Origin of the sequence: Acidovorax sp. LjRoot129, assembly GCF_964253765.1 — a bacterium.
Lineage (GTDB): Bacteria > Pseudomonadota > Gammaproteobacteria > Burkholderiales > Burkholderiaceae_C > Acidovorax.
Map to the genome: position 1 here is coordinate 4,748,283 of NZ_CAXUSE020000001.1, position 222,216 is coordinate 4,970,498.

Annotated in this window: 216 protein-coding genes, 1 tRNA gene, 1 pseudogene and 1 riboswitch (2 of these 219 running past the window's edge); of the genes and pseudogenes, 109 read left to right on the forward strand and 109 right to left on the reverse strand. The window is 66.5% G+C overall.

The genetic code is table 11. The features are described from left to right. The 5 genes from ACSQ3Q_RS21665 to ACSQ3Q_RS21685 form a co-directional block, all read left to right on the forward strand. Positions 1-246: the 3' end of a flagellar basal body P-ring protein FlgI gene (locus ACSQ3Q_RS21665; protein ID WP_436136383.1), read on the forward strand. 897 nt of this gene lie to the left of the window's left edge; only the last 246 of its 1,143 coding nucleotides appear in the window; its start codon lies off the left edge, out of view; it ends in the stop codon at positions 244-246. A 15-nt stretch (positions 247-261) separates the two neighbouring features. Next, positions 262-1,185, forward strand: coding sequence for a flagellar assembly peptidoglycan hydrolase FlgJ (gene flgJ / locus ACSQ3Q_RS21670; RefSeq protein ID WP_436136384.1), 924 nt, complete (start codon positions 262-264; stop codon positions 1,183-1,185). 178 nt (positions 1,186-1,363) lie between these two features. Continuing rightward, entirely contained in the window at positions 1,364-3,340 is a 1,977-nt protein-coding gene (gene flgK / locus ACSQ3Q_RS21675; protein WP_436136385.1) for a flagellar hook-associated protein FlgK, read from the forward strand. A 35-nt stretch (positions 3,341-3,375) separates the two neighbouring features. Then, positions 3,376-4,629, forward strand: a complete 1,254-nt coding sequence (flgL, locus tag ACSQ3Q_RS21680) for a flagellar hook-associated protein FlgL (protein ID WP_436136386.1) — start codon at positions 3,376-3,378, stop codon at positions 4,627-4,629. Between the two features lie 71 nt (positions 4,630-4,700). Beyond that, on the forward strand, positions 4,701-5,930 hold the full coding sequence (locus ACSQ3Q_RS21685) for an HDOD domain-containing protein (RefSeq protein WP_436136387.1): 1,230 nt from the start codon (positions 4,701-4,703) through the stop codon (positions 5,928-5,930). A gap of 191 nt (positions 5,931-6,121) precedes the next feature. On the opposite strand, the gene ACSQ3Q_RS21690 is transcribed toward ACSQ3Q_RS21685, so the two are convergent. Beyond that, positions 6,122-7,609: a PLP-dependent aminotransferase family protein gene (locus ACSQ3Q_RS21690; protein WP_436136388.1), complete on the reverse strand. Its 1,488-nt coding sequence runs from the start codon at positions 7,607-7,609 to the stop codon at positions 6,122-6,124. A gap of 160 nt (positions 7,610-7,769) precedes the next feature. Here ACSQ3Q_RS21690 and ACSQ3Q_RS21695 point away from each other — a divergent pair, with 160 nt between their 5' ends. The 13 genes from ACSQ3Q_RS21695 to ACSQ3Q_RS21755 all read left to right on the forward strand — a co-directional run bounded on the left by ACSQ3Q_RS21695 (position 7,770) and on the right by ACSQ3Q_RS21755 (position 17,380). Next, complete coding sequence (locus tag ACSQ3Q_RS21695; protein ID WP_436136389.1) at positions 7,770-8,384, forward strand: LysE family translocator; 615 nt, start codon at positions 7,770-7,772, stop codon at positions 8,382-8,384. Further along, positions 8,381-9,295, forward strand: a complete 915-nt coding sequence (locus tag ACSQ3Q_RS21700) for a DMT family transporter (RefSeq protein WP_436136390.1) — start codon at positions 8,381-8,383, stop codon at positions 9,293-9,295. The genes ACSQ3Q_RS21695 and ACSQ3Q_RS21700 overlap by 4 nt, the downstream gene beginning before the upstream one ends. Further along, positions 9,292-9,783 carry a RidA family protein gene (locus tag ACSQ3Q_RS21705; protein WP_436136391.1) on the forward strand — a complete coding sequence of 164 codons (492 nt, stop codon included), beginning with the start codon at positions 9,292-9,294 and terminating at the stop codon, positions 9,781-9,783. Before ACSQ3Q_RS21700 ends, ACSQ3Q_RS21705 begins: the two co-directional genes overlap by 4 nt. Positions 9,784-9,789: 6 nt before the next feature. Beyond that, on the forward strand, positions 9,790-10,119 hold the full coding sequence (locus ACSQ3Q_RS21710) for a DHCW motif cupin fold protein (protein ID WP_436136392.1): 330 nt from the start codon (positions 9,790-9,792) through the stop codon (positions 10,117-10,119). A 30-nt stretch (positions 10,120-10,149) separates the two neighbouring features. Then, positions 10,150-10,473: a cupin domain-containing protein gene (locus ACSQ3Q_RS21715; RefSeq protein WP_436136393.1), complete on the forward strand. Its 324-nt coding sequence runs from the start codon at positions 10,150-10,152 to the stop codon at positions 10,471-10,473. Further along, complete coding sequence (locus ACSQ3Q_RS21720; protein WP_436136394.1) at positions 10,470-11,690, forward strand: PLP-dependent aminotransferase family protein; 1,221 nt, start codon at positions 10,470-10,472, stop codon at positions 11,688-11,690. The genes ACSQ3Q_RS21715 and ACSQ3Q_RS21720 overlap by 4 nt, the downstream gene beginning before the upstream one ends. Before the next feature lie 3 nt (positions 11,691-11,693). After that, complete coding sequence (locus ACSQ3Q_RS21725; protein WP_436136395.1) at positions 11,694-12,323, forward strand: glutathione S-transferase; 630 nt, start codon at positions 11,694-11,696, stop codon at positions 12,321-12,323. A gap of 14 nt (positions 12,324-12,337) precedes the next feature. Further along, entirely contained in the window at positions 12,338-13,201 is an 864-nt protein-coding gene (locus ACSQ3Q_RS21730; protein WP_436136396.1) for a PhzF family phenazine biosynthesis protein, read from the forward strand. Positions 13,202-13,380: 179 nt separating this feature from the next. Next, positions 13,381-14,256, forward strand: coding sequence for a PhzF family phenazine biosynthesis protein (locus ACSQ3Q_RS21735; protein ID WP_436136397.1), 876 nt, complete (start codon positions 13,381-13,383; stop codon positions 14,254-14,256). Further along, on the forward strand, positions 14,253-14,981 hold the full coding sequence (locus ACSQ3Q_RS21740; protein ID WP_436136398.1) for a VOC family protein: 729 nt from the start codon (positions 14,253-14,255) through the stop codon (positions 14,979-14,981). The genes ACSQ3Q_RS21735 and ACSQ3Q_RS21740 overlap by 4 nt, the downstream gene beginning before the upstream one ends. A gap of 6 nt (positions 14,982-14,987) precedes the next feature. Further along, positions 14,988-15,629 carry a LysE family translocator gene (locus ACSQ3Q_RS21745; RefSeq protein ID WP_436136399.1) on the forward strand — a complete coding sequence of 214 codons (642 nt, stop codon included), beginning with the start codon at positions 14,988-14,990 and terminating at the stop codon, positions 15,627-15,629. Next, positions 15,626-16,612 carry a threonine dehydratase gene (locus ACSQ3Q_RS21750; protein WP_436136400.1) on the forward strand — a complete coding sequence of 329 codons (987 nt, stop codon included), beginning with the start codon at positions 15,626-15,628 and terminating at the stop codon, positions 16,610-16,612. Before ACSQ3Q_RS21745 ends, ACSQ3Q_RS21750 begins: the two co-directional genes overlap by 4 nt. A gap of 96 nt (positions 16,613-16,708) precedes the next feature. Then, positions 16,709-17,380, forward strand: coding sequence for a histidine phosphatase family protein (locus tag ACSQ3Q_RS21755; protein ID WP_436136401.1), 672 nt, complete (start codon positions 16,709-16,711; stop codon positions 17,378-17,380). 61 nt (positions 17,381-17,441) lie between these two features. On the opposite strand, the gene ACSQ3Q_RS21760 is transcribed toward ACSQ3Q_RS21755, so the two are convergent. Both ACSQ3Q_RS21760 and ACSQ3Q_RS21765 read right to left on the reverse strand, forming a co-directional pair. After that, positions 17,442-17,909 (reverse strand): GNAT family N-acetyltransferase, encoded by a 468-nt coding sequence (locus ACSQ3Q_RS21760; RefSeq protein WP_436137051.1) that lies wholly within the window; start codon positions 17,907-17,909, stop codon positions 17,442-17,444. 35 nt (positions 17,910-17,944) lie between these two features. After that, positions 17,945-18,802 carry a creatininase family protein gene (locus tag ACSQ3Q_RS21765; RefSeq protein WP_436136402.1) on the reverse strand — a complete coding sequence of 286 codons (858 nt, stop codon included), beginning with the start codon at positions 18,800-18,802 and terminating at the stop codon, positions 17,945-17,947. Positions 18,803-18,888: 86 nt separating this feature from the next. Between ACSQ3Q_RS21765 and ACSQ3Q_RS21770 the strand changes: the two genes are divergently transcribed. From ACSQ3Q_RS21770 to ACSQ3Q_RS21785, 4 genes are all read left to right on the forward strand, one after another. Beyond that, positions 18,889-19,644: an alanyl-tRNA editing protein gene (locus ACSQ3Q_RS21770; protein ID WP_436136403.1), complete on the forward strand. Its 756-nt coding sequence runs from the start codon at positions 18,889-18,891 to the stop codon at positions 19,642-19,644. Between the two features lie 216 nt (positions 19,645-19,860). Continuing rightward, entirely contained in the window at positions 19,861-23,712 is a 3,852-nt protein-coding gene (locus ACSQ3Q_RS21775; protein WP_436136404.1) for a DUF748 domain-containing protein, read from the forward strand. A 196-nt stretch (positions 23,713-23,908) separates the two neighbouring features. Further along, a complete protein-coding gene (locus tag ACSQ3Q_RS21780) occupies positions 23,909-26,188 on the forward strand; it encodes a protein-disulfide reductase DsbD family protein (RefSeq protein ID WP_436136405.1) in 2,280 nt (759 codons plus the stop codon). Positions 26,189-26,243: 55 nt separating this feature from the next. Beyond that, positions 26,244-26,864, forward strand: coding sequence for a thioredoxin family protein (locus tag ACSQ3Q_RS21785; RefSeq protein WP_436136406.1), 621 nt, complete (start codon positions 26,244-26,246; stop codon positions 26,862-26,864). 203 nt (positions 26,865-27,067) lie between these two features. On the opposite strand, the gene ACSQ3Q_RS21790 is transcribed toward ACSQ3Q_RS21785, so the two are convergent. The 3 genes from ACSQ3Q_RS21790 to ACSQ3Q_RS21800 all read right to left on the reverse strand — a co-directional run bounded on the left by ACSQ3Q_RS21790 (position 27,068) and on the right by ACSQ3Q_RS21800 (position 31,281). Then, complete coding sequence (locus ACSQ3Q_RS21790; protein WP_436136407.1) at positions 27,068-28,756, reverse strand: response regulator; 1,689 nt, start codon at positions 28,754-28,756, stop codon at positions 27,068-27,070. Positions 28,757-28,768: 12 nt separating this feature from the next. Then, positions 28,769-30,283 carry an ATPase domain-containing protein gene (locus ACSQ3Q_RS21795; RefSeq protein ID WP_436136408.1) on the reverse strand — a complete coding sequence of 505 codons (1,515 nt, stop codon included), beginning with the start codon at positions 30,281-30,283 and terminating at the stop codon, positions 28,769-28,771. A gap of 542 nt (positions 30,284-30,825) precedes the next feature. Beyond that, complete coding sequence (locus ACSQ3Q_RS21800) at positions 30,826-31,281, reverse strand: methyltransferase family protein (RefSeq protein ID WP_436136409.1); 456 nt, start codon at positions 31,279-31,281, stop codon at positions 30,826-30,828. A gap of 155 nt (positions 31,282-31,436) precedes the next feature. On the opposite strand from ACSQ3Q_RS21800, the gene ACSQ3Q_RS21805 reads away from it, so the two are divergent. Continuing rightward, positions 31,437-31,994: a Crp/Fnr family transcriptional regulator gene (locus ACSQ3Q_RS21805; RefSeq protein ID WP_436136410.1), complete on the forward strand. Its 558-nt coding sequence runs from the start codon at positions 31,437-31,439 to the stop codon at positions 31,992-31,994. Positions 31,995-32,015: 21 nt separating this feature from the next. On the opposite strand, the gene ACSQ3Q_RS21810 is transcribed toward ACSQ3Q_RS21805, so the two are convergent. Beyond that, positions 32,016-32,834, reverse strand: a complete 819-nt coding sequence (locus ACSQ3Q_RS21810) for an IclR family transcriptional regulator (protein WP_436136411.1) — start codon at positions 32,832-32,834, stop codon at positions 32,016-32,018. Positions 32,835-32,977: 143 nt separating this feature from the next. On the opposite strand from ACSQ3Q_RS21810, the gene ACSQ3Q_RS21815 reads away from it, so the two are divergent. The 5 genes from ACSQ3Q_RS21815 (at position 32,978) to ACSQ3Q_RS21835 (ending at position 37,599) form a co-directional block, all read left to right on the forward strand. Next, on the forward strand, positions 32,978-33,934 hold the full coding sequence (locus ACSQ3Q_RS21815) for an MBL fold metallo-hydrolase (protein WP_436136412.1): 957 nt from the start codon (positions 32,978-32,980) through the stop codon (positions 33,932-33,934). A 197-nt stretch (positions 33,935-34,131) separates the two neighbouring features. Next, positions 34,132-35,784, forward strand: a complete 1,653-nt coding sequence (locus ACSQ3Q_RS21820) for an FAD-dependent oxidoreductase (protein ID WP_436136413.1) — start codon at positions 34,132-34,134, stop codon at positions 35,782-35,784. A gap of 19 nt (positions 35,785-35,803) precedes the next feature. Next, positions 35,804-36,067 (forward strand): DUF2783 domain-containing protein, encoded by a 264-nt coding sequence (locus ACSQ3Q_RS21825; protein WP_436136414.1) that lies wholly within the window; start codon positions 35,804-35,806, stop codon positions 36,065-36,067. A 101-nt stretch (positions 36,068-36,168) separates the two neighbouring features. Further along, positions 36,169-37,137: a Bug family tripartite tricarboxylate transporter substrate binding protein gene (locus tag ACSQ3Q_RS21830; RefSeq protein WP_436136415.1), complete on the forward strand. Its 969-nt coding sequence runs from the start codon at positions 36,169-36,171 to the stop codon at positions 37,135-37,137. Between the two features lie 192 nt (positions 37,138-37,329). Then, positions 37,330-37,599 carry a hypothetical protein gene (locus ACSQ3Q_RS21835; RefSeq protein WP_436136416.1) on the forward strand — a complete coding sequence of 90 codons (270 nt, stop codon included), beginning with the start codon at positions 37,330-37,332 and terminating at the stop codon, positions 37,597-37,599. On the opposite strand, the gene ACSQ3Q_RS21840 is transcribed toward ACSQ3Q_RS21835, so the two are convergent. Genes ACSQ3Q_RS21840 through ACSQ3Q_RS21850 form a run of 3 tightly spaced genes read right to left on the reverse strand, consistent with a single transcriptional unit; the run spans position 37,596 to position 39,339 of the window. Next, positions 37,596-38,168, reverse strand: coding sequence for a DUF2062 domain-containing protein (locus tag ACSQ3Q_RS21840; protein WP_436136417.1), 573 nt, complete (start codon positions 38,166-38,168; stop codon positions 37,596-37,598). The two genes, ACSQ3Q_RS21835 and ACSQ3Q_RS21840, sit on opposite strands and share 4 nt — an antisense overlap. A gap of 7 nt (positions 38,169-38,175) precedes the next feature. After that, on the reverse strand, positions 38,176-38,337 hold the full coding sequence (locus tag ACSQ3Q_RS21845; protein WP_436136418.1) for a hypothetical protein: 162 nt from the start codon (positions 38,335-38,337) through the stop codon (positions 38,176-38,178). Between the two features lie 18 nt (positions 38,338-38,355). Further along, positions 38,356-39,339 (reverse strand): TerC family protein, encoded by a 984-nt coding sequence (locus ACSQ3Q_RS21850; protein WP_436136419.1) that lies wholly within the window; start codon positions 39,337-39,339, stop codon positions 38,356-38,358. Positions 39,340-39,504: 165 nt separating this feature from the next. On the opposite strand from ACSQ3Q_RS21850, the gene ACSQ3Q_RS21855 reads away from it, so the two are divergent. Continuing rightward, positions 39,505-40,407, forward strand: a complete 903-nt coding sequence (locus ACSQ3Q_RS21855; protein ID WP_436136420.1) for a LysR family transcriptional regulator — start codon at positions 39,505-39,507, stop codon at positions 40,405-40,407. A 169-nt stretch (positions 40,408-40,576) separates the two neighbouring features. Continuing rightward, entirely contained in the window at positions 40,577-42,154 is a 1,578-nt protein-coding gene (locus ACSQ3Q_RS21860; protein WP_436136421.1) for an MFS transporter, read from the forward strand. 42 nt (positions 42,155-42,196) lie between these two features. Here ACSQ3Q_RS21860 and ACSQ3Q_RS21865 read toward each other — a convergent pair whose 3' ends face one another. After that, positions 42,197-43,045 carry a helix-turn-helix domain-containing protein gene (locus ACSQ3Q_RS21865; protein WP_436136422.1) on the reverse strand — a complete coding sequence of 283 codons (849 nt, stop codon included), beginning with the start codon at positions 43,043-43,045 and terminating at the stop codon, positions 42,197-42,199. Positions 43,046-43,127: 82 nt separating this feature from the next. Here ACSQ3Q_RS21865 and ACSQ3Q_RS21870 point away from each other — a divergent pair, with 82 nt between their 5' ends. The 7 genes from ACSQ3Q_RS21870 to ACSQ3Q_RS21900 all read left to right on the forward strand — a co-directional run bounded on the left by ACSQ3Q_RS21870 (position 43,128) and on the right by ACSQ3Q_RS21900 (position 51,585). Continuing rightward, positions 43,128-44,123, forward strand: a complete 996-nt coding sequence (locus ACSQ3Q_RS21870) for an MBL fold metallo-hydrolase (protein WP_436136423.1) — start codon at positions 43,128-43,130, stop codon at positions 44,121-44,123. 54 nt (positions 44,124-44,177) lie between these two features. After that, entirely contained in the window at positions 44,178-45,290 is a 1,113-nt protein-coding gene (gene hemE / locus ACSQ3Q_RS21875) for a uroporphyrinogen decarboxylase (RefSeq protein ID WP_436136424.1), read from the forward strand. Between the two features lie 694 nt (positions 45,291-45,984). Continuing rightward, the gene (priA, locus tag ACSQ3Q_RS21880) at positions 45,985-48,114 is read left to right on the forward strand and encodes a replication restart helicase PriA (protein ID WP_436136425.1); all 2,130 of its coding nucleotides are present in this window, start codon (positions 45,985-45,987) and stop codon (positions 48,112-48,114) included. A gap of 108 nt (positions 48,115-48,222) precedes the next feature. Further along, the gene (locus ACSQ3Q_RS21885) at positions 48,223-49,263 is read left to right on the forward strand and encodes a type IV toxin-antitoxin system AbiEi family antitoxin (RefSeq protein ID WP_436136426.1); all 1,041 of its coding nucleotides are present in this window, start codon (positions 48,223-48,225) and stop codon (positions 49,261-49,263) included. Next, entirely contained in the window at positions 49,244-50,134 is an 891-nt protein-coding gene (locus tag ACSQ3Q_RS21890; protein WP_436136427.1) for a nucleotidyl transferase AbiEii/AbiGii toxin family protein, read from the forward strand. The genes ACSQ3Q_RS21885 and ACSQ3Q_RS21890 overlap by 20 nt, the downstream gene beginning before the upstream one ends. 221 nt (positions 50,135-50,355) lie before the next feature. After that, complete coding sequence (locus ACSQ3Q_RS21895) at positions 50,356-50,745, forward strand: hypothetical protein (RefSeq protein WP_436136428.1); 390 nt, start codon at positions 50,356-50,358, stop codon at positions 50,743-50,745. After that, positions 50,746-51,585 carry a hypothetical protein gene (locus ACSQ3Q_RS21900; protein WP_436136429.1) on the forward strand — a complete coding sequence of 280 codons (840 nt, stop codon included), beginning with the start codon at positions 50,746-50,748 and terminating at the stop codon, positions 51,583-51,585. It begins immediately after the preceding gene. A 110-nt stretch (positions 51,586-51,695) separates the two neighbouring features. On the opposite strand, the gene ACSQ3Q_RS21905 is transcribed toward ACSQ3Q_RS21900, so the two are convergent. Further along, complete coding sequence (locus ACSQ3Q_RS21905) at positions 51,696-52,649, reverse strand: AEC family transporter (protein WP_436136430.1); 954 nt, start codon at positions 52,647-52,649, stop codon at positions 51,696-51,698. A 225-nt stretch (positions 52,650-52,874) separates the two neighbouring features. Then, positions 52,875-54,149 carry an ABC transporter substrate-binding protein gene (locus ACSQ3Q_RS21910; RefSeq protein ID WP_436136431.1) on the reverse strand — a complete coding sequence of 425 codons (1,275 nt, stop codon included), beginning with the start codon at positions 54,147-54,149 and terminating at the stop codon, positions 52,875-52,877. A gap of 300 nt (positions 54,150-54,449) precedes the next feature. On the opposite strand from ACSQ3Q_RS21910, the gene ACSQ3Q_RS21915 reads away from it, so the two are divergent. From ACSQ3Q_RS21915 to ACSQ3Q_RS21925, 3 genes are all read left to right on the forward strand, one after another. Continuing rightward, a complete protein-coding gene (locus tag ACSQ3Q_RS21915) occupies positions 54,450-56,534 on the forward strand; it encodes an ATP-dependent helicase (RefSeq protein WP_436136432.1) in 2,085 nt (694 codons plus the stop codon). Between the two features lie 149 nt (positions 56,535-56,683). Continuing rightward, a complete protein-coding gene (locus ACSQ3Q_RS21920; protein WP_436136433.1) occupies positions 56,684-57,889 on the forward strand; it encodes a phospholipase A in 1,206 nt (401 codons plus the stop codon). A 402-nt stretch (positions 57,890-58,291) separates the two neighbouring features. Beyond that, positions 58,292-58,678 carry a hypothetical protein gene (locus ACSQ3Q_RS21925; RefSeq protein ID WP_436136434.1) on the forward strand — a complete coding sequence of 129 codons (387 nt, stop codon included), beginning with the start codon at positions 58,292-58,294 and terminating at the stop codon, positions 58,676-58,678. Positions 58,679-58,840: 162 nt separating this feature from the next. Here the strand turns inward: ACSQ3Q_RS21925 and ACSQ3Q_RS21930 are convergent, their stop codons facing one another. Continuing rightward, complete coding sequence (locus tag ACSQ3Q_RS21930) at positions 58,841-59,320, reverse strand: universal stress protein (RefSeq protein WP_436136435.1); 480 nt, start codon at positions 59,318-59,320, stop codon at positions 58,841-58,843. A gap of 125 nt (positions 59,321-59,445) precedes the next feature. Here ACSQ3Q_RS21930 and tgt point away from each other — a divergent pair, with 125 nt between their 5' ends. After that, a complete protein-coding gene (gene tgt / locus ACSQ3Q_RS21935) occupies positions 59,446-60,618 on the forward strand; it encodes a tRNA guanosine(34) transglycosylase Tgt (RefSeq protein ID WP_436136436.1) in 1,173 nt (390 codons plus the stop codon). Between the two features lie 26 nt (positions 60,619-60,644). Then, a complete protein-coding gene (locus ACSQ3Q_RS21940) occupies positions 60,645-61,487 on the forward strand; it encodes a distant relative of cell wall-associated hydrolase (protein WP_436136437.1) in 843 nt (280 codons plus the stop codon). A gap of 42 nt (positions 61,488-61,529) precedes the next feature. Here ACSQ3Q_RS21940 and ACSQ3Q_RS21945 read toward each other — a convergent pair whose 3' ends face one another. Continuing rightward, positions 61,530-61,985, reverse strand: a complete 456-nt coding sequence (locus ACSQ3Q_RS21945) for a hypothetical protein (RefSeq protein WP_436136438.1) — start codon at positions 61,983-61,985, stop codon at positions 61,530-61,532. A gap of 429 nt (positions 61,986-62,414) precedes the next feature. Here ACSQ3Q_RS21945 and ACSQ3Q_RS21950 point away from each other — a divergent pair, with 429 nt between their 5' ends. Then, complete coding sequence (locus tag ACSQ3Q_RS21950) at positions 62,415-62,879, forward strand: hypothetical protein (RefSeq protein WP_436136439.1); 465 nt, start codon at positions 62,415-62,417, stop codon at positions 62,877-62,879. 362 nt (positions 62,880-63,241) lie between these two features. Further along, positions 63,242-64,666 carry a diguanylate cyclase gene (locus ACSQ3Q_RS21955; RefSeq protein ID WP_436136440.1) on the forward strand — a complete coding sequence of 475 codons (1,425 nt, stop codon included), beginning with the start codon at positions 63,242-63,244 and terminating at the stop codon, positions 64,664-64,666. Between the two features lie 29 nt (positions 64,667-64,695). Here ACSQ3Q_RS21955 and ACSQ3Q_RS21960 read toward each other — a convergent pair whose 3' ends face one another. From ACSQ3Q_RS21960 to ACSQ3Q_RS21985, 6 genes are all read right to left on the reverse strand, one after another. Continuing rightward, positions 64,696-65,706, reverse strand: coding sequence for an FAD-binding oxidoreductase (locus tag ACSQ3Q_RS21960; RefSeq protein WP_436136441.1), 1,011 nt, complete (start codon positions 65,704-65,706; stop codon positions 64,696-64,698). 299 nt (positions 65,707-66,005) lie between these two features. After that, complete coding sequence (locus ACSQ3Q_RS21965; RefSeq protein ID WP_436136442.1) at positions 66,006-66,464, reverse strand: FAD-binding protein; 459 nt, start codon at positions 66,462-66,464, stop codon at positions 66,006-66,008. Then, positions 66,461-67,516, reverse strand: coding sequence for a serine endopeptidase (locus tag ACSQ3Q_RS21970; protein WP_436136443.1), 1,056 nt, complete (start codon positions 67,514-67,516; stop codon positions 66,461-66,463). Before ACSQ3Q_RS21970 ends, ACSQ3Q_RS21965 begins: the two co-directional genes overlap by 4 nt. A 91-nt stretch (positions 67,517-67,607) precedes the next feature. Beyond that, on the reverse strand, positions 67,608-68,405 hold the full coding sequence (locus tag ACSQ3Q_RS21975; protein WP_436137052.1) for a DUF2145 domain-containing protein: 798 nt from the start codon (positions 68,403-68,405) through the stop codon (positions 67,608-67,610). 76 nt (positions 68,406-68,481) lie between these two features. Then, entirely contained in the window at positions 68,482-68,937 is a 456-nt protein-coding gene (locus ACSQ3Q_RS21980) for a hypothetical protein (protein ID WP_436136444.1), read from the reverse strand. Positions 68,938-69,042: 105 nt separating this feature from the next. Next, entirely contained in the window at positions 69,043-69,540 is a 498-nt protein-coding gene (locus ACSQ3Q_RS21985) for a YiaA/YiaB family inner membrane protein (RefSeq protein ID WP_436136445.1), read from the reverse strand. 276 nt (positions 69,541-69,816) lie between these two features. Here ACSQ3Q_RS21985 and ACSQ3Q_RS21990 point away from each other — a divergent pair, with 276 nt between their 5' ends. Further along, the gene (locus ACSQ3Q_RS21990; protein ID WP_436136446.1) at positions 69,817-70,998 is read left to right on the forward strand and encodes a saccharopine dehydrogenase family protein; all 1,182 of its coding nucleotides are present in this window, start codon (positions 69,817-69,819) and stop codon (positions 70,996-70,998) included. 141 nt (positions 70,999-71,139) lie between these two features. Further along, the gene (locus ACSQ3Q_RS21995) at positions 71,140-72,042 is read left to right on the forward strand and encodes an EamA family transporter (RefSeq protein WP_436137053.1); all 903 of its coding nucleotides are present in this window, start codon (positions 71,140-71,142) and stop codon (positions 72,040-72,042) included. Between the two features lie 4 nt (positions 72,043-72,046). On the opposite strand, the gene ACSQ3Q_RS22000 is transcribed toward ACSQ3Q_RS21995, so the two are convergent. Further along, a complete protein-coding gene (locus ACSQ3Q_RS22000; protein ID WP_436136447.1) occupies positions 72,047-72,565 on the reverse strand; it encodes an Lrp/AsnC family transcriptional regulator in 519 nt (172 codons plus the stop codon). A gap of 160 nt (positions 72,566-72,725) precedes the next feature. Here ACSQ3Q_RS22000 and ACSQ3Q_RS22005 point away from each other — a divergent pair, with 160 nt between their 5' ends. Further along, positions 72,726-73,742, forward strand: a complete 1,017-nt coding sequence (locus ACSQ3Q_RS22005; protein WP_436136448.1) for a 1-aminocyclopropane-1-carboxylate deaminase — start codon at positions 72,726-72,728, stop codon at positions 73,740-73,742. Between the two features lie 289 nt (positions 73,743-74,031). Continuing rightward, on the forward strand, positions 74,032-75,033 hold the full coding sequence (locus tag ACSQ3Q_RS22010; RefSeq protein WP_436136449.1) for a Bug family tripartite tricarboxylate transporter substrate binding protein: 1,002 nt from the start codon (positions 74,032-74,034) through the stop codon (positions 75,031-75,033). Positions 75,034-75,082: 49 nt separating this feature from the next. Here ACSQ3Q_RS22010 and ACSQ3Q_RS22015 read toward each other — a convergent pair whose 3' ends face one another. Both ACSQ3Q_RS22015 and ACSQ3Q_RS22020 read right to left on the reverse strand, forming a co-directional pair. Then, on the reverse strand, positions 75,083-77,050 hold the full coding sequence (locus ACSQ3Q_RS22015) for an MFS transporter (protein ID WP_436136450.1): 1,968 nt from the start codon (positions 77,048-77,050) through the stop codon (positions 75,083-75,085). Next, entirely contained in the window at positions 77,047-78,000 is a 954-nt protein-coding gene (locus ACSQ3Q_RS22020) for a hypothetical protein (protein ID WP_436136451.1), read from the reverse strand. The genes ACSQ3Q_RS22015 and ACSQ3Q_RS22020 overlap by 4 nt, the downstream gene beginning before the upstream one ends. 127 nt (positions 78,001-78,127) lie before the next feature. Between ACSQ3Q_RS22020 and ACSQ3Q_RS22025 the strand changes: the two genes are divergently transcribed. From ACSQ3Q_RS22025 to ACSQ3Q_RS22075, 11 genes are all read left to right on the forward strand, one after another. After that, complete coding sequence (locus tag ACSQ3Q_RS22025) at positions 78,128-78,868, forward strand: helix-turn-helix domain-containing protein (protein WP_436136452.1); 741 nt, start codon at positions 78,128-78,130, stop codon at positions 78,866-78,868. Between the two features lie 276 nt (positions 78,869-79,144). After that, positions 79,145-79,537 carry a hypothetical protein gene (locus tag ACSQ3Q_RS22030; protein WP_436136453.1) on the forward strand — a complete coding sequence of 131 codons (393 nt, stop codon included), beginning with the start codon at positions 79,145-79,147 and terminating at the stop codon, positions 79,535-79,537. Between the two features lie 2 nt (positions 79,538-79,539). Next, the gene (locus ACSQ3Q_RS22035) at positions 79,540-80,583 is read left to right on the forward strand and encodes an NAD-dependent epimerase/dehydratase family protein (protein ID WP_436136454.1); all 1,044 of its coding nucleotides are present in this window, start codon (positions 79,540-79,542) and stop codon (positions 80,581-80,583) included. 10 nt (positions 80,584-80,593) lie between these two features. Then, positions 80,594-80,788: a helix-turn-helix transcriptional regulator gene (locus ACSQ3Q_RS22040; protein ID WP_436136455.1), complete on the forward strand. Its 195-nt coding sequence runs from the start codon at positions 80,594-80,596 to the stop codon at positions 80,786-80,788. Between the two features lie 129 nt (positions 80,789-80,917). After that, positions 80,918-81,799 carry a TetR family transcriptional regulator gene (locus ACSQ3Q_RS22045; RefSeq protein ID WP_436136456.1) on the forward strand — a complete coding sequence of 294 codons (882 nt, stop codon included), beginning with the start codon at positions 80,918-80,920 and terminating at the stop codon, positions 81,797-81,799. Continuing rightward, on the forward strand, positions 81,796-82,356 hold the full coding sequence (locus ACSQ3Q_RS22050) for a DUF2867 domain-containing protein (RefSeq protein WP_436136457.1): 561 nt from the start codon (positions 81,796-81,798) through the stop codon (positions 82,354-82,356). The genes ACSQ3Q_RS22045 and ACSQ3Q_RS22050 overlap by 4 nt, the downstream gene beginning before the upstream one ends. Continuing rightward, positions 82,343-83,674: an ABC1 kinase family protein gene (locus ACSQ3Q_RS22055; RefSeq protein ID WP_436136458.1), complete on the forward strand. Its 1,332-nt coding sequence runs from the start codon at positions 82,343-82,345 to the stop codon at positions 83,672-83,674. The genes ACSQ3Q_RS22050 and ACSQ3Q_RS22055 overlap by 14 nt, the downstream gene beginning before the upstream one ends. Further along, on the forward strand, positions 83,671-84,099 hold the full coding sequence (locus ACSQ3Q_RS22060; RefSeq protein WP_436136459.1) for a DUF6463 family protein: 429 nt from the start codon (positions 83,671-83,673) through the stop codon (positions 84,097-84,099). Before ACSQ3Q_RS22055 ends, ACSQ3Q_RS22060 begins: the two co-directional genes overlap by 4 nt. A gap of 17 nt (positions 84,100-84,116) precedes the next feature. Next, positions 84,117-84,500, forward strand: a complete 384-nt coding sequence (locus ACSQ3Q_RS22065; protein WP_436136460.1) for a hypothetical protein — start codon at positions 84,117-84,119, stop codon at positions 84,498-84,500. Between the two features lie 178 nt (positions 84,501-84,678). After that, entirely contained in the window at positions 84,679-85,227 is a 549-nt protein-coding gene (locus tag ACSQ3Q_RS22070; RefSeq protein ID WP_436136461.1) for a YXWGXW repeat-containing protein, read from the forward strand. Positions 85,228-85,359: 132 nt separating this feature from the next. Further along, a complete protein-coding gene (locus tag ACSQ3Q_RS22075; RefSeq protein ID WP_436136462.1) occupies positions 85,360-85,815 on the forward strand; it encodes a YXWGXW repeat-containing protein in 456 nt (151 codons plus the stop codon). A gap of 59 nt (positions 85,816-85,874) precedes the next feature. Here ACSQ3Q_RS22075 and ACSQ3Q_RS22080 read toward each other — a convergent pair whose 3' ends face one another. Then, positions 85,875-86,675, reverse strand: a complete 801-nt coding sequence (locus ACSQ3Q_RS22080) for a 2-keto-4-pentenoate hydratase (protein WP_436136463.1) — start codon at positions 86,673-86,675, stop codon at positions 85,875-85,877. 222 nt (positions 86,676-86,897) lie between these two features. Beyond that, positions 86,898-87,019: riboswitch (glycine riboswitch) on the forward strand. 90 nt (positions 87,020-87,109) lie between these two features. Between ACSQ3Q_RS22080 and ACSQ3Q_RS22085 the strand changes: the two genes are divergently transcribed. Continuing rightward, positions 87,110-88,429, forward strand: coding sequence for a D-amino acid dehydrogenase (locus tag ACSQ3Q_RS22085; protein WP_436136464.1), 1,320 nt, complete (start codon positions 87,110-87,112; stop codon positions 88,427-88,429). A gap of 27 nt (positions 88,430-88,456) precedes the next feature. On the opposite strand, the gene ACSQ3Q_RS22090 is transcribed toward ACSQ3Q_RS22085, so the two are convergent. Both ACSQ3Q_RS22090 and ACSQ3Q_RS22095 read right to left on the reverse strand, forming a co-directional pair. Further along, positions 88,457-88,834, reverse strand: coding sequence for a c-type cytochrome (locus ACSQ3Q_RS22090; RefSeq protein WP_436136465.1), 378 nt, complete (start codon positions 88,832-88,834; stop codon positions 88,457-88,459). After that, on the reverse strand, positions 88,834-90,039 hold the full coding sequence (locus ACSQ3Q_RS22095; RefSeq protein WP_436136466.1) for a sulfite oxidase: 1,206 nt from the start codon (positions 90,037-90,039) through the stop codon (positions 88,834-88,836). Before ACSQ3Q_RS22095 ends, ACSQ3Q_RS22090 begins: the two co-directional genes overlap by 1 nt. 235 nt (positions 90,040-90,274) lie before the next feature. Between ACSQ3Q_RS22095 and ACSQ3Q_RS22100 the strand changes: the two genes are divergently transcribed. Beyond that, complete coding sequence (locus tag ACSQ3Q_RS22100) at positions 90,275-91,450, forward strand: rhodanese-like domain-containing protein (protein ID WP_436136467.1); 1,176 nt, start codon at positions 90,275-90,277, stop codon at positions 91,448-91,450. A gap of 170 nt (positions 91,451-91,620) precedes the next feature. Next, the gene (locus ACSQ3Q_RS22105; protein ID WP_436136468.1) at positions 91,621-92,946 is read left to right on the forward strand and encodes a hemolysin family protein; all 1,326 of its coding nucleotides are present in this window, start codon (positions 91,621-91,623) and stop codon (positions 92,944-92,946) included. Between the two features lie 87 nt (positions 92,947-93,033). On the opposite strand, the gene ACSQ3Q_RS22110 is transcribed toward ACSQ3Q_RS22105, so the two are convergent. Further along, the gene (locus ACSQ3Q_RS22110) at positions 93,034-94,359 is read right to left on the reverse strand and encodes an FIST signal transduction protein (protein WP_436136469.1); all 1,326 of its coding nucleotides are present in this window, start codon (positions 94,357-94,359) and stop codon (positions 93,034-93,036) included. 62 nt (positions 94,360-94,421) lie between these two features. Further along, the gene (locus ACSQ3Q_RS22115) at positions 94,422-95,297 is read right to left on the reverse strand and encodes a PhaM family polyhydroxyalkanoate granule multifunctional regulatory protein (RefSeq protein ID WP_436136470.1); all 876 of its coding nucleotides are present in this window, start codon (positions 95,295-95,297) and stop codon (positions 94,422-94,424) included. Between the two features lie 180 nt (positions 95,298-95,477). Here ACSQ3Q_RS22115 and ACSQ3Q_RS22120 point away from each other — a divergent pair, with 180 nt between their 5' ends. Next, positions 95,478-96,881 carry an SMI1/KNR4 family protein gene (locus ACSQ3Q_RS22120; RefSeq protein ID WP_436136471.1) on the forward strand — a complete coding sequence of 468 codons (1,404 nt, stop codon included), beginning with the start codon at positions 95,478-95,480 and terminating at the stop codon, positions 96,879-96,881. A 98-nt stretch (positions 96,882-96,979) separates the two neighbouring features. On the opposite strand, the gene ACSQ3Q_RS22125 is transcribed toward ACSQ3Q_RS22120, so the two are convergent. The 4 genes from ACSQ3Q_RS22125 to ACSQ3Q_RS22140 form a co-directional block, all read right to left on the reverse strand. Beyond that, entirely contained in the window at positions 96,980-97,471 is a 492-nt protein-coding gene (locus ACSQ3Q_RS22125) for a copper chaperone PCu(A)C (RefSeq protein ID WP_436136472.1), read from the reverse strand. Positions 97,472-97,546: 75 nt separating this feature from the next. Then, entirely contained in the window at positions 97,547-98,041 is a 495-nt protein-coding gene (locus ACSQ3Q_RS22130) for a YcnI family copper-binding membrane protein (RefSeq protein WP_436136473.1), read from the reverse strand. A 192-nt stretch (positions 98,042-98,233) separates the two neighbouring features. After that, the gene (locus tag ACSQ3Q_RS22135) at positions 98,234-100,546 is read right to left on the reverse strand and encodes a TonB-dependent receptor (protein WP_436136474.1); all 2,313 of its coding nucleotides are present in this window, start codon (positions 100,544-100,546) and stop codon (positions 98,234-98,236) included. A gap of 77 nt (positions 100,547-100,623) precedes the next feature. Beyond that, positions 100,624-100,992: a DUF2946 family protein gene (locus ACSQ3Q_RS22140; RefSeq protein WP_436136475.1), complete on the reverse strand. Its 369-nt coding sequence runs from the start codon at positions 100,990-100,992 to the stop codon at positions 100,624-100,626. Between the two features lie 157 nt (positions 100,993-101,149). On the opposite strand from ACSQ3Q_RS22140, the gene ACSQ3Q_RS22145 reads away from it, so the two are divergent. From ACSQ3Q_RS22145 to ACSQ3Q_RS22155, 3 genes are all read left to right on the forward strand, one after another. Next, the gene (locus tag ACSQ3Q_RS22145) at positions 101,150-101,791 is read left to right on the forward strand and encodes a glutathione S-transferase (RefSeq protein ID WP_436136476.1); all 642 of its coding nucleotides are present in this window, start codon (positions 101,150-101,152) and stop codon (positions 101,789-101,791) included. 346 nt (positions 101,792-102,137) lie between these two features. Further along, positions 102,138-102,551, forward strand: coding sequence for a VOC family protein (locus tag ACSQ3Q_RS22150; protein WP_436137054.1), 414 nt, complete (start codon positions 102,138-102,140; stop codon positions 102,549-102,551). After that, positions 102,548-103,141: a MarC family protein gene (locus ACSQ3Q_RS22155; RefSeq protein WP_436136477.1), complete on the forward strand. Its 594-nt coding sequence runs from the start codon at positions 102,548-102,550 to the stop codon at positions 103,139-103,141. Before ACSQ3Q_RS22150 ends, ACSQ3Q_RS22155 begins: the two co-directional genes overlap by 4 nt. A gap of 184 nt (positions 103,142-103,325) precedes the next feature. Here the strand turns inward: ACSQ3Q_RS22155 and ACSQ3Q_RS22160 are convergent, their stop codons facing one another. Beyond that, entirely contained in the window at positions 103,326-103,874 is a 549-nt protein-coding gene (locus ACSQ3Q_RS22160; protein ID WP_436136478.1) for an Rrf2 family transcriptional regulator, read from the reverse strand. 147 nt (positions 103,875-104,021) lie between these two features. Here ACSQ3Q_RS22160 and nhaR point away from each other — a divergent pair, with 147 nt between their 5' ends. After that, positions 104,022-104,918 carry a transcriptional activator NhaR gene (gene nhaR, locus ACSQ3Q_RS22165; RefSeq protein WP_436136479.1) on the forward strand — a complete coding sequence of 299 codons (897 nt, stop codon included), beginning with the start codon at positions 104,022-104,024 and terminating at the stop codon, positions 104,916-104,918. Between the two features lie 464 nt (positions 104,919-105,382). Here nhaR and ACSQ3Q_RS22170 read toward each other — a convergent pair. The 25 genes from ACSQ3Q_RS22170 to ACSQ3Q_RS22290 all read right to left on the reverse strand — a co-directional run bounded on the left by ACSQ3Q_RS22170 (position 105,383) and on the right by ACSQ3Q_RS22290 (position 122,710). Then, positions 105,383-105,459: transfer RNA gene (locus tag ACSQ3Q_RS22170), tRNA-Met, on the reverse strand. Positions 105,460-105,481: 22 nt separating this feature from the next. Further along, a complete protein-coding gene (rplQ, locus tag ACSQ3Q_RS22175; RefSeq protein ID WP_029414313.1) occupies positions 105,482-105,874 on the reverse strand; it encodes a 50S ribosomal protein L17 in 393 nt (130 codons plus the stop codon). A 155-nt stretch (positions 105,875-106,029) separates the two neighbouring features. Then, positions 106,030-107,022 (reverse strand): DNA-directed RNA polymerase subunit alpha, encoded by a 993-nt coding sequence (locus tag ACSQ3Q_RS22180; protein WP_008906514.1) that lies wholly within the window; start codon positions 107,020-107,022, stop codon positions 106,030-106,032. A gap of 115 nt (positions 107,023-107,137) precedes the next feature. Further along, the gene (rpsD, locus tag ACSQ3Q_RS22185) at positions 107,138-107,761 is read right to left on the reverse strand and encodes a 30S ribosomal protein S4 (protein WP_436136480.1); all 624 of its coding nucleotides are present in this window, start codon (positions 107,759-107,761) and stop codon (positions 107,138-107,140) included. Between the two features lie 90 nt (positions 107,762-107,851). Then, positions 107,852-108,256, reverse strand: coding sequence for a 30S ribosomal protein S11 (rpsK, locus tag ACSQ3Q_RS22190; RefSeq protein WP_005793662.1), 405 nt, complete (start codon positions 108,254-108,256; stop codon positions 107,852-107,854). Positions 108,257-108,274: 18 nt separating this feature from the next. Further along, positions 108,275-108,640: a 30S ribosomal protein S13 gene (gene rpsM, locus ACSQ3Q_RS22195; protein WP_060987448.1), complete on the reverse strand. Its 366-nt coding sequence runs from the start codon at positions 108,638-108,640 to the stop codon at positions 108,275-108,277. Between the two features lie 23 nt (positions 108,641-108,663). Continuing rightward, complete coding sequence (gene rpmJ / locus ACSQ3Q_RS22200) at positions 108,664-108,777, reverse strand: 50S ribosomal protein L36 (protein ID WP_005793651.1); 114 nt, start codon at positions 108,775-108,777, stop codon at positions 108,664-108,666. 142 nt (positions 108,778-108,919) lie between these two features. Next, positions 108,920-110,239, reverse strand: coding sequence for a preprotein translocase subunit SecY (gene secY / locus ACSQ3Q_RS22205; protein WP_436136481.1), 1,320 nt, complete (start codon positions 110,237-110,239; stop codon positions 108,920-108,922). A 22-nt stretch (positions 110,240-110,261) separates the two neighbouring features. Next, the gene (gene rplO / locus ACSQ3Q_RS22210) at positions 110,262-110,693 is read right to left on the reverse strand and encodes a 50S ribosomal protein L15 (protein ID WP_436136482.1); all 432 of its coding nucleotides are present in this window, start codon (positions 110,691-110,693) and stop codon (positions 110,262-110,264) included. A gap of 10 nt (positions 110,694-110,703) precedes the next feature. Next, complete coding sequence (rpmD, locus tag ACSQ3Q_RS22215) at positions 110,704-110,886, reverse strand: 50S ribosomal protein L30 (protein WP_100133813.1); 183 nt, start codon at positions 110,884-110,886, stop codon at positions 110,704-110,706. 13 nt (positions 110,887-110,899) lie between these two features. Continuing rightward, positions 110,900-111,418, reverse strand: coding sequence for a 30S ribosomal protein S5 (gene rpsE, locus ACSQ3Q_RS22220; RefSeq protein ID WP_436136483.1), 519 nt, complete (start codon positions 111,416-111,418; stop codon positions 110,900-110,902). A 17-nt stretch (positions 111,419-111,435) separates the two neighbouring features. Continuing rightward, a complete protein-coding gene (gene rplR / locus ACSQ3Q_RS22225; RefSeq protein ID WP_436136484.1) occupies positions 111,436-111,801 on the reverse strand; it encodes a 50S ribosomal protein L18 in 366 nt (121 codons plus the stop codon). A gap of 11 nt (positions 111,802-111,812) precedes the next feature. After that, positions 111,813-112,346: a 50S ribosomal protein L6 gene (gene rplF, locus ACSQ3Q_RS22230; protein ID WP_436136485.1), complete on the reverse strand. Its 534-nt coding sequence runs from the start codon at positions 112,344-112,346 to the stop codon at positions 111,813-111,815. Positions 112,347-112,372: 26 nt separating this feature from the next. Further along, on the reverse strand, positions 112,373-112,768 hold the full coding sequence (gene rpsH, locus ACSQ3Q_RS22235) for a 30S ribosomal protein S8 (RefSeq protein WP_436136486.1): 396 nt from the start codon (positions 112,766-112,768) through the stop codon (positions 112,373-112,375). A gap of 20 nt (positions 112,769-112,788) precedes the next feature. Continuing rightward, positions 112,789-113,094 carry a 30S ribosomal protein S14 gene (rpsN, locus tag ACSQ3Q_RS22240; protein WP_007861712.1) on the reverse strand — a complete coding sequence of 102 codons (306 nt, stop codon included), beginning with the start codon at positions 113,092-113,094 and terminating at the stop codon, positions 112,789-112,791. Positions 113,095-113,102: 8 nt separating this feature from the next. Then, a complete protein-coding gene (gene rplE, locus ACSQ3Q_RS22245; protein WP_005793632.1) occupies positions 113,103-113,642 on the reverse strand; it encodes a 50S ribosomal protein L5 in 540 nt (179 codons plus the stop codon). 9 nt (positions 113,643-113,651) lie between these two features. Beyond that, a complete protein-coding gene (gene rplX / locus ACSQ3Q_RS22250) occupies positions 113,652-113,972 on the reverse strand; it encodes a 50S ribosomal protein L24 (protein ID WP_436136487.1) in 321 nt (106 codons plus the stop codon). A 9-nt stretch (positions 113,973-113,981) separates the two neighbouring features. Next, on the reverse strand, positions 113,982-114,350 hold the full coding sequence (gene rplN, locus ACSQ3Q_RS22255; RefSeq protein ID WP_007861702.1) for a 50S ribosomal protein L14: 369 nt from the start codon (positions 114,348-114,350) through the stop codon (positions 113,982-113,984). A 195-nt stretch (positions 114,351-114,545) separates the two neighbouring features. Beyond that, positions 114,546-116,138, reverse strand: a complete 1,593-nt coding sequence (locus tag ACSQ3Q_RS22260) for a glycerol-3-phosphate dehydrogenase/oxidase (RefSeq protein WP_436136488.1) — start codon at positions 116,136-116,138, stop codon at positions 114,546-114,548. A gap of 279 nt (positions 116,139-116,417) precedes the next feature. Continuing rightward, positions 116,418-118,148: an ABC transporter substrate-binding protein gene (locus tag ACSQ3Q_RS22265; RefSeq protein ID WP_436136489.1), complete on the reverse strand. Its 1,731-nt coding sequence runs from the start codon at positions 118,146-118,148 to the stop codon at positions 116,418-116,420. A 97-nt stretch (positions 118,149-118,245) separates the two neighbouring features. Continuing rightward, entirely contained in the window at positions 118,246-118,554 is a 309-nt protein-coding gene (locus tag ACSQ3Q_RS22270) for a DUF2160 domain-containing protein (protein ID WP_436136490.1), read from the reverse strand. 149 nt (positions 118,555-118,703) lie between these two features. Further along, the gene (locus tag ACSQ3Q_RS22275) at positions 118,704-119,516 is read right to left on the reverse strand and encodes a carbohydrate ABC transporter permease (RefSeq protein WP_436136491.1); all 813 of its coding nucleotides are present in this window, start codon (positions 119,514-119,516) and stop codon (positions 118,704-118,706) included. 63 nt (positions 119,517-119,579) lie between these two features. Next, entirely contained in the window at positions 119,580-120,470 is an 891-nt protein-coding gene (locus ACSQ3Q_RS22280; RefSeq protein WP_010466344.1) for a carbohydrate ABC transporter permease, read from the reverse strand. Positions 120,471-120,528: 58 nt separating this feature from the next. Beyond that, positions 120,529-121,620 carry an ABC transporter ATP-binding protein gene (locus ACSQ3Q_RS22285; RefSeq protein WP_436136492.1) on the reverse strand — a complete coding sequence of 364 codons (1,092 nt, stop codon included), beginning with the start codon at positions 121,618-121,620 and terminating at the stop codon, positions 120,529-120,531. 1 nt (position 121,621) lies between these two features. Further along, positions 121,622-122,710: an ABC transporter ATP-binding protein gene (locus ACSQ3Q_RS22290; RefSeq protein ID WP_436136493.1), complete on the reverse strand. Its 1,089-nt coding sequence runs from the start codon at positions 122,708-122,710 to the stop codon at positions 121,622-121,624. Between the two features lie 191 nt (positions 122,711-122,901). Here ACSQ3Q_RS22290 and ACSQ3Q_RS22295 point away from each other — a divergent pair, with 191 nt between their 5' ends. The 3 genes from ACSQ3Q_RS22295 to proC all read left to right on the forward strand — a co-directional run bounded on the left by ACSQ3Q_RS22295 (position 122,902) and on the right by proC (position 126,553). Next, positions 122,902-123,666, forward strand: coding sequence for a DeoR/GlpR family DNA-binding transcription regulator (locus ACSQ3Q_RS22295; protein WP_010466350.1), 765 nt, complete (start codon positions 122,902-122,904; stop codon positions 123,664-123,666). A 161-nt stretch (positions 123,667-123,827) separates the two neighbouring features. Next, on the forward strand, positions 123,828-125,321 hold the full coding sequence (gene glpK, locus ACSQ3Q_RS22300) for a glycerol kinase GlpK (RefSeq protein ID WP_436136494.1): 1,494 nt from the start codon (positions 123,828-123,830) through the stop codon (positions 125,319-125,321). Positions 125,322-125,716: 395 nt separating this feature from the next. Beyond that, positions 125,717-126,553, forward strand: coding sequence for a pyrroline-5-carboxylate reductase (proC, locus tag ACSQ3Q_RS22305; RefSeq protein WP_436136495.1), 837 nt, complete (start codon positions 125,717-125,719; stop codon positions 126,551-126,553). Positions 126,554-126,611: 58 nt separating this feature from the next. Here the strand turns inward: proC and ubiA are convergent, their stop codons facing one another. Beyond that, the gene (ubiA, locus tag ACSQ3Q_RS22310; RefSeq protein WP_436136496.1) at positions 126,612-127,499 is read right to left on the reverse strand and encodes a 4-hydroxybenzoate octaprenyltransferase; all 888 of its coding nucleotides are present in this window, start codon (positions 127,497-127,499) and stop codon (positions 126,612-126,614) included. Positions 127,500-127,654: 155 nt separating this feature from the next. On the opposite strand from ubiA, the gene ACSQ3Q_RS22315 reads away from it, so the two are divergent. From ACSQ3Q_RS22315 to ACSQ3Q_RS22330, 4 genes are read left to right on the forward strand one after another with little or no spacing between them, the layout of a single operon-like run. Further along, a complete protein-coding gene (locus ACSQ3Q_RS22315) occupies positions 127,655-131,191 on the forward strand; it encodes a response regulator (protein WP_436136497.1) in 3,537 nt (1,178 codons plus the stop codon). A gap of 32 nt (positions 131,192-131,223) precedes the next feature. Beyond that, positions 131,224-132,063 (forward strand): CheR family methyltransferase, encoded by an 840-nt coding sequence (locus tag ACSQ3Q_RS22320; protein WP_436136498.1) that lies wholly within the window; start codon positions 131,224-131,226, stop codon positions 132,061-132,063. Beyond that, complete coding sequence (locus ACSQ3Q_RS22325) at positions 132,060-132,665, forward strand: chemotaxis protein CheB (protein ID WP_436136499.1); 606 nt, start codon at positions 132,060-132,062, stop codon at positions 132,663-132,665. Before ACSQ3Q_RS22320 ends, ACSQ3Q_RS22325 begins: the two co-directional genes overlap by 4 nt. A 20-nt stretch (positions 132,666-132,685) precedes the next feature. After that, the gene (locus tag ACSQ3Q_RS22330; protein ID WP_436137055.1) at positions 132,686-133,852 is read left to right on the forward strand and encodes a hybrid sensor histidine kinase/response regulator; all 1,167 of its coding nucleotides are present in this window, start codon (positions 132,686-132,688) and stop codon (positions 133,850-133,852) included. A 61-nt stretch (positions 133,853-133,913) separates the two neighbouring features. On the opposite strand, the gene ACSQ3Q_RS22335 is transcribed toward ACSQ3Q_RS22330, so the two are convergent. From ACSQ3Q_RS22335 to recG, 5 genes are all read right to left on the reverse strand, one after another. Beyond that, positions 133,914-134,282, reverse strand: coding sequence for a response regulator (locus ACSQ3Q_RS22335; protein WP_436136500.1), 369 nt, complete (start codon positions 134,280-134,282; stop codon positions 133,914-133,916). A gap of 148 nt (positions 134,283-134,430) precedes the next feature. Beyond that, entirely contained in the window at positions 134,431-134,946 is a 516-nt protein-coding gene (locus ACSQ3Q_RS22340) for a Dps family protein (RefSeq protein WP_436136501.1), read from the reverse strand. A gap of 251 nt (positions 134,947-135,197) precedes the next feature. Beyond that, on the reverse strand, positions 135,198-136,952 hold the full coding sequence (locus tag ACSQ3Q_RS22345; protein WP_436136502.1) for a dipeptidase: 1,755 nt from the start codon (positions 136,950-136,952) through the stop codon (positions 135,198-135,200). Between the two features lie 144 nt (positions 136,953-137,096). Then, positions 137,097-138,062 carry a LysR substrate-binding domain-containing protein gene (locus ACSQ3Q_RS22350; RefSeq protein WP_436136503.1) on the reverse strand — a complete coding sequence of 322 codons (966 nt, stop codon included), beginning with the start codon at positions 138,060-138,062 and terminating at the stop codon, positions 137,097-137,099. A gap of 41 nt (positions 138,063-138,103) precedes the next feature. Next, positions 138,104-140,263 carry an ATP-dependent DNA helicase RecG gene (recG, locus tag ACSQ3Q_RS22355; protein ID WP_436136504.1) on the reverse strand — a complete coding sequence of 720 codons (2,160 nt, stop codon included), beginning with the start codon at positions 140,261-140,263 and terminating at the stop codon, positions 138,104-138,106. Positions 140,264-140,365: 102 nt separating this feature from the next. Here recG and ACSQ3Q_RS22360 point away from each other — a divergent pair, with 102 nt between their 5' ends. Both ACSQ3Q_RS22360 and queA read left to right on the forward strand, forming a co-directional pair. Further along, positions 140,366-141,646, forward strand: coding sequence for an HD-GYP domain-containing protein (locus ACSQ3Q_RS22360; RefSeq protein WP_436136505.1), 1,281 nt, complete (start codon positions 140,366-140,368; stop codon positions 141,644-141,646). A 149-nt stretch (positions 141,647-141,795) separates the two neighbouring features. Further along, on the forward strand, positions 141,796-142,920 hold the full coding sequence (queA, locus tag ACSQ3Q_RS22365; RefSeq protein ID WP_436136506.1) for a tRNA preQ1(34) S-adenosylmethionine ribosyltransferase-isomerase QueA: 1,125 nt from the start codon (positions 141,796-141,798) through the stop codon (positions 142,918-142,920). 23 nt (positions 142,921-142,943) lie between these two features. On the opposite strand, the gene ACSQ3Q_RS22370 is transcribed toward queA, so the two are convergent. The 3 genes from ACSQ3Q_RS22370 to ACSQ3Q_RS22380 are packed head-to-tail and all read right to left on the reverse strand — an operon-like array spanning position 142,944 to position 144,549. Further along, positions 142,944-143,663 carry a hypothetical protein gene (locus ACSQ3Q_RS22370; protein WP_436136507.1) on the reverse strand — a complete coding sequence of 240 codons (720 nt, stop codon included), beginning with the start codon at positions 143,661-143,663 and terminating at the stop codon, positions 142,944-142,946. 14 nt (positions 143,664-143,677) lie between these two features. Continuing rightward, complete coding sequence (locus ACSQ3Q_RS22375) at positions 143,678-143,932, reverse strand: helix-turn-helix domain-containing protein (protein ID WP_436136508.1); 255 nt, start codon at positions 143,930-143,932, stop codon at positions 143,678-143,680. A gap of 20 nt (positions 143,933-143,952) precedes the next feature. After that, positions 143,953-144,549 carry a DUF2975 domain-containing protein gene (locus ACSQ3Q_RS22380; protein ID WP_436136509.1) on the reverse strand — a complete coding sequence of 199 codons (597 nt, stop codon included), beginning with the start codon at positions 144,547-144,549 and terminating at the stop codon, positions 143,953-143,955. 64 nt (positions 144,550-144,613) lie between these two features. On the opposite strand from ACSQ3Q_RS22380, the gene ACSQ3Q_RS22385 reads away from it, so the two are divergent. Then, positions 144,614-145,303, forward strand: a complete 690-nt coding sequence (locus ACSQ3Q_RS22385) for a hypothetical protein (protein ID WP_436136510.1) — start codon at positions 144,614-144,616, stop codon at positions 145,301-145,303. An 89-nt stretch (positions 145,304-145,392) separates the two neighbouring features. Here ACSQ3Q_RS22385 and ACSQ3Q_RS22390 read toward each other — a convergent pair whose 3' ends face one another. Beyond that, the gene (locus tag ACSQ3Q_RS22390; RefSeq protein ID WP_436136511.1) at positions 145,393-146,994 is read right to left on the reverse strand and encodes a gamma-glutamyltransferase family protein; all 1,602 of its coding nucleotides are present in this window, start codon (positions 146,992-146,994) and stop codon (positions 145,393-145,395) included. A gap of 222 nt (positions 146,995-147,216) precedes the next feature. Beyond that, positions 147,217-148,200: a Bug family tripartite tricarboxylate transporter substrate binding protein gene (locus ACSQ3Q_RS22395; RefSeq protein WP_436136512.1), complete on the reverse strand. Its 984-nt coding sequence runs from the start codon at positions 148,198-148,200 to the stop codon at positions 147,217-147,219. Positions 148,201-148,455: 255 nt separating this feature from the next. Here ACSQ3Q_RS22395 and ACSQ3Q_RS22400 point away from each other — a divergent pair, with 255 nt between their 5' ends. Then, the gene (locus ACSQ3Q_RS22400) at positions 148,456-149,367 is read left to right on the forward strand and encodes a LysR family transcriptional regulator (RefSeq protein WP_436136513.1); all 912 of its coding nucleotides are present in this window, start codon (positions 148,456-148,458) and stop codon (positions 149,365-149,367) included. 124 nt (positions 149,368-149,491) lie between these two features. Here the strand turns inward: ACSQ3Q_RS22400 and ACSQ3Q_RS22405 are convergent, their stop codons facing one another. The 10 genes from ACSQ3Q_RS22405 to trpE all read right to left on the reverse strand — a co-directional run bounded on the left by ACSQ3Q_RS22405 (position 149,492) and on the right by trpE (position 156,883). Continuing rightward, positions 149,492-149,758, reverse strand: coding sequence for a DUF3253 domain-containing protein (locus ACSQ3Q_RS22405; protein ID WP_436136514.1), 267 nt, complete (start codon positions 149,756-149,758; stop codon positions 149,492-149,494). A 63-nt stretch (positions 149,759-149,821) separates the two neighbouring features. Further along, positions 149,822-150,538 carry a uracil-DNA glycosylase gene (locus ACSQ3Q_RS22410; protein ID WP_436136515.1) on the reverse strand — a complete coding sequence of 239 codons (717 nt, stop codon included), beginning with the start codon at positions 150,536-150,538 and terminating at the stop codon, positions 149,822-149,824. 68 nt (positions 150,539-150,606) lie between these two features. Next, positions 150,607-151,407 (reverse strand): indole-3-glycerol phosphate synthase TrpC, encoded by an 801-nt coding sequence (gene trpC, locus ACSQ3Q_RS22415; RefSeq protein WP_436136516.1) that lies wholly within the window; start codon positions 151,405-151,407, stop codon positions 150,607-150,609. A gap of 57 nt (positions 151,408-151,464) precedes the next feature. Then, on the reverse strand, positions 151,465-152,034 hold the full coding sequence (locus ACSQ3Q_RS22420; RefSeq protein ID WP_436136517.1) for a hypothetical protein: 570 nt from the start codon (positions 152,032-152,034) through the stop codon (positions 151,465-151,467). Between the two features lie 14 nt (positions 152,035-152,048). Beyond that, positions 152,049-153,080, reverse strand: coding sequence for an anthranilate phosphoribosyltransferase (gene trpD / locus ACSQ3Q_RS22425; protein ID WP_436136518.1), 1,032 nt, complete (start codon positions 153,078-153,080; stop codon positions 152,049-152,051). 160 nt (positions 153,081-153,240) lie between these two features. After that, positions 153,241-153,909: a LysE family translocator gene (locus ACSQ3Q_RS22430; RefSeq protein ID WP_436136519.1), complete on the reverse strand. Its 669-nt coding sequence runs from the start codon at positions 153,907-153,909 to the stop codon at positions 153,241-153,243. 4 nt (positions 153,910-153,913) lie between these two features. Then, a complete protein-coding gene (locus tag ACSQ3Q_RS22435; RefSeq protein WP_436136520.1) occupies positions 153,914-154,444 on the reverse strand; it encodes a DinB family protein in 531 nt (176 codons plus the stop codon). Further along, on the reverse strand, positions 154,441-155,013 hold the full coding sequence (locus tag ACSQ3Q_RS22440) for an aminodeoxychorismate/anthranilate synthase component II (RefSeq protein WP_436136521.1): 573 nt from the start codon (positions 155,011-155,013) through the stop codon (positions 154,441-154,443). Before ACSQ3Q_RS22440 ends, ACSQ3Q_RS22435 begins: the two co-directional genes overlap by 4 nt. Continuing rightward, the gene (locus tag ACSQ3Q_RS22445) at positions 155,010-155,387 is read right to left on the reverse strand and encodes a chorismate mutase (RefSeq protein WP_436136522.1); all 378 of its coding nucleotides are present in this window, start codon (positions 155,385-155,387) and stop codon (positions 155,010-155,012) included. Before ACSQ3Q_RS22445 ends, ACSQ3Q_RS22440 begins: the two co-directional genes overlap by 4 nt. Then, complete coding sequence (trpE, locus tag ACSQ3Q_RS22450) at positions 155,384-156,883, reverse strand: anthranilate synthase component I (RefSeq protein WP_436136523.1); 1,500 nt, start codon at positions 156,881-156,883, stop codon at positions 155,384-155,386. Before trpE ends, ACSQ3Q_RS22445 begins: the two co-directional genes overlap by 4 nt. Positions 156,884-157,245: 362 nt before the next feature. Between trpE and ACSQ3Q_RS22455 the strand changes: the two genes are divergently transcribed. Both ACSQ3Q_RS22455 and ACSQ3Q_RS22460 read left to right on the forward strand, forming a co-directional pair. Next, positions 157,246-157,836, forward strand: coding sequence for a chalcone isomerase family protein (locus tag ACSQ3Q_RS22455; RefSeq protein WP_436136524.1), 591 nt, complete (start codon positions 157,246-157,248; stop codon positions 157,834-157,836). A gap of 268 nt (positions 157,837-158,104) precedes the next feature. Continuing rightward, on the forward strand, positions 158,105-159,745 hold the full coding sequence (locus ACSQ3Q_RS22460) for a methyl-accepting chemotaxis protein (RefSeq protein ID WP_436136525.1): 1,641 nt from the start codon (positions 158,105-158,107) through the stop codon (positions 159,743-159,745). A 77-nt stretch (positions 159,746-159,822) separates the two neighbouring features. On the opposite strand, the gene gph is transcribed toward ACSQ3Q_RS22460, so the two are convergent. Then, a complete protein-coding gene (gph, locus tag ACSQ3Q_RS22465) occupies positions 159,823-160,518 on the reverse strand; it encodes a phosphoglycolate phosphatase (RefSeq protein ID WP_436136526.1) in 696 nt (231 codons plus the stop codon). 591 nt (positions 160,519-161,109) lie between these two features. Here gph and ACSQ3Q_RS22470 point away from each other — a divergent pair. Together ACSQ3Q_RS22470 and ACSQ3Q_RS22475 are read left to right on the forward strand one after the other, a co-directional pair. Continuing rightward, positions 161,110-161,841, forward strand: coding sequence for a helix-turn-helix transcriptional regulator (locus ACSQ3Q_RS22470; RefSeq protein WP_436136527.1), 732 nt, complete (start codon positions 161,110-161,112; stop codon positions 161,839-161,841). 90 nt (positions 161,842-161,931) lie between these two features. Continuing rightward, complete coding sequence (locus ACSQ3Q_RS22475; RefSeq protein WP_436136528.1) at positions 161,932-162,747, forward strand: hypothetical protein; 816 nt, start codon at positions 161,932-161,934, stop codon at positions 162,745-162,747. A gap of 79 nt (positions 162,748-162,826) precedes the next feature. Here the strand turns inward: ACSQ3Q_RS22475 and ACSQ3Q_RS22480 are convergent, their stop codons facing one another. Together ACSQ3Q_RS22480 and ACSQ3Q_RS22485 are read right to left on the reverse strand one after the other, a co-directional pair. Beyond that, positions 162,827-164,308, reverse strand: coding sequence for a hypothetical protein (locus ACSQ3Q_RS22480; protein WP_436137056.1), 1,482 nt, complete (start codon positions 164,306-164,308; stop codon positions 162,827-162,829). A gap of 56 nt (positions 164,309-164,364) precedes the next feature. Continuing rightward, a complete protein-coding gene (locus ACSQ3Q_RS22485; RefSeq protein ID WP_436136529.1) occupies positions 164,365-165,723 on the reverse strand; it encodes an SPFH domain-containing protein in 1,359 nt (452 codons plus the stop codon). Positions 165,724-165,958: 235 nt separating this feature from the next. Here ACSQ3Q_RS22485 and ACSQ3Q_RS22490 point away from each other — a divergent pair, with 235 nt between their 5' ends. The 3 genes from ACSQ3Q_RS22490 (at position 165,959) to ACSQ3Q_RS22500 (ending at position 169,568) form a co-directional block, all read left to right on the forward strand. Continuing rightward, complete coding sequence (locus ACSQ3Q_RS22490; RefSeq protein WP_436137057.1) at positions 165,959-166,657, forward strand: response regulator transcription factor; 699 nt, start codon at positions 165,959-165,961, stop codon at positions 166,655-166,657. A 193-nt stretch (positions 166,658-166,850) separates the two neighbouring features. Beyond that, positions 166,851-169,019: a sensor histidine kinase gene (locus ACSQ3Q_RS22495; protein ID WP_436136530.1), complete on the forward strand. Its 2,169-nt coding sequence runs from the start codon at positions 166,851-166,853 to the stop codon at positions 169,017-169,019. 156 nt (positions 169,020-169,175) lie between these two features. Continuing rightward, positions 169,176-169,568, forward strand: a complete 393-nt coding sequence (locus tag ACSQ3Q_RS22500) for a hypothetical protein (RefSeq protein ID WP_436136531.1) — start codon at positions 169,176-169,178, stop codon at positions 169,566-169,568. A gap of 184 nt (positions 169,569-169,752) precedes the next feature. Here ACSQ3Q_RS22500 and rpe read toward each other — a convergent pair whose 3' ends face one another. Beyond that, on the reverse strand, positions 169,753-170,439 hold the full coding sequence (gene rpe / locus ACSQ3Q_RS22505) for a ribulose-phosphate 3-epimerase (protein ID WP_436136532.1): 687 nt from the start codon (positions 170,437-170,439) through the stop codon (positions 169,753-169,755). A 108-nt stretch (positions 170,440-170,547) separates the two neighbouring features. Between rpe and apaG the strand changes: the two genes are divergently transcribed. The 4 genes from apaG to ACSQ3Q_RS22525 all read left to right on the forward strand — a co-directional run bounded on the left by apaG (position 170,548) and on the right by ACSQ3Q_RS22525 (position 175,571). Then, entirely contained in the window at positions 170,548-170,955 is a 408-nt protein-coding gene (gene apaG, locus ACSQ3Q_RS22510; RefSeq protein WP_436136533.1) for a Co2+/Mg2+ efflux protein ApaG, read from the forward strand. Between the two features lie 79 nt (positions 170,956-171,034). Continuing rightward, positions 171,035-173,050, forward strand: a complete 2,016-nt coding sequence (locus ACSQ3Q_RS22515) for a site-specific recombinase (RefSeq protein WP_436136534.1) — start codon at positions 171,035-171,037, stop codon at positions 173,048-173,050. A gap of 143 nt (positions 173,051-173,193) precedes the next feature. Continuing rightward, positions 173,194-174,450, forward strand: coding sequence for a cation:proton antiporter (locus ACSQ3Q_RS22520; protein WP_436136535.1), 1,257 nt, complete (start codon positions 173,194-173,196; stop codon positions 174,448-174,450). Next, the gene (locus tag ACSQ3Q_RS22525) at positions 174,447-175,571 is read left to right on the forward strand and encodes a YbdK family carboxylate-amine ligase (protein WP_436136536.1); all 1,125 of its coding nucleotides are present in this window, start codon (positions 174,447-174,449) and stop codon (positions 175,569-175,571) included. The genes ACSQ3Q_RS22520 and ACSQ3Q_RS22525 overlap by 4 nt, the downstream gene beginning before the upstream one ends. Positions 175,572-175,586: 15 nt before the next feature. Here ACSQ3Q_RS22525 and ACSQ3Q_RS22530 read toward each other — a convergent pair whose 3' ends face one another. Both ACSQ3Q_RS22530 and ACSQ3Q_RS22535 read right to left on the reverse strand, forming a co-directional pair. Next, entirely contained in the window at positions 175,587-175,910 is a 324-nt protein-coding gene (locus tag ACSQ3Q_RS22530; RefSeq protein ID WP_436136537.1) for a tautomerase family protein, read from the reverse strand. Between the two features lie 88 nt (positions 175,911-175,998). Next, entirely contained in the window at positions 175,999-176,211 is a 213-nt protein-coding gene (locus ACSQ3Q_RS22535; RefSeq protein ID WP_436136538.1) for a hypothetical protein, read from the reverse strand. Between the two features lie 191 nt (positions 176,212-176,402). Here ACSQ3Q_RS22535 and ACSQ3Q_RS22540 point away from each other — a divergent pair. From ACSQ3Q_RS22540 to ACSQ3Q_RS22560, 5 genes and pseudogenes are all read left to right on the forward strand, one after another. Next, positions 176,403-176,510: pseudogene (locus ACSQ3Q_RS22540) on the forward strand (LysR family transcriptional regulator); the annotation flags it as partial. A 239-nt stretch (positions 176,511-176,749) separates the two neighbouring features. Further along, the gene (locus ACSQ3Q_RS22545) at positions 176,750-177,286 is read left to right on the forward strand and encodes a substrate binding domain-containing protein (protein WP_436136539.1); all 537 of its coding nucleotides are present in this window, start codon (positions 176,750-176,752) and stop codon (positions 177,284-177,286) included. A gap of 48 nt (positions 177,287-177,334) precedes the next feature. Further along, positions 177,335-178,318 carry a thiamine-phosphate kinase gene (gene thiL / locus ACSQ3Q_RS22550; protein WP_436136540.1) on the forward strand — a complete coding sequence of 328 codons (984 nt, stop codon included), beginning with the start codon at positions 177,335-177,337 and terminating at the stop codon, positions 178,316-178,318. A 161-nt stretch (positions 178,319-178,479) separates the two neighbouring features. After that, positions 178,480-178,683 (forward strand): YgaP family membrane protein, encoded by a 204-nt coding sequence (locus ACSQ3Q_RS22555; RefSeq protein ID WP_436136541.1) that lies wholly within the window; start codon positions 178,480-178,482, stop codon positions 178,681-178,683. Positions 178,684-178,686: 3 nt separating this feature from the next. Then, positions 178,687-179,217 (forward strand): RNA polymerase sigma factor, encoded by a 531-nt coding sequence (locus tag ACSQ3Q_RS22560; protein WP_436136542.1) that lies wholly within the window; start codon positions 178,687-178,689, stop codon positions 179,215-179,217. Positions 179,218-179,319: 102 nt separating this feature from the next. Here the strand turns inward: ACSQ3Q_RS22560 and ACSQ3Q_RS22565 are convergent, their stop codons facing one another. Continuing rightward, entirely contained in the window at positions 179,320-180,294 is a 975-nt protein-coding gene (locus tag ACSQ3Q_RS22565; RefSeq protein WP_436136543.1) for a TRAP transporter substrate-binding protein, read from the reverse strand. A 24-nt stretch (positions 180,295-180,318) separates the two neighbouring features. Here ACSQ3Q_RS22565 and ACSQ3Q_RS22570 point away from each other — a divergent pair, with 24 nt between their 5' ends. Beyond that, complete coding sequence (locus ACSQ3Q_RS22570) at positions 180,319-180,552, forward strand: hypothetical protein (protein WP_436136544.1); 234 nt, start codon at positions 180,319-180,321, stop codon at positions 180,550-180,552. A 159-nt stretch (positions 180,553-180,711) separates the two neighbouring features. Further along, positions 180,712-182,508: a pectate lyase gene (locus tag ACSQ3Q_RS22575; RefSeq protein ID WP_436136545.1), complete on the forward strand. Its 1,797-nt coding sequence runs from the start codon at positions 180,712-180,714 to the stop codon at positions 182,506-182,508. 628 nt (positions 182,509-183,136) lie between these two features. Here ACSQ3Q_RS22575 and ACSQ3Q_RS22580 read toward each other — a convergent pair. Next, entirely contained in the window at positions 183,137-184,321 is a 1,185-nt protein-coding gene (locus tag ACSQ3Q_RS22580; protein ID WP_436136546.1) for an Acg family FMN-binding oxidoreductase, read from the reverse strand. 136 nt (positions 184,322-184,457) lie between these two features. Next, positions 184,458-185,519: an NAD-dependent epimerase/dehydratase family protein gene (locus ACSQ3Q_RS22585; protein WP_436136547.1), complete on the reverse strand. Its 1,062-nt coding sequence runs from the start codon at positions 185,517-185,519 to the stop codon at positions 184,458-184,460. A gap of 133 nt (positions 185,520-185,652) precedes the next feature. Here ACSQ3Q_RS22585 and ACSQ3Q_RS22590 point away from each other — a divergent pair, with 133 nt between their 5' ends. After that, positions 185,653-186,546, forward strand: a complete 894-nt coding sequence (locus tag ACSQ3Q_RS22590; RefSeq protein ID WP_436136548.1) for a LysR family transcriptional regulator — start codon at positions 185,653-185,655, stop codon at positions 186,544-186,546. A 191-nt stretch (positions 186,547-186,737) separates the two neighbouring features. Here the strand turns inward: ACSQ3Q_RS22590 and ACSQ3Q_RS22595 are convergent, their stop codons facing one another. From ACSQ3Q_RS22595 to ACSQ3Q_RS22615, 5 genes are all read right to left on the reverse strand, one after another. Then, positions 186,738-187,112: an immunoglobulin domain-containing protein gene (locus ACSQ3Q_RS22595; RefSeq protein ID WP_436136549.1), complete on the reverse strand. Its 375-nt coding sequence runs from the start codon at positions 187,110-187,112 to the stop codon at positions 186,738-186,740. A 134-nt stretch (positions 187,113-187,246) separates the two neighbouring features. Next, the gene (locus ACSQ3Q_RS22600; protein ID WP_436136550.1) at positions 187,247-188,077 is read right to left on the reverse strand and encodes a hypothetical protein; all 831 of its coding nucleotides are present in this window, start codon (positions 188,075-188,077) and stop codon (positions 187,247-187,249) included. A gap of 1,302 nt (positions 188,078-189,379) precedes the next feature. Then, positions 189,380-189,670, reverse strand: coding sequence for a hypothetical protein (locus tag ACSQ3Q_RS22605; protein WP_436136551.1), 291 nt, complete (start codon positions 189,668-189,670; stop codon positions 189,380-189,382). 236 nt (positions 189,671-189,906) lie between these two features. Then, positions 189,907-190,377 carry a hypothetical protein gene (locus tag ACSQ3Q_RS22610; protein WP_436136552.1) on the reverse strand — a complete coding sequence of 157 codons (471 nt, stop codon included), beginning with the start codon at positions 190,375-190,377 and terminating at the stop codon, positions 189,907-189,909. A gap of 13 nt (positions 190,378-190,390) precedes the next feature. Next, a complete protein-coding gene (locus ACSQ3Q_RS22615) occupies positions 190,391-191,104 on the reverse strand; it encodes a hypothetical protein (RefSeq protein ID WP_436136553.1) in 714 nt (237 codons plus the stop codon). A 266-nt stretch (positions 191,105-191,370) separates the two neighbouring features. Here ACSQ3Q_RS22615 and ACSQ3Q_RS22620 point away from each other — a divergent pair, with 266 nt between their 5' ends. The 4 genes from ACSQ3Q_RS22620 (at position 191,371) to ACSQ3Q_RS22635 (ending at position 196,415) form a co-directional block, all read left to right on the forward strand. Next, positions 191,371-193,062 (forward strand): DUF4139 domain-containing protein, encoded by a 1,692-nt coding sequence (locus ACSQ3Q_RS22620; protein ID WP_436136554.1) that lies wholly within the window; start codon positions 191,371-191,373, stop codon positions 193,060-193,062. 157 nt (positions 193,063-193,219) lie between these two features. After that, the gene (locus ACSQ3Q_RS22625) at positions 193,220-193,750 is read left to right on the forward strand and encodes a phosphatidylglycerophosphatase A family protein (protein ID WP_436136555.1); all 531 of its coding nucleotides are present in this window, start codon (positions 193,220-193,222) and stop codon (positions 193,748-193,750) included. Further along, positions 193,747-194,274: a CinA family protein gene (locus ACSQ3Q_RS22630; RefSeq protein WP_436136556.1), complete on the forward strand. Its 528-nt coding sequence runs from the start codon at positions 193,747-193,749 to the stop codon at positions 194,272-194,274. The genes ACSQ3Q_RS22625 and ACSQ3Q_RS22630 overlap by 4 nt, the downstream gene beginning before the upstream one ends. A 266-nt stretch (positions 194,275-194,540) precedes the next feature. Beyond that, positions 194,541-196,415 (forward strand): patatin-like phospholipase family protein, encoded by a 1,875-nt coding sequence (locus tag ACSQ3Q_RS22635; protein ID WP_436136557.1) that lies wholly within the window; start codon positions 194,541-194,543, stop codon positions 196,413-196,415. A 53-nt stretch (positions 196,416-196,468) separates the two neighbouring features. On the opposite strand, the gene ACSQ3Q_RS22640 is transcribed toward ACSQ3Q_RS22635, so the two are convergent. After that, positions 196,469-197,944: a SulP family inorganic anion transporter gene (locus ACSQ3Q_RS22640; RefSeq protein ID WP_436137058.1), complete on the reverse strand. Its 1,476-nt coding sequence runs from the start codon at positions 197,942-197,944 to the stop codon at positions 196,469-196,471. A gap of 126 nt (positions 197,945-198,070) precedes the next feature. Continuing rightward, positions 198,071-198,916, reverse strand: coding sequence for a UPF0149 family protein (locus ACSQ3Q_RS22645; protein WP_436136558.1), 846 nt, complete (start codon positions 198,914-198,916; stop codon positions 198,071-198,073). 152 nt (positions 198,917-199,068) lie between these two features. On the opposite strand from ACSQ3Q_RS22645, the gene ACSQ3Q_RS22650 reads away from it, so the two are divergent. From ACSQ3Q_RS22650 to ACSQ3Q_RS22660, 3 genes are all read left to right on the forward strand, one after another. Then, positions 199,069-200,811: an FMN-binding glutamate synthase family protein gene (locus tag ACSQ3Q_RS22650; RefSeq protein WP_436136559.1), complete on the forward strand. Its 1,743-nt coding sequence runs from the start codon at positions 199,069-199,071 to the stop codon at positions 200,809-200,811. Then, positions 200,808-201,629, forward strand: coding sequence for a hypothetical protein (locus tag ACSQ3Q_RS22655; protein WP_436136560.1), 822 nt, complete (start codon positions 200,808-200,810; stop codon positions 201,627-201,629). The genes ACSQ3Q_RS22650 and ACSQ3Q_RS22655 overlap by 4 nt, the downstream gene beginning before the upstream one ends. A gap of 365 nt (positions 201,630-201,994) precedes the next feature. After that, entirely contained in the window at positions 201,995-203,749 is a 1,755-nt protein-coding gene (locus ACSQ3Q_RS22660; RefSeq protein ID WP_436137059.1) for an ABC transporter ATP-binding protein/permease, read from the forward strand. Positions 203,750-203,776: 27 nt separating this feature from the next. Here the strand turns inward: ACSQ3Q_RS22660 and ACSQ3Q_RS22665 are convergent, their stop codons facing one another. The 4 genes from ACSQ3Q_RS22665 to ACSQ3Q_RS22680 all read right to left on the reverse strand — a co-directional run bounded on the left by ACSQ3Q_RS22665 (position 203,777) and on the right by ACSQ3Q_RS22680 (position 207,561). After that, positions 203,777-204,277 (reverse strand): putative toxin-antitoxin system toxin component, PIN family, encoded by a 501-nt coding sequence (locus tag ACSQ3Q_RS22665; RefSeq protein WP_436136561.1) that lies wholly within the window; start codon positions 204,275-204,277, stop codon positions 203,777-203,779. Further along, the gene (locus ACSQ3Q_RS22670) at positions 204,267-205,562 is read right to left on the reverse strand and encodes a THUMP domain-containing class I SAM-dependent RNA methyltransferase (protein ID WP_436136562.1); all 1,296 of its coding nucleotides are present in this window, start codon (positions 205,560-205,562) and stop codon (positions 204,267-204,269) included. The genes ACSQ3Q_RS22665 and ACSQ3Q_RS22670 overlap by 11 nt, the downstream gene beginning before the upstream one ends. Positions 205,563-205,825: 263 nt before the next feature. Further along, complete coding sequence (locus tag ACSQ3Q_RS22675) at positions 205,826-206,383, reverse strand: hypothetical protein (RefSeq protein ID WP_436136563.1); 558 nt, start codon at positions 206,381-206,383, stop codon at positions 205,826-205,828. Positions 206,384-206,409: 26 nt separating this feature from the next. Beyond that, positions 206,410-207,561, reverse strand: a complete 1,152-nt coding sequence (locus ACSQ3Q_RS22680) for a zinc-dependent alcohol dehydrogenase (RefSeq protein WP_436136564.1) — start codon at positions 207,559-207,561, stop codon at positions 206,410-206,412. Between the two features lie 352 nt (positions 207,562-207,913). Between ACSQ3Q_RS22680 and ACSQ3Q_RS22685 the strand changes: the two genes are divergently transcribed. Then, positions 207,914-208,138, forward strand: a complete 225-nt coding sequence (locus ACSQ3Q_RS22685) for a hypothetical protein (RefSeq protein ID WP_436136565.1) — start codon at positions 207,914-207,916, stop codon at positions 208,136-208,138. A gap of 103 nt (positions 208,139-208,241) precedes the next feature. Beyond that, positions 208,242-208,718 (forward strand): glutaredoxin domain-containing protein, encoded by a 477-nt coding sequence (locus tag ACSQ3Q_RS22690; protein ID WP_436136566.1) that lies wholly within the window; start codon positions 208,242-208,244, stop codon positions 208,716-208,718. 66 nt (positions 208,719-208,784) lie between these two features. On the opposite strand, the gene ACSQ3Q_RS22695 is transcribed toward ACSQ3Q_RS22690, so the two are convergent. The 6 genes from ACSQ3Q_RS22695 to argS form a co-directional block, all read right to left on the reverse strand. Then, on the reverse strand, positions 208,785-210,380 hold the full coding sequence (locus tag ACSQ3Q_RS22695; RefSeq protein WP_436136567.1) for an RNA polymerase factor sigma-54: 1,596 nt from the start codon (positions 210,378-210,380) through the stop codon (positions 208,785-208,787). A 99-nt stretch (positions 210,381-210,479) separates the two neighbouring features. Continuing rightward, complete coding sequence (gene lptB, locus ACSQ3Q_RS22700; protein ID WP_436136568.1) at positions 210,480-211,262, reverse strand: LPS export ABC transporter ATP-binding protein; 783 nt, start codon at positions 211,260-211,262, stop codon at positions 210,480-210,482. After that, complete coding sequence (gene lptA / locus ACSQ3Q_RS22705; protein WP_436136569.1) at positions 211,259-211,915, reverse strand: lipopolysaccharide transport periplasmic protein LptA; 657 nt, start codon at positions 211,913-211,915, stop codon at positions 211,259-211,261. Before lptA ends, lptB begins: the two co-directional genes overlap by 4 nt. A 121-nt stretch (positions 211,916-212,036) precedes the next feature. Further along, a complete protein-coding gene (locus ACSQ3Q_RS22710; RefSeq protein WP_436136570.1) occupies positions 212,037-212,693 on the reverse strand; it encodes a thiol:disulfide interchange protein DsbA/DsbL in 657 nt (218 codons plus the stop codon). A 76-nt stretch (positions 212,694-212,769) separates the two neighbouring features. Next, entirely contained in the window at positions 212,770-213,423 is a 654-nt protein-coding gene (locus ACSQ3Q_RS22715) for an SPOR domain-containing protein (RefSeq protein WP_436136571.1), read from the reverse strand. A 15-nt stretch (positions 213,424-213,438) separates the two neighbouring features. Next, complete coding sequence (gene argS, locus ACSQ3Q_RS22720) at positions 213,439-215,217, reverse strand: arginine--tRNA ligase (RefSeq protein ID WP_436136572.1); 1,779 nt, start codon at positions 215,215-215,217, stop codon at positions 213,439-213,441. A 121-nt stretch (positions 215,218-215,338) separates the two neighbouring features. Between argS and ACSQ3Q_RS22725 the strand changes: the two genes are divergently transcribed. Then, complete coding sequence (locus ACSQ3Q_RS22725; protein WP_436136573.1) at positions 215,339-215,863, forward strand: hypothetical protein; 525 nt, start codon at positions 215,339-215,341, stop codon at positions 215,861-215,863. Positions 215,864-215,964: 101 nt separating this feature from the next. Further along, positions 215,965-216,267 (forward strand): PsiF family protein, encoded by a 303-nt coding sequence (locus tag ACSQ3Q_RS22730; protein ID WP_436136574.1) that lies wholly within the window; start codon positions 215,965-215,967, stop codon positions 216,265-216,267. A 108-nt stretch (positions 216,268-216,375) separates the two neighbouring features. Here the strand turns inward: ACSQ3Q_RS22730 and ACSQ3Q_RS22735 are convergent, their stop codons facing one another. Both ACSQ3Q_RS22735 and ACSQ3Q_RS22740 read right to left on the reverse strand, forming a co-directional pair. Continuing rightward, entirely contained in the window at positions 216,376-216,822 is a 447-nt protein-coding gene (locus ACSQ3Q_RS22735) for a DUF2214 family protein (RefSeq protein WP_436136575.1), read from the reverse strand. A gap of 216 nt (positions 216,823-217,038) precedes the next feature. Further along, the gene (locus tag ACSQ3Q_RS22740) at positions 217,039-218,418 is read right to left on the reverse strand and encodes a dicarboxylate/amino acid:cation symporter (RefSeq protein WP_436136576.1); all 1,380 of its coding nucleotides are present in this window, start codon (positions 218,416-218,418) and stop codon (positions 217,039-217,041) included. 236 nt (positions 218,419-218,654) lie between these two features. Between ACSQ3Q_RS22740 and ACSQ3Q_RS22745 the strand changes: the two genes are divergently transcribed. Continuing rightward, complete coding sequence (locus ACSQ3Q_RS22745; RefSeq protein ID WP_436136577.1) at positions 218,655-221,363, forward strand: hybrid sensor histidine kinase/response regulator; 2,709 nt, start codon at positions 218,655-218,657, stop codon at positions 221,361-221,363. Between the two features lie 219 nt (positions 221,364-221,582). Here ACSQ3Q_RS22745 and ACSQ3Q_RS22750 read toward each other — a convergent pair whose 3' ends face one another. Further along, positions 221,583-222,216, reverse strand: partial view of a response regulator gene (locus ACSQ3Q_RS22750; RefSeq protein WP_436136578.1) — the 3' portion only. It continues 14 nt past the right edge of the window; only the last 634 of its 648 coding nucleotides appear in the window; its start codon lies beyond the right edge, outside the window; its stop codon occupies positions 221,583-221,585.

Below are 222,216 nucleotides of genomic sequence, written 5' to 3' on the forward strand. Positions count from 1 at the left end.
ATCAGTTCCACGCCCGTGATCAGCCAGCCCGCCCCGCTCTCGCAAGGGCAGACCGTCGTGGCGCAGCAAAGCGACATCCGCATCAACCAGGAGCCGGGCAACATCATCCAGATGCCGCCCTCGCCCCAGCTGGCCGACGTGGTGAAGGCGCTCAACTCGCTGGGCGCCACACCCGGCGACCTGCTGGCCATCCTGCAGGCCATCAAGGCCGCCGGCGCACTCAACGCCGAGCTGGAAGTGATCTGATTTCGAGGAGCGACCATGTCCCTCACCCTGCCTTCGTCCAGCCCCACCAGCAGCCCCTCGAATGCGCTGGCGGTCGACATCCGCTCGCTCAATGCGCTCAAGTACGACGCGGGCACGGCCAACAACGCCCAGACCACGCGCGAGGTCGCCAAGCAGTTCGAGTCGCTGTTCATGCGCGAGCTGATCAAGAGCATGCGCGACGCCACGATGAAATCCGGCCTGATGGAGGGCGAGCAGGCCAACCTGGGTCAGGACATGTTCGACCAGCAGCTGTCGGTGAACATGGCCGGCATGCAGGGCGGTCTCTCGGAGGCCATTGCACGCCAGCTCTCGCGCCAGATGGGCGGGGCCGATGCCAATTTTTCCGTGCCCTCAACGCTGAGCCTTCAGCAGCAATCGATGGTGCGCCCCAGCGCACCTGCCACCGCCGCATCGGCCGACGCCACCACCCAGGCCCCCAAGGGCCGCGAAGGTTTTGTACAGCACCTGTCGGGCACCGCTGAGCGCGTGGCCCAGGACAGCGGCATCCCTGCCAGCTTCATGCTGGGCCAGGCCGGCCACGAAACCGGCTGGGGCAAGAGCGAGATCCGCCACAAGGACGGCTCCAATTCGTTCAACCTGTTCGGCATCAAGGCCGGCAAGGGCTGGACGGGCAAGGTCGCCGAGATCACGACCACCGAATTCATCAATGGCAAGCCCCAGAAGGTGACGGCCAAGTTCCGCGCCTACGACTCGTACGAGGATTCGTTCCGCGACTACGCCCGGCTGATCAAGGAGAGCCCGCGCTACGAGAAGGCCGAATCCGTCGCCCAATCCGGCTCGGCCATGGACTATGCCTCGGCGCTGCAAAAGGCGGGCTACGCCACGGACCCCGAATACGCCAAAAAGCTCGGCGGCGCCATCAACAGCGTGGTGCGCACTCTGCGCGCGCAGGCATGATGGATATGAAACGCCCCCTGAGTCGCTTCGCGCCTTCCCCCTCTCTCGCTTCGCGGGAGGGGGACGCCCCCAGCGCGGCGGGGCGGCCCTTGCGCGGGGGCACTGGGCTGGGCCGCGCCAGTTTCACACAGTGGGGTCGGCTGGCCACGCTGCGGACACCACGGATGCGAGGTGAGTCATGAGCCTTCTCAACGTCGGCGCCCGCGCACTGCTGGCCAACCAGGTCGCCCTGCAAACGGCTGGCCACAACATTGCCAATGTCAACACGGCCGGGTATTCGCGCCAGACGGTGGTGCTGCAGACCGTGCAGGGCCAGTTCACCGGCGGCGGGTACATCGGCCAGGGCGTGGATGTGCAGACCATTCTGCGCAACCAGAGCGAGCTGCTCACGCGCCAATCAGCCACAGCCGGTGCGGTGCAGTCAGCCGACATCGTGCGCGCCGAGCGCTTGCGCCAGCTGCAAGAGGTCTTCAGCGGCGGCACAGCCGGCCTGGGCGCGGCCATCAACGACATGATGAACGCGTTCTCGGACGTGGTGAGCGCCCCCACCGACATCACCGCGCGCACCGTGGTGCTCACGCGCATGGACGAAACCGCGTCGCGCATGCGCTCGGCCGCCGACCGCATCAACGAGATCCAGTACACCGTCAAGGAACAGCTGCAAAGCAGCATCACCGCGGTGAACAGCCTGGCCGGGCAGATGGCGGCCGTGAACGAGCAGATCGCGCGTGCCAAAGGCAACGGCCAGACGCCCAACGATTTGCTGGACCAGCGCGACCAGATCATTCGCGACATCAACCAGTACGTGCAGACCACGCAGGTCGCAGCCGACGACGGCACCGTGGGCCTGTTTGTGGCGGGTAGCCAGCCGCTGGTGCTGGGCAACACGGCGACGAGCCTGTCGGTGGGCGACGCGACCGCGTTCCCCGGCAGCGGCCAGGTCAAGCTGTTCTTCAACCGGCCCGGTGCGCCGGCGGTGGAGATGGACGAGAACGTGCTGGGCGGCGGATCGATGTCGGGCCTGCTGCGCTTCAACAACACCGATCTGGCCGAAGGCCGCAATCTGCTGGGCCGCATGGCCATGGCCATCGGCATGACGATGAACGACCAGCACAACCTGGGCCTCACGCTCGACGGCGCCGTCGGCAAGGACCTGTTTGCGCTGCCTGCCAGCATGCCGGGCCACACCAACGGCGCGGGCGTGGGCACGGTGTCGTTCACGGGCCCCACGCAGTTCGCGGCGTCTGACTATGAAATCCGCTTTACCGCCGGCACAGCCGGGCAGGTGGTGCGGCTGTCGGACGGCAAGTCCACCCCCTTCACCGACGCGGCCAACCTGGCCACGCTGCAGATCGACGGCCTCAACTTCAACCTGACCACGCCCGGCAACCCCGGCGAGCGCATGTTGTTCAAGCCGTTCAGCACGGCCGCCACCAACATCCAGGCGCTGGTGTATTCGCCGCGCGACCTGGCCGTGGCCAACCCGATCAACGCGGCCATGGGCACGTCCAACGGCGGCACGATGCAGCTGGCAGGCCTCAAGGCCACCGGCCTGCCCAACCCGCCCGGCCTGGTGCTGCCAGCCAACGCCAATCCAGCCGCCATTCCACCGATCCTGGGTGGCATCCAGCTGCGGTTCACCGCCGGCCCGCCCACCACCTACGACGTGCTGGACCGCGGTACCGCGCCGCCGACCACGCTGGCGGCCGCGCAGCCCTACACCCCCGGCGCGGCCATTGCCATCAACGGCTGGGAGATCAAGCTGCAGGGCACGCCCAACACCGGTGACACCGTGGTCATCGGCAATGCGTCGGACCCGCAGTACGGCGACACCTTCACCCGCAACTCGGGCAACGCCAATGCGCTGATGGGCCTGCGCGACGTGAAGATGTTTGACGAATCCACGCTCTCCGACGGCTACGCCGGCGCCATGTCCCAGGTGGGCACGCGCACGCAAAGCTCGCTGTTCGCGGCCGAGCTGTCCACCACCATCGCGGCCAACCTGGAGCGGGACCGCACGGCAATTTCGGGCGTCAACCTGGACGAAGAGGCCGCCCGGCTGATCCAATACCAGCAGGCCTACCAGGCATCGTCGAAAATGATCCAGATCGCGCAGAACATCTTTGACTCGCTCATCCAGGGCATGGGCCGCTGATTGGCCGCCGCACCGCACAGAGCTAGGAGTTCGATATGAGCAACACCATCTACCGCCTCGGCACGGCGAACATGTACGACAACGCCCTGCGCAACCTGGGCGCGCGGCAGACGAGCCTGTCGGGCCTGCAGGAGAACCTGACCTCGGGCAAACGCGTGGTGCGTGCCAGCGACGACCCGGTGTCGGCCGCGCAGGCCGAGCGCGCCATCAACCGCCTGGCCCGCATCCAGACCGAGCAGCGCGCGCTGGAGACGCAACGCAACGCCATCGCGCAGGCCGAGTCGGCGCTGGGCGACGCTGTGGACCTGGTGCAGAACTTCCGGGAGCTGGTGGTCAACGCTGGCAGCGCCGCCCTCACCCCCAACGACCGCGCGACGATTGCCAACCAGCTGCAGGGCCTGCGCGAACAAATGGTGGAAGTGGCCAACCGCAAGGACACCAACGGCGTGCCCCTGCTGGGTGCCCTGGGCAGCGCGCTCGCACCCTTCCTCGGCCCCTTGAGCAGCGCCCCGGATTACAGCTTTGAAGGTTTGCCCGGCCAGGCGGCCAGCAGCGGCGTGACCATCCCCGGCGCGCTGGACGGCGAGGCAGCGTTCATGTTCGACCCACAACGCGACGGTGTGTACAACGCCGGCGTGAGCGCCATCCCGACGAGCCGCATGCTCAACACCACGGCCATCCGGCCCGTGGACCCGAGCCTGGTGACGGGCGACAACTACTCCATCACCTTCAGTGCCGTAGGGCCGGGCGCAACCCCCGGCACCACCACCGCCACCTACACGCTCACCAACACCACCACCGGCGCAGTCTCCCCCGCCGTGGTGGTGCCCGATTTCGCCTCGGACAAGCCGGTGACCATTGCGGTCAACGGCATCCCGGGCTTGGCGTTCGACATCAAGGGCAACCCGGCCAACGGCGACACCATCACGCTGCAGCCCAGCCCGAGCATGTTCAGCGCCATGGACAGCGCGATCAACGGCATCCGCAACGCCAGCGACAGCAATGCTGCATCGCAGGCCGTGGGGCAGGCGCTGGGTAACCTGGACATCGGCCTGGAGCGCCTGCACAACATGCGCGGCTATGCGGGCGAGCTGCTCAACCGCGCGGACCGCATCACGGGCGACCAGGAAAAGCGCTCCGTCCAGCTCGAAGGCGACCGCTCGCGGGCGGAGGACCTCGATATGATCCAGGGGATATCGGACTTCCAGAACCAGCAGGTGGGCTATGAGGCTGCGCTGAAGTCCTATGCCCAGGTCCAGAAACTGTCTCTGTTCAACTTCATTAGCTAGCAGGCCTGCTCAAGCGGTGGGGGCACGGCCCCACACCCGGAACAGGCCCCGTCACAATTGCCTGAGAGCACATGGTCCAATCTGTCCTTGGCAGCCTGATTCTGGGCTACCGCCCCCTCTGGAGCCGCGCCCGCAAGCTGGCCGGCATTCAGCTGTACGCCCACAACGAGCCCTCTGCGGTGGTCGATGGCGCCCACCTGCTGCGCACGCTGCAGGAGCTTTGGTCGGCCAGCTCCCCGCCCATCCTGCTCTCACCCCAAAACCACGCGCTGCTGTGCAACCTGCTCGACCATGCACCCCGCGGCGCGCCGTGGATCGAAGTGCGCAACGAGTGGCTGTCGGAGTCGGCGATCTACACCCGCGTCAAGGCGGCGCACCAGCGCGGCCTGCGGCTGGTGTGGCGCGGCGAGTTGGGCCAACTCCCCGAGCCCGATGTGGCGCAGTGTTTTGACAACAGCCTTCTGAGCCTGCGCCCGGAGGCTGCAGTGGCGGCGCTCAAGCCCGCGCCGGTGCGCACAGGTGCCGGTGCGCCCGCGCGGCCCGCCGCCCCGCCCATCCTGGCCGGGCAGATGTACGAAGGCATTGCCAGCCGCGCGCTCATGGAGCGGTGCCTGGACGAGCACAACGCCATGGCCCTGGCAGGCTGGCCGTCGGAAGACGTGCTCTACAGCCTGCGCCACCAGGCGCAACAGCCGTCGCACGCGGTGATCTTCAAGCTCATGAAGGCCATCGACGACGAGCAGTCGCTTGAAACCTTCGAGGCCATCATGGGCGAGGACCCGCTGCTCGCCTACCGCTTCATGGTCTACACCAACTCCGCCGCTTTGGGCCTGCGCACGGGCATCGATTCGCTGCGCCGGGGCCTGGTGATGATGGGCTATGGCTCCATCCAGCGCTGGCTGTCCGACCAGCTGCCCCACGCCAGCACCGACCCCAACATGCAGCCGGTGCGCGAGTCCATGGTGATGCGCGCCGAGCTCACCGCACACCTGCTCGATGCGGGTGTCGAGAACGACCTGCGCCGCGAGATCTATCTGTGTGGACTTCTGTCGCAACTGGATGACCTCATGGGCGAACCGCTGGGCGCCATCCTGCGTCGCCTGCCGCTGTCTGAACGCATCTACGACGCCACCGTGTTGCACACCGGCCCCTATGCGAGCGGGCTGCAGATGGCCTGCGCGCTGGAAACGGACGACGCAAGCGCCATCCGCCACCTGTGCGAGACCTACGAACTCGACCTCGAAGAAGTCAACCGCGCGCTGCTGCGCGTATTGGCCGACCTGGAAGTGGAGCGCAAGTAACCCCCCTGAGCCGCTGCGCGTCTTCCCCCGGAGGGGGACGCCAACAGCGGCCTGGCGGAGCCAGTTCCGCGGTGACGCTGGCGTGGGCCACGCCCTTGGCGCGGGCCAGTGAGTTTGCGGTGCGCTTTGGTCACCTGCACCTTGATGGCGGAACCCAGCTGAAGGAGTGACCAGCGGCCCACCCTGACCGCCTACCGCGCCTGCTCATCGCGCACCCGCGCAAACGTCTTCCAGAATGCGGCCTCCTGCGTAGTGGCAAAGTTGATGCGCATCAGCGTGCTGGGTTTGCGCTCCGCATGGAACAGCGCGCCGGGCGCCAGCAGGTAGCCCTCGTCCAGCATGCGCTGCGCCAGCGCATCGGTATCCACCCCGGTCTCGACCCAACCAAACAGCCCCACAGGCTCGGCCGCAAAAGTACAGCCGGCCCCCAGCGCAAGCTTGACGCTTCGCGCGCGCGCAGCGTCAAGCCGCGTGCGGATGCGTTCGGCGTGCCGGCGCAGCTGGCCTTGTTCGATGCACAGTGCGAGCGCTTTTTCCAGCAGCGCCGGGGTGGTCAACGTGGCGAGGAGCTTGGTGTCCAGCAGTTGCTCGATCAGCGACGGCGGCGCCGCAAGAAAACCGATGCGCCAGTTGGGCGCGAGGATCTTGGCAAACCCGCTCACGTAGATGGTGCGCTGCAGCCCATCAAGGGCCGTGAGCCGCGTGGCGTGCTCGGGCGCGATGTGGCTGTAGGTGTCGTCCTCGACGATGTGGAAGTTGTGCTGGTTGGCCAGCTGCAGGATGCGGTGCGCGCTGCCGGGCGACAGGCAGTAACCCGTGGGGTTGTGGAACACGCTCACGCTCACGTAGAGCTTGGGTTGGTGCACCTCGCAGTACTTGGCCATGACCTCCAGGTCGGGCCCGTCGGCGCGGCGCGGCACAGGCAGGATGTGCATGCCCAGGGCGGCCAGCCGCGCAAACTCCACGGCCCAGCCGGGCTCTTCCACCATCACCGGGTCGCCGGGGCGCAGCAGCGTGCGGCTCACGATGTCGAGCGCGTGGGTGGCGCCCACGGTGGTGATGATGTTCTCGGGCGTAGCATGCACGTTGAGCGTGGCCAGCTTTTTGGACAACACCCTGCGCAACCCCGTGTCACCCAGTGGCTCGCCGTACTGCAGCGAAAAGTCGTTCAGCGCCCGTGTGCTGGTCACCTTGCGCACCGCAGCGGGCATGAAGGTCGACTCGAGCCAGTCGGGCGGAAACACGCCCATGCCCGGCTGCGGCTTGTCGCTGATCTTGTGGAACATGCCGCGGATCAGCGCCGTGGCATTGACGGGCGGCGCCCCGCGCGCTGCACCGCGCCCAGCGCCCCGGGCGGCAAACCAGTGCGCGGTGCTCCAGTTGCCCATGCCGCGCTCGGCCTCGGGGGTGTCGCCTTCGTCCTCGGGCGCGCGCTCCGCCAGGCCCGTGGGCATCTCGCGCACAAAGAACCCACGGTTCTTGCGCGCCTCCACCAGGCCCTGCGCGAGCAACTGGTCATAGGCCGCCACCACGGTCGACGGGCTCACGCCGTGCTGCTGTGCACACTGCCGCACCGACGGAAGGCGTGCGCCCGGCGCCAGCAACCGGTTGCGGATGCGCTCGCCAAACCGCGCCGACAGCTGCTCGGTCAGCGACTGGGTGGAGGTTTTCATCAGCATGGCAGTGTCCTTATGGCGTCAGCGTGTACTGTTATCGCAGCCAATACAGATCGCGAACTGCGTTGTTGAACTGTATTGGTTGTGTACTGGCGCGCAAGATTACATTGAAGCCTCAGCGTTGACAAGTTCCCCTCCACCGAGCCCCGCACACCTTCGCACCATGAGCGCCCCCGAACTGACTGCCCTGCTGCTGTTCTGCACCGCGATGAGCTTTTCGCCGGGGCCCAACACCACGCTGTCCACGGCCCTGGCGGCCAATCTGGGCCTCAAGCGCGCCCTGCGCTTTTGTTTTGCGGTGCCCGCAGGTTGGACACTGCTCATGCTGGGCAGCGGCCTCGGCCTGGGCGCGCTGATCACCGGTGTGCCCGCCCTGCGCTGGGCCGTGACGCTGCTGGGCGTGGCCTACATGCTGTGGCTGGCCTACAAACTGAGCCGCGCCGGCAAACTGGCCGAAGTGGACAGCCACCGCCTGAACGTGACTTTCTGGCAAGGCGTGGGGCTGCAGTTTGTGAACATCAAGGCCTGGATGCTGGCGCTCACGCTCAGCGCGGGCTGGGTGGTCAACGCGGCCGGGCAGCCGGCATCCAACCCCGGTGAGCGCCTGGCGATCATCTGCGTGGTGATGATGCTGTTCGCCTTCACCAGCAATTTTGTGTACGCCCTCGTTGGCTCGCTGCTGCGCCAGTGGCTGGCCCAGGGCAGCCGCCTGCTGTGGTTCAACCGCGCGCTGGCCCTGGTGCTGGTGGTGACGGCCGTGTGGATGATCACGCTATGAACCGCGCCCAAGAACGCGAAGCGCTGATCTGGGGCCTGGTGGGCGTGGTGCTGTTCGCCGCCACGCTGCCCATGACACGCCTGGCCGTGGGCCCGGTGGACGCCCAACAGCTGTCGCCGTGGTTCGTCACCTTCGGTCGCGCAGCGGTGGCCGGGCTCTTGTCCGTCGCTTACCTCCTGTGGCAGCGCAGCCGCGGGCACCTCAACGTGCCATGCCGCGCAGAGTGGCCGCTGCTGGGCATCACCGCATTCGGTGTGATCGTCGGCTTTCCGCTGTTCCTGGCTCTCGCGTTGCGTCACGTGCCCAGCACACACGGCGCGGTGGTCACGGCGCTGCTGCCTTTGTCCACCGCGGTGCTGGGTGCGCTGTGGTACCGCCAGCGGCCCTCGGCAGGCTTCTGGGCCTGCGCGGTGCTGGGCAGCGGCCTGGTGCTGGGCTTCATGGCCTGGCGCGCGGGCGGCTTCTACCTGGGCGCGGCCAACATCTATCTCATCATCGCGATGACCACGGGCGCGTTTGGCTACATCGGCGGCGCGCGCCTCACGCCCAGTCTGGGCGCCGAGCAGGTGATCTGCTGGGTGCTGGCCTGCAGCCTGCCGCTCACCCTGCCGGTGGCCTGGTGGTTTGCGCCCGCCGCGCCCGGCGCCATCAGCGCGATGGCGTGGATGGGGTTCGCCTACGTGGCGCTGTTTTCGATGTGGATCGGTTTTTTTGCCTGGTACCGGGCACTGGCGCTGGGTGCCGTGCGGGTCAGCCAGATCCAGCTGGTGCAGCCTTTTCTGAGCCTGCTGTTCGCGGTGCCGCTGCTGGGCGAGCGCCTAGACCTCGTCACCGCAGGCTTTGCACTGGCCGTGATCGCCACCGTTTTTGTGGGCAAGAAGATGCCCGTTCACCAGAGAGCCGCCGCATGACCACCGCCACCGCTACCACGAACATCCCCACGCCCGAACAACGCCTGCAGCAGCTGGGCATCGTCCTGCCCACCGTCTCTGCGCCGCGCGGCAATTTCGATGCGTATGTGCTGGACGGAAACACGCTGTACCTGTCGGGCAAGGGCTCGCCCCAGCGCGAAGACATGGACACCGTGCCCAAGGTAGGCCGCGAGATCAGCGCCGCCGAGGCCCGCGACCACGCCCGCACCGTGGGCCTGCAGCTGATCGCCACGATGCAGGCCGCCCTCGGTGACCTGTCGCGCGTGCGCCGTGTGGTCAAGGTGCTGGGCATGGTCAACGCGGTGCCGGACTTCATGCAGCACACCGAGGTCGTCAACGGCTGCTCGGACCTGCTCGTCGAGGTGTTTGGCGATGCAGGTCGGCACGCACGCTCGGCCGTGGGCGTCGGCTCGCTGCCGCGCGGTTTTGCCGTCGAGATCGAAGCCATCGTTTCCGTGAAGGACTGAGCCACCATGCAGATGCACAACATCCCCTTTGCCACGACCGACTGGTCGGCCCTGCCCCGCGAAGAAAAAAGCGCGCAGGCCGGCCAAGCCTTCTGGCGCACCCAGCAGTTTGGCGACCTGCGCGTGCGCATGGTCGAGTACACGCCGGGCTATGTCTCGGACCACTGGTGCGTCAAAGGCCACGTGCTGCTGTGCCTGAGCGGAGAATTGCACACCGAGCTGGAAGACGGCCGCACATTCACTTTGACGCCGGGCATGAGCTACCAGGTGGCCGACAACGCGGAACCGCACCGTTCCACGGCCCCACAGGGCGCCACGTTGTTCGTCGTGGACTGACCGGGCCGCGCACCACCCCCACGAAGCCCTGTGAAATACTCCGTAGACCAAGGTTTGCAGCAACTGCCCGGCCCAGGGGGCGAGCGGTTTGCCGAGCTGCTGCGCCACGGCAGCATGCGCACCGAGCTGTACGCGCCGCGCGGCGAAGACCCGCAAACGCCCCATGCGCAGGATGAGCTGTATTTCATCCAGCGCGGGAGCGGAGAATTCGTGCAGGGCAGCACACGCCACCACTTTGCCCCTGGCGACGCTTTTTTTGTACCCGCGGGGCAGACGCACCGCTTTGAGAATTTTTCTGGCGACTTTGCAACATGGGTGGTCTTTTGGGGACCGCCCGGAGGAGAACGAGAATGAAACTGAACGACCTGCCACAGAACAGCACCTGGACCCTGGCGCGCCGCGCCGAGCGCATGAACCCCTCGGTCATCCGCGAAATCCTCAAGGTCACCGAGAAGCCCGGCATCATCAGCCTGGCGGGTGGACTGCCCTCGCCCAAGACCTTCCCGATCTCGGCGTTTGCCGAAGCCTCGGCCGCCGTGCTGGCCAACGACGGCCCGGCCGCGCTGCAATACGCCGCCAGCGAAGGCTATGCCCCGCTGCGCCAGGCCATCGCCGACTTTCTGCCCTGGGACGTGGATGCCGACCAGGTGCTGATCACCACCGGATCGCAGCAAGCGCTGGACCTGATCGCCAAGGTGCTGATCGACGAAGGCAGCCGCGTGCTGGTGGAAACTCCCACGTACCTGGGTGCCCTGCAGGCCTTTACGCCCATGGAACCCACGGTGGTGTCGGTGGCCAGCGACGATGAAGGCGTGCTGGTGGACGACCTCAAGGCCAAGGTGGGCACCGGTGCCGACAAGGCGCGCTTCTTGTACGTGCTGCCCAACTTCCAGAACCCCACGGGCCGCACCATGAGCGAAGCGCGCCGCGCCGAGCTGGTGAAGGCCGCCGCCGAGCTGAACCTGCCCTTGGTCGAAGACAACCCCTACGGCGACCTGTGGTTCGACAACCCACCACCCGCACCGCTCACGGCCCGCAACCCGGACGGCTGCATCTACATGGGCTCGTTCTCCAAGGTGCTGGCCCCGGGCCTGCGCCTGGGCTTCGTCGTGGCCCCCAAGGCGGTGTACCCCAAGCTGCTGCAGGCCAAGCAGGCCGCCGACCTGCACACCCCCGGCTACAACCAGCGCCTGGTGGCCGAGGTAATGAAGGGCAACTTCCTGGACCGCCACGTGCCTACCATCCGCGCGCTTTACAAGCAGCAATGCGAGGCCATGCTGACCGCACTCGACAAGGAAATGCAGGGCCTGGGTGTGCAATGGAACCGCCCGGACGGCGGCATGTTCCTGTGGGTGCGCCTGCCTGAAGGCATGAGCGCTGTGGAGCTGCTGCCCAAGGCCGTGGAGCGCAACGTGGCCTTCGTGCCCGGCGCCGCCTTTTATGCCGACAACGCCGACCCGCGCACGCTGCGCCTGTCGTTCGTGACCTCGAGCGTGGAGCAGATCGCCACCGGCATTGCGGCGCTGGCCGCTGCCGTTCGTGACCAGTTGGCCGCGCAGGCCAAGGGCTGACACATGCTAAGACTCTGGGGACGCATGTCGTCCATCAACGTCCGCAAGGTGGTGTGGGCCGTGCAGGAACTCGGCCTGCCGTCGGTGCAGCGCACCGATGCTGGCGGGCAGTTTGGCATCGTGCGCGAGGCGCGCTACCTGGCGTTGAACCCGAACGGCCTGGTGCCGCTGATCGAGGACGAGGACACGGGCGCGGTGCTGTGGGAGTCCAACACCATCGTGCGCTACCTGTGCGCGCGGCATTCGATGGGGGAGATGTACCCCGAGCCCCTGCCCGCACGTTTTGTGGCCGAGCAGTGGATGGACTGGCAGCAGACCACGCTGAACCCCGCGGGGCGCGACGCCTTCCTGCAGTGGATCCGCACGCCCGCCGCGCAGCGCAACGACGCGCTCATCGCCGCATCGGTGGCGGTGACCGAGCCACTGATGGCCATGCTGGATGCGCACTTGGCGCGCCACCCGTTCATCGCGGGCGAGCGCTTCACCATGGCCGACATCCCTGTGGCCTGCGAGATCCACCGCTGGTGGGGGCTGCCCCAGGATCGCCCCGCGCGGCCGCACCTGGAGCGCTGGTACCAGGCGGTGAGCAGCCGCACCGGCGCCATCGGCGTACTCGACCAGCCCCTGTCCTGAACGGACGCACTGCCATGCACCAGCGCCCCTTCAAGCAGATCGATGTGTTCAGCGACCGGCCGGGCTACGGCAACCCGGTCGCCGTGGTGCTGGATGCGCACGACCTGAGCGACAGCGACATGCGCCGTTTTGCGGCCTGGACCAACCTGTCGGAGACCACCTTTTTGCTGCCGCCCACCGACGCGGGCCGCGCGGCGGGCGCCGACTACCGGGTGCGCATCTTCAGCCCCAATGGCGAGTTGCCGTTTGCCGGCCACCCCACACTGGGCACCTGCCACGCCTGGCTGCAGGCGGGCAATGCGCCGCGCGTGGCCGGCATGGTGATCCAGGAATCCGCGCTGGGCCTGGTGCGCGTGGAGCACAGCGGCAGCACGCTGGCTTTTGCCGCGCCGCCGCTCAAGCGCAGCGCGCCCAGCCCCGCGCTCGTACCGCTGATCGCCAGCGCACTGGGCCTGCGCCCGCAGCAGATCCAGGGTGCGCAGCTGCTGGACAACGGCCCGGTGTGGCTGGGCCTGCTGCTCGACAGCGCCGAGACGGTGCTGGGCCTCAAGCCCGACCATGCGCGCCTCAAGGACCTGGGCCAGGACGTGGGCGTGATCCACGTCGGCCCTGCGGCCAGCGACATACGCCAACCCGGGGCCGTGGTGCGCGCCTTTGCCGCGCCCATGGGCAACCCCGAAGACCCCGTCACCGGCACCCTCAACGCCAGCCTGGCCGAATGGCTGATTGCCGATGGTCTGGCCCCGCGCAGCTACCTGGTGGCCCAAGGCGAGTGCCTGGGGCGCGCCGGCCGCGTGCATGTGCGCCAGGACGAGGCGCAGCAAATCTGGGTGGGCGGCCAGGCCGTCACCTGCGTGGAAGGCACAGTGTTGCTGTGAGCTGGATTCCCATCGCCCCGCCGCCGAGCGGCTGACCCACCGAGGGCTTCACGGCCCGCCAGCGCACTGCCAGACACGACCCCTGCGGAGCCTATGGAGGCACGCCCCCGGCGTGCGCCATGCCAGCCATTTGTTTCACTGCTTCACCGCCTCTTTTCGACACTAGGACTTTGAACACCATGCAACAGCGCCCTTTCAAGCAAGTCGACGTCTTTACCGATCAGCCCTACCGCGGCAACCCCCTGGCCGTGGTGCTGGATGGCACGGGACTTACCACCGAGGCCATGCAGGAGTTCACCAATTGGACCAACCTGTCCGAAGCCACGTTCTTGCTGCCCCCCAGCTCGCAAGGCCGCGCGGCCGGTGCCGACTACCGCGTGCGCATTTTCTGCCCCGGGCGTGAGCTTCCCTTTGCCGGCCATCCCACGCTGGGCAGCTGCCACGCCTGGCTACAGGCCGGGGGCCAGCCGCAGGTGGCGGGCAAGGTGGTGCAGGAATGTGGCGTGGGTCTGGTCGCGCTGCGGCAAGACGGCGCGCGCCTCGCGTTCGCGGCACCTGCGCTGATCAAGAGCGGGCCGCTGGCTGAAGACGACGTGGCCCTGATCGCGCGCGGCCTGGGCGTGGCGCGCAGCGACATACTGCACCACGCCTGGTGCGACAACGGCCCCAACTGGCGTGGCGTGATGCTGCGCTCGGCCGAGCAGGTGCTGGCGCTCAAGCCGGATGCAAGCATCCTGGGCAAGCTGGACGTGGGCGTGGTCGGGCCGCGTGGCAAGGTGGGCGTCATCGGCAGCACCGACAGCGAGGGCATCGCCTTCGAAGTGCGCGCCTTCTTCCCAGGCAACAACGGCCTGGCCGAAGACCCCGTGACAGGCAGTCTCAACGCCGCGCTGGCGCAGTGGCTCATCGGCGCCGGGCTGGCCCCCGCGCAGTACGTGGCAGCGCAGGGTACCTGCCTGGGCCGCGCGGGGCGGGTGTTTGTGGAACAGCAAGGCGACACCATCTGGGTCGGCGGCAGCTCGGTCACCTGCGTGTCGGGCGAGGTGCTGCTGTGACGGCCGCAAGCGCCACCCCCGGCACGGCGCAGCCGCCCGGCGTGGACCACCTGGTCGTGCTGGCCACCGACCTGGCCTCGGGCGTGGCGTGGTGCGAGCGCGCGCTGGGCATCACGCCCACGGCAGGCGGCGAGCATCCGCTGATGGGCACGCACAACCGCATCCTCAGCATTGCGAGCCCCGCACACCCACGGGCCTACCTGGAAGTAATTGCTATCAATTCAGGAGCAGAAAAGTCAATACCATCAAGCGCCAGGCGTTGGTTTGACATGGATGATGCAGCCTTGCAGCAGCAGGTGGCCGAACACGGACCGCAGCTCATCCACTGGGTGGCCTCCGTGCCCGATGTGGCCGCTGCCCACGCAGCGCTCTCGGCGCTGGACCTGGAGCGCGGCGCCATCGTCACGGCCAGCCGGCCCACGCCCAACGGCCTGCTGCAGTGGCAGATCACCGTGCGCGAGGACGGCCTGCGCCTCATGGACGGCTGCCTGCCCACGCTCATCCAGTGGGGCCCCGTGCACCCTTGCGACAGCCTGCCCGCCAGCGGTGTGCAGCTGCAGTCGCTGGCGCTGCAGCACCCGCAGTCGGCCACGCTGCAGGCCGCGTGCGACGCCATCGGCGTCACCGGCGCGGTGACCCTCTTGGCGGGCGGCGCACCCCGTCTCACAGCGCAGCTGACCACACCACGCGGCCCGGTTGCCTTGGTTTCATTCACACCGGAGTAATTCACCATGCTCTTCTCTGCCCAGGAACTGCTGATCTTTGCGCTGGCCGCGCTGGTGCTGGTGCTCACGCCCGGGCCCAACATGGTCTATTGCGTCTCGCGCAGCCTCACCCAGGGGCCGCGTGCCGGGCTGGTCTCGCTGGCGGGCGTGGTGCTGGGGTTCGTCGTGCACCTGCTGGCGGCGGCGCTGGGCCTGACTGCGCTGCTGGCCGCCGTGCCCGTGGCCTTCGACGCCATCCGCTACGCCGGTGCCGCCTACCTGCTGTGGATGGCCTGGCAGGCGGTCAAGCCGGGCGGCGCCGCCCCCTTCGAGGCCCGCAACCTGCCGCACGACGGCCCTCGCACGCTGTTCCTGATGGGCTTCATGACCAACCTGCTCAACCCCAAGGTGGCCATGTTCTACCTGTCGTTCTTCCCGCAGTTCCTGCACCCCGAGCGCGGCCAGTTGCTGCTGCAGAGCCTGACGCTCGGCAGCGTGCAGATTGCCACCAGCGCGGCCGTCAACGCACTGCTCATCCTGTGCGCAGCGCGCGTAGCCTTGTTCCTCAACCGCAACGCGGCCTGGATGCGGGCGCAACGCTACTTCATGGGCACGGTGCTCGGCCTGCTCGCTCTCAAACTGTTGACCGAAAAGAAAGCCGCCGCATGAACGCCCGCCTCGACCCCGCCACCGCCCTGCTGCCCACCCTGGCCGACATCGAAGCCGCCGCCAAGGTGGTGTACCGCGACTTCCCACCCACGCCCCAGTACCGCTGGGGTTTGCTGAGCGAACGCCTGGGCACCGACTGCTGGCTCAAGCACGAGAACCACACACCCGTCGGCGCCTTCAAGATCCGCGGCGGGCTGACCTACTTCGACCAGCTCGCGCAGCGCGGCGCCATGCCCCGGGAGGTGATCAGCGCCACGCGCGGCAACCACGGCCAGAGCATGGGCTGGGCCGCGCGCAGCCATGGCGTGGCCTGCACCATCGTCGTGCCGCAGGGCAACTCGGTCGAGAAAAACGCGGCCATGCGCGCCCTGGGCGTCACGCTCATCGAGCACGGCGCGGACTTTCAGGAAGCGCGCGAATTCGCCGTCGCGCTGGCCGCCGATCGCGGCGCGCACATGGTGCCCAGCTTTCACCCCGATCTGCTGCGCGGCGTGAGCACCTACTGGTGGGAATTCCTGCGCGCCGTGCCGCAGCTCGACGTGGTCTACGTGCCCATCGGCCAGGGCTCTGGCGCGTGCTCGGCCATCGCGGCCAAGCTGGCGCTGGGCCACAGCGTGCGCATCGTGGGCGTGGTCAGCAGCCATGCCACCACGTATGCGGACTCGCTGGCCGCCGGCCGCGTGGTCGAAGCCCCCGTGACCACCCGCCTGGCCGATGGCATGGCCTGCCGCGTGGCCGACGCCGACGCCCTGGCAATCATCACCCCGCACATCGACCACATCGTGCAGGTCAGCGACGACGAGGTGGCTGCGGCCATGCGCGCGATCTTTACGGACACCCACAACGTGGCGGAAGGGGCTGGCGCCGCGGCGCTGGCGGCTGCGCTGCAGGAACGCGCGCAGCTGAAAGGCCAAGTCGTGGGCTTGGCGTTGACAGGGGGCAACGTCGACGCACCGATGTTCAGCGGCGTGCTGGCGGGCTGAGATCCTTGCGGTCAAAAGGCCATTAGCTATAAATTCAATAGCATTGGTCGCTTGTGTGACAAGCGCCAGGGCCATATTTTGGCCACAATCCGCCGCATGGGAACCCTCTACCTCGTGCGCCATGGCCAGGCCTCGTTTGGCGCCGATGACTATGACCAGCTGAGCCCCCGCGGCCGCGAGCAGGCGGTGCGGCTGGGCGAATACTGGCGGGCGCGGGGCGTCACGTTCGACGCCGTCATCACCGGCACGCTGCGCCGCCACATGCAGACGCTGGAGGGCATTGCCGAGGGACTTCAGATCACGCCTGACGTGCTGCAGATGCCAGGCCTCAACGAATACGACAGCCACGCGCTGATCGCCGCCATCCACTCGCAGCCCCTGGGCCCGGCCGACACACCCGAGAAGTACCGCCAGCACTTTCGTATCCTGTGCGATGCGCTGGCGCAGTGGATGGCCGGCGTCATCAGCCCGCAGGGCATGCCGAGCTGGAACGAGTTTGCGGCCGGCATCCGCGCGACGCTGGACCATGTGCGCCACCACCATGTGGGCCACAACGTGCTGGTGGTGAGCAGCGGCGGCCCCATCTCGGCCGCCGTGGGCGAGGTGCTGGGCACGGCGCCGGAGGTGACGATTGCGCTGAACATGCGCATCCGCAACAGCGCAGTGACGGAGTTCTCGGTCGCGCCCAAGCGGCTGATGATGCAGACCTTCAACACCTTGCCGCACTTGAACGAAGGCGCGCATCTGGACTGGATCACGCACGCGTAATTGCGTGATTGATCCGTGGTCGATGCGTGGCGGGAGAGGCGCCTGCGCCTACCGGAGCCGGCTACAGGTCGAGCGCCAAAAATTTTGTACCCGGCACCGGGTTGAAGCTCACCGGCGCTGCGGGCATAAAACCCAACGAGGCATACAGCTTCTGCGCCGCAACAAACTCCGGGAGCACGTCCAGGCACATGCGCGTGTAGCCCGCTTCGCGCGCCAGCTGCAGCATCTTCTCCACCAGTTGCCGGCCCAGGTCCATCCCCCGGGCCGTAGGGCGCACGTACACGCGTTTGAGTTCACAGGTGCCGCCATCATCGACGCGGCGCAAGGCCGCGCATCCCACCACACCGCCGTCGATGACGGCCAGCAGGATGCACCCGTCCGGCTCCGCGTACTTGCCGGGCAGCTGCGCAAACTCCCGCTCGTAGTCCTGAAAATCCAGATTAACTGTGGGGCTCGCCACGTACTCGCGAAAGATGGCGGTCACCGCTGCGAGGTCGTCGGGGAAGGCCGCGCGGCGAATCGCGGTCATGCCGTGGCCCTGTGCGCTGTTCGCCACCACATCGCTCATTCGGTCTCGGGGCGCAGGGTCTGCAGCGGCAGCTGCGCCAACTCCTGCAGCAGCGCCACCAGTTGCCCTGCGGCGGCCTCGACCACCGCCAGCCCCTTGTCCGCTGTGGCTGCAGCGGCGTTGCCGACGGCACCGGCCGGGTGGTAGTCCTGCATCTGCCAGCCCAGCTTGGCGCTCTTGCCATTGCCCAGGATGGCGTACTGCTCCGACCGGTCCTGCGAGGTGGAGCGGAAGTCCCGCGCGTGCCCCATGTGCACGGTGCCCGGCGCCAGGTGCAGCATCATCGATGTCTCGATCTCGCCGGCGTGGATGCCGAATCGGTGCTCCTGCGCGCTGAATTGCCCGGCCACCGCGTCGGGCAGCGGCAAGCTGAACCAGCTGGCGCTGTAGACGATGAGGTCGCAGCGGGTGCGCAGCTCGCGCGCCACGATGTCCATCACGCTGACCTGGCCGCCGTGGCCGTTAAAGAGCAGCAGCTTCTTGATGCCCGCGCGGGCCACACATTCGCCAATCTCGGTCCACAGCGCAATCACCGTGGTGGGCGACAGCGTGAGCGTGCCGGGAAAACGGATGTGCTCGGGGCTCAGGCCCACGTTCTGCGGAGGCAGAAAAAGCACCGGCAGGTCAGCCGGCAGCTGCGGCAGCGCCGCGTCGATGACTCCCTGCAGCAGGGTGGCATCGACCGACAGCGGCAGGTGCGGCCCGTGCTGCTCAATGGCCGCGACGGGCAACACGGCGACCGTCTGTTCCGCCTGGCCTGAGGCTTTCATCTGCGCGAAATCGCGGGTCGAGAGATCGGCCCAGTAGCGCGAGGGCAAAGGCGACAGGGTGGTGGTGGCAGCAGCGGCAGTCATGCCTGCAATGGTAGCCGCGCGGTGGCGCAGGCGGCCGCGGTGCCGGCCGCAGGGTGCACAAGCGTTGCCCCGCTAATATGACCCGCATGACCCAAGACCTTTTCCGCCAAGACGCCTACCTGCGCGAATGCAGCGCGCAGATCACCGCCATCACCGACACCGGCATCGTGCTCGACCAGACCGTGTTCTACCCCCTGGGCGGCGGCCAAGCAGGGGACAGCGGTGTGCTCGTGCTGGCCGACGGCAGCGAGATCGCCATTGCCGACACCCGCAAAGGCAAGGATGCCGAAGGCCGGCCCACCAGCGACATCGTGCACGTGCCGGCGGCCGGCCAGGAAGAGCGCCTGGCGCAGCTGGCCACCGGCGCGGCTGTGACCGCACGCATCGACTGGGAGCGCCGCCACCGGATGATGCGGCTGCACACCACCTCGCACCTGCTGTGCCATCTGGTGCCGCAGCTTGTCAACGGCTGCTCGATCACGCCCGACTACGCACGCATCGACTTCGCCATGACCGACCCGCTCGACAAGGAACAACTCACCGCGGGCATCGCCGCCCTGGTGGCCGCCGCGCACCCGCTCACCGTGGCGTCGATCAGCGACGAAGAGCTGGACGCCAACCCCTCGCTCGTCAAGAGCATGAGCGTGCAGCCACCCCGCGGCACCGGCCGCATCCGCACCATCCGCATTGGCGGCACTACCGACAACGACCTGCCCGTGGACCTGCAGCCCTGCGGCGGCACCCACGTGGCCAACACCGCAGAAATCGGCGCCATCGCGGTCACAAAGATTGAGAAGAAAAGCGCTACCACTCGCAGGGTGGTGCTGGGCTTTGCCCAGTGAGCTAAAGCGGCGGATAGGAAGGGACGCCTGGCGGCACCGTCTGAACGAACCCAGGGCAGCGCGTGTCAACAATCGTCAACCACGCGCCTTGCCCCGTCACCCCGGCAGGCCACACCCGCCGAACAACAGGGACAATAGCCCCCGCGCGCGGCCCTGTTCTGTTGTCACCCCAGGCGTTCCCCGCCTGAGTCCGCAGCGCCCATCCTGTTTGCCGATATGCCGCCTGCCCTGCGCTCCATCTCTCTTGCCTCCATCCGCCAGCACCGCTGGTTTCGCCCCGCAGTGCGCGCGCTGGTGGGGCTTGTCGGCTTGTGGGTGGTGGCCTGGCTGGCTGTGCCGCTACTCCTCAAGGGGCCGCTGACGCGTGCGGCCAGCGAACAGCTAGGCCGCGCCGTGACGGTGGGCGCCATCGATTTCAAACCCTGGACCCTGGAGTTCGCCCTGCGCGATGTGGCCGTGGCGGGCCTGGATGGCGCACCGCCCCAGCTCACCATCGGCCGCATCTATGCCGATGGAGAACTGCAGTCGCTGCTGCGGCTGGCGCCGGTGGTGGACGCCTTCACGGTCGAGAACCCCGTGCTGAGGCTTACACACCGCGGCGATGGCCGCTACGACGTGGACGACATCATCGCCAAGGTCACGGCCCCCACCGGCAAGCCCGACACGGGGCCGGCGCGCCTGGCGCTCTACAACCTGTCGCTGACCGGCGGCAGTATTGACTTCACCGACAGCAGCGTGGGCAAGACGCACCAGGTGCGTGAGCTGGCGCTGCAGGTGCCGTTTGTGAGCACGCTCTCGAGCCAGCGCGACGTGAAGGTCGAGCCCCACCTGGCGTTTGTGCTGGGCGGCAGCCGGTTTGATTCGTCCGCCCAGGGCACGCCATTTACGCAGACCAGCCAGGCCGACGCGGCCATCCGCTGGCAGGGGCTCGATCTCGCGCCCTACCTCGGGTATCTGCCGGCGAGCCTGCCGGTGAAGGTGCAGGGCGCCACGCTGGATGTGGACGTGAAAGTCGCTTTTGAACAAAAACCCCGCCTGGCCGTGAAGCTGAGCGGCAGCGTGCAGGCCCGCGACGTGCGCCTGACCGACCGCACCGGCCAGGACCTGCTGGCCTACGAACGCCTGAAGATCGACATGGCGGATGTGCGGCCGCTGGAGCAGGTGGTGCGCCTGGCCCACGTGGAGCTGACCGCGCCGGTGGTCCACGCCACGCGCAACGCCGCGGGCGAGATCAACTGGGCGCAGCTGGCGCAGACGCCTGCGCCCGCCGCAACACCAGCCACCAAGACCGAGGCGGCCGCTTCCGCAGACCCCGCACCCCAGACCGCCAGTGGCGCAGCGTCAAGCCCCGCGCGCAACGCCGCCACGCCCCGCGCGCCCACGCCGTGGACGGTTGCCATCGCCAGCGCCGCCGTGCGCGGTGGCACCGTGCGCTGGGCCGACCAGGGCACGCGCCCCGCCGCCGCGCTGCAGGCCACCGGCCTCACCCTGGACGCCGCCGACATCGCTCTGCCCTTCACCGAATCGTCCAAGCCCTTCACCTTCAAGGGCGGCCTCAACGTGGAAGGCGGCGCGCTCGCGTTTGTGGGCGAAGCCACCGACCGGCGGGCGCAGACCACGGTGTCGCTCAACACCCTGGCCCTGCAGCTGGCCGCCCCGTACCTGGCGCAGGCGCTGGAGCCCCAGGTGTCCGGCCAACTGACGGGCGACCTGGCGGTGTTGTGGGAAGCCCCCACCGCCAAAGCCGCGCAGGCCGGCGCCACGGGCGTCACGCTGAGTGCCGGCCCGCTGGCGCTGGAGCAGTTTGCGGTCAAGCAGGGCAAGACCACGCTGGTTAGTCTGGCCAAGCTGGAGGTGCATGGCGCCCAGGTGCCGCTCGACACCCGGACAGTCACGCTGGAAAAACTCACGCTGACCCAGCCGCAGGCCACGGTGGACCGCGGTGCGGACGGGCGCTGGATGTTCGAGCGCTGGGCCAAGGGCGGCAGCCCGTCGGCCACACCTGCCGCGAATCCCCTGGCAGCTCCCGCAACCAGCTCCTCCACAGGCACCGCCGCTGCGGCGCCGTGGAAGCTGCGCGTGGCCGACTTTGCGGTGGAAGGCGGCGCAGTTGCGTTTGCCGACAACGCGCAGGCGCGGCCGGTGGCCCTGGACGTCACCGCCCTCAACATTAGCGCCAAGAACCTGGCCAGCGACGGCAGCAAGCCCGAGGCCTTCCAGCTGTCGGCGCGTGTGGCCACCCCCGGCCGCGGCGGCAGCAAGGGCGCCACCAAATCGGACGCCGGCAAGATCGACTACCAGGGCACGCTGGCGCTGCAGCCGCTGGCGGCGCAGGGCAAGCTCGACATGGCGCGGCTGCCGCTGCACGCGCTCGACGGTTACCTGGCCAGCCAGCTGTCGCTGGAATTGCTGCGCGCCGATGTGGGCTTCAAGGGCCAGATTGCGCTGGCGCAAAGCGACAAGGGCACCAGCCTGCGCCTGGCGGGCGACGCGGCCATCGACGAACTGAAGGCCAACAGCACCGCGGCCTCCACACCCAAAACCGAGGCCCAGGTGGGCGAGGAACTGCTGGCCTGGAAGAGCCTGAACCTGCGCGGCCTGACGGTGGCCACCGCGCCCGGCACTGCGCCGCGCGTGGAGGTCAAGGAAACCAGCCTGGTGGACTTTTTCGCCCGCATCACGGTGAACGAGGCGGGCCGCATCAACCTGACCGACATCGCCAAGACGCCCGCCGAGGCCCAGGCAGCGAACGCGGTCAGCGTGGCGACTGCAGCGGGTGGGGCTGCAAGCGGTGCAGCCGGCAGCCCGGGCGCGCCTGCAGCGTCGGCGTCGGCAGCCGCCCCAGCCGCCGGTGCCAGCGCCACCGTGGCCAAGGCCGACCCGCTGGCTCCGGTCGTGCAGTTCGGCCCCGTGAGCCTGGTCAACGGCAAGGTGCTGTTCTCGGACTTTTTCATCAAGCCCAACTACTCGGCCGACCTCTCGGAGCTGACTGGCAAGCTGAGCGCGTTTTCATCCGAGGCGCCGGGCGGCGAGCCCGTGCTGGCCGATCTGGAGCTGCGTGGCCGCGCCGAGGGTTCGGCGTCGCTGGAAGTCACGGGCAAGCTCAACCCGCTGGCCAAGCCCCTGGCGCTCGACATCGTGGGCAAGGTGCGCGACCTGGAGCTGCCCCCGCTCACGCCGTATTCGGTCAAGTACGCCGGGCACGGCATTGAGCGCGGCAAGCTCAGCATGGACGTGAACTACAAGGTGCTCCCGAGCGGCCAGCTCACCGCCAGCAACCGGCTGACGCTCAACCAGCTGACTTTTGGCGAGCCGGTGGAGGGCGCACCCAACAGCCTGCCGGTGAAGCTGGCCGTGGCCCTGCTGGCAGACCGCAATGGCGTGATCGACCTCGACCTGCCCCTGAGCGGCTCGCTCAACGACCCGCAGTTCAGCATCGGCCCGGTCATCGGGCGGATCATCGTCAACCTCATTGGCAAGGCGCTCACGGCACCCTTCAGCCTGCTGGCCAACGCCCTGGGCGGCGGCAGCAGCGAGATGAGCCATGTGGCGTTTGCGCCCGGCAGCGCCACGCTCACGCCCGAGGCCAAGGAGAACCTGGGCAAGGTGGTCAAGGCGCTGGCCGACCGGCCCACGCTCAAGATCACCGTGACCGGCATGGCGAGCCTCAAGGACGAGCGCGAAGGCCTGCAGCGCGAGCGCCTGCAGCAGCTGGTGCTGGCCGAAAAACGCCGCGCCAACGCCACCGACACCACCCCCGTGTCGGCCGCCGAGTACCCCGCCCTGCTCAAGGAGGTCTACCGCCGCGCCGACATGCCCAAGCCGCGCAATCTGGTGGGCCTGGCCAAGGAGCTCACGGTGCAAGAGATGGAAGCCCTGCTGCTGGCCAACCAGAGCGCCACGCAGGCCATGGCGGCCGAGCTGGCGCAGGACCGCGGCGAGGCGATCCGCGACTATCTGGTGTCGCAAAAGCTGTCGACCGACCGGCTTTTTGTGGCCGCGCCCAAGGCCGGCACCCAGGCCGACAAGTGGACGCCACAGGCAGAGCTGAGCCTGGGGACACAGTAGGCCCCCTGAGCTGCTGCGTAGGCCTTCCCAAGGGCGACGCGTTGGGCGGCCTCGCAGAGCCAGGTCGACGCAGCCACGGGCCTAGTACCGTGCCAGTGGTGAGGGTCGGGGCAGCCCGAGGACAATCGCGCATTCACCGGACTGGGCCGCCGGGCGCCGGAACCAACGGCGCGGCGCCCGCTCCCACACTGCAACCATGCCCCACCGCCTGCTCCATCGCCTTGCCGTCGCTCTGTTTTTTATAGCAGCCAGCGCTTTATGGACAAGCGCTAGCGCCCAATTTGGCCCTAAAACCGGCCACCAGGGCAGCAGCGTGGTCACCACGCCGTATGTGCGGGCCGAGCTGATCGCCCAGGCGCCCCAGGGCGTGGCGCCCGGCCAGCCGTTGTGGCTGGGGCTGCAGATCACCCACCAGCCCGAGTGGCACACCTACTGGAAAAACCCCGGCGATTCAGGCCTGCCGACCGACCTGGCCTGGACCCTGCCCGCAGGCCTTTCCGCAGGCGAGATCGCCTGGCCCCTGCCCAAGAAGATCCCCATCGGCACGCTGGCCAACTACGGCTACGAAGGCACGGTGCTGCTGCCCGTGCCCGTGACGGTGGCCAGCACCTTTGCCCCCGGCCCCCTGGCCAAGGACGCCACGATCAAGCTGCGCGCATCGTGGCTGGTCTGCCGCAAGGAATGCATTCCGGAAGAGGGCGAGTTCACGCTGCAACTGCCCATCCAGAGCACCACGGCGCTGAACGGCGCTGCCTTTGAGGCGGCGGCCAAGGCCCAGCCCAAGCCCGTGCTGGCAGGCACCAGCGGCATCGTGCCGGACAGCCAGGCGCAGATTGCCGATGGCAATGCGCTGCAGGTCAGCGTGCAGGGCCTGCCCGTGGCACTGCGCGGCAAGGTGCTGGACCTGTTCCCCGAGACCGGCGAGGTCATCGACAACGCCGCAGTGTGGACCCAGGCCTGGAACGGCAGCGTGTGGACGGCCAGGATCCCCCTGTCGCCCCAGCGCAGCAACAGCCCCACGCTGATGCCGGTGGTGCTGGCCGAGCAAGCCGCGGCCCACAGCACCGGCGCCGACACGCGCACGGGCTACCGCGCCGAGCTCAAGGTGCTGGGCACCTGGCCGCAGGGTGCGCAGGTGGCCAGCGTGTCCCCCGCACTGGAGGCCGCGCTCAAGGCCAACGCTGCGCAGGCGGCCGGTGGTGCGGCAGGCAGCGTTGGCACGGCGTCCGCCGCAGCCTCCGGCGCTTCGGCGCTCACGCTGTCGGCCGCGCTGCTGGGCGCCTTGCTCGGCGGGCTCATCCTCAACCTCATGCCCTGCGTGTTCCCGGTGCTGGCGATCAAGGTGGTGGGCTTTACCCAGCACGCGCAAGACCGCCGCGCGCACCGCGTGAGCGGGCTGGCGTACACGGCCGGCGTGGTGCTGTCGTTCATGGCGCTCGGGGCGATCATGCTCGGCCTGCGCGCGGCGGGCGAGGCGGTGGGCTGGGGCTTTCAGCTGCAGTCGCCGGCGGTGGTGGCGGCGCTGGCAGCGCTGTTCACCGTGATCGGGCTGAACCTGGCGGGCGTGTTTGAGTTCGGGCATTTCCTGCCGTCATCCGTGGCCAGCCTGCAGGCGAGCCATCCGGTGGCCGACAGCTTCTTGACCGGCGTGCTGGCCGTGGCCGTGGCCTCGCCGTGCACTGCGCCATTCATGGGAGCGTCGATGGGGCTCACCGCCACGCTGCCTGCGCCCCAGGCGCTGGCGGTGTTTGCGGTGCTGGGCCTGGGCCTGGCGCTGCCCTACCTGGCCGCGAGCTTTGTCCCCGCCGTGGCGCGCGCCCTGCCCCGCCCGGGCGCGTGGATGGACACCTTCCGCAAGTTCATGGCCTTCCCCATGTTTGCCGCCGTGGCGTGGCTGGTGTGGGTGCTGGGGCAACAAAGTGGCATTGACGGTGCGGGCTCGCTGCTGATCTTGCTGGTGGGCGTGGGCATGGTGGCGTGGTCGCTGTCGCTGGCCGGCCGTGCGCGGGTGTGGATGGCCACGGTGTCGGTCGCGGCGCTGGCGCTGCTGGTGTGGGCGTTTGCACCGCACGTCACCAATATGTCGGTGGCGCCCGTCGCGTCGCCTTCCTCGGCCACGTCCTCGGGTGCGGGCGGCGCGCAGTGGCAGGCCTGGGCGCCGGGCGCGGCCGATCAGATCGCCGCGGGCGGCCGCCCGGTGTTTGTGGACTTCACTGCCGCGTGGTGCGTGACCTGCCAGTACAACAAGAAAACCACGCTCGCCCACCCCGACGTCCTGGCCGATCTGGCCGCCAAAAATGTCGCCCTGCTGCGCGCCGACTGGACGCGCCGCGACCCCGCCATCACCGCCGCACTCGCCCAGTTGGGCCGCAACGGCGTGCCCGTGTATGTGTTCTACCGCGCGGGCAAGCCGCCCGTGGTGCTGACCGAGGTGCTGAGCGTGCAGGAGGTGCGCGCCACCATCGCCCAGCTGTAGAGGTTTTCGCCCCGTGTCCTTTTCATCGACCGCCAACCGTTCAGGAGAGTCCGCCATGAAATTGCTCCGCCGCACCTTGATCGCCACCGCTGCCACCCTGTTTGCCGTGGGCAGCGCGCACGCCGCCGCCACCGTGGGCCAGACCGCCCCGGACTTCACGCTCAAGGACGCCACCGGCAAAACCGTGCGCCTGTCGGACTTCAAGGGCAAACATGTGGTGCTGGAATGGACCAACCCCGGCTGCCCCTTTGTTCGCAAGCACTACGACAGCGGCAACATGCCCGCCACGCAAAAGGACGCCGCGTCCAAGAATGTGGTGTGGCTCGCGGTCAACTCCACCGAGAAAGCGAGCAGCGATTACCTTGAGCCCGCCAAGCTCACCGCCTGGCTCACCGAGCGCAAGGCGGCCCCCACCGCCGTGCTGATGGACGAGGAAGGCACCGTGGGTAAAAGCTACGGCGCGCGCACCACGCCGCACCTTTACATCGTCAACCCGCAAGGCCAGCTGATCTACGCAGGGGGCATCGACAGCATCCCCTCGGCCCGCCCGGCCGACATCGAGAAGGCCACCAACTATGTGAAGGTGGGGCTGTCGGAAGCACTGGCAGGCAAGCCGATCTCGGCCGCAACGACGCAGCCGTATGGCTGCAGCATCAAGTACAAATCGCCGGCTTGATCCGCCGCCGGGGTGGGCGGGGCGGGCCTTGCCGCTGTGTGCACGCAAGTTAAGGAGCCGGCGCGGCCCCACCGCGTTTTGCTATATTTTTGATGGCTACAAGTGCTTATATAACAAGCGCTAGCGGCCAATTATTCTCAAATTTTCACTTTCAAACGTGGTCGCACCCTTTGCAAGGCGACCACCACCCCACCACCCCACCACTACGCCCGAGCGCGAACGCGCCCGCGTGCAAGCTCCTGGCCCACCGCGGCGTTCAGGGTCTCCAGGTCAAACGGTTTCTTCAGGATGGACTGCGTGCCCACCAGTTTTTCCACCTCGGCCATGTCGGCGTAGCCCGTGGCGACCAGCACCGGGATCTGCGGATAAATCTCGCGTGCGGCGACGATGAACTCTGCGCCGTTCATGCCGGGCATGAGGTAGTCGGCCATCAGCAGATCGGGCATGTGCCGGCGCAGCTCGTGCAGGCCGCTTTCGCCATCGCAGGCCTCGCGCACGCTGTAGTTCAGCAGGCGCAAGCCTTCGGCAATACCCTGGCGCACGGCTTCGTCGTCTTCGACCACCAGGACCTCGGTGCGCGAATCGGTGTTTTGATCGCCGTTGTGGTTGGCGCCTGCCTCGGGCAGCGAAGCCTCGTCGCCCTGCCCCGAGTGCTCCGCCAGCGGAAATTGCAGCGTGACGGTCGTGCCCTGGCCCTCGCTGCTGTGCAGCTCGGCGCTGCCACCCGACTGCCGGGCAAAGCCGTATACCTGGCTCAGACCGAGCCCCGTGCCTTCGCCATCGGCCTTCGTGGTGAAAAACGGATCGAACACCTTGGCCTGGATTGCCTCAGGAATGCCGGAGCCGGTGTCCTGCACGCTGATCTGCAGCTGGTGCCGCCCGTTGGACGCATGGAGCAGCCGGGTGCGGATGATCAGGGTACCGCCATCGCGCATCGCATCGCGTGAATTGACCGCCATGTTGAGCAGCGCCATCTCCAGCTGCGCGCCGTCCAGCAGCGCATGCGCTTCGCCCTCGCAGAGGTCCATCTGCACCTGCACCTTGGAGCCCACCGACACCTCGATGAGCTCCTGCAAGTTGCGCACCATGGCGTTGACGTCGTGCATGCGCGGCAACAGGCTCTGCGCCCGCGCAAACGACAGCAGTTGCGCCGTGAGCCGCGCGCCGCGGTCCACCGAGTCCTTGGCGCGTCGCGCGTAGTCCCCCACCCGCTTGTCGGCGGCCATCCGCATGATGAGTTGCAGGTTCAGGCTCACGGCATGCAGCAGGTTGTTGAAGTCGTGCGCGATGCCTCCGGTGAGGCGGCCGATGGCTTCAAGCTTCTGGCTTTGCACTACCTTGGACTGGATGCGTTCGCGGTCGGCAATCTCGCGCGTGAGCCGGTCGTTTGCGCCCGCGAGATCGCTGGTGCGCGCGACGATGCGGCTTTCCAGTTCCGCATTGAGCTGCTCCACTGTCTGCTTGGCGGCTTCGATGTCCGTCAGGTGCCGCCGCGAGGCATATTGCCGCGTGCGGCCGCGCAGTGCCGAGCGTGCGGCGCTGACCAGGGTTTCAGGATTGACCGGGCGCTCCAGCAAGACAAGATTGCCCAGCTCCTGCAGCGATGCGGCTGCCCCCGCGGATCGGCGGCTGGACTGCCGCGTGGCCAGCACGACGAACGGGAAATCCGACCACGCGGGCTGCTGCGCAAGATACTCGCTCACGGATTCGGCCAAACCGTGGGCCAGTACCTCCTCCGTCAATATCACCGTACCCGCAGCCACCTTGAGCTCGGCCATCAGCGACGCTGCATCGGGACAGATCAGGCAATCAATCTTGTCGCTGCGCAGCACCGACTGGATCACCTGCGCGTCGCGGCCATGCGGCGCCAGGATCAGAACGCGGCTTTCCATGCATTTCTTCCGTCAGGTCCCAGCGGGATTTTTACCATCGCCCAGAAGGCGTTGACCGCCCGCGTAGTGGGCAGCGCCGGCGAGGATTCCGCGGAAATCGGTCAGCGGTTCGCCGATCTCGACGCCTTTCGCGCCGACCCGAAACTCGCGGATCGTCGTCTCATGCGCCCTGGTTCGGCTCTTGATGACTGAGATGGCCTTGAGGAGATTGCCCCCGGCCTCGAAAAAGCGGTAGTGCACCATGCCGTCGCTCAGGTAGCTCAGATCGACGTCGCTGCGTATTTCGCCCACCGTGCCATGCAGCGAGAGAATGATCATCGTGACCACGCCTCGCAGATTCAGATAGGACAGCAGTTCGTGCATCTGAAGCAAAAGGTACTGTCCCCCGGGCATGGCTTGCATGTACGAGTTGAGGCTATCGATCACCACCATCTGAACGCCGTCTTTTTCTACGGCGTCGCGTACCGCATTTGCGAACTGGCCGGGCGAAACCTCGGCCGGATCGAATGACCGGATCATCAGTTGGCCCGAGTCGATAAACGGGGCAATGTCCAAGCCCAATGCCTTGGAACGCTGGAGCAAGGTGCTCAGCCCTTCGTCAAAGAGGTAATAGGCTACTTTTTCTCCGCGCTGCATGGCCGCTACAGCACAACTCGTGGCCGTGGTGGACTTGCCGATACCGGCCGGTCCTGCAAGCAGCATGTTGCTGCCAGGCGAGAGACCGCCGCCCAACATAGAGTCCAGTACGGCCGTACCGGTGGAGACGGGCTCGGCCTTGAGGGTGCTTCGGTACTCACCAGCGGACAGCCGGGGGAACACCACGAGGCCGCCCCGGTCCAGGTCGAAGTCATGGTCGCCGCTGCGGAATTTGAGTCCGCGCAGCTTGACCACACGCAACCGGCGCTTGTCCGGCCCGTAATCGCTGGTGTTTTGGTTCAGGTGCACCACACCGTGCGCAATGCTGTGCAGTTGCTGGTCGCCCTCGCCGGCCGATTTGTCATCCAGCATAAGCACCGTGCAGCCCATCTGAGCAAAAAACCGCTTGAGCGCAAGGATCTGGCGCCGGTAGCGCAGAGGGCTTTGCGCCAAGAGGCGCAGCTCGGAGAGGCTGTCGAACACCACGCGGTGCGGCTTGAGTTCGCCCACCAGCCGCATCACGTCGCGCGTGGTTTCGCCCAGCTCGAACTCCGACGGGTGCAGGATGGTCTGCTCGGACTCCTCACTGAGGCCCTCGTCGCTCACGAGGTCATAGACCGAGATGCCGTCCAGCGTCCAGCCGTGCGATTGCGCGACCTTGGCCAGTTCCTCGGAGGTCTCAGACAGCGTGACGTACAGCCCCTGTTCGCCCTTCTCGCGTCCCGCCATCAGGAACTGGAGCGCCAGAGTGGTCTTACCCGTGCCGGGGCTGCCCTCCACCAGGTAAAGATGTTGTTCGGGGAAGCCACCGTTGAGCACGCTGTCGAGCCCAGGAATACCGGTGGATGCGACGCCTAGTTGGTAAGGCGGGAGGCTGGATTTGTTTGACAATCTTTGCCCTTTCGACGTTTTGACCCGTTAGCGCATGCGGCAGATGCTCCGCAGCAATATCACGATCAGCTTCCATGGCTTCCCCGCGATTCAAGTCCGTAGAGAGGGAGACCAGGAGTACTCTAAAAATTGTTGGCGAATGAATATTTTAGAAACACCAGCGCGGCCACCGGGTCAGCTTAATTCACGGAAAAAAGGGTGGCGAGTCCTACACGAGCGACGTCGTCACTGGCGCATGCGGTGATCGGCACACAGGGCCGGGATCCGGAGAATGGGTTCTGGCGCAGGATGACCAGCCCGCGCGAGGCGAGCCAGGGGGTGGCGCAGAGCCCGCAGGGCGGGAGGCTCCGCTAGGGGAGCGCAGGGTTCATTGGATGCCGGCCAGACGGGTGCGGCGGCGTCAGGCAGGGCTAATTTTCTGCGGCGAGATGCAGCAATTTCGATACGCGAGGGTCCGGCGAGCTGGGCAGGTTCAACGAAGTCCTGCGCCGAGTGCACCCGCCGCACCCCGGACACGGTCGTCCGGATCGCTCCCGGATAGATCAGATCCAGCGCCGCACATCCCGGCAGTAGTCTTGGTACTGGCTGCCGAATCGGGCGGACAAGTTGCGCTCTTCTGCCGGGATGTACCAAGCTTGGGCAAGGCCGAAGAACCACAGCACGGGAAGCCAGGCCGACAGCGCCCCGAGCGCCACCGCCACACCGACCAACGCCAGGAGCATGCCCAAATACATGGGGTTGCGCGTGTGCGCAAAGAGCCCTGCGGTGGTCAGCTTGTCGGGCTCGCCAAAGGTGTTGATGTTGGTGCCGATGCGCCGAAACAGGCGCGCGTGCCACTGCGCGATGGCCAGGCCCACCAGCCCGAGCGCCAGGCCCACGGGGCCCGTCCAGGCGCTGACAAGCTCCGGCACGCGCCACACAGGCCAAGCGCGCTGCAAAATCACCATGGCCACCACCGAAACCACCCAAGCGACGGGTGGCAGAAAAAACCGCTGCATCACGAAACACCTCCACAAGGAACAGGTCACGGGCGTCACGCCCACCGCACCGCAGTGTGGAGATGCTTCGGTCCTCTGGCGATAACCTGGGTTAACGGAGACACGCTTTGGCCCCCTCTTCTGCATCTACCCCGGCTTGTTCTGCGCGTGACGTCATGGAACAGCTCGCGCAAGGCCCGCTGCCCGAGTGGAAGACCTTTGAAGGGGCCGCCAACCGTCGCGGGCTGCGGGCCGGCGAAGCGCTGTTTCAAGCGGGTGAAGTGCTGCCCCGCGTGTTTGTGGTGACCCAAGGGCTCATCAAGATGGTCTACGAGACCCCGGCGGGGGATGCATGGGTCAAGGGTTTTGTGCCGGCCGGCATGTGCTTTGCGAGCCTGACCGCGCTTGAGCCCGGTGGGGTGACCAGCTACGCCGCCGTGGCCGAGGGCGGCCCCTGCAGCGTGGACCAGATAGACCACAGCGTGCTGGAAGCGCTGGCCGGGCGCCACATCGAATGGCAGCGCGCGCTCAGCAACGCGTACCGCCTCTACGGCCAGCGCAAGGAACAGCGCGAGATGGAGCTCCTGACGCTCTCGCCGCAGGAACGCTATCGCCGCTTTCTGCTGACCCAGGGCCCTGTCGCTGCACAGCTGCGCCAGCGCGACATCGCCAGCTATGTGCGCGTCACGCCCGTTGCGCTCAGCCGCATCAAGGCCCGCATGCAGCGCGGCTGACCCCCGGGGCCGGCCAGCAGGTCATGCACCGCCGGCCTGCGCTGCGCCCAGCCGCTGCGAGAGCCCCAGCGCTGCGGCCCGCAGATGCTGCGCAGGGGCTCCGTCCGGGCCGGTCTGCAATGTGGCGCTCGGTCCGATGGCGGCCAGGCACAGCACCAGCTGACCAAAGCCGTCGAACACCGGGGTGGCCAGGGCGCTGATACCGGGCAGGAGCTGGTCCGTGACCTCGCTGATGTGGTGGGTGCGCACGGCGGCCAGTTCGGCGGCAAACGCGGGCTCGTCCAGCGCGCCGGAAAAACCTTCGGCCGCCAGTGCTGCGGCCGCGCGCTCGCGCGGGCCAAAGGCGGCAAACACCTTGCCGGTGGCCGTGTGCCGCACCGATGCCGTGGTGCCATGGCGCATGGCCACGTACACGGCCGTCGGGCCTTCTTCGACGCGGATGATGGTGGGGCCGTTGTCGCCCCAGACCGATGCCGACACGGTGTAGCCGATGCGCTGGGCCAGCGCAGGCAGCTCGGCAATCGCCAGCCGCACCGGGTCGACCTGCTGCAGGCTGATGAGCCCAAGCTGCATGGCCAGGGGGCCCAGACCGTAGTGGCCGCTCACTGTGTCCTGTTCGATCAGGCCCAGTTTTCCAAAACTCACCAGATAGGGATGCGCCTTGGCCGCGGTCATGTCGGCCGCGCGGGCCAGGTCCTTGAGCGCCATGCGCCGCCCGGTGCGAGCCAACACCTTGAGCAGCTGACCGCCGACCTCCACGCTCTGGATGCCGCGCGGCGTGCGCGGGCTGCTGTCGTCTTCGTCATCGGGGCGGGGCGTGTCGGGTGCAGAGGTGGCCATGGCGTGATTGTCCACGGCGCACGGGCAGCCCACCCCCTTCGGGTTTTCACCTAAACAAATGCATTAGACATGAGCGAATTATTTGACTACGATCAAATCATTCTTTTTAGATAAATGCATTCACCTATAACGAATTCCCCGCCATGACCACCAAGACCTTCGCCTCCGCCGCCGACCTGGAAGTCAAGAAGGTGAGCTTCGACAAGCTCTCCGACCATGCCTATGCCTACACGGCCGAGGGCGACCCCAACACCGGGATCATCATTGGCGACGACGCCGTGATGGTCATCGACACCCAGGCGACGCCCGTCATGGCGCAGGACGTGATCCGCCGCATCCGCGAAGTGACGGACAAGCCCATCAAGTACGTGCTGCTGTCGCACTACCACGCGGTGCGCGTGCTGGGCGCCAGTGCCTATGGGGCCGAGCACATCATTGCCAGCGAGGACACGCGCGATTTGATCGTCGAGCGCGGCCAGTTCGACAAGGACAGCGAGATCGGCCGCTTCCCGCGCCTGTTCCAGAACGTGGAAAGCGTGCCCGACGGCCTGACCTGGCCGACCATGACCTTCAACAAGAAGATGACCCTGTGGCTGGGCACGCTGGAGGTGCAGATCCTGCAGTTGGGCCGCGGCCACACCAAGGGCGACACCGTGGCTTGGCTGCCGCAGGAAAAGATCCTCTTCAGCGGCGACCTGGTGGAGTTCGACGCCACGCCGTATGCGGGCGATGCGTACTTCCAGGACTGGCCACAGACCCTGGACAACCTGGCCGCCCTGAAGCCCGAGAAGCTGGTGCCCGGCCGCGGCGCCGCGCTGCAGACGCCCGAGCAGGTGCAGGCCGGCCTGGCCGGCACGCGCGCCTTCATCAGCGACCTGTACGAGAGCGTGAAGGCGAGCGCTGCGAAGGGCGAAGACCTGCGCAAGGTCTACGAGGCTACGTTCGCCCGGCTGCAACCCAAGTACGGCCACTGGGTGATCTTCAACCACTGCATGCCGTTCGACGTGACCCGCGCCTACGACGAGGCCACGCAGTACCCGGACCCGCGCATTTGGACGGCCGAGCGGGACGTGCAGATGTGGAAATCCCTGGAAGGTTGAATAGAGAACAACCCCCTGAGGCGCTGCGCGCCTTCCCCCTTCTCTCGCACCGCTGCGCGCTGCGGGAAGGGGGACGACGCCCTCGCTGCTGCGGGGCGGCCCTGGCTTGGCGTCCCTCGCTTGGGGCTGCGCCAGTTGCAAAGGTCCGTTCCCAGAGCAGCGCCCGGCTCGATCCAAGACACAAAGGCCATGACGCCATGAACCCCAGAGACATTCCCGCTAAGGCCTTTCGCGCCAGCGGTGCCGAGGTGCAGGCCCTCGAATTCGGCTACGTGCGCTCGCCCGACCAGGACAGCACGACGCCCGAAGCGCACCCCGTGGTCATCGTGGGTGCAGGGCCCGTGGGCCTGTCGCTGGCCATTGACCTGGCGCAGCGCGGGCAGCGTGTGGTGGTGCTGGACAACGACCACAAGCTCTCCACCGGCTCGCGCGCCATCTGCTTTGCCAAGCGCACGCTGGAGATCTGGGACCGCCTGGGCGTGGGCCAGCGCATGGTGGACAAGGGCGTGTCGTGGAACGTGGGCAGGGTGTTCCTGCAGGGCGAGCAGCTGTACGAGTTCAACCTGCTGCCCGAGACCGGCCACGAACGCCCGGCCTTCATCAACCTGCAGCAGTACTACGCCGAGGCCTACCTGGTGGAGCGCGCGCTGCAGTTGCCTGGCATCGACATCCGCTGGCACAACCAGGTGACTGGCGTGGAACAGCGCAACGACAGCGCACTGCTGACCATTGCCACGCCCGAGGGCGACTACCGCATCGATGCCCAGTGGGTGGCCGCGTGCGACGGATCACGTTCCCCGATGCGGCAGATGCTGGGCCTGGAGAGCAAAGGCCGCATCTTCAAGGACCGGTTCCTCATCGCCGACGTGAAGCTCGCCGGAGGTGCAGAGTTTCCGACCGAGCGCTGGTTCTGGTTCGACCCGCCGTTTCACCCCGGCCAAAGCGTGCTGCTGCACCGCCAGCCCGACAACGTGTGGCGCATCGACTTCCAGCTGGGGTGGGACGCCGACCCCGAGGAAGAAAAGAAGCCAGAGAACATCCTGCCCCGTGTGCAGGCGCTGCTGGGGCCCCACGCGCAGTTCGAGCTGGACTGGGCGAGCGTCTACACCTTTGCCTGCCTGCGCATGGACCGCTTTGTGCACGGCCGCGTGATTTTTGCCGGCGACAGCGCCCACGGTGTGTCGCCCTTCGGCGCACGCGGCGCCAACAGCGGCGTGCAGGATGCGGAGAACCTGGCCTGGAAGCTCGACTGGGTGCTGCAGGGTCACGCCAGCGCTGCGCTGGTGGCCACCTACGGCCCCGAGCGCGAATACGCCGCCGACGAGAACATTGCCAACTCCACGCGCGCCACCGACTTCATCACGCCCAAGAGCGAGATCAGCCGGCTGTTCCGCGACGCCGCACTGCACCTGGCCCGCGACCATGCGTTTGCGCGGCGCATCGTCAACAGCGGGCGCCTGTCGGTGCCGGCCACGCTGCATGCATCGCCTTTGAACACGCCCGACACCGACGCCTTTGCGGGCACGCAGGTGCCGGGCGCCGTGTTGCTGGATGCGCCACTCGCACGCCAGGACCAGCCCACTTGGCTGCTGCGCACGCTGGGGCCTGAGTTCACGCTGGTCGTCTTTGGCGCTGCACCGGCGTGGGCGTTTGGCATGCCGCAGGTGCAGGTGCTGCAGATCGGCGTGGACGTGCTGGACACCGAGGGTCTAGCCAACCAGCGGCTGGACGCCCTGCCCGGCACCGCCTACCTGGTGCGCCCCGACCAGCATGTCTGCGCCCGCTGGCGCGCGCCCACTCAAGCTGCCGTGCGCGCGGCCTTGGCCCGGGCCACTGCGGCCCACGCCTGAATCCAAGGAGCTCCCAAACATGCTCAATACCCAGCCCCATCTGCAGGCTTGCGATGACTTTTATGAAGCGCTGATCAACGCGCACCAGGGCCTGTCGACCGCCGAGAGCCATGCAATGAACGCGCGCCTGGTGCTGCTGCTGGCCAACCACATCGGCGAGCAGGCCACGCTGTGCGACGCGCTGCGGCTGGCGCGCGGCACGGTGGGCCTGAACACGGCCACCGCCAATGCTGCAGACCGCCAGGCCATCACACCGGTCCTGCCCTCGCACGCCATGGCCTGAACGCCGGCCCGGACCCTTTTCCCCCGGCCGCAGCAGCATCGCAAAGACGGTGCACTGCAGCCCCTGCCTCGACCGCATCACAACAACCCGGAGACAAAACCATGCTGCGCAAACATTTCCTCGCCACCCTCGGTGCCCTGGCACTCGCCCCACTGTCCCTGCCCGCCACCGCCCAAGACCAGAAGCCGCTCGAATGGGTGGTGGGCTACGCCGCCGGCGGCGGCTCCGACATCGTGGCGCGCACGATTGCCGAGTCGATGTCGGCGACGCTGGGTCGGCCCATCGTCATCAACAACAAGCCGGGCGCGGGCACCAACATCGCCGCCGAGTACAGCGCACGCAACAAGGACTACGGCAACCTCATCTTCTCGGCCGACTTCGCCACGCTGGCGGCCAATCCGTTTTTGTTCAGCAAGCTCAGCTACAACGCCGAGAAGGACTTCCAGCCCGTGGGGTTGCTGGTGCGCTTCCCGATGTTCCTCGTGGTGTCCAACAACGTGCCAGCCAAGAATCTCAAGGAGTTCATGGCCTGGGCCAAGGGGATGCCTGATGGCGTGAACTGGGCGTCGGCCGGGCCAGGTAGCCCGCACCATCTGGTGGGCGAGCTGTTTCGCGAGCAGAGCGGCCTCAAGCTCACCCACGTGCCCTACCGGGGCGCAGCCCCTGCGATCCAGGATGTGATCGGCGGCCAGGTGCCCGCGATGTGGATCGACAGCGCCACGGTGTACCCGTTCCTGGCCAGCGGCAAGGTCAAGGCCATTGGTGTGGCCAGCCCGCAGCGTGTGGGCACCATGCCCGATGTGCCCACCATTTCAGAGCAAGGCCTGCAGGGCTTTGAGGGCTATGCCTGGCAAGGTGTGGTGGCGCCCACCGGCACCCCGCCCGAGGCGGTGGCGAACTTCAGCAAGGCGCTGCAGACCGCCCTGGCCGACACGCGCACCAAGGCACGCCTGCAGGCCCTGGGCGTGGAGCCCATGCCCGGCACCGCGGCGCAGATGGGCAGCTTTGCGCGTGCCGAGCGGGAGAAGTGGGGCCGGGTGATCACCAAGGTGGGCGTGAAGCTGGACTGACGCCGCCCTCAGCACCGCCAACGTCAGCATTTTTTTTGGCGGCCTTGAATCCTTTTGCGACGGCGGCCGCTCTTTGCAGGGATGCCGCGTTTTGTACGGCAGCCAAGGAAGCCCCATGTCGTATCAAAAGAGTGTTGGAACCAGGGCGCGGGCAGCACGCAGCGTGACCGGCGCAGCGCAGGGGCCCGTGCGATGAAGCTGCTGGCCAAAAGCGCGACAGGCATTTTCGCGAGCCGCAGCCTGGCGGGGCACCTTCTGCGCGGCGGGGTCGCGTTCGGGTGCCTGTATGGGGCATGGCTCCACCAGCATCAGGCCCCGTGGCTGGCATTGCTTGCCGGGGCGATTGCGCTGGTGGCGATGCGCGGCTGCCCCATGTGTTGGACCATCGGCCTGGTGGAGACGCTGGCGCAGAAGTTCAGGAAGAAGGAGAACCGGCCTGATACCGGCCCGGCGAAGCCCTAAGACCGCAGCCCCGACGCCTGCCGAGAGCGCACCAGCCGGCGCTTGCGTTGCCATGCCGGTGCCAGCCACATCAGCTGCACCGCCGCATACCCCAGCGCCGCGAGCAGCAGCCCCAGCGTGGGCAGGCCGACCAGCAGCGGTGTGCCCAGCGCCTGGATCCAGGCGGCCATCGCCTGCACTGAAAAATCACCTCCCGGTGCCACGCTGCTCCACGGGGGCAGCGTCTGGGTACCAGGCATCACCAGCGCACCCAGGTAGAAGGCCAGCGCATACAGCGGCACGGTGGTGAAGGGGTTGGTGTAGAACGTCGCCACCCCGCCCGCCACGACGTTGCCCCGCAGCCAAGCGCACACCAGCAAGGTGCCGGGGATCTGCAGCGGGCCGGGGATGAGCCCGCAAAACATGCCAGCCGCCACACCGCGCGCCAGGGGCTGGCGCTGAAAGCGGAACAGCTCGCGCCGCTCCAGCCAGGGGCGCAGGCTGGCCAGCCAGCTGCGGTCCAGGTGCGTGCGCGCCCGGGGTTCCAGGCCGCGCAGCCAGCGGCGCAGGGTGCACAGCATGGACATCATGGCGCGGTCAGTTCCAGGCAAAGGCGGCAGCGGTGCCCGCGCCGCACAGCGCCGACAGCGCCATCAGCAGCCGCACATCGCGCTGCTCGTTGCCCGCCCGGTGGGCGATGACGGTGGCGGCGACGAGGCCGCCCAAGAGAAACAGCAGCACAGAGTCGAGCAGTTCCATGGCGTGTGTTCCTTGCGGTCAGTCCTTGGGGGGCAGGGCCTGTGCGGGCTGCTGGGTGTTGCCACCCGAGCTGCGCAGCGACAGGAAGATGGAGCCTGCAATCAGGCCGGCTGTCACCAGCAGGGCATAGCCGATCGGGATCTTGACCAGGTCGATGAGCAGCATCTTGCCACCGATGAAGATCAGCACCAGCGCCAGGCCATAGGCCAGCAGATGGAAGCGGTCGGCCAGGTCAGCCAGCAGGAAGTACAGCGCACGCAGGCCCAGGATGGCGAAGATGTTGGCCGTGAGCACGATGAACGGGTCGTTGGTGATCGCGAAGATGGCCGGGATGCTGTCGACCGCGAAGATGATGTCGGTGGTGCCGATGAGCACCAGCACCACGAACAGCGGGGTGTAGTGCTTCACGCCGTTGATCAGCGTGGAGAGCTTCTCGCCGTCGAACTGGTCGGTGATGCGGATGCGCTTCTTGAGCAGCTTAAGCACCGGGTTGGTGGCGATATCAGGCTCCTGGCCCGCAGCGAACCACATCTTGGCACCCGTGACCACCAGGAACGCGCCGAACACGTACAGCAGCCAGTGGAAGGTGGCCAGCAGCCAGGCGCCTGCCAGTATCAGCAGCGTGCGCAGCACGATGGCGCCGATGATGCCGATGATAAGCGCGCGCTTTTGGTACTGCGGCGGCACGGCAAAGTAGCTGAACAGCATCAGGAAGACGAAGATGTTGTCGATCGACAAGCTCTTTTCGACCAGGTAGCCGGTGATGAACTGCATCGACACCGTGTTGGCCACCTCGCGGCCCTGGCTGCTGTCGAGGTACCACCAGAGGATGGCGACGAACACGAACGCCAGCGAGAACCACAAGAGGCTCCAGCGCAGCGCCTCTTTCATCGTGACCTTGTGCGCGCCCTGGCGCTCCATCACCAACAGATCGACGCCGATCGCGACGACCACAAAGACGGCAAAACCCGCCCACATCCACCAGGTTCCTATGGTTTCCATGATTTATAGCTCCGAGGGGAAAAATGTTTCATCGGGCAAGACCTGCCGATGACTGGACGGACTGTAGGGGCGGAATCGATTCTTAAAAACCTGTCATATCAGTACCATTGGTTCGGTTTTTACGAACCAACGCCGCGGCACCGTGGTGCCGATTGCGAGGAAATCATGAGCCAGAGCTTCAACTACCGCCATCTTTTTTACTTCTGGGTCGTGGCCAAGGAAGGCGGCATCGCCCGCGCTGCCGAGCGGCTGGACATGGCCGTCCAGACCATCAGCGCCCAGGTGCGCGAGCTGGAAAAGGCCCTGGGCGTGAGCCTGCTGCGCACCGAGGGCCGCAACCTGGTGCTCACCGACGCCGGCGTGGCCGCGCTGCACGAGGCCGACCACATCTTTGCGCTGGGCGAGCTGCTGCCCGTGCGCGTGCGCGAGGCCGCCAGCGGCCAGACGCTGCGGCTGAACCTGGGCATCTCCGACGGCATTGCCAAGCTGGCGGTGCACCGGCTGCTGACCCCCGTGCTGGACGAGCCCCACCTGCGCCTGCTGTGCCACGAAGGCGAGTTCCAGCCGCTGCTGGGAGAGCTCGCGCTGCACAAGCTCGATGCGGTACTGGCCGACCGCGCCGCGCCGCCCAACCGCGCCCTGCGCACCACCAGCCAGCTGCTGGGCACCAGCGCCATCGCCTGGTACGCGCCGCGTTTGTGGGCCGATGCGGCAGCCCACAACTTCCCGCACAGCCTGGCAGTGGTACCCGTGCTGCTGCCCACCGACCACGCGGCCATGCGCGCCCGCATCGACCACTGGCTGGAGCGCGAACGCATCCGCCCACGCATCGCCGGCGAGTTTGAAGACAGCGCCCTCTTGAGCACCTTTGCGGCCACCGGCATGGGCGTGATGCCCGCGCCCGTGTCGCTGGGCGAGCACCTGGCGCACACGCATGGCCTGGTGCAGGTGGGCACCACACCGGACGTGCAGGAGCAGTTCCACCTGATCTACAGCGCGCGCAAGGTGATGCACCCGCTGCTCACGCGGCTGCTGGAGGCGGGGAAAAGCGGGACGCTATTAAATTAATAGCTATTAGCGCTTACACATCAAGCGCTAGAGTCCATTTTTGCTTGATTTTTTACCCCTCGGGGCACCCCGGCCAGAGAAGTCCACGCACTACGCGCCAAAGCGATATCCTGTGCATCCTTAGTAATTTGTCGGCCGCACCACCCGCCGCTGACCGGTGCCTCATCCCATGTCGACGTCCACCTCGCTCTGGAGCCCTCTGCGCCAACCCGCCTTTCGGGGCCTGTGGATTTGCGGTGGCGTGTTCTTCATCGGCAGCGGCATGCAGACCATGGCGGCCGCCTGGCTCATGGTGGAGCTCACCGGCTCGTCGTTCCTGGCGGCGCTGGTGCAGACGGCCGTGTTCATGCCGATGTTCCTGCTGGCACTGCCCGCCGGAGTGCTGGCCGACACCACGGACCGGCGCCGTTTGATCTCTGGCGCGCTGATGGCGCAGGTGGCAGCCTGTGCACTGCTCACGCTGCTGGTGCTGGGCGGATGGGGCGGGCCGGCTTCGGTGCTGTTCCTGGTGTTCATCTGCGGCTGCTGCACCGCCGTGCTGACGCCGGCCTGGAATTCCTCGGTCATCGACCCTGTCCCGCGCGAAGAATGGCCCCAGGCCATCACTGCGGTCAGCATTGCCTACAACGCAGCGCGCGCCATCGGGCCGACGCTGGCAGGGCTGGTGTTTGCCCAGCTGGGCGCGGGCTGGGTGTTCGCTGTCACGGTCACCACCACCCTGGTGATGTGGGGGTCCATCCGCCGCTGGCCGCCCAAGGCCCACCCGCCCTCCAAGCTGCCCGCCGAGCGCCTCTGGGGCGGCACTTTGAGCGGCCTGCGCTTTGCATGGCACTCGCGCATCATCCTGGCGCAACTGGTGCGGGTGATGGCGTTCAGCGCCGCGGGCTCCGCCCTGTGGGCCCTGCTCCCCGCCATCGCCCAGCGCCTGGGCACCGGGGCGCCGGGCTTTGGCCTGCTGATGGGCTGCCTGGGCACCGGCGCGGTGGCCGTGGGCCTGGTGCTGGGGCGGCTGCGCGCGCGGTTTGGCATGGAGATCATCGTGGGCGTGGGCGGCGTGGTGTTTGCCCTGGCCATGCTGGTGGCGGCGCTGACCAAGATCGCTTGGGTGGTCTACATCGCCATGCTGTTTGCGGGCGCGGCGTGGATGTCGGCCATGTCCACCTTCAACACGGCCACGCAGGCCAGCGCGCCGCAGTGGGTGCGATCGCGCGCGGTGGCCATGCACATGGTGGCGGCGCTGGGGGCGTTTGCGATGGGCTCGGCGTTCTGGGGCGCAGCGTCCGACATCGTCGGCCTGGCGCCCACGCTGTATGTGGCAGCCGCTCTGATGAGCGTGGGCCTGCTGCTGGCCAAACCCATGCCGCTGCGCATGGGCGCGCTGCACGAGGTGACGCAGGCCACGCCCTGGGACGAACTTTTTATCGAGGCCGAGCCCCTGCCTGAGGCCGGCCCTGTGGCGGTGGAGGTGGGTTACCGCATTGCGCCGGGCACCGACGCCGAGTTCCTGGACACCATCAGCCGCATGAAGGCGCCGCGCCGGCGCGACGGTGCGACCTTCTGGCGCGTGTACAAGGACCTGGGCGAGCCCTCACGTTATGTGGAGCGCTTCATCGTCGAATCCTGGGCCGACTACCTGCACCAGCGCGCCCGCGCCACCATGGCCGACCAGACGCTGGAGACCGAGGTGCGGGCGTTCCTCGCCCCCGGTGAAGTGGTGCGCATGTCGCACTACATCGCAGAGCGGTAGTTCGCTCGTACGCCGCCAGCCACCTCGCGACGCAAGCCTGGCTCAGCCGCGCCGAAAGTACCGCGCCGGCGTGTCGCCAAACGCTTGCTTGAACACGGTGATGAACCCCGACACGTCCAGATAGCCGACTTCGAGCGCCACCTCGGTCACGCTGCGGCCCTGGCTGAGCCATTGCATGCCTTTGAGCAGGCGCAGCTGCTGGCGCCACTGGGCAAAGGTCAGCCCCGTTTCCTTGGCAAACAACCGAGCGGCGGTGCGGGCGGTCATGCCGCAGACGGTGGCCAGTTCATCGAGCGTGCGTGCATCGGCGGGCTGCGCCCGCAGCGCGGTGGTCAGGCGCACCAACCGCGGGTCGGCCGGCGTGGGCAGGTACGACGGCACAGTCTCCAGGTTCGGCAGGCGGTCCAGGATGACCGCGATCAGGCGTTCCTCCCGCCCGCCCAGCGGGTAGTCGGTGCCAAATGTGGCGGCCTCGGCCAGCAGGGCGTCGAGCAACGGACCGACCGTAACGACGCCTGGCTCCGACGGGGTATCGGCAGCGCCGGGTTTCACGTACAGCGTGCGCAGCCACACCGGGCGGTCGGCGGCCACCTTGTGGACCATGCCGGGCGGCAACCAGACCGCGCGGTGCGGCGGCACGATCCAGGTACCGCGCTGCGTGTGGGTGGTCAGCATGCCTTCGCAGGCATAGACAAACTGGGCGCTCTGGTGGGCGTGCCAGTGGCCGTCAAAGGGCGGGTAGCGGTCGGACACCACACAGACTGCGCGCCCGGCGGTATCGGCATCGATCGGGTTGGCAAGCACCGACGAGGCCAGCGCCGCAGTGCGCGGCCTGCGGCGGCCCAACGCAGGCGCCTGGGCAGCGTTCGTTGCGTTTGTCTGTTTGGGCATATTTTTTGTCGTGGTGCGCCGAGACGGCCAAGCCTCGCGAATTTACCTTAGAGGCTCATTTCCACTTCATTGAGCCCACACCATGATTGCCTCGCAATTCGCCTGTTTTTCGAGCCCCTTCCGGCCCCTGCGCCGCCCCCGCGCTCTGCGCGCGCTGGCGGCCATCGCCCTCACCTTCGCTGGCGCCACCTCCTGGGCGGGCACCGTGCACGTCTTCACCTCCGACGCTGCCGGTTTCAACACCCACTCCGTCTGGTACGACGACGGCCAGGAAGTGACGGTGGTCGATGCCCAGTTCACCCCCGCCCATGCCGAGGCGCTGCTCGCATCCATCCGCAGCCAGACGAAATCACCTGTGACCCGCGTGGTCGTGACACACCCCAACCCCGACAAATTCAACGGCCTCTCGGTGTTCCACGCCCAGGGCATCGAGAGCATCGCGTCGGCCACGACCGCCGCCGCCGTGCCGGGCACCGACGCGTACAAGCGCCATTTCTGGGTGCACGTTGCCAAAGCGTTCACCGACGCAACCTACCCGCGCGCAGAGGCCATCAAGACCACGTATTCCGGCCAGCACCGCATCACGCTCCAATCGGGCGAAACGATCACGCTGTTTGAGCTGCCCCAGCCGGGCATCTCCAGCAACCAGACCGTGGTGCGCTTTGACCAGACCGGCGACCTGGCCGTGGGGGACCTGGTGCACACGCGCACCCACGCCTGGCTCGAAGGCGGCATCGTGAACGGCAAGCCCCTGCCCACGCTGGCCGGCTGGAAGGCCGGGCTGGCCGAACTGCCCCGCCTGGGCACCGGCAAGGTCTACGGCGGGCGCGGCAGCTTTGTGCCCGTGGCGCAGGCGGTGGCCGAGCAGACGGCCTACCTCGACAAGGCCGACGCAGTGGTGACGGGCTACATCCACCGCCTGGGCAGCCGCGCCAGCGAGCTGAGCGACCCCGCACGCCAGGGCGCGCACCACCAAGCCATCCAGGCAGAAATGGCCAAGGCCTTCCCCAGCTATGCAATGCCCGACCTGGTGGGCTACAGCGTCTACGGACTGGTGCAGTACAAGCTGGCGCATTGAAGGGTGGATGCGCGCCGGGCAGGGCAGCGGCGCGCCCCCTGCGACAATCGGGCCATGAGCTTTGCCCCCCTCTCCAACGACACCTTCCTGCGCGCCTGCCGCCGCCAGGCCACCGACTACACCCCCCTGTGGCTCATGCGCCAGGCGGGCCGCTATTTGCCTGAATACAAGGCCACGCGCGCCAAGGCCGGCAGCTTCATGGGCCTGGCCACCAACGTGGATTACGCGACCGAGGTGACGCTGCAGCCGCTCGAGCGCTTTCCGCTCGACGCGGCCATCCTGTTCAGCGACATCCTCACCGTGCCCGACGCCATGGGCCTGGGCCTGTCGTTTGCCGAAGGCGAGGGCCCGCGATTTGCCAAACAAGTGCGCGACGAGGCCGCGGTGGATCAGCTGGCCGTGCCCGACATGGACAAGCTGCGCTATGTGTTCGACGCCGTCACCAGCATCCGCAAGGCCTTGAACGGCCGTGTGCCGCTGATCGGCTTCTCAGGCAGCCCCTGGACCCTGGCCTGCTACATGGTCGAAGGCAAGGGATCGGACGACTACCGCCTGGTCAAGAGCCTGATGTACGCGCGCCCCGACCTGATGCACCGCATCCTGGCGATCAATGCCGATAGCGTGGCCGCCTACCTCAATGCGCAGATCGACGCGGGCGCACAGGCCGTGATGGTGTTTGACAGCTGGGGCGGCGTGCTGGCCGACGGCGCGTTCCAGGAGTTCAGCCTGGCGTACACCAAGCGGGTTCTGGCACAACTCAAGCGCACCGGCGTGGACGGCACCGACGTGCCGCGCATCGTGTTCACCAAGGGCGGTGGCATCTGGCTGCCCGACATGAATGAGCTGGACTGCGAAGTGCTGGGCCTGGACTGGACGGCCAACCTCGGCCAGGCCCGCGCCATCGTGGGCGGCCCAGTGGGCGGCCCCGGCAAGGCGCTGCAGGGCAACATCGACCCCAACGTGCTGTTTGCGCCCCCGGCGCAGATCGCCACCCAGGTGCGCCATGTGCTGGACAGCTTCGGCAAGCCCCACACCGACCGCAGCACGACCGGCCCCACGCACATCTTCAACCTGGGCCACGGCATCAGCCAGTTCACACCGCCCGAGCATGTGTCGGCGCTGGTCGAGGCCGTGCACAGCCACTCGCGAGCGCAGCGGCAGGGTTGAAGCGTGTTGGACTGGCCTGCCACCCCGCGGGCCAGCTGTGCGCCCGCAGCGCAGGACTTATGCACAAATCTGGAGCAGCGCAAGCAATCAATGCGCAGTCGTGCACACCCAGGGGACGGCCCCGAAAAGATTCTCAACCACTTCGTAAGTCGTTGATTTCAAAGGAAACGCGGGGCCTGCGTTTTTTGCAGGCATTCCAGCGAAAGCACGGTATTTCAAGGGCTGGCGCGGCAAACAATGGAGATATCAACAAAGTTATCCACAGAAACTCTGGATTTCTTGCAAAACCCCAGACAAATCAAGCACTTGCGGCTTACATCTCAGAACCAGTCGAACCCAGGTGATCCTGGCTAGCACAAATTTGGGGCTTTCTTGGGTCTTGACGGCGGACCGATGTTCGACTTATGCACACAAATCTTGATGCGGCGCAACATACTCCGGCCGCCGAGGCTTAGCACAGAATTTGCACGCAAAATCCTTCAGATGATTGATTCATAAGGATTTTTTGGCACTGCCAAATTTGTGGGCAATTTGTTCAGGCCCAGTATTCATGCGGGTCTGCGGGGCACGCGGGCAGGATGTCAACAAAGTTATCCACAGAAAATCGGGATTACTCACAGCGCCTATCAAATCAAGCACTTAGCCGCCAAAGCTCCACACCGCCTCCACAAGCACCTGTAACTCCCCATAGCCTGTGTCTATCTCTTTTGCCATCGTCCACGTTGCGCTGCACACGCCGTCCCACAGCGGCGTGGGGGATTTGCTCAGCTACGCCAGCGAGCAGCCCCTGCCCCCGGGCACCCTGGTGCGGGTGCCGCTGGGCAAGCGCGAGGTGCTGGGTGTGGTGTGGGATGCCGAAGACGCCACGGGCGAGCTGCCCGAGGGCGCGGCCATGCGCCCCATTGCGGGCGTGCTGGAGGGCGTGGAGCCACTCAGCCTGCCCTGGCGCCGGCTGGTGGCTTTTGCCGCGCGCTACTACCAGCGCGCACTGGGCGAGATCGCCCTAGCCGCCCTGCCCCCGCAGCTGCGCGACCTGCAACCCGAGCAGTTGGCCCGCCGGTTGCGGCGCCCGGCCAAAGGCATGGGGGCGGGAGCGGACGAAGTTGCTATACAAAACATAGCACTCACCCCAGAACAGGAAAGCGCCAGGGCCCGAATTTCCTCAGAATCCGGCCCCTTCCTGCTGTTTGGCAGCACCGGCAGCGGCAAGACCGAGGTCTACCTGCGCTGCGTGCAAGAGGCGCTGGAGTCTGACCCCACGGCCCAGGCGCTGGTGATGGTGCCCGAGATCAACCTCACGCCCCAGCTGGAGGAGCGCTTTACCTCCCGCTTCGCCCCGCGTTTTGGCAGCCAGGCCGTGGTCTCGCTGCACAGCGGCATGACCAACCCGCAGCGCCTCAAGAGTTGGCTGGCAGCGCACAGCGGCGTGGCGCGCATCGTGCTGGGCACGCGCATGGCGGTGTTCGCCAGCCTGCCGGGCCTGAAGATCATCGTGGTCGACGAGGAGCACGACCCCAGCTACAAGCAGCAGGAAGGCGCCCGCTACTCGGCGCGCGACCTGGCCATCTGGCGCGGGCGCGAGCAAGGCGCCAAGGTGTTGCTGGGCTCGGCTACGCCGTCGCTCGAGACCTGGCACGCCAGCCGCCCGGCCACGGCGGATGACCCCGAAGGCGGGCGCTACGTGCGCCTGGCCATGCCCAGCCGGATCGGCGCTGGCGCCCTGGCTCGGGTGCGCCGCGTGGACATGAACCAGCAGCCGCGCCGCGCCATCTTCAGCGCGCCGTTGCTGGCCGCCATCACCGAGCGCGTGGCGCGCGGCGAGCAGAGCATGGTGCTGCTCAACCGCCGGGGCTACGCCCCCGTGCTGCACTGCGCCGACTGCGGCTGGAAGAGCGACTGCCCGCACTGCAGCGCGCACCAGGTCTTCCACAAGGCCGACCGTACCCTGCGCTGCCACCACTGCGGCTACACGGTGCGCGTGCCCCGTGCCTGCCCCACCTGCGGCAGCCCGGACATCCATTCCATGGGCCGGGGCACCGAGCAGCTTGAAGAACAGCTCGGCGACCTGTTGTCCGAGGTGCTGCGGCCCGACCGCACCCCCGCCCGCATTGCCCGCATCGACGCCGACACCACCAAGGCCAAGGGATCGCTCGAGGCGCAGCTGGCGCAGGTGCATTCGGGCGAGGTGGATGTGCTGGTGGGTACGCAGATGATCGCCAAGGGCCACGACTTTCGGCGCATCACGCTGGTGGCCGCAGTGCAGCCCGACGGGGCGCTGTTTTCGAGCGACTTCCGGGCGCCCGAGCGGCTGTTTGCCCTTCTCATGCAGGCCGCCGGCCGCGCGGGGCGAGACGCCGCCTACATGGCCGCCCAGGGCACGCAGTGCGAGATGTGGGTGCAGAGTTTTCACCCCAAGCACCCGGTGTACGAGGCGCTGCGCACCCACGACTACCCGGCGTTTGCCGCCCAGCAGCTCCAGGAGCGCGAAGAAGCCGCCATGCCGCCCTTCGCCTTCCAGGCTTTGGTGCGCGCCGACGCCCGCACGCAGGAAGTCGCGCAGGGCTTCCTCACCGCCGCCACGGCTGCCGCGCACGCAGCCGCCCTGCCAGGGCTGGAGGCTGTGACGCTGTTCCCCCCAGTGCCGCTGACCATCCAGCGCGTGGCCAATGTGGAGCGCGCGCAAATGCTGATGGAAAGCAGCAGCCGCGCCGCGCTGCAGCGGTTTTTGGCGGCGTGGCAGCCGGTGATGCAAGCCACCCGCAGCGCGCCCGAGCACAAGGGGCTGGTGCGCTGGCTGGTGGATGTGGATCCGCTGGTGATTTGACCGTTCATATTAGTCTCATGTTCACTGCACGTGAACATAAAAATATATTGAACACAGTCAAGTGTTCAGCTATGCTCAAAGTTCACTGAACGTGAACAACTGAGAAATATGAACACAGCCAACACCCTGAGGAACGCCATTGCTGCACTCCAAACGGCAACCGGGGTGCGCGTGGAGCAGGCTGCCACCCGCGAAGTCATGGAAGGCGCCCCGGGCGACGCCGCGCCCGATGCCTGGCTGGACATCATTGCGCCCCAGACTTTGCCGGTGCGCTTTGCGGCCGAGGTCAAGGCTGTCGACCGCTTCCACGTGTTGGGCCCGCTCCACGCCAGGGCGCGCCACCGGCGCGAGCCGACCTTGCTGGTCGCGCCGTTCATCACCGCCGAGGCTGCCCGGCAGTGCCGCAGCCTCGGCCTGAACTTCATCGATGCAGCGGGCAACGCCTACCTCAACGTGCCGGGTTGTTTTGTGTACGTCACCGGCAACCCCCGCACCGAGCGCGCGCGGCCTGTGGGGCGCTTCAAATCGCTGACCCCTGCGGGGCTGCGCATCGCCTTTGCCCTGCTGACCCGCCCGGGCCTTGCAGCCGCGCCTTACCGCGAGATCGCCACCACCGCCGGCGTCGCACTGGGCAGTGTGGGCGACGTGCTCAGCGACCTGCAGGCACGCGGCCATCTGGCGCTGACGGAGCCGCGCCGCCTGCTGGCCCCCGCCGCCCTGCAGGAGGAATGGACCACCCACTTCCCCATCAGACTGCGGCCCCAGCTGCACGGCCGGCGATTCGCAGCCCCGGCCCGGGACTGGTGGAGGGGCCTGGACCTGCAACCCCTGCACGCAGCCTGGGGCGGCGAAGTCGCGGCCCACCACCTGACCGGGTATCTCGAACCCGAGCAGATGACCCTCTATGCGGCAGCGCCCGAAGCGTTGATCCTGAAACACCGGCTGCGCCCCGACCCCGAGGGCACCGTCGAAATACTCAGCGCCTTCTGGCCTCTGGCGGACGATGACGACGCCGGCAGCGCCACCGTGCCGCCGCTGCTCGTCTACGCGGACCTGATGGCCAGCACCGACCCGCGAAATATCGATACCGCCCAGCGCGTCCGCGCCCAATACCTGGACACCGGCCGCGATGCTCAAGACATCGCCTGACCGGCCAGTCGATCCGCTGCTGCGGGACATCCTGCAGCTGGCCAGCACCGCGGCCCGCAGCCTTCACATCGACTTCTTCGTGGGGGGCGCACTGGCGCGGGACCTGATGCTGTGGCATGTGCATGGGCAAAGCACGGGGCGCGCCACACGCGATGTGGACCTGGGCCTGCACTTGACCGACTGGGCCGCATTCAGCGCCCTCAAAGACCAGCTGTTGGCCGAAGGTAGCTTTCAAGATCAGCCCGGAGTCGCCCACCGCCTGTTGTACCGGCCCGCCGCGACCGTTCATGGCATTCCGCTGGACCTGCTGCCCTTTGGCGCGGTGGCAAGTCCGCATGCCACCATTGCCTGGCCGCCAGAGCATGCGGTGGTGATGAACGTTGCAGGCTTTGCCGAAGCGCACCGGGCCGCTGTTGAAGTGGATCTGGACGGCGCCCTGGCGGTGCGCGTGGCCTCACTGCCATCGCTGGCCGTGCTCAAGCTGATCGCCTGGGGCGACCGGCATTTGGACACATCCAAGGACGCCACCGACTTCCTGCTGATCGCGCGCCGCTATGCGGAGGCCGGCAACATCAACCGGCTGTACGAGACCGGCACCGCCCTGCTGCAGGCCTGCGACTACGACCCCGACCTGGCAGGCGCCATGCTGCTGGGCCAGGACGCCGCTGCGGCCACAACGCAGGCGACCACCGCGCAGGCCGTGGCCGACATCCTCGACCGACAAGGGCGCTGGCGACAACGGCTGGACGACCAGCTGCAAAGGGCCTTGCAACTGGCCGGTGCCCTCCCTGAGCGCGGTCAGCACCCACTGCGCCATGTCGACGCGTTCCTGCAGGGATTTCTGCAAGGCCAGCGCCCGGTGGCGGATTGAACAACGCGCCCAACGTGCCGACACCGCCCCTTCGAAGTCCTGCACTGTCCTGCCCGGGCGTATCGCCGTGCGCTACCGCGGGTGTCAGCCGGTGCCCTTGTGCCCAATTCAGCGCATGGGCCCCCGCAGATCCCGGTCAGGATGCGCTCTTTCTGGACCTCGACCGCACCAAATCCCTGTGACAGGGACAGCGCCCCTGCGCGCTGGCCATCTCCACCACCATGTACAAAGAACTGAACGACGGGCCCAAACTTCAGCCCCTGTGGGCCACCATCAACATCACCGTGGCGACGTTGTGCGCCAACTGGATCTGGGGGAACTGGTTCTCACAGGCGAAGGGCATGGCGGCGTTTTTGCTGATGCTCGGGTGCCTCATGGGGTGGCCGGTGACGGTGGGGCTTCTTTCGATAGTCCAAGGCCTCGTGCTCAAGCGCTGCGAAGACCAGCCGCTGTGGGGCATGGGCCTCATCCTGGGTGTGCTCGGAGCCGGTTTTGCCGCGTATGGCATTCCGGGTCCGTGGAACCTGCTGGGCTGCGCCGTCGTGGCCACCATCATCGGCGTCCAGGCCCGGCGCGCAGCGCAGGACGACGCTGACCTGGAGGACTTGTAAATGGCGGTCCGGGAAGCTCCACCCGCCGGGCTGCTCGCCAGTTTTTCTGCCCCGCTGTGGGAAAGGCTGGGCCTCACGGAACTCCAGCCTGAGTGGATCGTGAAGGGCGAGCACCGCGGTTACGACTGGATGGTGATCGAGCTGACGCACCAGGCCACGGGCCTGTTCACCAGCAGCGACCGGGCGTCCGACACCACCACCGTCTTCGTGCTGCAGCTGCCGCACCGGTCCAAAAACTGGCACCTGCCGGCCGACCGCATCACATCGTCACGTCAGCTGTGTGTGGACGACGGATGCGTCTATCTGGCGGCGCTGGGCCAGCAACCGCGCGTGCGCGACTGGCGCCGGTGGCTGGACATGGCGGCCGACACTGCCGACGAATTGGTGCAGAGCGAAGGGACACACCCGGCAAAGGTCACCACGGGCGCCTCTGCCCCCGGCGGCAACTCCGACGATGCGGAGCCCGAACCCAGCTGGAACCCGCACGACCGCCACTGGGTGATGTTCTGGCTGATGGTGGTGGTGCCCTTGGCTGGCGGGGTGCTGCTGTTCCTGGCCATGGACTACGCCGACTGGCAGCGCCACGGCGCTGTCACCCGATGCAGTGCCGAGGCCGCGATGGGCACGGCGCTGCGCGGCTGGACGGTGTGGCTGCACTTCGGCATCCTGGCCGTTCCGCTGCTGGGCATCGCCCGGCTGCTGCACACGATGGCCACCCGCATCCACCGGCCGGCCTTTGTGCTGCAGATCAATGTGGAGGGTGCGATCCTGGTGGCCGGCTCGTTCGTGCTGGCGCAGGCTTTGGAGGCACTGGCCCGGTCCGCACGCACGCTGTGCTGACAGGACGGCAATCTTGGCAGAGCGCAAGGCTGCGGGCACTGAAATTTAAATGATTTAGGGCCCCAGCGCTTGATTCATATGCGCCCATAGCTATCAAAACAATAGCAACCTCAGGTCAGCAACGCCACCGCCGCTGAAAAGCTCAGAAACGCCAGCGCGGTGGACACCAGGATGATCCGCGCGATGCGTCCGTTGTTGGCGCCGAACTTCTCGGCCAGGAGCGAGACGTTGCTGGCGCTGGGCAGGGCCGCCACCAGCACCAGCACGGTGAGCGCAAACGGCGTGAGCGGCGCGCCGAGCGCCATCGCCGCCGTGCCCACTACCCACACCAGCAGCGGGTGCACCAGCAGCTTGGCCAGTGCCACGGGCACATACATCCGGGGCGGTACCTGCTCGTGCTGGTTCATCTGCGAGCGCGCCAGCACCGCGCCGATGGTGAACAGCGCCACGGGCGAAGCCGCGTCGGCCAGCATGGCGACGGTTTTGTCGACCGGGCCGGGGAGTTTGAACTGCAGGGCCGAGGCCAGCGCACCGAGTGCAATGGCCCACGGCATGGGGTTGGTCGCCATGCCCTTGAAGGCATTGCGCAGCGCCACGCCCACGCCGTGGGTGCCGGCGCCGTCGAGGCGCGAGAGCGCAATGCACAGCGAGCTGGTGATGAGCATGTCGACCATGATGGCCGCGATGGCCGGGCCGGCGCTCTGCGCGCCGAGCAGGGCCACCAGCAGCGGCACGCCCATGAAGCCGGTGTTGGGGAAGGCGGCCACCAGCGCACCGAAGGCCGCGTCGTTCCAGCCGATGCTGCCACGCCGCGTGAGCGCCACGGTGCCGCCCACCATCACCAGCGCACACAACACGTACACGCCCGCCACGGCCGGGTCGAGCAGTTGCCCGATGGGTGTGCTGGCGCCAAAGCGGTACAGCATGCAGGGCAGCGCAAAGTACAGCACGAAGGCGTTGAGCCCCGGGATGGCCGGCTGGGGCAACACGCCGCGCCGGGCGGCGAGATAGCCGCAGAGCACCAGCGCGAAGAAGGGGAAGGTGATGAGAAGGATCGAAAGCACGGCGTTATTGTCCGTGCTGGCCGCGCGGGCTGACCGCCCGCGCGATGCGGCGGTCAGCGCAAAGTCAGGTGGGGGCCATCACACCCAACGAATGCTGCAGGAGCTCGTAAAACCGGCCCGCTGGCGGATTTGCGTTCAATTGCATAACCAGGCGGGGAGCCGCAGACAGTGCTGTAGCACGGCAAGGCGACCCAACGACGTTAGGCAATTGAACGCAAATCCGACTTACTGCTTGCGCTGGACGATCAGGTTGCGCTTGGCATCCTCGGGGTACGCAAAAGTGATGGCGCCGTTCTTGACCATGCCTATGACCAGCATGTTGCGCGTGATGGCGTCTTTGTCCTGCACGCTGAACGGCTTGTCATAGGTGGAGACCACGCCGTAGTAGGTCTTCATCTTGCCCTCCAGCGACTCCTTGACGGCCTTGCCCGCCAGGTTGCCGTCGCGGATGCCGAGGAAGGAGTACATCAGCAAATAGGTGGCGTCGTACGCGTTGGCGGCCGCCATGGGCACCGCGACCTTGCCCTGGTATTTGCGGGTGTAGCTCGACAGGAAGGACGCGCGGCGTTCGTTGCTGGGCTCGGCGATGAAGGTCTGCACCATGAGCGCACCCTCGGCGGCGTCCTTGGCGCCTTCCAGGAAAAACGGGAACGACAGCGGCCAGGCCCCCACCTGCGGCACCTTCCAGCCCATGGCCTTCTTGCCGTTGGCAATCGTCGCGTTCTCCGGCCCCACCGTGTAGCTGTAGACCACGTTGGCCCCCGCGGCGCGGGCGGCGGTGAGCTCGGCCGTGAGGTCCTTCACGCCCAGGTCGAACCGCGCCACATGCACGGGCTTGAGGTTCTTGGCGGCCAGCGCCGCCACCACGTCGTTGTAGCCACCTTCGCCATAGCCCGTCTTGTCGGCAAAGATGGCCACCTTGTCCCAGCCGCGCTTGACGATGTCGTCCACCATGAACGGCGCCTGCAGCGCGTCGCGGGCCTGCACACGGAAGATGTAGCTGTCGGGCGCGGGGTATTTGGTCGTTACCGCCGTGCCGGTGGAGCACGGCACGATGAGCGGGCTTTTGGCGTCCTGGAACAGGTCGATGGCCTTCATCGCCACGCCGGTGTTGCAAAAGCCAATGGTGGCGACGACCTTCTCGCTGAGCAGCTCTTGCGAGACCTTGCGGCCCTGGTCCGGGTTGGCGCCGTCGTCCTTGACCACCAGCTCCAGTGGGCGGCCCAGGTAGCCGCCCACGGCGTTGATCTCGTCCACCGCCAGCTTGATGCCGTTGAGCATGGGCACGCCAAAGTCGGCCGACGGGCCGGTGAAGGGGCCCACGACGCCAATGCGCACCGGTGCGGTGCTGCCCAGTTGCGCCCTGGCCGGCAGTGCCGCCGCTGCGCACACCAGCAAACCAGCGCACGCGGCCACCAAATAGCGCTGCCGGCGGCGTGCCGCCAGCGCGGAGATCGGCAGGGTGGTGGGCAAAGAGGAAGGCGGGCGGTGGTAGTTCATGGTGGGCGCATCCAGACAGGCCACGCAGCAAAGGCGTGGCTTTCCACGTAGTATCAAAGTGTGACAAGGTGCCCCCTAGGGGGATTTCCCGCAGAGCCAGGCCGTGCCGGGCAGTCTTCCTGGGCGGCTGCGGGCAGGTCGTCAGCCTCGGTCAGCTTTGCGCTCACCAGCCACCGTGTTTCAGCGGGCGCGGCCCGATTGGGGCCTGACCGGTATCATTGCGCGCTCCGGCGGCGGCCCCCGCGGCCGGTTGTCCCCCTCGGTTTCTTCTGGCCCTAGAGGCTTCCCCCACGCATCCCCATGTCCGCAGGCCTCAATCTCGCCCAGCTTCAGGCTGTCCACTACACCGACGGTGCCTGCCTGGTGCTCGCCGGCGCGGGCTCGGGCAAGACGCGGGTGATCACCCAGAAGATCGCCCACATGATCGAAAAGGGCATGGAGCCCAAGCGCATCGCGGCCATCACCTTCACCAACAAGGCTGCGTCCGAAATGCGCGAGCGTGCGCAGCACCTCATCGGCAAGCGCGCCAAGGACGTGCTGGTGTGCACCTTCCACGCCCTGGGGGTGCGCATGGTGCGCGAGGACGGCAGCGTGCTGGGCTTGAAGCCCCAGTTCAGCATCCTGGATGCCGACGATGTGACGGGCATCCTGAAGGAAGCCTCGGGCGGCACCACCGACATGGCCACGGCGCGGCAGTGGCAGTGGGTGATCAGCAAGTGGAAGAACATGGGCCTGACCTCCGAGCAGGCACTGGCCCAGGCGGCGGACGACAACGAGCGCATCATCGCCACGCTGATGGCGCGCTACGAGGAGCGCCTGGCGGCCTATCAAAGCGTGGATTTCGACGACCTGATCGGCATGCCGCTGCGCCTGCTGCGCGACTTCCCCGAAGTGCGCGCCAAGTGGCAGGCGCTGCTCAGCCACGTGCTGGTCGATGAGTACCAGGACACCAACGCCACGCAGTACGAATTGCTCAAGCTGCTGGTGGGCGAGCGCGGCCACTTCACGGCCGTGGGCGACGACGACCAGTCCATCTACGGCTGGCGCGGCGCGACGCTCGACAACCTGAAAAAGCTGCCGGTGGACTTCCCGCAGCTCAAGGTCATCAAGCTGGAGCAGAACTACCGCTCCACCAGCGCCATCTTGCGCGCGGCCAACAACGTGATCGGGCCCAACCCCAAGCTGTACCCCAAAACGCTGTTCAGCGAACTGGGCGAAGGCGAGCCCGTGCGCGTGGTGGACGCCGACAACGAGGAGCACGAAGCGGACCGCGCCGTGGCGCGCATCCAGAGCCTGCGCGCGGCCAGCAACCCGCCGCCCGACTGGAAGAACTTCGCCATCCTGTACCGCGCCAACCACCAGGCCAAGCCGTTTGAAAAAGCGCTGCGCAAGGCCAACATCCCGTACAAGGTGTCCGGTGGCACGAGCTTTTTTGACCGGGCGGAAATCAAGGACCTGTGCGCGTGGTTTCGCCTGTGGATCAACAACGACGATGACCCGGCGTTTCTGCGCTGCATCACCAGCCCCAAACGCGGCATTGGCCACACCACACTGGCGGCCTTGGGCGCCTTTGCCACGCAGCACAAACAAAGCATGTTCGGCGCGCTGTTCAACGGCATGCTGCCAGCCGCTATCCCCAAGCGCGCCATGGACGGCCTGCACGAGTTCGGCCGGTACATCAACTACCTGGAATACAGCGCGCGCCGCGTGCATGGTGCCGAAGACTCGCGCACCTTCCTGAACGAGTGGCTGAAAGAAATCGGCTACGAGCAGCACCTGTACGACAACGAAGACAGCGAGAAGGTGGCGGCCGCGCGCTGGAGCAACGTGATGGAGTTCTGCGACTGGATGGCGCAGCGCGCAGGCGGCCAGATCGACGACAGCTCAGGCGCCGTCGTGACCAAGGAAACCAAGAGCCTGCTGGAGGTGTCGCAGACCATCGCCCTGCTGTCCACCATCAGCGAGCGCGAGAAGGACCAGGACATGGTCACGCTGTCGACCCTGCACGCCAGCAAGGGGCTGGAGTGGCCGCACGTCATTCTGGTCGGCGTGACCGAAGGGATGCTGCCCTTCAAGCTCGACGACGACGAAGGCCGCCAGCAGAAGGTGAGCGACGACACCCTGCAGCGCCTGCAGGAAGAGCGCCGCCTGATGTACGTGGGCATCACCCGCGCCCAGCGCACCCTGGCCGTGAGCTGGACCAAGAAGCGCAAGAAGGGCCGTGAAATGGTCTCGGCCCAGCCCAGCCGCTTTATCGCCGAGATGGGGCTGGACAAGGCCACCGTGCGCGAAGACCCGCGCGAGAAACTCAAGGCGCTGCGCGCCGAGTTTGCCGCCAAGGCGCAGGCCAGCGCGGCGGCGGCTACCCCCGCAGGCATCTCTTAGACCCCCAAGAGGTCACTACCATATTGATAGCAACAAGCGCCTATCCTACAAGCGCTTGAGGCAATTTCTCCCTAGACACGTCCAGTTCCATCCCGCGCGTTGCCCCGAACTCCTGTAATACGCTGAAGCCTCGACACTCTCACACCACCATGCCACTACGCAACCACTTCCGTCCCCGCCCGCAAGGCCACATCCTTCCTGCCGCGCTCGCGCTGCTGGCCACCCTGGCGCCCGGCGGTGCCGCACTGGCACAAGGCAACAGCGCGGGGACTGCCGGGGTTTCGCCGTCCGCGGGCGACGCCTGGCGCCGCTGCGCCGCGCTGTCGCAAGACAACCAGGCCCGCTTGGCCTGCTTTGACCAGGCGGCCGCCGAGCAGACCTGGAAAGCGCCCGGCGCATCGGCCGGCACTGCCACGGACACGGCTGCAGTGCCGCCCCCCGTGGACTCCACCCTGCCGGCCACGCGCGTCATCGACGTCTCGCGCGTAGACGGTTGCCGGGACGCACAGTACAGCGACCTCTCGCGCTTCTGGGAGCTGGAGTCGGGCAGCGACTGCGGCACCTTCAGCTTCCGCGGCTACCGGCCGATCACGGTGTCGGTGGTAGGGGGCAGCAACGTCAACCGCCAGCCGACGTCCGACGCGGCCGACCATTCGGCTACCGAGTCCACGCCCTACCGCCGCGTCGAAAACCGCATTCAGCTGTCGGTGCGCACCAAGGTTGCCCAGGGCCTGCTCACGCAGGGCCACCCCACCCTCAAGGATTCGGTGTGGTTTGGCTACACCCAGCAGTCGTATTGGCAGCTGTTCACGCCCGAAATCTCGCGCCCCTTCCGCACCACCGACCACGAACCCGAGGTCATGTACGTCTACCCCACCACGGCCGAGCTGCCGTTTGGCTGGAAGTGGCGCTACAGCGGCGTGGGGCTGGTGCACCAGTCCAACGGCCAGAGCAAGCCCCTGTCGCGCAGCTGGAACCGCGCGTACCTGATGACCGGCATGGAGCTGGGCAACAGCGTGCGCGTGAACGCCCGCATCTGGAAGCGCATTCCCGAAGGCTCGGGCAGCGACGACAACCCCGGCATCAGCGACTATGTAGGCCGCGGCGAGCTGTCGGCGTTCTGGAACATCAACAAGGACAACACAGTGGGCGCGACGCTGCGGCATTCACTGTCGAGCAGCGAACGCGGCTCGGTGCGCGTGGAATGGCTGCAGGCCGTGGGCTCCAACCTGCTGGGCGGCAAGAGCAACCTGCGCTTGCACACCGCGCTGTTCAGCGGCTATGGCGACAGCATGATCGACTACAACAAGAAGCGCACGGTGTTCAGCGTGGGCGTGAGCCTGGTGGATTTTTAGGCAGGTACATCCTTTAGGCAGGCACATCCCGCTGAGGCGCTGGCGCGCCTTCACCCCGTCTCTCGAATTGCTGTGCAATTCGGGAAGGGGGACGACGCCCTCGCTGCGGGGCGGCCCTTGCTTGGCGTCCCTCGCGGGGGTAGTGCCAGTTGCAAACGCTGTGGCGAGGCGCGCGGAGGAGGGTCAACAACGGTGGCGCCCCATCGCGGCCTCACAACTCGTTACGACATCGCATTCAAGGTTCGCGATCAGGTGCCGATGCGCCGCCACAATGGCACGCGCACCCAGACGCCATGGCCCGCCGCAGGCCACGCTTTCGATAAGAGCGGTATTCCCCCCGTTTAAGCTGCCATTGCCCCTGTGTGCACCCCTCCAAAATGTGAGCAGAGAGAGGAACACCCCATGGACATGCAATACCAGCTCAAGGCCGGCAGCTACTACCTGTACGACATGCGCGATGCACCCAGCGCGGTGACGGGCGAGCGCAGGTTCAAGCTGAAGACCGATACCGTGGCCATTGCCTTTGACGTCCATACGGGCGAGGTGCACCAGCATGGCAGCCCCACCCGCATCCAGTCCTGGGCCAACAACACCCGCCGCCGCCTGCGTGCCGCCGGGGCGCAGGACGTGGCCAACGACATCGTGGTGGTGTCGGGCCCGCTGCCGGTGGACGAGCTCAACAAGTGTTTGTGGATCAGCGGTTATTGCCGCCGCATGTTCACGCGCCTGGCCACGCTGCCACACGGCAAGCTGCAACGGCCTTCGGAGCCGTTTCGCAAGGCGGCCTGAACGGCAACCGGGTTTTCTTCCGTTTCTTTTTCGCTCTATTCCGACGCCCAGGGCCGCTGAACATGCGGCCCTTGTCGTTTTGGGCGGCGCCGTGTTTGCCGCGCCTCCCCGAAGAGCCCCACCGCCGGGCCGATCATCCGGGTGACAAGGCCTGGTGCTTCTTCAAGCCTCCGCGTCTTCCACCGCATCCCCTTCCACAGCCTCCAGCACCTCGGCGTGCTTGACGATGGTCACGGGCACGGGGCTCGCGTGCGCCACCTCTTGCGATACCGAGCCCAGCAGCGCGGTGGTGATGGCGCCCTGCCCCTTCGCGCCGATGACCACCAGGTCGCAGCCCGAGCGCTCGATCATGTCCACCAGCGTGTGGGCCACGTCGCCCACGCCCACATCGGTCTCGTAAGCGATGCCAGCGGCATCGAGCAGCGCGCGCGCCGGGGCCATCAGATGCTCGCCCGCCTCCAGGCTGGCGGCGGCAATCAGGTCGGGGTCGCGGGTGGTGACCAGTTCGTACAGGGTGGCGGGCTCCTGCACATGGGCCAGCACGACGCTGGCCTGCAGGCCCTGGCGCACCAGCGCGAGCGCGTGGTGGACGCCGTCCAGGGAGAGTTCCGAGCCGTCCACGGCAATGAGGATCTTGAGCATGGGGGTCTCCTTCCGAAGTGTGATGCGCGGGTTGCGGGTCCAGTGTAGCCACGCTCGGTGCGGGCGCCAGCCCTTTTGCGGCCTGCGTCGCGGCGGCGGAACCGTCTGGGACAATACGGCCCATCATGCTGCAGTTTGACCTCCTCAAAACCGACCCCACCAGCCACGCACGCCGCGGCACGCTCACCCTCAACCACGGGGTGGTGCAGACCCCCATCTTCATGCCCGTGGGCACCTATGGCACCGTCAAGGGCGTGATGCCCAAGAGCCTGCACGACATGGGCGCGCAGATCATCCTGGGCAACACCTTCCACCTGTGGATGCGCCCCGGGCTCGACGTGATGCAAAGCTTTGGCGGCCTGCACGGCTTTGAAAAATGGGACAAGCCCATCCTCACCGACTCCGGCGGTTTCCAGGTCTGGAGCCTGGGCGCGATGCGCAAAATCACCGAAGAAGGCGTCACGTTTGCGAGCCCCGTCAACGGCGACAAGCTCTTCATGTCGCCCGAGGTGAGCATGCAGATCCAGACCACGCTCAACTCCGACATCGTGATGCAGCTCGACGAGTGCACGCCCTACGAGACCAAGGGGCACCTCACCACCGAGGCCGAGGCGCGCAAGAGCATGGAGATGAGCCTGCGCTGGGCCCAGCGCAGCAAGGACGAATTCCACCGCCTGAACAACCCCAACGCGCTGTTCGGCATCGTGCAGGGCGGCATGTACACCAACCTGCGCGCCGAATCGCTCGCAAAACTCGTCGAGATGGACTTCCCCGGCTACGCGATTGGCGGCGTGAGCGTGGGCGAACCCAAGGACGAGATGCTGGGGATCATGGCGCACACGCCCCACCTGCTGCCCGCGCACAAGCCGCGCTACCTGATGGGCGTGGGCACACCGGAAGACCTGGTCCAGGGCGTTGCCGATGGCGTGGACATGTTTGACTGCGTGATGCCCACACGCAATGCGCGCAACGGCACGCTGTTCACCCGTTTTGGCGACCTGAAAATCCGCAACGCGCGCCACAAGGCCGACCACCAGCCGCTCGATACCAGCTGCACGTGTTATGCGTGTGCGGGCAGCGCGGGCGTGTCGTGGGACAACGGCGGGCGCGAAGGCTTCAGCCGCGCGTATCTGCACCACCTGGACCGCTGCGGCGAAATGCTCGGGCCCATGCTGACCACCGTGCACAACCTGCACTACTACCTGAACCTGATGCGCGAGGTGCGCGAGTCGCTGGACGCAGGCGCCTTCGCGCAGTTCCGTGCGCAGTTCAAAAGCGACCGCGCCCGCGGCGTCTGAGCGTTCGCAGCACCTGATACCCCACCATGACCGGACTCACCATGCTTTCAGGATTTGTGCCCTCCATCGGCCGCAGCGCCCGCGCGGGGCTGTGCGCGGCCATCGGCGTGGTGCTGTTGGGCACCAGCGGTTGCGCCAGCCGCATCGACCGCGATCCGGACAATGGGCTGCCCACGCTGCAACTGCAAAACAGCGTACTGCTCACGCCCGCCAACGGCGGGCAAACCGTAGGCAGTCAGGACCTGCGCGCTGGCGACATCATCCTGTCGGCCACGCATGGCATCAACTCGCTGGGCATCCGTGTCTTCACGTTGTCGCCGGTGAGCCATGCGGCGCTCTATCTGGGCGACGACCGGATCATCGAGGCCGTGGGCTCCGGTGTGCGCACGCGCAGCACGGCCGAGTTCATGGCCGATGAAGCCACCATCGTGGCCTTTCGCCACCCCGGCATGACCGACGCGCACGCCACGGCGATGCGGGTTTTTGCACAGGCCCAGGACGGCAAGAAATACAACACCGCCGGCATCGTGCTGCAGGCGCCGTTCACCCTGCAGCGCAAGTTTTGCGAGATCCCGCTGGTGCCGGGCAGCGTGCGCGACGCCTGCCTGCGCGGCACGGCCGCTGTCCAGCTCGGCGCGGCCCGAAACGACCGGTTCTTCTGCTCGCAGCTGGTGCTTGAGGCCTACCGCGCCGCCCAACTGCCGCTGACCGACGCATCGGCGCTGATGGTGAGCCCCGCCGACCTGCTGCACATGCGCGAAGGCGATGTGCCGTCGGTGCAGATCAAGCAGGCGCTGCAGTACGTGGGTCACCTCAAGGGCGGTCACCTGGCGACGGATGTCGCAGTGACCGGGCAACCCAGCCCCTGAGTTGCCCCACCCCTTGCGCTACCCCTTGCGCTATCCGCGGAGTTATCCGCCCACGTGCATGGTGAACAACGCGCCGCTCGACAGGCGGCACGAGCCCATGCCCAGCGTGGCCGAGTTCATCGAGTACTGGCAGCTCAGGTAGCCGCCCCGTGTGCCGGAGCCGCTGGCCAGGCCCTCGCGCGACGAGCCTGCCTTGCGCGTGGCCTCGCCGACAAAGTTCTCGCCCAGGATCGAGGCCTGGAAGGTGCCCCGGCCGTGGAGGTCATTGGTGACCACCGCGTGCACCATGCCAAACGGGGTGGCTTGGTCGTTGGCGGGATAGAGGCGCACGGCCAGGGTGACGGGCGCTGGCGCCGCTGGTGCCTGCACCACGATGGGCGCCGGCACGGGATGGTGGATGGGCGCCACATAACAACCACTGAGGGCTGCCACGGCAGCAGACAAAACCACGCCCGCCACCACGCGGTGACGGATCGATGACGAAGACAACGGGGCCATAAGGCTCCTAGTGACCCAAGCACATGCTTGTGGCGCCGATGGTTCGCGCATTGGCTGCTACAAGTGCCGGATTTCGCGACCGGTGGCGTGGCAGCGCGCCTTAGGTATCGCCATGGGCTACTTCCGTCCAGCCTGCAAGGCCGTCTTGCTTTCGGGAAGGTCGCTATTTCGGGCCAAAGCACCCTTTCCGAGGAGTTCCAACCGCACAGGGATGGAGATGTGGGGATGGGGGGATCCGCCGACTGCGAGGCCTGGAGCCACAAGCCGATCTGCGCGCAGCGGTATGCTGCAGCGCGCGTGGGCTGGTGCCCAGCTTTCAGAGCCTAATTGCCACCAATTTAATAGCAATAAAACCTTATACAACCAGCGCTGGAGCCCAAAATCATTCAAAAAATCCTCCTCCAACTGCTGCACTGGCCCGCGCGGGTGATGGCCGGCATCGCCAGCGGGCTGCTGGCGGCCGTGATCCTGTTCGAGGAATGGGGCTGGGTCCCGCTGCAGCAGCTGCTGGCGCGCATCGGCCGTTGGCCCGGGCTGCGCTGGATCGAGGGCAAGGTGCGCAGCCTGCCGCCCTGGGCGGCGGTGGCGCTGTTTGCATTGCCCACCGCGCTGCTGCTGCCGGTCAAGCTGCTCGCGCTCTGGGCCATCGGGCGCGGGCATGTCGTGCTGGGCATGCTGGTGATCGCCCTGGCCAAGGTGGTGGGCACAGCCGTGGTGGCGCGGCTGTTCACGCTCACCCAGCCGGCCCTCATGCAGCTGCGCTGGTTTGCCTGGGCCTACACGCACTGGATGCGCTTCAAACACGCCGTGCTGGAGCGCGCCCGCGCCTCCTGGGCCTGGCGCGCCGCGCGGGTGCTGCGGCGGCAGTGGGTGCGGCGCTGGCGACGGCAGTAAGTCCGCCTGCGCGAAGCGGAGACCTGCGCACGCTGCGGATCAAACCGTGGCCATGCGCGAGGCCCCACCCCATCGACCTGCAAGGTTCCCAGCCTCGCCCACCGCATATCTGCAGCGACTGCGAGCGTTCACACCCACCGCACAGCCGGTGGCATTGATGGACGCGGCCAAGCGCTGCAGGCCTACGCCCTCAGCGCGCCAGCACCCAGGGCCCAAAGCCGTCGCCGTGACTGTTGGAGTTTGTCAACAGATGTATCAACGCGCCGCGGCCTGCGCCGTGCCTGCGCGGACAATCAGGGCGCATCCCGCAGCCCTGCCCGGCCACGGCCCCAAACTTCCCCCGCCTGACCCGCCTGCACCCCATGTTCCGCACCCTTGCCCCCACCCGGCCCCTTGCGCCGGCCCTTGTCTGGGCGGGCCTGGGGCTGCTGATTTTTGGCGCCTGCCTGGTGGGCATTTTTGCGCGGCCCATTGGTTTTCTTTCCGCCTTCTGGCCCGCCAACGCGCTGCTGCTGGGCCTCCTGGTGCGCTACCCCACGCTCGCGCGTCCCCACGCCTGGGTGGTCGCGGCGGCGGGCTACGTGGCGGCCGACCTGGTCACCGGCAGCCCCTGGGGCATGGCGCTGTGGCTCAACGCGGCCAACCTGCTGGGCGCCACGGCTGGCTGGCTGGTGCTGCGCCGCCTGGACGACGCCACATTGCGCCTGCAGCGCACCACGTCGGCGCTGTACCTGCTGCTGGCCGCGCTGGTGGCCAGTGCGGTGGGCGCCGCCGCAGGCTGTGGCGCGGCGCCGGTGTACTTTCATGCCCCGTGGACGGACCTGCTGTCGCTGTGGTTCAGCACCGAGCTCATGAACTACATGCTCATCGTGCCCGTGGTGCTGAGCGCGCCGCGCGCGGACGACCCGCTGCCGCCTGCGGCGCAGAGCACCGGCACATCGGTGTTCTGGCGCGTTGCCCCCGTAAGCTCATTGCTGCTGGCCGAAGGCGTGAGCACGCTGGTCGGCGGCCCGGGCATGCTGGCCTTTGTGGTGCCGGGGCTGCTGTGGTGTGCGCTGAGCTACAGCGCCTTTACCGCCAGCCTGCTGTCGCTGGTGGTGTGCCTGTGGACCATGGCGGGCGTGGCCACCGGGGTGCTCAACTTCACGCCGGAGCACGCGGGCGACGTGTTCTCGCTGCGCGTGGGCGTGACGCTGCTGGCGCTGGGCCCGCTGGCCGTGGCCTGCGCCAGCGCAGCCCGCGCCCACGCGCTGCGCCGCCTGGACCACGCAGTGCGCCACGACGATCTGACGGGCGTGCTGGGCCGCCGGACGCTGCTCCAGCAGGGCCAGGCGTTGCTGGAGCAGCACCAGTGTGGTTCTGCCGGGGCCGCGGTGATGGTGCTGGACGTGGACCATTTCAAGCAGGTGAACAACCAACACGGCCACGCGGCAGGCGACGCCTTGCTCATCGGCATCGCGCGCACCATCGCAGGCACGCTGCGCCGCCAGGACCTGCTCGGCCGCCTGGGCAGCAAGGAATTCGCCGCCGTGCTGCCGGGCGTATCCCCCGTCGAGGCCCATGCCATCGCAGAGCAGGTGCGCGCGGCGGTGGAGCGCCAACGCTTGGGTGTCCAGCAGCCTGCGCCGACGGCGCCCGAGGCCGCGCAGCACGCCACCGTCAGCATCGGCTTGGTGCACAGCGCCACCCTGGGGGGTGAGGCGGACATGGACGTGCTGCTGCTGGCTGCGGACGCCGCGCTCTACCGGGCGCAGGGCGAGGGGCGCAACCGGGTGATGGTGGGCTAAGGGCTGCGCCACCGGTATCGCTTCGCGCCCTACAGGTACTGCTGCCAAAGCATGTTGGTCATCCGCCCTTTCGGGTCCCATGTGGCCTTGGCCGTTCGAAATCGCTCTGCCTGCGGGTAGGCCGCCGCAAACTGCGCCGCGGTGGCGTGGCGCTGATAAGGCAAGTAGTAGGTGCCCCCGTGCTGCAAGGCCAGGTCGATCAGTGCACGCGTCCACACGCCCACCGCGGCCTGCGCGCTGGGTCGCGTGTCCTGCTTGTAGTACAGCACCCACGAGAAGACCTCTTCCCGCGCCCAGGCCATCACCGCATCCGGGTGGGCGGGCGAATGGCGCACCGAGACGTTGAGCACCTGCGCCCCGTGCTGCGCGAGGATGCGGGCCATGCCGCGGGTGAATGCAGCGAAACGGGCCACCGGCGCGAAGTACTCCTGCAGCACAAAGGTGGAAAGCACGCGGCTCGCGGGCTCCAGCGAGGCCGCGTCCAGGCTGGCCTCGTGGTTGCGCCACACCACTGGCTGGCCGCGCAGCAGCGCCGGGCGCACGACCTTGGCTTGCAGCTGGTCGCCACCGGGCAGCTCCATCACGGCCCAGATCAAACCCTTGTGCAGGTCGTAGCGCTGGCCGCGGGGAACTAGGCGCAGTTGCTCCGTCACAGGCTTGTCGGTGCGCGTCCAGGTCACCGCCGTCGCACGGTCGAAATGCGGCGGCAGCAGGTCTGCGTTGTGCATCACGGCCTGGGTATCGGCATCGGCATCGGCATTGGCATCGGCATTGGCATCGGCATTGGCATCGGCACGCACCTTTGCGGCAAAAAAACCGGGGTAGTCGTCGAGCGCCACATGGGCCACCGAGCGCTCCATGGCGGTGTTGGAATCCAGGTCCAGCTCCACTTCGGTGATCACCCCCAGGCCGCCATAACCACCCAAGGCGGCGCGAAACAGGTCGGGGTGTTGCTGGCGGCTGGCCTCGCGCACCTCGCCGCTGGCCAGCACGATCTGCAACGCCCGCACCGACGCGCCGATGGGCCCGTGCCCCCACATACCGGCCGTGCACGTTCACAGACACCGACCCGCCCACGGTGAAATTCGAATAGCTCTGCATGGTGCGCACCGCCAAGTCGTGCGGGTCGAGGGCCTGTTTACACTGTTTTTGCCAGATGCGTTGCGATGCAAAAGGGCCAGGCGCTAGGCGCCAAACGAAGCTGGGGTTCGGCCCCAGCGAGGTTTGGCAACGCTGCGGATGGCCCTTTTGCATCGCAACCCGCAGGGAAGGCGGCCCCAGTCACGCCACTCGTCGTTGCGTTCCTAGCCAAGGCCCCGGCCTTGGCGTCGTCACACGCCTAGATTGGCGTGGCTGGGGCGGCATTCGCACTGGCAAAAATAGTGTGAGCAGGCCCTGGGTCCTGCAGATCACGCCAGCGCATGCCGGCCTGCACACGCACGGTGTGGCGCGCCGCATTGAGCCAGACCAGCGCGTTCATCGCGCGCATGTCGATATGCAGGCCGCCAGGAGCGCCGGTCTGACCGCCCATGCTGTAGCGCGCGCCGCCCACTGCGACCGTTCCGGGCCAGCCGCGCATCACCTGCACCACCTCCTGCACACTGCTGGGCACCACGACCTTGGCCACCTGCACCGGATACAGACGCGAGACGTTCTCGATCAACACGCCAGGCGCGCTCTGCATGGCGGATGACTGGTACCCCAGCCCATTCGCCAGGCCCGCTGCGGCCAGCGCAACTAGCAGGTCCCGGCGGCGCAAGCCATGCGGGGCCCGCGGGGCTTCAGTACCCCGCGTCATTCTTCGCGCGCCAGCCTCACCCCCGCCCCGGTGCCGCAGGCGTGGCAGAACCGCGCAAACGCGCTCTTGCGCGCGCTGCAGGCGCCGCAATGGTCAAAGAGGCCGATACCGCAGTGCGGGCAAAAATCGATCTTCTCGTTTTTGAGGTCCACGGGCCGCTCGCAGCCGGGGCACACGCTTTTGGCCAGGCGGGCCAGGGCGACGTCGTAGCTCAGCTCCTTGCGGCGCTCCTGGTCGGGCAGCGCTTCAGCCAGCTTCTGGCGCTCGAGGTAGCGGTTGAGCGCCAGGATGGCGTAGCGCCCCACCAGCACCGTGATGCCGATGCCCACCACGTAGCGCACGTAGCCGCCGTAGCTGGGCAGGTAGGGCACCAGCTCGACAAAAAACGCGAACAGCGCGAAGAAGATGAAGCCCCATACGAAAGGCCAGTAGGTGCCCTTGCGCTTCCGGGCGAACAGCCAGCCCGCAACGGCGAGCAGCGGCAGCGTGAGGGCCAGGCGGTACAGAAACACCCGCAGCTCGACCTTGCGGCGCTCGGCCTCAAGCCTCACGTAGCCATCGGCCTCCAGCGTGTTCAGCCGCTCCTGCGTGGCCGCCGCGGCCTGGCGCGCATCCAGCGCAGCCTGCTGCTGCGCCTCCACGGCCTGCTGGGTCTTGCGCTCGGCGAGCTTGAGTCCATCGAGCGCCTGGGTGCGCGCGATGACCTCCGGGTCCTGGTCCGCGCGCTGCGTGGCCGAGCGGGTCGCCAGCCAGTTGTTGAAGGTCTCGCGCGTGGCCTGCGTCTCGCTGCGGGCCTTGCTGCGCTGCAGTTGCGCCTGCTCCAGCGCGGTCTGCGCGTCCTCCTCGGCCTGGTGCGATTCGCGCACCTGGGCGCGAAGTTTTTCGGCCGCCGGGCGGTCCAGGAAGTCGTCCAGCTGCAGCGGTGTCTCGACCTTGGGCAGGTCGCCCACGATGGTGCCGCCGAGTCCGATCAAGAAGCCTGCGAACACCAGCGCCACCAGCCACAGGCCGCGGCGAAACCATTTCTCGGACAGCCTCAGGGATTTGCTCATGGTTGTTGACTCCTCACGGGCGCCTCCGGCGCATGCTTCTGTTTTGATAGCTGCTAGCGCTTGACCATCAAGCGCTAGCGGCACTTTTCATTCAATTTTTGATGGTGACCGGGGCCGACGCCAGCTGCGCACGCTGCATCCACGCCAGCACCGAGTCCACGGTGACGGTCTCGATGAGGTCCGAAAACCGCTTGTCGCTGGGGTGGTCGTCGAACGCGATGTTGGCCGAGCCGACGCGTCCGCCCATGCGCGTGAGCGGCCCGAGCTTGAGTGTGGTCGGCTCGTAGCCCTTGAACTGCAGCCAGGCCTGCGCCTGCTCGCGGCTGCGCACCGTGGCGGGCTCCATGGCGGCAGCCAGCGTCTCCAGCGCCCATTGGTTGGACTGCTGGTATTTGTGGCCCCAGGCGTAGCTCACCATGCTGTAGGGCGGATGCTGCAGCGCCTTGGTGCGGCCCTTGTCCTGCAGCACGGCCAGCAGGCGCTGCTGCACCTCGGGCGTGGGCACGGCGTAGACGGCTTCGTAGCGCCACAGGTCGTCCAGGAAGAACTCGCCCAGGCCCTGGCGGTACAGATAACCCACGGCCGTGCCACATTCGTTGAGCTTGTGGGCCACGCGCCAGGGGCCCTCGGGCGTCTTATAAGCCCAGCCCAGGTGCGAATAGCGCAGGCCGTATTTGCTCAGGTCCTGCCCCGCGCGGCCCAGCACCACCACCTGCGCGCCGGACCTGGCGTGCTCGGCATCCAGCGCGGCCGAGGTCTGCTGCGCCAGCTGCATGCCGCGCTCGATCACTTTGGCAGGCACGGGCTTGGCCGCCTCGCAGGAGCGGCCCGCGTGGGCCGCGGGGGCAGCCAGCAAGGCCGCAGCCGCCACCAGGGCCAGGCCGAGCATGGCGAGATTGAATGAGCGCACACGGGCATGCGCCGGGGTTGTCACGGTCATCAGCTGCACATTCATGGCGGTGCCCTTACAGACGCTCGTTGTGCAGCAGCGCACGGCCGATGGCGTTGGGCACAAAGGCAATCGCCTCGCCCGCCACCGACAGCACTACGCCCGTGCCGATCACGCTGCAGGTCACTACCGTGCCCACGGCATGGGCCGATGCTCCCACGCCGCGGCCCGCCACTTCGACGCTGACCTGCGCGCCGTCCGAAGCACGCTCCAGCAGATACACCGTGCCCACGGCCGAGGCTTCGACTGTCTTCACAGTGAGCACCGCACCCGCCGTCGACAGCGCTACAGGCACCGTCACCAAGGCACCTGCAGCCGCCGATGCCACCGATGCCGTGCCCACCACCGAGGCGACCGGCAACAGCGAGAGCGCCGCCGAGGCCTCGCTCTGCGCCCGGGCGGGCAGCGCAGCCAAGGTGCACAGCAGGCCAGCGGCCAAGCCGAGGCCCAGGATTTTGTGGAATTTCTTCATGCTTTCACTCCTTACGGAAGGTACTGCGCAGCAAAGGCGCAGCACCGGATTTTTCAAAACAACCAGCGAGCATCCGCCATAGCGAGATGGCGGGCGACCGAATCTTTAGTTGGTGTTGTTACCAGACGTGGCGGCTGCGGCAGCTGCCGCTTCGCGGCGGCCTTGCATGCGCGCTTCCATCAGATCGGCCTCGTGGCGGTCGCGCAGCATCTTGGCCAGCGTGAAGGCGGTGGTGATCAGGTACAGCCAGCTCACGCCCAGGAAGGCCTTGTAGGTCACGTTGATTTCCATGCCGAACAGACCCCAGCCCGTGAGGCCCATGGCGACGGCAAAACCGCCCCACACCACCAGCTTCCACATCGGCGTATCACCAGCGCCGCGGCGCGCAGCGCTTTCGTTGTCGCGCACAAACTTGGCCAGCACGAACGCGGCTGAGAGACAGAACACATAGCCCATCACCATGAACGCCTGCTCCAAGTGCTCGCCCGGCAACCAGGCCAGTCCCACCGCGCACAGGAAGACGGCGATGCCGAACGAGACCCAGACCTGGAGCTGCCAGGCACGGGTGTCACGCTGAACGATGAGGGGGGCATTGGAGGACATAAGAGAGGTGGCCGTTTGGCGGCCTGGGTTGAACACGGAGCGAATGGTGCCCGCGGCGCGCGCTGGCGGCGCCAGTCGGTTGCGCCAGTGGCGGTTGTCCGGCTGCTCGGTATCGCCAGGCGATACTTCTTGCCGCGGACGAGCGGCACCTGGGTGACATGCCGGCACCGGCTTGTCTTTGACAATCGCACTCCATGCTGCGGGCGGGGCGCTTTTCTCGCGCCGCCCGCGGCCCCTCTTTCCATCCTGACCGCAGCCTTGCCCGGAGACCGCCCCATGACCAAACCTTTTGACCTCGTCGTCCACGGCGCCACCGGCTTCACGGGCCGCCTGGTCGTCGAATACCTGCTGCAGCGCTACCCCGCCGGCAGCGGCCTGCGCTGGGCCATGGGCGGGCGCAGCGCCGAGAAGCTGGCGGCCGTGCGCGACGAAGTGGGTGCGCCCGCCGACACGCCGCTCATCGTGACCGACAGCGCCGACCCCGCCAGCCTGCAGGCGCTGATGGCCCAGACCCGCCTGGTGCTGACCACCGTCGGGCCTTACCAGCTCTACGGCAATGAACTCGTGGCGGCCTGCGCCGCGGCGGGTGTGGACTACGTGGACCTGTGCGGCGAACCCGCCTGGATGCGCCACATGATCGACGCGCACGAGGCCACGGCCAAGGCCAGCGGAGCGCGCATCGTGTTCTCGTGCGGCTTCGACTCGATCCCGTTCGACCTGGGCGTGTTCCTGCTGCAAAAGGAATTCCGCCACCGCTTTGGCCACCCCGCACCGCGCGTGCGCGGCCGGGTGCGCAAGATGAAGGGCACGTTCTCGGGCGGCACCGCAGCCAGCCTGAAAGCCACCATGGCCGCCGCCGCCACCAACCCTGCGGTGCTCGACCTGCTCAAGAACCCGTTCTCGCTCACGCCCGGCTTCGAGGGCCCGCGCCAGCCCACAGGCCACAAGCCCATGGTGGACGAAGCCCTCGGTGACGGCGTGTGGGTTGCGCCCTTTGTGATGGCCGCCATCAACACCCGCAACGTGCACCGCTCCAACTTCTTGCTGCAGCACGCCTACGGCAGCGATTTTGTGTACGACGAGATGCTGATTACCGGCACGGGCGAAAAAGGCGAGGCCATCGCCAATGCGGTGGCCGGCGACAAATCGCTGGGCTCCGACAAGGGCCCCCAGCCCGGCGAAGGCCCCTCGCGCGAGGAACGCGATGCCGGCTTTTATGACGTGCTGTTTCTCGGCACCGACGCCGTAGGCAACACGTTGCGCGTGGGCGTGAAGGGCGACCGCGACCCGGGCTATGGCTCCACCTCAAAGATGATCGCCGAGGCCGCCGTGTGCCTGCTGCAGGACGCGTCGGACACCGCAGGCGGCATCTGGACCACGGCCCCGGCCATGGGCGATGCGCTGATAAAGCGGCTGCACGCGCATGCGGGCCTGAGCTTCGCCATTGAGGCAAGCTGATTGACCTTGCCACCGCAGCGGTGGCACACAGGCGTCCGTTTCTGATCGAAACCCGGCCGGGCGCGTCGGGCGCGGCCCCTCCGGCTGGTCGACAATCCCAGGGATTCCTGCTGCCGCCGTCGCCCTCCCATGAACACTCCCTTGCGCCCCCGAGACCTTTGCCTGGCGCTGCTCGTCATCGTGGTCTGGGGTTTGAATTTCGCCGTCATCAAGGTCGGCGTGGCGGACATCCCGCCCATGCTGCTGGGGGCGCTGCGCTACCTGCTGGCGGCGTTCCCGGCGCTGCTGTTCGTGCGCCCACCCAAGGTGCCGCTCAGGCTGTACCTGCTGTATGGCATGACCATGGCCGTGGGCCAGTTCGCGCTGCTGTTCACCGCCATCCACATCGGCATGCCCTCGGGCCTGGCGTCGCTGGTGCTGCAGGCACAGTCGTTCTTCACCTTGCTGATGGCCGCGTGGTGGCTGCGTGAGCCCTGGCACGGCAACCAGGTGGCGGGCTTGGCGCTGGCCGCTGTGGGGCTGGTGCTGATCGGCAGCGCACACGGCGCGTCGATGCCGCTGGCGGGGTTTGCGTTGACTGTGGCCGCCGCGGCGATGTGGGGCTGCGGCAATATCGTGACGCGCGCCGTGGGCCGCCATGGGCCCATGAACCAGTTCGCTTTTATCGTGTGGTCCAGCCTGGTCGCGCCGCTGCCTTTTGTGGCGCTGTCGCTGTGGATCGACGGGCCAAGCGCCGTGCTCGCTGCCGTGCAGAACCTGTCGCTGCGCTCCATGGCCGCGGTGGCGTACATCGCGTGGATCTCGACCTTGCTGGGCTTTGGCCTGTGGACCTTTCTGATGTCGCGCTACCCCGTCAACCGCGTGGCGCCGTTCACCCTGCTGGTGCCGGTGGTGGGCCTGACCACCGGATGGGTAGTGTTTGGCGAAGCGTTGCAGCTGGTGCACTTTGCCGGCGCGGGGCTGCTGATGGCCGGCCTGTTGGTGAATGTGTTGGGTGGCCCGGCCTGGGCGCGGCTCAAGGGTTGGCTGCGCCCCGCGGCTTGACGGGTCAGACCGCCAGCGGCAGCTCGGTGGTCGACAGCACATTGCGCAGCACCATGAACGACCGCACCTGGCGCACGCCCGGCAGGTAGAGCAACTGCTCGGCGTGCAGGCGGTTGAAGCTGTCGTTGTCGCGCGTGCGCACCAGCATGAAGTAGTCGAACTCGCCGGTGACCACATGGCACTCCATGCAGCCGGACACCTTGGCCGCGGCCTTCTCGAACGCTGCGAACGAGTCGGGCGTGGAGCGGTCCAGCACCACGCCGATCATCACCAGCATGCCGGCGCCCACCGCGCGCGGGCTGAGCAGCGCCACCACCTTGTCGATGAGCCCCAGGCGCTTGAGCCGCTCCACACGGCGCAGGCAGGCGGGCGGGCTCAGGTGCACCTTGGCGGCCAGCGCCACATTCGACAGCGATGCGTCGCGCTGCAGCAGCCGCAGGATAGCCTTGTCGGTGCGGTCCAGGGCCTCCAGCGTTTCGTCTGTGGCGTCCACATTCTTTGCACGAACTTTTGTTGCGCTCATTTGCTCATCACCAAAATTTCTATCTCTCATTATTCATTGATCGGCATCAAAACGCCAAATTTCACGCAAAGTTCACAAGCACGTTAAGTGCGTGTTTTTCTACGATGGATGCACGGCAGACGCCCCGGTCTGCGCCCCATCACCGCTTGAGGAAACCGCCATGAACCTGCAGAAATTCGCCCGCCACCCGCTCACCTTCGGGCCCTCGCCCATCACCGCGCTGCCGCGCTTGTCGGCCCACCTGGGCGGCAAGGTGCACCTGTATGCCAAGCGCGAGGACTGCAACTCGGGCCTGGCCTTCGGGGGCAACAAGACGCGCAAGCTCGAATACCTCATCCCCGAGGCGATTGCGGGCGGCTACGACACGCTGGTCTCCATCGGCGGCATCCAGTCCAACCAGACGCGCCAGGTGGCCGCCGTGGCAGCGCACTTGGGGCTCAAGTGCGTGCTCGTGCAGGAGAACTGGGTCAACTACTCCGACGCGGTATACGACCGCGTGGGCAACATCGAGATGAGCCGCATCATGGGCGCCGACGTGCGCCTGGACGCTGCGGGCTTCGACATCGGCATCCGCCCCAGCTGGGAGCAGGCCATGGACGACGTGAAGAAGGCGGGCGGCAAGCCCTTCCCCATCCCCGCGGGCTGCTCCGAGCACCCGTACGGCGGCCTGGGCTTCGTGGGCTTTGCCGAGGAAGTGCGCCAGCAGGAAAAAGAGCTGGGCTTTCAGTTCGACTACATCGTCGTGTGCTCGGTCACAGGCAGCACGCAGGCCGGCATGGTGGTGGGCTTTGCGGCCGACGGCCGGGCGCGCAAGGTGATTGGCATCGATGCATCGGCCAAGCCCGAAAAGACCCATGCCCAGGTGCTGCGCATCGCGCAGAACACGGCCAAGCTGGTGGAGCTGGGCCAGGAGATCACGGCCGAGGACGTCGTCCTGGACACGCGCTACGGCGGCCCCGAATACGGCCTGCCCAACGAAGGCACGCTCGAAGCCATCCGCCTATGCGCGCGCCAGGAAGGCATGCTCACCGACCCGGTGTACGAAGGCAAATCCATGCACGGCATGATCGACATGGTGCGCAAGGGCGAATTCCCCGAAGGCTCTCGCGTTCTGTACGCGCACCTGGGAGGGGTGCCGGCGCTCAACGCCTACAGCTTTCTTTTTCGCAACGGCTGATGCGCCGCGCGAGGAGACGGAGCAGCAGCGCCTGAGCCGGCTGGCCGGGCTGTCATTGATCTGACCCATCTCTCGTTTTCACTCCTTTGCATTCGTTAGCCCCGTGCACGCCGCCGGGTCCCACCGCCATGGCACCGGGCCTTCCCGGCTCCATGGCGGCTGACCGAACTTCCGTGGTAGCGACAGGCCCTGGCGGGCCGCCAGAGCGAAACGAAGACTGGCGCATCCTGGACCCTGTCCGCAGGTAGCAATGGCTGAACACAACAGCCCTCATCCGAAGGATCGCCGAATGAACCGCTTGCCTCTGACGCGACGCACTGGCGTCGCCCTGTCCATCGCTGCGATCGCAGCTACGGCAGGCCTGGGTTTATCGCCCCTGGCCCACGCCGACGGCTACCCCGCCAAACCCGTCCAGCTCATCGTGCCCTTCCCACCCGGCGGGGCGGTGGACATCGTGGGCCGGCTCATCAGCAAGAAGCTGGGCGAGCGCCTGGGCCAGGCGGTGGTCATCGAGAACAAGGCGGGCGCGGGCACCATCGTCGGCGCATCCTTCGTGGCCAACGCACCGGCGGACGGCTACACGCTGCTGATCAGCTCGGGCTCTACCTTCACCGTCAACCCGGCGCTGAACAACAAGCTGCCCTACGACCCGGTCAAGAGCTTCGAGCCCGTGGGCATGGTGGCGCGCGTGCCACTCATCTTGCTGGCCCACCGCGATGTGCCGGTGAGCAATCTGAAGCAGCTGATCGCCGCCGTGAACCGCGCGCCCGACAAGTTCTCGTACGGCTCGTTCGGCAGCGGCACCACCGGCCACTTCGCGGCCGAGCTGATGTGGTCGGCGACCGGCATCAAGCTGATGCACGTGCCGTACCGGGGCAGCGCACCCGCCATGAGCGACCTGATGGGTGGGCAGATCCCGCTCACCATCGACACGGTGGCCGCCGCGCTGCCTCAGCTCAAGGCCGGCAAGATCAAGGCCATCGTGGTCACGGGCGCCACGCGGGCCACGCAGCTGCCCGATGTGCCCACGGTGACCGAAAGCGGTTTTGCAGGCTTTGCCGCTGATTCGTGGCTGGCGGTGGTGGCGCCGCGCGGTCTGCCCGCCGATGCCAAAGCCAAGCTGGGCAAGGCACTGGCCGAGACCATGGCCGATGCCGAGATCCGCAGCAAGCTCATCGCCAGCGGGTTGGAGCAGGCCTACGCCAGCGGTGATGCCGTGGCGGCGCAGATCGAGGACGAGCTGCCGCGCATGCGGGCGATAGCCCAGCGCGCGAACATCAAGGCGGAATGACACTGACCGCGGCCCGCGTGCGCCTTCGCGGGCCGGGGGCGAAGCAGCTTCAGAGCAGGCGCGCCACGTGCTCGCGCAACACGGCAGGCTGCACGTCGCGCGCAGCGATGGACGCGCCCACGTTCAGGCCCACACGGCTGTAGAACCCGCGGCGAAACGGCCGCACCATGGCGCCGCCTTTTTCGATGCGGCTGAAGTACGAGCCCCACAGGTTGGTCAGCGCCATGGGGATCACGGGCGCCTCGACGCCCTCTTCGCGGGCACGCTCGATGATCTTCATGATGCCGCCCTTGAACTCCTGCAGCTGGCCGTCCTTGGTGATACCGCCTTCGGGGAAGATGGCCAGCAGGTCGCCCTCACGCAGCACCTGGGCCGCGCGCTCGAAGGCCGCGTCGTAGGTGGCGGGGTCTTCCTTGTACGGCGCGATCGGGATGGCCTTGGCCAGGCGGAACAGCCAGCCGAGCACCGGCACGCGGAAGATGCGATGGTCCATCACAAAGTAGATGGGCCGGGGGCTCGCGGCCATGAGTAGCACCGCGTCGATAAAGCTCACGTGGTTGCACGCCAGGATGGCCGCGCCGGTGGTGGGCAGGTTTTCGTCGCCGTGCACCTTGAAGCGGTACACGAAGCGCGACGACATCCAGGCCACAAAGCGCAGCAGGTATTCGGGCACCAGCATGAAGATGTAGAACGCCACCACCGCATTCGCCAGGCCTACGAACAAAAAGATCTGCGGCACCGTGAAGCCCGCGCCCAGCAGCGCACCAGCGATGAGCGAGCTGGCAATCATGAACAGCGCGTTCAGGATGTTGTTGGCCGCGATGATCCGCGCGCGGTGCGTGGGCTGGCTGCGCATCTGGATCAGTGCGTACATCGGCACGCTGTACAGGCCCGCGAACAGGCTGAGCAGCGCCAGGTCGAGCATCACGCGCCAGTGCTGGCTCTGCGCCAGGAAGGCGCCAAGGCCCATGATTTCCGACGGTGGCAGGCTGCGCGCCGCGAAGTACAGGTCGATGGAAAAGACGCTCATGCCAATGGCGCCCAGTGGCACCAGGCCGATCTCGACATGGCGGCGCGAGAGCACTTCGCACAGCAGCGAGCCAATGCCGATGCCGATGGAAAACACCACCAACAGCAGCGAAGCCACCTGCTCGTTGCCGTGCAGCACCTCCTTGGCCAGGCTCGGAAACTGACTCAGGAACACCGCACCGAAGAACCACATCCAGCTGATGCCCAGCAGCGAGCGGAACACCACGACGTTCTCGTGCGCGAGCTTGAGGTTGCGCCAGGTCTCGGTGAAGGGATTCCAGTTGATGGTGAGCCCCGGGTCGGTGGCCGGCACCGACGGGATGAATTGCGCCACCGCGCGCCCGATCAGCGCGGCCACCACACATGCCACAGCCACCGTGGTGTGGCCAATGCCAGGCAACGCCACCAGCAGCCCGCCCGCCACATTGCCCAGCAAGATGGCCACGAAGGTGCCCATCTCGACCATGCCGTTGCCGCCGGTGAGCTCGCGCTCGCTGAGCACCTGCGGCATGTACGCGAACTTCACCGGCCCGAACAGCGTGGAGTGCACGCCCATCAGGAAGGTGCACAGCAGCAGGATAGGCACATTGCCCGCGATGAACCCGCCCGCCGCCACCAGCATGATGGCGATCTCCAGGTTCTTCACGAAGCGGATCATCTTCGTCTTGTCGTACTTGTCGGTGAGCTGGCCCGAGGTGGCCGAGAACAGCAGAAACGGCAGGATGAACAGCGCGCCGATCACCAGCCCGGCCATGGCGGGCGGCAGCCACGACACGCTGAGCTGGTAGGTCACCATCACGGTGAAGGCGAACTTGAAGAGGTTGTCGTTGGCCGCGCCCGAGAACTGCGTCCAGAAGAACGGGGCAAAACGGCGCTGGCGCAGCAGGGCGAACTGGTTCGGGTCTTCATGCCCGTGGGCCGGCGCGCTGGCGGCATGTGGAGGCGCCGCGCGCTGCGCCACGCTGGTGGGGGTCGTCTCGGGGTTCATGCGTTTCTCCTCGTGTCCGATGGGTCTGCAGTGGCTGCTGCTATGTGTTGGTATGGCCCGGCGCGCGGCGAGGGGTTTGTGGGCCCTCCTCTTGTGGATCCGCGCGCGACTCCCACGGTGTGGGCGCCATTCTGCCCGGACACCGTGGCAAGGGTGGTGCCCGCCGTGGGGTTGTGGCGCAAAGCCTCCACGGCCATCAGCACGGGCCATGCGGCACCGGCGGCAAACACGTGCTTGAGGCTGTGGCCCGACACCCACTGCCCCGTCGCATCAAACACCGAATGGTCCGCGGCCTCGAACAGCTTGGCCAGCGCATACATCGCGATCACCGCGCCTAGGTGCACAGGCAACGCCCCGGCACGCTGCGGCAGCAGGGCCAGCACCAGCACGACGACCATGCCGCCCAGTTGCAACACCGCCCAGGGCAGCAGGTTGCCGGTGTGCGCCCACAGCAGCACCGCGGCTGCGCCCGCCAGCAACACCGCGCCGGCCGCGGCCCAGCCGGCCCTGCGGCTCACGCGACCCGCTGCGGCCAGGCCCAGCAGGCCCGCAAACGGCAGCACCATGCCCAACCGGTCCCACAGCAGGCCTGCATCGTTGGGCAACGCGTGGTACAGGCTGGAGCCGGCCGCGGTACAGACCAAGCCGGCAAAAAACAGTGTTGCGCAGGCCCGGGAGGCCGCATCCAGCACCCTGCGCTCGACCCCGCGCAGCCACACCAGACCCCACACGCCGGCCACCGCAAACGGCAGATTGCTCAGCACATCGAGCGCGCACGGAATGCCCCACACCGCGCGCTGGTCCGCAAACGCGTGCTGGTGCGGGCTGGCTGGCAGCGTCGGGCCCAGGCATGCGAGGGCCAACATCAGCAGGGCCAGCCAGAGCAGGGCGACCTCGGCGCGCGAGAGGCGGGCGGGGCGCTGGCGCAACGGTAATGGGACAAGGGTCATGGCGAGGAAGGAGCCCGTGGGCAGTGGTGAGGGATGCCGCGCAGTGTCTGCAGCGCCCGTCGCGCCCAGCGCAAAAAGTGATCCAAAGGGCCACCCGGAGCACTTCAGGTACTGATAATCGATACCCATGAGCACCACCGCCGACCTCGTTGCCGCCCTCAAGAAGGAACTCAAAAGCGCCCAGATGACCTATGCCGACTTGGCCGAGGCGCTGGGCATGGCCGAATCCAGCGTCAAGCGCATGCTGGCCAAGGGCGACATGCCGCTGTCGCGCATCGACGCGATCTGCCGCGCGCTGGCGCTGGACTTTGCCGACCTGGCGCGCCGTGTGGCCGACAGCCAGCCCCTGCTCAAAGAGCTGGCGCAGGAGCAGGAGCGCGCCGTGGTGGCCGACAAGAAGCTGCTGCTGATGGCGATTTGCGTGCTCAGCCAATGGACGCTGGAGCAGGTGACCACCACCTACCGGCTCTCCGAAGCGGAGGGCATCAAGTACCTGGCGCAGCTTGACCGCATCGGCATCATCGAGCTGCGGCCGCTGAACCGCTACCGATTGAAGCTCGCCAAGACCTTCCGCTGGCGGCCCCACGGCCCGGTGATGAACTACTTTCGCGAGCACGCGCTGCTCGACTACTTTTCCGGCGGTTTCGATGGTGCCGGCGAAGGCGTGCTGCTCGTGCACGGCACCATCAGCCGGGGCCTGGCACCCGCCTTCATGGAGCGCATGCAGCGCGTGGCGCAGGACTTTGCGCAACAGCACTTGGCCGACCAGAAGCTGCCGCCGCGGGAGCTGGAGGGCTACACCTTGCTGCTGGCGATGCGCAGTTGGGAATTCGAAGCGTTCACGGGGATGCGGAGGCTGCCCCTCTAAAAAGCCGCTGTGTGGCTCTCTCCCTGGGAGGGAACGACGCGGCGTTGGTGCGCTTGGCTTGTGTCGCTCGCTGGAGATCGGGCGATGCCATCGGGTTCTGAGTTATTGCTATTTTATTGATAGCAATAAATGCTTATCCAATAAGCGCTAGCGGCAAAAACACTGAATTTTTGATGTTCGTAGCCGATTCCACGGCGTCAGAAGTAAAAGAAACTTGACATCGGCATCGCTGCGGCACGACAATTTGTAAAGCAAACTTTACTTCTTGAGGCCCGCATGAACGAACTCCCCTCTCCCCTGGAACAAATCAGCTACCTGGCCAAGGTGCTCGCCGGCCTGCTCGTGGTGATCTTGCTGGGCCTCGCCAGCCTGGAGCTGGCGCACCTGCCGCTGGCGCCGGGCCGGTGGGCGGCGGGGCTGCTGGCGGCGGCGAGTGGTCTGTTGGCATGGCTGGGCTATCGCCGCTACCGCCAGCTGGACGAGCTGCAGCGCCAGATGCATGGCCGCGCCTGCCAATGGGCGGTGGGGCTGGCGCTGGCCATGCTGCTGGTGGTGTCCGCGGTACAGGCCTTGGGCATGGCCCCTGCCGTGCACCCGCTGGCCGTGGCCGCCGGGCTGATCGCCGCCTGGGGCCTGGGCCTGTGCATCACCCACCACCGGGTGAGCTGAACATGGCCCGCGTGTTGGTGACCGGCGCGGCCGGATACCTGGCGTCGTGGATCGTGAAGCTGCTGCTGGAGCAGGGCCACACGGTGCACGGCACGGTGCGCAGCCTGAAGGACGGGCGCAAGGTCGCGCACCTGCAGCGCCTGGCGCAGGCGCATCCCGGCCAGCTCATGTTGTTTGAGGCCGACCTGCTCGGCGCGCAGGGCTTTGACGCCGCCATGCAGGGTTGCAGCGCGGTGCTGCATACCGCTTCGCCCTACAAGCTGGGCCCTTCGGCCGACCCCGAACGCGAGCTCATCGCCCCCGCCGTGACGGGCACGCGCCATGTGCTGGATGCGGCCAATCGCGTGGCGAGCGTGGAGCGTGTGGTCATTACCAGCAGCATCGTGGCGATGTTCGGCGACAGCGACGAGCTGCAATCCCGCCCGGGGCATGTGCTCAACGAAAAGGACATAAACCGCACGTCGACCGCGCAAAGCAACCCGTACGCGCTCTCCAAGACGCGCGCCGAGGCCCTGGCCTGGGATCTGCTGGCACGGCAAAAACGCTGGTCGCTGGTGAGCGTGCACCCGGGCGCGATCTTTGGCCCTTCGCTGTCGCAGCGCGACGATGCCACCAGCGTGCAGCTGCTGCGCCAGTTTCTGGACGGGTCCTTCCGCCAGGGCGTGCCGCCGCTGTGGCTGGGCACGGTGGATGTGCGCGACGTGGCGCAGGCGCACGTCAGCGCCGCGCTGCAGCCGGCGGCATCGGGCCGCTATTTGGTGGTGGGCGAAAGCCTGCGCCTGCTGGAGATCGCGCAGCGCCTGCGCCAGAGCCACCCGGACCGCAGCGCCAAGCTGCCCACCAAAGAGGTTCCCCGATGGCTGATGTGGCTGATTGCGCCGATGGCCGGCATGACGCGCAGCTACGTGCGCCATAACGTGGGCCATCCGCTGCAGTTCGACACCACCCGCAGCCAGGCCGAGTTGGGCGTCCGCTACCGGCCGGCCAGCGCCACGCTGGGCGAGCACGTGGCGCAGCTGGTGGCCGATGGCCTGGCGCCGGACTGAGGCAACCCGCATGCACAACCACGTCAAGGCCCTGCGGCAAGACCGCGGGATGACCCAGCAAGCCCTGGCCGACGCGCTGGGTGTGAGCCGCCAGACGGTGCACTCGATCGAAGCGGGCAAATACGACCCCAGCCTGCCCCTGGCCTTCAAGATCGCCACCGTGCTCGGGCAGACCATCGAGCAGCTGTTTGTGCCCGAGGACTGAGCCGCAGCCGGGCACGCGGGGCGGAGGTGTCTGCACCTTCGCCGCGCCCATCCTTCGATACCCATTGACTCTTTAATGAAAATTCACTATTCTTTAAATCATTGATTCAACGATTTTAAAGATACCAAAGTGAAAACCACCCGCCAGCAGCAAGACGCCACCCGCCGCCAGATCGTGGCCAGCGCGGTGGACCTGATGACCCGCCAGGGCTTTGACGGCACGACGATGAAAGACATCGCGCGCGCCGCCGGCATTGGCGACGCCACGATCTACAAATACTTCCCGACCAAGGACCGCATCGTGCTGGGCTACCTGGACGACGTGGCCCACCAGGCGCTGGCCGACACGCTGCAGACGCCGGGATTTGCGGGCTATCAGCTGCAGGAGAAGCTCCAGCGCCTGACCGACGCCGTACTGGAGCGGCTGCTGGCCGACCGCGAATTTGTGGCCCAGGTGCGCACTCTGGCGCGGCGCTCGCCGCTGTCGATGCTGGCGGAACCCCTGGCGGCACGGCAAAGCCTGCGCGAGGCCGTCGCCAGCTTTCTCGAAGCCGCCGAGGCCAGCGGCGAGATCGAGCCCTGTGACTTCAAGGGCCTGGCGGGCGGGCTGTACACCGACTACCTGGCCGGTGTGGTGACGTACTGGCTGGCCGACACGTCGGATGAGTTTGCCGACACCACGCAGCTGGTGGACCTGTCGCTGGGGGTGCTGGTGCAGGCGCTGCGCGGCGGGCTCGTCAACCGCGTGCTGCAGCTGGGTGGCTTTGTGCTGCGCAGCCAGATGGCCCGCATGGTGCAGCACAGCAGTGGCCTGATGGGCATGCTGCAGCTGGCCAAACAGGCGATGGCCAGCGCGCCGCCCGGCCCTGCGCCCGCCTACAAGGCAGCCGCTGAAGCATCCCCCCCGCCGGAGCCTTCAGCACCGCCGCGCGCGCCGCGCAAACCCCGCGCTGCCAGCTCGGCAACCCCTGCAAAGCCAGCGGCCACGCCACGCAAGAGGAAGTCCGCATGACCAGCGCCCACACCGTGCGCGAGGTCCAGGTGCCCGCTGGCACGGTCATCCATGCCACCTTGCACAACGCGCATTTTTTTGACGCCTTCACAACGGCCGACCCTCGCCCCGCCACCAGCGCACTGCAGACCTGGCTGGACGTGGTGGCCCGGACACCTCGGTGGACGGAGCAACTTCTGGCAATCCGCAACAAGCTGGTGCGGCTGGTGGGCCTCAAGGGCGTGGGGCAGTTGCAGGATGTGCATCCCCCTGCCAGCGGAGCCTCTCCGGCCGATGCGCGCAGTTACCGCGTGGGAGATCAGGTGGGCATCTTCCTGATCCGCCATTTGAGCGACACCGAAGTGGTGATGGGGCAGGACGACAAACACCTGGATGTGCAGGTCTCGCTGACCAAACACGGGCAGCCGGGCAGCGTCCCCACGGTCGTCATCAGCACCGTGGTGCACATCCACAACACGCTGGGCCATGCCTACATGGCCGTCATCACGCCGTTTCACCGCCGCATCGTGCAGGTCATGCTGCGTCAGTTGGCCACGTCACACCATGGCGCGCGCTGACGCGCCGCGCACCGGCCGCCTGGCGCGCGGCACCATCACGGGCCTGGCCGCGGCGCGGATCGGCATGGCCCAGCTGGGGCACCGTGTGCGCACGCCGTCTGCCCAGGCGCAGGCCGACCACGAGGCCGCCCTGGGCCGCATCCTTTTTGGCGCCTTGGGCCAGCTGCGGGGCTCGGCGCTCAAGGTGTCGCAGCTGCTCAGCATGCACCCGGGCCTGCTGCCCGACGGCGTGCGGCAGGAGCTGGCGCGCGCCCACCACCAGGCACCGCCGCTCAACCGCGCGCTGGTGGGACGCGTGTTCCGCCAGGCTTTCGGGCAGGAGCCCGAGGCGCTGTTTGACCAGTTCGATCCCACAGCCTTCGCCGCCGCCAGCCTGGGCCAGGTGCACCGCGCTCAACTGGCGGGCCACGGCACGGTGGCCGTCAAGGTGCAGTACCCCGGCATCGCCGCCACCATTGCCAGCGACATGCAACTGATGCGCACTGCACTGCGCGCCCTGGCCCACACCGACATGCCCCTGCCCGCCAACACCGTGGTGGACAGCGTGATGACCGAGATCGAAGCCACACTGCTGCGCGAGGTGGACTACCTGCAGGAGGCCGAGCAACTGCAATGGTTTGCGCAGCACGCGGCTTTGCCCGGCGTGGTGCTCGCGCAGCCCATCCTGTCGCACACACGGGCCCAGGTGCTCACGCAGCAGTTTCTGCCGGGCCAGCACCTGCAGGCCTGGCTGGCCACGCAGCCCACACAGCAGCAACGCGACCTGGCCGGGCAGCACCTGTGGGACTGGTTCATGCACTGCATCTTTGTGCTGGGCCGGGTGCATGCCGATCCGCACCCTGGCAACTTTCTGTTTGCGCCCGATGGCACAGTGGGCGTGCTCGACTTTGGCTGCACCCGCAGCCTCTCCGCGGGGTTCCGGGCGCAGGTGACACGGGCGTGGTCCGCACTGCTGCGCCCGCCCACCGACCCACAGCGAGACGCGCTGGTGCTGCAGGCCTACCGGGCACTTGGACTCGTCAATGCCGGCCTCACCGTGCCGGCTTACACCGCCGAACTCGCGCCCGCACTGGCAGACATGCAGGCCTGGCAGATGGAGCCCTTCACGCAATCGGTGTTCGATTTCGGCGCCAAGACGCCGCCCCCTATCACCGCCGGCCGCCACCAACGCGTGCTGGGCGAGCACCTGGCGCAAGTGCCCGGCGAGATGCCCGCGTTCGAGCGCATGTGGATGGGCCTGATGCACCTGCTCACGGGGCTGGGCGCGCGGGTCCACACGCATTGCCCCGCCCTTCTTCATAGGAACCCATCCCCATGACCATCACCCTGACAAGCCTGCGCCCCTACCGCACTGCAACGCCACTTCGCAACCGCTGGAAGGGCCTGTGGATGCTGGCCGTGGCCGCGCTGCACACGTTGTATGCGGCCGTCGTGTTTCCGACCCAGCTGCAAGAGATCCTGCGGCGTGGCGTTTTCAACAGCGTGCAAAAAGACCCGGCCGTGGGCGCCGTGGTCTGGTTTGTACTGTTCGGCGTGTTGTTCGCGTTGCTGGGCTGGGCCATGCTGCTGATCGAACGCAACGCGGCGGTGGAGCCAGCCCCGCTGCGGGCGCTGGGCGCCGGGTTGTTGGCCCTCACGGTGCTGGGCATTGTGCTCATGCCTGCTTCGGGCTTCTGGCTGGCGCTGCCACCCGCGCTGGCGCTGTGCGCAGCGCGGTCGCTGGCGCCCGCCTCCCCCGTCTGATTGGAAAGGCCCGCTCCATGAACATCCTTTTCGTGAGTGCCGCCGGGGTGCTGGCGCTGGTCGCCCTGGCCCATTCGGTGCTGGGTGAAATTCTGGTCTTCCGCAGCCTGCGGGTGCAGGGTGTGGTGCCCACCGCGGGCCGCCCGGTGCTGCGCGAGCCGCAAGTGCGCATCTTGTGGGGCACATGGCATCTAACCACCGTGCTGGGCCTCGCTTTCAGCGCCCTGCTCTGGCGCCTGGGAACGACCCCGTGGAACGACGCCACGCTGGCTGCCTGGGTGGCCGATGTGGCGGGCATTGCGACACTGGCCAGCGGTCTGCTGGTGTTTTTTGCCACGCGCGGCCGGCATCCCGCCTGGGTGCCGCTGCTCGCGGTGGCGGCGCTCGTGTGGTGGCGTTAACGCGCGCACGGGGCCCTGCGTGCACAGGGAAACCCCGGTTTTTGCAGGTTCGTACGACCGCCCGTCGGCTCGGGCAACAACACTTCACAAGACTTCGCAAAGCGCCTACACCGTCTTGACACCAGAAGCGCACTATGAAGGCTCCGGTTCCGCAAGGAATCATCTTGAGGAGATCTTCATGGCTCGCAACGCACTCGCCGCTGTTTCCATCGCCCTGCTGTCGCTGGGCGCTGCCACGGCGGCCCAGGCCCAGATCAACGGCACCGTTGTCATCCAGTCGGGGCAGCCGCAGCAGTATTACCCGGCCACCCCGATGGTCGTGCAGTACGGCCCCCCGCCCGCACCCCGCTACGAAGTCGTTCCTGCACCACGCCGCGGCATGGTCTGGGTCCCAGGCCACTGGGAATGGAGCGGCAACCGCCACGTTTGGCTGCAGGGCCACTGGGTGAAGGCCCGCCCCGGCTACTACTACCGCGAACCCCGCTGGGAAGAGCATGGCGGCCGCTGGCAAATGCGCAGCGGTGGCTGGGACCGCGATGGCGACGGCATCCCCAACCGCTATGACCGCGACCGCGACGGTGATGGGGTTCCGAACCGCTACGACCGCGATCACCACGGCCGCGACCGTGACCACGACGGCGTGCGCAATCGCCACGACCGCGACCGCGATGGTGACGGCGTGCCCAACCGGTATGACAGCCGCCCGGACAACCCCCGTCGCAACTGATCGGCCGAGCTGACAGGGCAAGCCCGCAGGGGTTGAACCCTCGGGCGCACCTCCCAAGGCCAGGCCTTGGGGTGGCCCTGCCCATACCGATCACAGACCACTTTCCCCCCACCGAAAAAAGAGGAGATCACCATGATTCGAAACACACTCACCGCCGTATCCATTGCGACCCTGGCACTGTGCGCACTTGCGCCAGCGCAGGCCGCGACGCCGGGCACCGTTGTCGTCCAGTCCGACCGGGGCTACCAGCAGACGCAGACCTACCAGGTCATCCCCGCGCCGCCGCCTCCGCGCCGTGAAGCGACGCCCCGCGCACGCCGCGGCCAGGTGTGGGAAGAAGGCCATTGGCAATGGCGTGGCAACCGCTACCAATGGGTGCGCGGCCACTGGGTGCAGGCCCGCAATGGGCACCAGTACCGCCAACCCCACTGGGTGGAGCGTGACGGCCGCTGGGAATTCCAACGCGGTGGCTGGGACCGCAATGACCGCGATGGCGACGGCATCTCCAACCGCAATGACCGCGACCGTGACGGCGATGGCGTTTCCAACCGCCGCGACAGCCAGCCGAACAATCCACGCAGCAATTGATTGCTGATAGGTGTGTGCAACGGCCCTGGCCCTAGGTCAGGGCCGTTGCTCGTTCTACGTCAGGCGAGCTTCAACTCGGCGTGGCCCAGGCCCGGGAAATCGGCCACCACCGTGGTGCCCGGCGCCACCAAAATCGTGCCGGTGCACGACCCGGTCGTCACCCATTGGCCCGCCTGCAATCCGCCCAGGCTGTGTGCGCCTACATTGGCCAGCCAGGTGAGCAGGCGCAGCGGGTCGCCCGCCGGGTTGTTCCACCCTGCAGATTGCGCTGCCACCGCTCCATTGATCGTCAGCACCACGGACTGCGCCATCGCGTCCAGGGCCTCCACGTCCTCGGTGCCAGAGCCAACGATGAGCGCACCGTGGCATGCCTGGTCGGCCAGGCGGCTCCATTCGTCTTGTTGCCCCCAGGCCGCATAGCGGGTGTCGCACACCTCGATGCCCGCACGCACAGACCCGACAGCCGCCAGAACTTCGGCGGGGCTGTAGGGCGCGGCCCGCGGAGGGAGGTCTGCGCGCAGCCCGTACACCCACTCGGCTTCCACCCCCAGCACCGCGAACCCTGCCGTGGGCAAGCGCACTGCGCCGTCGCCCGCCGCCACCCAGACCGAATCGCGCGTGAGTGCTGCCCGCGCGGGCAGCGCCTGGTGCGAGGCCGCACCAACCTTCCAGCCCGCAATCTCCCCGCGCTCGCGCACCACCAGGTCCTGCACCGCATATGCCTGAACCACGTCGCGCGGGCGCAGCGCCGCGGGCAGGTCGAGCGGGCGGGGCATGCGCCCCTGGCGCGCCATTGTGATCACGGCGGCGCTGGCAAATGGGTCGAAGGGGTCGAAGGGATCGAGGGCGGTATCGGGCATGGGGAAACCACTTTTGCGGAGGGAGGGAACGGCAAATTATGGCCAACAGGCCGGTTCCACCATCAGCAACGATTGCGGCCCATTAGCGCTGCAGGCCCATGTTTTGCGCTGGGGCCGCTCCTAGAATGGCCCTCGCAGGAGAGCAGCGGCAGGCGCCACGCCCACCGCTGCACCGAAGGCGCAAACTCCCATACACGCTCAGGTCCCGTACTGCACCATTCATCAAAGCCGTCTGGAGAGCCGCCCCAACCCGCCATCGGCGTTGTGGCGCACCGAAGGAGCAAACCGCACGCCATGTGGGCGCGGCGGTGAATCTCTCAGGTACCAAGGACAGGGGGAGCGGCAGCTTGGCAGACGCGCGCCAGCTGCATTGCTATTATTTTCATAGCTGCTCACGCGTGTCTATCAAGCGCTAGCCCTCTATAAGGCTAAAAATGCGCGTGATTGTTCTCGGCGCCGGCTTGCTCGGCGTCACCTCGGCTTATTTCCTTTCGCAGCTCGGCCACGATGTGACCGTCATCGACCGCCAGGGCGCGCCCGGCGCCGAAACCAGTTTTGCCAACGGCGGGCAGATCTCGGTCAGCCACGCCGAACCCTGGGCCAACCCCAGCGCGCCGCTCAAGGTGCTGCAGTGGCTCGGCAAGGAAGACGCTCCGCTCTTGTTTCGCCTGCGCGCCGACATGCGCCAGTGGCTCTGGGGCCTGGCCTTTTTGCGCAATTGCACGCCGGCGCGCACGCGCCACAACATCGAGCAGATCGTGAGCCTGGGCACCTACAGCCGCAACGTGCTGCAGCAGCTGCGCGCCGCCACCGGCATAGAGTACGACCAGCGCACGCAAGGCATCCTGCACTTCTATACCAACGCCCAAGAGTTCGACGGCGCCCTGGCCCCGGCCGAGCAGATGCGCGCCCTGGGCTGCGAGCGCCAGGTCATCAGCGCCGACGAGGCCGTGCGCATTGAGCCAGCCCTCGCCCACATCCGTCCGCAGCTGGCGGGTGCCACGTACACGGCCGAAGATGAATCGGGCGATGCCAACCAGTTCACGCGCGAGCTGGTCCGGCTGTGCGAGGCCGCGGGCGTGCAGTTTCGCCTGGGTCACCACATCACCGCGCTGCGCGAGGCGGGCGGCACCATCGACCATGTGGAAGTGACCAATGCCGAGGGCCGTTTCGAGCGTGTGCAGGGTGATGCCTTCGTGCTGGCCATGGGCTCGTTCAGCCCGCTGTTGGCACAGCCGCTGGGCATCCGCCTGCCGATCTATCCCGCCAAGGGCTATTCGGTGACCATGCCGGTGAAGGATGCAGCCAAGGCGCACCAGGTGAGTCTCACGGACGATGAGTTCAAGCTCGTGTTCTCGCGCTACACCAGCGAACGCGGCGGCGACCGTTTGCGCATTGCCGGCACCGCGGAGCTCAACGGCTACGACCGGCACCTGAACCAGGTGCGCTGCGACGCCATCGTGCGCCGCGTGGAACAGCTCTTCCCTGGCGCGGGCGACGCGAGCCAAGCCCAGTTCTGGACCGGCCTGCGCCCCGCCACGCCCAGCAATGTGCCGCTGATCGGCAAGACGAAGGTGGCCAACCTGTTCCTCAACACCGGCCACGGCACGCTGGGCTGGACGCACGCCTGCGGTTCGGGCCAGGCGATCGCCGACATCGTGAGCGGGCGTGCGCCGCAGGTGGACTTTGACTTCCAGGGGATGGAGCGCAGCCCGCGCCCTGCGGCGCTGCTGCCATCGCGCACCGCGGCCTGAGCGCAGCTGCCAGGTCAGGGGGCCCGTCTACCTGGCGGCCCCCGTGGCCTGCGCCACGAAGCTCGCCACGGCGCGCATGTCCTTCTCGCTCATGCGCTCCGCATACGAGGGCATCACGCCGATGCCCGCCTTCAGCGCGCGCAGCACCCGCGCTGCGTCGGGCTTGAGCTCATCGAGCACCGGACCCACGTGGCCTTCGGCACCCGCGGCCTGCAGCGTGTGGCACACGGCACAGGCCGGCTGGATCTTGGTGAACAGCTCCTTGCCGCGGGCCAGCTCGGCGGCGTCGGCGGCCCAGCCGGCGCCCGTCCACAGCAGCAGACTCGACAGGACCGCCAGCGCAGGGATGCGCAAGTGCTTGGCACCGGCACGCCCCGATACCAGCGCCTCAGGGGGGAGCGTCATCACGCCACCGTGACGGTGACGGCGTGGTCGCGCCAGCTGGCGTTGTTGTAGCCGCCCAGGTTTTCCTCGCGCTGCTCGGCCTGCACCATGCCAGCGGTGTCGGTCGCGCGGCTGGCCAGCACATGGGTGCCCGCACCCAGTTGCACGGGCAGCACGAACTGGCGCCAGGCGAACTTGCCCAGGTCGGGGCCGATGAGACGCGCGGCCTGCCAGGTCTTGCCGCCGTCCACCGACACCTCCACGCCCTTGACGGCCTGCGTGCCACCAAAGGCCACGCCGTGCACCTGGACCAGGCCGGCCTTGAGGGTGCCCTTCTCGGGCAAGGGGCCGTTGATCCAGGATTTGACGCCCATCTCCCACACCGAGGGCTGATCGGGCGCGGCCTTGGAGCCCGGTGGCGACATGCGGTAGCCGTGCGACATGATGCGCGCCTGCGACTGGGCGCTGGTGAACGCCACGCGCTGGACGTACTTGATGTTGTTGACGCCCTGGTAGCCCGGCACCACCAGCCGCAGCGGGCCGCCATGCGCCAGCGAGATGGGCTCGCCGTTCATCTCCCAGGCCAGCAGCGCGTCGTCAGTGGCCTTGACGGGCACCGAGCGCTCCACCACCACCGACAGCGGGTCCACGCCCTCGGGCAGCTTCTCGCCGCCGGTGCCCGTCAGGTACACCGCGCCATCGGCCAAGCCGCCCAGGGCGGCCACCACGTTGCGCAACGGCACGCCGCTCCACACCACGCAGCCGGCAGCGCCCACGGCCCACGGCGTGCCGCTGGGCTTGCTGGGGAAAAAGCCGCGCCCGTTGCCCGAGCACTGCAGCACAGTGGCGACGGTCTCCACGCCCAGGGTCTTGAGCTCGGCGAGCGTGATGCTGCGCGGGTTCTTCACACCTTCGATGGCCACGGTCCAGGCGTCGCGGTTGTCCAGGATGGCCGCGTCGGGCGCGGGCAGGTTGTTGCGCACGTACAGCTGGTTCGATGGCGTGATCACGCTGGTGCCGAACGCGGAGCGCTTGGTCTCCAGCGTGCTGCTGCTGTGCACGATGAGCGCATCGGAAGACTTCCACACCGCGTAGGCGGGCAATGGCTTGGGCGCCACGGCCTGGGCTGCGGCACGCCCGCTCCAACCGGCAAGGCCCAGGGCACCCAGGGCGGCGGCGCTCCCGGCCAGCAGGTGTCGGCGCGGGAGGGTCATGGAATCTTTCATGGGTTCAGTCTCCGAGAAGTTGTAAGTCGCACCACACAAACAGCAACACGCCCGGCCTTGCGCCGACGCTTTCCAGGTCACCGATCTGCAGACGGAAGCCGCATTCTGTCGGCTATGGCGCACCGCAACCGGGCAGCGCATTGTCAACAGATGTAATAGTGATAAGCATATGGAAACATTCGTGCTGGGTCGCACTCGCTGGGGCATATTCGCTTTCCAAATAAGGGAGGGCGATATGTACCGCCAGGCGAGTCACATCGGGTTCAGGTTCTGCGCAGCGCTGCTGCTGGCCGGCGCAGCGTTGAGCGCCCAGGCACAGCTCACGGCCCTGGTGGCCGTAGAGCCCACTGCCAAAAAAGCTGCCAACACGATCCTGCGCAGCGCGGCGGAAGCGGGCCTGTCGAAGGCGGCAGGCCAGAGCGTCACGGTGGCCACGAGCGAAGACCTCTCCGATGTGATGCGCGCCACGCGCAGTGCAGGCTTTGACATCTTTATCGGCCCGCCGCAGGTGGCCGCCTCCGCGCTGCAGCGGGGGTACGAGCTGGTGGGCGCCACGCAAAAATCGGACAAGTACCTGTTGGTGGGCCTGCAGCAGGTGGACACCGTGGCCGCCATGAAAGGCCGCCGCCTGTACTTGCCGCAGCAGGATTCCGTCTACACCTACATGGCGCGCGGCATGCTCAACGAGGCAGGGCTGTCCTTTCAGGACCTGCGCTCCGTGCAGTACGAGAAATTCCCGCAGGCGGGCCTCACCGCGCTGACGCTGGGCTCTGCCGACGCCACGGTCGTGCGCGAGGACGAATGGGCCGAGTGGGCCGCCGCCCACCCCAAAACAGCGCGTGTGCTGGCTGCGTCGCAACCGGTGCCGGGCGGCTTCTCGGTGGCGGTGAAGAAGGACCTACCGGCCGAGACGCGCAGCAAGCTCGCCCAGTGGTTCGGCACGTCGTCCACCGGCGTGGGCTTGCCCACCGTGGCGGTGCGGCCTGAAAGCAGCGAATACCGGCGCCTGGCCGAGCTGGGCCTTTTCACACCCAGCAGCCTGCCGGGTGTGAACCGCGTCAGCGCCAAGGAGGCCCGCGACCTCCTGGCGCGCGGCGCGATGCTGGTGGATACGCGCACCGAAAAGGAATACAAGGCCAAGCGCATCCGCGGCGCCGTGTTTGCGGCCTATGTGGAAAAGAGCCTCAAGGACGTCGCCTTCAACGCCGCCCAGGACGACTTCCAGTCGCTCGACAAAGTGCCTCAGCTGGACAAGGCCAAGCCGGTGATCTTTGCCTGCAACGGTGCCGAATGCTGGAAGTCGTACAAGGCGGCCAAGGTCGCCACAGCGAAAGGCTTCACCTCGGTGTACTGGCTGCGCGGCGGCCTGCCCGAGTGGGACGAGAACGGCCTGCCCACTGAAGGCGGCTGAGGCCCGAGCGGCTGCGCGGCCGGGCGCGCGATCAACACAGCCTGCGGGCCCATCCGCAGCGCCAGCGCACGCGAAATTGGTGGCCCGGTCTGCGGCAGGGAAGCCCCGGCGCACGGGTCCCTACAATCACCAACTTCTCAACACCCAAGGGCGCGCAAGGCGCCCTTTGTATGGAAATAGCAATACTGTTCGCCCTCATCCTTCTCAACGGCCTGTTCGCCATGTCCGAGATCGCACTGGTCACGGCACGCAAGGCCCGGCTGCAGAAGCAGATCGATGAGGGCGATAGCGGCGCAGCCGCTGCGGTGAAACTGGGCGAAGACCCCACCCGATTCCTGTCCACCATCCAGATCGGCATCACGTCGATTGGTGTGCTCAACGGTATCGTGGGCGAGGCCGCATTGGCCGCGCCGCTGGCTGCCTGGCTGGGAACCCTGGGCATGCCGCTGCAGTACGCAGGCTACGCGGCCACGGGCCTCGTGGTGGTGGTGATCACATACTTCTCCATCGTGGTGGGCGAGTTGGTCCCCAAGCGCATCGGCCAGTCGTACCCCGAGACCTTTGCCCGCCTGGTGGCGCGGCCCATCAACTTTCTGGCCATCGCCACCAAGCCCTTCGTGCTGCTCTTGTCCACCTCCACGCGCACGCTGCTGCGCCTGTTGGGCGTGAAGGAAACCAGCGGCAGCCCCGTGACGGAAGAAGAGATCCACGCGATGCTGGTCGAAGGCACGACCGCCGGGGTGATCGAGTCGCACGAGCACACGATGGTGCGCAATGTGTTCCGGCTGGACGACCGCCAGATCGGCTCGCTGATGTTGCCGCGCGGCGACGTGGTGTGCCTCGACGTGGACGCACCGTTTGAAGAAAACCTGGCCCTCATCGAGGAGTCGGACCACGCGCGATTTCCGGTGGTGCGCGGCAGCATGGACAACATCCTGGGTGTGATCAACGCCCGTCAGTGGCTGGCACGCGCACTGCGCGACCGCGGCCAGACCTTGGCCGACCAGACGCTGCAGACCGTGCTGTACGTGCCCGAGACCATCACCGGCATGGAGCTCCTGGACAACTTCCGGCTGCAGGATGTTCACATGGCGTTCGTCATCGACGAGTACGGCGAGGTGCAGGGCATCGTCACGCTGCAGGACCTGATCGAAGCGATCACCGGCGAGTTCCAGCCGCGCGACCCCGAGACCTCGTGGGCGCTGCAGCGCGAGGACGGCAGCTGGCTGCTGGACGGCCACATCCCCGTGCCGGAGCTCAAGGACCGCCTGGAGCTGGACAGCGTGCCTGAAGAAGAACGCGGCCGCTACCACACGCTGAGCGGCATGATCATGCTGCTGACCGGCCGCCTGCCCAAGGTGACCGACACGGTGCAGTGGGAAAACTGGAAGCTGGAAGTGGTGGACATGGATGGCAAGACCATCGACAAGATCCTGGCCACGCGCCTCACGGCCAAAGAACGGGACGAAGCCGAGGGATACGAGCCGGGGGCTTGACGAAGCGCGCTGCGAGTCCTGCAAGACAGGACTCGCGGTATTTACGCGGTGGCGATGCGCATCTTTGCGCCGCCCTTCCGGCCGCGTCTACGAATCCACAAACACCGTCAGCACGCCGGTGTAACCATACAGGTGGTGGTGGGCGATCTCGCCGCCCGCAAAAAAGCCCACCAGCGGCACGTCGCCCAGCGCGTGGCGCACGATCTGCAGCTCGGCACTGGGCCCGCCAAAATGCGGACCGCCGCGGCCTGAGCAGCTCACGTAGATCGCCCCGCAGATGCGCTGCCCGGCCTTGGGCAACTCACCCTGCCGGTCCTTCCCGCTGCGTTCCGCCAGGGCCGCCGGCAGGGTGTCCTGGTCCGCGTCCGACACCACGTGCAGTGGCTCCAGCTCTTCTGGCTCCAGCTCCTCCCGGATTTCGGCGCAGATGCGCATGAGGTCAGCGCGCGCGGCGGCCACGTTGCGCTGGCAGAACGCCAGGTGCATGCCAACCTCCACGCGGTCGGCCAGGGCCACGCCCCGGCGCGAGCCGTCGAGCCCCACGATGTGGCGCACACGCGTGTCGGTGCCAAAGTGGCCAGTGCGGCGCTGGCCCTGGGGTTGCTCGCCCGCGTTGACCAGGCCGGCCAGCGTGGCGCGTACCTTGCGCAGTGCGGGTTGGGGATCGCCCTCCAGCGTCACGTCCAGGGTATCGAGCAGGACATCGAGCGCGGGCTCGCCGTCGAGCTCCAGCACCACGTTCTCTTGCGCAGCGGTGACCGAGCGCAGCGCGCCCACGGGCTGGCAGCCCTGTGTGACACGCGAAACGAGCGCCACGCCCGCGCCAAACGCCACGCCCGACAGGCCGCCATCGAACACACCGGTGGCCGCGCCGTGGCCGGCAATGTTGCCGTTGCCGCCGACGGCAAACTGCACGTTCGCGCTGCGGCTGGCAGTCAGGCCACCAAAGAGGTAGCCCGTGTCGGTGCGCGCCGCCATCTCGTGAATCAGCTCGGCCAGTTCCGGCGTTTGGCCGTCTGCGTGGACGAGTGCGGTGTGCGCCGCAAAACCGCCCGCGACATGCGGCGGGTGCGTGGGCAGGGGCGCGACGCCCGAGAACACGCGGTACTGGTCGGCCGGCACATCGAGCAGCATGACCGACAGCGCAGGCTCGTCGAAATACTCCGCGTTGTTGGCCGACACGCCCACACCCACGGTGCCGCTCCAGTCCGTGACCTCGGGCAGCTCACTGCTCAGGTAATCCAGCAGCGGCTGCGCCTCGTCGGCGTAGTGGTCAGTGATGTACAGCAGGCCCAGCGTGGGCGCAGAGGCATAGCCGGGCAGCGCCATCTGCGCGCGCAACTGGGCCAGCACCAGCGCGGCGGCCATGCGCCACTGTGGATGTGTGGCGTGGCCGGAAGGGAAAGTTTTCATCATGTTCTCTCACGGGCCGAGGCGGGCTGGCGTTGTGCAACACCCGCCACACAGGGGCCCTGTCAGCCCGCGCGTTTGCGCGGGGCGGTTTTCTTGGCGGCCGGCTTGGCGGCTGCTTTAGTGGGGGCCTTGCGCGCAGCGGGCTGCTTGGCGGGCGCGGCCTTTTTGGCTGCGCTGCGGGATGCGGCCGCGCGCTTACCCGCGCCCTGCACGCTCTGCATGCCCTTGGCAGCAAACTGGCTGGCCATGCCTGAGGCCGTCTTGAATGCCTCTTTGGCCAAGCCCGTGGCCATGTTCTTGGTGGTGTCGATGGCGGTCTGCTTGGCCGCATCTTTCATCGCGCTGGTGGCGATCTGCTGAAACTGGCTGGTGAGTGCGCCCCACCACTGCATCGGGTCGACCACATTGGGCGCGGCCGCGGTGGCGCTCTTGCCGGCCTTCGCGCCTTTGGACTTCGGGGTGGGTGCGGGGGCGTCGTCCTCGGCCTCTTCATCGTGGGCTTCGTCCTCCTGCGCTTCGGCGGCACCCCGGCCCGTCACGCGGGCTGCAGCGCTGGACACCGCACCCGCCGCGCCGCTCACGGTGTCGGCGGCTTTTTGCACACCGCTCATCACCGTGTCCGCGGTCTTGAGCTTGAACGCGTTGGCCACATCGCCCATGCTGAAGTTCATGCCCTTGAGCGTGGCCAGCGTCATCTTTTGCACTTCGAGTGCCTGGATGGTGGCGGCGAGCGCGCGCGAATTTTGTTCCAGCCAGAACTGCACGGCCTTGAGTTCGTCGATGCGCTTTTCGAGCTCTTCCACGCTGATGGTGGGTGCCACCCAGTTGGAGAGATTGGGCAGTTGCGGAATGCTGCTCGATGCGCCCTTGGCCAGACTCTGCAAGAAGTCAAAGCCGGGGACCAATTTGCCGAAACCGAAGTTGGATGAGTCGCTCATGGCCGCTCCGCAAAGGGTGGATGTGTGGGTGTCCGAATGGGGTGTACAGCTTACTCCAAGCCCCTTGGGTGCCATCAGTGCATACCCCGTGGTTTGCACTCTGTCACACGCTCGGGCGGTTGCCGCCATGCCAGCGGGTGTTCCAATGGCAGCGCCTTCGCAACCCCCCTCTTCTTCCCGATGACCCGCTACACAAGCCACTGGCTGCAAACTCCGGCCGACCAGAAATCCCCGTCCGCGCGGCCACTGGTGATCCAGATCGCGGTGACCCCGTACGGCTATGACGGAAAGGCGTACTGGCGGCGCCAGGAAGCCCAGGTGGGGGATGCCCAGTTCAAGGTCATTGAAGAACTGGAGCTTCCAGGCGAGCCCGGCGCGCGCGCCATGGTGGACCGCTTTCTGCGATTTCGCGAGGAACAGCGCCAGCATCCGGGCTCCGAAGAGATCTGGGTTCCCGGGCGCTCGATGGTTCTTTTTCCCGGGGATCTGGAGCCGTACCAGCGCAAGACGGACGATGAGTGCCTCATGGACCGGGCCGCGCTCTGCACCGAGTGTGGCGACGAGGCCGGTGCCCTGGCGGCCCTGCAGGCCAGCCTGGGCAGCGCCGACGGGTGGTATTGGAGAACGGTGGCCCGGCGCGCACATGCCAACCGGGCACGCGCGGCGACGGGCGACGGCGCGCGGCAGGACTGGGACAAAGCCGTGGAGCATGCGGCCTTCCTGCTGCACCTGGCACACGACCAGGACCTCTACAGGGTAGAGACCTACTGGTTCGGAGACAGCTTCAACAGTGCTTGCACGATGACAGCGCTGGCGGCCACGACCGCCGCGGAATTCTTTCTCAAGGTCGCCGAACAACCCGAGATGGCGCTGCAGGCTGCACAGATCGGCGACGCCACCCACCACGCGTCGCGCGATCTCCAGGAGCTCAAAGCAGAGGCGCTGCTGCGCCTGGGGCGGCTCCCCGAGGCCTACGAAACCCACCGCAAGCACGGTCTTGGCATGCCCCAGATCGAGGATTCCGAAGGCTACCGTAGCTATGTCTCGGCCCTGGAGGGGGCCGACCAGCAGGCTGAGCGCCAACGTGTGGGCCAGCTGCGTTTTGAATGGATTGACGGCGCGCCGGCATCGCAGGGCGACCTGGACACATTGCAAGAAAAATTCGGCGCGCTGCCCCCGGCCTATGTGCAGTGGATCACCAGCACAACCCACCACACGCTCAAGGTGGTCGACGGTGATGACGAGGAGGTCTACGCGCTGCTGTCAGCGTCCGAGGCACTGCAAAAACACGAGGAGTTCGTGGGGTGGATACATCTGCACGACGACAACGCGCCGGAGTTTGCGCAAGAAATCCATCAGCTGATTCGCGATGCCGGGATCGACCCGCTGCGCATGCTGCCCATCGTGGGCGGGTCGTGGACGCCCGACTGTTTCATGCTGCGCACGGACGGCCCGCACGCGGGCACGGTGTATTTCTGGGGGCATGAAGAGATCCCGACCTTCATACCCATCGTGGCCAGCGTGGACCAGCTCTTTGCGGGGCTGGTTGCGCAAGCCCAGGCCGGGCAGACGTTTGTGCTGTAGACGCAGCAACACGCGCATTGGCAGCACAGCACGGAAATCGACCCGACTGAGTGCCGCTGCGCTTGTCGCCAACTCAGCTCAGCCCCGCTGAGCCCAGTTCAGTGTTTGTGGCCCTGCGCTGCAGCTGCTGCGCCCGGCGCGGCCGTGCCCACGGGCACGCTGAGGTTCAGCTTGCTCTCGGTGCCCTTGGCGTCCTGGAACACCAGGGTGATCGGCACCGAGCTGTCTCTCATCAGCGGCGCCTTCAGGTCGAGCAGCATGACGTGGTAACCACCGGGCTTGAGCTCCACCGTCTTGCCCGCGGGCAGCTCCAGCATAGGGACGGCGCGCATCTTCATGACGTCGCCCTCCATCTTCATCTCGTGCACTTCGGTGACGCCTGCCGCGGGCGATTCGGCACGCACCAGGCGCGTGCTCTCCTGGGCCGTGATGCGCATGAAGGCACCGGTGCCCTTTTGGCCCTGCACGCTCGCGCGGGCCCAGGCGCCGTCGACCTTGACGGGGGCGGTCTGCGCCCAGGCGGTGGCGCCAGCCAGCGCGGCCAGGAGCACGGCGGCCCGGGCTGCGGTGTGAAGCAATGTGGATGTCATGGGTTCTTTCGTTGAAGAGAAGGTTGCGCGCCAGCGCCCAGGGGCGTGGCGCGCCGGTGAATGTCTGTGTTGCGGTCAGTGATTGTGGCCAGCGGCGCTGCCACCCGGAAGAATCTCCAGCGCCGCCGCGGGGGACTTGAGGTCCGACAGCTCCTGGCCGGGCTTGGGTATCTCGGCCCAGTCGCTGCGGCCTTCGGTGCAGACCTGGCGCACGGGCCAGTAGACGGTGCCCGCCTGCTCGGGCGTGGTGGCGACCAGCACGAACTCGTCGTAGTGCGCGCTCTGCAGCATGTCGTCCGGCGTCTTCGCAGTCCAGGTGATGCGCACTACGTCTTCGGTGATGCTGCGGCCGTGGCTGGTGTACGGCTGGGCAAGTTTTTCGCGCTGCACCTCCAGCGCCCAGCCCGGCTTGGGCATGGGCCGCGCGCCGCGGACCCCCGCCGGGATCTCCACCACGATCTGCCGCGTGGGCGCCGCGCCACAGCCGTGGCCCACCTTGAAGCTGGCCTTGTAGCTGCTGGCGGCGGGGGCCACCTGGTATTCGAGCACCACATGGGCAAATGCGGGCATAAATAGGCCGCTAGCGCTTATCCAACAAGCGCTGACAGCTATCTTTTTCATAGTATTGAGGTTCATAGTTCGACCTTTCGTTTCAACGATTCATTGCATTCAAAACTGGCGCGGCCCAAGGCCAGCGCCACCGCGGAACCGGCTTTGCCGGGCCGCTGTAGGCGTTCGTCTCGGGGGATGCGGCAAAGCCGCTCAGGGGGCTATCTTTAGCTCTGCCATATAGGTGCGCTGCGGATACGGGTGGAAGTTCCAGTACCGGTAGTTGTTGAGGTTGTCGATGCCCACGGCCACGCTGACTTGTTTGCTGGCCTGGTAGCGCACGCGCACGTCGGTGGTGAAGTAGCGGCTCGTGCCCTGGTAGGCAAAACCGTTGGTGTCGGTGTTGTCCAGCGTGCCGTACTGCTTGCCGCTGTAGCGCGCCCCCAGGGTGTACGACCAGATAGCGTCGGGCCGGTAGGTGGCCACCGCGCTGGCGCGCCACGCGGGGATGCGCGGCTGCCACTTGCCCACGCTGGCAGGGAACTTGTCGTTCTTGGTGATCTTGGAATCGGTCCAGGTCAGGCTGCTGCCGATGTCGAGCCCGCGCACGAAGACGTTGGCGGCTTGGTAGGACACCTCCAGGCCCTTGGTACGGATGGCGTCCACGTTCTGGACATTGGTCACGTTGGGGGTGACGAGCACGTTGGTCTGCGAGTACAGCGCGTCGCGCGTGCGCTCGAAGAAGGCGGTGAGTCGCAGCAGGCCGTCGCCGTCCCAGCCGGCCAGATCGCGCTCGGCGGTCAGCTCGGTGGTCCAGGATTTTTCGGGCTTGAGGTTCGGGTCGTTGTTGACCAGCACCCCGCTGCCGCTGATGCCGCCCTGGTAGAGCTCGGACACGGTGGGCAAGCGCACCGCGCGGCCGGTGGAGGCCTTGAGCACCCACTGCTCGCCGGCCTGGTAGGCGACGGCGGCCTTGGGCGAGAGGTAGTTCTCGCTGCGCTCGGGGTGGCCCAGCACCGTGCTCGCATTGGCCGTCTGCCCGTGGCTGGCGCTCCAGCGCTCGGCGCGCGCGCCCAACACGGCCTTCCACCTCGGCGCGATCTTCCAGGTGTCTTGCGCCCACAGGCCGGTCAGTTCGGTGTCGCCTTGGAACGCCTGGTTGCGCGCCCCTACGCTGCCGCTGATCCAGTTCGTGGTGGCGTTCTCGATGCTGCGCAACTGGTAGCTGTCGCGCTGCAGGCCAAAGTCCACGATGTGCGTGCCCTGCAGCCCATCGGGCCGCCAGGTGCCCTTGGCGGCCAGCGTGGTCCAGCCCGTGCCCTTGCCGTTGACGATGCGGCCGGCGCCGCCATTCAGTGCGGCGGGCAGGGCCACGGTGGCGGCGCGCAGCGTGTCCTGGTGGTAGTCGTAGCGGCTGGCTGCGACCTCCCAGTCGAACACGCCTTTGGTGTGGCTCTTGACCGAAAGACCATGCATGAAGTGGGTGAGCTCTTCGTTGGACACATTGAAGTCGGTCGGCATGAGCATGAACGAGCGGCCGTTGATGTTCACGCTGCCGCTGTAGACCGCATTGCCGCCCGCATCGCGCAGGTAACTGGTGGGCCGCCCCTCAGACTCGTTGTGCCACCAGCCAAAGGTGTAGGCCGCACGCACGGTGGGTGAGAAGTCGTAGGCGAACTTGGCCTTGATGTGGTCTTGCTGCGTGCGGTACTGCGTGGCGGTGCCCAGCAGGTACCACGGCTGGTTGCTGCGGTTGCTGCCCGCCACCGCGCCGGTGACCGGCGTGCCCGTGTTGCCCGGCGTGCCGGCAGCGACCAAGCGCGTGGGGAAGGTGAGCGGCTGGCCTTCGCTGTCGGTCTTGCTGAAGTTGAGGAACCACGACCAGTCGCCATTCTTGTTGCCCACCGAGGCGCTGGCCTGTTTGCCGCCGTAGCTGGCACTGGTGCTGTACAGGTCGAACGGCTGGTGCTGCACGCTGACCTTGCCGTGCGCTTCGAACTGCGTGGGCATGCGGGTGACGTAGTCCACCACCGCGCCCACCGAGTTACCCGCATATGCGGCCGAGAACGGGCCGTAGAGCACGTCCACCCGCTCGATCTCTTCGGGCGTGACCAGCATCCAGCGCGGCGCGTTGGTGGGGCCGTTGCCCAGATAGTTGCTGAGCAAAATGCCGTCGGCAAACACCATCGACCGCGCCGGGTTGCCCGTGCCCGAGGCGCGCGTGGACAGCACCGCGTGGTTGTAGTCGCCGATGTAGCGCTTGCGCACCAGCAGGCTGGGCAGGTACTTGAGCGCGTCTTCGCTGTCCGTGGCATTGATCGAGTGCTCGATCTGTTCGCGCGTCACGCCTTCGATGGTGGTGGGGATCTGCGTGGGCAGCGAGGTGGGCTGCCCACCGGTGATGGTGACGACGCCTAGCTCTTTGACGGGCACGCCGTCGGTCGTCTGCGCCAGCACGGGCGCGGCCCAGGTGAGGACCAGGGGGAAGGCGCTGGCCACGGCCAGCGCCATGCGGCTTTTGCGCATGGAAACTCCTGAAAAACAAGCCAAATAGGCCGCCAGCGCTTGATGCATAAGCGCCAACAGCTATCAAACAAATAGCATCAGGAGAAAGCAGGCGGCCCGCGCGGCGGCAGCGGCGCGGCGGTGCGCGCAGCAATGTGCGCGGCGGGTATGGGACGCAGGGCGTGCGCCAGGGGGTGGACCACAGGCACCTGGGCCTGCGAGGTGGGAGGCGGCGCACTGACCTGCGCGCACAGGGGACAGTCGAGCGTGTGGCCCGGGGCCTCTTGCACGCCGTCGTCAGTCTTGACCAAAAGCTTGATGGCGCCCGAGCCCGAACAGATCAGCTCCATCGACTGGGGACTGACCAGCGGCGACGCCACCGCCACGCTGATCGACAACACAAACCACGCCAGCACGGAGCGGGCGAGCCAGCGAAGGCTGCGAAGGGTTTGCAGGGAAGTCAGCATGAAGGTGCGATTGTAGGTGGGGGCACCGTTGAAGCCTTGATCAGGGTCATCTGTGCGACGGACGCGGCCCGGGGCCGCGCCTACGATGCGCAAAGGCGCCGGCCTTGGCACTGCCTTCCGCGCCCCCACCACAACCACAACGACGGAGACTTCCACCATGCTCACGCTCTGCGGCTTTTCGGCCAGCAACTACTACAACAAGGTCAAGCTCGCCCTGCTCGAAAAGGGCCTGCCGTTCACCGAGGAACTGGCCTGGGTCGGCGAAACCGACCGCAGCGCCTCGCCCTTGGGCAAGGTGCCCTACTTACGCACGCCCCAGGGCCCGCTGTGCGAATCAGCCGTGATCGCCGACTACATCGAAGCCATCCATCCGCAGCCCGCGCTGCTGCCGGCGGACCCGTACCAGGCCGCCAAGGTGCGCGAGCTCATCACGTTTTTGGAACTGCACCTGGAGCTGGTGGCGCGCAATCTGTACCCGCAGGCGTTTTTTGGCGGCACCGTGAGCGAGGCCGCCCGCGAAAAGGTGGGCGCGCAGCTGGAGAAGAACATCGCCGCCTTCGGCCAGCTGGCAAAGTTCAGCCCCTATGTGGGCGGGGACACCTTCACCATCGCCGACTGCGCGGCCATCGTGCACCTGCCGCTCGTGAGTTCGGCCACCAAGATCGTCTACGGCCGCGACTACCTGGCTGGCCTGCCGGTGCGCGAGTACCTCACCCGCATGGCCGAGCGCCCGCACGTGCAGCGCGTGAATGCGGACCGCAAGACGAATACGGCGGAAATGATGGCGAGGACGAAGTAGCCGCTGCCCCGGGGCCGCCGCGCGTTTGCGCCGCACCAGGCGCCAACCGGCCGGCTGGCAGAGGAACCCTTGCACGGCGGTGGAGGCGGCTTTGCTGCAGCGCCGGTTTTACATGCTGCGCGCGGCGGGTGACGGCAGCGCGAAACAGCTCCTGCATGGATGGCTGTACGGAACGGCTTCTGCGCTCTTATCGCTCCACAGGGCGCTGAACCGCCCTTGGCGGCGCCGTGCAGCGTGCAGTGCGCAACAGGCAGCCCTTGTTTGCAAGGCGCGCAACGATATCCCGAGTGCGCCCAAGCCCCTGGATCACTTCCGCAGCCCGTTTGCCGCTGCTATCCTGCCCGGCATGCGCAGCCTCTTTCACCTCGCCTTTCACGTCACCGACCTCAACGCCGCGCGCCGCTTCTACGGCGGCGTGCTGGGCTGCCAGGAAGGCCGAAGCACCGACACCTGGGTGGACTTCGATTTCTTCGGCCACCAGATCTCGTTGCATCTCGGTGAGCCATTTGCCAGCGCCCGCACCGGCCAGGTAGGCGATCACATGGTGCCCATGCCGCACTTCGGCGCCATCCTCGAGTTGCCCGACTGGCACGCACTGGCCGCGCGCCTCAAAGCGGCAAACACAGCCTTTGTGCTGGAGCCGCAGGTCCGTTTTGAAGGCCAGCCCGGCGAGCAATGGACCATGTTTTTCCACGACCCGAGCGGGAACCCGATCGAGATCAAGGGCTTCCGGTCACTGGATGCGGTGTACGCAGCGTGAGCTACACGTTCGCTTCGGCGACCATCCTGCTGTTGCTGATCACCGATCCGCTGGGCAACATCCCCATTTTTGCCAACGCCCTGCGCGGCGTCGCCCCCGAGCGCCGGGCGCGGGTGATCCTGCGCGAGGTACTCATCGCGTTCGCGCTGCTGCTGGTGTTCCTGTTTTTTGGCGCGCAGTTTCTCAAGGTCATGAACCTGAGCGATCTGTCGCTGCAGATCGCGGGCGCGGTTGTGCTGTTCCTGATTGCGCTCAGAATGATCTTTCCGCAGGAAGCCGGCCCGCAAACCGAGCTGCCCGGCGAGCCGTTGATCGTTCCGCTGGCCATCCCCGCGCTTGCGGGATCGTCGGCCTTGGCCACCGTCATGCTGCTCGTTGCGCAGGCGCCCGAGCGGCGGCTGGAGTGGGTGGCCGCACTGTGCGTGACGATGGCCGTGTGCGCCGTGGTGCTGCTGCTGGCCGAGCGCATTCAGCGCCTGGTGGGCGAACGCGTGGTCATGGCGTTTGAGCGCCTCATGGGGCTGATCCTGGTGGCCATCTCGGTGGAGATGCTCATCCGCGGCATCAAGCAGCTGGCGCAGCAGTTGTAGTGCGGTCCGCGTGGCGGATGTGCTCGCCCGCGCCGTCGGGCAACACTGCTGGGTTCTTGAAGGTTCTCGCACCCGGCACGGCGTACGGCCTCCACGACATCAAGCAGCGTTTGATGTGCCAGCGCCTCGCTCTCACGCTGCGCCAGCAGCCGGCAACCCGGCAGCGCGCCGAAGTGCCTGCGGCTTAGCGGCGTTGCAGCAGCGGGATCGTCCCGAGCGCGAACACTGAGTTGGGCACGCCTACCCGCGCCATCAGCGGGCGGGGCTTGGTGCTCAGCTTGGGCCGTGCGGCTGCGGCAGGCGCCGCGTCTTCCACTACGCCGCCCTGCTCAATCTGCTGCGCCACCAGGTCTTGCAGGGTCACTGACTGCAGATAGTCCATGACGCGTGCGTTGAAGGTGGACCACAGGTCGCCGGTCATCGACTTGACCTGGGCCGCCTGGCTGGCGCCCAGGTTCTGCAGCTCGTCGGCCTTGAGGTTTTCGACCGCCAAGATGATCTCGGCCACAGACACCTGATCCGCCCGCCGGGCCAGCGTATAGCCGCCGCCGGGGCCGCGCGTGCTGTCCACCAGCCCGGCACGGCGCAAGGCACTGAACAGCTGCTCCAGGTAGGACAGCGAGGTGCCCTGGCGCGCGCTGATCGTCGACAACGCCACGGGACGCATTTTCTGGCGCAGTGCGAGGTCGGTCATCGCCGATACGGCGAGTTGTCCTCGGGTGGTGATTCGCATGTGGCTACTCCTTGTGAACACGACAATTTCCAGACCGGGCGCTCGCCGCGGAATGGGGCCAAGAGTTCAATGTAGAGACTTTGACACTTCGCGTATATTCGTTTAATCAACGCAAACAATGCGTCTTTCTCGAAGTATGGGGCCGGCATGAACTTCAAGCACCTGCGTTATTTCTGGACAGTGGCCAAGGCAGGCGGCGTGATGCGCGCTGGCGAGCAGCTGCACACCACGCCGCAAACCCTGTCGGGGCAGATCAAGCAACTCGAAGAATGGCTGGGGCACGACCTGTTCCGCAAGCGCGGGCGGGGCCTGGAGCTGACCAGCGAAGGGCGCGTGGCGCTCGGCTACGCGGAGCAGATTTTTGCGCTGGGCGATGAGTTGGAGAAGTCTGTGCGCCTGTCGCGCGGGCAGGCCAAGCCGCTGGAGTTTCGGGTGGGCGTGGCTGACTCCATTGCCAAGTCGGTGGCGTACCACCTGCTGGAGCCGGCGCTGGGCATGCCGCAGCAGGTGCACATGACCTGCCAGGAGGGCAAGTTCCCGGAACTTATCGCGCAGCTGAGCCTGCACAAGCTCGACCTGGTGCTGGCCGATGAGCCGGTGTCCAAGAAGATTGGCGTCAAGGCATTCAACCACCCGCTTGGCACGAGCGGCATGAGCTTCCTGTGCGCCCCGCGGCTGCGGGCGGAATTGAACGGGGATTTTCCTCAATGCCTGCAGGGCGCACCGATGTTGATCCAGGGGCCCATGTCGTCCGTGCGGCAACAGCTGGACCACTGGCTCAGCAAATACCAGCTGCAGCCACGGGTGGTGGGAGAGTTTGACGACAGCGCACTGATGAACGCCTTCGGCCGCGAGGGCCGGGGGGTGTTCACGTCGCCGAGCGTACTGGACGACGAAACTACCGCGCAGTTTGGCGTCGAAGTGATTGGACGATCCAGCGAACTGGTGGAAGAGTTCTTCGCCATTTCGGTAGAACGACGCATCACGCACCCTTGCGTGGTGGCCATCACCAAGGCGGCAAAGGCGGATCTGTTTGGAAAGTAGCGCGGCGCAATAACACTTGGGGCGAGGGAATGGTCGCGCGGTTGAAGCTGCCGCGGTAATGTGAGGGCGGGAGTTGCGGGCGTCTGCCTGACTCATCGAGGCCCAGGCACGCTGTTTTCACCCGTTCGGCCTGCGGCTATGGTCCCGCCCTGGTCTTTGGCCATTTGACCCCATCGGCCAATGAACAGCGCAACAGCGCCAGGCTCCAACCTCGCGACCTCGCCTGTGCGCAGGACGGCCATTGCGCACGACAGACCAACGGCCGAGGATGGGGCAAGCGCTCGAACCCTTATGCTCCCGAACGGCCCGGCCCATTCCACCCTTCACCGCAGCCCGATTACCAAGGTGCTGGCACCCAGGTAGAGACCTGATTTATCAACACACCGCGCAATCGGCAAGCCACAAACAAAAACGCCCACATTGCTGTGGGCGTTTTGTGTTGACAGACTGAGTCAGCCAAATTTTGGTTGCGCGAGAAGGATTTGAACCTCCGACCTTTGGGTTATGAGCCCAACGAGCTACCAGACTGCTCCATCGCGCGGTAAGAAATAAATTATACCCTATTATTCAGCTGCTGCCGAATTATTTTCGGTTTCTGCAGCGCGGTCGACCAGTTCGACCAGGGCCATGGGCGCATTGTCGCCCACACGGAAACCCATCTTCAGGATGCGGGTGTAGCCACCGGGACGCGCATTGAAGCGGGGGCCCAGGTCGTTGAACAGCTTGGTGACGCTGTCACGGTCGCGCAGGCGGTTGAAAGCCAGGCGGCGGTTGGCGACGGTGTCGACCTTGGCCAGGGTGATCATGGGCTCGATCACGCGGCGCAGTTCCTTGGCCTTGGGGACCGTGGTCTTGATGACTTCGTGCTCGATAATCGAGTTCATCATGTTCTGCAGCATCGCAAGGCGGTGCGAGCTGGTGCGATTGAGTTTGCGGAGGCCGTGTCCGTGGCGCATGGTGCTTTCCTTCTACTGTCTATGTAATTAAATCGGGCAGCCGTGTCAGGTACTGCTCGAGGCACTGTTCCCCATCACAAGGAACAAAAAATCCCCCTTGCGGAGGACTTGAAACCGGGCGCCCCTTTCGGGGAACCCAGAATTATAGCGGTTGTTTAACGCTTGTCCAGGCCAGCGGGTGGCCAGTTCTCAAGCTTCATACCCAGCGTGAGGCCACGCGAGGCCAGCACTTCCTTGATTTCGTTGAGCGACTTGCGACCCAGGTTAGGCGTCTTGAGCAACTCGTTCTCGGTGCGCTGGATCAGGTCACCGATGTAGTAAATGTTCTCGGCCTTCAGGCAGTTGGCCGAACGCACGGTCAGCTCCAGCTCGTCCACAGGACGCAGCAGGATCGGATCGAACGTCGCATTGCCGCGTGGGCCTGCAGGTGCGTCGAACGCAGCCAGCTCGCCGCCTTCCAGCTGTGCAAACACAGCCAGCTGTTCCACCAGGATCTTGGCCGATGCACGCACTGCGTCTTCAGCAGTGATCGCACCATTGGTTTCGATCTCGACAACCAGCTTGTCCAGGTCCGTACGCTGCTCCACGCGGGCGCTTTCCACGGTGTAGCTCACGCGCTTCACGGGGGAGAACGACGCATCCAGCACGATGCGGCCAATCGACTTGGTCGATTCGTCGGCATAGCGGCGCAGGCTGCCGGGAACATAGCCACGGCCCTTTTCCACCTTGATCTGCATGTCCAGCTTGCCGCCAGCCGACAGGTTGGCGATCACATGATCAGGGTTCACGATTTCGACGTCGTGAGGGGTCTGGATATCACGCGCCGTGACCACGCCTTCGCCATCTTTGCGCAGGCTCAGGGTAACTTCATCGCGGTTGTGCAGTTTGAACACTACGCCCTTGAGGTTCAGCAGGATGTTGACCACATCTTCTTGAACGCCATCAATGGACGAATATTCGTGCAGGACGCCTGCAATGGTGACTTCCGTCGCTGCGTAACCCACCATGGACGAGAGCAGGACGCGCCGGATGGCGTTGCCCAGCGTATGGCCGTAGCCACGCTCGAACGGCTCCAGTGCGACCTTGGCACGATTGTGGCCAAGCTGCTCGACATTGATCGCCTTGGGTTTCAGCAAATTGGTTTGCATTCAGACTTCCTCTCAATACCCCCAGCTCGTTACACCGGTAAGGCTGGTGAAGCGCCTAAACCGCGATGCCTCGCGGTTTAGGTACGATTTTCTCGAATGTGATTCGAACTAGCGATTAGCGCGAGTACAACTCAACGATCAGCGATTCGTTGATGTCAGCGCCGAATTCGTCACGGTCAGGCACCTTCTTGAACACGCCTTCTGCCTTGTCGGCATTGACGTCGACCCAAGCAGGCATGCCGACCTGGGCAGCCAGTTGCAGCGCTTCGACGATGCGGTTTTGCTTCTTCGACTTTTCGCGCACGGACACGACATCACCGACCTTGACCAGGTACGAGGGGATGTTGACCGATTGGCCGTTCACGGTGATCGCCTTGTGCGACACCAGCTGGCGGGCTTCTGCACGCGTAGAGCCGAAGCCCATGCGGTACACGACGTTGTCCAAACGCGATTCCAGCAGGGACAGCAGATTGGCGCCGGTGTTGCCCTTCTTGCTGTCAGCGGCCTCGAAATAGCGGCGGAACTGCTTTTCCAGAATGCCGTACATGCGCTTGACCTTCTGCTTTTCGCGCAGCTGCAGGCCGTAGTCGGACGTGCGGGCACCGGAGGTGCGGCCGTGCTGACCAGGCTTGGAGTCGAACTTGCACTTGTCCGCAATGGAGCGGCGTGCGCTCTTGAGGAACAGGTCAGTGCCTTCACGGCGGGAGAGTTTGGCCTTGGGGCCTAGGTAACGTGCCACTTGAGCTTCCTTTGTGTCATCTACCGCAAACAATTGCGGGAGCCGCCTGAGGCGCTTGCGCGTTCACAGGCGGCGGTGGGCTTACAGAGATTAGATACGACGACGCTTTTGAGGGCGGCAGCCGTTGTGCGGGACCGGCGTCACGTCGGAAATCGACGTGATGCGGATGCCCAGTGCGCCCAGAGCGCGCACCGACGACTCACGACCAGGGCCGGGGCCCTTGATCTCGACGTCGAGGTTCTTGATGCCTTGGTCAATGGCGGCGCGGCCAGCCACTTCCGATGCCACTTGGGCTGCGAAAGGAGTGGATTTGCGCGAGCCCTTGAAGCCCTGGCCACCGGACGATGCCCACGACAGAGCATTGCCCTGACGGTCGGTGATCGTGATGATGGTGTTGTTGAACGAGGCGTGCACGTGAGCAATACCGTCGGAAACGTTTTTCCGGACCTTCTTGCGGACGCGCTGGGCTGCGTTATTGGCAGGAGACTTAGCCATGATGATCTTTCAATCTCTTTATTTCTTCAGTGCAGCAGCACCCTTGCGCGGACCCTTGCGGGTGCGGGCATTGGTACGGGTGCGCTGACCACGCATTGGCAGACCGCGGCGATGGCGGAAGCCACGATAGCAGCCGATGTCCATCAAGCGCTTGATGTTCATCGTGGTTTCGCGGCGCAGATCACCCTCAATGGTGAACTGCTCAATTTGCTCGCGAATTTTTTCCAGATCGCTGTCCGTCAGATCTTTGATCTTCTTGGAGTAAGCGATACCGGTTGCTTCACAAATTTTGCGAGCCCGAGTGCGACCAATGCCAAAAATGGCGGTCAAACCGATTTCCGCGTGCTTGTGGGGCGGAATGTTAATGCCAGCGATACGTGCCATATGCGTCCTCTAATACTTTCCAATCAACCCTGGCGCTGCTTGTGACGCAGATCCGTGCAGATCACGCGCACCACACCCTTGCGGCGGATGATCTTGCAGTTGCGGCAGATTTTTTTGACCGAAGCCGAAACTCTCATTGCATTCTCCTAAAACTTTTCCATCCGTCCCGGCTGCTTTGCACGGAACACAATTTGTGCCCGCAAATTCGTGGGGCGTCGACTAAACCGATATCCAGCTTGCAGGCAGTACATCGCTGAGCGATCTCTGCCTTCCCGATCCTCAACCGCCCGCATTTCCTTTGAAATTGGCTTTTTTGAGCAGCGATTCATATTGCTGCGACATCATGTAGTTCTGCACCTGGGCCATGAAGTCCATGGTCACCACCACGATGATCAGCAGCGACGTTCCGCCAAAATAGAACGGTACGTTGTACTTCAAGATCAGGAACTCTGGCAGCAGGCACACGAAGGTGATGTACACCGCTCCGGCCAACGTGAGACGAACCAAAATCTTGTCAATGTAGCGGGCAGTCTGTTCACCTGGGCGGATGCCTGGAATGAACGCACCACTCTTCTTCAAGTTGTCTGCAGTCTCGCGGCTGTTGAACACCAACGCCGTGTAGAAGAAACAGAAGAAGATGATGGCTGCAGCGTAGAACATGACATAGATGGGCTGACCAGGGGTCAGCGCACCAGAAATATCCTTCAACCAGCGCATCGACTCACCAGCACTGAACCAGTTCACCACCGTTGCAGGCAACAGGATGATCGACGAAGCAAAGATCGGAGGAATCACACCGGCCATGTTCAGCTTCAGGGGCAGATGCGACGATTGACCGCCATACACCTTGTTCCCGACCTGTCGGCGAGCATAGTTCACCAAAATCTTGCGCTGTCCACGTTCCACAAACACGACGAAGTAAGTCACCAGACCCACAACGACAACGATGAAGATCGCAGCCAGGATGCTCATAGCACCCGTACGAACCAGTTCCAGTAGACCACCAATGGAACTGGGCAGCCCTGCGGCGATACCGGCAAAGATCAGGATCGAGATCCCGTTGCCAAGGCCACGCTCGGTAATCTGCTCACCCAGCCACATCAGGAACATCGTTCCGGCTGTCAGGCTGACGACCGCTGTCATGCGGAAGCCAAAGCCAGGGCTCAACACCAGACCTGCGGAGCTTTCCAGCGCCACTGCAATGCCCAGCGATTGGAACAAGGCCAAAGCCAAGGTCCCATAACGCGTGTACTGCGTGATCTTGCGACGGCCAGCTTCGCCTTCCTTCTTCAACTGCTCAAAGGTTGGCACCACGTAGGTCATCAGTTGCATGATGATCGACGCCGAGATATACGGCATGATCCCCAGCGCGAACACCGTGAAACGCGACAGCGCGCCACCCGAGAACATGTTGAACAGGTTCAGGATGCCGCCCTGCTGACCACTGAACAGCTGCTGAAGCTGGGCTGGATCGATACCTGGCACAGGGATGTGAGCCCCGATGCGGTACACGACAAGCGCCATCAACAGGAAAACCAGACGACGACGCAGGTCACCGAACTTGCCGGTCTTTGCGATTTGAGCCGTGCTAGTAGCCACAGATGCCTTCTTTCGGAGTCACTCAGGCGACGCTGCCGCCGGCAGCTTCGATGGCCGCCTTGGCACCAGCCGTGGCGCCAACGCCATTGAGCTTGACAGCCTTCGTGAGCGAGCCGCTCTTGATGACCTTGACCACCTTGGCCAGCTCGCCAATCAGGCCAGCTTGCTTCAGGGCCAGCACGTCCACTTCGGCCAGGCCGAGTTGGTCGAGCGCCGTCAGCGTGACTTCTGCATTGAACTTGAGCAAGTGCGACTTGAAACCGCGCTTGGGCAAGCGGCGTTGCAGAGGCATTTGACCGCCTTCGAAGCCGACCTTGTGGTAGCCGCCGGAGCGAGACTTCTGACCCTTGTGACCACGGCCAGCGGTCTTGCCCAGGCCGGAGCCGATACCACGGCCTACACGGCGCTTGGCATGCTTGGCGCCGGCTGCGGGCTTGATGCTATTGAGTTCCATGATCTATCTCTCAGAGGACTTTGACCAGATAGCTGATCTTGTTAATCATGCCGCGCACTTCGGGCGTGTCCTGCAGTTCGCTCACGCTGTTGAGCTTGCGCAGACCCAGGCCACGGACGGTAGCGCGGTGCGATTCCTTGGTGCCAATAGGGCTGCGCACCAGTTGAATCTTGACGGTTTGTTGCGTAGTCATTTCCAGCTTCCGATCAGGCGAAGATGTCTTCGACCGTTTTGCCGCGCTTGGCTGCCACGTTCGACGGAGTGGTCGACTTGACGAGCGCATCAAAGGTGGCACGGACCATGTTGTAGGGGTTCGACGAACCATGGCTCTTGGCCACGATGTCGGTGATGCCCACAACTTCGAAAACAGCGCGCATGGGGCCGCCAGCGATGATGCCGGTACCCTTGGGTGCTGGGTGGAGTTCCACCGAAGCCGCGCCGTGATGGCCCTTCACCGAATGGTGAATGGTGCCGCTCTTGAGCGAAACCTTGACCAGGTTGCGACGGCATTCTTCCATCGCCTTTTGCACAGCAGCAGGCACTTCCTTGGACTTGCCCTTGCCCATGCCGACGCGGCCATCACCGTCGCCAACCACAGTCAGTGCAGCGAAACCGAGAATACGGCCACCCTTCACGACTTTGGTCACGCGGTTGACCGCGATCATTTTTTCGCGCAGACCGTCGTCTTGACCTTCGGTCTGCACTTTGGGTTGAAATTTAGCCATTTTGTATTCCGCTCCGCTTAGAACTGCAGGCCGGCTTCACGGGCTGCGTCGGCCAAAGCCTTGACGCGACCGTGGTAGGCAAAGCCTGAGCGATCAAATGCAACCTTCTCGACGCCAGCTGCCTTTGCTTTTTCAGCAATGCGCTTGCCGATGGCCGTGGCTGCAGCGGCATTGCCACCCTTGCCCGAACCACCGAGTTCCTTGCGCACATCGGCTTCTGCGGTGGAGGCGCTGGCCAACACCTTGCTGCCGTCGCCGGAAATCACGCTGGCATAGATATGGAGGTTCGTACGGTTCACCGTGAGACGGGCCACGCCTTGCTGTGCAATGCGGATGCGGGTCTGACGCGAACGACGAATACGCTGCTCTTTCTTGGTCAACATGTTGCAGCTCCTTATTTCTTCTTGGTCTCTTTGATCGTGACTTTTTCGTCCGCATAGCGGATGCCCTTGCCCTTGTAGGGCTCGGGTGGACGAACAGCACGGATCTCAGCAGCGATTTGACCGACGCGCTGGCGGTCGGCACCCTTGATCACCACTTCCGTGGGAGTCGGGGTAGCCACCGTGATGCCGGCGGGCATTTCGATGTTGACCGGATGCGAGTAGCCGACCGCCAGGTTCAACTTGGAACCGGACGCTGCAGCCTTGTAGCCCACGCCAATCAGGCTGAGCTTCTTTTCAAAGCCCTTGCTGACGCCGACCACCATGTTGTTGACCAACTGGCGAATCGTGCCGCTCATGGCATTCGCTTCGCGGGAGTCATTGGCAGGCTCAAAGCTGAGCTTGCCGTCGTTGCTCGACACCTTCACCAGCACGTTTTGTGCAAGCGACAGGGCGCCGCCAGAACCCTTGACAGAGATCTGGTCATCTTTCACGGACACATCCACGCCAGCGGGGATGGTCACGGGCATTTTTCCTACTCGGGACATTTCAGTGTTCTCCTCAATGCCGCGGGTTAGGCCACATAGCAGAGCACTTCGCCACCGACACCGGTAGCGCGCGCTTTGCGATCAGTCATCACACCCTGGGGTGTCGTGACAATTGCCACACCCAGACCGTTCATGACTTGTGGAATGGAATCACGGCCTTTGTAGACACGCAGACCAGGGCGGCTGACGCGCTCGATGCGCTCAATCACTGGACGGCCTGCGTAGTACTTCAGGGTAATTTCAAGTTCGGACTTGCCGGCTTCGGTCTTGACCTGGAAGCCGTCGATGTAGCCTTCGTCTTGCAGCACCTGGGCGATGGCAATCTTCACTTTGGAAGAAGGCACCAGCACAGTGGCCTTGGAGACCATTTGTGCATTGCGGATGCGGGTCAGCAAGTCAGCGATGGGATCACTCATGCTCATGTTTAATCTCTCCTGCCTGCTTACCAGCTGGCCTTGGTGACACCGGGGATGTCGCCTGCAAAAGCCAGTTCACGGATCTTGGCGCGAGCCAGACCGAATTGACGGAACGTGCCACGTGGGCGGCCGGTGATTTCGCAACGGTTGCGCTGACGCGTAGGATTGGCGTTGCGGGGGAGCTTCTGCAGACCGAGACGGGCTGCATCGCGCTCTTCATCGCTTCGCTTGGCATCGCCAGCGATTGCCTTCAGTTCCGCATACTTGGTTGCGTACTTAGCGGCCAGTTTTTCGCGCTTCAGTTCGCGCTGGATCAAAGCTACTTTAGCCATGCTTCGCCTCAGTTCTTGAACGGGAAACGGAAACCAGCGAGGAGAGCCTTGGCTTCTTCGTCGGACTTGGCCGTCGTGGTGATGCTGATATTGAGACCGCGCAGGGCGTCGACCTTGTCGTACTCAATTTCAGGGAAAATGATCTGTTCCTTGACGCCGATGTTGTAGTTGCCACGGCCGTCAAAAGCACGACCGGAGATACCACGGAAGTCACGGACGCGGGGCAGTGCCACGGTCACGAAACGGTCCAGGAACTCATACATCTGCACGCCACGCAGCGTGACCATGCAACCGATGGCCTGGCCTTCGCGGATCTTGAAACCGGCGATAGCCTTCTTGGCCTTGGTCACCACAGGCTTCTGACCAGCAATCTTGGTCAGGTCAGCCACGGCGTTGTCCATCACCTTCTTGTCCGAGACTGCCTCGCTCACACCCATGTTGAGCGTGATCTTGGTCAGACGAGGAACCTGCATCGGCGAGGTGTAGCCGAACTGCTTGGTCAGTTCGGGAGCGATCTTGTCGCGGTAGATTTCTTGGAGTCGTGCCATGTTTGCCCCTTAGGCCGCCTTGATTTCAGCGCCGCTGGACTTGAACACGCGAACGCGCGAACCGTCAGCTTGCAACTTGATGCCCACGCGATCAGCCTTGCCGGTAGCAGCATTGAAGATGGCCACGTTGGACTGGTGAATTGGCATGGACTTCTCAACGATGCCGCCCGTCGTACCCTTCATGGGGTTTGGCTTGGCGTGCTTCTTGACCATGTTGATGCCGTCGATGACCACATAGGAGTCATCCTTGCGCAGCGACACTGTGCCGCGCTTGCCCTTATCGCGCCCTGTCAGCACGATGACTTCGTCGCCCTTGCGAATCTTGTTCATGGCGCGTCCTTAGAGAACTTCAGGAGCCAGGGACACGATCTTCATGAACTTTTCGGTACGCAGTTCACGCGTCACGGGTCCAAAGATGCGGGTGCCGATAGGCTCCAACTTTGCATTCAGCAACACTGCTGCGTTGCCGTCGAATTTGACGAGCGAGCCATCACCGCGGCGGATGCCCTTAGCGGTACGAACGACCACTGCGCTATAGACCTCGCCTTTTTTGACGCGGCCACGCGGAGCGGCTTCTTTGATGCTCACCTTGATGATGTCGCCAACGCTTGCATAGCGACGCTTCGAGCCACCCAGCACCTTGATGCAAAGGACGGACTTGGCGCCGGTATTGTCGGCAACCTCTAACCGAGATTCTGTCTGGATCATTTCAATATTCCCAACTTGCACCAGAAGACCACGGCCCCAGAGAACTTCTCAAGGGCTGCAGATCAGCCAGTCAGTCTTGGGCCCGTCGTCCGCACCGCAAACCATTTGCAGCACTTCCCGCTGGGCAGAAACTTCACGTAGGAAACGCGAAGCCCTCGATTATTGCAAAGGAAATTAGCGCCGTCAAGCGGTTCATCACGCCGGCGCGTGCAAATACTGCTGCGCAAGCGCCACAAAGGCTTCGAGCCCCGCGTCTGTGCCCAGTTCTTCCTCCAGGATCTGCGCCACAGCGGGCGCCAGCTCGATGGCGCGGCGTGCATCCAGAAACAGGAGCCGCGACCTGCGGGCCAGCACGTCTTCCACTGTCCGCGCGTATTCGAACCGCGCCGCAAAGCGCACCATGGCGGCGCTCAGGCCGTCGCCCAGGTCCACGTCGGCGCCCGGGAGTCCTTGTACGGCCGCCGCATCACTCCCATACGAGTGCAGCCCCTGCGCGTCGCTGATGCGGTGGCGGACGGCCTCTTTCGGCGTCCCCACCAGCGGCAGCCGGTTGGTCACGCCCGCCGGCTTCTCGGCCAACAGCCCGGCAGTGAAGCATTTTTGCAACACATCCTCGGCCATAGCACGGTAAGTCGTCCATTTGCCTCCCGTCACAGTCACCAGACCGGTGCGGCTGGTGAGCACGGTGTGCTCGCGGCTCAAGCTCTTGGTGTTGTCGCCGTCATCGTCCTGGGGCTTCACCAGGGGGCGCAGCCCCACCCAGACGCTCCGAATGTCTTCGAGCTTGGGCGCCCGGGTCAGGTACCGGGCGGATTCTTCCAGGATGAAGCGCACTTCCTCGCGGAAGGGCTCCGGCTCTCGGACGATGTCTTGCCGGGGGCTGTCGGTAGTACCGAGGATCAGCTTGCCAAGCCATGGCACGGCAAACAGCACACGCCCATCGGCCGTCTTGGGCACCATCAAGGCATGGTCGGACGGGAGGAATTCGCGGTCCACCACGATGTGCACACCCTGGCTGGGCGCCACGATGGGCTTGACCGGGCGTCCAATGGCGTCGCCGTCCATCTGGCGCAGGGCGTCCACCCACACACCCGTAGCGTTGACCACAGCGCGGGCCCGCACCGTGAACTGCTGGCCCGACTCCGTGTCTTCGCAGACAAAGCCGGCTACCTTGCCCTCTTCGTGGATCAATGCCCGGGCCGGGCAGTAATTGACCACCAGGGCGCCCAGGCTGGCCGCCGTGCGCGCCAGCGCCAGGGCCAGCCGTGCATCGTCAAACTGGCCGTCCCAGTACTTCACTCCGCCCTTGAGGCCTTCGGTACGCGCCGTGGGCAGGCATGCCAGGGTGCGGTCCCGGCCGAGAAATTCGGTGGCACCCAAACCGGCCTTGCCGGCGAGTGCGTCATACATCTTGAGCCCGATGCCATAGAACGGCGTCTCCCAGAACCGGTACGACGGCATCACAAAAGGCAGCGGCTGCGCCAGATGGGGCGCGTTGTTCAAGAGGGTCGTGCGCTCATGCAGCGCCTCGCGCACCAGCGCGATGTTGCCCTGCGCCAGATAGCGAACGCCTCCGTGCACCAGCTTCGTGGCGCGCGAAGAGGTCCCCTTGGCAAAGTCGTGCGAGTCCACCAGCACCACACTGAACCCCCGCGCTGCCGCGTCCAGCGCTACCCCCAATCCGGTCGCCCCCCCGCCGATCACGGCCAGGTCATATTGATGGGGCTGAGCAAGGCGGGCCAGCAAATCGGCACGCCGGGTAGGGAGGGGAGCAGAGGCAGTGGTCATGGGGCAATTGTCCATGGGTGGGACAAAACTTAAGGGTTTACCCTTAAATTCTTGACACTTCGGGAAGAGCACCCGCACGGCCCGAACGGGACGCGGATGCTCAAAATAAAAAAGGCAGCGGGCGCCTTGTGGGCTCCGGCTGCCGGTCTCGGAATCTGCGCGGCAGAAGGCGCATAGGCTGCAACGCGGGACAAACCGGTCTTGTGCGGCAACTACCGCGATGCCTTCTGACACGCAGCCTCCTGGCCGCAGCAATGCGGCGGCCAGGAGAGCCCGGGATCAGCGGGCCTTGCCGTCCTTCCAGGCCTGCAGCAGCTTGTCGTAGGCGATGGTTTCACCCTTTGGCTTTTCGTTGGCCAGCTTGGCCCATGGAGCCTGCTTGTCCGACAGCCACTTCTTCGGGTCTTCCTTCTTGTTGAGCTTGGGTGCGCAATGGGCCATGCCGGCGCGCTCGAGGCGGGCCATCACCTGGTCCATTTCGTCGGCCAGCGTGTCCATGGCGCCCTGGGGCGTCTTCTCACCCGTCACAGCCTGGGCCACGTTCTTCCACCACAGCTGGGCCAGCTTGGGGTAGTCAGGCACGTTGGTACCGGTAGGCGACCATGCCACGCGGGCGGGGCTGCGGTAGAACTCGACCAGGCCGCCCAGCTTGGGCGCCATGTCGGTCATGGCCTTGGACTGGATGTCGGACTCGCGGATCGGCGTGAGGCCCACCATGGTCTTCTTGAGCGACGTCGTCTTGGCCGTCACGAACTGTGCGTAGAGCCAGGCGGCTGCCGTCTTGTTTGCGTCATGGTCCTTGAAGAAGGTCCATGAGCCCACGTCCTGATAGCCGTTTTGCATGCCCTGCTTCCAGTACGGGCCGTTCGGGCCAGGGGCCATACGCCACTTGGGCGTGCCATCGGCATTCACCACGGGCAGGCCGGGCTTGGTCATGTCAGCCGTGAAGGCCGTGTACCAGAAGATCTGCTGCGCGATCTGGCCCTGAGCAGGCACGGGGCCGGCTTCGCCGAAGGTCATGCCCGTGGCTTCCTTGGGCGCGTACTTCTTCATCCAGTCGACGTACTTGGTCAGCGCATAGACGGCTGCGGGCGAGTTGGTCGCGCCGCCGCGAGACACCGAGGCGCCCACGGGCGTGCACTTGTCGTCGGCCACGCGGATGCCCCACTCGTCAATCGGCAGACCGTTGGGCGCACCGATGTCGGCGGTACCGGCCATGGACAGCCAGGCATCGGTGAAGCGCCAGCCCAGGGATGGATCCTTCTTGCCGTAATCCATGTGGCCATAGATGGCCTTGCCGTCGATGGTCTTCACGTCGTTGGTGAAGAACTCGGCGATGTCTTCGTAGGCGCTCCAGTTGAGCGGCACGCCCAGGTCGTAGCCGTACTTGGCCTTGAACTTGTCCTTGATGTCCTTGCGGTCGAACAGGTCGGCGCGGAACCAGTACAGGTTGGCGAACTGTTGGTCGGGCAGCTGGTACAGCTTGCCGTCCGGCGCCGTGGTGAACTTCGTGCCGATGTAGTCCTTGAGGTCGATGCCAGGGTTGGTCCATTCCTTGCCCGCAGCGCCCATGTAGTCGGTCAGATTCAGGATCTTGCCGTAGCGGTAGTGCGTACCGATCAGGTCCGAGTCCGAGATCCAGCCGTCATAGATCGACTTGCCCGACTGCATCGAGGTCTGCAGCTTCTCGACCACGTCGCCTTCTTGGATCAGGTCGTGCTTGACCTTGATGCCAGTGATTTCCTCGAACGCCTTGGCCAGCGTCTTGGATTCGTATTCGTGCGTGGTGATGGTTTCAGACACCACCGAGATTTCCTTCACGCCCTTGGCTTGCAGCTTCTTGGCAGCTTCGATGAACCACTTCATCTCGGCCATCTGCTGGTCCTTGCTCAGCGTCGAAGGCTGAAACTCGCTGTCGACCCACTTCTTGGCTTCCGCCTCGCCCGCCATGGCGGCCTGGCCCGTCATGACCGCAACTGCCAGTGCCAGCGCTGTGTACCGCGTCTTCATAGTGCCTGTCTCCTCATAGTCATCTCCCCTTTTGGATGCAAGGGCCGCGTGGCTCCGGGGAAGGATCGAGCCGCGCGACGGGAACCTTGTTGGCCGTTCAGCCTTTGCGCATGATCAGCGCGAGCAGCAGCATGGACAGCACGAAGCTGAACCAGATCGACGGGTCTTCGCCCAAGCTGAACCACTGCGCCAGCTTGCCGCTGATGCCCACAAAAATCAGATTCACATACGCGGCCGAGAGCAGGCCGATGAACAGGCGATCGCCGCGCGTGGTTTCCAGCGGCAGGAACCCCTTGCGCATCGTGGTGGGGGACTTGAACTCCCACACCGTCATGCCCACCAGCATCAGCACGATGCATGTGAAGAACACTGCCACCGGCAGGGTCCAGGCCATCCACTCAAACATTTGTACCCCCCTGAGCGCCTGCGGCGCGTCCCCCCGGGGGGACGCAGCTGGTGGCCGGGCGAAGCCCGTTCCACGGCTGCCGCTGGCGTCGGAAGGCCTGCGCACTCTGCAGCGAACTGGTGTAGTTCATGGTTCTGTCTCCCTTCACGCTAGACGCGGCCCATCGCGAAACCCTTCGCGATGTAGTGCCGCACAAACCAGATCACGATGGCGCCCGGCACGATGGTCAGCACGCCGGCGGCGGCCAGCGTCGCCCAGTCCATGCCACTGGCACTCACCGTGCGTGTCATGGTGGCCACGATGGGCTTGGCGTTCACGCTGGTCAGCGTGCGGGCCAGCAGCAGCTCCACCCAGCTGAACATGAAGCAGAAGAACGCCGCCACACCCACACCCGCCTTGATCAGCGGCAGAAACACCGTCATGAAAAACCGCGGAAAGCTGTAGCCGTCGATGTACGCCGTCTCGTCGATCTCGCGCGGGATGCCGCTCATGAAGCCTTCCAGGATCCACACCGCCAGCGGCACGCTGAACAGCAAGTGCGCCAGCGCCACGGCAATGTGCGTGTCCATCAGCCCCACGGTGGTGTAGAGCTGAAAGAACGGCAGCAGGAACACCGCAGGGGGCGTCATGCGGTTGGTCAGCAGCCAGAAGAACACGTGCTTGTCGCCCAGGAAGCTGTAGCGCGAGAACGCATAAGCCGCGGGCAGGGCCACGGTGAGCGTGATCACCATGTTGATGCTCACGTAGATCAGGCTGTTGATGTAGCCCGAGTACCAGGACTCATCGGTGAAGATGGTCTTGTAGTTGTCCCAGGTGAGGTTCTGCGGGAAGAACGAGAACGTCGACAAAATCTCCGCGTTCGTCTTGAAGCTCATGTTGACCATCCAGTAGATGGGCAGCACCGCAAACACCAGGTACGCCAGCAGAAAGATCGTCCGCTTGCGGAATCTGCGCTCAGGCATGGTTGCTCCTGTTTTTATAGCTATGAGCGCTTATCCAATAAGCGCTAGCGGCATTTTTAATGCTCATTCCTGCACCTCGGGCTGCTGGGTGCCCACGCGCTGCATCCAGTTGTAGAGGATGAAGCACAGCAGCAGGATGATGAAGAAATAGATCAGCGAGAACGCCGCCGCCGGCCCCAGGTCGAACTGGCCCACCGCCTTGGTAGTGAGGTACTGGCTGAGGAAGGTGGTCGCATTGCCTGGCCCGCCGCCCGTCAGCACAAACGGCTCGGTGTAGATCATGAAACTGTCCATGAAGCGCAGCAGCACCGCGATCATCAGCACGCCGCGCATCTTGGGCAGCTGGATGTAGCGGAACACCGCGAACTTGCTGGCGCCGTCGATGCGCGCGGCCTGGTAGTACGCGTCCGGGATGGAGCGCAGCCCGGCAAACGCCAGCAGCGCCACCAGCGGGGTCCAGTGCCATACGTCCATCAGCAGCACCGTGAGCCAAGCCTGCGTGGCGTTGCCGGTGTAGCTGTATTCGATGCCGATCTCCTGCAGCATGCGGCCCATGAGCCCGATGTCGGCGCGGCCATAGATCTGCCAGATGGTGCCCACCACGTTCCACGGGATCAGCAGCGACAGGGCCACCACCACCAGCACGGCGGACGACTTCCAGCCCTGCGCGGGCATGGACAGCGCCAGCGCGATGCCGAGCGGAATCTCCACCGCCAGCACCGACAGCGAGAACGTGATCTGCCGCCACAGCGCGGCATGCAGCTCCTCGTCGCGCATCACGGCGGCAAACCATTCGGTGCCGACAAACACGCGCCGCTCAGGCGAGATGATGTCCTGCACCGAGTAGTTCACCACCGTCATCAGCGGCAGGATGGCCGAGAAGGCCACGCAGATGATGACCGGCAGGATCAGGAACCAGGCCTTCTGGTTTACGGGCTTGGTCGTGGTGCTCATTGGAAACCTCCGTGCTGCGCACTGTGGTGCTGAGCGCCTTCGGGCGGCCGGGCGGTGCTCATGGGGTGACCTCCGCGGCCAGCAATTGTTCGTTTTGATAGAAGCAGGTGTGCTCGCCGAGCACCTGCAGCCACACCGCGTCGCCCGCCGAGGGCAAGCGCGTCTCCGGCGTGAAGCGCGCCTTGAGCGTGTGCTCGCCCACCTTGGCGGTCAGCATCAGGTAGGTGCCGATGTCCTGCACCTGCACCACGGTGCAGGGCAAGGCACCGGCCTGCCGGGGCTCGGCCAAGGCCAGGTACTCGGGCCGCACACCGACCTGCAGCGCGCCCTCTGGCAACGCCCGGCCGGATGGCGGCGCCAGACGATGGCCCGCCACCGACAGGTACGCACCGTCGCGCTGGGCGGGCAGGAAGTTCATGCCGGGCGAGCCAATGAAATGGCCCACGAAGGTGTGTGCAGGCCGCTCGAACAATGCATCGGCCGAGCCCACCTGCACCGCCTTGCCGCGCGTCATCACCACCACCTGGTCGGCAAAGGTCAGTGCCTCGACCTGGTCGTGCGTCACGTAGATCAGCGTGAGCTTGAGCTCGTGGTGGATCTGCTTGAGCTTGCGGCGCAGCTGCCACTTGAGGTGCGGGTCGATCACCGTGAGCGGCTCGTCGAACAGCACCGCCGCCACATCGGAGCGCACCAGGCCGCGGCCGAGCGAAATCTTCTGCTTGGCGTCGGCCGCGAGACCGGCGGCGCGCTGGTTGAGCTGGCCGCTCATCTCCAGCATCTCGGCAATCACACCCACACGCTGCTTGATCTGGTCTTCGGGCACCTTGCGGTTGCGCAAGGGGAACGCCAGGTTCTCGGCCACCGTCATGGTGTCGTAGATCACCGGAAACTGGAACACCTGGGCGATGTTGCGCTCCTGCGGGCTGGCCCGCGTCACGTCACGCCCGTCGAACAGCACCTTGCCATGCGAAGGCACGAGCAGGCCCGACATGATGTTGAGCATGGTCGTCTTGCCGCAGCCCGAGGGACCGAGCAGCGCGTAGGCGCCACCGTCCTCGAACTCCATCTTGAGCGGCATCAAAGCGTAGTCGCTGTCCTGCTGCGGATTCGGCTTGTACGAATGCGCGAGATCCAAACTGATGCGGGCCATCTCAACGCCCTCCTTGTACGGCGCGGTGTCGCGCGGGCGCCCAAACCAGGCGGCCGTCGGCGCCGAACACGTAGGCCTGCGACGGGTCCAGATGCAGCGTGATGGCCGCCCCCAATTCAAAGTAATGCACGCCGGTCAACTGGGCGACCAGGTCGCCCCATGGCGTGGATGCGTGCACGAAGGTGTCGGACCCCGAAATCTCGGCCAGCTCCACCGTGCCGCTCACGCTCACGTCGCCGGGACGTGCGTGGACGCGCAGCGCACTGGCGCGCACGCCCACGGTGACGCCACCCGCCGCCGCACCCTGGGGCAGCGGGACCGACAGCACCGTGCCACCCGGAAGCTGCACACCCTGCGCGACCACCGTGGCGGGCAGCAGATTCATCGGCGGATCGCTAAAGGCTCGCGCCACGCGCAGCGAGTTGGGCGCGTGGAACACCTCGGCCGTGGGGCCGTACTGCAGCAGTTGCCCTTCGTCGAGCACCGCGGTGTAACCGCCCAGCAGCAGGGCCTCGCCTGGCTCGGTGGTGGCATAGACCACCGTGGACTGCCCTGCGGCGAACAGTTGCGTGAGTTCTTCGCGCAGCTCTTCACGCAGCTTGTAGTCCAGGTTCACCAGGGGTTCATCGAGCAGCATCAGCGGCGCGCCCTTGGCCAACGCACGGGCCAGCGCCACGCGCTGCTGTTGCCCGCCCGACAGCTCGGCCGGATAGCGGTCCAGGAACATGTCGATGTGCAGGCGGCTGGCGATTTCGCGCACCCGGGCATCGATGTTCTTTTCGCCGCGCAGCTTGAGCGGCGACGCGATGTTGGCCGCGACCTTCATCGAGGGGTAGTTGATGAACTGCTGGTACACCATGGCCACGTTGCGGTCGCGCACCGGCATGCCGGTCACATTCACCCCGTCGACGGTCACGCGGCCTGCCGTGGGGGTGTCCAGCCCGGCCATGATGCGCATCAGGCTGGTCTTGCCCGCCTGCGTGGCACCCAGCAGCACCGTGACGGCGCCGCTGTGCAGCGCCAGGCTCATGTCATGAAGCCAGGTCTGCGGTCCTACCTTTTTGCTGATGCTGTCCAGTGCCAGCTGCATCACGCAACCTTTCTAGTAGACCCCTCCCGGGGCCGTATGGGTCTGGCGCCGGCTGCGCACGCAGTCCAGCACCTCGTTTTCGATTGCGTTCATTTTTGTTCTTTTCTGATCGTATTGAATCAAGGTTTACCCTTAATGAGTTCCTTTTTGTTCGATTTAAAGTATCCGCACCCCATAGACAATTAATACGCGTGAATACGAATCCTCGACAACTGCTGCTGCTGGAAGAAGTCCGCGCGCGCAAATCCGCCACGGTGGAGCAACTGGCCGACACCCTGGGTGTGACGCTGCAGACGGTGCGCCGCGACGTGCAGCGCCTGGCGGAGTCCGGGCTGCTCACGCGCTTTCATGGCGGCGTGCGCGTGCCCAGCTCCACCGTCGAGAACCTGGCCCACACCCAGCGCGAAACGCTGCATGCCGAGGGCAAAGCGCGCATAGCCCGCGCCGTGGCGAGCCAGGTGCCCAACGACTGTTCGCTGATCTTGAACATCGGCACCACCACCGAAGCCATTGCCAAGGCCTTGCTGCACCACCGCGGCCTGCGCGTGATCACCAACAACCTCAACGTGGCCGCCATCCTGAGCGGCAACCCCGAGTGCGAAGTCATCGTCGCCGGCGGCGTGGTGCGCACGCGCGACCGCGGCATCGTGGGCGAGGCGGCGGTGGACTTCATCCGCCAGTTCAAGGTCGACATCGCGCTCATCGGCATCTCCGGCGTGGAGCCCGACGGTTCGCTGCGCGACTTCGACTACCGCGAGGTGAAGGTCGCGCAAACCATCATCGAACAGTCGCGCGAGGTCTGGCTGGCGGCCGACCACAGCAAGTTCAACCGCCCGGCGATGGTGCAGCTGGCCACGCTGGCGCAGATCGACCGCCTGTTCACTGACGCGCCGCCGCCGGAGCCGTTTCCTGCACTGCTGCAGGATGCAGAGGTGATCTGCACCGTCGCAGCATGAGGAGGAACACCCCCTGAGTCGCCTGCGGCGCCTTCCCCCTCAAGGGGGACGACGCCCTCGCTGCGGGGCGGCCCTTGCTCGGCGTCCACTGGCCTGGGCCGCGCGCGAACCGACCGCCGCGGACACTACACGGATTCACGATTTTTGGAGATCCCGCCACCATGACCTACCTGCTCGCACTCGACCAAGGCACTTCCAGCTCCCGCAGCATCGTCTTTGACGAGCAGGGCCACATCGTGGCGCAGGCGCAGCTGGAGCTGCCGCAAATCTACCCCCAGCCCGGCTGGGTGGAGCACGACCCGCTGGAGATCTGGCGCACCCAGTTGGCTACGGCGCGCGATGCGTTGGCCAAGGCCGGCATTGCGGCCAGCGCCGTGCGCGCCGTGGGCATCACCAACCAGCGCGAGACCACGGTGCTGTGGAACCGCAAGACCGGCCAGCCGGTGCACCACGCCATCGTCTGGCAGGACCGGCGCGCCGAACCCGCCTGCGCCCAGCTGCGCAGCCAGGGCCACGCGGCCACCATCCAGGCCAAGACGGGGCTGCTGGTGGACGCGTATTTCTCGGGCACCAAGCTGCAGTGGCTGCTGGACCACGTGCCCGGCGCCCGCGACGCGGCCGAGCGCGGCGAGCTGGCCTTTGGCACGGTGGACAGCTGGCTGATGTGGAAGCTCACCCACGGACAGGTGCATGTGACGGACGTGAGCAACGCCTCGCGCACCATGCTGTTCAACGTGCACACCAACCAGTGGGACGATGAGCTGCTGGCGCTGCTGCGCATCCCCAGATCGCTGATGCCCGAGGTACAGCCATCGAGCTCGCACTTTTGCGACATCGCCGCCGACCTGCTGGGCCACGCCGCGCCTGTGGGCGGTGTGGCAGGCGACCAGCAAAGCGCGCTGTTCGGCCAGGCCTGTTTTACCGCCGGCATGGCCAAGAACACCTATGGCACGGGCTGCTTCATGCTGATGCACACGGGCAGCAAGTTCCAGACATCGCACAACGGCCTGCTCACCACCAGCGCGGCGCAGACCGGGACAACGCCCGAGTTCGCCATGGAGGGCAGCGTCTTCGTCGGCGGTGCCGTGGTGCAGTGGCTGCGCGACGGCCTGCGCGCCATCTCGACCAGCAGCGAGGTCGAATCGCTGGCGCAAAGCGTGCCGGATTCGGGCGGCGTGATGATGGTGCCGGCCTTCACTGGGCTTGGCGCCCCGTACTGGAAACCCGACTCGCGCGGCACGATCACCGGCCTCACGCGCGGCACCACGCTGGGCCACATTGCCCGCGCGGCGCTGGAGAGCATTGCCTACCAAAGCGCCGCCCTGCTTTTGGCCATGAGCCGCGACGCCGTGGCCGCGGGCGGCGCGCCGGTGAGCGAACTGCGCGTGGACGGCGGCGCGTGCATCAACGATTTGCTGATGCAGTTCCAGGCCGACCTGCTGGGCATCCCCGTGGTGCGCCCGGCCGTGATCGAGACCACGGCGCTGGGGGCGGCGTACCTGGCGGGGTTGTCCAGCGGGGTGTACCGCAGCACGGATGAGCTGTCGCAACTGTGGCGTGCCGACCGGCGGTTTGTGCCCACACTGAGCAACACGCGGGCGCAGGAGCTGATGGCGAATTGGGAACACGCGGTGCGGCAGACCACGGCTGAATAGAGTCCATCCCCCTGAGGCGCTGCGCGCCTCGGCACCGTCGCCAGAGGCGGCGGCTCTTCGGGCACGTCCAAGCCTGCGCAAGCAGGCTCGGAGCCGCGGCCCTCAGCCCCTTCTCTCGAATGGCTGCGCCATTCGGGAAGGGGGACGCAGCCCTCGCTGCGGGGCGGCCCTTGCTTGGCTGCCCTGGCCCTGAGGCAGCGCCGGGTGCCATCGTGGTGGCGATGCGGGCGCTGAAAGGTGCGGAGCTTCTCCAACCCGCACCAGCGGCGGGATTGGCAATGCATGCTCCCCGCTCCGGTGTTCGACTTCGCACCCCAGCCTGGGAACACATCCATGCTGGCAATCCAACGCGGATACCATCACATTCCTGCTTTGACCCATCCATTGCCTGCACCATGAGCCAGACCGCCGCCTCCCCCAGCCTTCCCCCCATCGCCTTCATCGGCGGCGGCAACATGGCCAGCGCCATCATTGGCGGGCTGATCCACCAGGGCCATCCGGCCGGCCAGATCGAGGTGGTCGAGCCCTGGGCCGAGGCGCGCGAAGCGCTGCGCAAGAACTACGGCATCGACGCCCAGCCCGAGGCCAGCCCTGCCCTGCAGCGCGCGCGCATCGTGGTCTGGGCCGTCAAGCCCCAGACCTTCAAGGATGCAGCCGCCCAGGCCAAGGCGCACACGGCAGATGCCCTGCACCTGAGCGTCGCCGCCGGCATCCGCTCGGACAGCATCGCCCAGTGGCTGGGCACCGAGCGCATCGTGCGCACCATGCCCAACACGCCGGCGCTGGTGGGCAAAGGCATGAGCGCGCTGTACGCCCGCCCCGCGGTGGGCGCAGCCGAGCGCACGCAGGTCGAAGCCATCATGGAGTCCACCGGCGAGTTCCTGTGGGTGGAGTCTGAAAAGCAGCTTGATGCCGTCACCGCTCTGTCGGGTTCGGGCCCGGCCTACGTGTTCTATTTCCTCGAAGCCATGACGCGCGCGGGTGTTGGCATGGGACTGAGCGAAGCGCAGGCGCACCAGTTGGCCGTGGGCACATTTGTCGGCGCGTCCGAACTGGCGCGCCGCTCGGACGAGCCGCCCGCCGTGCTGCGCCAGCGCGTCACGTCCAAGGGCGGCACGACCTACGCGGCGCTGCAGTCCATGGAAGCCGCCGGCATGGGCGCCAGCTTTGAAGCCGCGCTGCGCGCCGCCGAGCAGCGCGCGCATGAATTGGGCGATGAATTCGGCGCCTGACGCCCAGAATAGGGCTCTTTTTGGCCTCTAGCGCTTATCTGATAAACGCCAATAGCTATCAATTGAGTAGCAAACCGCGCAACAGGTAGCTGCCGGCAATCCCCGCAAACACCGTGGCCCCGAGCCAGTGGTTGACGCGGAAGGCCACAAAGCAGCCTTCGCGCGTGCGGTGGCGAATCAGCGTGAAGTGCCACAGCACCTGAGCCAGCGCAACGGCAATTGCTACATAAAAAGTAGCGCCTAAGGCATATGGATAAAGCGCCAGAGCCCAAATAGACAAAAAAAGCAGGTAGAACGCCACGATGGCCGGCACATCCCAGCGGCCCAGGGTGATGGCCGAGGTCTTGATGCCGATCTTGAGGTCGTCGTCGCGGTCGACCATGGCGTATTCGGTGTCGTAGGCCAGCACCCAGAACAGGTTGCCCAGCCACATCCACCCCGCCACGGCAGGCACGCTGCCCTGCACGGCGGCAAATGCGATCACGATGCCGAAGTTGAAGGCGATGCCCAGCACCGCCTGGGGCATGGAGATGATGCGCTTTGTGAAGGGGTAGGCAATGGCGACCAGCAGCGCGGGCACCGACCAGGCAATGGCTGCCGCGTTGGTGGTGAACACCAGGCCGAACGCCAGCAGCGCCAGCACGGCGCCCAGACCCAGGGCCTCCTTCACAGATACGGCGCCAGTAGTGACCGGGCGCTGCGCGGTGCGCTTGACGTGTTTGTCAAAGTCGCGGTCGGCGACGTCATTTACGCAGCAGCCGGCGCTGCGCATGAGGAAGGTGCCCAGCACGAACACCGCCAGCAGGTGCCAGCCCGGGAAGCCGTCCGCCGCGATCCACAAGGCAGAGAGCGTGGGCCACAGGCACACCAGCCAGCCCGCGGGGCGGTCCCAGCGGATGAGGTCAAGGTACAGGGCGAAGCGGCTGCGCGGTGGGGCGGTGGACATGCGAGGCAGGGGCAAAAAATCAAGGCGAATCGCCCACTGACGCCGTGGGCGCACCGAATGTAGCAGCCACCCGGTGGTCGCCAATCCTGAGGGTGCCAATGGCCGCAGCAAAACCAGTAAAGTGCGCGGTTGCCTACACCACCGACCTGCTCCGCATGACCCGCTTTTCAAGCCCCCAGGCCGCCTCCCGTTTCGCCATTCCCCGCACGCTGATGGCGGGCTTCATCCTGGCGGCCCTGGCGACCCTGGTCATCGCCCTCGTGAACTTCCGTTCGGCCGAAACGCGCACCGACGCCGTGCGCGCCATGGACCGCACCACGCTGGCCATGCGCCAGCTCAATCTGTTCACCTTGGCGATCCGGGACGCAGAGACGGGCCAGCGGGGCTATCTGCTGACAGGCGACCTGAGCTATCTCAAGCCCTTTGACGCTGCCGTCACCTCGTTGCACAAACACCTGACGGACCTCAAGACCAGCGCCGCAGACTATGCGGTTCACAAGCAGCTGGTGGATCAACTTGAGGAACTGACCCAGCAAAAACTGCGCGAACTCAGTGAAACCATTGCCCTGCGCAAGTCGGGCGATGGGGTGGGCGCGATGACCCTGGTGCAAAGCGGCGCCGGCCAGGAGCTCATGGAACGGATCCGCGAGGTGACCGAAACCCTGCGCACCCAGCAAAACCTGCAGCTGGAGACGCGGCGCCAACTGTGGGTGAACGCGGCAAGCAACTCCAACATGTACTCGGGGGCGGGGTCGTTGGTGCTTCTGATCCTGATCTGCATCTCGGCCAGCATCACGGCGCGGGAGTACCGCGCGAAATCCATCCAGTCGTGGATCTCGGCAGGGCTCACCGGCCTGAGCCAGCGCATCCAGGGCGGCCACCGGCTCGAAGACATCGGCCAGCTTGCCCTGGAATACCTCGCCGGCTACCTCCGGGCCCAGGTCGGCGCGGGGTATGTGGCGCAAGACACCGCAGGCTTCACCCTGTTTGGCGGCTACGCGCTGCCGCGCGAGCGCCTGGCAGCCACCTTGCTCAGCGATGAAGGCCTGGTGGGCCAGGCCGCACGGTCGCGCCAACTGATGCACGTGCGCGACGTGCCGGCCGGCTACCTGCCGGTGTCGTCGGCCACGGGCCAGGCCAGCGCCGCAGAGCTGCTGGTGGCGCCCGCGGTGGAGCATGGGCAGGTCTATGCCGTGATCGAGCTGGGGTTCAACCGCCCGGTCACCGATGCGGAACGCACCCTGATGGAGCGCTCCTCCGAGATGCTGGCCGTGGCCATCCGCTCGGGCATCGACCGCAACCGCCTGCAGAACCTGCTGGAAGAAACCCAGCGCCAGTCCGAAGAGCTGCAAACGCAGCAGGAGGAACTGCGGGTCAGCAACGAGGAGCTGGAGCAGCAAAGCCGGATTCTTCAGGAATCGCAGGCGCAGATGGAGGTTGCGCAAACCGAGCTGGAGCAGACCAACGCGCACCTGGAGCAGCAGACCCAGCAGCTGGAGTACCAGCGCGAGCAGCTGCTGCGCGCCCAGAGCGCGATGACCGACAAGGCCCAGGAGCTGGAGCAGGCCAGCCAGTACAAGAGCGAGTTCCTTGCCAACATGAGCCACGAGCTGCGCACCCCGCTCAATTCCACGCTCATCCTGGCCAAGCTGCTGGCGGACAACAAGCCCGGCAACCTCAGCACCGAACAGGTGAAGTACGCGCAGACCATCTACGCCGCGGGCAACGACCTGCTGGCACTGATCAACGACATCCTGGACCTGTCCAAGATCGAGGCGGGGCAGGCCACGCTGTCGGTCGAGCCCGTCAACATTGCCCGTGCCCTGAACGGGCTGATCGACCCACTGCGGCCCCTGGCACAAGAAAAGCGCCTGACCCTCCACGCCACCCTGGCGCCGGATCTGCCTGCAGAGATGGCCACGGACCCGCTGCGGCTGGGCCAGGTGCTCAAGAACCTGCTGTCCAACGCGCTCAAGTTCACCGAGAAGGGTTCGGTTGAACTGCATGTGTCCCGCAACCCGGACGACACCCTGTCGTTTGCGGTGAAAGACACCGGCATTGGCATCCCTGCACACCAGCAGGATCTGATTTTTGAAGCCTTTCGCCAGGCCGATGGCAGCACCCACCGCAAATACGGCGGCACGGGGCTGGGCCTGTCGATCTCGCGCGATCTGGCGCAGTTGCTGGGGGGCACATTGTCGGTGCGCAGCACTCCGGGCGAAGGCAGCGTCTTCACGCTGGTGCTGCCGCAGCAGCTGGACGCGCAGGCGTCGGCAGCGACCGCCACGGTGACGACCATGACGGGCATCGCAGCGGCGCACGCCGCTGGGCCAACAGCGCCCACAGCCCCACCAGGCCCAACCGGCAGCCCAAACGCAGCGCACACGCCGTCTGCATCCCTGTCTGCTGGCGCGTCGCGGGCCACCGATCTGGCGGGCGCGACGCCCTCGGGCGCCGCCCCGGTGCGCCCTGAAGGTGTGTCGGGGCCCTCCCCGGTCCGCGCCGGAGCACGCAGCATCCTGGTGATCGAGGACGATGAGCGGTTTGCCCACATCCTGCGCGATCTGGCCAAGGAGATGGACTTCGAGTGCCACCTGGCGCACAACGCGGCCGACGGACTGGCGTTTGCCGCGCAGAGCCTGCCCAGCGCCATCGTGCTGGACGTGAACCTGCCGGATTTCTCGGGGCTCGGGGTGCTGGACCAGCTCAAGCGCAACCCGGCCACGCGGCACATCCCTGTGCATGTGGTGTCAGTGGCCGACTATTCGCAGGAAGCCATGGGGCGCGGCGCGGTCGGCTACGCGCTCAAGCCCGTCAAGCGGGACGAGCTGGTGCAGGCCTTGCACCGGCTGGAGGCCAAGTTCACGCAGAACCTGCGCCGCGTGCTGGTGGTGGAAGACGACGAGCGCCAGCGCGAGAGCGTGCGCGACCTGCTGCGCCGCGACGACGTGGAAATCGTCTGCGCCGGCACGGCCAGCGCCGCCCTCCACCACCTGCGCGGCTCGACGTTCGACTGCATGGTGATGGACCTGAACCTGCCCGACCTCACCGGCTTCGAGCTGCTCGAGCAGATGACGGACCAGGACGGCGTGTCCTTCCCGCCCATCATCGTGTACACCGGCCGGGCGCTGTCGCGCGACGAAGAGCAGCAGCTGCGGCGCTTTTCCAAATCGATCATCGTCAAGGACGCCCGCTCGCCGGAGAGGCTGCTCGACGAAGTCACTCTGTTTCTGCACCAGGTTGAATCGGAACTCTCGGTTGAACACCGGCAGATGCTGCAGCTGGCGCGCAACCGCGAAACCGCGCTGGAAGGGCGCACGGTGCTGGTGGTCGAGGACGATGTGCGCAATGTGTTCGCGCTCTCCAGCATCCTGGAGCCCACCGGCATCCGGCTGCAAATTGCCCGCAACGGGCGTGAAGCGCTCGAGGCGCTGGAGCGCGCAGACAGCACCGGCCCCGCGGTCGACCTGGTTCTGATGGACATCATGATGCCGGAGATGGACGGCTACACCGCCATGCGCGAGATCCGCACCCGCCCCGCCTGGCGCCGCCTGCCCATCATTGCGCTGACGGCCAAGGCCATGAAGGACGACCAGGAAAAGTGCCTGGCCGCGGGCGCCAACGACTACATTGCCAAGCCCCTGGACGTGGAAAAGCTCCTGTCGCTGGTGCGCGTATGGATGCCGAAATAGGCCGCCACTGCGCACAACGCCCCCTTCGGCCCATGCCCCACCAGAAAAAAGCCAAGACCGCAGACATCGAGCAGCGCCTGCTGATCGATGCGATCTACCACCGCTACCACTACGACTTCCGCGGCTACGCCCCGGCGTCGCTCAAGCGCCGGCTGAACACGGCGCTGCTGCACTTTCAATGCAAGACGCTGTCGCAATTGCAGGACCGCGTGCTGCACGAGCCCAGCGTGTTCCCGGCGCTGCTGGAATACCTCACGGTGCAGGTGAGCGACATGTTCCGCGACCCGACCTACTTCCGGTCGCTGCGCGAGCAGGTGGTGCCGCTGCTGCGCACCTACCCCTCGCTCAAGATCTGGGTGGCCGGATGCAGCGCGGGTGAGGAGGTGTATTCGCTCGCGATCCTGCTGCACGAGGAAGGGCTGCTCGAACGCACCCTGATCTACGCCACCGACATCAACCCCCACGCGCTGCGCGCGGCCGAGGCCGGCGTGTTCGACGTGGCACGTGTGCCCGCCTTTACCGAAAACCACATCCGCTCGGGGGCCCGCAGTTCGCTGTCGGACTACTACACGGCGCGCTACGAGCGGGTGGTGTTCGACAAGTCGCTGCGCGAACACATGGTGTTCTCTGACCACAGCTTGGCGACCGACAGCGTGTTCGCCGAAGTGCACCTGGTGTCCTGCCGCAATGTCCTGATCTACTTTGAGCGCGACCTGCAAAATCGCGCGCTGGACTTGTTCCGCGAGGCGCTGTGCCACCGGGGCTTCCTCGGCCTGGGCTCCAAGGAGTCGCTGCGCTTTTCAGCACAGACCGATGCCTTTGACGACTTTGTGCTCGAAGACCGCATCTACCGCAAGAAGGCAGGCCTATGACCGGCAGCGCGATCCGGACCACCCGCACCAGCTACGACGCCATCGTGATTGGCGGATCTTCGGGCGGCGTCGAAGCCCTTACCGTCCTGCTGCCTGCCCTGCCCCCGACGCTGCGCGCAGCCGTCGTGGTGGTGCTGCATTTGCCACGGGACCGGCGCAGCCTGCTGGCAGAAATCTTCCGCAAACGCTGCCCGCTGCCCCTGAAGGAAGCCCAGGACAAGGATGGCGTGGAGCCCGGCACCGTGTACTTTGCGCCCCCCGACTACCACCTGTTGATGGACGAGGGGCCCCGCCTGTCGCTGTCGGTCGATGCGCCCGTTCACTTCTCGCGCCCCTCCATCGACGTGCTGTTCGAGTCCGCCGCCGACCTGTACGGCCCGCGCCTGGTGGGCATCTTGCTGTCGGGGGCGAATGAAGACGGAGCGCAGGGCCTGGCAGCCATCCACGCTGCGGGCGGCCTGGCCATCGTGCAGGAGCCTGCGAGCGCGCCGATGCCGACCATGCCCCGCGCGGCCCTGGCCTGCACACCTGTCGACCACACCTTGCCCCCTGCGGGCATTGCAGCCTTGCTAGCGCAACTGCACCACCAAAGCCTGCTGTGAAGATGACCCACCCGCAACCGATGATCCCCCCAGCGCCCCTGCCCAGCCATCCGCTGCACGCGGCCCCAGGCATCAAGTGCCTGCTGGTCGACGACGTCCCGGAAAACCTGATCGCGCTGGAAGCGTTGCTGGAGCAGCGCGGCGGCGTCGAAATCCTGAAAGCGCAATCGGGCCCCGAAGCGCTGGAGCTGCTGCTGGAACACAGCGATGTGGCCCTGGCATTGCTGGACGTGCAGATGCCGGACATGAACGGCTTTGAGCTGGCCGAGCTGATGCGGGGCAGCGAGCGCACGCGGCACATTCCGCTGATCTTCATGACCGCCGGCTCGCGGGAGCAGAACTGGCAGTTTCGCGGCTACGAAAGCGGGGCGGTGGACTTTCTCTACAAGCCGGTGGACCCGCACATGCTCCACAGCAAGGCCCAGGTATTTTTTGAGTTGCACCGACGCAAGCAGGCCCTGGCTTTGGCACTGCAGCAACGCACCGAGGCCTTGCGCGTCAACGAGATGTTCATGGCGGTTCTGGGGCACGACCTGCGCACGCCGCTGATGTCGATTTCAGCGGCCGCCACAATGCTCAAACGCCAGCCCGACACCGACAAGGTGGCCGCCATGGCCGATCGGCTGCTCAGCAGCAGCCAGCGCATGGGCGGGATGATCGAGGACCTGCTGGACGTAACGCGCATCCGCCAGGCCGGCGGGCTGGCGCTCAAGCCGGCCCCTGCGGATATGCAGGCCCTTGTGCAACGCATCCTGGAAGAAATCCAGACCAGCTTCCCGGAGCGCCAGATCAACCCTATGCTGCTGGGCGACCTCCAGGGTGTCTGGGATGGCGAGCGCATCTGCCAGGTGATGACCAACCTGGTCGGCAATGCCGTGCACCATGGCACACCGACCGAGCCGGTGCAGGTGCTGCTGGACGGCCGCTGCGCCGATGTTGTCGTGCTGGAGGTCGCCAATGGCGGCACCATCGATCCCGACCTGTTGCCGCAGCTTTTTGACCCGTTCCGGGGCCGCGAGCCATCGGCCGGCAGGCAACAGGGCCTGGGGCTGGGCCTGTTCATTGCCCACCAGATTGTCTTGGCACATGGCGGCGACATCGATGTGCGCTCCCAGGCCGGCGTGACGCGGTTTCGGGTAACACTGCCGCGCGTGGCGCCAGGAGCCGCGGCGACGCAGGCGGCATAGCGCCGTTGGGAGGGTAGGTTCAGCGCGGCGCGAGAGAGGCGGACAGGGCCCCGCCGCGCGCTCAGGCAGCGGTGCGGTGCACCGAGGTTCGGATGGCCGCCAGCAGCGTGTCGAGGTCTTCCAGCTCGAAGGGCTTCAGCAGGGTTCTCACGTTGGGTCCCCACCCATTGGTGTAGTCGCCCAGGTCATACCCGGTGCACAGCACCACCCAGCGCTGGGGGTCGACGGCCAGCAGCTGGCGCGCCAGGTCCGTCCCGGACATTCCCGGCAGGCTGACGTCGGACACGAGCACGTCGAAGGGGTCGTCCATGTCCAAGGCCAGCGCCTCCTCCGCAGTGGCACACGACGTCACCGTCTGCCCATCTGCCTCCATCAACATGCCGATGGTTTCACGCAGTTCAGGGTTGTCTTCAACGTAGAGGATTCGCATAGATCACCAGTTGGCCTAGCCATCGCGCCGCCCCAGCGAGCGGCAGTTGGAAACCCCGCATCATCCGTACAAATACTCACAACTGTTGTAGGACAAAACGGACTGTCGAGCGGACCACGCGAGTGACGGCCCCAGCGGGCACTCGTGCTTACTCTTCCAGCAGCGAGCGCAGCATCCAAGCCGTCTGTTCATGCACCGTGAGGCGCTGGGTCAGCAGGTCGGCCGTGGGCTCGTCGCTGGCCTTGTCGGCCACCGGGAACAGGCTGCGCGCAGTGCGGGCCACGGCTTCATGGCCTTCGACCAGCACGCGCACCATGTCGAGGGCCTTGGGCGGCTGGCTGGGGGCATCGGGCACGGTGGCCAGCTTGCCGAACTCGGCGTACGAACCGGGGGCAACGTGGCCCAGCGAGCGGATGCGCTCGGCGATCGGGTCGACCGCGTTCCACAGCTCGGTGTACTGCACCATGAACATGGTGTGCAGCGTGTTGAACATCGGGCCTGTCACGTTCCAGTGGAAGTTGTGCGTGGTGAGGTACAGGGTGTAGGTGTCGGCCAGCAGGCGCGACAGGCCTTGCGCAATCGCAGCGCGGTCCTTGTCGCTGATGCCGATGTTGATGCGGGGTGCACCCGACGAGGGGGCGACGACTTTAGGGGCTTTGGCCATGGGGGCCTCCTTCGCAGAACAAATACCGATGGAAATCTGCCGCCCCCAAAACCCGCTGCCGGGGCAGCGCGCCGCGGGGGCAGCGGCCTGCATTGACTTTAGCGCAAGGCAATTCCCGGGCGGCGCGCTGCGGCTTAGTGCGGACAGCGAAACTCAGCGAAGCGGTTCTGGCCAGGCGCTGCGTCGCAGGCAGTACGGCCATTACAAAACCGGGCGCAGCAACGACGCCAGAAGAGTTCTGTTAGCCGCTTTTACTGCATCTGGGCCAGATTGCCGATGCGCACCAGCATTTCGGTAAACATCTGCATGTCCGCGTCCAGGTCCACCACTTCCTTGAACTCCTTGGCGTTGTGGGCCGTGTACTTCTTGCCTGGCATGGCGGGGCCGAAGTTGATGGCGTTGGGCATCAACTTGGCGGTGGTGCTGCCGGCGGTGGACACGGGTTTGGCTTCCAGGCCCGTGGTGTCGCCAAAGGTGTTGAGCAGCGTGCTCAGCCACGCGCCCTTGGGGTCGCGGGCCATCCAGTTGCCCTGGCTGTGGTCCACCTCCACCGCCACGCCGGCCTGCGCGCCCCAGGCTTTGATGCGGGCCGTAGTGGCTTGCGACAGGGCCTCGGGCGTGTTGCCGCGGGGCATGCGCACATTGACCAGCACATCGACCTTGCCATCCTTCTCGCGCACGAGGTTGGGCGACAGGGTCAGCGGGCCCATGAAGTCGTCGCTGTAGGCCAGGCCCAGGGTGCGGCCCAGGTAGTCGGTGCCATACAGGTCGGCGATGTAGCGCACGGCTTGCGCGTAGCCGTTGGGCGCCAGCGCAATGCCGGACTCCTTCAGGAACAGCGCCAGGCGCGGCACGGGGTTCACGCCTTCTTCGGGCCGCGAACCGTGGGCCGACGTGCCGGTAACCTTGACCTGCACTGCGGCACCGTCCTGCGCCACGTCGATGCTGAACGGCCCGCCTTGGGGCTTGTACTTCTCGACAAAACCCGCCTTGGCGGCGTTCAGGCGCGCAGCCACGTCGGCGGTATTGCCGCCCTGCAGCTTGGCGGTGGCGGTTTGTGGCACCGCGTTGGTTGAGGCAGCACCGGCCATGGCGGTGATGGCCGTGCCCCCGGCACTGGCGTTGGCGGGCGATGCCAGCGGGAAGGAAACGCGCAGCGCGCCGGAGCCCTTCTCGGCCACCACGGCGGGGTACTTGCTGTCGAGCACGATGTTGTACTCAGGCAGCGTGGTTTTGGTGCGGTAGTACTTCATCGCATCGCCGCCGGTTTCTTCCGTCGTCTCGATCATGAGGCGGATGGTGCGCGACAGCGGCAGGCCGCTTTCCTTCACGGCCTTCATCGCGTAGAGCACGGTGGCGATCGATCCCTTGTCGTCGATCGAGCCCCGGCCATACAAGTTGCCGCCCACGCGCGTGAGCTTGAAAGGGTCCAGGCGCGTGCCGTCGTCCAGCACCCATTCGTCGGCCACTACGGGCACCACGTCGGCATGCGTGAGGATGCCGAACTCCTCCGGGCCGCTGCCGGGCAGCTTCACTTCAAACACCCGGTTGTCCACGTTGCGGAACTGCAGGCCGAAATCGCGGGCCATGCGCTCCACCAGGACGCCGAAGGCGATGATGGACTTGTCCTCGTGGGGCGGTACTTTGTCAGACCGGAAGGTGGGGAGCTCCACCATCTTTGCGGTGGCGTCGATCACCGCCGCCTGGTTGTGCAGGCGGTTGTACAGGCCGAGCATGCGGCTGATGTTGACGAGGTCATCGCCTGCCAGCGGCTGCTGGGCGGCATAGGCGGAGGCGCTGGCACGCAACATCGGGTTCTCACGGGCGGCCTGGGCCAAAAAGTCACGGAAGCTGCCTTGCGCCGCAGCGGGCAGCGTGGCCACCAGGCGGTCCATGTCGGCCTTCTTGACCGTACCCTTGGCGCTCGCCGTGGGTGCGTTGGAGGGCATGCTGGAACAGGCGGCCAGGGCCACGGCCAAGCCGGCGGCCATCAGGATCTTTTTCATGATTGTTTTCCTTGGGTTGCGGAGTGCGCAGGGCGCCTGCGGGGCTGCATGTGGCGCAACCCCGCAGAACGGGCTAGGACCTGTTCACTGCGCCCACGCCATGCGGGGCCGAAGTGTAGTCCCGCCAGACGCGACCGGGCCCGTTCAGGACAGGCGTTTTACGCCCGGCAGTTCGCACGCATACACCGCGTTGCGCAGCGCCGCGATGGCCTCGTACCGCGTGAAGCTGCGCCGCCAGGCCAGCACCACGCGGCGCATGGGTGGTGGGCCGCCGTCCTCTTCGCGGATGGGCAGGTAGCGGATGTAGGTCTCGTCGCTCTTGCGCCGGCGGGACACGGTGAGCAGCGCATCGCGCGGGACCGACAGGCGCGGCACCAGCGTCACGCCCATGCCCGCTGCCACCATGTGCTTGATGGTCTCGAGCGAAGAGCCCTCGAACGACTTGCGAATGCCTTCGGCGTTGCTGGAAAACCGCGCGAACTCCGGGCAGACCTCGAGCACATGGTCGCGAAAACAATGGCCTGCGCCCAGCAGCAGCATGGTCTCGCTCTTGAGCTCGGCCGCCGTCACTGACTTCTTGTTTGCCAGCGCATGCGAGCTGGGTACGGCCGCCATGAAGGGCTCGTCGTACAGCGGCGCCACGGCCAGCCCTGTGTCCGGGAAAGGCTCTGCCAGGATGGCGCAGTCGATCTCGCCCGTGCGCAGCATTTCCAGCAGCTTCACGGTGAAGTTCTCCTGCAGCATGAGCGGCATCTGCGGCGAGCGGCCGATGGCCTGGCGCACCAGGTCGGGCAGCAGGTAGGGGCCGATGGTGTAGATCACGCCCAGGGTCAACGGGCCGGCCAGCGGATCCTTGCCGCGCTTGGCAATTTCCTTGATGGCGGCAGCTTGCTCGAGCACGCTCTGCGCCTGGCGCACGATCTCCTCGCCCAGCGGCGTGACCGAAACCTCGCCGGCACTGCGCTCGAAGAGCTTCACATCCAGCTCTTCCTCCAGCTTCTTGATGGCCACCGACAACGTGGGCTGCGAGACATAGCAGGCGTCGGCGGCATGACCAAAATGCTTCTCGCGCGCCACGGCCACGATGTACTTGAGTTCGGTAAGGGTCATGGTGTGTTCCAGCGGGCCGTGTCAGGTGTGACCGCAGCGTCTCATGCCTTGAGATAGTCGGATTTTCCACCCAACCAGCGCGCCACGTGTTTTGCGGCCAGTTCGGGGAAACGGTCGAGCATCACCGGGGCCAGCTCACGCGCCCAATCGAGCAGCACCGTGTCTGTGGCCAGGTCGGCAAACCGCAGCAGCGCATCGCCCGACTGGCGTGCACCCAAAAACTCACCCGGGCCCCGGATCTCCAGGTCGCGGCGGGCAATTTCGAAACCGTCATTGGTTTCGGCCATCGCCCTGAGGCGTTCCTTGGCGGTTTCTCCTACGCGGCCGCTGTCGTTGGTGGCATACAGCAGCACGCAGGCCGACGCTGCTGCGCCGCGCCCCACGCGCCCCCGCAGCTGGTGCAGCTGCGACAGGCCAAAACGCTCGGCATGCTCGATGACCATGAGCGAGGCGTTGGGCACATCCACGCCCACCTCGATCACAGTGGTGCTGACCAGCACGCCCATCTGGCCGCTGGTGAACAGCGCCATCACCGCTTTCTTCTCGGCGGTGGGCATGCGTGAGTGCAGCAGACCGACCCTGCAGCCCGGCAAGGCTTCGCTCAGGTCGGCGTGGGTGGCCGTGGCGTTGCTCAGGTCCAGCGCCTCGCTTTCCTCGATCAGCGGGCACACCCAATAGACCTGTCGGCCAGATTCCACCTGCGCGCCGATGCGCTCGATCACCTCGTCTTTGCGGCTGTCGGCAATCAGCTTGGTGACGATGGGCGTGCGGCCCGGGGGCAGCTCGTCGATCACCGAGACATCGAGGTCGGCGTAGTAGCTCATGGCCAGCGTGCGCGGAATGGGCGTGGCGCTCATCATCAGCATGTGCGGCTCCATGCCGTGCTCGGCCAGCTTTTGCCGTAGGGCCAGCCTCTGCGCGACGCCAAAGCGGTGCTGCTCGTCAATGATGGCCAGCGCCAGATTCTTGAACCGCACCTGCTCCTGGATCACCGCGTGGGTGCCCACCACCAGCGCCGCCTCGCCACTCTCGACCAGGGCCAGCATGGCGGTGCGGTCCTTCTTCTTTTGCCCGCCCACCAGCCAGGCCACCTTGCGGCCGCGCGCGGCCAGCAGGGGCTCAAGCCAGCCGATCATCTTGGCGAAGTGCTGCTCGGCCAGGATCTCGGTGGGCGCCATCAGGGCGCACTGCCAGCCCGCGTCCATGGCCAGGCAGGCGGCCAGGGCCGACACCACGGTCTTGCCTGAACCCACGTCGCCTTGCAGCAGCCGGTGCATGGGCACCTGGCGCGCCAGGTCGGCTGCGATCTCCTCACCCACGCGGCGCTGCGCGGCGGTGAGGCTGAACGGCAGCACAGCCATGAGCTGCTCGTGCAGCGGCAGCGCGTTGTCGGTGGGCCGGCGCACGCGCAGCACGGGGGCACGCAGCATGTTGCGCGCGCGGCGCGACTGCTGCTGCGACAGCTGCTGGGCCAGCAGCTCCTCCACCTTCAGCCGCTGCCAGGCGGGGTGGCTGTGGTCTTCCAGCGTGGACAGCGCCACGTCGGGCGTGGGGTGGTGCAAAAAAGTGAGCGCTTCACGCAGGCTGAACAAGCGCGGGAGGCCATTTTGGCTTGTAAAACGGGCATAGGGCGGCTCGGTGCCGGGCGGCAACGTGTCCGACAGGTCCACCCGGGCCAGCGCGCCGACCACGGCGCGGCGCAGGTAGGGCTGGGGCAGCCCGGCCGTGGTGGGGTAGACCGGCGTGAGCGCGGCGGGCAGCTCGCCCCCCGCCAGGCGGAACGCGGGGTGCAGCATCTGCCGGCCCCAAAAGCCCCCCTTGACCTCGCCCCGGATGCGCAGGCGCGCGCCCACGGACAGGGTCTTCTGGTGTGAGGGATAGAAGCTGAAGAAGCGCAGCTCGCAGCTGCCGGTGTCGTCCTCCACCTGCACCACCAGCTGGCGGCGCGGGCGCAGCTGTATGTCGCTGGCGATCACCGTGGCTTCGATCTGCACCATCTGCCCATCGCGCGCGTTGGCCAGCGGCGTGATGCGGGTCTCGTCCTCATAGCGCAGGGGCAGGTGCAGGGCCAGGTCGATGTCGCGCCGAAGGCCCAGTTTTTGCAACGCCTTTTGCGCCACCGACGCCGCTCCCTTGGCGCCGACCGCCGGGCTGCCCGGCGCCTTGGCTTTGGCGGGAGAGGGGGGTGCAGCGGCGGGCATGTAGCGGGTATTACGAACGACAAGGGTGGGCCAAAAAGGCTACCATGGTTACCACTGCTTACGACCGTTGGCAGCGTCTTTTCCCGGCCCAGGCCCCGTGCCATGCTCAAGCGCATTCCAATTCAACATCTCACCCTGGGCATGTACCTGCACGAGTTCTGTGGCTCGTGGATGGACCATCCTTTCTGGCGCAGCAAATTCCTGCTGAGCGACCCTGAAGACCTGAGCCGCATCCTGGCGACCGCGATCCAGGAGTGCTGGATCGACACCAGCAAGGGCGCTGACGCCGTGGCCGGCACCACCTCGGTCTCGCGCCAGGAGGCCGACGCCAAGATCGACACTGACTTCAGCCAGCTGGAGAGCCTGCCGCCACACACCGTCACCTTGCCGCCAGAGGCCGCCCTGCCGCTGCGCGATCACACCCCCACCGACATGCACAGCGAGCTGCAGGCGGCAGCCGCCATCTGCGTCAAGGCCAAGCAGGCGGTGGTGGCCATGTTCAGCGAGGCGCGCCTGGGTCGCGCGGTGGACTCGGAGCGCGCGCAGAGCCTGGTGCAGGAAATTTCAGACTCGATCACCCGCAACCCTGGCGCGCTCATCAGCCTGGCGCGCCTGAAGACCGCCGACGACTACACCTACATGCATTCGGTGGCCGTCTGCGCCCTGATGGTGGCGCTGGCCCGGCAGCTGCAGCTGGACGACGATCAGGCGCGGCTGGCAGGCATGGCCGGCCTGCTGCACGACCTGGGCAAGGCCGCCATACCGCTTGAGGTGCTGAACAAGCCCGGCAAGCTCACCGACCAGGAATTTGCCGTGGTGCGCAGCCACTCGGTCAAAGGCTTCCAGATGCTCAAGGAGGGCGGCAATGTGCCTGCGGCGGTGCTCGACGCCTGCCTGCACCACCACGAGAAGGTCGACGGATCGGGCTACCCGCGCAAGCTGCGGGGCGACAGCATCAGCGTGATCGCCCGCATGACCGCGATTTGCGACGTGTATGACGCCGTCACCTCCGACCGGCCCTACAAGCGCGCCTGGGACCCGGCCGAGGCGCTGCGCCGCATGGCCGAATGGACCAATGACCATTTCGATGCGCGCATCTTCCAGGCGTTTGTCAAAAGCATCGGCATCTATCCCGTGGGCTCGCTGGTGCGGCTGGCGTCGGGCCGCATCGGCGTGGTCACCGAGCAGGCCCCGGCCGCGCTCACCATGCCGGTGGTCAAGGTGTTTTTCTCGACCAAGTCCGACCTGCGCATTCCCCCGGAACGTGTCGACCTGGCTGCGCCGGGCTGCACCGAAAAGATCGTCGGCCGCGAGGACCCGGAGCGGTGGCGGTTTCCGGACATCAACGAGCTGTGGTCCGGCTTTGCGCAAAAGGCCTGGTAGCCAAGCCACAGCACAGCCGGGCGCAGGCGCTGGGTCGCCAGCAGCGCGGGACGACAGTAGCCACGTGTCCGTAGGGCCGTGGAACGCCGTGGGAAAATGCCGCCCTTCTTGCATTTCCTTGGCACGGGCCTGTCCGGCCCTCAAGTCCCATGACCGACCTTCCGACCGGCGCTCCGCGCGCCTACACGCTCAGCGACTTCGACTTCTCGCTGCCCCCTGAGCTCATTGCCCAGCACCCCGCCTTGGAACGCAGCGCCTCGCGCCTGCTCGACGGCCGCGCCAAGGAACCAGCCGACCGCATCTTTCGCGAACTGCCCAGCCTGCTGCGGGCGGGCGACCTGCTGGTGTTCAACGACACGCGTGTGGTCAAAGCGCGCATCTTTGGCGAGAAGGCCAGCGGCGGCAAGCTGGAGCTCTTGATCGAGCGCGTGCTGCCCACCGAAGCCAACAACCCGGGCAACGAAGTCGTGGCCCACATGAAGGTCAGCAAAAAGCCCCTGCCCGGCAGCACCGTGCACATGGCCGGTGGCCGCCACGCAGGCGGATTTGACGCCCTGTTGCTGAGCCGTTGGCCCACCGAGGACGGCCCGCTGTTCCGCTTTGCGCTGCACGGCCCTGCAGGCGAATCGCCCTGGGAGCTGATGGAACACCACGGCCACCTGCCCCTGCCGCCCTACATCGAGCGCCAGCAGAACGCCGACCACGACCCCGACGAAGCCGAGGATGCCCAGCGCTACCAGACCGTGTTTGCACGCAACCCTGGCGCCGTGGCCGCGCCCACGGCCGCACTGCACTTCGACGAGGGCGTGCTGGCCGACCTGGCGGCGCGCGGCATCGAGCGCGCCAGCGTCACGCTGCATGTGGGGGCTGGCACTTTTCAGCCGGTAAAAACCGAGAACCTGTCCGAGCACCAGATGCACAGCGAGTGGTACGAGGTGCCGCACGCCACGCTGGCCGCCCTGGAGCGCTGCCGCCAGCGCGGCGGGCGTGTGGTGGCAGTCGGCACGACGACGGTGCGCACGCTCGAATCGTGGGCACGCTCGGGCCAGGCGTCGGGCGACACCAGCATCTTCATCACGCCGGGTTTCCAGTTCAAGGTGGTCGACGTGCTGATCACCAACTTCCATCTGCCCAAGAGCACGCTGATGATGCTGGTGAGCGCCTTTGCGGGCTACGCGCATGTGATGGGCCTGTACCGCCACGCCATCGCGCAGCAGTACCGCTTCTTCAGCTATGGCGACGCGATGCTGCTCGAGCGCAGCGTGCCGCGCTGACCCACGAACGGCACGCCCGCCTATCAGGGGCAGTTGGTGACCGGCGCCACCCGGGGCGCAGCGCCCACATCGGGCAAGCGGTTGGCCGACGGCACGCGCACGCAATAGCTGCCGGCGGGGCCTTGCACACGGGCCACGCGGCTGCCATCGGCCCCCACGGATTCGCGCACGGACACCGAGCCTCCCGACAGGCCAGGCGCCGGCCCCTCTGCGCTCGCGATCGGGCCACCCCAGGCCGGCGCACCATGGCGGCGCTGCCACGCACGCTCGTCGCGCAGCGCGCGGGCGATGCCGTCGGTGTCCCCAACAGCCGCTGCCGGGGCTGATGGTTGCGCGCCCGACGCGGGCGGCAAGGGCGCAGGGGCCGTCGCAGTCAGCGCATTGGGCGCAGCGCCACCGTCATCCCGCGCGATGACCGAGCCCGCCGACGTGACCGGCGTGGGCTCGTCGGCTGCGCGGGGCTCTCGGACTGCCGTGCGGCGGGCGGGTGCCATATCGGCCGTCGTGCGCCTGGGCTCCGCCTGTGCAACGGCTGCTGCTGCAGCGTGGCGGGTCGGCGACTGCGGGATAGGCGTCACCCACTGCATGGCCGCTGCCGACGGCGCTGGCGAAGGCCTGGCCGTGCGTGTCCCTCGCCAACCGGGGCTCACCCAGGCCACAAGCAGCGCCCCATGGATTGCCAGCGCCACCGCGACGGCACCCGCCAGGCGCCAACGGCGCACGTGGCCATCGCGATCGCGCATGGAGGACAACGTGCTCAGGGTGGGCCACCCGCGGGGCCTGCCGACCCAGCGGGTTGATCGCCGTCCTGCGGCACCCAGGCCAGCAAGTCGCCGGGCTGGCACTGCAGGTACTCGCAGATGGCCGACAGGGTCTCAAAGCGCACACCCTTGACCTTGCCGCTCTTGAGCAAGGACAGGTTGGCCTCGGTGATGCCCACGTGGGCCGCCAGGTCGCGCGACTTCACCTTGCGGCGCACCAGCATCTCATCCAGGGTGACAACAATCGTCATGGTGGTGGCAACGGGTCGGGTCACACAAAGGCATCGGTTTCGGCCTGCAGGCGGCAACCTTCGGCCAGCACATGGGCGAGCAGCAGCATCATGAGCCCCACGACCATCACGCTCATCTCGAACGAGCTGACCCCCAGCACGATCATCCCGCCCTGGCGACCCGAAGCCAACCAGGACAGCAACGCCGTCACCCCCACCTGGTATAGCAGCGAAGTCACGAACATCGCCAGAAAACCCCAGCCCACGCCCCGAAACCCGCGCACCACTACCGGCCCGAACACCTCCCCCGCCAGAAACGCGCGGCAGATGCGGTGCACGCACAACACGGTGTAGATCAAGGCCAGGCCCGGGATGCATTCCAGCCCCACGCCCACCCAGCGCCATGCGGCGTCCATGGATGTGGGGGCGACCAAGCCCGCCACCATTGCCTGGGCCGGCACCACAGTGACCGGTATCCATCGGCCCCAGTCCGCTTCGTGCCCGATGGTGGCCCAGCGCGCCAAAGAGACCCCCAGTGACACGAGCGCGCAAGTCCAGCTGGCGACGAGCAGGCCCCAGGCGAGTCGGCGAAACGAGGCGCTTTGAACGGACGACCGCAGGGAAGTGGAGTTGGGCATGGCGCACCTATTAATTTCTGCAAAACAATAATAATATACTGCCTAACAGCAATTTATGACACCAATGACTGCTACTTCTATCCCCCACCTACGCAATAGCGACCGCACAACCCTGGCGACAGGTTCGAGCCGTCCGAGTCGCTACCGGACCCGCAATGCACGCTGGTGGATCGCCCTGTTGGCGGCGTTGCTCACAGCCTGTGGCAGCGTGCCCGTGTCGTCGCTGTGGAAGCTGCGCAAGCTCCAGCTCGAAACCCTGGACCCGGCCGCCCTGCGCGCTGCCGTGGTGCACGGCCCGGCACTGCAGCTGTATGGCCAATCGCTGGTGCTGTCAGTGAGCGTGTCGCGCAAGGTGCGCCAGCCCGGGGGAACCACCACCACCGAGCTGCTGGCTGAAAAGCTCCCCTTGCAGGAGCTGCGCAGCACCGCAGAGCGCAGCCCGCTGGCGGAACACGACAAGCCCCAGACCATCGTGCAGGTCTGGCGCATCGACCCTGCCGCCCTGCCCCGCCTGCAGGCCCTGCGCACCAAAGCCCTGGCATGGAAAGGCACGGACGACGGTCAACGCGAACTGAGCCTGGGCCTGGAGCTGGCGGGCTGCCAACAACCGGGCGCGCAAAAACGCCTGGTGACCACCCTGATGCGCTTTGCGGACCCCGGCGAATACATCCCGATCCTGCGCAATCTGGACCTGGCGGAGACCATGCCGGCAGCCGAGTTGAGCCAACGTTTTCCGGTCTGCGCTGCAGGATGAACCGGGCCCCGGCGCGTTGCAGGGGCCAGGTTCGCGGGCCTGTCCGCGATCCCCGCGAGAGAACGCGCACAGGGACTTTGGGACGGCGTTTAAAACGCCACCGCGTGCCCGTCCTTGCGTGGGTCGGACCCGGCGATGTAATGCTGTCCCTGGCGCAGCACCAGTTGCGCGCCGCCGAAGGCGAACACGCCGTTGCCCTCTTCCACCATGACGTCATGGCCCCGCGCGCGCAGCGCGGCCACCACGGCCGGATCGAACGCAGGCTCCACGGCCACGCCCTTGCCGCCCGTCACGCGCCAGCGCGGCGCGTCGGCGGCGGCCTGCGGGTTCTGGCCGTAGCGCAGCACGCGCAGCGCCATCTGGGTGTGGCCCTGGCTCTGCATGGGGCCGCCCATCACGCCGAAGGCCATCTGCGGCGTGCCGTCGGCGTGCATGGCAAACGCCGGGATGATGGTGTGCGAGGGGCGCTTGCGCGGGCCCACCTCGTTGGCGTGGCCGGGCTTGAGGGTGAAACCGTGGCCCCGGTTCTGCAGGCTGATGCCCGTGCCCGGCACGACCACACCCGAGCCGAAACCCATGTAGTTGGACTGGATGAACGAGACCATCATGCCGGACGCATCGGCCGCGGCCAGGTAAACCGTGCCGCCCGGGCGCGGCGCGCCGTGGCCGGGGTCGCTGGCACGCTGGGGGTCGATGAGCGCTGCGCGGCTGCGCAGGTAGTCGTCATCCAGCAGCGCTTTCGGCGCTACGTGCATCGCATCGATGTCGGCGTTGTACTGGTCCAGGTCGGCCAGCGCCAGCTTCATGGCTTCGATGCTGGCGTGCACTGTTTCCACGCTGTCCAGTGGGTGCTTGCCGATGCCGTGCGCGTCCAGCATGCCCAGCGCCATCAAAGCGGCGATGCCCTGACCGTTGGGCGGGATCTCGTGGATCACCGAGTCGCCGAAGCGCTGCTCGATGGTGCCCACCCAGTCGGCCTGGTGGGAGGCCAGGTCTTCGAGCGTCATCGCGCCGCCGTGGGCCTGCGCATGGGCCACCATGCGCTCGGCGATGACGCCCCGGTAGAAGGCCTCGCCCTGCGTTTCGGCGATCAGCTCCAGCGTGCGGGCATGGGCCTCGCTGCGGAAGATCTCGCCCGCCTGCGGCGCACGGCCGCCGGGCAGAAAGCACTCGGCAAACCCCGGCTGCGCGCCCAGCTTGGCACCGCCCAGCGCCCACAGGCGGGCGATGGTGGGCGACACCGGAAAGCCATTGCGCGCGTAGTCGATGGCGGGCTGCGCCAGCTGTGCGAAGGGCAGCTTGCCCAGACGCCTGGACAGTGCCACCCAGGCCGAGACGGCGCCCGGCACGGTGACGGCGTTCCACCCCGTCTCGGGGATGCCGCCCAGCTTTTCAAAATACTCCGGCGACCACGCGGCCGGCGACCGGCCCGAGGCATTGAGGCCGTGCAACTCCTTGCCGTCCCACACGATGGCAAACCCGTCGCTGCCGATGCCGCAGCCCGTGGGCTCGACCACCGTGAGCGCCATGGCGGCGGCAATCGCGGCATCCACCGCATTGCCGCCCGCCAGCAGCATGCGCAACCCTGCCTGCGCGGCCAGCGGCTGCGAGGTGGAGACCACGTTGCGGCCCATCACGGCACTGCGGTGGGAGGCGTAGGGAAGTGACCAGTCGAGGGTTGGGTTATTCATAGCGTTCTGAACTTGTTGCCCGCAAGGGTTCGCGGCGCTTGAAACTGGCGCGGCGCAAAGCGAGAGACACCGAGGAAGGGCCGCCCCGCACCGGGTGTCGTTCTCTCGGGGGAAGGGGCCGAAGGCGGCTCCCGCCCAAGCCGTTCGGGCTGCGCCTGTCGAAGCCTTGCGCGGCGCTTCGACAAGCTCAGCGTGAACGGTTCTGTAGGTGCCGGGGGGATGTCACTCCAGGGTTATTTTGTGCTGCCGAATCACCGTCGCCCAGCGGTTGCTGTCGGCCTGCACCATGGCGCCAAACTGGGCTGGGGTGCTCGGTGCTGCGGGCTCTACACCCAACTTGGCCAGGCTGGCGGCCACGTCCGGGGCCTGCACGGCCTTGGCAAATGCCTGGTGCACACGCTCGACCAGCGCAGGCGGGGCACCAGCGGGCAGGTACACACCAAACCAGGTCACCGACGAGTAGCCCGGCAGGCCGGACTCGGCCATGGTGGGCAGCTCGGGCGCCAGGCTGCTGCGCTTTTGGCTGGTCACGGCCAGGGCGCGCAGACGGCCGGCCTTGGCGTGGGGCATGCCGGTGGGCAGCGAATCAAACAGCACGTGGGTCTGCCCAGCGATGAGGTCCGGGATGGCCAGCGCCGTGCCTTTGTAAGGCACATGGGTCATTTCCACACCCGCCTGGGCGCTGAACGCTGCGGTGTTCAGGTGCACGATGGTGCCGTTGCCGCTGGTGGCGTAATTGAGCTTGCCAGGGTTGGCCTTGCCGTAGGCGATGAGTTCACCCACCGTTTTGACGGGCAGCGAGTTGGTGACCAGCAGCACGCTGGGCGCGTCCGCCACGTGGGCGACGGGCGTGAAGTCCTTGCGCGGGTCATAGGCCAGGCGCGGCATCAGGTGGGGCGAGATGGCATGGGTGCTGCTGGTGGTCAGCAGCAGGGTGTAGCCGTCGGCCGGGGCCTTGGCGGCTTCGGCCGTACCAATGGTGCCGCCCGCACCGGGCTTGTTGTCCACCACCATCTGCTGGCCCAGGTCGGCCGCCACACGCTGGGTGACCACGCGCGCGACCAGGTCGGTGGCCCCGCTGGCCGGGAAGGGCACGATCACGCGCACAGGGCGGTCGGGCCAGGTGGCTTGTGCGTGCACGGCAGACACGCATGCCAGCAGGCAGGCCAGGCCCAGCACTCGACGGCTCCAGGAAAAAAGACGCATACGGCACTCCAGAAGGATGGAAAAGCGAACGTTGGGCCAGACGTGCAGCCCAAGAATCACCCAGGACCCCTGAGTCGCGCTTGCGCAATCAACGGGAAATCAAATGGGCAGTCGGTGGGTCATCTTAGGAAGCACGGGCCTGCATGACCAACGCCAAATAGGCAAGCAGCTTTGCCATGGCGGCAAACCACTTCATACTTTGGGCTTTCGCCCGGCAACACGGGTTCCTCTCCACGCCTGCACCCTACCCTGCCCATGCGCCCCCAGCTCCTGCAAGACGCCGCCCTGCGCTACTTCCTGGAAGTGGCGCACAGCGGCTCGCTCACCGAAGCCTCCGCGCGTCTGCACGTGGCCGCCTCGGCACTGAGCCGCCAGATCGCCGGACTGGAGGCCCAGCTGGGCACGCCGCTGTTCGACCGCCACCCGCGCGGCATGGTGCTGACCGCCGCCGGGGAGATATTGGCCGTGCACGCCCGGCGCACGGTGCTGGACGCTGAACGCGCGCTGGGTGAGATCGGCGCGCTGCAGGGCCTGCGCGCGGGGCAGGTGCGCCTGGCCACATCGGACGCGTTTGCCAATGAGCTCGTGCCGCGCCTGTGCGTGGAGTTCCAGCGCACGCACACCGGCATCCAGTTCAGCGTGATCTCGCTGCCCACCGCCCAGGTGCCCGACGCGGTGCGCAGCGGCGCGGCCGACATCGGCCTGTGCTTCAGCCGCGCGCCGCACAAGGACGTCGAGGTCGCCTACCGGCAAAACGCCCCGGTGCTGGCGCTCGTGCCGCCCGGCCATGCGCTGGCGGGCGCGGCCAGCGTCACGCTCGCGCAGATGGCGGCCTACCCCCTGGCCCTGCCGCCGGTCGAGACGACCGTGCGCCAGATGATCGACATCGTCTGCAGCCGCCAGGGCCTGCAGCTCGAAGCCGTGCTCATCAGCAACCACGCCAAGACGGTGCTCAACTTCGTGGCGCACGGCGGCGGGCTGTCGGTGGCCAGCGAGATCGCGGCGCGCCACCTGGTCGCGGCCGGGGCCATCGTGGCCGTGCCCATCAGCGACGCTGGCATGGACCTGCGCGACCTGGAGGTGCAGACCCTGGCCGGGCGCAGCCTGCCGGTGGCTGTGCAGGCGTTTTTGGATCTGCTGAAAGAGCGACTGCCGGGGCGCTGGTAGCTTGATGGGCGCCGCAATAGCGGGCGCATAGCACACGACACCGCGTGAAGGATGGCAGAAACTTATGACGGTGCAGCCGGGGCGGCCCAGGCTGCGGACCGCGGCGCTGTGGTGTGCAGCCGCGTCATGTGCCGTCTTGTGGTCGAGGAAGGCCCAGGCGGATCGGTCCGCCGGGCGCTGTCGCATCCACCGGCATGCCGCCCCGCGTTACGCGCAAGCGGTGGTGCTGCGCCAATGCCTGGGCGACCTGCCGGACCTGCGGCATACGGTCGCGCCACACGCTGCCCTCAGGCGAGAGGGACCGAGCAACCTCCGACGGGCAGATGGTCGCGTCGGCTTGCCGCATCGACAGCAGAGCAAAGATCCGTTCTTCGATGTCTTGGTCTGTCATGGAGACTCCGTCGGCTTGCGACGACACCACCACCGTGTGCGCTACCCAACAACAGCAAGCACCTCAATACCCGTGCTGCGCCCGGAAATCCCGCGCCTTGCTGAAATGCCCGTTGCCGATGAACGGCACCGGCGGGCGCAGGGCTGACAGCGGCGAAGGATGGTTGGACATGAGCAGCAGGTGCCCCCGGTCCTGCGGAATCAGTGCACGCTTGGACTGCGCATGCGAGCCCCAGAGCATGAACACCACGGGCCGCTCGCCCTCGGCCACATGGCGGATGACGGCGTCGGTCAATGCCTCCCAGCCTTTGCCGGCGTGGCTGGCGGGCAGGCCCTCTTCCACCGTGAGTCCGGTATTGAGCAGCAGCACGCCCTTCTTCGCCCACTTCACCAGGCTGCCGCCCGGGTCAGGGAACGGAGGGAAAGCGGTGCCCAGATCCCGCTGCATCTCCTTGAAGATGTTCTGCAGCGAGGGCGGCAGGCGCACGCCCGGCGCCACCGAGAAGGCGAGCCCCTCGGCCTGGCCGCGCCCGTGGTACGGGTCCTGGCCCAGGATGACCACGCGCACCTCGTCCGGCGGCGTGAGCTCCAGCGCCCGCAGAGGGCGCGGCGGGAAGATGACCGCGCCGGCATCGATGCGGCTTTGCAGAAACCCCAGCAGCTTCTGCCCCACGGCCCCGGCAAAGAACCCATCCACCAGCGGCTTCCAGCCTGGCGCCACCGGCCAGGCGGCGGGGTCGGCACTCTGCAGCTGGGTGGGCGTCGGGGCAGCGTCATTCATAGTCAAATTGGCCTCTAGCGCTTGATTAATAAGCGCTTGTAGCTATTAAAACAATAGCAAATCAACAATCAGGCAAACAGCCGCGCCAGCGCTTCGCCCGGCTCGTCGGCGCGCATGAACGCCTCCCCCACCAGGAAGGCGTGCACACCCGCATCGCGCATGCGCTTCACGTCGGCGGGCGCGAGGATGCCGGACTCGGTCACCAGCAGCCGGTCGGCCGGCACATCCTTCATCAGAGCCAGCGTGGTGTCGAGCGTGACGTCGAACGTGCGCAGGTTGCGGTTGTTGATGCCCACCAGCGGCGTCTTGAGCTTGAGCGCGCGCTGCAGTTCAGCGCCGTCGTGCACCTCCACCAGCACCGCCATATCCAGGCTGCGCGCGATGGCTTCGAAGTCGGCCATCTGGGTGTCGTCGAGGCTGGCCGCGATCAGCAAAATCGCATCGGCGCCCATCGCTCGCGACTCGTAGATCTGGTACGCATCGACCATGAAGTCCTTGCGCAGCACGGGCAGCTGGCAGCTGGCACGCGCTTGCTTAAGGTAGTCCACGCTGCCCTGAAAGAACTGCTTGTCCGTCAGCACCGACAGGCAGGCCGCGCTCACCTTGCCATCGCCATCGGCATAGCTCTGCGCGATGTCTGCAGGGATGAAGTCGGCGCGCAGCACGCCCTTGCTGGGGCTGGCCTTCTTGACCTCGGCAATCACCGCCGCCTGGCCCTTGGCGATCTTGGCGCGCAGCGCGCCTTCGAAGTCGCGCGTGAGCACGCGGCTCTCGGCATCGGCACGCACCGCGTCGAGGGGCATGCGCTTCTTGGCGGCGGCCACTTCTTCGTGCTTGACGGCCACGATCTTGTTGAGGATGTCAGACATTTGAGTACCAGTTGGAGTAATACGCTGCGCGCATGTTGAATAGGTTGCTTTGCAAGTCTAAGAAACCAGCCGAGCGCCGGATCGCCGGATCTCCAGTCGATGAACCAACCGGTCCACGCACTTGTCGAGAATCTCCAATTGGGTGGCCAAGTTGGACTTCAGAGAGGTTGGCATGTCCACAGAGCATAGGGTGGCGACAGGACCCGAGGTTCTGTGGCGCAACTCGACTTCGACCGTGAGAACGCCATGATGGAGCGGCCCACTGTGGCAGCCAATGGAATGCGACGCATCCAGTTGGATCGGTGCCACGTCCTTTTCCACCGACTCCAGCCTGCGCTTCGTGATGTCCAGGATCCAATACGCACTGTATGTGGATCTCCGGACGTGCCACCGCAACACAGCTGCTGCGCCAAAAAGGCAAAGCACGATGACCCACCATTCGGTCGCGAGCAGCGGCCACCGAAAAATCAGCACGATATAGCCCATTAAGCAAAGCGGCAGAACCGTCAAGACGCTCGTCCATACTGTTTGCTTTTGCACCCGTGCGGGCAGGTACAGACAGGCTTCCATCTCAACGACAGCCGCTAGGTCGTGGACATCTTGCAGCATGCGATGCCCACTTTTCATTGTCTGCTCCGAGGTCACACCGCGAGCGCATGCGTGCGCGTCACCACCTGCTCCAGCTTGGCCAGCGCTGCGCCGGAGGCGACGGCGGCGCGCGCTTTGGCCAGACCTGCGGGCACCGAGTCGACCACGTTGGCCGCATACAGCGCTACGCCCGCGTTTAGGCAGACGATGTCCTGCGCAGCGCCGGGCTCGCCCTTGAGCACGCCGACCAGCATCTCGCGCGACTGCTCGGGGGATTCGACCTTCAAGGCGCGGTTGCTGGACATGGACATGCCGAAGTCCTCGGGGTGGATTTCGTACTCGGTGATCTGCCCGTTCTTCAGCTCGCCCACCAGCGTGGCCGCGCCCAGGCTCACCTCGTCCATGCCGTCGCGGCCGTAGACCACCATGGCGTGTTCGGCGCCCAGGCGCTGCAGCGCGCGCACCTGGATGCCCACGAGGTCGGGGTGGAACACGCCCATCAGGATGTTGGGGGCACCGGCCGGGTTGGTCAGCGGGCCGAGGATGTTGAAGATGGTGCGCACGCCCAGCTCCTTGCGCACCGGGGCCACGTTCTTCATGGCCGGGTGGTGGTTGGGCGCGAACATGAAGCCGATGCCCACCTCTGCGATGCACTGCGCGATCTGCTCGGGCTTGAGGTTGATGTGGATGCCCAGGGCTTCCATCACATCCGCACTACCGCTCTTGCTGGAGACGCCGCGCCCGCCGTGCTTGCTGACCTTGGCGCCCGCCGCCGCGGCCACGAACATGGAGCAGGTGGAGATGTTGAAGGTGTTGGCACCGTCGCCGCCCGTGCCCACGATGTCCACCAGGTGCTTGCTGTCGGGCACATGGACCTTGGTGGAGAACTCGCGCATGACCTGCGCGGCGGCCGTGATCTCGCCGATGGTTTCCTTCTTCACGCGCAGGCCGGTGACGATGGCCGCCGTCATGACGGGCGAGAGCTCGCCGCTCATGATCATGCGCATCAGGTGCAGCATCTCGTCATGGAAGATTTCGCGGTGCTCGATGGTGCGCTGCAGCGCTTCCTGGGGGGTGATGGACATGGTGATAAATCCTGTCTGCGTTAATTCTTCAATGGCGCGTGGCAGCCGGCGCAGTCCACGGTACGGGCGCTGCCAGGGCGAGTGCACCCGTGGATCCGGCTTTGCCGGTCCACCGGGTGCGTCCCCAAGGGGGATGACGCGAAGCGGCTCAGGGGGTGCTTCATTGCGACGGTTGGTCGGTGAAGGCGAGCTTGAGGCCAAAGCCGATGAACATCGCACCGGCGATGCGGTCGAGCCAGTGCATGCCGCGCTGCACCGCGCCCATGCGGCGCGCCATCCAGCCTGCCGCCAGCGCCCAGCCCGTGTTGACGGGAATCGCGTTCACGTTGAACAGCACGCCCAGCAGCACGAAGGCCAGCGCCTTGTTCTCGGTGCCCGGCGCAATGAACTGCGGCACGAAGGCGAGGAAGAAGATCGCGACCTTGGGGTTGAGCACGTTGGTCCAGAAGCCGCCCATGAAGACCTTGGACAGCGGCGTGGCCACCTCGTCGGCAGACGCTTTGGCGGCCGCCAGCGCGGCAGCGCTGCCGCCATCGCCCGAGGGCCTGGACAGCAGCATGCGCACGCCCATCCACATCAGGTAGGCCGCACCCACCCACTTGAGCACAGTGAACGCCGTGGCCGACGTGGCCAGCAGCGCGCCCACGCCCACGGCGGCCGCAAAAATGTGCACGAAGCACCCGGCCGTGATGCCCAGGCCGGCGACGATGCCCGCGCGGGTGCCGGACTTGAGGGCGTTGGACACGATGTAGAGCACATCCGGGCCGGGCGTGAGGTTCAGCAGCCAGCCGGCCGCGATGAACATGAGCAGTTGGTGGCTGTCGGGCATGGTGTTACGACCAGCGTCGCTCCGGCTGCAGGCGGTGCAGGAAGGTGGTGAGCGAGTCGCGTGGTGGCGGCACTGCATGCCCCGCCAGGATGCGGCCGGCCGCGCCCCGGTGGTAGGTGCCGTGCACCACGACGTGGTTCAGTATCTCGGCCCGCGTCATGGTGCCGGTGTCGCCATCGGTGAAGCGGAACTGCACGGGCTCGGCCAGCTGGTCCGCGGTGAGGCCGCCGGCGTACTGGAGGTACCAGTCATCCGAGGTGCGGACGGCCTCGCGCAGGGTGGGCAGCGCCGGTGTCTCGTCGGTGTTGGTGGCTGCGTAGGCAGTCTGCGGCAGGCCCTGCAGGTGGCTCGCGAAGATGCGGTCCACCACGTAGGTGTGGTTCAGGATGCGCACGAAGAGCCGGTGGTCGTCGGCGGGCAATGCCGCCTGCGACGCCTCGCCCAGCGCGAGCAGTTCCTGGTTGGCCCAGCGCTTGTACTGGAACAACTGGGCGAACGAGCCCGACGCTGCTGCAGCATCGGCGAGCGCCGTCATGCGCGCTGCTCCAGGAAGTTCTTCAGCATCGCGTGGCCGTGCTCGGTGAGGATGCTCTCGGGGTGGAACTGCACACCCTCGATGGCCAGCTCCTTGTGGCGCACGCCCATGATCTCGCCGTCATCCGTCCAGGCGGTGACCTGCAGCACATCGGGGCACGCGGCGCGCTCGATGGCCAGCGAGTGGTAGCGGTTGACCGTGAATTTATCGGGCAGGCCTGCGAACACGCCCTGCTGCGTGGTGGTGATGACGCTGGTCTTGCCGTGCATCAGCTCTTGCGCGCGGACGATGGTGCCGCCGAACGCCGCGCCGATGCTCTGGTGGCCCAGGCACACACCCAGGATGGGAAGCTTGCCCGCAAAGTGCTGGATTGCCGCCACCGAAATGCCTGCTTCGGCAGGCGAGCACGGGCCGGGCGAGATCACCAGGCGGTCGGGGGCGCGCTGCGCGATGCCTTCGAGGGTGATCTCGTCGTTGCGGAACACCTCGACATCGGCACCCAGCTCGCCGAAGTACTGCACGATGTTGTAGGTGAAGCTGTCGTAGTTGTCGACCATCAAGAGTTTCATGCTGCGCTCCCTGCGGTCTGTTGTGTGGCCGCGTCGCTGGCGTGCCCGGCGCGCAGGCGCGCGAACTCGCGGTGTTCGTAGGCAATGGAGGCTTCCATGATGCCGCGGTAGATGGCTTCGATCAGGTGGGGTTGGCCGCCTTCGGCCTGGGCCGCGGCGCGCACGCGGCGCACGATGGCCTCGATGCGGGCCACGTCGCGCACCTGGGCGTCACTTTGCTTGATGCGCGCGGCCTGCGTCATGTAGCCACTGCGCTCCACCAGCAGGGGCACGAGGATGTCGTCGAGTGCATCGATGCGTGCGCGCACCTCTGCCATGGTGGTGCAATGCTGCACCTTGTCGATGGCTTTGGATGGCTTTGTGGGGGCGGTCATTCCAGGCCCTCCTCGACGAGTTCTGCGGCGCGCAGCAGGGCGCGGGCCTTGTGCTCGGTCTCCTTCCATTCCAGCTCGGGCACCGAGTCGGCCACCACGCCGGCCGCCGCCTGCACGTAGAGCGTGCCGTTCTTGATGATGCCGGTGCGGATCGCGATGGCCACGTCCATGTCGCCGGCGTAGCTCAGGTAGCCGCAGGCACCGCCATACAGGCCGCGCTTGGTCGGTTCGAGCTGGTCGATGATTTCCATCGCATGCACCTTGGGCGCGCCGGTGAGCGTGCCGGCCGGGAAGGTGGCCTTGAGCACGTCAATCGCCGTCATGCCGTCGTTGAGGATGCCTTCCACGTTGCTCACGATGTGCATCACGTGGCTGTAGCGCTCGATGGCAAAGGCCTCGGTCACCTTCACGGTGCCGGTCTTGGCGATGCGGCCGATGTCGTTGCGCGCCAGGTCGATCAGCATCACGTGCTCGGCGCGCTCCTTGGGGTCGTTGATAAGCTCGACCTCGGCAGCCTTGTCTTTCTCGAGCGTGGCGCCGCGGGGGCGCGTGCCGGCCAGGGGGCGGATGGTGATCTTTTGTCCATCGGGCGTGTTCTCCTGGCGCACCAGGATCTCGGGGCTGGCGCCCACCACGTGGAAGTCGCCGAAGTCGTAGAAATACATGTACGGCGACGGGTTCAGCGATCGCAGCGCGCGGTACAGCGAGAGAGGGCTTTCGGTGTAGCGCTTGTGGATGCGCTGGCCCACTTGCACCTGCATGAAGTCGCCCGCGGCTATCAGCTCCTTGGCGCGGTCCACGGCGGCGAGGTAGTCGGCCTTGGAGAAATCGCGCTGCGCGGGGTGGCTTTCGGTGGGCTTGACGATGGGCGCGCTCACCGAATATTTGAGCTGCTCCTTCAGGTCGCGCAGGCGCTTCTTGGCCTTGGCGTACGCCTCGGGCTGTGCCGGGTCGGCGTAGACGATGAGGTAGAGCTTGCCCGACAGGTTGTCGATGACGGCGAGTTCCTCGCACTGCAGCAGCAGGATGTCGGGGCAGCCCAGGGTGTCCGGCGGGCAGGTGTCTTCCAGCTTCTTTTCGATGTAACGCACCGCGTCGTAGCCGAAGTAGCCGGCCAGGCCGCCGCAAAAGCGCGGCAGGCCGGGGCGCAGGGCCACCTTGAAGCGCTTTTGGTACGCCTCGATGAAGTCGAGCGGGTTGCCCGCGGCGGACTCCACCACCTGGCCATCGGTCACGACCTCGGTCTTGGCGTGGACGCCGAAGCCGCTGGCGCGCAGCAGCGTGCGCGCCGGCAGGCCGATGAAGCTGTAGCGCCCGAAGCGCTCGCCGCCCACCACGGATTCGAGCAGGAAGCTGTGCTTGCCGCCGTCCTTGCTGTGCGCAAGCTTCAGGTACAGGGAGAGAGGGGTTTCGAGGTCCGCAAAGGCTTCGGCCATGAGCGGAATGCGGTTGTAGCCTTCGCCGGCCAGGCTTTTGAATTCAAGTTCTGTGATCACGGGGAGAGCTCCCAGCTGTCGCAGCGCGTATCCCGGCATTTCAACGACACAGGGCGCTGCGGTTCATTCGGTCGGCCCGCCGCAAGAAGGGGGGCCACGGGGTGCACGCTGGGGCGTTGGCCCAGGTGCCATCAGGCGTTCAAGCAAACAGGCTGACGCCAGGGCCAGGCTCCCCGGTCGCTGCAACCTGTGATGAACACGTGGTGAATGAACATGGGCCAAAGTGTAGCAAAGCTTTTTTGAGCCCCGTTCTGACAAGGCGCACAGGCTGCGCCGCAACCAATCGAAAACCCTGTTGCGGGAATTGCGGCGCGCAGCAACAATTTGAAACGAACGACCGTTCTTTTTTAGAGGAGTTGCGCATGAAGTTTGTAAAGCAATGCGCGGTGGCCGCAGCGGCTTGGATATGGGCGATCAGCGCCGTGGCCCAGCCCGTGACCGTGTCCGACGTCAAATACGCAGAGACCACAAGCCTGAGCGGCAGCACGCTGCAGCTCAATGGCGCCGGCGTGCGCTACAAGGCGGTTTTCAAGGTCTACACGGCTGGCCTGTACCTAGAGAAAAAAGCCCAGTCGACGCAGGAAGTCGCCGCACTCAAAGGCCCCAAGCGCGTGAGCATCACCATGCTGCGCGAGATCGACTCCACCGAGCTGGGCAAGCTGTTCTCGCGCGGCATGGAGGACAACATGGACAAGGCGGCGTTCTCAAAGCTCATCCCCGGCGTGCTGCGCATGAGCCAGATCTTTTCTGACCACAAGAAGCTCAAGGCAGGCGACCAGTTCATGATCGACTGGATCCCGGGCACCGGCACCGTGATCACCGTCAAGGGCGAACCTCAGGGTGAGCCCTTCAAGGAGCCAGAGTTTTTCAACGCATTGCTGGGCATCTGGCTGGGCAACACCCCGGCCGACTGGAAGCTCAAGGACGCACTGCTGGGCAAGTCGGCCAACTGACGGCGCCGTGCTGCCCAGGGCACGCCATCCGCGGCGCCCCGGGCAAACCCTCCCCGAGGTTGCCCTTGTGTGTCGCACGTCCGACAGATGCTGACAAAGCCGGCGCTTAACCTTGATTCGGCGGCTCCACAGTCCCTACGCCCCCTGACCTGCAATGCGCATTCCGCGCAAGGGAAACTTGGCGCCGGGCTTGTCCGCGGCCGCATGTGAAGCGGCCTTTTGCCACGTACTGACTTCCGCCTTCGCCCTCTACGCGCCAGACACCACCATGAAACTCAGCAATCTCTCCGTTGGCCTGCGCCTGGGCGCTTCGTTTGGTGCCATCCTGCTTATCACCGCCCTCATCGCTGCCACCGGCATGTGGCGCATTGCCGGCCTGCACGGTGCGAGCGAGCGGGTGGCCACGCAGGAGATCGAGCAGCAGCTGCTCGTGGAAAACTGGGCGGCCGACATCCGGCTCAATTGGGTGCGCACCGAGGCGTTCCTCAAGGCGATTGACCGCGACTACATGGACAAGCTCACGGCCGATACCGAGGCCACGGCCAAGGGCATGGATACCAAGGTGCAGCGCATCGAAGCACTGGCCCAGGGCGAACAGACGCGCACGCTGCTCGCAGCCATTGCCGCGGCGCGCACGGCCTACAACGGCAAGCTGACCGAGATCCGCGAGCTGCACCGCGGCGGCGAGCCCAACGTGCCCGCCATTGTGGACAAGGATCTGCGCCCGCTGGCCGACAAATACCTGAAGTCGCTCGACGACCTGCGCCGCGCCATGGCCACCCAACTGGCGGAGAGCCAGGCAGACACCGGCACCCTGGCCAAGGCCAGCCAGGTTCTGCTGGGTGTGGGCACGCTGGTGGCTGTGGCGCTGGGCACGTTGCTGGCCTTCACGGTCACGCGGTCCATCGTGCGGCCGGTGCAGCTCGGTCAGCGGGCCGCAGAAAACATTGCCGACGGCGACCTGACGCACCCCATCGCAGCGGGTGGCAGGGACGAAACAGGGCAATTGCTCCAGGCGCTGGCCACGATGCAATCGCGGCTGGCCACCATTGTCGGCAACGTGCGCTACAGCGCTGAAGGCGTTGCCACGGCCAGTGCCGAAATCGCGTCGGGCAACAACGACCTGTCGGCCCGCACCGAGCAGCAAGCCTCGGCGCTGCAGCAGACCGCCGCCTCGATGGAAGAGCTGGGCTCCACCGTGCGCCAGAACGCCGACAACGCGCGCCAAGCCAACCAGCTGGCCATGAGCGCATCCACCGTGGCCCAGCAAGGCGGCGACGTGGTGGCCGAAGTGGTAGACACCATGAAGGGCATCAACGACAGCAGCAAGAAAATCGCCGACATCATCAGCGTGATCGACGGCATTGCGTTCCAGACCAATATCCTCGCGCTGAACGCCGCTGTGGAAGCCGCCCGCGCCGGCGAACAGGGCCGGGGGTTTGCGGTGGTCGCAGGCGAGGTGCGCAGCCTCGCGCAGCGCAGCGCCGAAGCCGCCAAGGAAATCAAAGGCCTCATCGGCACCAGTGTGGAGCGGGTGGAGCGCGGCACGGCGCTGGTGGACAAGGCCGGCGCGACGATGACCGAAGTGGTCAGCGCCATCCGCCGCGTGACCGACATCATGGGCGAAATCAGTGCAGCCAGTGGCGAGCAGAGCCAGGGGGTCTCGCAGGTAGGTGAAGCCATCACCCAGATGGACCAGACCACTCAGCAAAACGCGGCCTTGGTGGAACAAAGCGCTGCGGCAGCCGACAGCCTCAAGACACAGGCCGGTCAGCTGGTGGAAGCGGTGGCCGTGTTCCGACTGGCGTCAGGTGCGTCTGCCATGGCGGCGAATGCGGACTCTGCGGCCGCAGCAGGGGCACGACTGGGATATCACGGTGGCGCTGGCCCGCGGCGGCTTCCTGCTTAAGGCAGGTTGAAGGCCTAGCGCAAAAACCGGTGCAGCAATACGGCCGCCCCGGTCAACGGCGCCCGCAACATTGCCAGTCAGCGCAGCGCGGCGAGCGAATCGACAAAGCCGTCGGCATCCACGGCGCGCACCGGCTGGCCATGGTTGTAGCCGTAGGTCACCAAGACCACGGGGCACCCTGCCGCCCGCGCGGCCAACGCGTCGTTGCTGGAGTCGCCCACCATCAGCGTGCGCCCCGGCGCTGTCCCGAGGGCCTCGCAGGTCTTGAGCAGCGGCAACGGGTCGGGCTTCTTGCGTTCGAAGGCATCACCGCCAAACACGATGTCGAAGAAGCCATCAAGCCCCTTGGCCTTGAGCAAGGGTACGGCGAAGTCGGTGGGTTTGTTGGTCAGGCAGGCGAGGGGCAAGCCCGCCTTGCGCAGCGCCTGCAAACCCTCCACCACCCCAGCGTAGACCGCGGAGTACTGGCCATTGATCGCCAGGTAGTGTCGCTGGTAGCTCTCCCAGGCGGCGGGGTATAGTGCTTCTATTTTTATAGCATCAACCGCTTTATCAGTAAGCGCTAGCACGTGATTTAACACTGAACGCAGCAGATTCTCCGAACCCTTGCCCACCATGTTCTCGATACGCACGGCTTCGATAGGGGGCAGATCCAGATCGCGGAGCATGCGGTTGATCGCTTCGGCGAAATCACCCATTGTGTCGACCATCGTGCCGTCCAGATCGACGATGGCAGCGTCCAGTTTTTTCTGATGCAAGGGAAGAAAGTTCAAGATGGACGCAGTGAAGTTGGCGATTCCTTCAATGGTACGGCGAACGCCGCAGGCCGACGCGCGCCGATCGGCTAGGAAGGCTGCGGGGCCCCATGCGCCTGTGCAATGACAGGGGCGGGCGCCGCCTCCCCGGGCGCTGGCGGTTGACGGAGCAATGGACGCGGCGGTCTTGCCGCGATGATGGCGCGAGGGCACGACGTCTGGCATGACGTCAAAGCACGAAAGCCATCGCAGATCAGCAATTGGCTCGAAAAACATTGGTATTGAAGACTTTGCATAGGGGACGACTAGTGCAGCCAGTTCCGGTCCGGACGATTCCGGGCTGGTTACCCATAGCGTCGCGCGCGCTTTCAGGCCGCTCCGTAGGTTGACGGCTCAAACCGTGTAGGCGGCCATCTCAACCAGGCCGCAGGGGGAACGTCCATCGACTGGCGTTGAACGAACGATGACGAGTGAACAGACACCCAGCACTGCGTCACCGCGCACACCATTCACCCGTCTCCGATTCAGCGAAGGCCGAAGGAATAGGATTCGGGCGCCCCTGTCTGATCTGACAGGTGGCGGCTTTGTCGCGATTGGATAGAACACGCCATGTTCACGCTGCCCCGCTACCTTCACTCCCTTGAGCAGTTCCATACCGTGCGGACTCTGCAGGAACTGACACAGTTGTTGTCGAGCGTCGGCCAGTCATTGGGGTACGACAACGTCGTGCAGGGTCTTCAAAGCTACTCGCGCCAAGGCGGGCTGCATGTCGACTCGACCTCGGTGATTTCCGACAACTGGCACAGCCACTATCTGGAGAACACTTACTACAGAGTCGATCCGCGGGTGCACCATTGCGCGCGCCACACCACCCCACTGATGTGGAGCGGCGCGGACGAATACGAGAATTCTCAGCCCACGCAGATGATGCGGGAGGCCTACGACTTCGGCCTGCGCGCCGGCATCTACGCGCCCACGCACAGCATGGATGGCCGCTTCAGCCTGGTCTGCATGAGCTTGCGCAATGCGCCCCTGGCCGAGGCGCAGGACCAGGTGCGCCACACGGCCCCGCTGATACCTGCCCTGGCTGCGCACGCCCACGAGGCGGTGCTGCGCATCTTGCGCGCCGACTCTGCACAGGAACCGGTGCTCACGCGGCGCGAGTGCGAGTGCCTGCAATGGGCCGCTGCCGGTAAGACATCGTGGGAGATTGGCCTCGTCCTGAGCATTGCCGAGCGCACGGTGAACTTCCACCTGAACAACGCCATGGCCAAGCTCGGCTGCCACAGCCGGCAGCACGCCATCGTGAAAGCGCTGATGCAAGGACTGGTCGGCCTGTAAGAACAGGCAGTTCACATGGCAACGCGCCTGCGCTGCAATCTCCCTGCTTCATGCGCCGTGCGTGGAGCTTTTCATTCGGGAGTTTTCATCTTGCGCACTGCCTCTGTTGCCTTTGTTTTCAGACCACGCCCGACTCTCGCTGCCGGCCTCGCTGCCGGCCTCGTGGGCCTGCTCGCAGCCTGCGGCGGCGGCGACAACGACGACGCGTCGGGCACACCGCGCCACGCCATTGGCGGCACGTTGACCGGCCTGGCCGCCAATGCCGTACTGGTGCTGAACAACAACGGTACCGACCCGCTGCGCCTGAGCGCCAACGGCACTTTCAAGTTTGCCGAACACGCTGCCGCCTACCGGGTTGAAGTCGCCACCCAGCCCGCCGGACAAACCTGCACCGTCACCCATGGCAGCGGCACAGCCACCGCCGCCGTGGCCGACATTCAGGTGAACTGCACCGCAGGCAACGGGGGCGGCACCGGCCCAGTCATCACGGCGGGCATTGCTGGCATCCTGGGCGAATGGCAGCAGAACACCTGCGGCGCCGCAGGCGGCGGACAGTGGGCTCGCAACTACCTGCGGCCAGTGCAAGTGAACGACACGACCATCTCGCACGTACAGGGCCTCAAGCTTTTCACCAACAACCAGTGCAGCGGAACCGGCACGGTGCTGGGCGGCACGGCCATTGGGCAAGTGACGTTTTCACGCTCCGAATCCAATGCCGGCGTAGCGGCCAACTGGGGGACTTTCCGCCAAATCACCGGCCTCACCAGCCAAGCCATCTGGGCCAAGCGGGGCGAGAACACCCTGTGCCTGCTGGGGGACGAGAACCCATCCATCCTGCCCACGCTGGCACGCGTTGCAGCGGCGCTCGACACCCTGCCCGCATCGGCCTGCTACAACCGCCTGTAGCAACCGGCTGCACTGTGGCGCGCACCACGACATGGTGCTGCAGGCGTGCGCCGGGACGGGTGTGAATCTGCGCGGGGGATCAACGCAGGCTCAGCGTCTGCCGCTTCCAGCCCGCGTCCTGCCAGCGCTGGAACAGCGGTAATGCGGCCACGTCGCCGGTTACACGCTCGGTGGTCAGTCCATCGATGCGAAGGATCTCAAAACTCTTGCGATAGCGACCCTGGCCGCGTGCCTCGCGCGCCACCAGCATCTGTTGGCCGCCAGGCACCCAGCCAGCCCATTCCACGTAGCCGGTTTCAGGCGTCGCTGCGGCGGGAGGCAGCACATCCACCACCCAATCGCTACCCGCCTTGCGCATCACCCACAACTCGCGCCAGCCCTCCAGGGGCTGCACCGCCAGGGCTACCGCGTTGCCTTCCCGATTGACGGTGGCCGAAGCTGTCCAGACCACGCCGTAAGTGCAGCGGCGCACCAGTGGATCCTTGGCTCCGTGCTGCGCATCCACGAGCAGCACGCAGGTCTCGCCCGGCGCGCCGGGCTGTACCACCACAGCAGGCCGCTTGGCGTCGGCCACCAGTGGGGCAGCTGGCACCAACGCCCAACGCACGGCGCCGACGCGCATCGCGGCATCGTTGTAGGCGACCTGATCATCGTCAGGAAGGTCACTGCGGCTCACACCCGCAAACTCTGCCAGGCCCCGAGAGGCAGCCGCGGCTACGGCGGGGGCGAGTCCGCCGTCTTTTCGCGCCTGCTGAAAGGCCACCGCGCTCCAAAGACTCGCCCGGCGCATCTGCACGCGGTTGCGCAGGTAGCTGGGCAGGCTTGCCACCTCGACTTTCTCCAGCAACTGGGCCTGCCATTCCTGGAGCTTGGCACGCTCGTGGGCAGGCAGGTCGGGGTTGGTGCATTCCGGCCGCGTGAGCGCCAGCGCCGCCCGGGCGCGCTGGTCGGCGTCTGCAGCAGGCAGGGCCAGCAGCCGGCGAAATGCCTCGCCGTCGTAGCAGACCTGCATGCGACCTTCCACCTCGTAGGTGGTGAACCGCACGCCGTAGCCGTTGGCCACATCCAGATGGGCCGACAGCGCCGCACCGTTCGCCTTGCCGGTGGCCGAGCTCGAAGGCGGCAGCGACGCCCGGCGCGCCAGGCGGTCGGCCAGCGTGCCCAGGGCGTCGAAGGCCTGCGCGCCTTGGTCCCCCGTGAGCGCGGCCACAGGCGCGGCCTGCAGGTAAGCCGCCGTCAGGCCAATGCCCAGCGCTTCAGCGCCCGGCGTGTCCCGCACGAATTGCAGCACCGACAGCAGCGCGGGGCCATCGGCCTCGGCCAGTGACACCCGGCGCACGTCGCTGGCCCGGATGAATCCGCCGCGTTCGCGTTTGTGATCCCACACCTGCAGGTAGTCCATGCGCTCGCCGCGCACTTCCAGCACTTCGCCTTGCCACAGCACAGTCTGCTGCTGGGCCGAGTCGCGGGGTGCGGCCCGCAGGCTGGACTGGTCTTGCACCACGATGGCGCTGCCCAGGCCGTTGGGGGGCGCGGGTGGTACCGCAGCGGTGGCGACCATGGTGGCTGCGGAGGCGACAGCTGCGACGAATGTGGCGATGGTGCGGTGCTTCATGTTCATTGCTCCGTGACCTGGCTGGTGGAAGCATCGTCCGCACCTGCCGCGGCAGCCTGCGCGGCCGCCGCCTGCGCGTTGCGGTTGCCGCCGAGCAGGGCTGCGCCAATGAAGTCGCCATTGGTGGGCGGGGGCGCGATGATGACCTGGATCTTGTCCGAGAGCTTGTCGGCCAGCGTTTTCTGGATGAGCAGCGGATGGCGGGTAACCAGCGCACCTTCGCGGGCCATCTGCTCGGCATTCACCTTGCCGATGCGGTCCATGCGGTAGGCCTCGGCCTCGGCAAGCTTCTGGCGGGCGTCGGCCTCACCGCTGGCTTCGATGCGGCGGGCCTGGGCGCTGCCTTCTGCGGCCTTGATGCGCGAGACCTTTTCGGCTTCGGCCTCCAACTGGCGCTGCTCGATCTGGCGCTGCTTGAAAGGCAGCACGTGTTTCATGGCCTCCTCCTGGGCACGCGCGGCGATCACCTGTTCGCGTGCAGAGGCCTCAGCGGCCACTTCTCGGCGGACCTTATCGGCCGAGGCGTCGAGTTCGGTTTCCTTCACCCGCTTGTCCTTGAGCTCCAGCGTGTAGCGCATCTTTTCGGACGCCAGTTCTTCGGCCAGCAGGCTGTCCATGCCGCGGCGGTATTCGGCGGGCAGGTCTACCTTGCCGATTTGCACGCTGCGCAGCACCACGCCATCGGCGGCAAGGCGGGTGCGCAGTTCGGTCTCGATGATCTGTGCGATCTCGGCGCGCTTGGACGAAAAGATCTCCCGCACCGTGTAGCGGGCAAATACCTTGTAGACCAGGCCCTGTACTGCGGGGGCGACGATGTCGGCGTCCACGTCGTCGGGCAGGTTGCCTGACTTCACTGCGGGTGAAGCCGGGTCCAGGGCGTAGCGCACGCTCAGGTCCAGGCCGAACGACAGGCCTTCCACAGATTGCAGCGGTGCGTTGCCAGTGGCCTGGCGCATCGCCTCAGGCCGGTAGCTTTGGTCACGCAAAGAAAAAACACGCACGTTGTGCACGCCAGGCAGCACCCACACGCCGCCGTCGCGCCACTGCGTGACCGAGCCGGTGAACTGGTTCACGCGCTGGCCCAGCTCTCCCTGGTCCAGGTGGCGCACCGGCGGGTTGCGCACCACCGCCACGCCAGCAGCCACCACCACCGTACCCAGGGCCAGCCAGCGCACGGTGCGTGCCGTAGGCAGCAAATAGGCCCCGCGCAGGGGACGGCTGTCTTCGGCGGCCCAAGGATTGGCCGCTGCGGTACCCACTGCGTTGTCGTACTGAGCGTCCATCGCTGCTTCAGCGGCGGAGGGCGTGGCGGCGGAGCGGCCGCGCAGCGCTTGGACGATGCGGTTCCAGGTGAATTTCATGGTGTTCTCTCTCTCGGATGGGTTGAATTTGTTGTCTTGGCCTGAACAACCGAGTGGCTGTTCATTGGTAGGTGATTCTTCGGAGAACACCCGGAAGCAACAACGCGCACCACAGCCCAGAGTCCGCCCGCCGCCCGAGCAATTGCTCCGACCTCGGAAGAAAAACTCACACCTGCCCCGGTGGAGCGCCGGGATAATCCGGCCAACCCCACTGCAAAGCGCTTTCATGACCCCCATCGCACGCATCGCCGTGATCGAAGACGACCTGCCCACCAGCAACCAGCTGGCCGGCTGGATTGCCAGTGCGAAGAGCGGCATCGTGATCGACCAGTGGTTCACCCGCGACGACGCCGAAGCCGCGCTGGCGCGCGAGCACTACGACGCCGTGGTGCTGGACATCGAACTGGGGCGCGAGCGCCATGCGGGCGTGGCGCTCATCAACGCGATCAACAAGCTTGGCCAGGGCACGCCCGTGCTGGTGGTGTCGGCCATGCCCGCGGCCATCTACCGCAGCATCATGAAAGCGCTGGACGCGTGGGACTACCTGCAGAAGACGACCTTCGAAGAGGCCGACTTCATCGAGACCTTTCTCGACATCCTGCGCACCACCCAATCCTCACCCGCCCACGGTGCGCCCGCTGCAGCGCCGGGGGACGCCCTGGTGCTCGACCCGCTGTGGCAGCGCACGCCCACTTGGCGCGGCGAGCGCATCAACCTGCCGCTGACGGCCCAGCGCATCCTGGCCACGCTGCACCAACGCAGCGGCGAAGTGGTCTCATACGACGAGCTGTTCGAGGTGGTCAAGAGCGGCCGCAACCGCGACAACGTGCGCAAGCATGTGAGCACCATCCGCGAGGCGCTGCGCGAGGTCGATCCGTCGTTCGAAGGCATCGAGAACGTTCCGATGCGTGGCTTCCGCTGGGTGAAGAAGTGAAGCATCCCCCTGAGCGGCTTCGCCGCTTCCCCCTTCTCTCGACTGGCTGCGCCATTCGGGAAAGGGGACGCCACCAGCGCACGCAAGCTAAGCGCCGCCCATGCAGCTTGGCGGCCCTTGCGCGGCGGCCCGCGCCTGGACCTCGCCAGTGGCGCAGGCTTGGCGCTTCAATCGACACTGCGGAGAACCCTGTATGAAGCGCCTGCTGCGGCGCCCGGCGCTGGAGATGCCGCGGCTCGAAATGCCCCGCCTGGGCCTGCCGGCGTTTCGCCTGCGGATTCTTGTGCGCAGCGTGTTCGTGCTGCTGGCGCTGGCCACCGTGGCGCTCAGCGTGGTGCTGCTGAAGGAAGAAAAGGAGCGCGCCTGGCAGAGCTATCAGAATGGGTTCAAGCGCAGCCAGTCCGAAGTGATGGCACGCCTGCGCCACCCGTCCGGCCAGCTGGCACTGCTGAACGCGCACATCCAGGGCCAGGGCGCCACGCCGCTGGCGCCGCTGCTGCTGCCCTATGCGGCCATCGACTTCGACGACCAGAACAAGGCCCAGCAGGCGGTGGAGATGGCGGGCTGCGCCGTGCAGTACCCCGATGGCGCCACGGCCTGCGCGGCGATCGGCAACAACCCTTATGCGGGCGGCTTCATCTACCTCGTGGGCAGTTTCTACGCAGGCGAGCTGGTGCCGCGCGAACGCGGCGCGCTCGACCTGGCCGCCGTGCACCGCGCCCGGGTGACGCTGGACATGCGCGGCACCACGTCCCGCTGGGTGGCGCCGTTCGAGGCGCTGCCGCCGCAAGGCAGCATCCAGACCCGCGGCCGGCTGACCGGCTTTGCGGATGTGGGTGAAGAGACGCTTGACGTGCGCGCCCGCCCAGTGCGCGACTTCCGCGGCTGGCTGTGGCAAAGCAATGCGTGCCGCGACCCGGCGGGCACCGCGCCCGGCTGCCTGCGCCGCACGTTCTATTCGATCCGCCTGCCCGTGGAGCTGTTTCGCGAGGCCCTGTTCGGCAAGCAACCTCTGGTCTGGCCGCCCGAGGACCTGGGCAGCATGCGCGTGCGGGTGGAGATGCTGGGGCCCGCTGCCGGCGCCGGCGGCAACCCCTCCGGCACGCCCGCGCTGTTCGACAGCAACACGCCCGGCGCGCAGCCCGCCGCGTCGCTGGCCGACGTGGCCCGCTCTCTGCTGCCGGGAGAAAAGGTGCAGATCCGCAAGCTGGGCAGCAGCGAGCAGGATGCGCTCACGCTGCGGGGTACCGAAGTCGAAGCGGGGCCCACGGCGCCATGGCTGATCCGCCTGATCAGCTGGCTGCCGCTGGACCTGCAGGGCCCGGGCGAAGCCAAGGTGCAGGAGGTGCCCGCCGGGCTGGACATCCTCGATACACCGCAGGGCAACTATGCCGTGACCTTCACCGGCAACCTGCGCGGTGTGGAGCAGGGCCTGGCGGTGGTGGCCACGCGCATGTCGTGGTACCTGGGGGCCATGCTCGCGGCCATCGCGCTGGCCTGGCTGGCGGTGGAAGTCGGCCTACTGCGGCGCGTGACCGCGCTGACGCGGCGCGCGGCTGCCGTGTCGTACAACGTGCAGGACGGCCACATCGGCCCGCGCTTGGGCGACCTGGATGTGTCGGACCTGCGCGGTTCGGACGAGCTGGGCATCCTCGCCGGCGGCCTGGCCGACCTGCTGCAGCGCGTGAAGGACGACATCCAGCGCGAACAGCTGCGTGCCCAGCAGGAGCGCGACATGTGGCACGCGGTGGGCCACGAGATCATGTCGCCGCTGCAGTCGCTCATGGTGCTGCACGGCGGGCCCGGCGACCCCGGCCACCGTTATGTGCAGCGCATGCAGCAGGCCGTGCACGTGCTCTACGGCACGGCATCACCCGCCGAGGCGCTGCAGGCTGCCGACCTGCCCCAGGGGCGGCTGGACCTGGACGCTTTTCTGCGCCACGTGGCAGACAACGCGCACTTCGCGGGCATCGGCAACGTGGTCTACCAGGGCGGCACGGGGCGGGTGGTCGTGCGCGCCGATGAGTTCGCGCTGGAGGACGTGGTGACCCACATCCTCGGCAACGCAGACCGCTACCGCCCGGCGGGTACGGCGATCACGCTCACGCTCAAGGCGTCGGAGTCCACGGCCAGCGCCACGCTGCACAACCAGGGCTCCACCATCGAAGAGGACTTGCTCGGGCGCATTTTCGAGCTGGGCGTGTCCGACCCAGGCTTGCCCACGCCGCCAGGCGGTTCGGAGCACCGTGGCCAGGGCCTGTTCGTGGCGAAGACCTACATGGCCAAGATGGGCGGCACCGTCAATGCGCGCAATACGGATGACGGCGTGGCGTTCACCTTGACCTTCCAGCGCCTGGGCTGAGGCCGGTTGCGCACCTGCCAGGGTGGCAGAGAAGGCACCTGCGCGCACGGCGGCGGGGGGTGCCGTCCGACAGCGGCGGCGAGGCCCTAGCCCTACGCTGCAGGATTGCACCGCACCCTGGTGCGCCCTGTCACAACCGCGCAAGGAGACCTTCTCATGCCACGCTTCGCCTTTATCACCCCCGCTCTCACCGCTGTCCTGCTGGCAGCTTCCGCTACGGCGATGGCCCAGACCCCTGCCCCTTCGGGCGACGCCCGTGCCCGCTACGAGCAAGAGCGCGAAAAGTGCATGACGAACAACACCCAGGATTCGCTGGCGACCTGTCTGCGTGAAGCCAACAACGCGCTGGACGCATCACGCAAGGGCCAGCTGAGCAACCCCGGCCCGGCCGCTTCGGAAAACACCACCCAGCGCTGCGAAGCCTTTCAGACGGCAGCCGAGCAGGCCGAGTGCGTGCGCCGCACCCAGTCGTCTTCGGTGAGCGGCTCCGTGTCCGGTGGTGGCGTGCTGCGCGAATCGGTCACCACCACGGTGATTCCGGCCAAGTAAGCACTCCGGCGCTCAATAAAACCGAATGAAAATGAGCACTACCGCTTGCCTATCAAGCGTCAACAGCTATCAATAAAATAGCAAACGCCCTCCGCAGCGGGCGCGCCCCTAGACCATCGCACCCGTGGAGCTGGCGATACCAGGCCACCGGGTGCTTCCCCCTTGGGGAAAGGCGCGCAGCGCCTCAGGGTTTAGCCAAAGCTTCGCGCATCGCGTCAATGACGCCCTTGTAGTCCGGCTTGCCAAAAATCGCGCTGCCGGCCACGAAGGTGTCGGCCCCGGCATCCGCCACGCGGCGGATGTTGTCGGTCTTGATGCCGCCATCCACTTCCAGCCGAATGTCCTTGCCCGTCGCATCGATGCGGCGGCGCACGTCCTCGATCTTGCGCAGGGCCGAGTCGATGAAGCTCTGGCCGCCAAAGCCCGGGTTCACGCTCATGATCAGGATCAGGTCGATGTCGTCGATCACCCAGTCCAGCACGTCCAGCGGCGCCGCGGGGTTGAACACCAGCCCGGCCTTCACGCTCTTGCTGCGGATGGCCTGGATGCTGCGGTGCACATGGCCCGAGGCATCGGGGTGAAAGCTGATGTAGTCGGCGCCCGCATCGGCAAACGCTGCAGCCAGTGCATCCACGGGCTGGATCATCAGGTGCACGTCGATCGGCACGGCCACGCCATCCGCCGTTTTGGCGTGGGGCTTCAGGGCCTGGCAGATCATCGGGCCGAAGGTGAGGTTGGGCACGTAATGGTTGTCCATCACGTCGAAATGGATCCAGTCTGCGCCAGCGGCAATGACGTTGCGCACTTCTTCGCCCAGGCGGGCAAAGTCGGCAGAGAGGATCGAGGGGGCGATTTGGAAGGTGCGGCTCATCCCCCGATTGTCTCAAAGCGCACAACACGGTCGTCAAACACGGATTGCTCGGGGCCGTTACGCGGGAGCAAACCGCTGAGCAAACACCCGCACGGTTACCATTCCGCCATGCCAAAGTACCAGTTTGACGTGGCGGTGCAGCCCGAGTACCTGCCCGAGCAGTCGGCGCCCGACACGGGCGTGTTCAGCTTCGCCTACACCATCACGATCACCAACGCCGGCGATGCGCCGGGCCAGTTGATTTCGCGCCACTGGATCATCAGCGACTCGCGCGGCCACACCGAAGAGGTCAAGGGCCTGGGCGTTGTGGGGCACCAACCCTTGCTCAAACCGGGGGAATCCTTTCAGTACACCAGCGGCTGCCGCCTGCGCACCGCCAGCGGCACCATGCACGGCACGTTCCACTGCGTGGGCGAAGAAGGCGAGCCGTTCAACGCCGCCGTACCGCTCTTTGTGCTCGAAGCCCTGGGTCACGGCCCTGCAGGCGAGCCGCTGACCGGGCGGGTGCTGCATTGAGAAATGGCCCCCACGCTCCCCACTTCGTGTGGTCGCTGCCCCCCAAGGGGGCCGCTTTTCATCTTGGGGCGGCCCGACGATGAAAAATCGCACCCCGACACTCCAACTGACAGATCTGCTGACCGCACTGGACCCTGCGGCCGATCTGGCCCATCGCCACCTGTGGCTCATCCACCTCCTGGACTGGGTTCGCGGCCAAGGCGATTCCGTGCCCGCCGCCGTGGGCAGGGTGCAGCTTTTTCTCGATGCCGTCGAGACGCGGCCAGACGTGCAGCTGCGGCTGCGGGCCTGGTGGGCCACGCTCATCGGCCAGGTGGACGTCACCACCCTGCTGGCCGACTTCGGTTTTGCACCGCGGACGGTGCTGGTCAGCGAGATCGCCGAGCGCCTGCGGACCAAGCTGCTGCCGGGGAGCCCCGAAACCATTGATGCGGCTGAGCTCTTCATGCTGGCGCTGCCCAGCGCGTTCGACGCGCAGTGGCTTGCCGCGCTGGAGGAGGCCCAGCTCGACCGGCTGGTCGCACTGTTGTCGCCTGCCGACCCAGAGGCCCAGAGCGGCCCCTCGCGCTGGCACCGTGCGCTGCTCGACGCGATCACCTATTGCGCAGGCCAGATACTTTCAACGGGCTTTGCGCCAGAGCTGCGCCTGCGCATGAGCGAAGCGGCGCGCGAAGCCCAGCCTTTTCATGTGCTGATCCGCGACGTCGAAAGCCTGCGCGTGGAGGTGTTGCACGCGCTGCGCACCCCCGACCGCCTTAACGAGGCCGCCCAGCGCCTTCGCGAGCGGCTCGAAGCCTGCCGCGCTGCCGCAGCCACGGTGTACACCCATTTCGAAGACAACGGCATCTCGGTCGGACTGGTGTTTCGCCTGCGGCAATTGCGTGAGCGCATCCTGCGCGTGCGCGAGTTGCTCGATTGCCTGCTGTCGCCCAAGCCAGCCCCCACCGCGGCACAACTGCTGGCGCGCCTGGTGATGGTGGGTCAGGAGCGCCGCAGTCTGCGGGCGCTTTTGGCATCCAACTTGTCTTTGCTGGCCGCCAAGGTGGCCGAGCGCAGTGCGGAGACTGGTGAGCACTACATCACCCGCACGCCTGCAGAATATCGGTCGATGGTGCGCAAGGCAGCGGGCGGTGGTGCGCTGATGTCGTTCACCACATTGGCCAAGTTCGGGCTGCACGCGCTCGCGCTGTCGGCTTTTTGGGGTGGCTTCATCGCGGGGATGAACTACGCCATCACTTTCGTATTGATCCAGCTGCTGCACCTCACCGTGGCCACCAAGCAGCCCGCAATGACCGCGCCGGCCATGGCCGCCAAGCTCAAGGAGCTGGGTGCCAGCGATGCCATCGAGTCCTTTGTCGATGAGATCACGCACCTGGTGCGCTCCCAGGTAGCCGCCGTGCTCGGCAACGTGCTGGTGGTGTTCCCTGCCGTGCTGCTGTTGGCTACTGCCATCGCGCAGGCCACGGGCGCGCCGGCCATCAGCCAGCAGCAGGCCCACCACGTGCTCGAATCGCTGCACCTGTTGGGCCCTTCGCTGTTCTTCGCGGCGTTCACTGGCGTGCTGCTGTTCGCGTCGAGCATCATTGCCGGCTGGGCAGAAAATTGGTTCGTGCTCAACCGCCTGGACTCGGCCCTGCACTACAACCCGCGCATCACGCGCTGGCTGGGCGTGGAACGCGCCGCGCGCTGGGCACGCTTCCTGCGCGAAAACCTCTCCGGATTTGCGGCCAACATCTCGCTGGGTTTCATGCTCGGGCTCGTCCCTGCGTTTGCCGGTTTCTTCGGGCTGGGGCTCGATGTACGCCATGTCACGCTCTCCACAGGCCAGGTGGCCGCGGCCACCGCGTCGCTGGGCCTGGGTGTGCTGCATGCGCCCGCCTTCTGGTGGGCTGTGGCTTCGCTGCCGCTTCTGGGTGCACTCAATGTCACGGTCAGTTTTTACCTGGCATTCAGCCTAGCGCTGCGGGCGCAGAGTGTGAGCGGCGTAGACCGTTCACGCATCTATGCGGCACTCCGCGCGCGGTTGCGCCGGGCGCCTTTGAGTTTCTTTGTCCCTGCCCGCGCTACGGGATCCGCTGCAGTCAGTGTGGTTTAAGCTCCGCCTCCGTCCTACATGGGCGAGGTGTTTCCGCCTGTAAATTCGAGCACCGCCAGGTGCACCCCCACGTGCTGGGGATTTGTGCGCCCGCTTCCATCTATTCGACGGCGCTTCACCGTCTGACGCAGAGGTTCCTCGACATGAATGAAATCCTGAGCTTCTGGGCGCAATGGCTGCGCCCCTCGGCCGGGTTGCCCACCGTACAGTGGTCGCTGCTGTTGGCAGTGGCGGCCATGGCGGGCTATCTCACGCAACGCCACACGGGCCTGCCCAAGGTCGTGGGCTATTCGCTGGTGGGCACGGCCGCCGGCCTGGCGGGCTTCAGCGGCGCCGTGTGGCCGCTGCAAGGCATCGGCCTCTTCCTGCTGGAGCTGGGCATTGCCATCGTGCTGTTCGAATGCGGCGGGCGCATTCCGCTGCGCTGGTTCCGCCACAACCCCATGGTGCTGGTGCAAAGCATTGCCGAATCGGTACTGACCTACTTTGCCGTGTACTGGGTCCTGGTGTGGCTCAACCTGCCCACGCAAGTGGCCGGCCCGCTGGCGCTGGTGGCGCTGGCCGCTTCGCCTGCCGTGCTGACCCGCGTGGTGGCCGACACGCGCGCAGCCGGCCCGGTGACGGAACGCGCCATCGTGCTCACCACCCTGTCCACGCTGTACGCGCTCACGCTCGGCAGCGCCAAGGCTGAACTCATCAACCGCCAGAGCCTCACCTTGGTGGAGACCGTGTACCCGGTCGTGGTGGTGCTGGGGGTCTCCATCGTCGTGGCCGCCGCCTTAGCCCTGGTACTGCGCATGGCCCTGCGCTTCATGAGCCCCACCAGCGAAAACACCTCCATGCTGTTCCTGGCCCTGGTGGCGGCCGGCACGGCGGTGGCGGCGCACATGGGCGGCTCGGCGCCGCTGGCGGCGCTGCTGGGCGGCATGCTGCTCAAGCAGCTCAACCCACGGCCCTGGGCCTGGCCCCGCCAGCTGGGCAATGCGTCCTCGCTGCTCACCATGCTGATGTTCGTGCTGGTCTCCACCGTAGCCGCGCAGGCCGACTGGAGCGCGCCGGTCGCTGGCGTGGTGCTGGCCTTGATCGCCGTGCGCCTCGTGGCCAAGGCCACCGGCGTGGCGCTGGGCAACGTGGGCAGCGGCGCGAGCTGGAAGCAGGCCCTGTGGGTGGGCTGCGCCATGACGCCGATGTCCTCCATCGCGCTGCTCATCGCCTCGCAGTTCGTGCTGGCCTCACCCTCCACCGGCCATGTGATCGCCGGCGTGGCACTGCCTGCCATCTTGCTCATGGAAGTGCTGGGCGCCGTGATCGCCACCGTGGCCATCTACCGCGCGGGCGAGAGCTCCAAACCCTGGGCGCCATTGACCGCCCCTGGCCACAACGGAGATACCGCATCGTGAGTCTTGAAGCCTTCAACCATTCCGAACCGCTGACGCTGGGCGTCGAGCTCGAGCTGCAGCTCGTCAACACCAACGATTACGACCTCGCGCCCTATGCCGAGGACATGCTGCGCCTCATGCAAAAGACCCCGCTGCCCGGCAGCGTGGTGCCTGAGATGACGAACAGCATGATCGAGATCTCCACCGGGATCTGCCACAGCACCAGCGAGGTGCTGGGCCAGCTCACACCCATCCGCGATGCGCTGGTCAAAAGCGCCGACAAGCTCAATATCGCCGTGGTGGGCGGCGGCACGCACCCGTTCCAGCAGTGGCACGAGCGGCGCATCTACGACAAGCCCCGCTTTCGCGAGCTGTCGGAGTTGTACGGCTACCTGTCCAAGCAATTCACCATCTTTGGCCAGCACGTGCACATCGGCTGCCCGGACGCCAACGCCGCGCTGCTGATGCTGCACCGCATGTCGCGCTACATCCCGCACTTCATCGCGCTGTCGGCGTCCAGCCCCTACGTGCAGGGGCAGGACACGGCGTTCGACTCGGCGCGCCTGAACTCGGTGTTTGCGTTCCCGCTCTCGGGCCGCGCGCCGCTCGCGCTCACGTGGGAAGACTTCACCACGTACTTCGACAAGATGACGCGCACTGGCGTGGTCAAGAGCATGAAGGACTTCTACTGGGACATCCGCCCCAAGCCCGAGTTCGGCACGATCGAGATCCGCGTGTTCGACACGCCGCTGACCATCGAGCGCGCCGCCGCGCTGGCCGGCTACGTACAGTCGCTCGGCGCCTGGTTCCTGGCCGACCAGCCCTTCATGCCCGAGGAAGACGATTACCTCGTCTACACCTACAACCGCTTCCAGGCCTGCCGCTTCGGCATGGATGCGGTGTATGTCGACCCGGCCACCGGCGACCACATGCCGCTGCGCGAGCACATTCTGCGCACGATGGACAAGATCGCTGGCCATGCGGCGGTGCAAGGTGCGTCCAGCGCCATGCACATGCTGCGCACCGAGGTCGAGGCCGGCCAGAACGATGCTCGCTGGCTGCGCGAGCGCCAGCGCGAAGAGCAACTGCTGGCCGAGGTCAGCCGCCAGGCAGCGCAGCGTTTTCGCGGCGACCGCGGCTAGCGCTTCGTTGCCGTTTCACGCCGGCAGCAGCAGCGCCTGTTGCCGGCGCGCCAGCTGGGTGGTGCCGGCATAGCCCCAGTTCTGTGCCGGCAGCTCCCGCACGATCACATAGCTGGCATTCGCCAGCGCAGCGCCAGGCGCCAGCTGGCGCTGCAGTTCGGCAAACGCCGCGGCGATGAAGGCCGCCTTCTCCCCATCCGTGTTGGTGCCCTCGGTGATGCTGATCTCCAGCAGCGCCGTGGGCAGCGCGACTGGCTCGCCGCCGATGTGCCATTGCGCGGCCGGCAGGTTCTCGATCACCACGGCCGTGACCTCGCGCTTTTTGCCCAGCAGCTCCAACCGTGAGGTCGGTGAGCGCGCGGGCGAGGGTGTGATAACGGTCGGGGTTATGCAGCCGGGTGACTTTGAGGACAAGGGTGGGCATGGATCAGCTCCTGGGTGGGGATGGATGGATTCGATAACGCAGCCCTTTGAAGACACGGCCAAATGCCGCAGCCACGGCCGGGATCGGCACACGCACCCACCAGCGCATGGCAGCGCCGGGAAACTCTTGCAGCGCTTCGCGGCGCAGTTGCACAGCCAGCCGCTCGGCGGTTTGGTGCAGCCGCCGGCGTTCGTCGGGCGTCAGGTCGTTTGGCATTGCGAAGTCCTTTCCGGTCGGTTCTTCAAGGGGTGAAGCGACTGTAGGGACGGCGCGCAATCCCGGAAACGGCGCGCGGGGCAACAGCGTTTTGCACTGGCTGCAAAGCCACGCCAACACGCCCCCTGCCGGGCTGCGTGCCCGGCTGCCCCCGTTACCATTGCCCGATGCGCGACCTCCGCTTTGAAGACATGCACCTGTTCGCCCGCGTGGCCGAGCTGGGCTCGCTGTCGGCAGTGGCGCGCGAACGCAATGTGCCGGTGAGCCAGATCTCACGCACGCTGGCGCGCATCGAGCAGGCCAGCGGCGCACGGCTGGTGCACCGCACCACCCACGGCCTTACCCCGACCGCCGAGGGACTCACCTTTTTGGAATATTGCCGGCGCATCACCGGCACGCTGGAAGAACTGGAAGGCGAGTTCGCCAGCCAGAGCGGCCAGCCCAGCGGCTGGGTGCGCGTAGCGGCCAGCTCGGTGGTGGCCGAGCACCTGCTGATCCCAGCTTCGAGAGCCTGCAGCAGGCGCACCCGCAACTGCGCGTGGAACTGGTGGTGGACGACCGCATGGCTGACATGGTGCAGGGCGGCATCGACATCGCGATCCGCACGGGCGCGCCGCCCACCGACACCGTGGTGGCCCGCCCGCTGGGCACGCTGGCGCGCCGTTTGTACGCCGCGCCCAGCTACCTGCAGGCGCACGGCACACCGCAGCAGCTTGACGACTTGCACCCGCACCACCTCATCACCAACAGCGCCGTGGCCCAGCTCAACCGCTGGCCCTTCGTGGTGGATGGCGAAGCGCGCGTGGTGGTGGCCGAGGGACGCTGGCGCTCGGGCAGCACCGGCATCACCGCCCGCATGGCGCTGCAGGGCCTGGGCATCGCGCGGCTGGCCACGCTGGTGGCCGAGCCGCTGGTGCGCCAGGGGCTGCTCACACCGGTGCTGCCGGAGTGGGTGGACCCACAGCCCCACCCCATCCACGCCATCACACTCACCCGCCGCCACCGGCTGCCCAAGATCCAGGCCTGCATCGACCATTGGGCGCAGTGGTTTGCGCTGCAGGAAGACCGTTCGTGAAGCCTCTTTCTCCTCTCTTCGCCATGTCCTTCGTTGCCAAGTCCCGCCATGGGTGAATTCGATCTGATCGCCCGCTACTTCACCCGCCCTGTGCGCCCCGGCAGCGCCGTGGCCTTGGGCGTGGGCGACGACTGCGCGCTGCTGGCGCCCGCGCCCGGAATGCAGCTGGCCATCTCCAGCGACATGCTGGTGGAGGGCCGCCACTTCTTTGCCGACGTCGACCCCGAAGCGCTGGGTCACAAGGCGCTGGCCGTCAACCTGTCGGACCTGGCCGCCTGCGGCGCACGGCCGCTGGCCTTCACGCTGGCGTTGTCGCTGCCGCGCGTGGACGAACGCTGGCTGGCTGGCTTCTCACGCGGGATGTGGCAACTGGCCGATGCGCACGGCTGCCAGCTGGTGGGCGGCGACACCACGCAGGGCCCGCTCAATATCTGCATCACGGTGTTTGGCGAAGTGCCGCCGGGCCAGGCGCTGCTGCGCAGCGGCGCACGGGCCGGCGACGACATCTATGTGAGCGGCACCCTGGGCGATGCGCGGCTAGCGCTGGAAGCCTTGCTCGGCCACCTCACGCTGCCCGCGGAGGTGCTGGCGCGCACCCGCCAGCGGCTGGAGCGCCCGACGCCCCGCGTCGCCCTGGGCCAGGCCTTGCGCGGCATTGCCAGCAGCGCCATGGACCTGAGCGACGGCCTGCTGGGCGACCTCTCGCACATCCTCAAGGCCTCAGGCGTGGGCGCATGCATCGACACTGCCATTACTAGCAAATTGATAGCAAAAAATGCTTACCAATCAAGCGCTGGAGGCCATTTAGACCTTGAAATCATCCGGCGCTGCACCCTGTCAGGCGGCGACGACTACGAGCTGGCCTTCACCGCCCCGCCCGCCCACCGGGGAGCCGTGGCGGCCGCGGCCGACGCCAGCGGCACGCCGGTCACACGCATCGGCACGGTGCAGGCCGAGCCGGGCCTGCGGCTGGTGGACGGCGCGGGGCAACCCGTGGCCCACCGCTATGCGTCGTTCGACCACTTTCAGTAGAACTCCGGCCGCTACCGCCGGGGCCGGCAACAAAAATATTTCGCAGCGCATGAATCCTTTGGCGAATCCGCGGGCTCTTGGTGGGTGAGGCGCAGTCTGAAGCTGTTCTGACCGCGCTTCATTCCCCTACCACCCCCTTCGATTCCAAGGACCTTTTCATCATGCTGTACCGCAAGAACATCACCCGCCCCGAAGTCCTGCTGCGCGTTGCCGGGGGCGTGGCCCTCATCGCTGCCGGCCTGTGGTGGCAAGGCGCATCACCCCTGGGCCTGGCACTGGCCGCCTCGGGCGTCGGCAGCGTGCTCAGCGGCATGTTTGGCTACTGCCCCGCCTGCGCCATGGTCGGCCGCAAGCCGGTGGAATGACCCATGGGCACCGCTGCCACACGCCCCACACTCGCCCAGCTCCTGCCCGCCGCCCGCGATGGCGACGCGCAGGCCATGGAGCAATTGCTGGCCCTGGCGCGTCCGGACATCCGTCGCTATGCGCTGCGCCACTGCGCGGCCACCACGGCCACCGACGACGTGGTGCAGGAGGCGCTCATCATCGTGTACCGCCGCGTGGGCGCGCTGCGTGAGGTGGCGGCGTTTGGCGGCTGGGTGGTGCGCATCGTGCAGCGGCTGTGCATGCGCCCGGTGCTGGGCTGGCTCAAAAGCGAGCCCCTGGCGCAGGTTGAAGACAACCTCGCCTGGTCACACAAGCCCGACCACGAGTTGCGCCACGACCTGGCCCTGGCCATTGACTCGCTGCCGCCGATCTACCGCGACGCGCTGTTGATGCGCGACTTCGAGGAGCTCACCATCGAGGAAATGAGCGAGCGCCTGGGCACCACGCGCGAAGCCGCCAAAAGCCGCCTGCACCGGGCGCGCAGCCTGGTGCGCGAATACCTGGTGCGCTGAGCCCCGCGGCGGCACATCGCTGCGCAGATGGGCGGCCCCAGGCCTGCAGCGCCGCGCTGGCCCCGTCTTGGCTACCGGATGCCATGCGCCCCGTAGCCTCGCTCATTGCGCAATGATGGTCAGCAGCTCCTCCCGCGTGGTCGGGTCGGCCATGTACTTGTTGTAGAGCGGCGCCATGCGCCGCACAAAGGGCGAGACGTCCTTCACACGCACGAACTGCGAGCCCTGTTTGGCGGTGGTCTCCAGCGCCTGGGCCACGCGTTTGTTCCACAGCTCGCGCATCAGCAGCGCGGACTGCGCCCCGGCGTCGGCAAATGCCTTGCGGTCTGCGGCCGAGAGCTTGGCCCACAGCGCGGTGGACACCACCAGCGCCTCGGGCGAGATCACGTGGTTGGTCACATACACGTGCTTGGCCAGCCTGTGGTGGCCGGTGGATTCGTACGACGGCATGTTGTTCTCGGCGCAGTCGATGGCGCCTTTTTCGAAGCCGCCCATGACCTCCTTGAAGGGCATTGCCACCGGCTTGGCATCGAGCAGCTTGATCATCTCCATGAAGACCTCGGACTGCTGCACGCGGATGGACGCTCCCGCCAGGTCGCGAATATTCGTCAACGTGCGGTTTGTGCAATAGAACGAACGCCCGCCGCCGTCATACCAGCCCAGCACCACAAAACCGGCCGACTGCAGGTTGGCCGCAAAACGCTGTCCCAGAGCACCATCCAGGTGGCGGAACATGTGGGCCGAGTCGGTGAACAGGAACGGCAGGTTGAGCACCTTGATGCCCGGCACCGCATCGGACAGCGGGCCCGAGCTGAACTCTGCAATGTCGATCTCGCCGCTCTTGAGCATCTGCACCGCCTTGGGTTGGTCGCCCAGGGTTGCGTTGGAAAACACCTCGATCTGGTAGCGCCTCTGCGTGGCCTTGCCCACCTGCTGCGCGAAGCTTTTCATGGCCTCGGTGACGGGGTACCCGTCGGGGTGGATGTTCCATGCGCGCAGCTTGGTCTGCCCCCACGCCGTACCCGCGCACAGCAATGCTGCCGCCACCCAACATCCCGCCTTCAATCCCTTGAGCATGTCTGTCCCCTCGATCCTGTTGTTGTGAGTGAAATTGTTAACGTCATCATCGGACGTCATACAAATAATCACAAATTTTTCGATGCCACAAGAGATCCATCGGCACGCTTTGCTGCGCCCCAAAAAGTCGCGGACAAAAACTTCATTGACTCCATGAAATCAAGATCTCATGCGGCTTTCAAGCCTTTTTTCTTCCGCAGCCGGCCCCTCTCGCGCCCGATTTTGCAGGGGCGAGGGGTTGTCACCGATTGGGGTTAACGCCAATCATGGGATGAAAACAGGCGCCCAAAATCCGCGCCAAGTTGTACGACGTCATCTGTCATTGCGGCGCACAACCCGGCCCCGGCCGCCTGCAGGGCAGCAGGCGCGCTCGCCTCGGCCCCTTTCCAGAACTGCCATCCAACGAGGAGACATTCCATGCTGACCATGAAGCGCAGAGACTTCACCCTGAGTGCCCTGGCCCCCCTGCTGCTGAGCGCCTGCGGCGGCGGCAGCGACGACCCTGCCCCCACCTTCCCGCCCGGCCCCAAGGCCGACGCGGCGGATGCCCTGAAGCGGGCCACGCACTACATGGACGACACCGTGTCCTACCAGGGCGGCTACGTGTGGTCGTATTCGCCCGACCTCAAGCAGACCTTCGGCGAGATGGAGGCCTACCGCACCATGTGCTGGATCCAGCCGCCGGGCACGCCGTCGGTGGGCCATGTGTACCTGGACGCCTACCACGCCACCGGCGACGAGCGCCACTGGCGCGCGGCCGAGCGCACCGCCACGGCCATCATGGCGGCGCAGCACCCCTCGGGCGGTTGGAACTACATCCACGACTTTGCGGGCGAGGCGTCGCTGAAAAAGTGGTACGACACCATCGGCAAAAACGGCTGGCGGCTGGAGGAGTTTCAGCACTACTACGGCAACGCCACGTTCGACGACGCAGGCACGGCCGTGGCTTCGCAGTTCTTGCTGCGCATGTACTTGGAGCGGCGCGAGGCGCGCTACCTGCCTGCGGTGCAAAAGGCCATCGACTTTGTGGTCAACGCGCAGTTCGGGCCCGAATACGGCATCGCCAGCGGCGGCTGGCCGCAGCGGTTTCCGCACTTTCCGGGCGCCATCAGCAGCATGCCGCGGCCCAACCCCGAACAGCTGCCTGCCGGCGCGCGCGCAGGCATGGAAGACGGCGACTACACACTGCACGTGACCTTCAACGACGACGTGATGGGCGAGAACATCAAGTTCCTCACGCTGTGTGTGATGGCGCTGGGCGAAACGCGGCTGTTGCCCAACATCAGCCGCGCGATGGAATGCATGCGCCTGATGCAACAGCCCGGCCCACAGGCCGGCTGGGGCCTGCAGCACCTGTCGCGCGACAAGGACGGCCGCCCCGCAGGCTCGCCCGCGGGCGCCCGCAGCTACGAGCCCCGGTCGCTGGCCACGCACACTACGCAGACCAACATCCGCCAGATGTTCAACTACTTCCAGCTCACGGGCGACCGCAAGTACCTGGCGCGCATCCCGGAGGCGATTGCCTGGCTCAAGAGCTGCCCTCTGCCGGCCGATGCCGCCACCGTCAACCCGCTGCTGGGCGGCGGCCGCACCCACCCGACCTTTGTCGAGCTGGGCACCAACGATGGCCTGTATGTGCACCGCTATGGCTCCAACATCCACAACGGCGCGTATTACTTCGACAAGGACTACACCAACACCGTAAGCCACTACTCGGCCGGCCGCCCGATCGACATCGCGGGGCTGGAGGCGATGTACAACAAGCTCAATGGCATGACCGACGCCGCGGTGGCCGAGCTGGCCGCGCGCTCGCCGCTCAAGGTGGCGGGGGGCGGCCGGGCGCTGCCCAAGTACTTCTCGATCCGCGAGGTGGACTTTCCGGACCTGTTCACCGGCGCGGTGATGGCCACGCCCGCCGTGCCCGAATCCGAGGTGAGCACGCTGCTGACCGAGCTGGGCACACGCAACTACTGGACGTCGCCCGTGCCCGAGATCGTCAACCCCTACCAGGGCGACGGCCCCACCACGCCCTACACCGGCACGGCCTACCGCAGCAAACACGTGGGCGATGTGTACGACACCTCGCCCTACCCCGCCGACAACCCGCCAGAGATCGCGCCGTATGTGAAGAAGGACAAGCCCCAGTTCATCGTCACGGCGGAGTGGATTCGTCGCATGGGGCGGTTGATTGCATTTGTGGCGCCGGTGGCGTGATGGCGGCGCCGACTGGCTTCAGTCGGCGCATGCTATATATTTAATAGCGCATAGCGCTTATGGAATAAGCGCTGGCGGCCATTTTCATTCAATTTTCCGTTGGAGAACCACTGCGCTGGCGCGCAGTGGCCGCCCTCGCGCTCCCTCAGCCCGTTAGGCTGATCCGTTCGAAGCCACGGAGCACCCACGCCGCCTCTGAGCAAACTCTGCCGCAGTAAGGCCAAGGTTTGCCCGCAGGTGCCCACGGGTTCCACTCGCACATGCCCTCACCACCGTTCGGGCTGAGCCTGTCGAAGCCAGGGCATGCACCACACGCCACGCCGACCCACCCCGCCACCGCATCTAAGAACGTGTTCACGATCTCCCAGGGGTCGCGCAGCGGTCTTGGCGGGATGGGATGCTAGGCGCGGTGCGCAGTGGATAGCTTGGGCTATCCACAAGCGCCGCAACGCCGCAGACCGCCCGCCCAGACCGCTGCCCGAAGGGTTGGAGCGAAATCGGGCCGATGAACTTGAGTGTTTGGCGCCCCGGCTGCTTGCATGGGTATGAGCCCATGCGGCGCATCCGAAGCATCCACGTCCATCACGATGGCGCTCCAACGCGACCCCCGGGAGATCGTGAACGCGTTCTAAGCGCGCACAAACTGCGCCAGCGGCCGGCGCGGCGTGGCCGGCACCTCGCCCTGCACGTAGCCGATGCGGCAGAACATCTGCACCGTCGCATCGCCCGGCGCGCGCGGCGCGGGGCGGCCCAGCACCAGCTGGTGCACACGCTCGTAATGCGGTGCGATCTCGGCAAACTCCTGCAGCGCCTGGCTCATGGGGTGCACGCCCAGGCCCAGCGCGGTGGCTTGCAGCTGTAATCGCACGTAGGCGCGGCCGGCTTCGACCTGGTCGGCGCGCGTGTTGCCGCCGGTGATCCATACGAAACCCATGGCCGTGCGGCTGTGGCCTTCAAAGCGGCCCATGGCGCTTTTGTAGGCTGCGCTGCCTTCGGCTGGCGGGGCAGAACGGTCGAACATGCCCAGCGCCGCCACGGCCCGCACGAAGGGCGAGTTGAGCGTGATGCCGTCGCGGTGATGCAGGATTTCGGACGGGCCGACCCGCGTGAGGTGGATGCTCTCCATCATCGTGCGCGGCGTGAGCAGCTCGACCTGCGCGGACTCCCAGCACAACGCGCGCAGCGGCGGCAGGCGCGCCGCATCGACCGTGCCGCCGGCCTGCAGCGCCGCACCGGCCCGCTGGCTGGCCAGCAGCGCCGCCAGCACATCGGGCGCCACGGGGCGCGTGGTGTCGAAGTCGCTTTTGGGCGTATGGCGCTGCAGCACCTGCGCGAACAGCGCATCGGGCTGGCCTGCAGGCTTCAGGGTGATGCGCGCCACGGGCCGGTCGTCCCAGTCCGCCAGTGCCGCAGGCAGCGGGCCCTGGGGCCACAGCAACACCTCGCTGCCCACGCCTTGCTGGGCGAGGGCCAGCACCAGCAGCTCCAGAAAGGCGCCGTGGCCGATCAGGATCTGCCGGCCCAGCGGGTCGGTGTGGGGCAGCACCCGCTCGCGGTCGGTGCGCAGGGTGATCACGCCCTCTTCACGCAGGTCCACCACCCAGGGCTGCAGGTTGTGCGGGTTGGGCGCGGTGATGGCGTAGGCCACAGCGCGGCGGCGCACTTCGGTCTCGCCGACGGGGCCCTTCCAGGCCTCGACCGCTTCTGCTGGGTAGTGTGGGCCGACCACGCCACACGCGGTCAGCGTGCCGGCCGTGGCCGCGACGACGGTGCCGCCGCCAGCCAGGCGGATGAAGTTGCGACGGTTCAGCATGGCAGTTCCTTCTGGCCCTGTGGGCCGGTGTGGGTCAAAGAATCGAAACGGATGGGAGTCGTGTTGGCAGGCGCGCGCGCCCCCGCGCCCACCCGTGGTGGGCGCCGCTGCGGCAATACGCGCTGTTTGCCCCGCGTCAGGCCAGTGCAGCGCGCGGCACGGGCTGGCGAACCAGGCCCAGGTCGGCCAGCGCCTGGCGCACGGTTTGATCGAACGGCGTGTGCGGCTCTTCGCCGATGAGCGCGCGCAGCCGCGTGTTGTCCAGCCGGTGGGGCGTGCGCCACAGGTAGCGCATGTCGGCCAGCGCCGCCAGGGTGGGCATCGCCAGGCCGACCACGCGCAACAGGGGCCAGTTCATGCGCGTGACGCGCAGCGCGCCGGCATGCCCATCGGCATCGGGCAACCAGCCGCACTCCGTCGCGATGGCGGTAAAGCTGTGCAGCCACTGCTGGCCCGTGACGGTGTGCCCGGCAAAGTGCAGGCAATCGAACGCAGCCAGGCGATGGCGCTCCTGCGCAACCCGCACAAAGCTGCGAGCCAGGTCGGGCAGGTAGGCCCAGGGCGTGGCGGCATCCAGCGGCCCAGGCCAGGTCACCCGGCCGCGGGGCAGGTCCTTGGCAATGGCTTGGTCGAGCCAGCTGCCGGTGCCGCTGCCATAGAAGTCGCCCGCGCGCAGCACGATGGCCCGCAGGCTGCCGTCGTGCGTGGCGGCCGCCAGGCGCTGCTCCAGCTCGGTGCGCAAGCGGCCTTTGAAACCGGTGGCAGTTTGCGGCGTGTCTTCGCGCAGCACGGGCGGCATGCCCTCGCCAAAGTTGTAGACGCTGCCAGGCAGCATGAGCGTGGCGCCCAGCGCGCGGGTGATGGCGATGGCTGCTTCGAGCAGGGCCGGCGCCTCGCTGCGCCAGGCCTTGTGGGTGTACACCGGGTTGAGCGCATGCACCACCACCTGCGCGCCCTGCGCTTGCGCTGCCAGCGTTGCCGTGTCGTGCACTGCCACGGGCATCCACCACACCCCGGCGATGGCGGGCAGCGCCTGGCGGTCTGCCCCCGGCCGCACCTGGGCCAGCACCTGCCAGCCGCCCTGGGCAAAAGCGCGGGCGGCAGCCAGGCCCAGGCGACCCCGCGCGCCAAGGATCAGCACGGTGGGCGCGTTGTTGCCGTGATTAGCGGCTGCGGTCATGGCGGGGGGGTTGGTCATCGAAAGGCTCCACAAAGCGAGGGAATGGGGTGATTGTGGAAACGCAGCTGCAACTACACAATTGCCTAACTTCTCATACCAGCAATTCATTTTTGAATAGCAAGACCCGCTAGAACTGGAGCACGCTACCCGCATGAAACAGACCTTTGACTGGAGCCTGGTGCAGTCCTTCCTGGCAGCGCTGGACCAAGGCAGCCTGCTGGGTGCGGCCCGTGTGCTGAGCGCGAGCCAGCCCACCATCGGCCGCCACATTGCCGAGCTGGAGGCGCAACTGGGCGTGGTGCTGTTCGAGCGCACGGGCCGCGGGCTGCTGCCCACCGCCACCGCGCTGCAGCTGGCCGAATCGGCCCGCGCCATGGAGGCCGGCGCGCACCAACTGGCGCGCAGCGTGTCGGGCGCCGAAGGCGGCGTGAGCGGCACCGTGCGCATCACCGCCAGCCAGCCCGTGGCCTGCGTGCTGCTGCCGCCGGTGCTTGCGCGCATGCGCCAGGCGCTGCCCGAGGTGCAGGTGGAGCTGGTGTCAAGCAACGAGGTGACCAACCTGCTGCGCCGCGAAGCCGACATCGCCCTGCGCATGGTCCGCCCCGACCAGGCCAGCCTGGTGGCCAAGCGCATCGGCGCGGTGACGCTGGGCGCCTACGCCCACCGCGATTACCTGCGCAAGAGGGGCACGCCCCGCCAGCCGCCCGACCTGCTGCAACACGAACTGGTGGGCAACGACCGGCACGAAGACATCCTGCAAGGCTTTGCGACCATGGGCTACCCCGTGGAGCGCGCGCACTTCGCGTTTCGCACCGACGACCTCATGGCCTACTGGGAGGCCGTGCGCGCGGGCCTGGGCGTCGGCTTTGTCGCCCACTACGTGGCCGCCACCGACCCCGACGTGGTCGCCGTGCTGCCCATGCTGCCGCTGCCCGAGCTGCCGATCTGGCTCACCGTGCACCGCGAGATTCGCACCAGCCACAAGATTCGTGCGGTGTACGACTTTTTGGCGCGGGAAGTGCCTGCGGGGCTTGTCCGCAAGTAGGTGGTCTCGACCCGTTGAGGTCGCAGAAACGCTTGAGATGATAGAAAGTTGCGGATGGCAGAGTTCGGCCAGAAGCAGTCGTCCGTAGTCACCCTTTCTTCATAAAAATTCTGCCCCCAGAATTCTGCGTGGCCTCGATTCCGGCCGCGTAAGCAACGATTCAGCACGACCGCGGGCTGATAACCTAACCTTCACTGGGCTTGACGGGGTGTCACCGTGAGACGCGCTTCGCGGGAGAGCACGCTTCCCGCTGCATTGGTGACTCTGACAGTGAATACAGTGCCAGAAGAGGACACCGGCATCCCAGTCCAGACTATGGTGTCCTGAATGCCTCCATAGATAGCTGTGTTATTTCGCATCCATTGGAAAGTCACCCCGGCGGTCTCGTTTACCGCGACGGTAAACCGTGCAGACTCACCCTCGACTATGGAGACATCGGAAGGCTGCAGGGTGATGACAGGAAGTGCCGGGCCCGCAGTGCTTTCATCGTCTCCGCCGCCGCATGCGCTTACCAAAAACGCGACGAGCAACCCAGTACCCAGGCACCTCCGGTTGATTTTTCTCATGAACGCGTCCTCGTGGTTGCTCAAAAAATGTGAAGCGGTCGGCCTGTCGTCTTCAGGCCTCTTCAAAAGCCGGAGCTAGTCAGTAGGCAATTGCAGGGAAGTATCGTCCAGTACAACACTTCCCTGCTTTGCTCCTACTCCAGCCCGAGTTGCCTCGCGGAGCACCGGTCTGGCAGCATAAAGACGGATCCTCCTCCCTGGCAGACACCTGCTAGGTCGTCAGGAGAGCCAAAAGGAAGCCCCTCGGAATTCAAATAGTGGATTCGACCACTTAGCATACCGAACTCGTCAACCTGTAGGTTTTCAATGCGGTATCGGGGCGCACTGAACTCAAAATTGCACTCACGTTTTCCAGCCGAGTTGAACCCTGTGCCAACTTGGACCAAGTCACCGCTAAAGGTGCAAACCTTGTTTGTTTGATTTGTAAACACGTGCTCAATCGTCAGCGCGTCGGCAGTCGCCTTCATAGCCATGTAGCCCGGCGTTATCGTTGCCAGTGAACCAAATGTGACGACTGAAAAGCTTCGGTCGAGTCGCTGGTGAAAATCTTCGAACCGAAAGCGAACTAGCTTTTGAGGTTGCTCGCCAGGTAGTGAAACGACCCCATCCGTTGCAGATTCAAACGTCACGGAAATCGGACCAACGACTCCTGCCGTTTCCCCATCACGAACTGGCCCGGCCAAAGCGCGTCCATTCTTGAATTCCACGAGATCGCCAGTGAAGCTTTTGCCGCCCTGAAGCTGTCCGCTGGCTTGCATGAAAGTGGCAGTGCCATCTGGCCGATAGCCGAAGTAGGTGAGGATCAAGGTTTTGCCACCTTGGCTATCTACTTGGATTCCCCGCCCGGGTTTACCGTTGAGCTCTGCACCGATTGCCCACATACCCGACTCAGGAAGAACCGCTATGGACGGAAGAGAAAGCGAGCCGGCAACAATGCCAGCCAGCACGTTCTTGACTAATGACATGGTGCTCCTTAAACATGGACGAGTACGAATGTACGACTTTCGCTAGCCGTTCAAAACTCGCATACATCTCTATTGAGAAACTTTCCATCGTCCAAGCTGGCCGTATGACGACATGCGACGTGGCGCCGCGATTGACGTTGCGCACCTCGCCCGGCAACCGGTTAGTGTTCCAAGGACGGCAAGCCATGGCCAGCTAAGATGGCAACGATTGCCGGCGTCAGTTATGGGCCCGCTAGCGCCCTTCAACGGGGGGCAGAATTCGTCCAGAGGCCGCTGGGGGCGGCAAGTGAGAGCTAGTACCCAACGCACGAAGAAGCGCGAGCGGATCCGCTTAACGGAGCCGTTAGGCGGCCGGCGGAAAATGCTCAATTGGCTGTGAAGTCGCCAATCAGAAACCCAGTGAAAGTGGCTTTGCCGGAAACGAGGACTTCCTGATCCGTCATGAGCGGGGGGCCGACGTAGTGATCAGCGAGGCAGACAGTTGCCTTAACGGACAGGAGGCTTAGGGTTGTACGCTGGTTGCACCCCTTCCGAACGCTGAACTGTTCAACCGAAATAACTCTAGCGACGAGAGGAGCTTGCGGCATGCCGAACGCCCAGGTGCCTGCTGCAAGCCAGCCACGAGGCGCAACAACTATGGCTCCTGCAGTGATGGCAATCATGAGAGGGTGAACGAACAGCCAGCGCACCCAAGGAGTAGGAGAACGTCGTTGCGATTCGGCGGTGTAGCTCGGTCGGGTGAGTAACAGAGCTGCACAGGCAGGGAGGAGTAAAAGAAAGGCCACGAGGGCCGCTTGCGTGTACTGAGCACCGTAGAAAAAAACGAAGCTGCCCCCTATAACAAGGTCAAGGACGGCACCTATCGAAACGAAAACTAATGCAGCGAGGACCGCCGCGCGAGTTAGCGGGCCGGTGGTCGGCTTCGAGAGTGGCATTGGTACGTTGGTGAATGCTGATATGGAGCGCAGAGGCCTTGAGAGCCTCCAAACGGAATGCAGACCTAGAAACCCGCAGTAAAAATTAGAACGGGCAGGCCACTGACTCCTCCTAAGGCCGCCGGCGGCCTGAGTTCTATACGGGGTGCAGTAAACGGCCGAGTATAAAAACTCGCCGAAAGCTGGCATGTATCACTCCACAACTATAGCTTCTAAGGTAAAGCCCAGAATCCCCAACAGCGTCTTTCGGACTGGGGCAAGCGGGGTCGCTATAAATGGCTGCTTGGGGACAAGGAGCCTAGTGTCGCCTTTGGGCCCATAGCGGCCGTACGTGTTTCTCAAAAGCAGTCACCCCTGCGACGCTCAACTACACCATCGCCCCGCCGTCAAGCAACGTTGCACGCATTGAAATGAACTCGCGCGGCTGTTTGGCTTGGAGAGCTTCGCGCAGGCGTTCAATGCCCTCACCATCCAATCTCAGTCCGGCCGTGTGACCCCGCGGTATCACCACAAGCGGCTTGCGGAAGAACTTGTTTTCGACTTCGCGCACCGTTAGACGCACGCTCGCAACTGCTCCTAGCTCGACCGAAACGAAGTCTGGTGGAGTTCCATCTACCCGGGCCAATACAAGTTCGGTGAACAACGTGTCGAGGGGCACATCGATGTAGCCGTTTTCCCTACAACAAGTCCATCATCAAGGATGCTATCGACAAGGAAATCCGCGACTGTCATTTGTTTGACCTATGGAAAGAGGGAAGGGGTCGCACTGCTGCTTCTGGCCGGATGCGGTCATGGCACCAACCGCCACAACACGCCTACACCCTCTGTCATTTCGAGATCCGCCCATGAAGGGCTGCCAGCTTGCAGGCTTACAAACCAGACCAGAAAAGAGCGCTATCGCTCCCGTGGCTGAGGATTCCCACGCACGACGAAGTGCCTTGAGAAACCCACCGGTCGGCTCACCCCCGTAGGCTCGGACCACAGCGGAACGCGAAAGCCGGGCTGCGGCAGCACCTGCACGCTCCAATCGGTATCGCCGATGAAACGAAAGCGGAGCGTGTCCGGCTCGGACGATGGCAGCAACGAAAACGAACCGGTGGAGTACATGGCACCGAGCGTCGCGGAGTCGATGCACTGCAGGTCGGGGTCGAGCAGGTGGATGTGCAAGAACTCTTCGGACGGGACGTCGTCGGTGGTCAGCAGCAGGGTAAAGCTTTGCCACTGGGCCGCCGCCTCCAACACCGCACCTTCCACATGGCGGCCCGTAGCTTGCCCATTGCGCAGGATGTGACAGCTTGCAGGTTCGTCGTCGGGGCGGCCAGCCAGGCGCTCGACCGACAGCTCTTGGGGTGTGAGCAGATGCATGGACACCACGCCCTTACCAGAAGTAGTCCACGCCGAAGGCCGCCAGCGCCCCGCCAACAAAAGCCCCTACGGTGACGCACACGGGAGCTCCAGGGCCGCAGGCCAGTCCGGCTACGGCACCACCAACGATGCCGCCGCCAATGCCGGCACCCGTGACGGCAACCTCACGGCGCGCGGCGCCGGCCTTGTCTTCTGCCTTGGCGATCGAATACACCGAAATGGCAATCGACAACACCAGCAAGCCGCGCCCTGCCCGCGAAAGATTGCGCATGGTGGCAGTCACTCGGGGGTTCGACGTCCCGGCCGATTTCACGATCTCGGCATACACCGTGTTTTGCTGGGCGGTGGAGAGTCGGCCGAAATCCGCACTCGGGCCGTGCAGCTGCTGCGTCTTGCGCGCGATCAGTTCGTTGAGCGTCTTGCCTTCGCGTTTGAGCCGCTCGGCCATCGCGCGGCCCACGGGCGTGCTGCGGCCACGGATGACTTCCATGATGGCGTTGCGGGCTTCTTGCGCTTGCTGGGCGGCTTGCGCCCAGGTCATGCGCCCACTGCTCACCTGCCCCCGCAGCTCATTGGCCATCGCCTGAATCTGCATCGAATACGCTTGGCGCGCAGTCGCGTCGATGGTGAGGTGCGTACCGGCGTTGGCGATCTCGAACTCCAGCGCCCGGATTGCGGAATCAAAGGCGGTCTTGTCGTTGTCCTGCACTCGGTGGCCCCCCCTCATGTTTTGGATGGATAGATGTGCGGCGCGGCTGCTGCGGTGCCCGTGCCTCAAAGGGCGTGCGCATACAAGCGAGCCCCCGAGGGTTTTAAACCGAGTGGGGGAACATGCCCCTAGGGCACTCCCCCAAAATCGTTACAAGAAGTGGCTGAGATGGCATGAGCGCGCCAGCAGCACCACCACCATCGGTCCCCGCCGCCTCTCGGCAACCTGATCAACCGGCCTGCTAGCATCCGGCTCCCTATCTGCCCTGTCCTGAGGACCCTGCGATGCACAGCCCCACCGCCTTGCGCGCACGCGCTCTTGTCCACCGCGCATTGTTTCTGACCTGCCTTGTCAGCGCGACAGGGGCCCAGGCGCAGGACGCCCCACGCCCCGCTGCCAGCGACACCTCACGCATCGCCCGTGTCACCGTCTACCCCGGCAGCGCCACCGTGGAGCGCGTTGCGCGGGTTCCGGCCGGAGCGCGCAGCCTGGTCATCGGCTGCCTGCCTGCGTCGCTCGATGCGCAAAGCCTGCAGATCAGCGCCGACCCTGCAGTGCGCGTGGGCGAGTTCAATGTGCTCACCGAAGACCGCGATGTGGCCACGGCCTGCGCGAGCCCGCTGGACGGCCGCATCCGCGAGCTGGAGGACCACATCGCCGGCGTGAAGGCCGAGGCATCCGCCCTGCAACTGGTGGACGGCTACCTGCGCGGCGTGGCCGGTGTCGGCAGCCGCGGCGCGGCGGGCGACGACTCTGCCACGCACGGCCGGGTGGCGAGCCCCACACCGCCACAGATCACCGCGACGGCCGATGTGCTGCGCAAGTCGGGGCAGGACGCCTTTGCCCGTGCGCACCAGCTCAAGCGCAAGCAAGAGGCGCTGGAGCTCACGCTCAAGCCGCTGGTAACCGAGCGCGACCGCGTGGCCAGCCAGCGTGCGCGCGTGGTCACCGTGAGCATCAACCTGGCGGCAGAGCGCGACGCCGAACTGCGCCTGTCCTACCAGGTGCGCGGCCCGGGCTGGCAGCCCACCTACCGCGCCACCCTGGATGGCGCCAAGTCCACCGTGCTGCTGGAGCGCCAGGCGCTGGTGGCGCAAAACAGCGGCGAGGACTGGGCGGGCGTGCAGCTCACGCTGTCGACCGGCCAACCCGGCCGCGCCACACAGGGCCGCCTGCCGCGCGCCTGGACGCTGGATGTGGCGCCGCCACCGCAGCCCATGGGCACCGTGGCCCCGGCCATGGCAATGGTGGCAGCAGCGCCACCGGCGCCGTCGCCCATGGCGCGCGCCAAGTCGGCCGAAGAAGCGATGCCGACCTTTGACGTGAGTTCCATCGACAAAGGCTTTGCCACCGAGTTTGCTGTGCCGCAGCGCATCACCGTGCCGTCGAGCGGTCAGCGTGTGACGCTGGCATTGGGCAACCACACGGCCCCGGCCACGCTGGTCACGCGCACCGCACCGGCCGTGGAAGAGGTCGCCTACCTGGTGGCCCACATCGCACAGCCAAGCGGCGTGTGGCCCGCAGGTTCCGTGGGCCTGTACCGCGACGGCGCGTTTGTCGGCACCGGGCGCATCGACTTCGCCGCGGCCAGCGCGGGCGCACCGGCCGGCAGCACCAGCCTGTCGTTCGGGCGCGATGAATTGGTCACGGTGCGGGCCGAGGCTGTGCAGGACCTGACCGGCAGCACGGGCTTTACCGGCGCGCGCACCGAGCGCAAAACACGCCGCGCCTACAGCGTGGACAACCGCCACAAGACCGGCATCACGTTGCAGGTGCTGCACGCAGCGCCCGTCTCGCGCAACGAGAAGATCGAGGTCGAGTCGCGCTACCAGCCCCAGCCCGCCGACCTGGCATGGGACCGCACGCCCGGCACCGTGGCCTGGCAGCAGAGCCTGGCGGCCGGCGCCACCGCGCAGTTCAGCGCAGAGCACACGATCCGCTACCCCAAAGACATCCAGCTGCAAGAGCAGAAATGAAGCACCGCCTGAGGCGCGTCGCGCCTTCGCCCCTCTCTCGCTGCGCGGGAGGGGGACGCACCCGGTGGCCTGGCAAAGCCAGTTCCACGGGTGCACTGGTCGTGTGCGCGCCCGTTTCAAATGCTGTGTGTGACACAACGTGCTGCCAGCCTCCGATATGACCCCCATCCCTCCTTCGCCCTCCCCATCAGCCCCTCAGCGCCCCACCGTGGCGTTCATGTTTTCGCATCCGGCCCACTTCATTGCATTGGGGTTTGGTGCGGGGCTGTCGCGCATAGCGCCGGGCACCGTGGGCACGCTGTGGGCGTGGCTCGCCTACCTGGTGCTGCAGCACTGGCTGTCGGCCGCGGCCATTGGCTTATTGATCGTGGTCAGCACGCTGGTCGGCTGGTGGGCCTGCACCCTCACCGCCCGCAACATGGGCGTGGCCGACCCGGGCAGCATCGTGTGGGATGAGGTGGTGGCATTCTGGCTGGTGCTGTGGCTGGCCATGCCCATGGGCTGGTGGGGGCAGTTCATCGCGTTTGCACTGTTCCGCTTCTTCGACGCGGCCAAGCCCGGCCCCGTGGGCTGGGCAGATGGCCTGTTCAAAGGCTTTGGCTGGCGCGGTGGCTGGGGTATCTTGTGGGACGACTTTGTGGCAGCCTTCTGCACCTTGCTGGCCATTGCACTGTGGAGGTTCGTATGACCGTCACTTCGCTATCAAAAGATGAGCTATTAGCGCTTGATACACCAGCGCTAGAGGCCAATTTGACCCAAATTTCGCTGCGTTTGCTGCAGCGCGGCCACCGGCTGGCCACCGCGGAGAGCTGCACGGGCGGCATGATCTCTGCGGCCTGCACCGACCTGGCGGGCTCCAGCCAGTGGTTCGAGTGCGGCTACGTCACGTATTCCAACGCGGCCAAGGACAAGATGCTGGGCGTGCCCCCCGTACTCATCGAGCAGCACGGCGCCGTGAGCGAGGCCGTGGCCCGCGCCATGGCCGACGGCGCGCTGCTGCGATCCCAAGCGCATGTCAGCCTGGCCGTCACAGGCGTGGCCGGCCCCGCGGGCGGCAGCGACGAAAAGCCTGTGGGCACCGTGTGGTTCGCGTGGTGTGTTAACGGCGAAACCCACGCTGAGATGCAGCACTTCAGCGGCGACCGCGCCACCATCCGCGCGGCCACGGTGCGCTACTCGCTGCAGCGGCTGCTGGGCTGGCTGCTGGTCTGATGCGTGCGCGGGTTGCCCGCTGCGTCGCTTTCTTGTTCTCTCTTCCCCCACCCTGCCGCCCCGCGCAGGCCGGCCCGGCCCATTGACCCGGCACGCCGTGCAATCGTTCACACATCGCCGCGCACCGTGCGCAGCGTGCTTACTAAAACACGCCCAGCGTTCCTAGAATCCGCCGCTTTGGCGCTCCAAACAGCGTGCCCGCCCTTTTTTACAAGGCGGCCCCGCGTTGCAGCGCCCTGTCCCGGTCCCGTGATTCATCGCTGCCCATGCCCTCCTTCACCGCATCCCAGAACCAACTGCTGACCGAACACCTGCGCAATTTTCTGCACGGCATCGAACCGGACGCGCTGGAGATGCTGCGTGCGCACCTGGAGTGGGTCGAGGTGCCGGGCGGCAGCACGCTGATGAGCCAGGGTGAGCCTGGCGAATCGATGTACCTCACCGTAAGTGGCCGCCTGCGTGCCTATGTGCGCAGCGATGACGGTGCCCAGCGGCGCGTGGCCGACATGGGCCGCGGCCAGGTGATCGGCGAGATCAGCCTCTTCACCGATGCGCCGCGCGCGGCCACCGTGGTCGCCGTGCGCGACTCGGTGCTCGTGCGCCTGACCAAGGACGTCTTCAAGACCCTGCTGGCCAGCAGCGCGCAGGTGTCGATTGCGCTCACGCGCCAGATCATCCAGCGGCTGCAGTCGGGCACGACGAACGTTGCGGCGCTCGAACGCCCGGTGGCCATGGGCCTTCTGCCCGTGAGCGGCGGCGTCCAACTTCAGGACTTCGGCCAGAGCATGGCGCGGCAGCTGGCCCTCATCGGCCGCGTGCGCGTGGTGGACTCGGCCACCGTGGACGCCGAGCTGCACGAGCCCGGCATCGCACAGCGCGAAGGCGCCGACGCCACCGCCAACCGGCGCATCGCCATGCTGCTCGACGAGATCGAGGCGCGCCACGACTTCGTGCTGCTGGTGGCCGACCCCGAGCCCACACCCTGGACGCGCCGCGTGAGCCGCCACTGCGACGAATTGCTGCTGATCGCCGACGCGCAGGCCGAGCCCGCCATCCACCCCATCGAGACGGAATGCCTGCTGCGCCGCGCGCCGCTGGCCGAGGCCGCCGAAATCCTGGTGCTGCTGCATCCGGCCAACACGCAGTGCCCGCGCCACACCCAGCGCTGGCTCGACCGCCGCCCCGTGGCCGACCACCTGCACATCCGCCCCACACTCGACCGCGACATGGCGCGCCTGGCGCGCATCCAGAGCCGCACCGCCGTGGGCCTGGTGCTGGCCGGCGGCGGCGCCCGCGGCTTTGCGCACCTGGGCGTGTACCGTGCGCTGCAGGAAGAGGGCGTTGAGATCGACTGCGTGGGTGGCACCAGCATCGGGTCGGTGATGGCGGCATACGTCGCGTCCGACCAGCCGCTTGACGCCGTGATGGCCAACGCGCGCCGGGCCTTTCGCACCAACCCCACGGGCGACTTCAACCTGCTGCCACTGATGTCGCTCATCAAGGGCCGGCGCCTGCGCCACATCCTGCACGAGGCCGTGGGCCAGCTGGTGGGCTTCCCGGCACAGGTCGAGGACCTGTGGAAGAACTACTACTGCGTGGCCACCAACTATTCCAAAGCCAGCGAGCACGTTGTGCGGCGCGGCAGCCTCGCCAAGTCACTGCTGGCCAGCATCTCCATCCCTGGCGCGCTGCCGCCCGTGGTGCACGAGGGCGACCTGCTGTGCGACGGCGGCACGTTCAACAATTTTCCGGTGGATGTGATGCGCGGCATGCGCGGCGTGGGCACGGTCATTGGCGTGGACCTGAATTTCCGCAAGCCCCGTCGCATTGAGCTGGACGATGTACCCACCAGCTGGGCGCTGCTGCGCGACAAGCTGCGGCCAAAAGCCCAGCGGCGCTACAAGCTGCCGTCGCTGGCCAGCTACCTGATGCAGGTCACCATCCTGTACAGCATGTCGCGCCAGCGCCAGTCGCAGCAGCTGACCGACCTGTACTTCAACCCGCCGCTGGACCGTGTGGGCATGCTGCAGTGGAACCGCTTTGAGCAGATCGTGCAGCAGGGCTACACCCACGGCACGCAGGTGCTGGACCGGCTGGACGAAGTGCGGCGGCGGCGCATTGGCGGGCTGCAGGCGGTGTGACGCGGGGGCACCGGGGGGCAGCGCCTGCGTAAACACTGCCGCAGTGAACGTGCTCAGGCCTTCTCGGCGCCCATCCGGTCGATCAGCACGCCGCTGGCTTCATTGAGCCCCAGCACCTGCACCGCGCAGCCGTGGTGGCGCAGGCGCTCCGCCACCTTGTCGAGCGCGGCCACGGCGGTGATGTCCCAGAAGTGCGCGTGCGTGACGTCGATGACCACGGCGCGGCCCTCCGCGCCCAGCACGTCGAACGCCTCGATGAACGCGTCGGCAGACGCAAAAAACACCTGGCCCGTCACGCGCCAGGTGCGCACGCCGGTGGCGTCATCGTCGTGCACCTGCACCGCCAACATGCGCGACACCTTGAACGCGAAGAACACGCCGCTGAGCAGCACGCCCACGGCCACGCCCGCCGCCAGGTTGTGCGTGGCGATGGTGACCACCACCGTGGCCAGCATCACCGCGCTGGACAGGCGTGGGTGGCGCACCAGGGCGGACAGCGACTTCCAGTCGAACGTGGAGGCCGACACCATCACCATGATGGCCACGAGCGCGATCACCGGCACCCTGGAGACCCAGTCTTTCAGCGCCACCATGAGGATGAGCAAAAACACGCCCGCGAACAGCGTGGACAGCCGGCCGCGCCCGCCGTACTTCACGTTGCCCACGGCCTGGCCGATCATTCCGCAGCCCGCGATGCCGCCAAACAGGCTGGCCGCGATGTTGGCCACACCCAGGCCCGCGCACTCGCGGTTCTTGTCGCTCGGGGTGTCGGTCATCTCATCGACCACGGCGGCCGTCAGCACCGATTCGAGCAGGCCCACCATGGCAATGGCGAGGGCGGGCAGCAGGATGGTGCGCAGCGTATCGAGCGACAGCGGCACGCCGGGCCAGCCGAACACGGGCAGCGAGTCCGGCAGCTTGCCCAGGTCCGCCACCGTGGGCAGGTGCACGCCCAGGCTTTGCGCCAGCAGGGTCAGCGCCACCACGCAAATGAGCGGCGACGGAATGGCGCTGAGCGCCGGCAGCCGCAGCACGCCACCCAGCCACGGCAGGCCATAGATGATGGCCAGGCCCAGCGCCAGCATGGCCCAGGTGGCCACGCCCTGACCCTGCAGGTGCGGCAGCTGCGCGGCAAAGATCAGCACCGCCAGCGCGTTGACGAAGCCGGTGCGCACCGAGCTCGACACAAACCGCATCAGCACGCCGAGCTTGAGCAGGCCGAACACCAATTGCACCAGCCCCGCCAGCAAGCCCGCCGCCAGCAAATAGCCCAGCCCGTGCGACTGCACCAACGGCGCCGCCACCAGCGCCACCGAGCCCGCGGCGGCCGACACCATGGCCGGCCGCCCGCCCACGAAGGCGATGACTAGGCTGATGACGAACGAGGCGAACAGCCCTACCGACGGATCGACCCCCGCCACGAAAGAGAACGCGATGACCTCGGGGATGAGTGCAAACGTGGCGACGGCGCCCGCCAGCAGCTCGCGCGGAATGCTGGGCGCCCATTCGGCGCGCAGGCGGGTCAGCATGGAAGGGTTCATACGGTGCAATGCAAAGCGCGCCCGAAGGCGCGCAGCGAGGTATTTTTGGATCCAATGGGGCCCTAGCGCTTATTCATAAAGCGCTGATAGCTATGAATTAATAGCAAATGTCGGTCACGCCCCGTGGCACTTCTTGTACTTCTTGCCGCTGCCGCAGTGGCAAGGGTCGTTGCGGCCGGGCTCGGGGGCCTTGCGGAGGGTCTCCACGCGCGGGCCCATGCTCTTCCACAGCTGGCGCAGGTCGTACACCGCCCAGATGGCTTCCCCGAAGGCATCCACACGCGCTTGGCTCGTGCTGGGCGGGCCGTCCTCGCTGTAGATGCAGACTTCGGGCTTGCCGGTGTCGTCTTCCGTCAGCGCGACGATGCTGGTCAAAACCTCGTCGAGCCACTGGGCCGCTTCCTTGTCGCGCGGGGCGGCCCAGTCTTCGGGCCAGTTCTCCACCGCAAACATGAATCCCAGGGCCCACACCTGGCCGAAGGACGGGACCTCCTGGTCATCGCCCATCTCGGCGCGTTGCTCGTCGGTGAGGCTGGCGACCGCGCCGCGCATGTCCATGGCTTCGGGCTGGAAGGTGCGGTCGTCGTCCAGCGACTCGACTTTGGCGTCCAGCTGGATCTCGACCTCGTTCCAGCGCCGCTCCCACAGCTCCATGAATCGCGCCTGCTGGGCGGCGTCGGCAAACGCGGGCAGCAGCGGCAGCGGGTCGCCCGCGGCCACGTCCAGTTCGGCGCCGTCGCCCAGCAGCATGGGCAGGTATTCAGCGGGCGGGATGGGCCGGCGGCTGCAGATCACGGCGGTCAGGAAGCCGTCGCAGAACTCCCACTGCGGAATTTCCTCGCCACGCGAGCGCAGGTCGTCGAGGATGTTGTCGATCTCTTCCAGCTCGTCGGGGCCGAGCCCGAGGGCGGTGGTGGGAGCGGTGTCGGGGGCGATATGGGAGGGGGTGCTGTCGGTCATGGCGGGCTCCGGTCTGTCGCGCGGGGCGAACAACAAAGTTTTACTTCTATGATGGCGCGCAGGCTTCCGGCGCGATGGGGGGCCTGCGAAAAGGCGGCCAGTGTAGCCCTCCCCCGTTTCCCGCTTCTTGCACTGCGCACAATCAGGACCCCATGATCCACCAGCTCAACTCCCTGTACCCGGTGCGCTATACGGCCTTTGCGCTGTGCGTTTTTGGCCTGCTGCTGTCCCTGTTTGCGCTGGTGGCGTTTGGTGTGGGGCTGCCGCTGGTGCTGGTCTTTGCGGCCCTGGTGGCGGTGGGTGTTTACGACCTGCAGCAAACGCGCCACGCCATCTTGCGCAATTACCCGGTCATCGGGCACATCCGCTTCATGCTCGAATATGTGCGGCCCGAGGTGCGCCAGTATTTCATCGAGAGCGACAGCGAAGCCGCGCCGTTCTCGCGCGCACAACGCTCGCTGGTGTACCAGCGCGCCAAGGGCGACCCGGACAACCGCCCGTTTGGCACACACCTGGATGTGGGCGCGCACGGCTACGAATGGGTGAACCATTCGCTTGCGCCCACACAGTTGCCGTCGCACGACTTTCGCGTGTGGATCGGCGGCAGCCCCGATGCGCCTTCGCCATCGGTGGCGCCCTGCACCCAGCCCTACCACGCCAGCGTGTTCAACATCTCGGCCATGAGCTTTGGTGCGCTGTCGGCCAACGCCATCCTCGCGTTGAACCAGGGCGCGCGCAAAGGCGGGTTTGCACACGATACGGGCGAAGGCAGCATCAGCCAGCACCACCGTGTGCATGGCGGCGATTTGATCTGGGAGATCGGCTCGGGTTACTTTGGCTGCCGCAATACCGATGGCACGTTCAGCGAAGAGCGTTTTGCCGCCAGCGCCACCGACCCGCAGGTCAAGATGATCGAGCTCAAGCTCAGCCAGGGCGCCAAGCCGGGCCACGGCGGCGTGCTGCCGGGCGCCAAGGTCACGGCCGAGATCGCTGCGGCGCGTGGGGTGGTGGAGGGCGAGTCGTGCATCTCGCCCGCCAGCCACAGTGCGTTTCGCAACCCGGTGGAGATGATGCAGTTCATCGCGCGGTTGCGCACACTGTCGGGCGGCAAGCCCACGGGCTTCAAGTTCTGTCTGGGCCATCCGTGGGAATGGTTTGCCATCGTCAAGGCGATGCTGGTGACGGGCATCACGCCCGACTTCATCGTGGTCGACGGCGCCGAGGGTGGCACGGGCGCAGCGCCCGTGGAGTTCACCGACCACGTGGGCGCGCCGCTGCAAGAAGGTTTGCTCCTGGTGCACAACACGTTGGTGGGCGTCAACCTGCGCGAGCGCGTGCGCATTGGCTGCGCCGGCAAGGTCATCAGCGCGTTCGACATCGCGCGCATGATGGCCCTGGGGGCCGACTGGTGCAACGCGGGCCGCGGCTTCATGATGGCGCTGGGCTGCATCCAGGCCCAGACCTGCCACACCGGCCACTGCCCCACGGGCGTGACCACACAAGACCCCGTGCGCCAGCAAGCTTTGGTGGTGCCCGACAAGGCCACGCGCGTCGCGCAGTTCCATCACAGCACGCTGCATGCGCTGCAAGAGCTGGTGCAGGCCGCGGGCCTCACCCACCCCAAGGACATCACTGCGCACCACATCGTGCGGCGCATCAGCGACACCGAGGTGCGGCTGCTGTCCAACCTCATCACGCGGGTGCAGCCCGGCGCGCTGCTGGGCACGCTGGAGGCGCAGCACAACGTGTTCCGCCTGTACTGGCCGCTGGCCAATGCCCACAGCTTCCAGGCCGGCGAGCCTGCACTGGAACCTTCGGTGCCGCACCATGTGGAAATGGTCCATGCGGCCGCAGCCGGCACCGCGGCCGTGGTGGCCGGGGATGCTGCCGTATGACGGCGGAGGCCGCGGGGACCGCCTCCCGCAACGTCTACGAAGCCTGTCTGGCGCAGCATCTGGCCACCCAGCCACACAACGTGATGGCCCACGTGCTGGGCCACGAACAGATCTGGATCAAGCGCGCGGGCACGCCCCACGGCACGGGCCGCTACCGCGCCATGGCCTTGCTGGCCGGCCTGCTGCGGCTTGACGTGCTGCGCCCTGTGCCCAACCCCGGCGGCCCCGCAGCCATCGCCACCGAAGTGCGGCGCCTGCAGGACCTGGCCGCACGCGGCATCCGCGTGCCCGCGGTGGTGGCGGCGCAACCCGATGGCTTTGCAATGCGCCACCTGGGCCGCATGGGTGAGGAGACCCATTCGCTGGGCAACGAGATCGATCATGCGGTGCAGGCGGGCGACGCCACAGAAGTGTTGGCGCTGTGGCAGCAGGGCCTGGACACCCTGGCCCACGTGCACCGCCAGGGAACCTGCCTGAGCCAGGCTTTTGCGCGCAACCTCGTGCGCTGCCCCGACGGCGAGGTGGCCTGCATCGACTTTGAGGACGACCCGGCCGCCGTGCTGCCGCTGGCCGTATGCCACGCGCGCGACGCGCTGTGCTACGCGCACTCCACCGCCATCTACCTGCACCAGAGCCAGACCCTTGCGGAGGCGCGGCAGCGCTGGGGTGCTTGGGTCGCGCAGAGCACCTCCGGGCTGCAGGCCGAACTGGCAAGCAGCCTGCGCCGCATGCGCTGGATGCGCCACCTGCCCACCAGCCGCCGCCTGGGCCGCGACCTGCAACGCGTGCGTGCCGCATACGACCTGCTGAAGGCCTGAACGGGGCTTAGCACCACGTGGGCGGAACGGGCTGAGGGGCCGCCCTCGGTGTGGGCCTGTGGTGTTCGAGAACAAGGCCAATGGCTTGTCCGCTCCATGGGCGCGCCATCGCGCAATTCGTGCAGGTCGCGCAAGCCTCCGAACTGTCGGGTAGGCGTTGGCTGACACGCCGTTGGGGTCTTTGGACCTATCGTGCAGGCAGGTGCACCGCACCACTTTTCATCGACCTCCTGCACATGCCACATCCCGCTTCCGCTGCCGCCTTGCCCGATCCGACCGCTGCCGCCGCCGCGGCGCCCCAGCCCGCATCCAAGCCCCGCCGCCGCCGGCCCCCCACCCTCTCCTGGTCTGCCTGGAAGCAGTTCATGAGCGTGGCCCGCCCCTATTGGCTGGGCGACAAGAAGCGCACCGCGTGGGGCCTGCTCGCACTGCTGATCGGCCTGATGGTGCTCGAGACCCAGCTGGCCGTGATGCTGATTGACAAGACTGGCGAGCTGACCTCGGCACTGGCCGCCAAGCAGGTGGACCGCTTCTGGGGCGCCGTGCGCGCCAGCCTGCTGGTGGTGGCGGTTGCCGTACCGGTGTACGCCTTCTACTACTACATGCGCGATGCGTTTTCCAACCACTGGCGCCGCTGGCTCACGCACCGCTTTCTGGATGGGTACCTCGGTGAACGCAAATACTACGAGATCGGCAACGGCAGCGACATCGACAACCCCGACCAGCGCATCAGCGAAGACATCAACACCTTCACCGGGCGCTCCACGCACTTTTTGCTCATCTTCCTGGGCTCGCTCATGCAGCTGGTGGCTTTCAGCGCCGTGCTGTGGTCCATCTCGCACCAGCTGGTCGCCTTCCTGGCGGTGTATGCGCTGCTCGGCACCTTTGGCGCGCTGTACTTTTTTGGCGCTCCGCTCATCCGCCTGAACTTCTGGCAGATCCGGCGCGAGGCGGACTTCCGCTTCGGCCTGATGCGCCTGCGCGAAAACGCCGAGTCGATTGCGTTCTACCGCGGCGAGCCGCAAGAGCGCGCCCAGCTCAACCGCCGGTTCGAGGCAGCGTTTGCCAACTTTGCACGGCTCATCAAAAAACAGCGCTCGCTCAACCTGTACCAGCGCGCGTTCAGCCAGCTCACCCTGGTGTTGCCGGCCATCATCCTGGCCAACGAGGTGCTGAATGGCGATCTGGAAGTGGGCCGCGCGATCCAGGCGGCCGGCGCCTTTGCGGCGGTGCTGGCCGCGGTCTCGCTGATCGTCGACAACTTCGAGAGTTTGAGCCGCTTTGTGGCCGGCATTGACCGGCTGCATGCCCTGTCGCAGGTGGCGCTCAAGACACCCGCCGCGCCCACGCCGTGGGCCGAGCATGTCGGGCCGCCCAAACCTTCAGCGGTGCCAGCCACCGGCAAGGCCATGCCCGTCGTGGATGCAGGGGACGCCACACCACTGCCCCAGATCGCCACCCGCGAGGGCGACACGCTCGCGATCGAAGGCCTCACGCTGCACACGCCGCAGTTCGGCCGCCTGCTGGTGCAAGACCTTTCGCTCACCCTCGCGGCGGGCGACGCGCTGCTGATCACCGGCCCGAGCGGCTGCGGCAAAAGCTCGCTGCTGCGCGCGATGGCGGGGCTGTGGCGCACCGGCCAGGGCACCGTGCAACACCCGCCCCTGGAAGACATGTTCTTCTTGCCCCAGCGGCCATACCTGCAGCCCGACACCCTGCGCAGCCAGATCATCTATCCGAGCCACACCACCGAGCTGTCAGACGACGAACTGCTGGCCCTGCTGGACGAGGTGCAACTCGGCACGCTGGCGGAGCGCGTGGGTGGCCTGGATGCGTCGCACGACTGGGAAAAGCTGCTGTCCACCGGCGAGCAGCAGCGGCTCGCCTTTGCCCGCGTGCTCGCCCGCACGCCGCGCATCGTGATCCTGGACGAAGCCACCAGCGCCCTGGACAGCGCCAACGAAGCCGCGCTCTACCAGCGCCTGCGCGCCACCGGCATGGCGCTGGTAAGCATCGCCCACCGGCCAGCGGTGCTGCAGCACCATACGCAGGTGCTGCAATTGAAGGGTGATGGCGCGTGGGAACTGCACGCGGCGAGCGAGTTCAGCTTCGACCAGTGAGCCCCACTGCCCTGCGCGCCGAAAGCCTCAGGCCGGGACTTCGGCGGCAGCGGCAGGTTCGTCTGCCACCTGCCACGCCAGCGCCGTCGCCACATCCGCACCCAGCCCCAGCAGCCGCTTGCGCATGCAGATCACCGCCTTGTCCTTGCTGAGCAAAATCGCGCGGTGCGCCGCCGCCAGGTCGATGAACTTCTGGTCGTCGGCGTCCTTGCAGACATAGGCCACGCGCGGCGCGATGTTGACCAGGCGCGCGTGGCCATCGAAGGCCGCCAGCACCTGAGCGGCGTCCACGCGGTAGTAGTTCATGCGCTCCACGATGTGCGGGTAGGCCAGCACGCGCTCCAGTTCGTCGCGCATGACCTGGGTGGCAATCCAGGCCAAGCGGCCTTGCGCCAGCAGCGTGCGCAGCGGGGCGGTGCGCGGGTCGCCGAAGATCAGCAGGTCGAGCGCGACGTTGGTGTCCACCACCACGGGGCGTGCAGGCTCGCCCGCCGGGGCCTCGGCGGGCAGGCGCAGTTCAACCTGCATTTTGCGGGTCGGCGGCGTCTGGAGCAGCCTTGGGCGGGCGCTCGCGCACGGCGCCTTTGATCATGTCGAAGCGGAACATGCGGCACTCAATCGGGCCGTTCCACATCGGCACGCGGCGCGATTCCTTGAGGCGCATCTTGCCGGGCAGCTTGAGGTCCGGCGTGAGCATCCAGGCCGTCCAGCCGCTGTAGTTCTTCTTCCAGTGCGTGGCCAGCTGGCTGAAGAATTCGCCGCCATCTTCGGTCTGCGCTTCTTCGCGGCCGACCGCCATGCCCTGGGCGCGGTCGGCCGCGCGTTCGCCGGCGTTGCGGCCGGCGGCACCGGCGGCGGCGATGCGCTCGCCGTACGGTGGGTTCAGCAGCATCACGCCGGGCTGCTCGGAGGGCGGCATGCGCTGCAGCGCATCGCCGCCGCGCAGCTGCACAGCCTCGGCCACGCCCGCGCGCTCGGCGTTGCGCAGGGCAAAGTCGACCATCCGGAAGGCGACATCACTGCCAAAGATGGGCACAGCGCTTTCCTGTATTGCGCTATCCGCTTCTGATTTGATAGCAGACCAGACATGGGCCTGAAACGGCAGCAGCTTTTCAAACGCAAAGCGGCGCAGCATGCCGGCGGGGATGCGGCAGGCGATCTGCGCGGCCTCGATGGCGATCGTGCCGCTGCCGCAGCAGGGGTCGTACAGCGGCTGCAGGTTGTCGCCCAGCGGGTCCCAGCCGCTGGCGGCAATCATGGCGGCGGCCAGGGTTTCCTTGAGCGGGGCGTCGCCCTTGTCCTCGCGCCAGCCGCGCTTGAACAGCGGCTCGCCCGAGGTGTCGATGTAGATCGTGGCGTCTTCCGTGGTCAGGTGCAGGTGGATGCGTACGTCGGGCCACTGGGTGTTGACGTCGGGCCGCACGCCGCTCTTGTTGCGAAAGCGGTCGGCCACGGCGTCCTTGACCTTGAGCCCCGCGAAATTCAGGCTCTGCAGCGGGCTGTGCTGCGCCGTCACTTCCACCTTGAAGGTCTGGCGCGTGGTGAACCAGATCTCCCACGCCACCTCGCTCGCGGCGGCGTACAGGTCGTTTTCAGTGCGGTAGGGCCGGTGCGCCAGTTGCACCAGCACGCGCTGGGCCAGGCGGCTGTGCAGGTTCAAGAGCAGCGCATCGCGCCAGGAGGCCCGCAGCAGCACGCCGCCGCGGCCGACCAGCAGGTCTTGCCCCGTAAGGCCCGTGATGGCGTGCACCTCGTCGGCCAGGAAGCCCTCAACGCCCGCGGCGCAGGGAAGGAAAAGTTGGATCTGGTTCATAACAGGGCAGAGGATAAGCCCTGCGGTGGCCCGCCCTACCGCCCACCACACTCGGCGTGCTGCAGCCTGATGGCTGTGGCGCCGTGCAGGGATGCGGGACCACGCGCCGCCCACGGGTCGCTTCAGGCGGGCCACAGCCGACTGGCTGCGCCCGTCGGCGATTGAGCCCAGCGGGCCTATTGCTATGATTTATATAGCTAATAACGCTTATCAGATAAGCGCTGGAGGCCAATTGGCATGAAAAACCGCCTCCCACAGCGGTGCTAACGCGGCCGAGCCCCCCGGTAGCGCAAGCGCGGTGCAGCCGCGTCGTGGCGGAAGGTCTTGGCGATAAGCGCCGCCGCCGTGGCCAAGGTGGCCAGCAGCAACAGCTTTCCGACCAGGGCGCGGCGGTTGTAGCGCCATTCAGCAGCGATCCCCATCTCGCCGAGCACATTGGGAAGGTGTCCCTGGGCCAGGTCCTGCAGCAGGCCCTCCACCACGTCGATGCGGTCTGCCAGCATCAGCAGCAGCCACCGCCGCACGTCGTTCTCGCTGGCCTTGAACGCGAGCCGGCGCAGAGACCCGCTGAGGCCACGCGGCGGCAGTGTGGTGCCAAACACGGGCGTGATGCCGGGGCGCTCGGTGGACACCAGTACCTCCACATTCACCGGCTGCGCCGAGGGCTGGTCCCAGTGCACGTTGGGCAGCCGCGGCGGCGTGCGCTCCATCGGGTAGGCGGGCCGCAGGGCGTGGTCCAGGTCCGCGCCCCAGCCCACGATGGCCGAGCGGTCGGCCTGCGCGCGCGGGCCCGGGGGAGTGTTTTCGATGTGGGTGTGCATGGAGCTGCTCCTTGGGATCTCGGGGGTCACTGCGCGGTGCGCGGCACGATCACCGGCTTGATGCATTCGTCGAGCTTGCTCGAGAAGATGTGGTACGCGTCAGCGATGTCTTCGAGGGCAAAGCGGTGCGTGATGATGTCGCGCGGGCGGATGCGCCCGGCCTGGATGTGCTCGATCAGGCGCGGCAGGTGGCGCTTGACGCTGGCCTGGTTCATGCGCAGCGTGAGGCCCTTGTTGACTGCATTGCCAATCGGCACGGCGTTGAAGGTGGGGCCGTACACGCCCACGATGGAGACCTTGCCGCCCTTGCGCACAGAGTTGATGCACCAGTGCAGCACGGTGGCCGCCCCGCCCTGCAGCTTCATGCGCACGCCGGTGAGCGTCTGCACCGCGGAGCCCGCGGCCTCGCAGCCCACGGCGTCGATGCACACGTCGGGCCCAAGGCCGTCGGTCATCTTCTTGAGGTGCACCGCCATATCGCGCACGCTCTTGAAATCCACCGTCTCGCACTGCGCATACTGGCGCACAAAGTCGAGCCGGTACTCCACATGGTCGACCACGATCACGCGGCCCGCGCCGAGCAGCCAGGCGCTTTTGGCCGCAAAGATGCCGACCGGGCCGGCGCCGAACACCACCACCGTGTCGCCCTCTTCGATGTCGCCCATCTCGGCCGCCTGGTAGCCGGTGGGCAGCGCATCGGTCAGCAGCACCGCGTCGTCCAGGTCAATGTCCGATGGGATCACCGTGGGCCCGACGTCCGCCATGGGCACGCGCACGTACTCGGCCTGCCCGCCGTCGTAGCCGCCAGTGGTGTGCGAATAGCCATAGATGCCGCCCACCGCCGTGGCCTCGGGGTTGGTGTTGTGGCAGTTGCTGTACAGCTCCTTCTGGCAGAAGTAGCAGGTGCCGCAGAAGATGTTGAACGGGACCAGCACGTGGTCCCCCGGTTTGAGGTTCTGCACCGACGGCCCCACCGCCTCGACCACGCCGGTGAACTCGTGCCCGAACGTGGTGCCCACGCGGGTGTCGGGCACCAGGCCGTGGTACAGGTGCAGGTCCGAGCCGCAGATGCATGATCTCGTCACGCGCACGATGGCATCGTTGGGGTGCTCGATCTCGGGCTCGGCTTTCTGGGAAACACGCACGCGGTACGGGCCGCGGTAGTTCATTGCAAGCATGGCAGTCCTTTCAATGCGTTCCATCTTCTGTACCGTGGAAAAACACGCTGTGTAGGAAAAGTCCCCGAGGATCTGGCGGCGAGGGGAGGACTGCCCAACGGGCTGCGACGCGGCGCGGGATGCGGTGTCGCCTGCTGCCACGCCGCGTTTTTGCGGCGACGAGCGGCCCCGCCGCACCGACGAACGCGGTGGTCTGACTGCGGAGGGCCGGCGCGCCGCCCGTTGGGCGTCGCAGCGGCCCGTGGCCCTGTTGACGGGCTCCTCGCGCTGGTGCCACCGTCCTACAGCCCCGCTCCACGCCGCGCGCTACGGTGAATCGAACCCTGTTGTTCTGCCCTGCAAGGAGCCTCCCATGAACCAGACCCCCTGGCCCTTCCCCACCGCCGCGGTGCACCCCAAACCCAGCAAAGACACCGCGGAATCCCCACCGCAGACCGTGGAAGTGCAGCACGTGAGCGAGTCTGCGCTGGACAGCGCGGTGGAAGAGAGTTTTCCTGCCAGCGACCCGGTGTCGGTGGTCACCACCAAGGTGGTGGACCAGAAGACGAGCCCGGGCACCAGCACCCAGGCCGACTGAACAGGCGACCATGGGGGCCGGCACGCGGCACAACGATGGGCGCGGTACTGCGCCCCATGCGCTCCCTTATGCTCTGGGCCAACCGATTTCACCGGAGCTGTCCATGCGCCCCTTCGTCCCGAGCCTGCTGCTCATCGCATCCTTGCTGGCCGCCTGCCTGGGGTCCGCCAGCGCGCAAACGCTCTACAAATCCGTGGGCGCGGACGGCCGCGTGGTCTACAGCGACAAGCCGCCGGTGACAGGCACGGTCGAGAAGACGTTGAAACTCGAGAGCCTGCCCGTGAGCGTGGTGCCGGGCGCCGCTCCAGCACCGGGGGCCGCCCCGGTCGCCCCAGTCGCCCAGGCACGTGGGGAGGTGGTGCTCTATATGGCCAAGTGGTGTGGCTACTGCACTGCCGCCAAGGCATACATGGCGGGCAAAGGCATTGCGTACCGCGAACTGGACATCGACACCCCGGCGGGCAAAACCGCCTTCAGCCAGCTGGGCGTGCGCGGCATCCCGGTGTTGCTGACCCAGGGGCAGAAGATCTCGGGGTTTACGCCGCAGGCGTATGACGCGGTGTTTATGGCGCGCAAGTAGCGCAGCGCTCGCCACAACCTGAGCAGGCGAAAGCGCCGCTCTGGGCCCTGGCCCCTGCCTCGCCCCTTACAGCGCCTTGCGCAGGTTGGCCGGCGCGATCTTGAGCGCCTCGCGGTATTTGGCCACGGTGCGGCGCGCGCATTCGATGCCTTGTTCCTTGAGCATTTCGGCAATCTGGCTGTCCGACAGCGGTTTGGTCGCGCTCTCCGCCGCGACAAACTGCTTGATCAGCGCGCGCACGGCCGTGCTCGATGCATTGCCGCCCGTCTCGGTGCCCAGGCCTGAGCCAAAGAAATACTTGAGTTCGTAGGTGCCGATGGGCGTCGACATGTACTTGGCCGTGGTCACGCGGCTGATGGTCGATTCGTGCAGGCCCAGCTCGTCGGCAATGTCGCGCAGCACCAGCGGGCGCATGGCCAGCTCACCGTGGGTGAAGAAGTTCTTTTGCCGCTCGACGATGGCGCGCGAGACCCGCAGGATGGTGTCGAAGCGCTGCTGGATGTTCTTGATGAACCAGCGCGCCTCTTGCAGGCGCTGCTGCATGCCCTGGTGGCCTTCGCCGCCTTTGTGGCCGCGCAGCGCGCCGGCGTAGATGTCGTGCACTCGCAGGCGGGGCATCACGTCGGGGTTCAGCGCCACGATGAAGTTGTGCTGGCCGTCGCGGCCGTTGGCGCGCCCGGCTTTGCGCACGATCACGTCGGGCACGATGATGTTGCGCTCCACGTCCACGAACTTGCGGCCCGGGCGTGGCTCCAGCCGGGCAATCAGCGACATGGCGGCGCGGGTGCGCTCCTCGCCACTGGCTCCGCCGTCACTGCACAGCAGGGTGAGGCGGCGCACGTCGCGCCGGGCCAGCATCTCCAGCGGCTGCTTGCAGATGGCCAGCGCCGTCTGCACGACGTCGGGGTCGCCCTCTTCGTCAGCGTCCAGCGCCTTGAGCTGCAGCGTGAGGCACTCGGCCAGGTTGCGCGCGCCCACGCCCACCGGCTCCAAGCTCTGCAGCAGGCGCAGGGCCACGGTGAACCGGTGCACCAGTTCTTCGATCTGCTCCAGGTCTTCAGGGCCGGCCAGGGCCGCGGCCAGCTCTTCGAGCGGGTCTTCCAGGTACCCGTCGTCGTTCAGCGATTCGATGAGGAAACGCAGCGCAGCGCAGTCCACCTCGGACAGCCGCAGCGACAGCGCCTGGCGGTGCAAAAAAGCGGTCAGGGATTCGTGCGAGCGGGCGAGTTCGGTGGCGTCGGCCTCGTCGCCCTCGGAGTCGTTGCGGTTGCGCGCGGGCGCATCGCCGCCCCACTCGGCATCGTTGGGCGCCATCTCGACGGTGCCGTCGCCGCTCCAGTCGGGCTCGTCACCGCCTGCAGGCGGGGTTTCGGCCTCATTTTGGCCTTCAGCGCTTGTTGTACTTGCGCTGACAGCTCCTGAAAAAATAGCATCGTCCACACTGTAGTCATCGGCCTGTGCGGGCGTGTTCTCGGCCTCCAGGCCAAACTCTTCGCGCGGCGCCTCTTCGGCGGTGCGCTCCAGAAACGGGTTTTCGTCGAGCATCTGCTCGACTTCCTGCGAGAGCTCGAGCGTGGACAGCTGCAGCAGGCGGATGGATTGCTGCAGTTGGGGCGTCAGCGCAAGATGCTGCGAGACGCGCAGCGAAAGACCGGGCTTCATGCGGTTTCGAATGCGGGCGGACGGTGGAGACGGCTGTCGGGCCAGCCGCCACCGCTGGGCAGCGATTTCACCCGATGAACATGCGTGGGCACCATGCCGTCACATCCTGAAGTGCTCGCCCAGGTACACCCGGCGCACTTCGGCGTTGTCGACGATTTCGGAAGGGGTGCCCTGCGCCAGCACATGGCCGTCGCTGATGATGAAGGCGTGGTCGCAGATGCCCAGCGTCTCGCGCACGTTGTGGTCGGTGATGAGCACGCCGATGCCGCGCGCCTTGAGGAAACCGATGATGCGCTGGATCTCGATCACCGCGATGGGGTCGATGCCGGCAAACGGCTCGTCCAGCAGGATGAAACGCGGCTGGGTGGCCAGCGCCCGCGCGATCTCCACGCGGCGGCGCTCGCCGCCCGACAGGGCCATGGCGGGCGAGGCGCGCAGATGGTCTACGCGAAGCTCTTGCAGCAGGGCCGTGAGGCGGTCTTCGATGGCCTCCCGCGCCAGCGGCTGGCCGTCGTCGCCGCGCTGCAGCTCAAGCACGGCGCGCACGTTTTCTTCGACTGAGAGCTTGCGGAAGATGGACGCCTCTTGCGGCAGGTAGGACAGGCCCAGCCGCGAGCGGCGGTGGATGGGCATGTGGGCAACCGACTGGCCGTCGATGCGGATGTCGCCCGCGTCGCTGCGCACCAGGCCCACGATCATGTAGAACGAGGTGGTCTTGCCGGCGCCGTTGGGGCCCAGAAGCCCCACGACCTCGCCCTTTTGCACGACCAGCGACACGTCCTTGACGACCTTGCGGCTGCCATAGGACTTGGCGAGGTGCTGCACCTCAAGCCGGCTGCCGGCCTGCGAGTCTGGGCCGGAATGGGCAGGCTGCGCGCTCACTTGGAGCCACCGCTGAGACTATTGCTGGGGCGCAGCACTGGCGCTGGCGTGGCGGGATTTGCCTCGGGAGCGGCCGCGCCGGGTGGCGGGTCTTTGGGTGCAAGCACCGCGCGCACCCGGCTGCCGGGGGCTGGCGCATCGCCAGCAGCGTTGGTCGACGATTTGCGCTGGCCGTCCACGGTGAACACGTCGGTGAGGTTGTTGTAGACGATCACGGCACCGGTGATCTCGTCGCTGAGCACCGAGCCGCGGTAGCGGCGCAGCTCTGCGCGGGTAATGAAGCGCACGTTGTCGGCCTTGCCGTCGTACTCGATGGTTTCACCCTCGCCTTCGATGAACTCGTCCGGCGCGCCCGGCACGGTGTCGCGCTTTTGGCGGAAGAAGGCGCGTTTGCCGGGCTCTGCCGTGACCACGCCGTACTGGTAGCCATCAGAGTCCTGGCGCACGTCCAGCCGCGCACCGCGCAGGATGATGGAGCCCTTGGTCATGACCACGCGGCCAGAAAACACGCTGGTCTGCTTGAGTTCATCGTGGCGCAGCGCATCGGCCTCGATGTTCATGGGCTTGGCGCGGTCGGCCTTTTCGGCGTGGGCAGCGCCATGGAGCGAGGCCAGGGCCACGAGCAGGAGGGTCGGGAGGATGCGGTAGTTCATAGGGCACGAATCTTGCAGTTCATTGTAGCCACCGAAGTGTGGCGCCCATGAAAAAAGCCCGCTCTTGCGGGCTTTTCGTTGGGGTCTCTGCCTGAGCGACAACGCGCCCGGCGATCATTCGTCAGGCTTTGCGCGCCGTGGCCGCCAGGTGGTCGACCACCTGGAGCACGTTCTGCATGTTGCCGGCCATGGTGCCGTCGGTGTAGAACTTGCCGGCCACACCCATCGAAGGCACGCCTTCCACGCCGTAGGCGTCCTGCAGTTGCGATGCGCGGCGCACCTGGTTGGACACCGTGAAGGAGTTGTAGACCTCCTTGAACTTGGCGACGTCCACGCCCTGCTGGCCCACCCAGGCAAAAATCTCATCGTCCTTGGCGAGCTTGGCTTTTTCGACATGCACGGCGCGGAACACCTTGGCGTGCAGGGCTTCGAGCTTGCCCATGCCTTCGAGCGTGTAGTAAAGCTTTTGCTGGGGCACAAAGCTGGCGTTGAACGCCACGGGCATGCGGCGGATCGAGAGGTCCTTGGGTGCGGCCTTGACCCAGGCGTCCAGCACGGGCTCAAAGGCGTTGCAGTGGGGGCAGCTGTACCAGAAGAACTCGATCACATCGACCTTGCCGGCGGGGGCATCGGGCGCCACAGGCTTGTCCAGGCGCCGGTAATCCTTGCCCTCCTTGAACTGGCGGGCCTGCGCCAGTGCGGGGGTGGCGACGGGCAGCGTCAAGGCGGTGGCGGCAACTGCCGAGGCAGCGGACAAAGAAAACTCGCGGCGTTTCATGACAAAGACTCTCCTGTTCAGGTCTGGGGGATGGGAGCCACGCCCCCGGAAAAAGTTCAGCCTGCGCTGACGGGAATCAGCGCTGCACGCGCACCAGCGCCGACTCCACGCCCGTGCCGTCCAGCTTTTCCTTGAGCTGCTCGGCATCGTCGCGCTTGGCAAACGGGCCCACCCGCACGCGGAAGACCGGCCGGCCGTTTTGTTCGCGTTCGCTCACGCGGGCCTCCCAGCCCAGCATGGCCAGCTTGGCGCGCTGGGCATCGGCGTCGACCTGCGTGCGGAAGGCACCGGCCTGCACGAAGTAATCGAAGGGGTCCAAATTGCCCTTGGCTGCGGCCTTGGCCACGGCCAGGTCACCGAGCGGGTCAGCTCCGGGCTTGGTTTCGGCCTTGGCGGGCTCAGGCTTGCTGGCGGCCGGCTTGGCCGCCGAGGCGGCGGCCCGCACATCCGGGGCCGGGGCTGCGGCAGCAGCGGGTGCCGACGCAGGCGCAGACGCTGCAGCGGTCACGGGGCGGGCCGGGTTCTTGCCATACAGCGGCGAGTTTGGGTCCCAGTTCTTGTTCTTCTGGGACTCGGCGGCATCCATGTCGACGCCCCGGCCACTGCCCTTGTTGAGGAAGGGCACGGGCACCTTGGTCACATACACCGCCACGGCCAGCGCGGCGCCAAGGCCCACGATGACACCGACGATAAAGCCGATGATGGTTCCGCCCGTCTGTTGTTTCTTCATAGTGAAAGTTGCTGCTTACATTCTGGCTGGAGCCGAAACGCCCAGCACAGCCAGGCCATTGTGCAATACCTGCGCGGTGGCCGCGACCAGCGCCAGGCGCGCTTTCTTCACGGCTTCGTCGTCCACCAGGATGCGTTCCGCGTCGTAGTAGCTGTGGTAGCTGGCGGCCAGGTCGCGCAGGTAGAAGGTGACGTCGTGCGGCGCCTCGCCGTCGGCGGCGGCCGTGAGCATCTCGGGGTACTTGGCCAGCTGCAGCATCAGCGCCTGCGCGGGCGCACTGTCCAGGCACGACAAGTCGGCCGCATACAGCTCGGAAGTCACTTTGCCGAGCAGCTCCACACGCACCTGTTCCTCGGAGAGGGCCAGCAGGTTGGCCTGGGCCGTGACGATTTCCTCGGTAAAGCCCCGTTCACGCAACAGTACCGAGCAGATGCGTGCGTGGGCGTACTGCACGTAGTACACCGGGTTGTCGTTGTTCTGCGCGACGGCCAGGTCCACGTCGAAGGTGTATTCGGTGTCGGGCTTGCGGCTGAGCAGGAAGAAACGCACCGCGTCCTTGCTGGTCCACTCGATCAGGTCGCGCAGCGTGACGTAGCTGCCCGCGCGTTTGCTGATCTTGACCTCTTCGCCGCCCTTGACCACGCGCACCATGGTGTGCAGCACGTAGTCGGGGTAGCCCTGCGGAATGCCCACATCCGCTGCCTGCAGCCCGGCGCGCACGCGGGCGATGGTGCCGTGGTGGTCGGTGCCCTGGATGTTGACGACCTTGGTGAAGCCGCGCTCCCACTTGGCGATGTGGTACGCCACGTCGGGCACAAAGTAGGTGTACGTGCCATCCTTCTTGCGCATGACCCGGTCCTTGTCGTCACCGTAGTCCGTGCTTTTCAGCCACAGCGCGCCGTCCTGCTCGTAGGTCTTGCCGTTGGCGATGAGCTTGTTGACTGTGGCGTCCACGCGGCCGCTGGTGTACAGGCTCGACTCCAGGTAGTACTCGTCGAACTTCAGGTTGAAGGCCTGCAGGTCCTTGTCCTGCTCGTTGCGCAGGTAGGCCACAGCGAACTGGCGGATGGATTCCACATCCTCCACATCGCCGCTGGCGGTGAACTCGCGGTCGTCGGCCTTAACGGTCTTCTTGGCAAGGAAGTCGTTGGCGATCTCCTGGATGTATTCGCCGTTGTAGAACGCCTTGCTGGCCGGGTTGTCCGGGTCGGTGGGCCAGCATTCGTCGCCCGGCTTGAAGCCCTTGGCGCGCAGCTGGGTGCTGGTGGTCAGCGTCTGGATCTGCACGCCCGCGTCGTTGTAGTAGAACTCGCGGTGCACGTTCCAGCCCTGGGTGCCGAACAGGTTGCAGATCGCGTCGCCCAGGGCCGCCTGGCGGCCGTGGCCCACGTGCAAAGGCCCGGTGGGATTGGCCGAGACGAACTCGACCAGCACGCGCCGACCGTTGTCGTGCTGGTAGCCAAAGCGCTCGCCAGCGGCCAGCACCTCACGCACGATTTCCTGCTTGGCGGCCGGCTTGAGGCGGATGTTGAGAAAACCGGGGCCCGCGATCTCGATCGCATCGACCCAGCGCTGGAAGGCCGGCGTGGCCTCCAACGCAGCCTTGAGCTGCTCGCCCAGCGCACGCGGGTTGAGCTTGAGCGGCTTGGCCAGTTGCATGGCGGCGGTGCAGGCGAAATCGCCGTGGGCCGCAACCTTGGGGGATTCGAACGCGGCCTTGGCGCCGGCGCCTTCGGACAGGATTTCCAGCTCGGCTGCAAGCGCAGCGAGCAATTCATTTTTGGCGGTGAGCATCGGTGGATTTTACGGGGCTGCTTGGCGAAGGCGCCGGACGCACTGCCCAGATCGGACTGGCACAGCGACAATGCCCACGCGGCACATGCTGCCGCCCCGCCATGGCTCAGGAGATTTGCGCATGCAGCCTCGCCCCATTTTTCTGTACCGACGCCGCTGGACCCTGCTGTTTCAGGTGCCCTTTGCGCTGCTCATGCTCGTGTGCCTGGCCTACTCGGTGCTGCTGATTTATGCGGCCGACAACAAGTTGCTGACTCTCATCGGCTCGGTCGGGGCGTTCGGCTCGTTTTGCATCGCGGGGACCTTCGGCCGCTCGGCTTGGGAGGCCTACCGCGAACGGGAGCCTGCGGTGGTGATTGACGAATCCGGCATTACCGACCTGCGCGACGATGACTCGCACACCGTGCCATGGGAGGCGATGGAGCGGGTGCTGCTGGACATCAGCGAAAACATCATCCGCGTGAAGCTGCGCACGAGCAGTACAGAGTCGGCAATCGGCGTGATCGTCAAAACCCTGCAGCGCTGGCAGCGGGGCGGTGACGTGGTGTTCCTCCTGGGGGGCCTGGCCTACGACGCGCGACAGGTGCAGATGGCTTTGCGCGCCCACCACGCCGCCGCGGTACCACGGAGGTCCGCACTGCAGTAGACCGCTGCGCGCGACCCGCCATTGCTGCGTTGTCGCCCGTGGCGTTCTATGGTGCAATCCCGCCGGGACCCACCTATAACGCATTCACTCCAGGAGCTTCCATGAAACAGCTGATTTCCCTGACTGCACTCGGCCTGGCCCTGACCCTGGGCGCAAACGCTTACGCCGCCGAAGACGCCAAGGCGCCGACCAAGCAGCAATCCAAGATGGCCACCTGCAACGCCGATGAAAAGGCCAAGACGCTCAAAGGCGACGAACGCAAGGCTTTCATGAAGGAATGCCTGTCTGCCAACAAGCAAGAGAAGCAGCAGACCAAGATGAAGACATGCAACGCCGACGAAAAGGCCAAGACGCTCAAAGGCGATGAGCGCAAGGCTTTCATGAAGGAATGCCTGAAGGGCTAAGCACCGCCGCCCCTGCGGCAAGGCACAAAAAACCCGCCCAGCGTACCGCCGGCGGGTTTTTGATTTTTAGGGCGGTCTGTACACGCCCCTTCCGTCCACGGTAGGCCGCTACCAGCCCCGCGCCCAGAACACCGCAATCACCGCCACGACCGGCAGTACATGCGACTGGATCATTACCAGGCGGCGCACGTTGGCGACCTCTTGCGCGGGTGGCAGCGCCCCGGTGCTGCGCAGGGTCTGGCGCCAGCGGCGAAACGCGAGCGAAGGCCAGAACGAGATGATGACCATCGCCAGCACGAGGGCGATCTTGAGGTGGAACATGGGCTGCGACAGGTACCACGACGCACCCTTGACGCCCCAAATCACACGCGCCACGCCGCTGCCCAGCATCAGCGTGCCGGCCACGCCGTAGATCACATCCAGCCGCGCAAGCCGCTCGACCACGGCGGCATTGAGCCATTCGGTGCGGCACAGGGCCGCCTGGCTCGACAAAAAGACCACAAAGGTGAGGATGGCCACCAGGTGCAGGGCGGCCAGAACGGCTTCGAGAGTCATGGGGAGGGATCCTTGTAGTGCGCCGCGCCTTGGTGCAGATGTGCGTCACAAGGGCAAGGGCGCTGCCATTGTGCTTGAGGCACACTCGGCAGCCCCGCCCGCGCGGGCGTTCGGCTGGCAGCATCACCCACCGGTAACCACCCCTCAAAGAAAAACGCGGTGCAGGCCTTTCGGCCGCACCGCGCCATGGCCCCGCCAGAAGGCAGAGGCTGCGAATCAGGCCGCCGTGGGGGTGACCGAGCCCACGGGCACGTCCGGCGACACCACCAGGGCGCTGGCTGCAGTGAGGGGTGCAGGCAATGGCTGGCCGTTCAGCGCGGCGTCCAGGCGGTCACGGTCCAGTGCGTTTTCCCAGCGCGAGACCACCACGGTGGCCACCGCATTGCCGATGAAGTTGGTGAGCGAGCGGCATTCGCTCATGAAGCGGTCCACGCCCAGGATCAGCGCCATGCCGGCCACAGGCACTTCGGGCACCACCGCCAGCGTGGCGGCCAGGGTGATGAAGCCCGCGCCGGTCACGCCGGCCGCGCCCTTGGAGCTGAGCATCGCCACCAGGAGCAGCGCCACCTGGTGGCCCAGCGTCAATTCGGTGTTGGTGGCCTGGGCGATGAACAGTGCGGCCAGCGTCATGTAGATGTTGGTGCCGTCCAGGTTGAAGGAATAGCCCGTGGGCACGACAAGGCCCACCACCGACTTGCTGCAGCCGGCTTTTTCCATCTTTTCCATCAGCGAAGGCAAAGCCGACTCGGACGACGAGGTGCCCAGCACCAGCATCAGCTCGGCCTTCAGGTAGCGGCACAGCTTGAGCACCGAGAAGCCGCACAGCCGCGACACGAAGCCCAGGATCACGAGCACGAACAGCAGCGAGGTGATGTAGAACGAGCCCACCAGCCAGGCCAGATTGACAAGCGAACCCAGGCCGAACTTGCCGATGGTGAACGCCATGGCGCCAAACGCACCGATGGGCGCGGCCTTCATCACGATGCCCACGACCTTGAACACGGGTGTGGTCAGCGCCTCCAGAAAGTTCTGCACGGGGCGGCCGGCTTCGCCCACCATGGCCAGCGCAATGCCGAAGAGCACAGCGACCAGCAGCACCTGCAGGATGTTGTCGCCCACGAAGGGGCTGACCAGCGTCTTGGGGATGATGTCCAGCGCAAAACCGGTGAGTGTCATCTCGTGCGACTTGGCCACATAGGTCTTCACGGCCGTCTGGTCCAGGTCGGCCACGTTGATGTTCATGCCCGCGCCGGGCTGCACCACGTTGGCCACCACCAGGCCCACGACCAGCGCCAGCGTGGAGAAGAACAGAAAGTACGCCATGGCCTTGGCGAACACGCGGCCCACGGTGGAGAGCTGCGACATGCCGGCGATGCCAGTCACGATGGTCAAAAAGATCACCGGCGCGATGATCATCTTCACGAGCTTGATGAACGCATCGCCCAGCGGCTTGAGCGCCTCGCCGTAGGCCGGCTCGAAATGCCCCAGCAGCACGCCCAGAACGATGGCGACCACCACCTGGAAATACAGTTGCCGGTAGAACGGAAGCCGCACGGGGTGGGCGGTGGGGGCCGAAGGGGTGTAAGAGGCGTGCATGGGGTTGTCTCCTGTGATCGCGGTGACTGCACCAGCGGGGTGCGTCGAGGGTGCCGTTTGTACCGCCGCACGCTGTTTGGGCCGATAACCTATTGGTATTAGCCGCTGGCACCGCCAGAGGGCGCGCCGCGCCCCAATCTAGGGAAAACACCTAGTCCCCCAACGGGCTGCGGCACGCTTGCGGACCCCACCATCACAGCCCTGGGCTCATTCCAGGCACCCCGTATTCCCGCCCCATGACCACGCCGCGCCTTCGCAAATTCTGGACCCTGCTGATCCTGCTCGGCGGCATGGCCGGCAGCATGTTCGTGGCCGGGCAATGGGCGTGGCAGCACTCGCTGCACGACGAAAGCGACAGCGTGCAGCGCCAGCTGGCCCTGTATGGGCAGACGCTGGCGCAGCGCATCGACCGCTACCGCACCCTGCCCGAGGTCCTGGCGCTGGATGCGCAGCTGCAGGACGCCCTGAGCCGCGCGCTGAGCCCGGCCGAGGTGGAGCAGCTCAACCTCAAGCTGGAGCAGGCCAACGGTGCCAGCCAGTCGTCCACGCTCACCCTGCTCAACCACGAAGGGCTGGCCGTGGCGGCCAGCAACTGGCGCACCGCCACCAGCAACGTGGGCGTGGACTACAGCTTTCGCCCCTACGTGCAACAGGCGCTGGCGCAGGGGCGCGGCAGCTTCTACGGCATTGGCGTGACCACGGGCGAGCCGGGCTACTTTCTGTCGCAGGCCATCCGCGACGCCAGCGGCCAGCTGCTGGGGCTGATCGCCATCAAGATCGCGCTGCAGGAGCTCGAGCGCGAATGGCTGCAAACACCGGACATCGTGCTGGCCTCGGACGCACACGGTGTGGTGTTTCTGGCCAGCCAGGACGCGTGGCGCTACCGATTGCTGGAGCCGCTGGGCGACGAGGAGCGCCGCGAGCTCAATGCCACGCGGCAATATGTCGACCAGCCCCTGCGCCCGCTGGCGTGGCGCGTGGACGAGCGCATGGACAACGGCGGGCGCCTGGTGCGCATGGAATCGTCCGACCTGCCCGCCTTGCCCGGCCGCGTGCTGTGGCAAAGCCAGCCACTGCCCGGCACGCCCTGGCAGCTGCACCTGGTGCACGAGACGCACAGCAGCATTGCCGACAGCCGCTGGGCCGCGGCGGCCGGCGGTGGCGGCTGGCTGGCTCTGGGCCTGCTGGTGCTGTTTGTGCGCCAGCGCCAGCGCTTGGCCAACCTGCGCCAACGCAGCCGCCAGGAGCTGGAAACCGTGTTGCACCAGCATGCGCAGGAGCTGCGCACCGCGCAGGACGGCATCGTGCAGGCGGCGCAACAGGCCGCGCAGCAGACCGACACGGGGCTCTCGCGCAGCCTGGAGCACCTGCCGCAGGGCGTGGTCATCATCGATGCCGACCTGAAGCTGGTGGCCTGGAACTCGCGCTATGTCGAGCTGTTTCGGTTCCCGAGCGACCTCATGCGCGTGGGCCAGCCGATTGCCGACTTGCTGCGCCACAACGCGCGCCGCGGCCTGCTCGGGCCCGGACCGGTGCACGAAGCCATCGAGCGGCGCCTGGCCCACCTGCGCAGTGGCACGCCGCACCTGCACGAAAGCGCCAAGGACGACGGCACGGTGCTGGAGATCCGCGGCAATCCGCTGCCCGAAGGCGGCTTCGTGACCAGCTACGCCGACATCACGAGCTACAAGAATGCCGCGCGCGAACTGCGCTCGCTCGCCGATGCACTGGAGCAGCGCGTGGCCGACCGCACGCGCGACCTGGACGCCGCCCGGCGCGAGGCCGAGCAGGCCAACCGCTATAAAACCCGCTTTGTCGCCGCCGCCGTGCACGACCTGCTGCAGCCGCTGAACGCCGCGCGCATGTTCACGTCCTTGCTGCGCAGCCACCTGCAGGGCGATGCCGAACGGCGCACGGTGGACAGCATCGACGGGGCACTCGCATCGCAGGATGCGATCCTGAGCAGCCTGCTCGACATCTCGCGCATGGAATCGGGCCAGCTGGACGTGCACATCCGCGATGTGGCGCTGGGGCCGGTGCTGCAGGTGCTGGCGCACAACTTCGGCGTGCTGGCTGAGAGCCAGGGCCTGAAACTCAGTTGCGTGCCCACGCGCGCCGTGGTGCGCACCGACGAAAACCTGCTGCGCCGCATCCTGCAGAACTTCGTCTCCAACGCCATCCGCTACAGCCGGCGCGGGCGCATCGTGGTCGGCTGCCGCCGGGTGGCTGGCCACGGTGGCGACCAGCTTCGCATCGAAGTGCACGACCAGGGCCCCGGCATCCCCGAGGCGCTGCAGCGCGAGATCTTCGAGGAGTTCCGCCGCCTGGACGAAGGCCGCGCCGACAACCGGGGCGCGGGCCTGGGCCTGGCCATCGTCGAGCGCCTGGGCCGGGTGCTGGGCCACGAGATCGGGCTGCGCTCGCAACTGGGGCGCGGCAGTGTGTTCTGGGTGTGTGTGCCACTGGGCGACCCTGCTGCGGTGCAGCTGCAGCATCCGCCGCCGCCAGTGGCCGCACCGGCCATTGCATTGCAACCGGCGGACGATGCTCCGCTGCACGGCAGCAGCGCCTGGGTGATCGAGGACGACGGCCCCACCTGCGCCGCCACCCGGGCCCTGCTGGAGCGCTGGGGCTGCCAGGTGCCGCTGGCCGGGGGCGCGCCCGAGGCGCTGGCCCACGCACAGCCCGGCCAGGCGCCGCAGCTTGTGTTGCTCGACGTCCACCTGGGCCCCACGCACCACGGGCCGGACGTCTACACCGCGCTGTGCGAGCGCTGGGGCCAGGCGCCCTCCGTGATCCTCGTCACCGCCGAGCGCGACGCCACGCTGCGCCGGCAGGCCGCAGAGCGGGGTTGGGGGTTTCTGGCCAAGCCGGTGCGGGCGCCGGCGCTGCGCGCGCTGATGAGCCAGACGTTGTTGCGTTTGACACAGGGTTCATCCCCCTGAGCCGCTGGCGCGGCTCCACCCTTTCCGTCTCTGCGCTGCACGCCGCGGGCCAGGGGACGACACCTGTGCGGCGGGGTGGCCCTTGCACTGCGTCTTGTGCGTCGCGCCGCGCCCATTGATGAGGAAAGGCCGATTGCTACAGTTTCGATAGCTACAAACGCTTTAGATGCAAGCGCTAGCGGCCTTTTTCGATCAAAACTCGTCACCAACGGCCGCCCATCAGCCCGACACTCCGCCGTCTTCCGCCTCCAGGCCTTTCACCAGCACCGCCGCCTGCGTCCGGCTGTAGCAGGCCAGCTTCTTGAGGATGGCGGTGACATGCACCTTCACCGTGTTCTCCGCCACACCCAGCACGGCGGCGATCTGCTTGTTGAGCAGCCCATCGGCCAGGCACAGCAATACGCGAAACTGCTGCGGCGTGAGCTGCGCCAGGCGCGCGGCCAGCTCGGCGTCGGCCTCGGAGCGCTCGGCCGCCATGGGCGGGAACCAGCTGCCGCCGTCGAGCACGGCTTCGATCGCTTCCCCCATCGCTTCGGCCGGCGCGGACTTGGGGATAAAGCCTGCCGCGCCAAACTGCTGCGCGCGGCGGATGACGCGCGGGTGGTCGTTGGACGAGATGACCACCACCGGGACCTCGGGGTACTCGCCGCGCACATGCAGCAGAGCCGAGAAGCCGCGTGCCCCCGGCATGCTCAGGTCCAGCAACACCAGCTCCACCTCGGGGTGCTCCTGCAGCGCCGTGCCCAACGTGGCGGCACTGGCCGCCTCCAGCGTGCGGAACTGCGGCAGGCGCTCGCGCAGCACATGCAGCACGGCGGCGCGGAACAGGGGGTGGTCGTCTGCGACCAGGAGC

Bases quoted from the DNA above. Each gene is read 5' to 3' on its own strand.
- flgJ (WP_436136384.1), top strand. From the start codon at position 262: ATGTCCCTCACCCTGCCTTCGTCCAGCCCCACCAGCAGCCCCTCGAAT.
- flgK (WP_436136385.1), top strand. From the start codon at position 1,364: ATGAGCCTTCTCAACGTCGGCGCCCGCGCACTGCTGGCCAACCAGGTC.
- flgL (WP_436136386.1), top strand. From the start codon at position 3,376: ATGAGCAACACCATCTACCGCCTCGGCACGGCGAACATGTACGACAAC.
- ACSQ3Q_RS21685 (WP_436136387.1), top strand. From the start codon at position 4,701: ATGGTCCAATCTGTCCTTGGCAGCCTGATTCTGGGCTACCGCCCCCTC.
- ACSQ3Q_RS21690 (WP_436136388.1), bottom strand. From the start codon at position 7,609: ATGCTGATGAAAACCTCCACCCAGTCGCTGACCGAGCAGCTGTCGGCG.
- ACSQ3Q_RS21695 (WP_436136389.1), top strand. From the start codon at position 7,770: ATGAGCGCCCCCGAACTGACTGCCCTGCTGCTGTTCTGCACCGCGATG.
- ACSQ3Q_RS21700 (WP_436136390.1), top strand. From the start codon at position 8,381: ATGAACCGCGCCCAAGAACGCGAAGCGCTGATCTGGGGCCTGGTGGGC.
- ACSQ3Q_RS21705 (WP_436136391.1), top strand. From the start codon at position 9,292: ATGACCACCGCCACCGCTACCACGAACATCCCCACGCCCGAACAACGC.
- ACSQ3Q_RS21710 (WP_436136392.1), top strand. From the start codon at position 9,790: ATGCAGATGCACAACATCCCCTTTGCCACGACCGACTGGTCGGCCCTG.
- ACSQ3Q_RS21720 (WP_436136394.1), top strand. From the start codon at position 10,470: ATGAAACTGAACGACCTGCCACAGAACAGCACCTGGACCCTGGCGCGC.
- ACSQ3Q_RS21725 (WP_436136395.1), top strand. From the start codon at position 11,694: ATGCTAAGACTCTGGGGACGCATGTCGTCCATCAACGTCCGCAAGGTG.
- ACSQ3Q_RS21730 (WP_436136396.1), top strand. From the start codon at position 12,338: ATGCACCAGCGCCCCTTCAAGCAGATCGATGTGTTCAGCGACCGGCCG.
- ACSQ3Q_RS21735 (WP_436136397.1), top strand. From the start codon at position 13,381: ATGCAACAGCGCCCTTTCAAGCAAGTCGACGTCTTTACCGATCAGCCC.
- ACSQ3Q_RS21745 (WP_436136399.1), top strand. From the start codon at position 14,988: ATGCTCTTCTCTGCCCAGGAACTGCTGATCTTTGCGCTGGCCGCGCTG.
- ACSQ3Q_RS21750 (WP_436136400.1), top strand. From the start codon at position 15,626: ATGAACGCCCGCCTCGACCCCGCCACCGCCCTGCTGCCCACCCTGGCC.
- ACSQ3Q_RS21755 (WP_436136401.1), top strand. From the start codon at position 16,709: ATGGGAACCCTCTACCTCGTGCGCCATGGCCAGGCCTCGTTTGGCGCC.
- ACSQ3Q_RS21760 (WP_436137051.1), bottom strand. From the start codon at position 17,909: ATGACCGCGATTCGCCGCGCGGCCTTCCCCGACGACCTCGCAGCGGTG.
- ACSQ3Q_RS21765 (WP_436136402.1), bottom strand. From the start codon at position 18,802: ATGACTGCCGCTGCTGCCACCACCACCCTGTCGCCTTTGCCCTCGCGC.
- ACSQ3Q_RS21770 (WP_436136403.1), top strand. From the start codon at position 18,889: ATGACCCAAGACCTTTTCCGCCAAGACGCCTACCTGCGCGAATGCAGC.
- ACSQ3Q_RS21775 (WP_436136404.1), top strand. From the start codon at position 19,861: ATGCCGCCTGCCCTGCGCTCCATCTCTCTTGCCTCCATCCGCCAGCAC.
- ACSQ3Q_RS21780 (WP_436136405.1), top strand. From the start codon at position 23,909: ATGCCCCACCGCCTGCTCCATCGCCTTGCCGTCGCTCTGTTTTTTATA.
- ACSQ3Q_RS21785 (WP_436136406.1), top strand. From the start codon at position 26,244: ATGAAATTGCTCCGCCGCACCTTGATCGCCACCGCTGCCACCCTGTTT.
- ACSQ3Q_RS21790 (WP_436136407.1), bottom strand. From the start codon at position 28,756: ATGGAAAGCCGCGTTCTGATCCTGGCGCCGCATGGCCGCGACGCGCAG.
- ACSQ3Q_RS21800 (WP_436136409.1), bottom strand. From the start codon at position 31,281: ATGCAGCGGTTTTTTCTGCCACCCGTCGCTTGGGTGGTTTCGGTGGTG.
- ACSQ3Q_RS21805 (WP_436136410.1), top strand. From the start codon at position 31,437: ATGGAACAGCTCGCGCAAGGCCCGCTGCCCGAGTGGAAGACCTTTGAA.
- ACSQ3Q_RS21810 (WP_436136411.1), bottom strand. From the start codon at position 32,834: ATGGCCACCTCTGCACCCGACACGCCCCGCCCCGATGACGAAGACGAC.
- ACSQ3Q_RS21815 (WP_436136412.1), top strand. From the start codon at position 32,978: ATGACCACCAAGACCTTCGCCTCCGCCGCCGACCTGGAAGTCAAGAAG.
- ACSQ3Q_RS21820 (WP_436136413.1), top strand. From the start codon at position 34,132: ATGAACCCCAGAGACATTCCCGCTAAGGCCTTTCGCGCCAGCGGTGCC.
- ACSQ3Q_RS21825 (WP_436136414.1), top strand. From the start codon at position 35,804: ATGCTCAATACCCAGCCCCATCTGCAGGCTTGCGATGACTTTTATGAA.
- ACSQ3Q_RS21830 (WP_436136415.1), top strand. From the start codon at position 36,169: ATGCTGCGCAAACATTTCCTCGCCACCCTCGGTGCCCTGGCACTCGCC.
- ACSQ3Q_RS21835 (WP_436136416.1), top strand. From the start codon at position 37,330: ATGAAGCTGCTGGCCAAAAGCGCGACAGGCATTTTCGCGAGCCGCAGC.
- ACSQ3Q_RS21840 (WP_436136417.1), bottom strand. From the start codon at position 38,168: ATGATGTCCATGCTGTGCACCCTGCGCCGCTGGCTGCGCGGCCTGGAA.
- ACSQ3Q_RS21845 (WP_436136418.1), bottom strand. From the start codon at position 38,337: ATGGAACTGCTCGACTCTGTGCTGCTGTTTCTCTTGGGCGGCCTCGTC.
- ACSQ3Q_RS21850 (WP_436136419.1), bottom strand. From the start codon at position 39,339: ATGGAAACCATAGGAACCTGGTGGATGTGGGCGGGTTTTGCCGTCTTT.
- ACSQ3Q_RS21855 (WP_436136420.1), top strand. From the start codon at position 39,505: ATGAGCCAGAGCTTCAACTACCGCCATCTTTTTTACTTCTGGGTCGTG.
- ACSQ3Q_RS21860 (WP_436136421.1), top strand. From the start codon at position 40,577: ATGTCGACGTCCACCTCGCTCTGGAGCCCTCTGCGCCAACCCGCCTTT.
- ACSQ3Q_RS21865 (WP_436136422.1), bottom strand. From the start codon at position 43,045: ATGCCCAAACAGACAAACGCAACGAACGCTGCCCAGGCGCCTGCGTTG.
- ACSQ3Q_RS21870 (WP_436136423.1), top strand. From the start codon at position 43,128: ATGATTGCCTCGCAATTCGCCTGTTTTTCGAGCCCCTTCCGGCCCCTG.
- hemE (WP_436136424.1), top strand. From the start codon at position 44,178: ATGAGCTTTGCCCCCCTCTCCAACGACACCTTCCTGCGCGCCTGCCGC.
- ACSQ3Q_RS21885 (WP_436136426.1), top strand. From the start codon at position 48,223: ATGAACACAGCCAACACCCTGAGGAACGCCATTGCTGCACTCCAAACG.
- ACSQ3Q_RS21890 (WP_436136427.1), top strand. From the start codon at position 49,244: ATGCTCAAGACATCGCCTGACCGGCCAGTCGATCCGCTGCTGCGGGAC.
- ACSQ3Q_RS21895 (WP_436136428.1), top strand. From the start codon at position 50,356: ATGTACAAAGAACTGAACGACGGGCCCAAACTTCAGCCCCTGTGGGCC.
- ACSQ3Q_RS21900 (WP_436136429.1), top strand. From the start codon at position 50,746: ATGGCGGTCCGGGAAGCTCCACCCGCCGGGCTGCTCGCCAGTTTTTCT.
- ACSQ3Q_RS21910 (WP_436136431.1), bottom strand. From the start codon at position 54,149: ATGAACTACCACCGCCCGCCTTCCTCTTTGCCCACCACCCTGCCGATC.
- ACSQ3Q_RS21915 (WP_436136432.1), top strand. From the start codon at position 54,450: ATGTCCGCAGGCCTCAATCTCGCCCAGCTTCAGGCTGTCCACTACACC.
- ACSQ3Q_RS21920 (WP_436136433.1), top strand. From the start codon at position 56,684: ATGCCACTACGCAACCACTTCCGTCCCCGCCCGCAAGGCCACATCCTT.
- ACSQ3Q_RS21925 (WP_436136434.1), top strand. From the start codon at position 58,292: ATGGACATGCAATACCAGCTCAAGGCCGGCAGCTACTACCTGTACGAC.
- ACSQ3Q_RS21930 (WP_436136435.1), bottom strand. From the start codon at position 59,320: ATGCTCAAGATCCTCATTGCCGTGGACGGCTCGGAACTCTCCCTGGAC.
- tgt (WP_436136436.1), top strand. From the start codon at position 59,446: ATGCTGCAGTTTGACCTCCTCAAAACCGACCCCACCAGCCACGCACGC.
- ACSQ3Q_RS21940 (WP_436136437.1), top strand. From the start codon at position 60,645: ATGACCGGACTCACCATGCTTTCAGGATTTGTGCCCTCCATCGGCCGC.
- ACSQ3Q_RS21945 (WP_436136438.1), bottom strand. From the start codon at position 61,985: ATGGCCCCGTTGTCTTCGTCATCGATCCGTCACCGCGTGGTGGCGGGC.
- ACSQ3Q_RS21950 (WP_436136439.1), top strand. From the start codon at position 62,415: ATGGCCGGCATCGCCAGCGGGCTGCTGGCGGCCGTGATCCTGTTCGAG.
- ACSQ3Q_RS21955 (WP_436136440.1), top strand. From the start codon at position 63,242: ATGTTCCGCACCCTTGCCCCCACCCGGCCCCTTGCGCCGGCCCTTGTC.
- ACSQ3Q_RS21960 (WP_436136441.1), bottom strand. From the start codon at position 65,706: ATGTGGGGGCACGGGCCCATCGGCGCGTCGGTGCGGGCGTTGCAGATC.
- ACSQ3Q_RS21965 (WP_436136442.1), bottom strand. From the start codon at position 66,464: ATGACGCGGGGTACTGAAGCCCCGCGGGCCCCGCATGGCTTGCGCCGC.
- ACSQ3Q_RS21970 (WP_436136443.1), bottom strand. From the start codon at position 67,516: ATGAGCAAATCCCTGAGGCTGTCCGAGAAATGGTTTCGCCGCGGCCTG.
- ACSQ3Q_RS21975 (WP_436137052.1), bottom strand. From the start codon at position 68,405: ATGCTCGGCCTGGCCCTGGTGGCGGCTGCGGCCTTGCTGGCTGCCCCC.
- ACSQ3Q_RS21980 (WP_436136444.1), bottom strand. From the start codon at position 68,937: ATGAAGAAATTCCACAAAATCCTGGGCCTCGGCTTGGCCGCTGGCCTG.
- ACSQ3Q_RS21985 (WP_436136445.1), bottom strand. From the start codon at position 69,540: ATGTCCTCCAATGCCCCCCTCATCGTTCAGCGTGACACCCGTGCCTGG.
- ACSQ3Q_RS21990 (WP_436136446.1), top strand. From the start codon at position 69,817: ATGACCAAACCTTTTGACCTCGTCGTCCACGGCGCCACCGGCTTCACG.
- ACSQ3Q_RS22000 (WP_436136447.1), bottom strand. From the start codon at position 72,565: ATGAGCGCAACAAAAGTTCGTGCAAAGAATGTGGACGCCACAGACGAA.
- ACSQ3Q_RS22005 (WP_436136448.1), top strand. From the start codon at position 72,726: ATGAACCTGCAGAAATTCGCCCGCCACCCGCTCACCTTCGGGCCCTCG.
- ACSQ3Q_RS22010 (WP_436136449.1), top strand. From the start codon at position 74,032: ATGAACCGCTTGCCTCTGACGCGACGCACTGGCGTCGCCCTGTCCATC.
- ACSQ3Q_RS22015 (WP_436136450.1), bottom strand. From the start codon at position 77,050: ATGAACCCCGAGACGACCCCCACCAGCGTGGCGCAGCGCGCGGCGCCT.
- ACSQ3Q_RS22020 (WP_436136451.1), bottom strand. From the start codon at position 78,000: ATGACCCTTGTCCCATTACCGTTGCGCCAGCGCCCCGCCCGCCTCTCG.
- ACSQ3Q_RS22025 (WP_436136452.1), top strand. From the start codon at position 78,128: ATGAGCACCACCGCCGACCTCGTTGCCGCCCTCAAGAAGGAACTCAAA.
- ACSQ3Q_RS22030 (WP_436136453.1), top strand. From the start codon at position 79,145: ATGAACGAACTCCCCTCTCCCCTGGAACAAATCAGCTACCTGGCCAAG.
- ACSQ3Q_RS22035 (WP_436136454.1), top strand. From the start codon at position 79,540: ATGGCCCGCGTGTTGGTGACCGGCGCGGCCGGATACCTGGCGTCGTGG.
- ACSQ3Q_RS22040 (WP_436136455.1), top strand. From the start codon at position 80,594: ATGCACAACCACGTCAAGGCCCTGCGGCAAGACCGCGGGATGACCCAG.
- ACSQ3Q_RS22050 (WP_436136457.1), top strand. From the start codon at position 81,796: ATGACCAGCGCCCACACCGTGCGCGAGGTCCAGGTGCCCGCTGGCACG.
- ACSQ3Q_RS22055 (WP_436136458.1), top strand. From the start codon at position 82,343: ATGGCGCGCGCTGACGCGCCGCGCACCGGCCGCCTGGCGCGCGGCACC.
- ACSQ3Q_RS22060 (WP_436136459.1), top strand. From the start codon at position 83,671: ATGACCATCACCCTGACAAGCCTGCGCCCCTACCGCACTGCAACGCCA.
- ACSQ3Q_RS22065 (WP_436136460.1), top strand. From the start codon at position 84,117: ATGAACATCCTTTTCGTGAGTGCCGCCGGGGTGCTGGCGCTGGTCGCC.
- ACSQ3Q_RS22070 (WP_436136461.1), top strand. From the start codon at position 84,679: ATGGCTCGCAACGCACTCGCCGCTGTTTCCATCGCCCTGCTGTCGCTG.
- ACSQ3Q_RS22075 (WP_436136462.1), top strand. From the start codon at position 85,360: ATGATTCGAAACACACTCACCGCCGTATCCATTGCGACCCTGGCACTG.
- ACSQ3Q_RS22080 (WP_436136463.1), bottom strand. From the start codon at position 86,675: ATGCCCGATACCGCCCTCGATCCCTTCGACCCCTTCGACCCATTTGCC.
- ACSQ3Q_RS22085 (WP_436136464.1), top strand. From the start codon at position 87,110: ATGCGCGTGATTGTTCTCGGCGCCGGCTTGCTCGGCGTCACCTCGGCT.
- ACSQ3Q_RS22090 (WP_436136465.1), bottom strand. From the start codon at position 88,834: ATGACGCTCCCCCCTGAGGCGCTGGTATCGGGGCGTGCCGGTGCCAAG.
- ACSQ3Q_RS22095 (WP_436136466.1), bottom strand. From the start codon at position 90,039: ATGAAAGATTCCATGACCCTCCCGCGCCGACACCTGCTGGCCGGGAGC.
- ACSQ3Q_RS22100 (WP_436136467.1), top strand. From the start codon at position 90,275: ATGTACCGCCAGGCGAGTCACATCGGGTTCAGGTTCTGCGCAGCGCTG.
- ACSQ3Q_RS22105 (WP_436136468.1), top strand. From the start codon at position 91,621: ATGGAAATAGCAATACTGTTCGCCCTCATCCTTCTCAACGGCCTGTTC.
- ACSQ3Q_RS22110 (WP_436136469.1), bottom strand. From the start codon at position 94,359: ATGAAAACTTTCCCTTCCGGCCACGCCACACATCCACAGTGGCGCATG.
- ACSQ3Q_RS22115 (WP_436136470.1), bottom strand. From the start codon at position 95,297: ATGAGCGACTCATCCAACTTCGGTTTCGGCAAATTGGTCCCCGGCTTT.
- ACSQ3Q_RS22120 (WP_436136471.1), top strand. From the start codon at position 95,478: ATGACCCGCTACACAAGCCACTGGCTGCAAACTCCGGCCGACCAGAAA.
- ACSQ3Q_RS22125 (WP_436136472.1), bottom strand. From the start codon at position 97,471: ATGACATCCACATTGCTTCACACCGCAGCCCGGGCCGCCGTGCTCCTG.
- ACSQ3Q_RS22130 (WP_436136473.1), bottom strand. From the start codon at position 98,041: ATGCCCGCATTTGCCCATGTGGTGCTCGAATACCAGGTGGCCCCCGCC.
- ACSQ3Q_RS22135 (WP_436136474.1), bottom strand. From the start codon at position 100,546: ATGCGCAAAAGCCGCATGGCGCTGGCCGTGGCCAGCGCCTTCCCCCTG.
- ACSQ3Q_RS22140 (WP_436136475.1), bottom strand. From the start codon at position 100,992: ATGCTGACTTCCCTGCAAACCCTTCGCAGCCTTCGCTGGCTCGCCCGC.
- ACSQ3Q_RS22145 (WP_436136476.1), top strand. From the start codon at position 101,150: ATGCTCACGCTCTGCGGCTTTTCGGCCAGCAACTACTACAACAAGGTC.
- ACSQ3Q_RS22150 (WP_436137054.1), top strand. From the start codon at position 102,138: ATGCGCAGCCTCTTTCACCTCGCCTTTCACGTCACCGACCTCAACGCC.
- ACSQ3Q_RS22160 (WP_436136478.1), bottom strand. From the start codon at position 103,874: ATGCGAATCACCACCCGAGGACAACTCGCCGTATCGGCGATGACCGAC.
- nhaR (WP_436136479.1), top strand. From the start codon at position 104,022: ATGAACTTCAAGCACCTGCGTTATTTCTGGACAGTGGCCAAGGCAGGC.
- rplQ (WP_029414313.1), bottom strand. From the start codon at position 105,874: ATGCGCCACGGACACGGCCTCCGCAAACTCAATCGCACCAGCTCGCAC.
- ACSQ3Q_RS22180 (WP_008906514.1), bottom strand. From the start codon at position 107,022: ATGCAAACCAATTTGCTGAAACCCAAGGCGATCAATGTCGAGCAGCTT.
- rpsK (WP_005793662.1), bottom strand. From the start codon at position 108,256: ATGGCTAAGTCTCCTGCCAATAACGCAGCCCAGCGCGTCCGCAAGAAG.
- rpsM (WP_060987448.1), bottom strand. From the start codon at position 108,640: ATGGCACGTATCGCTGGCATTAACATTCCGCCCCACAAGCACGCGGAA.
- rpmJ (WP_005793651.1), bottom strand. From the start codon at position 108,777: ATGAGAGTTTCGGCTTCGGTCAAAAAAATCTGCCGCAACTGCAAGATC.
- rplO (WP_436136482.1), bottom strand. From the start codon at position 110,693: ATGGAACTCAATAGCATCAAGCCCGCAGCCGGCGCCAAGCATGCCAAG.
- rpmD (WP_100133813.1), bottom strand. From the start codon at position 110,886: ATGACTACGCAACAAACCGTCAAGATTCAACTGGTGCGCAGCCCTATT.
- rpsE (WP_436136483.1), bottom strand. From the start codon at position 111,418: ATGGCTAAATTTCAACCCAAAGTGCAGACCGAAGGTCAAGACGACGGT.
- rplR (WP_436136484.1), bottom strand. From the start codon at position 111,801: ATGTTGACCAAGAAAGAGCAGCGTATTCGTCGTTCGCGTCAGACCCGC.
- rplF (WP_436136485.1), bottom strand. From the start codon at position 112,346: ATGTCCCGAGTAGGAAAAATGCCCGTGACCATCCCCGCTGGCGTGGAT.
- rpsH (WP_436136486.1), bottom strand. From the start codon at position 112,768: ATGAGCATGAGTGATCCCATCGCTGACTTGCTGACCCGCATCCGCAAT.
- rpsN (WP_007861712.1), bottom strand. From the start codon at position 113,094: ATGGCTAAAGTAGCTTTGATCCAGCGCGAACTGAAGCGCGAAAAACTG.
- rplE (WP_005793632.1), bottom strand. From the start codon at position 113,642: ATGGCACGACTCCAAGAAATCTACCGCGACAAGATCGCTCCCGAACTG.
- rplX (WP_436136487.1), bottom strand. From the start codon at position 113,972: ATGAACAAGATTCGCAAGGGCGACGAAGTCATCGTGCTGACAGGGCGC.
- rplN (WP_007861702.1), bottom strand. From the start codon at position 114,350: ATGATCCAGACAGAATCTCGGTTAGAGGTTGCCGACAATACCGGCGCC.
- ACSQ3Q_RS22260 (WP_436136488.1), bottom strand. From the start codon at position 116,138: ATGACCACTGCCTCTGCTCCCCTCCCTACCCGGCGTGCCGATTTGCTG.
- ACSQ3Q_RS22265 (WP_436136489.1), bottom strand. From the start codon at position 118,148: ATGAAGACGCGGTACACAGCGCTGGCACTGGCAGTTGCGGTCATGACG.
- ACSQ3Q_RS22270 (WP_436136490.1), bottom strand. From the start codon at position 118,554: ATGTTTGAGTGGATGGCCTGGACCCTGCCGGTGGCAGTGTTCTTCACA.
- ACSQ3Q_RS22275 (WP_436136491.1), bottom strand. From the start codon at position 119,516: ATGCCTGAGCGCAGATTCCGCAAGCGGACGATCTTTCTGCTGGCGTAC.
- ACSQ3Q_RS22280 (WP_010466344.1), bottom strand. From the start codon at position 120,470: ATGAGCACCACGACCAAGCCCGTAAACCAGAAGGCCTGGTTCCTGATC.
- ACSQ3Q_RS22285 (WP_436136492.1), bottom strand. From the start codon at position 121,620: ATGGCCCGCATCAGTTTGGATCTCGCGCATTCGTACAAGCCGAATCCG.
- ACSQ3Q_RS22290 (WP_436136493.1), bottom strand. From the start codon at position 122,710: ATGCAGCTGGCACTGGACAGCATCAGCAAAAAGGTAGGACCGCAGACC.
- glpK (WP_436136494.1), top strand. From the start codon at position 123,828: ATGACCTACCTGCTCGCACTCGACCAAGGCACTTCCAGCTCCCGCAGC.
- proC (WP_436136495.1), top strand. From the start codon at position 125,717: ATGAGCCAGACCGCCGCCTCCCCCAGCCTTCCCCCCATCGCCTTCATC.
- ubiA (WP_436136496.1), bottom strand. From the start codon at position 127,499: ATGTCCACCGCCCCACCGCGCAGCCGCTTCGCCCTGTACCTTGACCTC.
- ACSQ3Q_RS22315 (WP_436136497.1), top strand. From the start codon at position 127,655: ATGACCCGCTTTTCAAGCCCCCAGGCCGCCTCCCGTTTCGCCATTCCC.
- ACSQ3Q_RS22320 (WP_436136498.1), top strand. From the start codon at position 131,224: ATGCCCCACCAGAAAAAAGCCAAGACCGCAGACATCGAGCAGCGCCTG.
- ACSQ3Q_RS22325 (WP_436136499.1), top strand. From the start codon at position 132,060: ATGACCGGCAGCGCGATCCGGACCACCCGCACCAGCTACGACGCCATC.
- ACSQ3Q_RS22330 (WP_436137055.1), top strand. From the start codon at position 132,686: ATGATCCCCCCAGCGCCCCTGCCCAGCCATCCGCTGCACGCGGCCCCA.
- ACSQ3Q_RS22335 (WP_436136500.1), bottom strand. From the start codon at position 134,282: ATGCGAATCCTCTACGTTGAAGACAACCCTGAACTGCGTGAAACCATC.
- ACSQ3Q_RS22340 (WP_436136501.1), bottom strand. From the start codon at position 134,946: ATGGCCAAAGCCCCTAAAGTCGTCGCCCCCTCGTCGGGTGCACCCCGC.
- ACSQ3Q_RS22345 (WP_436136502.1), bottom strand. From the start codon at position 136,952: ATGAAAAAGATCCTGATGGCCGCCGGCTTGGCCGTGGCCCTGGCCGCC.
- ACSQ3Q_RS22350 (WP_436136503.1), bottom strand. From the start codon at position 138,062: ATGACCCTTACCGAACTCAAGTACATCGTGGCCGTGGCGCGCGAGAAG.
- recG (WP_436136504.1), bottom strand. From the start codon at position 140,263: ATGCCCGCCGCTGCACCCCCCTCTCCCGCCAAAGCCAAGGCGCCGGGC.
- ACSQ3Q_RS22360 (WP_436136505.1), top strand. From the start codon at position 140,366: ATGCTCAAGCGCATTCCAATTCAACATCTCACCCTGGGCATGTACCTG.
- queA (WP_436136506.1), top strand. From the start codon at position 141,796: ATGACCGACCTTCCGACCGGCGCTCCGCGCGCCTACACGCTCAGCGAC.
- ACSQ3Q_RS22370 (WP_436136507.1), bottom strand. From the start codon at position 143,663: ATGCGCGATCGCGATGGCCACGTGCGCCGTTGGCGCCTGGCGGGTGCC.
- ACSQ3Q_RS22375 (WP_436136508.1), bottom strand. From the start codon at position 143,932: ATGACGATTGTTGTCACCCTGGATGAGATGCTGGTGCGCCGCAAGGTG.
- ACSQ3Q_RS22380 (WP_436136509.1), bottom strand. From the start codon at position 144,549: ATGCCCAACTCCACTTCCCTGCGGTCGTCCGTTCAAAGCGCCTCGTTT.
- ACSQ3Q_RS22385 (WP_436136510.1), top strand. From the start codon at position 144,614: ATGACTGCTACTTCTATCCCCCACCTACGCAATAGCGACCGCACAACC.
- ACSQ3Q_RS22390 (WP_436136511.1), bottom strand. From the start codon at position 146,994: ATGAATAACCCAACCCTCGACTGGTCACTTCCCTACGCCTCCCACCGC.
- ACSQ3Q_RS22395 (WP_436136512.1), bottom strand. From the start codon at position 148,200: ATGCGTCTTTTTTCCTGGAGCCGTCGAGTGCTGGGCCTGGCCTGCCTG.
- ACSQ3Q_RS22400 (WP_436136513.1), top strand. From the start codon at position 148,456: ATGCGCCCCCAGCTCCTGCAAGACGCCGCCCTGCGCTACTTCCTGGAA.
- ACSQ3Q_RS22405 (WP_436136514.1), bottom strand. From the start codon at position 149,758: ATGACAGACCAAGACATCGAAGAACGGATCTTTGCTCTGCTGTCGATG.
- ACSQ3Q_RS22410 (WP_436136515.1), bottom strand. From the start codon at position 150,538: ATGAATGACGCTGCCCCGACGCCCACCCAGCTGCAGAGTGCCGACCCC.
- trpC (WP_436136516.1), bottom strand. From the start codon at position 151,407: ATGTCTGACATCCTCAACAAGATCGTGGCCGTCAAGCACGAAGAAGTG.
- ACSQ3Q_RS22420 (WP_436136517.1), bottom strand. From the start codon at position 152,034: ATGAAAAGTGGGCATCGCATGCTGCAAGATGTCCACGACCTAGCGGCT.
- trpD (WP_436136518.1), bottom strand. From the start codon at position 153,080: ATGTCCATCACCCCCCAGGAAGCGCTGCAGCGCACCATCGAGCACCGC.
- ACSQ3Q_RS22430 (WP_436136519.1), bottom strand. From the start codon at position 153,909: ATGCCCGACAGCCACCAACTGCTCATGTTCATCGCGGCCGGCTGGCTG.
- ACSQ3Q_RS22435 (WP_436136520.1), bottom strand. From the start codon at position 154,444: ATGACGGCGCTCGCCGATGCTGCAGCAGCGTCGGGCTCGTTCGCCCAG.
- ACSQ3Q_RS22440 (WP_436136521.1), bottom strand. From the start codon at position 155,013: ATGAAACTCTTGATGGTCGACAACTACGACAGCTTCACCTACAACATC.
- ACSQ3Q_RS22445 (WP_436136522.1), bottom strand. From the start codon at position 155,387: ATGACCGCCCCCACAAAGCCATCCAAAGCCATCGACAAGGTGCAGCAT.
- ACSQ3Q_RS22455 (WP_436136524.1), top strand. From the start codon at position 157,246: ATGAAGTTTGTAAAGCAATGCGCGGTGGCCGCAGCGGCTTGGATATGG.
- ACSQ3Q_RS22460 (WP_436136525.1), top strand. From the start codon at position 158,105: ATGAAACTCAGCAATCTCTCCGTTGGCCTGCGCCTGGGCGCTTCGTTT.
- ACSQ3Q_RS22470 (WP_436136527.1), top strand. From the start codon at position 161,110: ATGTTCACGCTGCCCCGCTACCTTCACTCCCTTGAGCAGTTCCATACC.
- ACSQ3Q_RS22480 (WP_436137056.1), bottom strand. From the start codon at position 164,308: ATGGTCGCCACCGCTGCGGTACCACCCGCGCCCCCCAACGGCCTGGGC.
- ACSQ3Q_RS22485 (WP_436136529.1), bottom strand. From the start codon at position 165,723: ATGAAATTCACCTGGAACCGCATCGTCCAAGCGCTGCGCGGCCGCTCC.
- ACSQ3Q_RS22495 (WP_436136530.1), top strand. From the start codon at position 166,851: ATGAAGCGCCTGCTGCGGCGCCCGGCGCTGGAGATGCCGCGGCTCGAA.
- ACSQ3Q_RS22500 (WP_436136531.1), top strand. From the start codon at position 169,176: ATGCCACGCTTCGCCTTTATCACCCCCGCTCTCACCGCTGTCCTGCTG.
- rpe (WP_436136532.1), bottom strand. From the start codon at position 170,439: ATGAGCCGCACCTTCCAAATCGCCCCCTCGATCCTCTCTGCCGACTTT.
- apaG (WP_436136533.1), top strand. From the start codon at position 170,548: ATGCCAAAGTACCAGTTTGACGTGGCGGTGCAGCCCGAGTACCTGCCC.
- ACSQ3Q_RS22515 (WP_436136534.1), top strand. From the start codon at position 171,035: ATGAAAAATCGCACCCCGACACTCCAACTGACAGATCTGCTGACCGCA.
- ACSQ3Q_RS22520 (WP_436136535.1), top strand. From the start codon at position 173,194: ATGAATGAAATCCTGAGCTTCTGGGCGCAATGGCTGCGCCCCTCGGCC.
- ACSQ3Q_RS22535 (WP_436136538.1), bottom strand. From the start codon at position 176,211: ATGCCAAACGACCTGACGCCCGACGAACGCCGGCGGCTGCACCAAACC.
- thiL (WP_436136540.1), top strand. From the start codon at position 177,335: ATGGGTGAATTCGATCTGATCGCCCGCTACTTCACCCGCCCTGTGCGC.
- ACSQ3Q_RS22555 (WP_436136541.1), top strand. From the start codon at position 178,480: ATGCTGTACCGCAAGAACATCACCCGCCCCGAAGTCCTGCTGCGCGTT.
- ACSQ3Q_RS22560 (WP_436136542.1), top strand. From the start codon at position 178,687: ATGGGCACCGCTGCCACACGCCCCACACTCGCCCAGCTCCTGCCCGCC.
- ACSQ3Q_RS22565 (WP_436136543.1), bottom strand. From the start codon at position 180,294: ATGCTCAAGGGATTGAAGGCGGGATGTTGGGTGGCGGCAGCATTGCTG.
- ACSQ3Q_RS22575 (WP_436136545.1), top strand. From the start codon at position 180,712: ATGCTGACCATGAAGCGCAGAGACTTCACCCTGAGTGCCCTGGCCCCC.
- ACSQ3Q_RS22580 (WP_436136546.1), bottom strand. From the start codon at position 184,321: ATGCTGAACCGTCGCAACTTCATCCGCCTGGCTGGCGGCGGCACCGTC.
- ACSQ3Q_RS22585 (WP_436136547.1), bottom strand. From the start codon at position 185,519: ATGACCAACCCCCCCGCCATGACCGCAGCCGCTAATCACGGCAACAAC.
- ACSQ3Q_RS22590 (WP_436136548.1), top strand. From the start codon at position 185,653: ATGAAACAGACCTTTGACTGGAGCCTGGTGCAGTCCTTCCTGGCAGCG.
- ACSQ3Q_RS22595 (WP_436136549.1), bottom strand. From the start codon at position 187,112: ATGAGAAAAATCAACCGGAGGTGCCTGGGTACTGGGTTGCTCGTCGCG.
- ACSQ3Q_RS22600 (WP_436136550.1), bottom strand. From the start codon at position 188,077: ATGTCATTAGTCAAGAACGTGCTGGCTGGCATTGTTGCCGGCTCGCTT.
- ACSQ3Q_RS22610 (WP_436136552.1), bottom strand. From the start codon at position 190,377: ATGCATCTGCTCACACCCCAAGAGCTGTCGGTCGAGCGCCTGGCTGGC.
- ACSQ3Q_RS22615 (WP_436136553.1), bottom strand. From the start codon at position 191,104: ATGAGGGGGGGCCACCGAGTGCAGGACAACGACAAGACCGCCTTTGAT.
- ACSQ3Q_RS22620 (WP_436136554.1), top strand. From the start codon at position 191,371: ATGCACAGCCCCACCGCCTTGCGCGCACGCGCTCTTGTCCACCGCGCA.
- ACSQ3Q_RS22625 (WP_436136555.1), top strand. From the start codon at position 193,220: ATGACCCCCATCCCTCCTTCGCCCTCCCCATCAGCCCCTCAGCGCCCC.
- ACSQ3Q_RS22630 (WP_436136556.1), top strand. From the start codon at position 193,747: ATGACCGTCACTTCGCTATCAAAAGATGAGCTATTAGCGCTTGATACA.
- ACSQ3Q_RS22635 (WP_436136557.1), top strand. From the start codon at position 194,541: ATGCCCTCCTTCACCGCATCCCAGAACCAACTGCTGACCGAACACCTG.
- ACSQ3Q_RS22640 (WP_436137058.1), bottom strand. From the start codon at position 197,944: ATGCTGACCCGCCTGCGCGCCGAATGGGCGCCCAGCATTCCGCGCGAG.
- ACSQ3Q_RS22645 (WP_436136558.1), bottom strand. From the start codon at position 198,916: ATGACCGACAGCACCCCCTCCCATATCGCCCCCGACACCGCTCCCACC.
- ACSQ3Q_RS22650 (WP_436136559.1), top strand. From the start codon at position 199,069: ATGATCCACCAGCTCAACTCCCTGTACCCGGTGCGCTATACGGCCTTT.
- ACSQ3Q_RS22655 (WP_436136560.1), top strand. From the start codon at position 200,808: ATGACGGCGGAGGCCGCGGGGACCGCCTCCCGCAACGTCTACGAAGCC.
- ACSQ3Q_RS22660 (WP_436137059.1), top strand. From the start codon at position 201,995: ATGAGCGTGGCCCGCCCCTATTGGCTGGGCGACAAGAAGCGCACCGCG.
- ACSQ3Q_RS22665 (WP_436136561.1), bottom strand. From the start codon at position 204,277: ATGCAGGTTGAACTGCGCCTGCCCGCCGAGGCCCCGGCGGGCGAGCCT.
- ACSQ3Q_RS22670 (WP_436136562.1), bottom strand. From the start codon at position 205,562: ATGAACCAGATCCAACTTTTCCTTCCCTGCGCCGCGGGCGTTGAGGGC.
- ACSQ3Q_RS22675 (WP_436136563.1), bottom strand. From the start codon at position 206,383: ATGCACACCCACATCGAAAACACTCCCCCGGGCCCGCGCGCGCAGGCC.
- ACSQ3Q_RS22680 (WP_436136564.1), bottom strand. From the start codon at position 207,561: ATGCTTGCAATGAACTACCGCGGCCCGTACCGCGTGCGTGTTTCCCAG.
- ACSQ3Q_RS22685 (WP_436136565.1), top strand. From the start codon at position 207,914: ATGAACCAGACCCCCTGGCCCTTCCCCACCGCCGCGGTGCACCCCAAA.
- ACSQ3Q_RS22690 (WP_436136566.1), top strand. From the start codon at position 208,242: ATGCGCCCCTTCGTCCCGAGCCTGCTGCTCATCGCATCCTTGCTGGCC.
- ACSQ3Q_RS22695 (WP_436136567.1), bottom strand. From the start codon at position 210,380: ATGAAGCCCGGTCTTTCGCTGCGCGTCTCGCAGCATCTTGCGCTGACG.
- lptA (WP_436136569.1), bottom strand. From the start codon at position 211,915: ATGAACTACCGCATCCTCCCGACCCTCCTGCTCGTGGCCCTGGCCTCG.
- ACSQ3Q_RS22710 (WP_436136570.1), bottom strand. From the start codon at position 212,693: ATGAAACGCCGCGAGTTTTCTTTGTCCGCTGCCTCGGCAGTTGCCGCC.
- ACSQ3Q_RS22715 (WP_436136571.1), bottom strand. From the start codon at position 213,423: ATGAAGAAACAACAGACGGGCGGAACCATCATCGGCTTTATCGTCGGT.
- argS (WP_436136572.1), bottom strand. From the start codon at position 215,217: ATGCTCACCGCCAAAAATGAATTGCTCGCTGCGCTTGCAGCCGAGCTG.
- ACSQ3Q_RS22725 (WP_436136573.1), top strand. From the start codon at position 215,339: ATGCAGCCTCGCCCCATTTTTCTGTACCGACGCCGCTGGACCCTGCTG.
- ACSQ3Q_RS22730 (WP_436136574.1), top strand. From the start codon at position 215,965: ATGAAACAGCTGATTTCCCTGACTGCACTCGGCCTGGCCCTGACCCTG.
- ACSQ3Q_RS22735 (WP_436136575.1), bottom strand. From the start codon at position 216,822: ATGACTCTCGAAGCCGTTCTGGCCGCCCTGCACCTGGTGGCCATCCTC.
- ACSQ3Q_RS22740 (WP_436136576.1), bottom strand. From the start codon at position 218,418: ATGCACGCCTCTTACACCCCTTCGGCCCCCACCGCCCACCCCGTGCGG.
- ACSQ3Q_RS22745 (WP_436136577.1), top strand. From the start codon at position 218,655: ATGACCACGCCGCGCCTTCGCAAATTCTGGACCCTGCTGATCCTGCTC.